Origin of the sequence: Streptomyces sulphureus DSM 40104 (genome assembly GCF_000381025.1) — a bacterium.
Classification (GTDB): Bacteria; Actinomycetota; Actinomycetes; order Streptomycetales; family Streptomycetaceae; genus Streptomyces; species Streptomyces sulphureus.
In genome coordinates this window covers 637,885-863,871 of record NZ_KB905813.1, presented here as the reverse complement: position 1 = coordinate 863,871, position 225,987 = coordinate 637,885, and the positions used below count along the sequence as shown (strand labels likewise).

204 protein-coding genes and 5 pseudogenes (2 of these 209 cut by a window edge) are annotated in these 225,987 nt (G+C 72.4%); 99 read left to right on the top strand and 110 right to left on the bottom strand.

Going from position 1 to position 225,987, the window contains the following annotated elements; genetic code table 11:
* Nucleotides 1-1,548 carry the 5' portion of a C69 family dipeptidase gene (locus F603_RS0103950; RefSeq protein ID WP_019544717.1) on the bottom strand. Its footprint begins 315 nt before the window's first position, so only the first 1,548 of its 1,863 coding nucleotides appear in the window; the start codon lies at nt 1,546-1,548; its stop codon lies beyond the left edge, outside the window.
* A gap of 545 nt (nt 1,549-2,093) precedes the next feature.
* Here F603_RS0103950 and F603_RS0103945 point away from each other — a divergent pair.
* The 5 genes from F603_RS0103945 to F603_RS0103925 all read left to right on the top strand — a co-directional run bounded on the left by F603_RS0103945 (nt 2,094) and on the right by F603_RS0103925 (nt 7,414).
* Nucleotides 2,094-2,813, top strand: coding sequence for a GntR family transcriptional regulator (locus tag F603_RS0103945; RefSeq protein ID WP_019544716.1), 720 nt, complete (start codon nt 2,094-2,096; stop codon nt 2,811-2,813).
* A gap of 62 nt (nt 2,814-2,875) precedes the next feature.
* Entirely contained in the window at nt 2,876-3,880 is a 1,005-nt protein-coding gene (locus F603_RS0103940) for an ADP-ribosylglycohydrolase family protein (RefSeq protein WP_019544715.1), read from the top strand.
* 67 nt (nt 3,881-3,947) lie between these two features.
* Nucleotides 3,948-5,450: a purine-cytosine permease family protein gene (locus F603_RS0103935; RefSeq protein WP_019544714.1), complete on the top strand. Its 1,503-nt coding sequence runs from the start codon at nt 3,948-3,950 to the stop codon at nt 5,448-5,450.
* On the top strand, nt 5,447-6,433 hold the full coding sequence (locus F603_RS0103930; RefSeq protein ID WP_019544713.1) for a PfkB family carbohydrate kinase: 987 nt from the start codon (nt 5,447-5,449) through the stop codon (nt 6,431-6,433). Before F603_RS0103935 ends, F603_RS0103930 begins: the two co-directional genes overlap by 4 nt.
* Before the next feature lie 108 nt (nt 6,434-6,541).
* The gene (locus F603_RS0103925) at nt 6,542-7,414 is read left to right on the top strand and encodes an SAM-dependent methyltransferase (protein ID WP_026328118.1); all 873 of its coding nucleotides are present in this window, start codon (nt 6,542-6,544) and stop codon (nt 7,412-7,414) included.
* 308 nt (nt 7,415-7,722) lie between these two features.
* Here F603_RS0103925 and F603_RS0103920 read toward each other — a convergent pair whose 3' ends face one another.
* Nucleotides 7,723-8,364, bottom strand: coding sequence for a class II aldolase/adducin family protein (locus tag F603_RS0103920; RefSeq protein WP_019544711.1), 642 nt, complete (start codon nt 8,362-8,364; stop codon nt 7,723-7,725).
* Nucleotides 8,361-9,662, bottom strand: coding sequence for a 3-oxo-tetronate kinase (gene otnK / locus F603_RS0103915; protein WP_019544710.1), 1,302 nt, complete (start codon nt 9,660-9,662; stop codon nt 8,361-8,363). Before otnK ends, F603_RS0103920 begins: the two co-directional genes overlap by 4 nt.
* A gap of 191 nt (nt 9,663-9,853) precedes the next feature.
* On the opposite strand from otnK, the gene F603_RS0103910 reads away from it, so the two are divergent.
* The 3 genes from F603_RS0103910 to F603_RS0103900 all read left to right on the top strand — a co-directional run bounded on the left by F603_RS0103910 (nt 9,854) and on the right by F603_RS0103900 (nt 13,478).
* The gene (locus F603_RS0103910; RefSeq protein ID WP_019544709.1) at nt 9,854-11,236 is read left to right on the top strand and encodes a hypothetical protein; all 1,383 of its coding nucleotides are present in this window, start codon (nt 9,854-9,856) and stop codon (nt 11,234-11,236) included.
* Entirely contained in the window at nt 11,233-12,588 is a 1,356-nt protein-coding gene (locus F603_RS0103905) for a GntT/GntP/DsdX family permease (protein ID WP_019544708.1), read from the top strand. Before F603_RS0103910 ends, F603_RS0103905 begins: the two co-directional genes overlap by 4 nt.
* 83 nt (nt 12,589-12,671) lie before the next feature.
* Entirely contained in the window at nt 12,672-13,478 is an 807-nt protein-coding gene (locus F603_RS0103900) for a DeoR/GlpR family DNA-binding transcription regulator (RefSeq protein WP_019544707.1), read from the top strand.
* A 61-nt stretch (nt 13,479-13,539) separates the two neighbouring features.
* Here F603_RS0103900 and F603_RS31530 read toward each other — a convergent pair.
* A pseudogene (locus tag F603_RS31530) lies at nt 13,540-14,936 on the bottom strand (glycoside hydrolase family 3 C-terminal domain-containing protein); the annotation flags it as partial.
* On the opposite strand from F603_RS31530, the pseudogene F603_RS33775 reads away from it, so the two are divergent.
* Nucleotides 14,936-15,115, top strand: a pseudogene (locus F603_RS33775) (substrate-binding domain-containing protein); the annotation flags it as partial. The pseudogenes F603_RS31530 and F603_RS33775 sit on opposite strands and share 1 nt — an antisense overlap.
* A gap of 99 nt (nt 15,116-15,214) precedes the next feature.
* On the opposite strand, the gene F603_RS0103885 reads toward F603_RS33775, so the two are convergent.
* From F603_RS0103885 to F603_RS0103865, 5 genes are read right to left on the bottom strand one after another with little or no spacing between them, the layout of a single operon-like run.
* A complete protein-coding gene (locus F603_RS0103885) occupies nt 15,215-16,333 on the bottom strand; it encodes an acyl-CoA dehydrogenase family protein (protein ID WP_019544704.1) in 1,119 nt (372 codons plus the stop codon).
* A 1-nt stretch (nt 16,334) separates the two neighbouring features.
* On the bottom strand, nt 16,335-17,150 hold the full coding sequence (locus F603_RS0103880; protein WP_019544703.1) for an enoyl-CoA hydratase/isomerase family protein: 816 nt from the start codon (nt 17,148-17,150) through the stop codon (nt 16,335-16,337).
* Nucleotides 17,131-18,093, bottom strand: coding sequence for an acyl-CoA dehydrogenase family protein (locus F603_RS0103875; protein ID WP_019544702.1), 963 nt, complete (start codon nt 18,091-18,093; stop codon nt 17,131-17,133). The genes F603_RS0103880 and F603_RS0103875 overlap by 20 nt, the downstream gene beginning before the upstream one ends.
* On the bottom strand, nt 18,090-19,016 hold the full coding sequence (locus tag F603_RS0103870; RefSeq protein WP_019544701.1) for an acyl-CoA dehydrogenase family protein: 927 nt from the start codon (nt 19,014-19,016) through the stop codon (nt 18,090-18,092). Before F603_RS0103870 ends, F603_RS0103875 begins: the two co-directional genes overlap by 4 nt.
* A gap of 2 nt (nt 19,017-19,018) precedes the next feature.
* Nucleotides 19,019-20,158 (bottom strand): acyl-CoA dehydrogenase family protein, encoded by a 1,140-nt coding sequence (locus F603_RS0103865; RefSeq protein WP_019544700.1) that lies wholly within the window; start codon nt 20,156-20,158, stop codon nt 19,019-19,021.
* A gap of 306 nt (nt 20,159-20,464) precedes the next feature.
* Here F603_RS0103865 and F603_RS0103860 point away from each other — a divergent pair, with 306 nt between their 5' ends.
* Both F603_RS0103860 and F603_RS0103855 read left to right on the top strand, forming a co-directional pair.
* Nucleotides 20,465-22,012 carry a class I adenylate-forming enzyme family protein gene (locus F603_RS0103860; protein ID WP_019544699.1) on the top strand — a complete coding sequence of 516 codons (1,548 nt, stop codon included), beginning with the start codon at nt 20,465-20,467 and terminating at the stop codon, nt 22,010-22,012.
* Nucleotides 22,013-22,014: 2 nt separating this feature from the next.
* Nucleotides 22,015-22,944 (top strand): cyclase family protein, encoded by a 930-nt coding sequence (locus F603_RS0103855; protein WP_019544698.1) that lies wholly within the window; start codon nt 22,015-22,017, stop codon nt 22,942-22,944.
* Nucleotides 22,945-23,017: 73 nt separating this feature from the next.
* On the opposite strand, the gene F603_RS0103850 is transcribed toward F603_RS0103855, so the two are convergent.
* The 6 genes from F603_RS0103850 to F603_RS0103825 all read right to left on the bottom strand — a co-directional run bounded on the left by F603_RS0103850 (nt 23,018) and on the right by F603_RS0103825 (nt 28,516).
* Nucleotides 23,018-24,634, bottom strand: a complete 1,617-nt coding sequence (locus tag F603_RS0103850; protein ID WP_245600668.1) for an AMP-binding protein — start codon at nt 24,632-24,634, stop codon at nt 23,018-23,020.
* Nucleotides 24,635-24,639: 5 nt separating this feature from the next.
* On the bottom strand, nt 24,640-25,518 hold the full coding sequence (locus tag F603_RS0103845; protein ID WP_019544696.1) for a cyclase family protein: 879 nt from the start codon (nt 25,516-25,518) through the stop codon (nt 24,640-24,642).
* A 270-nt stretch (nt 25,519-25,788) separates the two neighbouring features.
* Complete coding sequence (locus F603_RS0103840) at nt 25,789-26,529, bottom strand: FadR/GntR family transcriptional regulator (RefSeq protein WP_037955142.1); 741 nt, start codon at nt 26,527-26,529, stop codon at nt 25,789-25,791.
* A gap of 257 nt (nt 26,530-26,786) precedes the next feature.
* Nucleotides 26,787-27,128 (bottom strand): histone-like nucleoid-structuring protein Lsr2, encoded by a 342-nt coding sequence (locus tag F603_RS0103835; RefSeq protein ID WP_019544694.1) that lies wholly within the window; start codon nt 27,126-27,128, stop codon nt 26,787-26,789.
* A gap of 396 nt (nt 27,129-27,524) precedes the next feature.
* The gene (locus F603_RS0103830; RefSeq protein ID WP_019544693.1) at nt 27,525-27,959 is read right to left on the bottom strand and encodes a DUF2267 domain-containing protein; all 435 of its coding nucleotides are present in this window, start codon (nt 27,957-27,959) and stop codon (nt 27,525-27,527) included.
* Between the two features lie 122 nt (nt 27,960-28,081).
* Entirely contained in the window at nt 28,082-28,516 is a 435-nt protein-coding gene (locus F603_RS0103825) for an Hsp20/alpha crystallin family protein (RefSeq protein WP_019544692.1), read from the bottom strand.
* Nucleotides 28,517-28,683: 167 nt separating this feature from the next.
* On the opposite strand from F603_RS0103825, the gene F603_RS0103820 reads away from it, so the two are divergent.
* Entirely contained in the window at nt 28,684-29,343 is a 660-nt protein-coding gene (locus F603_RS0103820; protein ID WP_019544691.1) for a hypothetical protein, read from the top strand.
* A 260-nt stretch (nt 29,344-29,603) separates the two neighbouring features.
* Here the strand turns inward: F603_RS0103820 and F603_RS0103815 are convergent, their stop codons facing one another.
* From F603_RS0103815 to F603_RS0103805, 3 genes are all read right to left on the bottom strand, one after another.
* Nucleotides 29,604-30,344 carry an AroM family protein gene (locus F603_RS0103815; RefSeq protein WP_019544690.1) on the bottom strand — a complete coding sequence of 247 codons (741 nt, stop codon included), beginning with the start codon at nt 30,342-30,344 and terminating at the stop codon, nt 29,604-29,606.
* Nucleotides 30,341-32,002: an OPT/YSL family transporter gene (locus F603_RS0103810; protein ID WP_019544689.1), complete on the bottom strand. Its 1,662-nt coding sequence runs from the start codon at nt 32,000-32,002 to the stop codon at nt 30,341-30,343. Before F603_RS0103810 ends, F603_RS0103815 begins: the two co-directional genes overlap by 4 nt.
* 102 nt (nt 32,003-32,104) lie before the next feature.
* Nucleotides 32,105-33,088: a DUF1177 domain-containing protein gene (locus F603_RS0103805; protein WP_019544688.1), complete on the bottom strand. Its 984-nt coding sequence runs from the start codon at nt 33,086-33,088 to the stop codon at nt 32,105-32,107.
* A 296-nt stretch (nt 33,089-33,384) separates the two neighbouring features.
* On the opposite strand from F603_RS0103805, the gene F603_RS0103795 reads away from it, so the two are divergent.
* A complete protein-coding gene (locus F603_RS0103795; protein ID WP_026328115.1) occupies nt 33,385-34,188 on the top strand; it encodes an IclR family transcriptional regulator in 804 nt (267 codons plus the stop codon).
* 22 nt (nt 34,189-34,210) lie between these two features.
* The gene (pepE, locus tag F603_RS0103790; protein ID WP_019544685.1) at nt 34,211-34,945 is read left to right on the top strand and encodes a dipeptidase PepE; all 735 of its coding nucleotides are present in this window, start codon (nt 34,211-34,213) and stop codon (nt 34,943-34,945) included.
* 210 nt (nt 34,946-35,155) lie between these two features.
* Here the strand turns inward: pepE and F603_RS34965 are convergent, their stop codons facing one another.
* The 6 genes from F603_RS34965 to F603_RS0103760 form a co-directional block, all read right to left on the bottom strand.
* Nucleotides 35,156-35,317, bottom strand: coding sequence for a hypothetical protein (locus tag F603_RS34965; RefSeq protein WP_019544684.1), 162 nt, complete (start codon nt 35,315-35,317; stop codon nt 35,156-35,158).
* 266 nt (nt 35,318-35,583) lie between these two features.
* A complete protein-coding gene (locus tag F603_RS0103780; protein WP_019544683.1) occupies nt 35,584-36,951 on the bottom strand; it encodes an MFS transporter in 1,368 nt (455 codons plus the stop codon).
* A 97-nt stretch (nt 36,952-37,048) separates the two neighbouring features.
* Complete coding sequence (locus F603_RS0103775) at nt 37,049-37,969, bottom strand: amidohydrolase family protein (protein ID WP_019544682.1); 921 nt, start codon at nt 37,967-37,969, stop codon at nt 37,049-37,051.
* A 61-nt stretch (nt 37,970-38,030) separates the two neighbouring features.
* Nucleotides 38,031-38,714 (bottom strand): 4-carboxy-4-hydroxy-2-oxoadipate aldolase/oxaloacetate decarboxylase, encoded by a 684-nt coding sequence (gene ligK / locus F603_RS0103770; protein WP_019544681.1) that lies wholly within the window; start codon nt 38,712-38,714, stop codon nt 38,031-38,033.
* A 20-nt stretch (nt 38,715-38,734) separates the two neighbouring features.
* On the bottom strand, nt 38,735-39,760 hold the full coding sequence (locus F603_RS0103765; protein ID WP_019544680.1) for an amidohydrolase family protein: 1,026 nt from the start codon (nt 39,758-39,760) through the stop codon (nt 38,735-38,737).
* Entirely contained in the window at nt 39,757-40,974 is a 1,218-nt protein-coding gene (locus tag F603_RS0103760; protein ID WP_019544679.1) for a 4-oxalomesaconate tautomerase, read from the bottom strand. Before F603_RS0103760 ends, F603_RS0103765 begins: the two co-directional genes overlap by 4 nt.
* A 179-nt stretch (nt 40,975-41,153) precedes the next feature.
* Between F603_RS0103760 and F603_RS0103755 the strand changes: the two genes are divergently transcribed.
* Nucleotides 41,154-41,843: a GntR family transcriptional regulator gene (locus tag F603_RS0103755; protein ID WP_019544678.1), complete on the top strand. Its 690-nt coding sequence runs from the start codon at nt 41,154-41,156 to the stop codon at nt 41,841-41,843.
* Nucleotides 41,844-42,245: 402 nt separating this feature from the next.
* Here the strand turns inward: F603_RS0103755 and F603_RS34960 are convergent, their stop codons facing one another.
* A complete protein-coding gene (locus tag F603_RS34960; protein ID WP_158678598.1) occupies nt 42,246-42,710 on the bottom strand; it encodes a type II toxin-antitoxin system Phd/YefM family antitoxin in 465 nt (154 codons plus the stop codon).
* Nucleotides 42,711-43,025: 315 nt separating this feature from the next.
* On the opposite strand from F603_RS34960, the gene F603_RS0103745 reads away from it, so the two are divergent.
* Both F603_RS0103745 and F603_RS0103740 read left to right on the top strand, forming a co-directional pair.
* A complete protein-coding gene (locus tag F603_RS0103745; RefSeq protein WP_019544676.1) occupies nt 43,026-43,541 on the top strand; it encodes a M23 family metallopeptidase in 516 nt (171 codons plus the stop codon).
* Between the two features lie 113 nt (nt 43,542-43,654).
* A complete protein-coding gene (locus F603_RS0103740; RefSeq protein ID WP_019544675.1) occupies nt 43,655-44,737 on the top strand; it encodes a peptidoglycan recognition protein family protein in 1,083 nt (360 codons plus the stop codon).
* A gap of 33 nt (nt 44,738-44,770) precedes the next feature.
* Here the strand turns inward: F603_RS0103740 and F603_RS0103735 are convergent, their stop codons facing one another.
* Together F603_RS0103735 and F603_RS0103730 are read right to left on the bottom strand one after the other, a co-directional pair.
* On the bottom strand, nt 44,771-46,273 hold the full coding sequence (locus F603_RS0103735; RefSeq protein WP_019544674.1) for an MFS transporter: 1,503 nt from the start codon (nt 46,271-46,273) through the stop codon (nt 44,771-44,773).
* Nucleotides 46,274-46,317: 44 nt separating this feature from the next.
* Complete coding sequence (locus F603_RS0103730) at nt 46,318-47,088, bottom strand: GntR family transcriptional regulator (RefSeq protein ID WP_019544673.1); 771 nt, start codon at nt 47,086-47,088, stop codon at nt 46,318-46,320.
* 216 nt (nt 47,089-47,304) lie between these two features.
* Here F603_RS0103730 and F603_RS0103725 point away from each other — a divergent pair, with 216 nt between their 5' ends.
* Both F603_RS0103725 and F603_RS0103720 read left to right on the top strand, forming a co-directional pair.
* Nucleotides 47,305-47,691 (top strand): DUF6479 family protein, encoded by a 387-nt coding sequence (locus tag F603_RS0103725; protein WP_019544672.1) that lies wholly within the window; start codon nt 47,305-47,307, stop codon nt 47,689-47,691.
* Nucleotides 47,692-47,844: 153 nt separating this feature from the next.
* Nucleotides 47,845-48,990 (top strand): PP2C family protein-serine/threonine phosphatase, encoded by a 1,146-nt coding sequence (locus F603_RS0103720; RefSeq protein WP_106431218.1) that lies wholly within the window; start codon nt 47,845-47,847, stop codon nt 48,988-48,990.
* Between the two features lie 37 nt (nt 48,991-49,027).
* Here the strand turns inward: F603_RS0103720 and F603_RS0103715 are convergent, their stop codons facing one another.
* Entirely contained in the window at nt 49,028-49,270 is a 243-nt protein-coding gene (locus tag F603_RS0103715; protein WP_016905895.1) for a DUF397 domain-containing protein, read from the bottom strand.
* Nucleotides 49,271-49,640: 370 nt separating this feature from the next.
* Between F603_RS0103715 and F603_RS0103710 the strand changes: the two genes are divergently transcribed.
* From F603_RS0103710 to F603_RS0103695, 4 genes are all read left to right on the top strand, one after another.
* Nucleotides 49,641-50,123, top strand: a complete 483-nt coding sequence (locus F603_RS0103710; RefSeq protein ID WP_019544670.1) for a MarR family winged helix-turn-helix transcriptional regulator — start codon at nt 49,641-49,643, stop codon at nt 50,121-50,123.
* A complete protein-coding gene (locus F603_RS0103705) occupies nt 50,120-51,604 on the top strand; it encodes an MFS transporter (protein WP_019544669.1) in 1,485 nt (494 codons plus the stop codon). Before F603_RS0103710 ends, F603_RS0103705 begins: the two co-directional genes overlap by 4 nt.
* 148 nt (nt 51,605-51,752) lie before the next feature.
* Entirely contained in the window at nt 51,753-52,307 is a 555-nt protein-coding gene (locus F603_RS0103700) for an NUDIX hydrolase (RefSeq protein WP_019544668.1), read from the top strand.
* 99 nt (nt 52,308-52,406) lie between these two features.
* The gene (locus F603_RS0103695; protein ID WP_026328112.1) at nt 52,407-53,234 is read left to right on the top strand and encodes an MOSC domain-containing protein; all 828 of its coding nucleotides are present in this window, start codon (nt 52,407-52,409) and stop codon (nt 53,232-53,234) included.
* A gap of 6 nt (nt 53,235-53,240) precedes the next feature.
* Here F603_RS0103695 and F603_RS0103690 read toward each other — a convergent pair whose 3' ends face one another.
* Genes F603_RS0103690 through F603_RS0103680 form a run of 3 tightly spaced genes read right to left on the bottom strand, consistent with a single transcriptional unit; the run spans nt 53,241 to nt 56,520 of the window.
* On the bottom strand, nt 53,241-53,630 hold the full coding sequence (locus F603_RS0103690) for a DUF779 domain-containing protein (protein ID WP_019544666.1): 390 nt from the start codon (nt 53,628-53,630) through the stop codon (nt 53,241-53,243).
* A complete protein-coding gene (gene exaC, locus F603_RS0103685) occupies nt 53,630-55,153 on the bottom strand; it encodes an acetaldehyde dehydrogenase ExaC (protein ID WP_019544665.1) in 1,524 nt (507 codons plus the stop codon). The genes F603_RS0103690 and exaC overlap by 1 nt, the downstream gene beginning before the upstream one ends.
* A 53-nt stretch (nt 55,154-55,206) precedes the next feature.
* Nucleotides 55,207-56,520, bottom strand: coding sequence for a helix-turn-helix domain-containing protein (locus F603_RS0103680; protein WP_026328111.1), 1,314 nt, complete (start codon nt 56,518-56,520; stop codon nt 55,207-55,209).
* Between the two features lie 417 nt (nt 56,521-56,937).
* Here F603_RS0103680 and F603_RS0103675 point away from each other — a divergent pair, with 417 nt between their 5' ends.
* Nucleotides 56,938-57,543, top strand: coding sequence for an Rv1733c family protein (locus F603_RS0103675; protein ID WP_019544663.1), 606 nt, complete (start codon nt 56,938-56,940; stop codon nt 57,541-57,543).
* Between the two features lie 114 nt (nt 57,544-57,657).
* Nucleotides 57,658-60,174, top strand: a complete 2,517-nt coding sequence (locus F603_RS0103670) for a right-handed parallel beta-helix repeat-containing protein (protein WP_019544662.1) — start codon at nt 57,658-57,660, stop codon at nt 60,172-60,174.
* A gap of 354 nt (nt 60,175-60,528) precedes the next feature.
* Here the strand turns inward: F603_RS0103670 and F603_RS0103665 are convergent, their stop codons facing one another.
* Both F603_RS0103665 and F603_RS0103660 read right to left on the bottom strand, forming a co-directional pair.
* Nucleotides 60,529-60,837, bottom strand: a complete 309-nt coding sequence (locus tag F603_RS0103665; protein ID WP_019544661.1) for a hypothetical protein — start codon at nt 60,835-60,837, stop codon at nt 60,529-60,531.
* Between the two features lie 269 nt (nt 60,838-61,106).
* Nucleotides 61,107-63,584: a hypothetical protein gene (locus F603_RS0103660; protein ID WP_019544660.1), complete on the bottom strand. Its 2,478-nt coding sequence runs from the start codon at nt 63,582-63,584 to the stop codon at nt 61,107-61,109.
* Nucleotides 63,585-63,767: 183 nt separating this feature from the next.
* Here F603_RS0103660 and F603_RS0103655 point away from each other — a divergent pair, with 183 nt between their 5' ends.
* Complete coding sequence (locus F603_RS0103655) at nt 63,768-64,616, top strand: DeoR/GlpR family DNA-binding transcription regulator (protein WP_016905883.1); 849 nt, start codon at nt 63,768-63,770, stop codon at nt 64,614-64,616.
* A 54-nt stretch (nt 64,617-64,670) separates the two neighbouring features.
* On the opposite strand, the gene F603_RS0103650 is transcribed toward F603_RS0103655, so the two are convergent.
* The 3 genes from F603_RS0103650 to F603_RS0103640 form a co-directional block, all read right to left on the bottom strand.
* Complete coding sequence (locus F603_RS0103650; protein WP_019544659.1) at nt 64,671-65,288, bottom strand: class I SAM-dependent methyltransferase; 618 nt, start codon at nt 65,286-65,288, stop codon at nt 64,671-64,673.
* A gap of 20 nt (nt 65,289-65,308) precedes the next feature.
* Nucleotides 65,309-66,301, bottom strand: coding sequence for an NAD(P)/FAD-dependent oxidoreductase (locus F603_RS0103645; RefSeq protein WP_019544658.1), 993 nt, complete (start codon nt 66,299-66,301; stop codon nt 65,309-65,311).
* A gap of 132 nt (nt 66,302-66,433) precedes the next feature.
* A complete protein-coding gene (locus F603_RS0103640) occupies nt 66,434-67,606 on the bottom strand; it encodes a PLP-dependent cysteine synthase family protein (RefSeq protein WP_019544657.1) in 1,173 nt (390 codons plus the stop codon).
* Between the two features lie 100 nt (nt 67,607-67,706).
* Between F603_RS0103640 and F603_RS0103635 the strand changes: the two genes are divergently transcribed.
* Entirely contained in the window at nt 67,707-68,018 is a 312-nt protein-coding gene (locus F603_RS0103635; RefSeq protein ID WP_019544656.1) for a hypothetical protein, read from the top strand.
* Nucleotides 68,019-68,200: 182 nt separating this feature from the next.
* Nucleotides 68,201-68,578, top strand: coding sequence for a hypothetical protein (locus tag F603_RS0103630; RefSeq protein WP_245600666.1), 378 nt, complete (start codon nt 68,201-68,203; stop codon nt 68,576-68,578).
* 20 nt (nt 68,579-68,598) lie between these two features.
* Here F603_RS0103630 and F603_RS0103625 read toward each other — a convergent pair whose 3' ends face one another.
* The 4 genes from F603_RS0103625 to F603_RS0103610 form a co-directional block, all read right to left on the bottom strand.
* Nucleotides 68,599-68,940, bottom strand: a complete 342-nt coding sequence (locus F603_RS0103625) for an SHOCT domain-containing protein (RefSeq protein ID WP_019544654.1) — start codon at nt 68,938-68,940, stop codon at nt 68,599-68,601.
* Nucleotides 68,941-69,059: 119 nt separating this feature from the next.
* Nucleotides 69,060-69,437 (bottom strand): PPOX class F420-dependent oxidoreductase, encoded by a 378-nt coding sequence (locus F603_RS0103620; RefSeq protein WP_019544653.1) that lies wholly within the window; start codon nt 69,435-69,437, stop codon nt 69,060-69,062.
* Between the two features lie 31 nt (nt 69,438-69,468).
* Nucleotides 69,469-70,002 carry a GNAT family N-acetyltransferase gene (locus F603_RS0103615; protein WP_019544652.1) on the bottom strand — a complete coding sequence of 178 codons (534 nt, stop codon included), beginning with the start codon at nt 70,000-70,002 and terminating at the stop codon, nt 69,469-69,471.
* Nucleotides 70,002-71,216 (bottom strand): ROK family protein, encoded by a 1,215-nt coding sequence (locus F603_RS0103610; RefSeq protein WP_019544651.1) that lies wholly within the window; start codon nt 71,214-71,216, stop codon nt 70,002-70,004. The genes F603_RS0103615 and F603_RS0103610 overlap by 1 nt, the downstream gene beginning before the upstream one ends.
* Nucleotides 71,217-71,242: 26 nt before the next feature.
* On the opposite strand from F603_RS0103610, the gene F603_RS0103605 reads away from it, so the two are divergent.
* Nucleotides 71,243-72,484: an MFS transporter gene (locus tag F603_RS0103605; RefSeq protein ID WP_019544650.1), complete on the top strand. Its 1,242-nt coding sequence runs from the start codon at nt 71,243-71,245 to the stop codon at nt 72,482-72,484.
* 49 nt (nt 72,485-72,533) lie between these two features.
* Complete coding sequence (locus tag F603_RS0103600) at nt 72,534-73,382, top strand: alpha/beta fold hydrolase (protein ID WP_019544649.1); 849 nt, start codon at nt 72,534-72,536, stop codon at nt 73,380-73,382.
* Between the two features lie 9 nt (nt 73,383-73,391).
* On the opposite strand, the gene F603_RS0103595 is transcribed toward F603_RS0103600, so the two are convergent.
* The 3 genes from F603_RS0103595 to F603_RS0103585 all read right to left on the bottom strand — a co-directional run bounded on the left by F603_RS0103595 (nt 73,392) and on the right by F603_RS0103585 (nt 76,975).
* The gene (locus tag F603_RS0103595; RefSeq protein WP_019544648.1) at nt 73,392-74,057 is read right to left on the bottom strand and encodes a response regulator transcription factor; all 666 of its coding nucleotides are present in this window, start codon (nt 74,055-74,057) and stop codon (nt 73,392-73,394) included.
* A complete protein-coding gene (locus tag F603_RS0103590; RefSeq protein ID WP_019544647.1) occupies nt 74,054-75,310 on the bottom strand; it encodes a sensor histidine kinase in 1,257 nt (418 codons plus the stop codon). Before F603_RS0103590 ends, F603_RS0103595 begins: the two co-directional genes overlap by 4 nt.
* Before the next feature lie 444 nt (nt 75,311-75,754).
* Nucleotides 75,755-76,975 carry a geranylgeranyl reductase family protein gene (locus tag F603_RS0103585; RefSeq protein WP_019544646.1) on the bottom strand — a complete coding sequence of 407 codons (1,221 nt, stop codon included), beginning with the start codon at nt 76,973-76,975 and terminating at the stop codon, nt 75,755-75,757.
* A 268-nt stretch (nt 76,976-77,243) separates the two neighbouring features.
* Here F603_RS0103585 and F603_RS0103580 point away from each other — a divergent pair, with 268 nt between their 5' ends.
* Entirely contained in the window at nt 77,244-78,623 is a 1,380-nt protein-coding gene (locus tag F603_RS0103580; protein WP_019544645.1) for a dipeptidase, read from the top strand.
* Nucleotides 78,624-78,665: 42 nt separating this feature from the next.
* Here F603_RS0103580 and F603_RS0103575 read toward each other — a convergent pair whose 3' ends face one another.
* Complete coding sequence (locus F603_RS0103575; protein ID WP_019544644.1) at nt 78,666-79,721, bottom strand: NUDIX hydrolase; 1,056 nt, start codon at nt 79,719-79,721, stop codon at nt 78,666-78,668.
* Between the two features lie 122 nt (nt 79,722-79,843).
* A complete protein-coding gene (locus F603_RS0103570) occupies nt 79,844-80,410 on the bottom strand; it encodes a TIGR03086 family metal-binding protein (protein ID WP_019544643.1) in 567 nt (188 codons plus the stop codon).
* 67 nt (nt 80,411-80,477) lie between these two features.
* On the opposite strand from F603_RS0103570, the gene F603_RS0103565 reads away from it, so the two are divergent.
* Complete coding sequence (locus F603_RS0103565; protein ID WP_019544642.1) at nt 80,478-81,326, top strand: AraC family transcriptional regulator; 849 nt, start codon at nt 80,478-80,480, stop codon at nt 81,324-81,326.
* A gap of 516 nt (nt 81,327-81,842) precedes the next feature.
* Nucleotides 81,843-83,711 carry a protein kinase domain-containing protein gene (locus F603_RS0103560; RefSeq protein WP_158678597.1) on the top strand — a complete coding sequence of 623 codons (1,869 nt, stop codon included), beginning with the start codon at nt 81,843-81,845 and terminating at the stop codon, nt 83,709-83,711.
* A gap of 451 nt (nt 83,712-84,162) precedes the next feature.
* Here the strand turns inward: F603_RS0103560 and F603_RS0103550 are convergent, their stop codons facing one another.
* A complete protein-coding gene (locus tag F603_RS0103550) occupies nt 84,163-85,095 on the bottom strand; it encodes an ROK family protein (RefSeq protein ID WP_019544641.1) in 933 nt (310 codons plus the stop codon).
* Between the two features lie 142 nt (nt 85,096-85,237).
* Between F603_RS0103550 and F603_RS0103545 the strand changes: the two genes are divergently transcribed.
* On the top strand, nt 85,238-86,284 hold the full coding sequence (locus tag F603_RS0103545; protein ID WP_019544640.1) for a LacI family DNA-binding transcriptional regulator: 1,047 nt from the start codon (nt 85,238-85,240) through the stop codon (nt 86,282-86,284).
* Nucleotides 86,285-86,291: 7 nt separating this feature from the next.
* Here the strand turns inward: F603_RS0103545 and F603_RS0103540 are convergent, their stop codons facing one another.
* The 4 genes from F603_RS0103540 to F603_RS0103525 form a co-directional block, all read right to left on the bottom strand.
* Nucleotides 86,292-87,602 carry a DUF6986 family protein gene (locus F603_RS0103540; protein ID WP_019544639.1) on the bottom strand — a complete coding sequence of 437 codons (1,311 nt, stop codon included), beginning with the start codon at nt 87,600-87,602 and terminating at the stop codon, nt 86,292-86,294.
* Between the two features lie 183 nt (nt 87,603-87,785).
* On the bottom strand, nt 87,786-88,748 hold the full coding sequence (locus F603_RS0103535; RefSeq protein ID WP_019544638.1) for an electron transfer flavoprotein subunit alpha/FixB family protein: 963 nt from the start codon (nt 88,746-88,748) through the stop codon (nt 87,786-87,788).
* A gap of 51 nt (nt 88,749-88,799) precedes the next feature.
* On the bottom strand, nt 88,800-89,585 hold the full coding sequence (locus F603_RS0103530; RefSeq protein ID WP_026328106.1) for an electron transfer flavoprotein subunit beta/FixA family protein: 786 nt from the start codon (nt 89,583-89,585) through the stop codon (nt 88,800-88,802).
* Nucleotides 89,586-89,842: 257 nt separating this feature from the next.
* Nucleotides 89,843-90,169, bottom strand: a complete 327-nt coding sequence (locus tag F603_RS0103525) for a thioredoxin family protein (protein ID WP_019544636.1) — start codon at nt 90,167-90,169, stop codon at nt 89,843-89,845.
* Nucleotides 90,170-90,436: 267 nt separating this feature from the next.
* Between F603_RS0103525 and F603_RS0103520 the strand changes: the two genes are divergently transcribed.
* From F603_RS0103520 to F603_RS0103505, 4 genes are all read left to right on the top strand, one after another.
* Nucleotides 90,437-91,153, top strand: coding sequence for a lysophospholipid acyltransferase family protein (locus F603_RS0103520; RefSeq protein WP_019544635.1), 717 nt, complete (start codon nt 90,437-90,439; stop codon nt 91,151-91,153).
* Nucleotides 91,154-91,575: 422 nt separating this feature from the next.
* Entirely contained in the window at nt 91,576-92,175 is a 600-nt protein-coding gene (locus F603_RS0103515; RefSeq protein ID WP_019544634.1) for a TetR/AcrR family transcriptional regulator, read from the top strand.
* Entirely contained in the window at nt 92,172-92,858 is a 687-nt protein-coding gene (locus F603_RS0103510; RefSeq protein ID WP_019544633.1) for a type 1 glutamine amidotransferase domain-containing protein, read from the top strand. Before F603_RS0103515 ends, F603_RS0103510 begins: the two co-directional genes overlap by 4 nt.
* Nucleotides 92,859-92,904: 46 nt before the next feature.
* Complete coding sequence (locus tag F603_RS0103505; protein ID WP_019544632.1) at nt 92,905-93,828, top strand: NAD-dependent epimerase/dehydratase family protein; 924 nt, start codon at nt 92,905-92,907, stop codon at nt 93,826-93,828.
* 184 nt (nt 93,829-94,012) lie between these two features.
* On the opposite strand, the gene F603_RS0103500 is transcribed toward F603_RS0103505, so the two are convergent.
* The 3 genes from F603_RS0103500 to F603_RS0103490 all read right to left on the bottom strand — a co-directional run bounded on the left by F603_RS0103500 (nt 94,013) and on the right by F603_RS0103490 (nt 97,351).
* Nucleotides 94,013-95,116 carry a threonine aldolase family protein gene (locus F603_RS0103500; RefSeq protein WP_019544631.1) on the bottom strand — a complete coding sequence of 368 codons (1,104 nt, stop codon included), beginning with the start codon at nt 95,114-95,116 and terminating at the stop codon, nt 94,013-94,015.
* Complete coding sequence (locus tag F603_RS0103495) at nt 95,095-95,889, bottom strand: SDR family NAD(P)-dependent oxidoreductase (protein ID WP_019544630.1); 795 nt, start codon at nt 95,887-95,889, stop codon at nt 95,095-95,097. The genes F603_RS0103500 and F603_RS0103495 overlap by 22 nt, the downstream gene beginning before the upstream one ends.
* A gap of 64 nt (nt 95,890-95,953) precedes the next feature.
* Entirely contained in the window at nt 95,954-97,351 is a 1,398-nt protein-coding gene (locus F603_RS0103490; RefSeq protein ID WP_026328104.1) for a DUF6421 family protein, read from the bottom strand.
* A gap of 261 nt (nt 97,352-97,612) precedes the next feature.
* Here F603_RS0103490 and F603_RS0103485 point away from each other — a divergent pair, with 261 nt between their 5' ends.
* Nucleotides 97,613-98,293 (top strand): glycerophosphodiester phosphodiesterase, encoded by a 681-nt coding sequence (locus F603_RS0103485; protein WP_019544628.1) that lies wholly within the window; start codon nt 97,613-97,615, stop codon nt 98,291-98,293.
* Here F603_RS0103485 and F603_RS0103480 read toward each other — a convergent pair.
* Nucleotides 98,290-98,844: a GNAT family N-acetyltransferase gene (locus tag F603_RS0103480; protein WP_019544627.1), complete on the bottom strand. Its 555-nt coding sequence runs from the start codon at nt 98,842-98,844 to the stop codon at nt 98,290-98,292. The two genes, F603_RS0103485 and F603_RS0103480, sit on opposite strands and share 4 nt — an antisense overlap.
* Nucleotides 98,845-98,897: 53 nt before the next feature.
* Between F603_RS0103480 and F603_RS0103475 the strand changes: the two genes are divergently transcribed.
* The 5 genes from F603_RS0103475 to F603_RS0103455 all read left to right on the top strand — a co-directional run bounded on the left by F603_RS0103475 (nt 98,898) and on the right by F603_RS0103455 (nt 102,519).
* A complete protein-coding gene (locus F603_RS0103475; protein WP_026328103.1) occupies nt 98,898-99,290 on the top strand; it encodes a VOC family protein in 393 nt (130 codons plus the stop codon).
* A 96-nt stretch (nt 99,291-99,386) separates the two neighbouring features.
* Complete coding sequence (locus tag F603_RS0103470; RefSeq protein ID WP_019544625.1) at nt 99,387-99,920, top strand: DUF5134 domain-containing protein; 534 nt, start codon at nt 99,387-99,389, stop codon at nt 99,918-99,920.
* 84 nt (nt 99,921-100,004) lie between these two features.
* Nucleotides 100,005-100,943, top strand: a complete 939-nt coding sequence (locus F603_RS0103465) for a M56 family metallopeptidase (RefSeq protein ID WP_019544624.1) — start codon at nt 100,005-100,007, stop codon at nt 100,941-100,943.
* An 80-nt stretch (nt 100,944-101,023) separates the two neighbouring features.
* Nucleotides 101,024-101,698, top strand: a complete 675-nt coding sequence (locus F603_RS0103460; RefSeq protein WP_019544623.1) for a phosphatase PAP2 family protein — start codon at nt 101,024-101,026, stop codon at nt 101,696-101,698.
* A 143-nt stretch (nt 101,699-101,841) separates the two neighbouring features.
* On the top strand, nt 101,842-102,519 hold the full coding sequence (locus F603_RS0103455) for a TetR/AcrR family transcriptional regulator (RefSeq protein WP_019544622.1): 678 nt from the start codon (nt 101,842-101,844) through the stop codon (nt 102,517-102,519).
* Between the two features lie 3 nt (nt 102,520-102,522).
* Here the strand turns inward: F603_RS0103455 and F603_RS0103450 are convergent, their stop codons facing one another.
* Nucleotides 102,523-103,986 (bottom strand): hypothetical protein, encoded by a 1,464-nt coding sequence (locus F603_RS0103450; protein WP_019544621.1) that lies wholly within the window; start codon nt 103,984-103,986, stop codon nt 102,523-102,525.
* A 208-nt stretch (nt 103,987-104,194) separates the two neighbouring features.
* Between F603_RS0103450 and F603_RS0103445 the strand changes: the two genes are divergently transcribed.
* Complete coding sequence (locus F603_RS0103445) at nt 104,195-104,839, top strand: DUF305 domain-containing protein (RefSeq protein ID WP_019544620.1); 645 nt, start codon at nt 104,195-104,197, stop codon at nt 104,837-104,839.
* A 14-nt stretch (nt 104,840-104,853) separates the two neighbouring features.
* Here the strand turns inward: F603_RS0103445 and F603_RS0103440 are convergent, their stop codons facing one another.
* Complete coding sequence (locus F603_RS0103440; RefSeq protein ID WP_026328102.1) at nt 104,854-106,500, bottom strand: IclR family transcriptional regulator domain-containing protein; 1,647 nt, start codon at nt 106,498-106,500, stop codon at nt 104,854-104,856.
* A gap of 224 nt (nt 106,501-106,724) precedes the next feature.
* Between F603_RS0103440 and F603_RS0103435 the strand changes: the two genes are divergently transcribed.
* From F603_RS0103435 to pcaDC, 7 genes are read left to right on the top strand one after another with little or no spacing between them, the layout of a single operon-like run.
* Complete coding sequence (locus tag F603_RS0103435; protein ID WP_019544618.1) at nt 106,725-107,504, top strand: CoA transferase subunit A; 780 nt, start codon at nt 106,725-106,727, stop codon at nt 107,502-107,504.
* On the top strand, nt 107,504-108,163 hold the full coding sequence (locus F603_RS0103430) for a CoA transferase subunit B (RefSeq protein ID WP_019544617.1): 660 nt from the start codon (nt 107,504-107,506) through the stop codon (nt 108,161-108,163). Before F603_RS0103435 ends, F603_RS0103430 begins: the two co-directional genes overlap by 1 nt.
* Complete coding sequence (locus tag F603_RS0103425) at nt 108,160-109,350, top strand: thiolase family protein (protein ID WP_019544616.1); 1,191 nt, start codon at nt 108,160-108,162, stop codon at nt 109,348-109,350. Before F603_RS0103430 ends, F603_RS0103425 begins: the two co-directional genes overlap by 4 nt.
* 36 nt (nt 109,351-109,386) lie before the next feature.
* Nucleotides 109,387-110,175, top strand: a complete 789-nt coding sequence (gene pcaH / locus F603_RS0103420) for a protocatechuate 3,4-dioxygenase subunit beta (protein ID WP_019544615.1) — start codon at nt 109,387-109,389, stop codon at nt 110,173-110,175.
* A gap of 1 nt (nt 110,176) precedes the next feature.
* Complete coding sequence (gene pcaG / locus F603_RS0103415) at nt 110,177-110,752, top strand: protocatechuate 3,4-dioxygenase subunit alpha (protein ID WP_019544614.1); 576 nt, start codon at nt 110,177-110,179, stop codon at nt 110,750-110,752.
* Complete coding sequence (pcaB, locus tag F603_RS0103410; RefSeq protein ID WP_019544613.1) at nt 110,739-112,160, top strand: 3-carboxy-cis,cis-muconate cycloisomerase; 1,422 nt, start codon at nt 110,739-110,741, stop codon at nt 112,158-112,160. Before pcaG ends, pcaB begins: the two co-directional genes overlap by 14 nt.
* 19 nt (nt 112,161-112,179) lie before the next feature.
* Entirely contained in the window at nt 112,180-113,367 is a 1,188-nt protein-coding gene (gene pcaDC, locus F603_RS0103405; protein WP_019544612.1) for a bifunctional 3-oxoadipate enol-lactonase/4-carboxymuconolactone decarboxylase PcaDC, read from the top strand.
* A 32-nt stretch (nt 113,368-113,399) separates the two neighbouring features.
* Here the strand turns inward: pcaDC and F603_RS0103400 are convergent, their stop codons facing one another.
* Both F603_RS0103400 and F603_RS0103395 read right to left on the bottom strand, forming a co-directional pair.
* Entirely contained in the window at nt 113,400-113,900 is a 501-nt protein-coding gene (locus tag F603_RS0103400; RefSeq protein ID WP_019544611.1) for an FBP domain-containing protein, read from the bottom strand.
* 406 nt (nt 113,901-114,306) lie between these two features.
* On the bottom strand, nt 114,307-114,648 hold the full coding sequence (locus F603_RS0103395) for an ArsR/SmtB family transcription factor (RefSeq protein WP_019544610.1): 342 nt from the start codon (nt 114,646-114,648) through the stop codon (nt 114,307-114,309).
* 92 nt (nt 114,649-114,740) lie between these two features.
* Here F603_RS0103395 and F603_RS0103390 point away from each other — a divergent pair, with 92 nt between their 5' ends.
* From F603_RS0103390 to F603_RS0103365, 6 genes are all read left to right on the top strand, one after another.
* Nucleotides 114,741-115,841: an NADH:flavin oxidoreductase/NADH oxidase gene (locus tag F603_RS0103390; RefSeq protein ID WP_019544609.1), complete on the top strand. Its 1,101-nt coding sequence runs from the start codon at nt 114,741-114,743 to the stop codon at nt 115,839-115,841.
* A gap of 95 nt (nt 115,842-115,936) precedes the next feature.
* Complete coding sequence (locus F603_RS0103385) at nt 115,937-117,043, top strand: WD40/YVTN/BNR-like repeat-containing protein (RefSeq protein ID WP_019544608.1); 1,107 nt, start codon at nt 115,937-115,939, stop codon at nt 117,041-117,043.
* A gap of 139 nt (nt 117,044-117,182) precedes the next feature.
* The gene (locus tag F603_RS0103380) at nt 117,183-117,860 is read left to right on the top strand and encodes a uracil-DNA glycosylase (protein WP_026328100.1); all 678 of its coding nucleotides are present in this window, start codon (nt 117,183-117,185) and stop codon (nt 117,858-117,860) included.
* Nucleotides 117,857-118,843, top strand: a complete 987-nt coding sequence (locus F603_RS0103375; RefSeq protein ID WP_019544606.1) for an N-acetylglucosamine kinase — start codon at nt 117,857-117,859, stop codon at nt 118,841-118,843. The genes F603_RS0103380 and F603_RS0103375 overlap by 4 nt, the downstream gene beginning before the upstream one ends.
* 160 nt (nt 118,844-119,003) lie before the next feature.
* A complete protein-coding gene (locus tag F603_RS0103370) occupies nt 119,004-119,915 on the top strand; it encodes a sirohydrochlorin chelatase (RefSeq protein ID WP_211231002.1) in 912 nt (303 codons plus the stop codon).
* A 1,031-nt stretch (nt 119,916-120,946) separates the two neighbouring features.
* The gene (locus tag F603_RS0103365) at nt 120,947-121,612 is read left to right on the top strand and encodes an HAD family hydrolase (protein ID WP_019544604.1); all 666 of its coding nucleotides are present in this window, start codon (nt 120,947-120,949) and stop codon (nt 121,610-121,612) included.
* A 12-nt stretch (nt 121,613-121,624) separates the two neighbouring features.
* Here F603_RS0103365 and F603_RS0103360 read toward each other — a convergent pair whose 3' ends face one another.
* Nucleotides 121,625-122,077 carry a nitroreductase family deazaflavin-dependent oxidoreductase gene (locus tag F603_RS0103360; protein WP_019544603.1) on the bottom strand — a complete coding sequence of 151 codons (453 nt, stop codon included), beginning with the start codon at nt 122,075-122,077 and terminating at the stop codon, nt 121,625-121,627.
* A gap of 177 nt (nt 122,078-122,254) precedes the next feature.
* Between F603_RS0103360 and F603_RS0103350 the strand changes: the two genes are divergently transcribed.
* The gene (locus F603_RS0103350) at nt 122,255-124,777 is read left to right on the top strand and encodes a polysaccharide lyase family 8 super-sandwich domain-containing protein (protein ID WP_019544601.1); all 2,523 of its coding nucleotides are present in this window, start codon (nt 122,255-122,257) and stop codon (nt 124,775-124,777) included.
* A 3-nt stretch (nt 124,778-124,780) separates the two neighbouring features.
* Here F603_RS0103350 and F603_RS0103345 read toward each other — a convergent pair whose 3' ends face one another.
* Complete coding sequence (locus F603_RS0103345; RefSeq protein ID WP_026328099.1) at nt 124,781-125,545, bottom strand: LysR substrate-binding domain-containing protein; 765 nt, start codon at nt 125,543-125,545, stop codon at nt 124,781-124,783.
* A 59-nt stretch (nt 125,546-125,604) separates the two neighbouring features.
* Between F603_RS0103345 and F603_RS0103340 the strand changes: the two genes are divergently transcribed.
* On the top strand, nt 125,605-126,000 hold the full coding sequence (locus tag F603_RS0103340) for a DUF5997 family protein (protein WP_019544599.1): 396 nt from the start codon (nt 125,605-125,607) through the stop codon (nt 125,998-126,000).
* Between the two features lie 16 nt (nt 126,001-126,016).
* Here the strand turns inward: F603_RS0103340 and F603_RS0103335 are convergent, their stop codons facing one another.
* Entirely contained in the window at nt 126,017-127,765 is a 1,749-nt protein-coding gene (locus F603_RS0103335; protein WP_019544598.1) for a P-loop NTPase fold protein, read from the bottom strand.
* 103 nt (nt 127,766-127,868) lie between these two features.
* Nucleotides 127,869-128,147, bottom strand: coding sequence for a hypothetical protein (locus F603_RS0103330; protein ID WP_019544597.1), 279 nt, complete (start codon nt 128,145-128,147; stop codon nt 127,869-127,871).
* A gap of 939 nt (nt 128,148-129,086) precedes the next feature.
* Here F603_RS0103330 and F603_RS0103325 point away from each other — a divergent pair.
* Nucleotides 129,087-130,421 (top strand): family 43 glycosylhydrolase, encoded by a 1,335-nt coding sequence (locus F603_RS0103325; protein ID WP_019544596.1) that lies wholly within the window; start codon nt 129,087-129,089, stop codon nt 130,419-130,421.
* An 85-nt stretch (nt 130,422-130,506) separates the two neighbouring features.
* Here the strand turns inward: F603_RS0103325 and F603_RS0103320 are convergent, their stop codons facing one another.
* The gene (locus F603_RS0103320; RefSeq protein WP_019544595.1) at nt 130,507-131,436 is read right to left on the bottom strand and encodes a formylglycine-generating enzyme family protein; all 930 of its coding nucleotides are present in this window, start codon (nt 131,434-131,436) and stop codon (nt 130,507-130,509) included.
* Nucleotides 131,433-132,947 carry a sulfatase family protein gene (locus F603_RS0103315; RefSeq protein WP_019544594.1) on the bottom strand — a complete coding sequence of 505 codons (1,515 nt, stop codon included), beginning with the start codon at nt 132,945-132,947 and terminating at the stop codon, nt 131,433-131,435. Before F603_RS0103315 ends, F603_RS0103320 begins: the two co-directional genes overlap by 4 nt.
* A gap of 345 nt (nt 132,948-133,292) precedes the next feature.
* Between F603_RS0103315 and F603_RS0103310 the strand changes: the two genes are divergently transcribed.
* The 5 genes from F603_RS0103310 (at nt 133,293) to F603_RS36455 (ending at nt 137,704) form a co-directional block, all read left to right on the top strand.
* Nucleotides 133,293-134,507 (top strand): ROK family transcriptional regulator, encoded by a 1,215-nt coding sequence (locus F603_RS0103310; RefSeq protein WP_019544593.1) that lies wholly within the window; start codon nt 133,293-133,295, stop codon nt 134,505-134,507.
* Between the two features lie 16 nt (nt 134,508-134,523).
* The gene (locus F603_RS0103305) at nt 134,524-135,339 is read left to right on the top strand and encodes an ABC transporter permease (protein WP_019544592.1); all 816 of its coding nucleotides are present in this window, start codon (nt 134,524-134,526) and stop codon (nt 135,337-135,339) included.
* A complete protein-coding gene (locus F603_RS0103300; RefSeq protein ID WP_019544591.1) occupies nt 135,336-136,115 on the top strand; it encodes an ABC transporter ATP-binding protein in 780 nt (259 codons plus the stop codon). The genes F603_RS0103305 and F603_RS0103300 overlap by 4 nt, the downstream gene beginning before the upstream one ends.
* Nucleotides 136,116-136,176: 61 nt before the next feature.
* Nucleotides 136,177-137,160: an aliphatic sulfonate ABC transporter substrate-binding protein gene (locus F603_RS0103295; RefSeq protein ID WP_019544590.1), complete on the top strand. Its 984-nt coding sequence runs from the start codon at nt 136,177-136,179 to the stop codon at nt 137,158-137,160.
* Between the two features lie 34 nt (nt 137,161-137,194).
* Nucleotides 137,195-137,704 (top strand): transposase, encoded by a 510-nt coding sequence (locus F603_RS36455; RefSeq protein ID WP_106431216.1) that lies wholly within the window; start codon nt 137,195-137,197, stop codon nt 137,702-137,704.
* On the opposite strand, the gene F603_RS0103290 is transcribed toward F603_RS36455, so the two are convergent.
* The 3 genes from F603_RS0103290 to F603_RS0103280 all read right to left on the bottom strand — a co-directional run bounded on the left by F603_RS0103290 (nt 137,659) and on the right by F603_RS0103280 (nt 139,888).
* On the bottom strand, nt 137,659-137,997 hold the full coding sequence (locus F603_RS0103290) for a DUF3140 domain-containing protein (RefSeq protein ID WP_026328098.1): 339 nt from the start codon (nt 137,995-137,997) through the stop codon (nt 137,659-137,661). The genes F603_RS36455 and F603_RS0103290 overlap by 46 nt on opposite strands.
* A 2-nt stretch (nt 137,998-137,999) precedes the next feature.
* Nucleotides 138,000-138,221, bottom strand: coding sequence for a hypervirulence associated TUDOR domain-containing protein (locus F603_RS0103285; RefSeq protein WP_019544588.1), 222 nt, complete (start codon nt 138,219-138,221; stop codon nt 138,000-138,002).
* An 851-nt stretch (nt 138,222-139,072) separates the two neighbouring features.
* On the bottom strand, nt 139,073-139,888 hold the full coding sequence (locus F603_RS0103280) for an AraC family transcriptional regulator (protein WP_019544587.1): 816 nt from the start codon (nt 139,886-139,888) through the stop codon (nt 139,073-139,075).
* Between the two features lie 83 nt (nt 139,889-139,971).
* Between F603_RS0103280 and F603_RS0103275 the strand changes: the two genes are divergently transcribed.
* Nucleotides 139,972-140,781, top strand: coding sequence for a sulfite exporter TauE/SafE family protein (locus tag F603_RS0103275; protein ID WP_026328097.1), 810 nt, complete (start codon nt 139,972-139,974; stop codon nt 140,779-140,781).
* A 71-nt stretch (nt 140,782-140,852) separates the two neighbouring features.
* On the opposite strand, the gene F603_RS0103270 is transcribed toward F603_RS0103275, so the two are convergent.
* Nucleotides 140,853-141,317: an FAD dependent oxidoreductase family protein gene (locus F603_RS0103270; RefSeq protein ID WP_158678595.1), complete on the bottom strand. Its 465-nt coding sequence runs from the start codon at nt 141,315-141,317 to the stop codon at nt 140,853-140,855.
* Nucleotides 141,318-141,382: 65 nt separating this feature from the next.
* On the opposite strand from F603_RS0103270, the pseudogene F603_RS0103265 reads away from it, so the two are divergent.
* Nucleotides 141,383-141,631: pseudogene (locus F603_RS0103265) on the top strand (LLM class flavin-dependent oxidoreductase); the annotation flags it as partial.
* A 90-nt stretch (nt 141,632-141,721) separates the two neighbouring features.
* On the opposite strand, the gene F603_RS0103260 reads toward F603_RS0103265, so the two are convergent.
* Nucleotides 141,722-142,333 carry a nucleotidyltransferase domain-containing protein gene (locus F603_RS0103260; RefSeq protein WP_019544584.1) on the bottom strand — a complete coding sequence of 204 codons (612 nt, stop codon included), beginning with the start codon at nt 142,331-142,333 and terminating at the stop codon, nt 141,722-141,724.
* A 251-nt stretch (nt 142,334-142,584) separates the two neighbouring features.
* On the opposite strand from F603_RS0103260, the gene F603_RS31520 reads away from it, so the two are divergent.
* Complete coding sequence (locus tag F603_RS31520) at nt 142,585-142,839, top strand: PaaI family thioesterase (protein WP_019544582.1); 255 nt, start codon at nt 142,585-142,587, stop codon at nt 142,837-142,839.
* 55 nt (nt 142,840-142,894) lie between these two features.
* Here the strand turns inward: F603_RS31520 and F603_RS0103245 are convergent, their stop codons facing one another.
* Together F603_RS0103245 and F603_RS35305 are read right to left on the bottom strand one after the other, a co-directional pair.
* Complete coding sequence (locus F603_RS0103245) at nt 142,895-143,731, bottom strand: NmrA family NAD(P)-binding protein (protein ID WP_019544581.1); 837 nt, start codon at nt 143,729-143,731, stop codon at nt 142,895-142,897.
* On the bottom strand, nt 143,728-143,880 hold the full coding sequence (locus F603_RS35305; RefSeq protein WP_019544580.1) for a hypothetical protein: 153 nt from the start codon (nt 143,878-143,880) through the stop codon (nt 143,728-143,730). The genes F603_RS0103245 and F603_RS35305 overlap by 4 nt, the downstream gene beginning before the upstream one ends.
* 87 nt (nt 143,881-143,967) lie before the next feature.
* On the opposite strand from F603_RS35305, the gene F603_RS0103235 reads away from it, so the two are divergent.
* Nucleotides 143,968-144,573, top strand: coding sequence for a TetR/AcrR family transcriptional regulator (locus F603_RS0103235; protein WP_026328094.1), 606 nt, complete (start codon nt 143,968-143,970; stop codon nt 144,571-144,573).
* 131 nt (nt 144,574-144,704) lie between these two features.
* On the opposite strand, the gene F603_RS0103230 is transcribed toward F603_RS0103235, so the two are convergent.
* The 6 genes from F603_RS0103230 to F603_RS0103205 all read right to left on the bottom strand — a co-directional run bounded on the left by F603_RS0103230 (nt 144,705) and on the right by F603_RS0103205 (nt 151,217).
* The gene (locus F603_RS0103230; protein ID WP_019544578.1) at nt 144,705-145,283 is read right to left on the bottom strand and encodes a TetR/AcrR family transcriptional regulator; all 579 of its coding nucleotides are present in this window, start codon (nt 145,281-145,283) and stop codon (nt 144,705-144,707) included.
* A gap of 190 nt (nt 145,284-145,473) precedes the next feature.
* Nucleotides 145,474-146,763: an alpha/beta fold hydrolase gene (locus F603_RS0103225; protein WP_019544577.1), complete on the bottom strand. Its 1,290-nt coding sequence runs from the start codon at nt 146,761-146,763 to the stop codon at nt 145,474-145,476.
* A 102-nt stretch (nt 146,764-146,865) separates the two neighbouring features.
* A complete protein-coding gene (locus F603_RS0103220; protein ID WP_019544576.1) occupies nt 146,866-147,930 on the bottom strand; it encodes a 2,5-dihydroxypyridine 5,6-dioxygenase NicX family protein in 1,065 nt (354 codons plus the stop codon).
* Between the two features lie 83 nt (nt 147,931-148,013).
* On the bottom strand, nt 148,014-149,567 hold the full coding sequence (locus F603_RS0103215) for an OPT/YSL family transporter (RefSeq protein ID WP_019544575.1): 1,554 nt from the start codon (nt 149,565-149,567) through the stop codon (nt 148,014-148,016).
* Nucleotides 149,568-149,775: 208 nt separating this feature from the next.
* Nucleotides 149,776-150,543, bottom strand: a complete 768-nt coding sequence (locus F603_RS0103210) for an IclR family transcriptional regulator (protein ID WP_019544574.1) — start codon at nt 150,541-150,543, stop codon at nt 149,776-149,778.
* Between the two features lie 206 nt (nt 150,544-150,749).
* Nucleotides 150,750-151,217: an ATP-binding protein gene (locus F603_RS0103205; protein ID WP_342665897.1), complete on the bottom strand. Its 468-nt coding sequence runs from the start codon at nt 151,215-151,217 to the stop codon at nt 150,750-150,752.
* Between the two features lie 148 nt (nt 151,218-151,365).
* Between F603_RS0103205 and F603_RS0103200 the strand changes: the two genes are divergently transcribed.
* Nucleotides 151,366-152,220 (top strand): helix-turn-helix domain-containing protein, encoded by an 855-nt coding sequence (locus F603_RS0103200; RefSeq protein ID WP_019544572.1) that lies wholly within the window; start codon nt 151,366-151,368, stop codon nt 152,218-152,220.
* Complete coding sequence (locus F603_RS0103195; protein ID WP_019544571.1) at nt 152,217-152,423, top strand: DUF397 domain-containing protein; 207 nt, start codon at nt 152,217-152,219, stop codon at nt 152,421-152,423. Before F603_RS0103200 ends, F603_RS0103195 begins: the two co-directional genes overlap by 4 nt.
* 166 nt (nt 152,424-152,589) lie before the next feature.
* Here the strand turns inward: F603_RS0103195 and F603_RS0103190 are convergent, their stop codons facing one another.
* From F603_RS0103190 to aztB, 5 genes are all read right to left on the bottom strand, one after another.
* Nucleotides 152,590-153,420, bottom strand: coding sequence for a SigB/SigF/SigG family RNA polymerase sigma factor (locus F603_RS0103190; protein ID WP_019544570.1), 831 nt, complete (start codon nt 153,418-153,420; stop codon nt 152,590-152,592).
* A gap of 568 nt (nt 153,421-153,988) precedes the next feature.
* Nucleotides 153,989-155,173 carry a zinc metallochaperone AztD gene (gene aztD / locus F603_RS0103185; protein ID WP_026328092.1) on the bottom strand — a complete coding sequence of 395 codons (1,185 nt, stop codon included), beginning with the start codon at nt 155,171-155,173 and terminating at the stop codon, nt 153,989-153,991.
* A 62-nt stretch (nt 155,174-155,235) separates the two neighbouring features.
* Nucleotides 155,236-156,126 (bottom strand): zinc ABC transporter substrate-binding protein AztC, encoded by an 891-nt coding sequence (aztC, locus tag F603_RS0103180; protein ID WP_019544568.1) that lies wholly within the window; start codon nt 156,124-156,126, stop codon nt 155,236-155,238.
* 59 nt (nt 156,127-156,185) lie between these two features.
* Nucleotides 156,186-157,415, bottom strand: coding sequence for a hypothetical protein (locus F603_RS0103175; protein WP_026328090.1), 1,230 nt, complete (start codon nt 157,413-157,415; stop codon nt 156,186-156,188).
* Nucleotides 157,412-158,284 (bottom strand): zinc ABC transporter permease AztB, encoded by an 873-nt coding sequence (aztB, locus tag F603_RS31515; protein ID WP_037955134.1) that lies wholly within the window; start codon nt 158,282-158,284, stop codon nt 157,412-157,414. The genes F603_RS0103175 and aztB overlap by 4 nt, the downstream gene beginning before the upstream one ends.
* A 45-nt stretch (nt 158,285-158,329) precedes the next feature.
* Here aztB and aztA point away from each other — a divergent pair, with 45 nt between their 5' ends.
* The 4 genes and pseudogenes from aztA (at nt 158,330) to F603_RS31510 (ending at nt 160,785) form a co-directional block, all read left to right on the top strand.
* Nucleotides 158,330-159,052, top strand: a complete 723-nt coding sequence (gene aztA / locus F603_RS0103165) for a zinc ABC transporter ATP-binding protein AztA (protein WP_026328089.1) — start codon at nt 158,330-158,332, stop codon at nt 159,050-159,052.
* Between the two features lie 136 nt (nt 159,053-159,188).
* The gene (rpmG, locus tag F603_RS0103160) at nt 159,189-159,353 is read left to right on the top strand and encodes a 50S ribosomal protein L33 (protein WP_019544564.1); all 165 of its coding nucleotides are present in this window, start codon (nt 159,189-159,191) and stop codon (nt 159,351-159,353) included.
* 23 nt (nt 159,354-159,376) lie between these two features.
* Entirely contained in the window at nt 159,377-159,631 is a 255-nt protein-coding gene (locus tag F603_RS0103155) for a type B 50S ribosomal protein L31 (RefSeq protein WP_019544563.1), read from the top strand.
* Nucleotides 159,631-160,785 (top strand): annotated as a pseudogene (locus F603_RS31510) (CobW family GTP-binding protein). The gene F603_RS0103155 and the pseudogene F603_RS31510 overlap by 1 nt, the downstream one beginning before the upstream one ends.
* Before the next feature lie 95 nt (nt 160,786-160,880).
* Here F603_RS31510 and F603_RS0103145 read toward each other — a convergent pair.
* Nucleotides 160,881-161,549 (bottom strand): response regulator transcription factor, encoded by a 669-nt coding sequence (locus F603_RS0103145; RefSeq protein WP_037955235.1) that lies wholly within the window; start codon nt 161,547-161,549, stop codon nt 160,881-160,883.
* A complete protein-coding gene (locus tag F603_RS31505; protein ID WP_019544559.1) occupies nt 161,546-163,333 on the bottom strand; it encodes a sensor histidine kinase in 1,788 nt (595 codons plus the stop codon). The genes F603_RS0103145 and F603_RS31505 overlap by 4 nt, the downstream gene beginning before the upstream one ends.
* 365 nt (nt 163,334-163,698) lie before the next feature.
* Between F603_RS31505 and F603_RS0103135 the strand changes: the two genes are divergently transcribed.
* A complete protein-coding gene (locus tag F603_RS0103135; RefSeq protein WP_019544558.1) occupies nt 163,699-165,111 on the top strand; it encodes a GntP family permease in 1,413 nt (470 codons plus the stop codon).
* Between the two features lie 121 nt (nt 165,112-165,232).
* Here the strand turns inward: F603_RS0103135 and F603_RS31500 are convergent, their stop codons facing one another.
* Nucleotides 165,233-167,476, bottom strand: a complete 2,244-nt coding sequence (locus F603_RS31500) for a penicillin acylase family protein (protein ID WP_019544557.1) — start codon at nt 167,474-167,476, stop codon at nt 165,233-165,235.
* 590 nt (nt 167,477-168,066) lie between these two features.
* Nucleotides 168,067-169,263, bottom strand: a complete 1,197-nt coding sequence (locus F603_RS0103125; RefSeq protein ID WP_019544556.1) for an FAD-dependent monooxygenase — start codon at nt 169,261-169,263, stop codon at nt 168,067-168,069.
* Nucleotides 169,264-169,835: 572 nt separating this feature from the next.
* Between F603_RS0103125 and F603_RS31495 the strand changes: the two genes are divergently transcribed.
* The 8 genes from F603_RS31495 to F603_RS0103085 all read left to right on the top strand — a co-directional run bounded on the left by F603_RS31495 (nt 169,836) and on the right by F603_RS0103085 (nt 179,619).
* Nucleotides 169,836-170,972 carry a glycosyltransferase gene (locus tag F603_RS31495; RefSeq protein WP_019544555.1) on the top strand — a complete coding sequence of 379 codons (1,137 nt, stop codon included), beginning with the start codon at nt 169,836-169,838 and terminating at the stop codon, nt 170,970-170,972.
* Nucleotides 170,973-171,106: 134 nt separating this feature from the next.
* Complete coding sequence (locus tag F603_RS0103115; RefSeq protein ID WP_245600664.1) at nt 171,107-172,459, top strand: exopolysaccharide biosynthesis polyprenyl glycosylphosphotransferase; 1,353 nt, start codon at nt 171,107-171,109, stop codon at nt 172,457-172,459.
* Nucleotides 172,456-173,835 carry an O-antigen ligase family protein gene (locus F603_RS0103110; protein WP_019544553.1) on the top strand — a complete coding sequence of 460 codons (1,380 nt, stop codon included), beginning with the start codon at nt 172,456-172,458 and terminating at the stop codon, nt 173,833-173,835. Before F603_RS0103115 ends, F603_RS0103110 begins: the two co-directional genes overlap by 4 nt.
* On the top strand, nt 173,832-175,496 hold the full coding sequence (locus tag F603_RS0103105) for a lipid II flippase MurJ (protein ID WP_019544552.1): 1,665 nt from the start codon (nt 173,832-173,834) through the stop codon (nt 175,494-175,496). Before F603_RS0103110 ends, F603_RS0103105 begins: the two co-directional genes overlap by 4 nt.
* A gap of 97 nt (nt 175,497-175,593) precedes the next feature.
* The gene (locus F603_RS31490) at nt 175,594-176,328 is read left to right on the top strand and encodes a polysaccharide deacetylase family protein (RefSeq protein WP_019544551.1); all 735 of its coding nucleotides are present in this window, start codon (nt 175,594-175,596) and stop codon (nt 176,326-176,328) included.
* Complete coding sequence (locus F603_RS0103095; RefSeq protein ID WP_019544550.1) at nt 176,325-177,533, top strand: glycosyltransferase; 1,209 nt, start codon at nt 176,325-176,327, stop codon at nt 177,531-177,533. The genes F603_RS31490 and F603_RS0103095 overlap by 4 nt, the downstream gene beginning before the upstream one ends.
* A gap of 269 nt (nt 177,534-177,802) precedes the next feature.
* Nucleotides 177,803-178,444, top strand: a complete 642-nt coding sequence (locus F603_RS0103090) for a YveK family protein (RefSeq protein ID WP_245600663.1) — start codon at nt 177,803-177,805, stop codon at nt 178,442-178,444.
* Nucleotides 178,441-179,619, top strand: coding sequence for a GNAT family N-acetyltransferase (locus F603_RS0103085; protein ID WP_019544548.1), 1,179 nt, complete (start codon nt 178,441-178,443; stop codon nt 179,617-179,619). Before F603_RS0103090 ends, F603_RS0103085 begins: the two co-directional genes overlap by 4 nt.
* 10 nt (nt 179,620-179,629) lie before the next feature.
* Here the strand turns inward: F603_RS0103085 and F603_RS31485 are convergent, their stop codons facing one another.
* The 8 genes from F603_RS31485 to F603_RS0103045 form a co-directional block, all read right to left on the bottom strand.
* Entirely contained in the window at nt 179,630-180,769 is a 1,140-nt protein-coding gene (locus tag F603_RS31485; protein WP_158678594.1) for a glycoside hydrolase family 26 protein, read from the bottom strand.
* A 633-nt stretch (nt 180,770-181,402) separates the two neighbouring features.
* Nucleotides 181,403-182,476, bottom strand: coding sequence for a M48 family metalloprotease (locus F603_RS0103075; RefSeq protein ID WP_106431215.1), 1,074 nt, complete (start codon nt 182,474-182,476; stop codon nt 181,403-181,405).
* Between the two features lie 63 nt (nt 182,477-182,539).
* Nucleotides 182,540-183,016 (bottom strand): Pycsar system effector family protein, encoded by a 477-nt coding sequence (locus tag F603_RS0103070; RefSeq protein WP_019544546.1) that lies wholly within the window; start codon nt 183,014-183,016, stop codon nt 182,540-182,542.
* 26 nt (nt 183,017-183,042) lie between these two features.
* Nucleotides 183,043-184,164, bottom strand: a complete 1,122-nt coding sequence (locus tag F603_RS0103065; RefSeq protein ID WP_019544545.1) for a hypothetical protein — start codon at nt 184,162-184,164, stop codon at nt 183,043-183,045.
* A gap of 67 nt (nt 184,165-184,231) precedes the next feature.
* Nucleotides 184,232-186,334, bottom strand: a complete 2,103-nt coding sequence (locus F603_RS0103060) for a hypothetical protein (protein ID WP_019544544.1) — start codon at nt 186,332-186,334, stop codon at nt 184,232-184,234.
* Nucleotides 186,331-187,170 (bottom strand): hypothetical protein, encoded by an 840-nt coding sequence (locus F603_RS0103055; protein WP_019544543.1) that lies wholly within the window; start codon nt 187,168-187,170, stop codon nt 186,331-186,333. Before F603_RS0103055 ends, F603_RS0103060 begins: the two co-directional genes overlap by 4 nt.
* A 115-nt stretch (nt 187,171-187,285) precedes the next feature.
* Nucleotides 187,286-188,071: a Crp/Fnr family transcriptional regulator gene (locus tag F603_RS0103050; protein ID WP_019544542.1), complete on the bottom strand. Its 786-nt coding sequence runs from the start codon at nt 188,069-188,071 to the stop codon at nt 187,286-187,288.
* 467 nt (nt 188,072-188,538) lie between these two features.
* Nucleotides 188,539-188,961, bottom strand: a complete 423-nt coding sequence (locus F603_RS0103045; protein ID WP_019544541.1) for a secondary thiamine-phosphate synthase enzyme YjbQ — start codon at nt 188,959-188,961, stop codon at nt 188,539-188,541.
* A gap of 78 nt (nt 188,962-189,039) precedes the next feature.
* Here F603_RS0103045 and F603_RS0103040 point away from each other — a divergent pair, with 78 nt between their 5' ends.
* Nucleotides 189,040-190,149 carry an NAD(P)-binding domain-containing protein gene (locus tag F603_RS0103040; RefSeq protein WP_019544540.1) on the top strand — a complete coding sequence of 370 codons (1,110 nt, stop codon included), beginning with the start codon at nt 189,040-189,042 and terminating at the stop codon, nt 190,147-190,149.
* A gap of 470 nt (nt 190,150-190,619) precedes the next feature.
* On the opposite strand, the gene F603_RS0103035 is transcribed toward F603_RS0103040, so the two are convergent.
* Nucleotides 190,620-191,639 (bottom strand): LacI family DNA-binding transcriptional regulator, encoded by a 1,020-nt coding sequence (locus F603_RS0103035; protein ID WP_019544539.1) that lies wholly within the window; start codon nt 191,637-191,639, stop codon nt 190,620-190,622.
* Nucleotides 191,640-191,862: 223 nt separating this feature from the next.
* Between F603_RS0103035 and F603_RS0103030 the strand changes: the two genes are divergently transcribed.
* Together F603_RS0103030 and F603_RS0103025 are read left to right on the top strand one after the other, a co-directional pair.
* Nucleotides 191,863-192,507 (top strand): class I SAM-dependent methyltransferase, encoded by a 645-nt coding sequence (locus tag F603_RS0103030; protein ID WP_019544538.1) that lies wholly within the window; start codon nt 191,863-191,865, stop codon nt 192,505-192,507.
* A gap of 131 nt (nt 192,508-192,638) precedes the next feature.
* Entirely contained in the window at nt 192,639-193,445 is an 807-nt protein-coding gene (locus F603_RS0103025; RefSeq protein WP_019544537.1) for an ABC transporter ATP-binding protein, read from the top strand.
* 38 nt (nt 193,446-193,483) lie between these two features.
* Here the strand turns inward: F603_RS0103025 and F603_RS0103020 are convergent, their stop codons facing one another.
* The 3 genes from F603_RS0103020 to F603_RS0103010 form a co-directional block, all read right to left on the bottom strand.
* Entirely contained in the window at nt 193,484-194,461 is a 978-nt protein-coding gene (locus F603_RS0103020; protein WP_019544536.1) for an alpha/beta fold hydrolase, read from the bottom strand.
* 475 nt (nt 194,462-194,936) lie between these two features.
* The gene (locus F603_RS0103015) at nt 194,937-196,892 is read right to left on the bottom strand and encodes an OmpL47-type beta-barrel domain-containing protein (RefSeq protein WP_026328087.1); all 1,956 of its coding nucleotides are present in this window, start codon (nt 196,890-196,892) and stop codon (nt 194,937-194,939) included.
* Between the two features lie 14 nt (nt 196,893-196,906).
* Nucleotides 196,907-199,222, bottom strand: coding sequence for a ThuA domain-containing protein (locus F603_RS0103010; RefSeq protein WP_019544534.1), 2,316 nt, complete (start codon nt 199,220-199,222; stop codon nt 196,907-196,909).
* A 287-nt stretch (nt 199,223-199,509) separates the two neighbouring features.
* Between F603_RS0103010 and F603_RS0103005 the strand changes: the two genes are divergently transcribed.
* Both F603_RS0103005 and F603_RS0103000 read left to right on the top strand, forming a co-directional pair.
* Nucleotides 199,510-200,520, top strand: coding sequence for a multicopper oxidase domain-containing protein (locus F603_RS0103005; protein WP_019544533.1), 1,011 nt, complete (start codon nt 199,510-199,512; stop codon nt 200,518-200,520).
* A gap of 187 nt (nt 200,521-200,707) precedes the next feature.
* On the top strand, nt 200,708-201,460 hold the full coding sequence (locus F603_RS0103000) for a MerR family transcriptional regulator (protein ID WP_019544532.1): 753 nt from the start codon (nt 200,708-200,710) through the stop codon (nt 201,458-201,460).
* A 45-nt stretch (nt 201,461-201,505) separates the two neighbouring features.
* Here F603_RS0103000 and F603_RS0102995 read toward each other — a convergent pair whose 3' ends face one another.
* The gene (locus F603_RS0102995; protein WP_019544531.1) at nt 201,506-202,018 is read right to left on the bottom strand and encodes an O-acetyl-ADP-ribose deacetylase; all 513 of its coding nucleotides are present in this window, start codon (nt 202,016-202,018) and stop codon (nt 201,506-201,508) included.
* Between the two features lie 203 nt (nt 202,019-202,221).
* Here F603_RS0102995 and F603_RS0102990 point away from each other — a divergent pair, with 203 nt between their 5' ends.
* On the top strand, nt 202,222-203,511 hold the full coding sequence (locus F603_RS0102990) for an exo-beta-N-acetylmuramidase NamZ family protein (RefSeq protein ID WP_019544530.1): 1,290 nt from the start codon (nt 202,222-202,224) through the stop codon (nt 203,509-203,511).
* A gap of 195 nt (nt 203,512-203,706) precedes the next feature.
* Nucleotides 203,707-204,179, top strand: a pseudogene (locus tag F603_RS31480) (NUDIX hydrolase).
* A gap of 206 nt (nt 204,180-204,385) precedes the next feature.
* On the opposite strand, the gene F603_RS0102980 reads toward F603_RS31480, so the two are convergent.
* Genes F603_RS0102980 through F603_RS0102970 form a run of 3 tightly spaced genes read right to left on the bottom strand, consistent with a single transcriptional unit; the run spans nt 204,386 to nt 206,747 of the window.
* Nucleotides 204,386-204,814, bottom strand: coding sequence for a RidA family protein (locus F603_RS0102980; RefSeq protein WP_019544528.1), 429 nt, complete (start codon nt 204,812-204,814; stop codon nt 204,386-204,388).
* On the bottom strand, nt 204,811-205,938 hold the full coding sequence (locus tag F603_RS0102975; RefSeq protein ID WP_019544527.1) for a mandelate racemase/muconate lactonizing enzyme family protein: 1,128 nt from the start codon (nt 205,936-205,938) through the stop codon (nt 204,811-204,813). Before F603_RS0102975 ends, F603_RS0102980 begins: the two co-directional genes overlap by 4 nt.
* Nucleotides 205,935-206,747 (bottom strand): creatininase family protein, encoded by an 813-nt coding sequence (locus F603_RS0102970; RefSeq protein ID WP_019544526.1) that lies wholly within the window; start codon nt 206,745-206,747, stop codon nt 205,935-205,937. The genes F603_RS0102975 and F603_RS0102970 overlap by 4 nt, the downstream gene beginning before the upstream one ends.
* A gap of 41 nt (nt 206,748-206,788) precedes the next feature.
* On the opposite strand from F603_RS0102970, the gene F603_RS0102965 reads away from it, so the two are divergent.
* Complete coding sequence (locus F603_RS0102965) at nt 206,789-207,754, top strand: ROK family protein (RefSeq protein WP_245600662.1); 966 nt, start codon at nt 206,789-206,791, stop codon at nt 207,752-207,754.
* 65 nt (nt 207,755-207,819) lie between these two features.
* On the opposite strand, the gene F603_RS0102960 is transcribed toward F603_RS0102965, so the two are convergent.
* Genes F603_RS0102960 through F603_RS0102940 form a run of 5 tightly spaced genes read right to left on the bottom strand, consistent with a single transcriptional unit; the run spans nt 207,820 to nt 213,023 of the window.
* Nucleotides 207,820-208,656 carry an ATP-binding cassette domain-containing protein gene (locus tag F603_RS0102960; RefSeq protein ID WP_019544524.1) on the bottom strand — a complete coding sequence of 279 codons (837 nt, stop codon included), beginning with the start codon at nt 208,654-208,656 and terminating at the stop codon, nt 207,820-207,822.
* Nucleotides 208,653-209,510, bottom strand: coding sequence for an ATP-binding cassette domain-containing protein (locus F603_RS31475; protein WP_019544523.1), 858 nt, complete (start codon nt 209,508-209,510; stop codon nt 208,653-208,655). The genes F603_RS0102960 and F603_RS31475 overlap by 4 nt, the downstream gene beginning before the upstream one ends.
* Nucleotides 209,507-210,427, bottom strand: coding sequence for an ABC transporter permease (locus tag F603_RS0102950; protein WP_019544522.1), 921 nt, complete (start codon nt 210,425-210,427; stop codon nt 209,507-209,509). Before F603_RS0102950 ends, F603_RS31475 begins: the two co-directional genes overlap by 4 nt.
* The gene (locus F603_RS0102945; RefSeq protein WP_019544521.1) at nt 210,424-211,434 is read right to left on the bottom strand and encodes an ABC transporter permease; all 1,011 of its coding nucleotides are present in this window, start codon (nt 211,432-211,434) and stop codon (nt 210,424-210,426) included. Before F603_RS0102945 ends, F603_RS0102950 begins: the two co-directional genes overlap by 4 nt.
* Entirely contained in the window at nt 211,431-213,023 is a 1,593-nt protein-coding gene (locus F603_RS0102940; RefSeq protein WP_078503503.1) for an ABC transporter substrate-binding protein, read from the bottom strand. The genes F603_RS0102945 and F603_RS0102940 overlap by 4 nt, the downstream gene beginning before the upstream one ends.
* 54 nt (nt 213,024-213,077) lie before the next feature.
* On the opposite strand from F603_RS0102940, the gene F603_RS0102935 reads away from it, so the two are divergent.
* Nucleotides 213,078-213,902: an IclR family transcriptional regulator gene (locus F603_RS0102935; RefSeq protein WP_019544519.1), complete on the top strand. Its 825-nt coding sequence runs from the start codon at nt 213,078-213,080 to the stop codon at nt 213,900-213,902.
* A complete protein-coding gene (locus F603_RS0102930; protein ID WP_051096082.1) occupies nt 213,899-214,948 on the top strand; it encodes a serine hydrolase domain-containing protein in 1,050 nt (349 codons plus the stop codon). Before F603_RS0102935 ends, F603_RS0102930 begins: the two co-directional genes overlap by 4 nt.
* A 52-nt stretch (nt 214,949-215,000) precedes the next feature.
* Here F603_RS0102930 and F603_RS0102925 read toward each other — a convergent pair whose 3' ends face one another.
* Nucleotides 215,001-216,860, bottom strand: a complete 1,860-nt coding sequence (locus tag F603_RS0102925; RefSeq protein ID WP_019544517.1) for an ABC transporter ATP-binding protein — start codon at nt 216,858-216,860, stop codon at nt 215,001-215,003.
* A gap of 108 nt (nt 216,861-216,968) precedes the next feature.
* On the opposite strand from F603_RS0102925, the gene F603_RS0102920 reads away from it, so the two are divergent.
* Together F603_RS0102920 and F603_RS0102915 are read left to right on the top strand one after the other, a co-directional pair.
* The gene (locus tag F603_RS0102920; protein WP_019544516.1) at nt 216,969-217,415 is read left to right on the top strand and encodes a MarR family winged helix-turn-helix transcriptional regulator; all 447 of its coding nucleotides are present in this window, start codon (nt 216,969-216,971) and stop codon (nt 217,413-217,415) included.
* 87 nt (nt 217,416-217,502) lie between these two features.
* Nucleotides 217,503-220,457 carry an FAD-binding and (Fe-S)-binding domain-containing protein gene (locus F603_RS0102915; RefSeq protein WP_019544515.1) on the top strand — a complete coding sequence of 985 codons (2,955 nt, stop codon included), beginning with the start codon at nt 217,503-217,505 and terminating at the stop codon, nt 220,455-220,457.
* 232 nt (nt 220,458-220,689) lie between these two features.
* On the opposite strand, the gene F603_RS0102910 is transcribed toward F603_RS0102915, so the two are convergent.
* Complete coding sequence (locus F603_RS0102910; RefSeq protein WP_019544514.1) at nt 220,690-222,066, bottom strand: alpha-amylase; 1,377 nt, start codon at nt 222,064-222,066, stop codon at nt 220,690-220,692.
* A gap of 301 nt (nt 222,067-222,367) precedes the next feature.
* Here F603_RS0102910 and F603_RS0102905 point away from each other — a divergent pair, with 301 nt between their 5' ends.
* Nucleotides 222,368-223,780: a Gfo/Idh/MocA family protein gene (locus F603_RS0102905; RefSeq protein WP_037955227.1), complete on the top strand. Its 1,413-nt coding sequence runs from the start codon at nt 222,368-222,370 to the stop codon at nt 223,778-223,780.
* A 73-nt stretch (nt 223,781-223,853) separates the two neighbouring features.
* On the opposite strand, the gene F603_RS0102900 is transcribed toward F603_RS0102905, so the two are convergent.
* A complete protein-coding gene (locus F603_RS0102900; protein WP_026328081.1) occupies nt 223,854-224,555 on the bottom strand; it encodes a L,D-transpeptidase family protein in 702 nt (233 codons plus the stop codon).
* Between the two features lie 274 nt (nt 224,556-224,829).
* On the opposite strand from F603_RS0102900, the gene F603_RS0102895 reads away from it, so the two are divergent.
* On the top strand, nt 224,830-225,987 hold the 5' portion of the coding sequence (locus F603_RS0102895) for an ABC transporter transmembrane domain-containing protein (protein WP_019544511.1). The gene runs 663 nt beyond the window's last position; the window shows 1,158 of its 1,821 coding nt (coding positions 1-1,158); the start codon lies at nt 224,830-224,832; the stop codon falls past the right edge of the window.

The following is a 225,987-nucleotide window of genomic DNA, read 5'->3' as shown; positions in this document are numbered from 1 at the left end:
GTCTTCGGGTTCGTGGAGGCCGCCGTCGGCCCGGGACTCGGCGAGGACGTCGTCGAGCAGGTGGTTGCCCAGCCTGAGTCCGTCGAGCGCCTGGCGGTTCGTGTAGTCGGTGGCTTCTGCCGGGGTGGTGTCGGCGGTCTGCTGGAGCTTCCTCCACTCCTTGATCTGCTCGGCCTCGAACCCCTCGAACGCGTCAGTGACGTCGGCGAGGTACTTCTCCGGGCGGGCGCACGTGGCGTACATGAGGCGCTTGAACGTCTGGGTCGCCGACTCGGTCGCTTCCTGCTCGGCGTACTCGGGTTCGAGGTACTCGGCGGAGGCGCCGGCGGTCAGGTACCGGTGCTGGGTGTACTCGACGGGGAGGTCGCGGGTGCCGATCGACACCGGTATGTACGGGGCCGTCACGGCTGCCGTCGGGGCCATCCACAAGGTGGCGAGCCGCGGGTCGGGGAGGTCGGGGTCGATCTCGGCGACGTGCCCGTAGCCCGAGCGGTCGTCGGACCAGCGGGGGTCGCGGACGATCCGCATCATGTCCTCCAGCTTCACCCTGCCGAGTTCGGCGAACTCGGCCTCCAGCGAGACGGGGTTGCGGTACGGGGCCGCGTCCTTGGAGTCCGCCGTCTTCCCGACAGGAAAGGACTTGGTCGGGAACGGCTCCTGGTACACCTTTTGCAGGTCGAACTTCTCGTCCTTGTCCGGGTCGTACCAGCCCTGCTTCTCGGCGAAGGAGACGAGGTTCTTCGAGCCGACGAAATCGCGGTTCCCGCCGTCGACGGCGTCGGTGGGGAATTCCTTGATGTAGCCGGGGTAGGAGACGCGGATGTCGTCGGGGCCGAGTCGCTGGGCCGCCCAGAGCCCCTTGCCTCCTGCGAACTCCAGAAATACCCAGCCCTCGTTGCCGTCGGCGAAAAGGTGCGAGTTTCCGCCGTACGTCGTGTAGCCGTGGGTGTCGATGAGGTCGCCTAGGATCTGCACCGCCTGCCGCGCCGAGCCCGCACGTTCCATCGCGATCCTGGAAAGGTCGGAGTACTGCGGTCCCGTCTGGTCCTTCGGCGTCATGTCGACCAGTTCTTCGCGGGAGTTGGACCAGACGTCCCGCGCGGCCACCCCTTTCTCGTTGAGACCTCCGTTGGTGAGCGGGGCAGGCATGCCGGTGAATTCGGAGTAGTTGGAGGTGAGGTACCGGTAAGTGTGCCGCGCCTGCGGGATCTTGGTCAGCTTGCCGGGCATGTCGGCCTCTTCCGTGGCCCCCACGGTGATCTTGGAGCCCTTCGGGTGGTCCTGTGCCGGGACCACCTCCATCCAGTGGCTGGAAGGTTCGTGGCCGAAGCCGCCGAGCATGGTGTGACCGGTCGACGACCGGTTCTTGCCGACGTACACCGCGAACGACTTGTCCGGCTGCCGGAAGGTTTCCTGCTGTGCCCCTGTCGGCCGCTCGTGCTGCTCGTCGTCGGCGAAGGCGAGGGACGGCGCACCGAGCGCGGTGACCATCGTGAAGGAGGCGGCAAGGGCGGCAGAGGTGATCAGGCGGGCTTGGAGTCGGAGCATTTTCTTCCTGAGGTCGGGACTGAGCAAGGGTCGGTCGTGGTTCAGGCCCGACGGGGCTCCGCAGCACTGCATTTCGCGTGCGATCCGGGCGGCCGATTCCCAACGTTTGCGCAATCGGCGTCGGTCGTTTTCGGCATCGGGGGCGCTGCCCTGCCCGAGCCGACGATGCAGGCGGAGGTCTCATCCCGCGTCGCCCCTGCGAAGTCTCACTCATCGCCGATTTTCTCCTCTCCACGTATGCGGGAGAAGTGAGGCCGCCACCGGTGGGTGGCGAAGTCGGGTCGACGGAGCGGGCCGTCCCGGAACGCGAAAAAATGTGTCATGTTCCGGGAAACCAACGGGATTTGACTCTAGCAGGTGCCCGACCGGCGATCGAGGCAGGGACCAGCACTTTCACCGGCTTCGCCACCGAAAAGCCGCCCGATCTCCGCGAACTCCTCGCGGCGGAAAGGGAGTTGTTCGCCCATTCCCTACGCCCGCGAAAGCTGCGCAAGGTGTGACCCATACAACAGACAGGTCCGGACAGGTGCGTCTACCGTGCGGACATGTCCGAACAGGCACGCAAGCACCAGCGGGTGGCCCGCATCCTCGGCCGCGAGATCCGGGGCGGAGCCCTGCGCACCGGAAGCCGGCTCCCGGGAGAGCACGCGCTGACCCAGCGTTTCTCGGTGAGCCGGTCGACGGTCAGGGAAGCCCTTCGCTCCCTCGCCGACGAGGGGCTGGTGCGCACCCACCCGGGCATAGGCTCCTTCGTCAGCTTCGACGGAACACCGCTGGACAACCGGCACGGCTGGACGCAGGCCCTCACCGCACAGGGCGTGCCTCCCGAGACGACGGTGCTGCGTCTGGAGACCGTGGAGGAGCCCGCGCTCAGCACCCGACTCGGCCTGGAAAGCGCGCAGTTCCTGGCCGTCGACCGCATGCGCACCCTGCCGGACGGTGTACGGCTCTCCCTGGAGCGCAGCCGGGTGCCGCTCCACCCGGGCCTGGAGGAGGTGCCGGAGACCGGCCTCCTCGACGGCTCGCTCACCGCGACGCTCACGGCAGCCGGCCTCGTGGTGGCCTCCGGCGAACAGAGCGCCACCGCAGTGCCGTTGACGCCCGGGGACGCAGCCCAGTTGGAGCGTCCTGCCGGCACCACCTTCCTCCGCGTGACCCGTACCGGGCGCTCGCCCGTGGGAAGCGTCGTCGAGCACGTGGTGAGCCTCCTCGACCCCGAGCGGTTCGAGCTGCGCACCAGCTTCGGCGAGACCGAGCCCCCGTGACCGCGGCGACGACCGGACGCACCGACCATCCGACTCCCCAACGAACAGACGGAACACCGCACATGAACGACCCCCGCACCGACCGCGCTCTGGGCTCCCTCTACGGCCTCGCCCTGGGCGACGCGCTCGGCATGCCCACCCAGACCATGTCGCGCGCGGCCATCGCGGCCCGCTTCGGCACGGTCTCCGACTTCGAGGCGGGCCCGCCCGACAACCCTGTGGCCGCCGGGCTGCCGGCCGGCACCGTCACCGACGACACCGACCAGGCCCTGCTCGTCGGCCGCCTCCTCGCCGACGGTGGCGGCCACATCGACCCCGAGCGCTTCGCGCGGGCCCTGCTGGAGTGGGAGGCGGGGATGCGGGAGAAGGGCTCCCTCGACCTCCTCGGCCCCTCGACCAAAGCCGCGCTCGACGCGGTGGCACGCGGCGTGCCGGCCACCGAGACCGGCAGTACCGGCACGACCAACGGGGCCGCGATGCGCGTCACCCCCGTCGGAGTGGCGTTCCCCGTCCGCCCGTTGGAGGCGTTCCTCGACCGGGTCGTGGAGTCCTGCCAGGTCACCCACGACACCACGCTCGGCATCGCAGGCGCCGCCGCCGTCGCCGCCGCGGTGAGCAGCGCCGTCGACGGGGCGGACCTGGAGACGGCGATGGACACGGCCGAGGCGGCCGCCCGGGCCGGCGTCGCACGCGGGCACTGGGTGGCCGGCGCCGACATCGCGGCCCGCATCCGCTGGGCGCGGGACACCGTGGCGGGGCGGCCGGAGGCCGAAGCGCTCACCCTCGTCAGCGAGTTGATCGGCACCAGCGTCGCCAGCCAGGAGTCGGTGCCCGCCGCTTTCGCCGTGCTCGCCGTCACGGGCGGCGACCCGAAGCGCGCCTGCCTGCTCGCCGCCAACCTCGGCGGCGACTGCGACACGATCGGCGCCCTCGCCGGGGCGGTCGCCGGTGCCGTCACCGGCCTGAGCGGGCTGCCTGCGGACGCGGTGGCAATGCTGCGCTCCGTCAACGACCTCGACGTGGAGCCACTCGCCGCGCGCCTGCTCTCCCTCCGCTCGAACGGCTGAGCCGACGCCGGACCGCACATCCCGAGGAGCCCGCTCCTCGCTTCTTGCCTCGTAAGGAGGTTGGGCCATGGCTGACTCGAAGAGGAGTGAGCTCGCCGGCGCCGTGGAGACCCGCGGCATCGAGCCCGTCCCCGACAGTGAGCGCCGCGGTCACGCGAGCCAGATGTTCTGGACGTGGTTCGCCGCGAACATCTCGCTGTTGGGGCTGCCGCTGGGGGCCACTCTCGTGGCGTTCCGCGGCCTGAACATCTGGCAGGCCGTACTCGTCGCGTTCGTCGGGGCATTCGGGTCGTTCGCGCTCGTGGGTGCGTTGAGCATCGCGGGGAAGCGAGGTGGGGCGCCCGCGCTGACGCTCTCCCGCGCGGTGTTCGGCCGGCGCGGCAACACCGGGCCGACGCTGGTGACGTGGATCAGCCGGGTGGGCTGGGAGACGGTCAACACGACCACCGCGGCGTACGCGCTGCTCTCACTGCTCGCGATCGTCTTCGGCGTCGGCCAGAACACCGTTCTGACTCTGGTCTGCCTGCTGGTCTTCATCGCCTGCACGCTGCTGATCAGCGGGCTGGGACACGCCGTCATCATGTGGATCAACAGGTGGGCCACATACGTCTTCGGGCTGCTCAACCTGTTGGTGATGGCCTTCCTCGTGGCCACCGTCGACTGGGGCGAGGTGGTCGACGCTCCCGCCGCGCCGCTGAGCTCCGTCGTCGCGGGGGTCGGTGTGATCGCCGCGGGCACCGGTATCGGTTGGGCCAACGCGGGCGCCGACTACGCCCGTTACCTGCCGCACTCGGTGCCCGGCGGGCGGCTGGTGGTCGCCTCCGCCTGGGGCGCGGGCATTCCGCTGGTGCTGCTGATCTCGCTCGGCTCGCTGCTCTCGGCGGGCGACTCCTCGCTCGCCGCGGCGTCCGACCCGGTGGCCGCGATCGACGCGATGCTGCCCTCGTGGATGTCCGTCCCCTACCTGGTCGCCGCGTTCGGCGGACTGCTGCTCTCCAACCACCTCTCCGTCTACTCGGCAGGGCTGACGCTGGTCACGCTCGGCGTGCGGGCGAGGCGGACCGTCGCCGTCGGCATCGACATCGTCATCACGTTCGCCGGCGGCATCTACTTCATGCTCATCGCCGAGGACTTCTACGGTCCTTTCACGACGTTCCTCACCCTCCTCGCCGTGCCGATCACGGCCTGGGTCGGCGTCTTCGCCGTGGACATGCTGCGTCGGCGGGTGTACGACGCGGAAGCGCTGATGGAGCCGCGGCGCGCGGGCCGCTACTGGTACAACGGCGGCTTCGCCTGGTCGGCGTGCGTCTCGTGGGCGGCGGCGATCGTGGTGGGGCTGCTGCTGACCGAAGCGAAGACGAGCGACGCCGACGTGTGGTTCTCCGGACCCTTCGCGCACAGCTGGCTCGGTAGCAACGGGCTGGGCTGGGTCGTGACGTTCGTGGTCGCCGCCGTCGCCTACAGCCTGCTGCTGCCGCTCGACCGCGCCGTCCGCGCCGAGGCGCTGCGCCGCGACACGGAGACCGCGGACGCGGAGGGACCGGCCGCCGAGAAGGAGGTCTCCGCATGAGTGCACGACTCGTCCTCGCCGGCAGCGTCCTCGTGGACATGGTGCTGCGCGTGCCCCGACTGCCCGAGCGCGGCGGCGACATGCTCGCCTCGGACGCCGGCCACCGGGTCGGCGGCGGGTTCAACGTCCTCGCCGCCGCCCGCCGCCTGGGGCTGTCCGCCGTGTACGGGGGCGGCCACGGGAGCGGCCCCTTCGGGGACCTGGTCCGCGCTGCGCTCGACGCGGAGGGCATGCGTCCGCTCCTCCCGGCGCGCTCCGACCGGGACACGGGGTACTGCGTCGCCCTCGTCGACTCGGGAGGCGAGCGCACGTTCGTGACGGCCTCGGGCGCGGAGGCCGCGCTCACCTCCGAGGAGGCGGCGAGGTTGGCCGCCTGCGTACGCGCGGGCGACCTCGTGCAGCTCTCCGGCTACGGGCTCGCCTACCCCCAATCGGCGCCCGCCCTCACGGAGTTCGCCGCGGGTCTTCCCGAGGGTGTCGTGCTGTGCCTCGACCCGGGGCCGCTCGTCGCCGAGATCGATCCGGTGCGTCTGGAGCGGGTACTCGCCCGCGCGGACTGGCTGAGCTGCAACCGGCGGGAGGCCGGGCTGCTCTGCGGCGTCACCGAAGGGGGCCCGGCCGCCGAGGAACTGGCCCGCGGACTGCGGCCGGGCGCCGGTGCCCTCGTGCGCGGGGACGCCGACGGCTGCTGGCTCGCGGGCGGCAGCCGTCGCACGGGCGGGGGCGCCGTGGCGGTGCCGGGGCGTCCCGTCGAGCTGGTCGACAGCAACGGGGCGGGAGACGCCCACGTCGGCGCCTTTCTCGCCTTCCTCGGGCTGGGTGCCGCACCCCTCGACGCGGCACGCGGCGCCAACGTCGCCGCCTCGGTCGCCGTCACCCGCCGCGGCCCCGCCACCGGGCCGACGTCCGCCGAACTCGCCCCGCTTCTCGGCCCGGAGGACCCGCTCACGGCGCTGCTGGCGGACGCGGCGACGGAGGCGTGAGGCCGGACGGGTCCGGCGTTCCCACAACCCCCAACACCTGCAATTTCACAAGAACTTGATAGTGAGGGAAGGTGTCCCTCACTAGCACACGGTCGAGAGGAGCCGCAGATGGGAGACCCTTCCGGTTGGATGAGCACGAGCGGCCCGGGGCCGACTGCCGCGAACGACGTCGCGGACCGGGGCGAGCCGCAGGTGGCGCGGATGTACGACTACTACCTGGGCGGCAAGGACCATTTCGAGGCCGACCGGCTCGCGGCCGAGGAGGTGCTGCGCACCGCCCCGAACAGTGCCAAGTTCGCCCGGGCCAACCGGTACTTCCTCCAGATGGTCGTCGAGTACCTGGCGCGTGAACAGGGCGTCGACCAGTTCCTCGACATCGGGACGGGTATCCCGACGAAGCCCAACACGCACCAGGTCGCCCAGTACCACCGGCCGCACGCGCGGGTGCTCTACACCGACAACGACCCGATCGTGATGACGTACGCCGAAGCGCTGATGACGAGCACCCGCGAGGGACGCGTCGACTACATCGAGGCGGACCTCAGGCGACCGCAGGACATATTGGGCCACCCCTGCCTCGCCGGCCCCGAGCCGGTCTTCGACCTGGAGCGGCCGGTCGCGGTGTGCGCCGTGGCGATCTTCCACTTCGTCACCGACGAGCACCGGCCCGGCGAACTGCTCCGCACGATCATGGAACCGATGCCCTCGGGAAGCTTCCTCGTCCTCTCGCACACCACGGAGGACTTCGACGACGCCATGAAGGAGGCCGCCGAGGTCTACCGACGCCGCAAACTGCCGGTCCGGCTGCGGTCGGGCGCCGAGGTGGAGGAGATCGTCTCCGAGGCCGGTCTTGAGCTGCTGGAGCCCGGAGTGCGCCCGCTCAGCCGGTGGTGGCCCGGACGCCCTGCCCGACTGGCGCCGATACCGCTCTACTCCGATGCGGAGGCGTCCTGCTACGGACTGTTGGCACGGAAGCCGTAACGGGTCGAGCGGCGTTCGTCGGGCCGGTGCCGCGCCCGGCGGCGCCCGGGGCCGCGACGTCCGCGCTGCGGCAAGCAGGCGGTGTGCGGCCGGAGTTCGTTCCGTCTCCGCGGGCGCCGTCTGCGTGGCATGTCCGGGGTGCGCGAGAGACCGACGGCCGCCGAGCCGACCTCTGGGTCAACAGACCGGCGGAGAGAGGCGGCCACGGCGGAATGAGTGAGCCTCCCGCATCGGCAGCGCCCGCCGCAGGCGCAGTTGAGGCGCCCCCACCGCAGGGGGGCGGCCCCTGGGACCGCCCCCGCTCGGGTTCAGGCGGCGTCCCACTCGGTGCCGTACCGGGCGGCCAGCGCACCGGCCTCCTCGGGCTCCAGCAACCGCGGCGCTCGCGCGCCGAAGAGCAGCAGCAACCCTGCGACCTCCTCCAACTCCACGGCCGCATCCACCGCCTTCGCCAGCGAGACACCCGCGGTCACCGGACCGTGGTTCTGCAGGAGCGCGGCACGGAAGCCGAAGGCGAGGCGCTCCATCTGCTCGGCCTGCTCGGCGTCGCCGGGTTCCGCGTAGGGGATGAGCGGGGTCTGCCCGACGCGCATCACGAAGTACGGCGTGAGCGGCGGCACCGCGCTCCGCTCGCCCCAGGGAGGCAGGCAGCTCAGCGCGGTCGCCTGCCGCGAGTGGAGGTGGACGACGGCCCGGGTGCCGGCGTCGCGGCGGTAGAAGGCGCAGTGGAGGGGGTACTCCTTCGACGGCTTCGGGCCGTCCACGTGCCGCCCGTCCAGGTCGAGTCGGCTCAGCCGCTCCGGGTCGAGCGAGGCGAGGTCCGCGCCGGTGGGCGTGATGAGCATCCGGTCGCCTTCCCGTACGCTCAGGTTCCCCGACGAGCCGGGGCTGAGCCCGAGCGCCGCCAACCGGGCGCCCGCCGCGGCGAGTTCGTGGGCCTGTTCGCTCACGACAGCTCCTTCCAGGCGGCGGTGAACAGGTCGACGGCGCCGAAGTTCCCCGATTTCAGTGCGAGATCGACGAGCACGCCCGTCTCGGCGGCACCGTCCTCCTCGCCGTACGGGTAGGCCTCGGCCGTGGCCCAGGAGACACCCGGCCCGAGCGGCGCACCCATCCGCAGCGCGCGCACCCCGAGCGCGGTGACGACGGCGCCCGAGGTCTCCCCGCCCGCTACGAGGAGGCGGGTGGCGCCCCGGCGCACCAGCAGCCGTGCACACCGGGCGAGCGCGGACTCCACGAGTTCGGCGGCCGGAACGCCGGGCTCGGCGCCGGCGGGCTCGACGTCCCGCTCCTCGCCGACGGCGTAGAGCAGCGGGGGCTGCCCCGGACGTTCGGCCCAGCTCCGCTCGGCGAATTCGACGAGGGCTGCCACCTCAGCGTCGAAGTCCCGCCGCAGCGCGGCGAGGTCGAGCTTTCGGTGCGGCAACCGTGCGGCACCGTGCGCGACTTGGGCGCGCGTCGCGGCCGAGGCGCTCCCCGAGAGGACGACGCCCTTCGCGTCCGGCGCCGGGTCGGCGGCGGAGGCCCGCGCCTCGTCGGCGCCGGAGCGCGGGCCCGAGAAGCCGAGCGCGAGTCCGGCGCCGCCGGTGACGAGGGGGAACGACGCGGTGGCGGCCGCGAGCGTGCGCAGGTCGTCGTCGGTGGTGGCGTCGGCGACGAGCGCACCGTCCGCGAACTCGGGCTCCGCAAGCCGTGCTTGCACCGCCTCGGCGCCCGCGCGGACCGTCTCGTGCGGCAGTTGCCGCACCGTGCGTGCGGTCTGCGGGGCGAGCAGCCGCACCAGGTGGGAGTCGCGCATCGGCGTGAGGGGGTGGTTCCGCATGGGGCTCTCGTCGAGCAGCTCGTCGTGGACGAAGAGCCGTGACCGGTAGACGGTGCGGCCGGTGGCGGGGAAGGCCGGCACCACGACGGTGCGCGCGGCACCGAGCTCGTCGAGGAGCGCGTCCATGACGGGGCCGATGTTGCCCTGCGGCGTCGAGTCGAAAGTGGAGCAGTACTTGAAGTAGAAGCGCTCGCACCCGGCCTCGACCAGGGCCCGCAGCGCGGCGAGCGAGTCGGCGACCGCCTGTGCCGTGGGCGCGGTGCGGGACTTGAGCGCGACGACGAGCGCGTCCGGGTCCGCGTCCGCCGGCGGGGGCGGTTCGGGCACGCCGACGACGACCCTCGTCCGGAAGCCCCGGGCGACGAGCATCGTGGCGAGGTCGGTCGCGCCGGTGAAGTCATCGGCGATGGCACCGAGCGTCGGCATCGGCCCTCCCTTGAGTCGGCGCGGCTCCGGCCGCGGGGTGCCCCGCGGCCTGGTTCGTTCGCACCGTTGTGCTTCGTGGTTCTTCGTACGTGAAAAAATGTTACCAGGGTTGACGCTGTTGTTAATCGCTGCGTAGCTTTTGTTCATCGGGGATGAGGACCTGCTCTCCCCGATCACCGTCGAGGAGCCCCATGAACGTGCACCGTCTTTTCTCCGACGCGGGTGACCGTCCCGTCCGCTACGCCCTCTCCGGCGCAGGCGGCGGATTCGCCCGCACCCTGCTCGCGCAGACCCGCCTCATCCCCCGCCTCTCGCCCGCCGTCCTGTGCGACGTCGACCCGGCGCGGTTGCGTGCGCTCTGCCTCGAACTCGGCTACGCCGACGAGGAGTTGCAGTCGTGCGCGACCGCAGCCGAGGTCGCGGGGGCCAACGACGCCGGGCGCATCGCCCTCGTCGCCGACGGGACGTTGCTCGTCGCCGGCGAGTGGGACGTCCTCGTCGAGGCCACGGGCGACCCGGCCGGCGGCTGCTCCATGGCGCGGGACGCGCTCACGGCCGACCGCCATGTGGCGATGGTGAGCAAGGAGGTCGACTCCGTGGCCGGCCTGCACCTGGCGGAGCTGGCCCGCAGGCGGGGCGTCGTCTACACGCCCGCGGGCGGTGACCAGCCCGCCAACCTGATCGGCCTGGTCACCTGGGCCGAAGCCCTCGGCCTGGAGATCGTCGCCGTCGGCAAGTCCACCGAGTACGACCTGGTCCTCGACCCGGCCACGGAGACGGTGACCCAGCTCGACACCACGGTGCCCGCGCCGGGCCTCGCCGCGCTCCTCGACCTCGGCGACGACGTGCGCGCGACGCTCGAAGCCCGCGCCCGCACCGTCGCGGCGCTGCCCACGGGCGCGACGGCGGACTACTGCGAGATGGCCGTCGTCGCCGACAACACCGGCTTCGCGCCCGACACCGAGCGGTTGCACTACCCCGTCCTGCGCATCGCCGAACTCGCCGACGCCTACGCGCTCCGCGAGGACGGCGGCGTCCTCTCCGCGCCCGGCGCCGTCGACGTCTTCACCGCGCTGCGGCTGCCCGGCGAAGCCTCCTTCGCAGGCGGCGTCTTCGTCGTCGTGCGCACCGGCGACGCGGAGACCTGGCGGACGCTCGCGCAGAAGGGCCACGTCGTCAGCCGCGACGGCCGCTACGCGGCGATCTACCTGCCGTACCACCTGATGGGCGTGGAGACCCCGATGACCCTCTTCTCCGCCGTGCTGCACCACCGCACCTCCGGCGGCGCGACCCCGCGCAGCACCGCCGTCCTCGCCGGGCGGGCCTCCCGCGACCTGGCGGCGGGCGCCCCGCTGACGATGGGCGGCCACCACCACGACGTCGAAGGCGTGCGCGCGGTACTGCTGCGCGCCGAGGACGCCCCGGACCGCGTGGCTCCGCTCTACCTCGCCGCCGGCGCGACGGTGCGGCGCGACGTCCCCGCAGGTGAGCTCCTCACCCTCGACGACCTCGAAGGACCGGACGCCGGCCTGGTGTCCGCTTGGGAGGCACGCACCTCCGGAGAGCCCGCATGAGCGCCGACGTCCAGCACCTGCTCCTCGCCGCAGCGGCGATCGTCGTACTCGTCCTGCTGATCACCAAGGCGAAGCTCCACCCGTTCCTCGCGCTCGCCGTCAGTGCGCTGGCCCTCGGCTTCGCCAACGGCATCTCCCCCGCCAAGACGGTCGAGCACTTCGAGACCGGCTTCGGGGACGCGCTGAGCAGCACGGGACCCGTGATCGGACTCGGCACGCTGCTCGGCGGCATCCTGCTCGGGTCCGGCGGAGCCGACCGGATCGCGACCGCCTTCATCGGCGCCCGGCCGGTCAAGTGGGTGCCGACGGCGATCGCCGCCGCCGCGCTGCTGATCGGCATGCCGCACCTCTTCGACGTCAGCTTCGTGATGCTCGTCCCGCTGGTGTACGCCGTCGCCCAACGCACCGGCTCGCACCTGCTGTTCGTCGGGCTGCCGATGGCCGCGGGGCTGTACGTCTCGCACGGGCTGCTGCCGCCGCACCCCTCGCCGACCCTGGCCGTGGGCGCCTACCACGCCAGCACCGGGCTCACCCTGCTCTACGGCCTGATCATCGCGATCCCGCTGGCGGCGGTGAGCGGGCCGCTGCTGACCAAGGTGGCGAGCCGCTGGTTCGGTCCGGCGCCCGACCTGACGAAGGGCCCCGTGCCCGACCCCGGGCCCGCGCCGCGCGAGGGCAAGCGTCCGGTCTCCCTCACCATGGCGCTGATCACCGTGCTGCTGCCGGCCGCACTGATGCTCACCGGCACGCTGGGCACGGCCGTCACGTCGGAGGGGTCCTGGGCGTACACGCTCTTCGAGGCGTGCGACACCCCCGTCCTCTCCCTCATCGCCGCCGTCGTCTTCGCGTTCTTCGCGCTCGGCATCCGGTCCGGCTTCGGGCTCGACCAGTTGCAGAAGATGGCCGCGAAGGGTCTCGGCCCGGTCGGCACCATCGTCCTCATCCTCGGTGCGGGCGGTGCGCTCAAGGAGGTGCTCTCGGCGACCGGCGTCGACGACGTCATCGCGCACTACGCCGTCGACTGGTCGATACCGCCGCTCCTGCTCGCCTGGGGCGCGGCAGCACTGCTGCGGATCTGCCTCGGCTCGGCAACCGTGGCGACCGCCGCGGCGACCGGCATCGTCGCCCCGCTCGTCGGGACGTACCCCGGGCTCTCGCCCGAACTCCTCGTGCTCGCCACCGCGTCGGGTGCCGTGATGCTCTCGCACGTGAACGACTCCGGGTTCTGGCTCTTCAAGGAGTACTTCCAGCTGAGCATCGCCCAGACGTTCCGTACCTGGACGCTGATGCTGTCGCTCCAGTCGGTGCTGAGCCTCGGCGGCATCCTGTTGCTGAGCACGGTGGTCGGCTGACGGGCGGGAGCCGGCCTCCGGCACTATGAGAGCGCACACCCCCGGGCCACCGCCCACGACCACCAGGACGGAGACGACACGGCATGGGTTCCTCCGGAGAGCCGCCGCTGATCCCGGATCAGCGACGCGAACTCCTCTTGAAACACCTGCGCCGCGACGGCGTGCTGAGCGTCCAGCAGATCACCCAGATCTTCGGCGTCTCGCACATGACGGTCCGCCGCGACATCGCCGAACTGGAGAGCCGTGGACTCGTCTTCACGGTGCCCGGGGGCGTCCGGATCGCCAGTCGGCTCCACTCGGAGCCGAGCTTCCAGGACAAGTCCGTCGTCGAGCAGCCGCAGAAGCATGCGATGGCGCAGGCGGCCGCCGAGCTGGTGCACGACGGCATGACCGTCTACCTGGACGCCGGCACCACCCTGCTGGCGATGGTCCCGCGCCTCGCCGAGCACGCCGAACTCACCGTCGTCACCAATGACTTCGGCGCTGTCGAGCAGCTCTTCCCCGCGAGCCACCTGACGGTGATACACGTCGGCGGCCAGGTGGAGCCCGACAACCACTCCAGCGTGGGCCGCCTCGCCGCCGCGACCATCCGCCAACTCGCCTTCGACGTCGCCTTCGTCAGCACCAGTTCGTGGGACCTCGTCCGCGGGGTGACCACGCCCTCCGCGCCGAAGGTCGAGGTTAAGCAGGCCGCGATGGCGGCGGCCCAGCAGTCGGTGCTGGTTGCCGGGTCGTCGAAGTACGGCACCTTCGGCATGTACAAGGTGGCCGGGCTCGACGCCTTCGACACCGTGGTCACCGACGCCTCCCTCACCGAGGCGGCGGCCCACGGCATCCGGTCCGCCGGGACCGACCTGACGCTCGTGGGGGCCGGACAGGCAGAGGTGTGACGGGTCCGGCGCGGCGCTCCGCACAGGCGGCTTCGCGCACCGCCGCGCCGCGGCGTGACCGTCAACGGTCCGTGGCAGGTGGCGCGGACCCGAACTCGACGCGTATCCCGGGGTGCAGGCGGCGACGGTGGTCCACCTGCCGGACGGCTCCGGTGAGGCGCACGTGCGCCGTCAGGCGCGGGTCCGTGCTCGACGCGCCCAACCGCAGCTCCAACTCGCCGGGTTCGACGATCCGGTGCCCGTCCCGGCCCGTGAAGGAAGCGAGGTCGACAGGGACGGTCAGGTGGACGCGCGCCGACTCCGCCGGGGCGAGGTCGAGGCGGACGTAGCCGATCAGGCGCTGCACGGGCTGGACGACCGAGGCGACCGGGTCGTGGAGATAGAGCTGCACGACCTCGGTGCCGGCCCGGCCGCCGACGTTGCGGACGGTGCAGGCGAGCGTGAACTCACCGTCGGTCGCGGCTTCTTCCGTGCCCACGTCGAGGGCGGACCAGGCGAAGGTGGTGTAGGTCAGCCCGTGCCCGAAGCCGAACGCGGGGGTCGGATCGCTGCTGGAGACCTCGCTCGCGTGGCCGAGCCGGGGCTCCAGATAGGTCGACGGCTGCGCTCCCGGCAGCGTCGGCACGCAGACGGGCAGGCGCCCCGAGGGAGCGACGCGCCCGCTGAGGACGGCGGCGAGCGCGGGAGCGCCCTCCTCGCCGGGGAAGAAGGTTGGCACGAGCGCGGCAGCCCGCGTCGCCGCCCCGCCCAGTGCGTACGGGCGGCCGGCGAGGAGCGCGACGACGACCGGTGTCCCGACGCCCAGGAGAGCGTCGAGGAGCGGCTGTTGGGCGCCGGGCAAGGCGAGGTCCCCGGCGTCGCAGCCCTCGCCGCTCGTCCCCCTGCCGAAGAGGCCCGAGCGGTCACCGAGCGCCGCGATCACCAGGTCGGCGTCGCGGGCGACCGAGACGGCCTCGGCGAAGCCCGCGGTGTCCCCGCCGTCGCTACTGGTGCCCTGCACGGTGACGATGTCGCTCGCGGGGAACTCCGCCGCCAGCGCCTCCCGCAGCGTGGGCAAGGCGATGCCGGGCGGGGTGTGCGGGTGCCGCGCTCCGACGTGGACGGGGAAGGAGTAGCAGCCGAGTACCGCTGTCGGGCTGTCGGCCTGCGGCCCGATGAGCGCGATACGGCCGGGAACGGCGCCGTCGGCGAGCGGAAGGGTCCCGTCGTTGCGGAGGAGCACGACGGCCCGCTCGGCGACGCGACGGGCTTGGCGGGCGGATCGAGGTCCACGCTTCCGCGCGGGTCCTCGGCGCAGGGGTCCGTTCCGGCGAGTGCGGGCGGCAGCGGGTCCCAGTCGCGGTCGAGCAGCCCCAACCGGGCCCTCTGCGCCAGCACTCGGCGCACGGCGCGGTCCACCAGGGACTCGGGAACCAGGCCGTCGGCTACGGCGCGGCGCAGCGGCTCGCCGAAAGCACGTCAGCGTCGCCCGGTGGGCGAGTCCAGCGCTCACCACGGTGCACCAGCCGCTGCAGCGGATGGCGGAGGAGGCCGTCCAACTCCTGCTGCGCCTGCGGGTGGAGGAGCCGGTGACCACCAGGCTGGAGCTCGCCACCAGCCTCGTCGTGCGCAAGAGCACCGCGCCGCCGCGCCCGTGACGCGGGGACGGAGTCGGACACGCGCCGCCGGGCAGGAGGTGCCCGCCGGGCGGTGCGCACCCGGTTGCAGGCGCAACACGACAGGGCTGCCCCCGTTGCTCAGCCCGCCAGTCCGAACTCCTGCCGCGCAATCAGGCCGCGCATCACTTCGGAGGTGCCGCCGCCGATCGTCTCCAGGATCGCCTGGCGCCACATGAACTCGACGTCGGTCCCGCTCACCAGCGCCTCGGGCGAGTCGAACTCCGCGGCGGCGCGGGCGATGTCCTGCGCGAGGAGCGTGCCGGCCAGCTTGTGGTGCGCGGCGGGCACAGCCGAGGGCTGCCCGCTCGTCACCTCGCCGAGCAGCGCGAGCGCCAGTGCCTCGACCTCCGCGACACGCACGGCGAGCTCCGACAGCCGCCGCCTCACCAGCGGATCGTCGGCGAGCCCGGCCGACTCCGTCCAGTCGACGAGGTCTTGCAGGTCCCGCCGGAGCCGCTTCGGCGGGAACTGGACGTGCCGTTCCACCGCCAGCGCCGAACTGACCACCTGCCAGCCCTCGTTCTCCGCTCCCACGCGGTCGGCGGACGGAACCCGCACCCCGTCGAAGCGCACTTCGTTGAGGCGCCCGCCGTCGAGCGTCGGGATCGGCGAGACGTGCACGCCCGGGCTGTCCAGCGGGACGATCAGCACGCTGAGCCCGCGGGACCTGCTCTGCGGCGTGCCCGTACGACACAGCAGCCAGATGTAGTCGGACCAGTGCGCGTTCGACGTCCAGCACTTGGCCCCGTCGACCACGTACTCGGAGCCCTCGCGCCTGGCGCGGGTGCGTACCGCGGCCAGGTCGGAACCGGCGTCCGGCTCGGAGTAGCCGAGGCAGAAGGCGGTCCTCCCCCGGGCCAGGTTGTCGAGGAACCGGCCGCGCTGCTCGGCCGTGCCGTGCGTCATGAGCGCCTTGGCCACCAGCCCGGGGCCCATCGGCGGACGTGCGACCCTCGCGTACGCGAGCTCGTCCCAGAGGAGGAACTCGTAGGCGGGCGGGAGGCCGGCGCCCCCGAACTCGGACGGCCAGGAGAGCGAGAGCCAGCCACGCGCGCCGAGCGCCCTGTAGACCCGGCGGACACCGTCCGCGGTGTCCGTTCCGCGGTGGAAGTAGCCGTCGACGCCCCGGTGTTGGTCGAGGAAGCCGAGGATCTCGCCGCGGAACGCCTCCTCCTCGCGGGTGAAGCCGAACTCCATGTCACTCCCCCTCGGGCGTGGCCCAGCGCGGTTCGCGTCCCTCGCTGAACGCCTTGGGGCCCTCCCTGGCGTCGGGGTGCGCCCAGTGCATGCGGAGGAGCGCCCAGCCGTACTCGTTCGCCTGCGTGTACCCCATCTCCAGGGAGTTCCAGACGGCCTGCTGGGAGAGCGACACCGCGGCGGGTGAGTTGCGGACGATGGCGCGCGCCATCTCCTCCGCCGTGTCCAGCAGTGCGTCGGGCGTGGTGAGTTCGTCGACGAGGCCGAGCTGGTAGGCGCGTTCCGCCGGCATGCGGTAGCTGCGGCCCAGCAGCGTCATCCGCAGCGCCGAGCCGAGGGGCAGCCGCTTGGCGAGGCCGATGTTCTCCATGGCGCCGACGAGGCCGACGTTGACGTGCGTGTCCATGAAGGCCGCGTGGTCGGCGGCGACGACGATGTCGGCGTCGACGACGAAGTGCAGCCCGGCGCCGGCGACCAGGCCGTTGACGGCGCTGATCACCGGCTTCCACACCCGGTTCTGCCGCGGCGACCAGTACACCTCGTCGGTGAGCGGCCCCGTGCCCGTGCTCATCCCGCCCCGCTCCGCGACGACGTCCATGTCGGCGCCGGTGCTGAAGTGCCGCTCCCCCGCGCCGGTGACGACGGCCGCGCGTATCCAGGGATCGTCCCGCACCTCCCCCCAGACCTCCCGCATCCGCCGCATCATCGTGCCCGTGAGGGAGTTGCCCTTGTGGGGGCGGTTGAGGGTGAGGTACGCGACGTGGTCGCGCTTCTCGAAGAGCACCTCGTCCGCGGTCTCATCCGGTGTGTCCACCATTGCCGACCTTCCCGTAGTACCTCGCGAGTGCCTGCTCGCGCCACGTCTCCGCGTGGCCGGGCAGGGTGGCCAGCCGCCTGATCCGCTGTGCGACGTGGCCGACGGGGCCCTCGACGGTGTAGCCGAGCGCCCCGTGCACCTGGTGGGCGACGAACGCCGCTTCGACGGCGGCGCCGGACGCGGAGAGCCGTGCGGCGGCTGCCATGGCGCCGGCGTCGCGATGGGCGCCGTCGAGGGCGGCGGCCGACATCGCCAGCAGCTTCTCGGAAGCGCTCAGCGCCAGTCCCGCGTCGACGACGGGGTGCGCGACGGCCTGGAACGTGTCGAGCGTGCGACCGAACTGGACGCGGGTGCGGGCGTGTTCGGCCGCCGCGTCGAGCAGCCGCCGACCCGCCCCGCAGAGGTAGGCGGCGAGCGCGACATGCGTCAGCGCCGTTGCGCCCGCGGCGCGCTCGAGGGGCTCCCCGCGCCGTAGTTCCACCCGTCCCCACGGCTCCCCGCCGAGCGTCCGCACCGGCTCCACGGCGCCTGTGGGGTGCGCCGACCACGCCCGGGCGCCGTCGGTCTCGACGAACACCCCGGCGAGCGGTGCCCACGGCAGCAGCGGCGGGGCTCCGCAGGCGGCGAGGGTGCTGCCCTGCGCCACCGCTGCTGCGGAGTCCGCGGGGAGGGCATGCGTGGCGAACACCGTGCCGGCGAGCGGCCCCGGGGCGGCGGCCCTGCCGAGTTCGGTCGAGGCCGCCGCGATCTCGCCGGCCCCGCCGCCCTCGCCCGGTACGGCGAGCGACAGCACCCCCAACTCGGCGAGGCCGCGCCAGAATTCCCAGGGGAACGCGTCTCCCTCGCCGCGCTGCACCCCGTCGGTGCAGTGGGCCGTGCAGTACCGGCGGACCGAGTCGGCGAGGGCTGCCTGCTCGGGGGTGCGGGTCAGCGGGACGCTCATGCCGTCGCCGCCCAGCGGGACTCGGAGACGGCGCGGCGGTGCGCGCGCAGCCCGCCGAGCTCGGCGCGCAGGGTTTGCAGGCGCAGCGTCCACAGGTGCAGGTCGTCCTCGACGGTCAGCCCGACGGCGCCCTTCAGTTGGTGGGTCTCTCTGGTCAGCCGGTGGAGCGCCGCCGTGGTGTGGGCAGCGGCGACGGCGGCCGCCTCCGGGGGTGCGCCGAGGTGGGCCGCCTCGTAGACGAGCCAGCGTGCGCCCTCGACGCGTACGCTCAGCTCGGCGAGGCGGTGCTGCAACGCCTGGAGGGAACCGAGCGCGCGGCCGAACACCCGCCGGGTACGGGCGTGTTCGACGGTGGTGTCCAACGCTCTGCGCATCATGCCGACGGCTTCCGCCGAGAGTCCGACGCGCCACCAGGCGAGCATCGTCGCCGCTGTGCCGGGGCCCAGCTCGTGCCGGTCCGCCGCGGCGACGCGGGCGAGCGGGTAGCCGTACACGGTGGGCTCGGGTTGGGCGCGGGTCGGGTCGAGCCGGGCGACCTCGCACCGGTCGGCGCCGGCCACCAGCATCCGCGTCGCCGTTCCGCCGTACCGCACGGGGCCGGTGTCGCCGGCGACGGCGAGGACGGTGGGCCCCTCCCCCGGGCCGAGTCCGAGCGCGGGCGAGACCAGGAGGTGCGGTACGGCTGTGACGGCGCCGAGTTCCGCCGCTGTCCGCTCGACGGCGAGCGTGGCGCCCAGCGGCCCTGCCTCCTCGGTCGCGTACAGATCGAGGAACCCGCCCTCGCGCAGGGCGTCCTCCAACTCGTGGTCGTAAGCGGCACGTTGGGCGAGTTCCCGGCTGCGTCCGGTGCCGGCTCGCCGGCTCAGCAGTACGCCGAGCGCGTCCAGCAGAGCGCGCTGGGTCGGCGACGGCTCGAAGTCCATGGCTATTCCTTCGGCAGGTTCAGAATGAGTCGGCTGATCAGGTTGAGCTGCACCTCGTAGCTCCCGGCCGCGATGCCGGCACCGAGCGAGTTGCGGAACTGCGCGTCTCCGAGGGCGCCTTCGACGAGGGCCTCGCTCCCCATGACGTCGAGCGCCAGGTCCCCGACCGCACGCTCGGCCTGCACCATGGCCGCGCGGGCCTGGTAGGCGTACGCGGAGGGTTCCCGCTCCTTGGCGCGCTCGTCGATGACGCGGTAGACCAGCACTCTCGCCGCCTCGCAGAGCGTCCGCGCGTGCCCGAACTGCTCCTGGACGCCCGTGTCCCGGAGCCGGCCGTGCGCGCGGCTCCACTCCGCGAGCCGGTCGAGGACGAGGGCGGCACGGGCGTAACGCGGCGCTCCGACGCGTTCGTAGGCGAGGGTGCGCCGTACGATCCGCCAGCCCTTGTTCTCCTCGCCGAGCAGGCAGCCGGCGGGGACGCGGACGTCGGTGAGGAAGAGCTCGTTGAACGAGTGCTCCCCCACGAGTCCTTCGATGCGCCGCACTTCGACTCCGGGGGTTCTCAGCGGCAGCAGGAACACCGAGATGCCGTCGCGGCCGTCGGCGAGTGTTCCGGTGCGGGCGAGCAGGAAGCAGTGGTCGGCGGCGTTGGCGTAGGACGTCCAGATCTTCTGGCCGTTGAGGATGTAGTCGTCGCCGTCGCGCACCGCGCGGGTGCGGAGCGCGGCCAGGTCGGTGCCGGCCTCCGGCTCCGAGAAGCCCTGGCACCAGAAGACCTCGCCGCGCGCGATGGGGGGCAGCAGGGTGCGCTTCTGCTCCTGAGTGCCGTACTTGATGAGCGCAGGACCGACCCAGTTGACGTTCATGTACTGCGGCCCGCGCGGCTCCCCCCGCTTCCACATCTCCTCGCCGAGGACGAAGTGCTGCCAGGCTCCTTGGCCGCCGCCCCCGTACTCCTCGGGCCAGTGCGGGGTCAGCCAGCCGCGGTCGGCGAGGCGGCGCACGAACCGCCGGGAGAAGTCCGTGTAGACGGCGCTGCCGAGGCCGGTCTCGGAGCGCTCCCACCCGCCGAGCTCCTCATCGAGGTAGGCGGAGAGCTCCTCGCGGAAGGCCGCGTCCGCCGGTTCCCACGAGGACTCCATCGGTCCCTCCCTGGCGCACGATCTCGGTACGGCTGCCGTGGCGAGGCACCGACAGGCCGCTTTTCAGTGCACTCTATTGCGGCGACCCTCGCGAGTCCAGAGGCCACCCGTCGCCGATCGACGAGGAGGCGGCGCGCAACGCACTTACTCCACCAGTGAGTTCGCCGACTAAACGCCGCCAGGCGCACCCCACGCCTCCGCAGGGAGAGGTGACACAGCAACGGGCTGTACAGCCGGAGAAAAAACAGTACCCTCAATAAGGGGGTGCGGTAGCACCCGCCGCAGCTCGACACGAGGAGCGACGCAGTGGGCGAGGACGTCACACTTCCGCACTGGCTCCGCACGCTCGGCAGCCAGCGACACGGCGAGAGCCGGCGCGCGCTCGCCGACGAGTCCGGCGAGCTGACCTTCGCCCAACTCCTCGACGCGGCCGAGAGCGTGGCGGCGGGGCTGCTGGAGGCCGGCGCACGCCCCGGCGACCGGATCGTCACGGCGATGGAACCGTCGATCCCGCACACCGCGGCCGTCCTCGGCACGCTGGCGGGGTCGATGGTCGCCGCCCCGCTCAACACACGTCTGACCCCGCCCGAGGCGCGCTCCTACCTCGCGAGGCTCCGCCCGGCGCTCGTGCTCGCCGACGCGGCGCACGCGTCGCTCGCGCGTGCAACCGGGCACCGCGTGGTCGAACTGCCCGCAGCCAGCGAGCCGTTGCCCGTCGCCGCGCGCCTCGCCCCGCTGCACGCCCGCCGCCGGCGCCTCGCGGGGCCCGACGAACACGCGCCCGCCATCATCTTCGGGACGGGCGGCACCACCGGCACCCCGAAGGGCGCGGTGCACACCCACCGCACCCTGTGGCTGTGGCTCAACGCGTGCGCACACGGCAACCCCCGCACACCCGACGACGTCGAGCTGTTCTTCTCGCCTTTCTTCCACATCACCCTCGGCACCAATCTGCTGGCGCCGCTGCTCGCCGGCGGGGAGGTGTGGGTCCAACGCCGGTTCGACGCCGAGGAGGCGCTCGCCGCGATCGACCGGGGCGCGAGCCGCCTCATGGGGGCGCCGACGATGTTCGCCGCGCTCCGCGCGCGACCGGAGTTCGCCACGGCACGCCGTGAGAACGTCACCGCGATCCGCTTCGGCTCGGCGCCCTCGACCGGCGACTTCGTCCACGGTCTGCTGCGCGACTTCCCGAACGCCCGCGTCCGCGCCGGCTTCGGAGCGACCGAGTTCGGCTCGGTGATGGGCTTCGACCACGAGGACCTGCTCGCCGGCCGGACCAGCGGCGTGGGCCGGCCGCTGCCGGGCGTGACCGTGCACGTCCTCGGTGCGGACGGCGCAGAGGCGCCGCCCGACACGGTCGGCGACCTCGTCGTCGAGTGCCCCTGGCGCACCCGCGGTTACTTCGGCCTCCCCGAGGAGACGGCGGCGACCTTCCGTTCCGACGGCGTCCATATCGGCGATCTCGCCTCGCGGAGCGCGGACGGTTGGGTCCACATCGCCGGGCGCCGGAAGGAGACGATCGTGACCGGCGGCGAGAACGTCCATCCCCGGGAGGTGGAGGAGGTCGTCCTCGACCATCCCGCCGTGGCCGATGCGATCGTGTACGGCGTGCCGGACGAATACTGGGGCGAACGCGTGGAAGTCGGCGCCGTGTCGGCGCCCGGCGCCACGGTGGAGCTCTCCGACCTCCGCGCGTATTGCCGCAGCCGACTCGCCGGCTACAAGATCCCCAAGACTCTGCGCCTGCTCAACGCGATCCCACTGACCCCGAACAACAAGCCGGACCGCCGGCGGGTGCGCGCCGACGCACTGGCCGCGGCCCGGGCCCCTTCTTCCGCACCACGAACGAGGTAGTCATGACGAGCGAGACCCGCCCCGACGTACGCACACTCGGCAAGCAGCTCAGCAACTGGGGGCGTTGGGGCCCGGACGACGACCGGGGCACCACCAACCTGATCACCCCGGACCTGGTGGCGGCTGCCGCGGCCCTCGTGCGCACCGGCTCCGTCTTCGACCTCGGCATCCCCCTGGACAGCAGCGGTCCCCAGACGGGCAGTTTCCGTCCCAATCCGATCAGGCTGACCTCCCAGACCGGGCATGGACAGGACTACCCCGGCGGTTTCCGGTTCTCCGACGACTACGTCTTCATGCCCCTCCAAGCGGGCTCCCAGTACGACGCGCTCGCCCACGTCCACTACGACGGCAAGCTCTACAACGGCCACCCGGCCACCGACGTGACCGAGACGGGTGCACAGCACTGCGGCATCCACACGCAGGCGAAGGGCATCACGGGACGCGGCGTGCTGCTCGACGTCGCACGGCAGCGCGGCGTCGACTGGCTGCCGTCCGGCGAGGTCATAGGACCCGACGACCTGGAGGCGGCGGAGCGCGCCGCCGGGGTGCGCGTCGGGCGCGGCGACATCCTGCTGGTCCGCACCGGCTGGTGGCGCAAGTACCAACGGGACGGCGACCGCGCCGAGTTCCTCTCGGGCGAGCCGGGCCTCGGCCTCGACACGGCCGCGTGGCTTCGCGAACGCGACGTCGCGGTGGTCGGCTCGGACAACCAGGGGGTCGAGGTGATGCCGGGCGAGAACCCCGACGGCCTCTTCGAACTGCACATGGTGCTCCTCCGCGACATGGGGCTCACCCTCGCCGAAATGCTCGACCTCGAAGAGCTGGCGGCGGACTGCGCCGCTGACGGCCGCTACGCCTTCTTCTTCGCGGGCCCACCGTTGAAGTTCACCGGCGCCAGCGGGTCGCCGGTGAATCCTCTGGCGATCAAGTAGGGGGAAGCAGCCGAGGGCTCTCCGGCGACGCTGCATCGTGCCCGTGCGGGCCTCCCGGTAGGCGTCGGGCGGCTCACTGCAGCCGGTTGCGCAGCTCCGCCTTGCGGACCTTCCCCGTGGAGGTCTTGGGTAGGTCGGAGAAGTGGATCTGCCGGGGCACCTTGAAGTGCGCCATCCGCTCCCGCAGCCAGTCGGTGAGCTCCTCCCCCGTCGCCTCCCCGCCGTCCCGCAGCCGGACGAAGGCCACCGGCACCTCTCCCCACCTCGCGTGCGGCTGCGCCACCACCGCCGCTTCGGCGACGGCCGGGTGGCGGCGCAGCGCGTTCTCCACCTCGATGGAGGAGAGGTTCTCGCCACCGCTGATGATGACGTCCTTGAGCCGGTCGCGGATCTCCAGGTACCCGTCGGGATGGCGCACGGCGACGTCGCCGGTGTGCAGCCAACCGCCCCTCAGCGCTGCCCTCGTGGCCTCCTCGTCGTCGAGGTAGTGGGACATCACCGTGTTGGAGCGGATGATCAGCTCCCCCGTGGTCCTGCCGTCGGCGGGAACGTCCTCGAAGGACTCGGTGACCACGCGCGCCGACTCCACGTTGACGGTGCGCACGCCTTGGCGGGCGAGCACGCTCGCCCGCCGAGGCGCGTCGAACCCCCGCCACTCCGGGCGCGGTTCGCACACGAGGGAGGGCCCGTAGGTCTCCGTCATCCCGTAGAGGTGCATGATGTCGACGCCGAGCGCGGTCATCGCCTCGATCGCGGTCGGCGACGGAGCGGCACCGCCCACCGCGAAGAGCGCCCGCTGCGGGAAGCGGCCACGGCGCCTGCCGCCGTGCTCGACCAGCGAGTCGAGGACCGCGGGCGCGCCGCACAGGTGGGTGACCCGGTGATGCTCCATGAGGTCGAGCACCCGTTCCGGTTCGACCTTCGGCAGGACGAGGTGCTCGGCACCGGCCGCCGTCACCGCCCACGTGTGGCACCAGCCGTTGCAGTGGAACATCGGCAGCGTCCACAGGTAGCGCGAGTCGGAGCGCAGGCCGGTGGAGTGGACCTGGCCGAGAGCGTTGAGGTAGCTGCCCCGGTGCGTGTACACGACGCCCTTCGGTCCGCCGGTGGTGCCCGAGGTGAAGTTGACGGCGAGCGGCTGCCGTTCGTCCGCCGGGAGGCGCAGCGTCGCGGGATCGGCGGCGCGGAGGCAGTCCTCGTAGGCGCCGTCGCCCGGTCCGAGGGTGAGCACCGCGCGCAGCGCGGGGAGTCTCGGCGCGGCGTCGGCGACCTTGTCGGCGAGCGAGGGGTCGACGAGCAGCACCTTGGCTTCGGCGAGCCGCAGCAGCAGTTCGTACTCCTGCGGGGCGAGGCGAGTGTTGAGGGCCACCAGTGCGCATCCCGCGCCCGGGACGCCGTAGTGCGCCTCCAGCAGCGGCAGGCCGTTCGGTGCGAGCACCGCCACCCGGTCGCCTGCCTCCAGACCCAACCCTCGCAGGGCTCCGGAGAGTTGCTCGGCGCGTGTGCGCAGCCGGGCCCAGGAGACGGCCTCGCCGGTTTCCGTGCGCACGCCGATGTCGTCGCCGCTGACGTCGGCCGCGCGGTGCAGGAAGCTCACCGGGCTGAGGGCGACGTCGTTGGCCGCACCGGGAAGCCCCTCGTCGGGACGCGAACTCTCCATCGTGGCCTGCCCTTCGTAGCCGTCCGACACGGGGTTCACACCACCGCGACCGGGCGCAGCGGTGACCCCGTGCCTCCGCTGATGGTCAGCGGCAGGCCGACGAAGAGGAACGTGGCGACCGCGTCGGCGGCGAGCGCCTCGCAGTCGACCCATTCCATGATGTGCACGCCGTGCTGTTGGAGGAGGAGTACGTGCACGGGCAGCGGGTTCCCCGGTGTCGCCGAAGGGCGCACCTCGAACGACATGGTGTCGGCGCCGACGTAGCGGACGCCCTGGGCGACCAGCCACTCGGCGCCGTCGAGCGCGACGCCGCTGCCGCCGCAGAGTTCGGCGATGCGCTCCACGTCGGGCCAGTACCTCATCTGCCCGGTGCGGACCAGCACGATGTCGGAGGGCGTCAGCGTCACCCCTGCCGCCTCGGCCGCGCGGCTGAGGTGTTCCTCGCCGATGCCGAACTCGGGTGGCAGCGCGTCGAGTCCGAGGGTCCGGGGTATGTCGAGCAGCACGCCTCGGCCGATGATCGGTGCGAGTTCGGCGGCGTCGTCGCGCCGGGCTCCGTAGTCGCCCAGCGCTTCGCCGGCCGGGACGGCGCCGTGCCACTCATCGTCGGCGCCGCAGGTGACGTGGCAGAGCGCGTCGATGTGGGTGCCCGTATGGAGGCTTCCCGACACCAGCTCGGAGACATAGCCGAACTCCGCCTCGTTGGCGGCCGGTTCGGCGAAGGGGAAGCGTCGGTCGACGCGCTGGCCGTGCGGCGAGTTGTAGGTGACCACCTCGAACCGCGGGTAGCCGCCGAAGGTCGGCATGTGCCGCCACCAGCCGGTGGAGAGGTCGTAGACGGTGCCCGCCGTGGGCGCGCGGAGGCTGCACAGCACGGAGGCCGCATCGGCAGGTCGGGAGGTGACGGGAGGCATGGGCAGGTCCTTGTCCTGTCGGGGAACAAGCTCGCCTTGACGGCAGGCGCGGGAGCGTGCTTGCCGGTGCCCCTGGCCGCCGAGACATTCAGGGTACTGTTTTATGCACGTCCACTGTCAACCACACGACAACTCCCGGGTCAGCGAGGCGCTTTGGATTGCGCTCACTTCCGGATGAGTGCACTTTTCTGCGGGGCTGTTTCCATCGCGCGTCGACAGTGGGCACGGAGCAGGCTCCCGCGCACACGGCTGCCCGCGTGCGAGAACCCCTCAGGGTTCCGCTTCGAAGAGTTCGGTGATCGCCTGGAGGTGGCGCCGCATACGGTGCTGCGCCAGCGCCGCGTCGCCGGAGACGATCGCGGCGACGATGGCCCGGTGCGCTTCGTGGGAAGCCTGGGCGGCCTCGTCGGAAGCGTCGCCGCTCGGGCCCTTCTCGTCCCACTTCTGCTGCACCATGTCCTGGTCGAGCTGGGCGAGGACCTCCACGAACAGCGTGACAGCGGGGTTCCCTGCGACTTCGGCGATCACCCGGTGCAGGTTGCGTGCGTGCCCCCGCGTCACTCCGCGGTCGAGCAACTGCCGCTCCGCGTCGAGTGCTTCGTTGAGCCGCTCGATCCCCGGCTCCGTCACGTTGCTGCTGGCGCTCGTCATCATGGCGAGTTCCAACGCCATGCGGGCCTCGAAGAGTTGGCGCCGATCGACGCCCGCGTGCCGGAGGTAGACACGGGCCGCATTGCGCACGACGCCCGGCTCCGGTTCGGTGACGACGAGGCCGCCACCGGGCCCCCGGCGCATGGCGGCCATCCGCTGGTGTTCCACCAGCCGCGCGGCCTCCCGGAATACGGCCCTGCTCACCCCGTACCGCTCCATGAGCTCCGATTCGGAACCGACCACGGAACCCACGTTCCAGCCGCTCTCCCAGATGTCCTGTTCGATCAGCTCGGCCACCTTTTCGGCGAGCCGCTGATTCCCTTTCTCAGGACCCCGGGAACCGCTCAGCCGCTCACTCATCGCTCTGTGGCCCCGTCCATTCATCGACCCGCTGGAACACCCGTTGAAGCGGGTCCATGGTAGCCAACACGGGCCGGTGCGCCGGGAATAGGAGGGGAAACAGCGGCCGGGTGCAGCCTACACGGCGGGGTGCACTACGCTCACGGCAGCAGTGGCGCCTGCGTTGCACGCCGGCTCCCCGCCGCGCCGTGCGTTTCGGTGCGCGTGCGCCGAGAGGGCTGCGGCTCCGAGAGCCCTGCGCCGGCCCGCGTCGCCTTTCAGTTCTTCTTGGCGTGCGCCTTTTCGTAGGAGGCCCTGACATTGGCCGGTACGCGACCGCGCTCACTGACTTCGAACCCCTGCTGCTTGGCCCACTCCCGGACCGTCGCCGAGTCGGCGGATGTGCTCGCCGCGGCCTTTCGGGCCGTCGGGGCCGACCTGCCACGCCTGCGTGCGGCGAGAATGTAGGGGTTGAGGAGGTTGGTCAACTTGTCGTGGTTCTCGGCGTTCAAGTCGATTTCGTATTCGCGCCCGTCGACACCGAACCGTACCGTCTTGACGTCGTCGGACTGATCTCCGGTCAGATCGTCGATGTAGATGGTCCTGACCTGTTTTGCCACGGTGTTCTCCTCCGCTGATGGGCTGCCCCTTTATAGCACCCCGAAGCAGCACGACGAACCGCGGACGGAGCGCAGAGGCCGAAGCAGTTGCACGAGCCGGAAGTGATTGCCAATCACCTCGGCTCGTTGCCCGTCCGCTCCGGCACAACCCGTTCCGAAGGCGCAGCATGGATCTCACGGGGCGGGTTTCGCGAACCGAAATACGCCTGTGGAATAGCGGAACTGCGGGGCGGCGCCTCCGCTTGTCGTTCCCCGCTCGGACAGGGGCTTCCGACGCAATGGGATTCCCCCGGCCGAAGAGGCCGGGGGAATCGGGTCCGCACCGCACGGACCATGCGATACGGGGAGAAGGAAGCACAGCGGGGCCCGACATCGCCCCAGGGGCGCGCCGCAGCTTCACGCGGGCTGCACGAGCTCCGCGCGCCCGAACAACAGGGCGTATCCGGGGCGGAGTTGGGCGAGGATGCGGTCGAGGAGGTCGCGGTCGGCGAGATCGGCGACGACCCGCAGCACGGAACCGACGTCCCAGCGCGTCCTGGCCAGGGTTCCGCCGGTACGGGTGGCGAGGTCCTTCACGAAGCCCCACCCGGTGAGCGGACGGATGTCGGGGACCTCGGCGACCAGGAGCTGCGCGGCCTCGGCCGGAAGGAGAGCGGCGAGCTCCCCGCGCTCCTCCCCCGTCAACTGCCGCCCGAGGCCGGCGAGCACGTCGCCGACGACCTGCTCCGCGCGCTCCACGTCGGCGTAGGCGCCGGCGCGGCGGACACGTTCGAGCAGCTCCGGATAGGCGGTGCGCGGGGTCGTCGTGGCGGGCTCGACCTGCATGAGCATCTACAGGACACCTTTCTCGCTATGGGGTTGTGGACGGGGCGGGGCGCCGGTTCGGCGTCCGCCCCGTCATGCGCGCGGACGCGGCGATCGCCGCGTCCGCGCCGTGATGCGTGTGGGGCCGTTCAGCTCTCGATCTGCTTGTGCTTTCCGCCGCCGATGCTGATCTTGCGCGGCTTGGCGCGCTCGGCGATCGGGATGCGCAGGGTGAGCACCCCTGCGTCGTAGTCGGCGGCGATCTGCCGGGTGTCGAGGGTGTCGGCGAGCACGACCTGGCGGGAGAAGGCGCCGAGCGGGCGTTCGGCGAGCTCCATCTGGACGCCGTCCCGGTCGCCTGCGGGACGGCGTTCGGCCTTGACGGTGAGCATGTTCCGCTCGACGTCGATATCGATCGCGTCGGGGTCGACCCCGGGGAGGTCGAGGGCGATGACGTATTCGTCGCCCTCGCGGTACGCGTCCATCGGCATCGCCGTCGGACGGGTCCAGGTGCCGACCGGGTCGCCGAAGAACTGCCGGCTCAGGCGGTCGAACTCACGGAAGGGGTCGGTGCGCATCAGCATCTGTCAACACCTCCATCGGCTACGGCACTTGCTGCCGCGGTGGGCGGCAACCTGCTTCTCTTGTAGCATGTCGTCGGAACGATGACAAACTCTCTCGTCGCTGTCCCGATGACACGTCGGCCCGGAAGCGGCGAGGTGCACTTGGAGCAGGAAGCGGGAGCGAGTCGATGAGTTCACCCGAGCAGCAGCCGACGCCGCGTTCCTTCGTCGCCGCCTCGGTCGCGCTGGGAACGATGGACGAGGCCGTGCGCGCCGCCCGGACCCCGCCCGAGGAGCGGCCGGCCGAGACGGAAGCCGCGGGCACGGCCGATTCGGAGCAGGCCCTCGCCGCTCTTCTGCTGCTGCGCCGGCTCCGCGACGAACTCGCCGGGTGGGAGCCGACGTTGATCGAAGCGGCGCGCGCGGCGGGCGCAAGCTGGGCGGAGCTCGCGCACCCGCTCGGCGTCGCCAGCCGCCAGGCGGCGGAGCGCCGGTACCTTCGCGTACGCCCCGGCAGGCCGGGCGACACCGGAGAGCAGCGCGTCCAGGACACCCGCAAGCGCCGGGCCGGCGACCGCGCCGTCGCGGCCTGGGCCCGCGGCAACGCCGCCGACCTGCGGCAGCTCGCGGCGCAGATCGCCACCCTCACCGGCCTGCCGGACGAGGCGTCCAGCCCCCTCGTCCGCGCCCTCTCCGTCGACGACCCGACCCACCTCCTCGCCCCGCTCACCGAGGCACGCCCCTACGTCGCGCCGCGCGACAGTGCCCTCACCCACCGGCTCGACACCCTGACCCGTCAGGCCGGCGAGCTGCGCGGCGACACGGGGGAACGGGGCGGCACGGTCTGACGGGGTACGCCCAGGGCCGGACGGGAGCCGGTCGGCGCTCGTCCGCGCCGACTGCGACGTGTGCGGCCGGAGCGGTGAGGGCCGGCGTGTCCGCGCCGCGCGCTGCCCCGGCCGACGGTAGCCGCGTCGACAACGCACCGTCGCACCGGACCAATCACCCCCGAAACAGGGTCAGTTGCCCACCCGTCGTACGGCCGCGCGCCCCGTCGCGAGTGAAGGGAGAGGTGAGCACAGCCCGTTGGGGCGAGGCCGGAGGAGTGTCAGCCCCGGCCAGCCGGGCCCACCGCCGTGGCCGCCTCCGCTGCCAGGCGGACCGCGAGGGCCCGGGCCAGGAGCGCGGGGCGGCCGGCCGCACGGGCGGCCGTGCGGCGCATCGGCTCCGTGTAGCCGATGCAGTCCAGGACGAGCCAGCGTGCCCCGCGGGCGGCCAAGTGCGAGGCAGCACGGGCGAGTTGCTCACCGGCGTCGGGCGCGTAGGGGTCGGCGGCCTCCGCGAGCACCCGTCCAGGCAGGAGCGCGGCCCAGCGGCGCGTGACGTCGTCCGCCTGCTCGGGCAGCGGGCAGACGACGCCCACTTCGGCGTCCCCGACGACCGCGCGCACCCCGCGCTGCACGAGCGGCTCCGCGTAGAGCACCGGCCGAGTGGCCGGAATCGGGGGGAAGTTGCCCGTGCACAGCAGCAGTGTCGCGCCCGCCCCGTCCGCCTCGCAGCGGGCGACGGCGTTCCGCATCCGCGGCGCCAGCGCCTCGTGGCCGAGGACGACGGAACCGCCGTCACGGAGCCGGGAGACGAGGGGAGGCTCGTCCGGCGCGGGGGCGAGGCGCGCGCGAGTGCGGGCGCCTTCCTCGCCGTCGAGGACGTCCCCGTCGAGGGCGCCGTGCTCGCGCACGTGGACGCCGCCGAGCAGGGGCGCGATGTCGCCGGCGAGGTCGGTGCGGGGCGCCTGCCCGATCGTGACGAGCCCCAGCGCGGGGGAAGTGGTGCAGGGGTCCACGGTCACACCGCCTTGTAGATCTGGCTTACGTCGTTGAGCGAGCTGCCCGCGACGAGACCCGCGCCGACGAGCGCCAAGTCGTTGTCGGCGGCTGCCTGTTGCCCGTCTCCGGAGTCCGCCCGGCGCTTCGCCCTGCGGGCGTAGCCGAAGCGGACGGCGAGCGCGGCGAGGACGAGCCAGCCCGCTTGCGGCGTCGCGACGAGGAGGCCCGTCGCCAGCAGGACGCCCATCTGGCGGGAGGAGCCGCCGAGGAGCTGGACGAGCGCGCCCGGGATCGCCCAGAGCGCCATCATCGTCAGCGCATGCGTGTCCGAGAGGCCGGCCTTGAGAGTGTCGACGTAGACCTGCGCCACCGGCGGCACCCGGCCGTCCTCGAAGAACGGCTTCCACGCGACGACCACGACGAGGATCGCGACGGCGAAGCCGACGAGCTGCGCGACGTACTGCTGGCGCCGCCCCGCCATCTCGTAGGGGTGCCAGGGCACGGCGTCCTTGCGCAGCAGCCAGCCGGCCTTGAAGTCGAAGCCGACGTCGGCGAACGCGGGCCCCGTGGAGGCGGCGTAGCCGACGAGGAGGGCGAGCGGCACCATCGGGATGCCGAGGACGAGCCCGAGGATCAGGAAGATCAGGGTCACGGCGAAGGCGGGGAACCACCCCGAGTGCATCGCCGCGAGCCCGACGATGAGCTGGTGCACGAGCGCCGCGACACCGGCGAGGAGCACCCAGCCGACGAGCCCGAGCCCGCTCATGTCGGCGAGGATGCCGCCGGTCAGGGCGACGAAGAGGGCGCCGACGAGGAAGAGCGCGAGCCCCTCCAGGAGTCCGCGCCGCAGTCGGCGGGCGTCGACGGTGCGCGTCTGCGGGTCGAAGGCGTCCTCGGCCTCCCGAGCGGGCTGCTGGTCCTTGCTCCCGCCGTCGCGCTCCCGCATCAGCCGGACGGCCTGCACGAGGGCGACCAGTCCCGCGCCGATCATCACGCCGTGCGGCACGTGGTTCGCCGAGAGGTCGGTGTCGAGCAGCGTCGGCGCGTACTGCGCGACGAGCAGGCCGACGCCGAACATCAGCAGCGCCCAGATGTTGCCGAGGAAGGCGACGCCGGCCGCGCTCATCGGGAGCTTGAAGAGCGAGCCGAGGAAGCCGACGACCGCGCTGACGCCGAGCATCCCCGCCTTGCGGCCGCCCTCGTCCCCCGCCTTGATCGTCTCGGCTGCCGCGATTCCGGCGGGCCAGGCGGCGGTCGCGGGCAGCAGCCGCGAGTCGAAGACGCGGTAGAGCACCCAACTGTCGACGGCGAGGCCGATGACCGCGCCGCCGAGCATCGGCCAGACCAGGCCGGGCTCGCCGAGCAGGAACGGCACCGCGATCGGCGTGACGAGCGAGTTGGCCGCGGCGAACGTGGAGCCGGAGATCGCCGACTGGACGAGGTTCTGGCGGTGCGGGTCGCGCATCCGCGAGAGCGTCGCGAAGGAGAGGCGCCCGATGAGCATGGCGATGAGTGCCCCGATCACCGAGGTGTTGGGGGCGATGCCCAGGGTGGTGATCAGGACGAGGCCGATCACGGCTCCCAGCACGGACAGCAGGACCGTCACGACGAGGGTGACCGGTTCGAGGGCTCTGGGGTGGGCCCGCCTCGCTTCCGGGGCGGGAGCTGGAGAGGTGCTCATAGGGGTCGTCTTTCGGGTGCGGTGCGCGTGGGGCGTACGCGGGGTGGGGGGTGCGGAGGAGCTGTTCGACCGCTCCCCCGCAGCGGCCGGGTGGCCCGAGGGTCAGTCCTCGGTCGCACCTGCCGTCGACTGGAGCCGGGTCATCGGCCCGTAGAGGTCGACGAGTCGGGCGAACTCTTCCGCGTCGTGGAAGCGGGCAGCCCCTCGTCCGTACTCCTTCGCCGCTTCGACGGCGAAGCGGCCGGCGGCTGCGATGTCGGTCTCGTGGCTGGCGCCCGTCGCGCAGCCGGCGACGGCCGGCCCGGTGGTCAGCGCGAGGCCGACGACGGGCGCCGACGTGGCGACGCACGGCTGCATGATCGAGTTGATGTGGTGGACGCCGTTGCCGTACGGGGTGATGTCCTGGGTGGTGATCGGCAGCACGTGCGCGTCCTCGCCCGTGACGGTCTCCAGGATGCCGAGCAGGTCGTCGCTGACCCGCAGGATCCAGCCTTCCTTGGCCGTCGGGGAAAGGGCGAGCCCGCGGTGGTTGAGGAGGCGGTTGCCCTTCGTGGTGTCGATCGAGACGACGGCGTCCATCGCTCCGTCGATCTCCTGACGGTTGCAGTCGAGGATGGAGACCGGGGAGTCCATGAAGGGCACCGGGTCGTGGGGGCGGGTCGGTGCGTCGGGGCAGACGTGGGTGCTGAGGATGACATCGCCGTCGAGTACGTCGCCGCGCCCGTACATGTCGAGCAGCTTCGACGTTGCGGCGAGCGCGGCGACGGCGCCGTCCGCGTCGGAGACGAGGCCGGTCCGCTCCGGGCGGGCGCCCACGCCGCCGAGGCGGCCGAGTACGCCGAGGGTGGGTGCGCTGCCGCCCGCGCGAGCACCGTCGCGGCCGGGGACGACGGCCTTCACGAAGTCCGTGCCGCCCTGCGCCCCCTCGATGCGGGTGACGGAGATCTCGACGCGGTCGGCCTCGGCGGTGCGGCCCGCCTGCTGCGCCGCCCGGTGGAGGACGTCGCGGAGGTGCGCGTCGAGGCTGTGCCCGTCGGCCTGCGGGCGGTCGAGGAGTTCGAGGACGTCCAGTACGTGCTTGAGCACCGTGGGCTCCTTGGGGTGGTGCGGTCGGGACTCGGACGGCGACGCCTTGGGGGCGATGCCCGGGCCGCCGCGCTGGTGGGCGACGGGCGGGGGCCGTGCGAGGGGCAGCGTCGTTGCTGCCGGGGTGATGCGGCTCCGGGCCGCGGGAGCCGTTGCGCCCTTCGAGGTGGCGCCCGGCATCGGGTGAGCGGCGGTGGCCGTCGGCCGATGCCGCCAGGTTGCTCCTCCGCGCTCCGCGAGAGCAACCTTTTCCCTATATGTGAGAAGCAGAGGTGGATACCGATAGGGTACGCCGGGTGACTACCGATCGAGGGGCTCCGCTGAAGACCGCGGACCGTACGCTCCAGGTGCTGCTCGCCTTCACTCACGACCGCGACGAGTGGGGGGTGACCGACCTCGCAGCCGAGTTCGGCTGGGACAAGTCCGTCACCCAGCGGCTCCTCGCCGCGCTCGCGCACCGGGGGTTCCTCGTCTCCGACGCCGTCACCCGGCGCTACCGGCTGGGGCCCGCCGTGTGGCACATGGCCACCGCCTGGGAGCGGCACGGCGGGATGGCGGGGCTGGTGCGTCCGGCGCTGCGGGAGCTCGCCGCGGAGAGCGGGGTGACCGCGCTTTTCGCCGTGCCCGACGGCGCCCACCTCAGGTGCGTCGACTCGGCCGACGGGACGCTCGGACCGCTGCGGACCTACCGCCTCGCCGAGGAGCTCTACCCGGGGCACGCGGGCGCCACCTCGCGCGCGTACTTCGGGATGCTCGCGCCGGGGGCACGCGCCGCCGCCCTCTACGGTCGCCCGATGGCCCGTTTCAGCGAGCGGACCGTCACCGACCCTGCGCAGTTGGAGGAGCTGATGTGCCGGGTGCCGGCCGACGGCTACGCGTACTCCGAGGGCGAGTACGACCCCGCGACGGCGGGGCTCGCCGTGCCCGTCGTGGTGCGCTCGCAGCCGGTGGGCTCGCTGACCCTCGTCGGGCCGCACCGTCAACTCGCCGACGACCGCGAGGAGTTGCTCATACCGCTGCGCTCCGCCGCGGAGGGTCTCGGTGAACTGCTCACCCCTCGTCGGGTCCGGGGCCGAACCCCCCGGACGTCCCGCAACTGAAGAAGAGAAAGGCCGGAACACCGTGAAGCTGCTCTTGCTGTCGAACTCCTCGGCCCCCGGACGGGGTTACCTCGACCACGCGCGGGAGGTGGTCGCCGAGCACCTCGGCGGCGTGCGCGAACTGCTCTTCGTCCCGTACGCGCTCGCCGACCACGACGCCTACACCGCGAAGGTCGCGGCGTTCATGGGCGAGTTGGGCGTGCGGGTGCGCGGCCTGCACGGCTCGGGCGATCCCCGTGCCGAAGTGGCCGCGGCCGAGGCGGTGTTCGTCGGCGGGGGCAACAGCTTCCGGCTGCTGCGGGCGCTCCAGGGGCACGGCCTCGTCCCTGAACTCGCCCGGCGCGTACAGGAGGACGGAGTGCCGTACATGGGGTCGAGCGCCGGGACCAACATGGCCTGCCCGACGCTGCGGACCACCAACGACATGCCGATCGTCCAGCCGACGTCGTTCGGGACGCTGGGGCTCGTCCCGTTTCAGATCAACCCGCACTACCTCGACCCGCAGCCGGGGAGCGCGCACATGGGCGAGACCCGTGAGGAGCGGCTCACCCAGTTCCTCGAGGAGAACGACGTGCCCGTCCTCGGCCTGCGCGAGGGCACCTGGCTGCAACGTCGCGACGGCGTACTGGAGTTGGGCGGCACGTCGGCGGGTGCCCGGCTCTTCTCCGCGGGGGCCGAGCCGGTCGAGTACGCGCCGGGGGCCGACCTGAGCAGCCTGCTCGCGGTCGCACCGCGGTTCGACCACCGCCTGGGCTGAGGGCTCGCAGGGGCGCGTGGTCGTGCGGCGAAGGGCCGTCCACGGGACCGGAGTTCGCGCGCCGCCTCGTCCGAGCGCCTCCGGCACGCCACCGCGGGCAGCCAACTGCGTTCGGGCGAGCGGGGAGATACCCCCGGGGGCGGAACGACGCGTCGACCGCCGCGCGGGACATGGTCGCGTCGCACGCGGTCGGCTTCGCCTCCGGTGCCTTCACCGCCGCCCGCCGCCGACGGTGCCGTCACCCGCGAGCAGAACCAGCGCCTCATGCTGGCCCAACAAACGCTCGTCGAGCGGCTCCTCCCCCAGCTCGACGCGCCCGGGACGTTCGGCGTCCCGGACGAACTGCACCGCGCTGCCGGTGCTCTCCGCCACCGCGGGGACGAGGGCTGACGGCGCATCGTCCCCGCAGGGCGGATGTCCGGACGCGGCGCCCCGTGCGGAGGCCGCTGCCGGGCGGGGCGGGCGATCCCGCTCACCGTCTCACCCGGCAGACGGCCGTGGCAGCCCCTGCGCCCGACGTGCGTCGTTGGCCGGGAGCGGCAGCCGGGGCTCTCCGTCCACGGGGCGCCTGCCCAACGGGCCGTGCGAAGCCGCGCGTTGGCACGCCGTCCGGCAGCCGCCGCCGGACGATGTGCACGTCACACCGCCGAGGGCTCGGTCTCCTCGGCCGGTCCCCGTGCCGAGGCGAGGCGGGCGCGGCGGGTGCTGGCTCCGAAGAGGGCGAGCACGACGGCGCCGACGACCCAGGTGCCCGCGATGAAGAAGAAGACGCTCTGGTATCCCGTGCTGTTGTAGAGCGCCGCGATGACGAGCGGGCCCGCGGCGTTGGAGAGGCGGCCGAGGCCGTAGGAGATGCCGGTGCCGAGGGAGCGGCCCCTGGTGTCGAAGAGCTCGGGCGAGTACGCGTAGGCGAGGGCGGTGTAGCCGCGCTCCAGCATGTTGACGGCGAAGCCGAAGACGATGATGAAGACGGGGTTGAACGTCAGCCCGTACAGCAGCCCGCAGACGGCGATGGCGAGGCCGAAGACTACGAGGCACCACTTGCGCTCGAAGCGGTCGGTGACGAGCGACGCGACGTAGGAGCCGAGCGGTGCGCCGACCGTGGTGAGCGCGATGTAGAAGATCGACTTCTCGACGCTGAAGCCCTCCTTGGCGAGCAGCGTCGGCGCCCAGCTCGAGTACCCGAAGAAGCCGATCGTCTGGGTGACCCACAGGACGGTCAGCACCAGCGTGGGCACGAGGTACTTGCGCTGGAGGAGCAGCTTGAGCGGGGCCTTGGTCTGCGGGGCCTCGTCGACGGGCGGGAGCGGCTCGGGCAGCGGCCCCTTCTCCGCCTCGACCTGTGCCTCGATCTCGCGGAGGGTCGCCTCGGCCTTGTCGTACTCGCCCTTGCTCTCGTACCAACGCGGCGACTCCTTGAGGCGCCGGGTGAAGGCGAGGAAGAGGATGCCGAGGGCGCCCCAGAGGAAGACCAACCGCCAGGTCCAGTCGGCGAGCGGCACGACGAGACTGGCGATGAGGCTGGTGACAGGGGTCCCGCAGATGCCGATGACGATGGCGTACGCCTGGTACTTGCCGCGGACGGCGGAGGGGTAGAGCTCGCTCACGTAGACCACGGCGACGACGGTCATCGCGGAGAGCCCCGCCGAGGTGAGGACGCGGAGGACACCGAGCGACAGGATGTCCCAGGCGAAGGAGGAGAGGAGCGAGAAGGTGCCGAAGAAGACCGTCGTGAGGGTGAGTGCCTTCTTCCGCCCCAGCCGGTCGGCGATGCGGCTGGCGACGACCGAGCCGATGAACATGCCGACGAAGGAGAGCGAGGTGACGTAGGCGACCTGGTCGACCGTGACGTCCCAGAGGGTGATCAGGCGCGGGGCGGTGACGGCGAAGCTGTTGATGTCCGCGAACTCGAAGAAGTACGCGAAGGCGACGGCGACGAGCGTCACTTTGTGGAAGCGGGATATCGGCAACCGGTCGAGCCGGTGCGCCGCGTTCGGATGTGCCATGGCAACGCCTTCGGTGAGGGGAGGGCGGCGGTCTCGGCGCAGGCGCGGGCGACCGCCGTCGCGGCAGGTGGGACGGGCGGCGGCGGGACGGGGCCGGTCAGGCCGTCTCGTCCGGCCAGTAGAGCCGCACGGGGTTGTCGACGAGGAGCTTGTGGCGCTGCTGCTCGGTGGTGGCCACGTGAGGGATGTGGTCGACGAGCAGCCCGTCGTCGGGCATGTGGTCGGTGAGGTTGGGGTGGGGCCAGTCGGTGCCCCACAACACGCGGTCGGGGAACTCCTCGACGACCGTGCGCGCGAAGGGCACGACGTCGGCGTAGGCGCTGCGCTCGCCGTGGAGCGCGGCGGGCCCGGTGAGGCTGAGCCGCTCGGGGCAACTCACCTTCACCCACACGTCGTTGCGCTCGGCGAACCGCAGGAACCGCGTGAACTGCGGCCCCGCGGCGGGCTCCCGTACGTTGGGGCGGCCCATGTGGTCGATGACGAGCGGAGTGGGCAGGGCGGCGAAGAACCCTTCCAGTTCGGGGAGGTCGGCGGCCTCGAAGTAGAGCACCACGTGCCACCCGAGCGGTGCGATCCTCGCCGCGATACGGGCGAGGTCGTCCTGCGGCGCGGGACCGACGAGCCGCTTGAGGAAGTTGAAGCGGACGCCGCGCACCCCGGCCGCGTCGAGGCGGCACAGCTCGGCGTCGGTGACGTCGGGACGCACGGTGGCGACGCCGCGGGCGCGGCCGCCTGCCGAGCGGACGGCGTCGAGCATGGCGGTGTTGTCGGCGCCGTGGCAGGTGGCCTGGACGACGACGTTCCGCGCGACGCCCAAGTGGTCGCGGAGCGCGAAGAGTTGCTCCTTGCTCGCGTCGCAGGGCGTGTACTTGCGTGCGGCGGCGTAGGGGAACTCGTCGCCGGGGCCGAAGACGTGGCAGTGCGCGTCCACGGCTCCCGACGGCAGCCGGTACGTCGGCTTCGCCGGGTCCGGGTGCCAGTCGAGCCAGCCCGGGGTCTTGCGGAAGCGCGTACTCATCTCTCCTCCTCGGCCGGCACGCGGAGGGGCGGGCGACCGGCGGTACGTGGTGCGGACGGGGTCAGTCGAGGTAGCGGAGGCCGGCTTCGCGGAGCGGCTCGCGCATGGCGTACATGTCGAGGCCGAGCTCCCCGGCGGCGAAACGCTGTCGCTTCCCCTCCTCGTTGGCCTCGCGGCGCGCCGCCGCCTCGGCGACCTCGGCGGCACGCTCGGCGGGGACGACGACCACGCCGTCCGCGTCGGCGGCGACGACGTCGCCGGGGCGTACGGGCGCGTTGGCGCAGACCACGGGCACGTTGACGGAGCCGAGCGTGGCCTTGACCGTGCCCTTGGCGTTGACGGCCCGGGAGAAGACGGGGAAGTCCATCGCCTCCAGCTCGGCCACGTCGCGGCAGCCGCCGTCGATGACGAGGCCACGTGCGCCCTGGGCGCGCAGCGAGGTGGCGAGGAGTTCGCCGAAGAACCCGTCCTCGCTCTCGGTCGTGCAGGCGGCGACGACCACGTCCCCCGGCCGTACCTGCTCGGCCGCGACGTGCAGCATCCAGTTGTCGCCCGGTTGGAGAAGCACCGTGACGGCGGGACCGCAGAGTCGGGCCCCGCGGTAGACCGGGCGGAGGTAGGGGCGCATCAGTCCGACGCGGCCCATCGCCTCGTGGAGGGTGCTCACCCCGAACTCCGAGAGCGCTTCGACGTCGGCGGTCGGCGGGCGGTTGACGGTGCGGTGTACGACACCGAGTGCGAACACGACGGCTCCTTGTGCGTAGGTCAGCGGCCCTGACGCCGCAGCAGGGCGTCGAGGCGCGGGTAGACGGTGCGGGCGTTGCGCTCCTCGACGGCGGCGAGGTCCTCGGGGGAGAGCCCCGCCGACTCGACGTAGCGGCGGGTGTCGTCGAAGGCGAACCCGGTGCGGGGGTCGATGCCGCGGACGGCGCCGATCATCTCCGAGGCGAAGAGCACGTTCCGGGCCGGCACGACTCCGAGGAGCAGGTCGATGCCGGGCTGGTGGTAGACGCAGGTGTCGAAGAAGACGTTGCCGAGCAGGTGTTCCTCGAGCGTCGGGCGCCCGAGGGCCGCAGCGAGGCCGCGGAAGCGGCCCCAGTGGTAGGGGACGGCGCCGCCGCCGTGCGGGACGATCAGGCGCAGTGCGGGGAAGTCGGCGAACAGGTCGCCCTGGAGGAGCTGCATGAACGCCGTGGTGTCGGCGTTGAGGTAGTGGCCGCCCGTGGTGTGGAAGGCCGGGTTGACGCTGGTGCTCACGTGGACCATGGCCGGCACGTCGAGCTCGACGAGCTTCTCGTAGAGCGGGTACCAGGCACGGTCGGTGAGCGGGGGTGCGCTCCAGTGGCCGCCGGACGGGTCGGGGTTGAGGTTGACCGCGACGGCGCCCAACTCCTCGACGGCGCGGGTGAGTTCGGGGACGCAGGTGGCCGGGTCGACGCCGGGCGACTGCGGGAGCATGGCCGCGGGGGCGAACCGCTCGGGGTAGAGGGCGCTCACCCGGTGGCAGAGGTCGTTGCAGCGGGCGGCCCACTTCTGCGAGGTGGCGAAGTCGCCGACGTGGTGCGCCATGAAGGAGGCGCGCGGCGAGAAGACGGTGAGGTCGATGCCGCGCTCGTCCATGAGGCGGAGTTGGTTGCACTCGATGCTTTCGCGTATCTCGTCGTCACCGAGGTGCGGCCCCGCGGGGTCCGGCGCCGCGGCGGGTCCTCCGAGGGCGGCGATCTGCTGCTCCCGCCACTGCGCCAGCGCCGGCGGCGCCGTGGTGTAGTGGCCGTGGCAGTCGATGATCATCGCTGGTCCTCCTCGTGTTCGTGCGGGACGGGGTGCGCGGCCGCGGGAACCATGACCTCGCCGGCCATGATCAGCCGGGCGGTACGCAGCAGCGCGGAGCGCGTGACGGTGCGGAGATCCGCGTCGAGTCCGAGCGCGACGCTGAACTCCCCCGAGGGGTGCTCGACGGAGACGGTCGTGGCGAAGCCGCCTCCCTCCTGCGGCCCGACCGCGGGGAGCGTCGCCGCCTCGTGCGCGACGGTCCCGTCGAGGACACAGGCTGTGGCGACCGTGACGGCTGCGAGGACGCCGATGGAGGCGTGGCAGACGTGCGGGATGAAGCTCCGGGTGGCGACGGCTCCGCGCTCGGCGGGCGGCGCCGTCAGCGTCATCTTGGGGTAGTTGAGGCCGGCCACGTCGCCGAGGCCCATGCGCCGCCCGCACGCCAGCCGCAACCTCTCCAGGCGCGTGCGCAGTGCGACGTCCGCGGTGAGTTCCGCGGCCGGCTCGTACCCGGTGCGGCCGAGCGCCGCCGCGGGGACGAGGACGAGCGGCATCCCGTTGTCGATGCAGGTGACGTCGACGGGGCCGAGCCCCTCGACCTCGACGCGGTCCCGCACGCGCCCGGTGGGCAGCAGCGCGGAACAGACGGAGCCCTCCGTGTCGAGGAAGCCGACGCTCACGGGCGCCGCGGTCCCGGGGACGCCGTCGATGCGCGCCTCGCCGTCGTAGGCGACGTATCGGCCGTCGGGTCCGAGTGGGGTGCGCACCGTGATGTCTGCGGTGAGGCCGGTGTTGAGGGTGTGCACTCGCGCCGTGGTGGTCTCTCCGTGTGCCGCGAGGAGTCCCGCTTCGAGGGCGAAGGGGACGACGGCGGCGAGCATGTTGCCGCAGTTGGAGGTGGTGTCGACGACGTCGCTCTCGGGCTGGAGTTGGGCGAACCGGAACTCCAGGTCGACGTCGGGGAGTTGGCTCGGCCCGACGATGCCGGCCTTGCTGGTGAGCGGGTGGGCGCCGCCGAGGCCGTCCACCTGGCGGGGGTCGGGGGAGCCGAGCGCGGCGAGGAGGACGGCGTCCCTCGCGGCCGTCTCGGCGGGGAGGTCGCCGGCGCGGAAGAACGGGCCGCGCGAGGTGCCGCCGCGCATGAACCAGCAGGGCACCGCGGTCTGTTGACCGTGGCGGCGGGTGCCGTGCCGGAGTGCGGCGTCGGCGGGCCGAGGGGTGGGCGGCGTCATGGTGGTGCGTGGCTCCCTTCCGAGGAGGTGACGCAGGGAACGTAACCGTCGACGAGATTGTTGACAATATGGTTGATGAAAAACTTTCCATTGTCGTCAACAAGGTCGGGGCCGGTAGACTCCCCGGCCAGCCCCGTGCAGGGGGCGGCGAGTTGAGTGCGAGCAGAGGAGCGGTACGGGTGGCGGACGGCCAGGTCACCGGTCAGGAAGGGCGCCGCATCGTCGGGGCCGGCATCCGCGCGAGGCTCTCCGCCGGCGAGATGGCACCAGGCCAACGCCTCGTCGAGCAGGAGCTGTCGGAAACGTTCGGCACCACCCGCAGCGCGGTACGCGAAGCGCTCCAGGACCTCGCCGCCGAGGGCCTGGTGGAGCTGATACCCAGGCGCGGCGCGCGGGTCCGGGTGATCTCCGTCGAGGAGGCAGTGCAGATCACCGAGTGCCGGGCCGCCCTGGAGGGCCTGTGCGCCCGGCGGGCGGCAGCCTCGGCGGGCGATGCGGACCGCGCCGAACTCCGCGACATCGGCGAGCAGATGAGCCGCGCCGTCACCGAAGGCGACCTCGACGCCTACTCGGCGCTCAACCGGCGCCTCCACGACACCATTGCCCGCGCAAGCGGCCAGGAGGTGGCGGAAAACCTCCTAGACCGCCTCAACGGCCAGACCGTCCGCTTCCAGTTCCGCCTCGCCCTCCGTCCCGGGCGCCCCGCGCAGTCGCTCCCCCAGCACCTGGCGATCATCGAGGCGGTGGTCACGGGCGACGGCGCCGCCGCGGAGGCAGCGGCACGGGCCCACCTCGACAGCGTCATCGCCGAGCTCGCCGCAACTCCTGAGCGCCCGGAGCCTGTTGGCAGCGAGGTTGCGGTGCCCTAGGCCAGGAGGCGAGCACGACGAGCCGACGCTGGAGGCTCGTTCGGGGGGGCGGCTGCGCGCTGCGCTCGCATGAACGGAGCGCCGGTGGCGGATGGTTGCGAGTACGGCGTGCCGGCGCTGCTGGGCGACGCCGGTCGAAACGGCAGGGAGGTCGGAACTCGCCCAGCAGCGCGTGCCTTTGAGCGGCGGGTTCACTGCGCTTCGCCGGGGTTCGGGCTCGACTCGAACCGGGCGAGCAGGATGTAGGGACCCGCGCTCGTCGTGAAGTACGGCCAGGAGCCGGTCAGTTCGTTACCCGGATACCTGGCGTCGCAGCAGACCCTTACGCACGCGAACCGGGCGGCCCGCCCGGAGCGTCCGGTGTCGGGGGGCCGTGCGGTCAGGCCGAGAAGCCGACGGACGTCACGTACTCGTACCTCCCCCACTGCGAGCCCAGGTCGACGATCTGCTCGATCCGGGCGACGAGGCCGTACGGCTGGGTGGACGCCGTGACGTCACCGAGCGCGGCGGGCGCGGGGGCCGGCTCCGGTGCTGCGTCGGGTGCCGGGACTGGAGGCGGGCGACGTCGAGGAGCACAGCGACGGCGACACCGTGACGAGTGAGGCTGTGCGCCACCGGGTCGGAGAGTGCGGTGGCGCGGCGGACGAGGTCGCCGAGCTTGGCGCGGGCCGCGCTGAGGGGGACGCGTCCTGCGGTCCCGGGGAGCGGTGGCGGCGAGGCGCTCGCCCTCCCCAGGGTGACGCATTCCCGATGCTCGGCGTCGGCGACGAGGCGGCCCCAGTGCCTGGACCGCGCCTCCTCGACGCCCACGGGGTCGCCGTAACTCTCCCGGAGGAGACGCAGGCGAGGGGACGGGACTTCGGACACGTGCTACCAGCCCACTCGTGTGCACCGGCCTCCGGCTGACGTTGCCAAGTCCCCTTACGGTTGCGCGCCCTTCTTGTTCCGAGCCCGCGGTAAGCCGGCCTACGAAGGCGCACCGGGACGGCCCCCCGGGCGGTCGACGGCACCCCGCAGGTCGCGGCGGGTGGGGCGTCAACGGCCCGGCGAGCGGGCGGCGTTGGCCGAGTTCGGCGCCGTTCTCCGCGCGTAGCTAATCCCGCACAAGAGGGAGACATTGTCGCGTACATGAGCAAGACTGCTGGGTGGATGCCGGGGACCCGAACCGACGAAGGGAGAAGAATGTCCCGCAAGCGCAGAGGTGCCGTCGCCCTTGCGGCGAGTGGGGTACTGAGCGTCGCCGCTGCGGCGCCCGCCCTTGCCGCAAGCTCCGACTCCCCCCGGACGCAAGGGAGTTCGGCCTCCTACGCGGCGTCGTGCCCCGTAGCAGCCGAGATCAGCCAGGGTTACCACGAGGGGCACGACGGGGTCGACCTCGCCGCACCCCTCGGCACGCCCATCCACGCGGCAGGGCCGGGCGAGGTCACCGAGTCCGGCCCTGCCACCGGGTACGGGCAGTGGGTGCGCATCCGGCACGACGACGGCTCGGTCACCGAGTACGGACACATGTACGAGAGGTTCGTCGCCGTCGGCGACACCGTCGACGGCGGGCAGCGGATCGCCTCCGTCGGCAGCGAGGGCGAGTCGACTGGTCCGCACCTGCACTTCGAGGTACACCACGACGGTGGCTACGGCTTCGGCGACGACCCGGTGGCCTACCTGGCGGAGCGCGGAGTCCCGCTGCCCTGCACGCCGTAACCGCCGCCGCGCACCCGCACACGACGCTCCCTGCTCCCCGGCCGGCACCCCCACGGAGCCGACCGGAGGAGCCGCGCACTCTCCAACCCCCCACACCGCAAAAGGAGATCGTCATGGCAAGCCACTCCCCCCTAGGACGCCGCTCCCTGCTCGCGGGCGGCCTCACCGTGTCGGCCGTCGGAGCCCTCGGGCTCGGCGCCGCCTCCGCGGGCGCCGCGCCACAGAGATCGCAGCCGGGCCGCGTCGCCGCCGACTCGGAGGAGCCGAGAATCTACGACACCCAGGAGTGGGGAGCCCGGGAGCCGGACGGGCAGATCGTCGTCCTCGACCGGGTCCCCACCTACATCGTGGTGCACCACACGGCGGAGCCGGGCAACAGCGAGGACTACTCGCTCGAACACGCGATGCAGATCTGCCGCGACATCCAGGACTTCCACATGGACGGGCAGGGCTGGGGCGACACCGGGCAGCAGTTCACCAACAGCCGCGGCGGGTACGCGCTGGAAGGGCGCCACCGCAGCCTCGAGGTGGTACGCGGCGGGACGCAGCACGTGCAGGGCGCCAACGTCGCCGACCGCAACAGCGAGGTCATCGGCATCGAGAACGAGGGCCTCTACTCCGAGGTCGACGTCCCCGAAGCGCTGTGGGACTCGCTCGTCTCGCTGGTCGCCTGGATCGCCACCCAGTACGACCGCCCGGTCGAGAACATCATGGGCCACCGGGACTTCAACTCCACCGAGTGCCCGGGCGAGGTCCTCTACGGACGCCTCCAGGAGCTGCGCGAGGCGGTCGCCGGCGCGATGGGCACGCGGGCGCCGGCCGCACCGCTCGCCTGGCCGCTGCTGAAGCCGGGGAGCTCGGGGCCCCGGGTGCGCGCGGCGCAGCACCTGCTGCGCGCCGCCGGCTTCCCCTCGGTACGCGCCGACGGCGTCTTCGGCCCCGAAACGAAGCGCGCCGTGGCGAAGCTCGCCGACTCCGCGGGCGTGAAGCCGCACACCTGCTCGGCCCTGCACCACTCGAAGGTGGACGAGACCGGCTTCCTCGGCTCCGACATCTGGCCGCTGCTGACGCCGCGCGTGACGGCCGCCTCCGGCAGCGAGGTGTCCGACGCGGTGACGCAACTCCGCCGCGCCGGCGGTGAGTTGAGGACCAGCGGCGTGCTGGGCAAGGACGACTGGAAGCGCCTGCTCGCCTGACACCCACCGGGGGCCGGCCCCGCGCCGGCCCCCTCACCCCTCCCGGTGCCGCACCCCGCGCCCCACGGGCAGCGCGGCGAGCGCGATACCGGCGGCGAGGACGAGGGTCGCCGTGTGCACGGCACCGGTGAAGGCGGCGAGGATGCCGGGGTCCAGCGCCTCGCCCGCACCGGCCTCCGTCGCGCGGGCCCTGGCGGCGGGCACGGTGGTGGGGACCGGTTCACCGGTGAGCCGAGCCGGGAGCCGCGCGGTGAAGCCCGCCGTGACGAGGCTGCCGGTGACCGCGATGCCGAAGGCGCTCCCCAACTCCCGGGTGAGCGACTGGAGTCCGGACCCGGCCCCGGCGCGCTCGCCCGGCAGCGCGGAGACCATGGTTTCGGAGAAGACGGGCGTGGCGATGCCGCAGCCCAGCGCGGTGAGCACGGCACCGCAGGCGTAGAGGGCGTACGGCGTGTGCGGGTCGATCCGCGAGACGACGGCGAGCCCCGCGGCGAGCACGAGCATGCCGCCCGCGGCTGTCGCCCCGTCGCCGAGGACACGGCGCAGCAGCAGTCCGCAGCGCGGCCCCGCAAGGAGCGCAGCGGCCATCGGCAGCAGGCGGACCCCCGCGCCGAGCGGCCCCGTGCCCTGTACGTACTGGAGGTACTGCCCGTTGAGGAGGAACAGCCCGAACATCCCGGTGAAGAGGAGCGCCATCCCGGCGGCCGCGGCGAGGACGCGGGAGCTCGTCAGGAGGGCCGGGTCCAACAGCGGGTGCCGGGCGCGGAGTTCGCTGCCCGCCCACGCCGGCCCGAGGAACGCGGCAGCGGCGAAGGCGCAGAGGACGGGTGCGCTGCCCCACCCCTGCTGCGGTCCGGAGACGACGGCGTAGAGCAGCGCGGCGACGGCGCCGGTGAGCAGCACGGCTCCGGGCCAGGAGACGGGCCGCGGGGTGCGGGGCACGGCGGGCGCCAGCGCGGCGACGAGGAGCAGCGCGCCGCAGGCGAGCGGCGTGACGGCGAGGAACAGCGCCCGCCAGGAGCCGAGTTCCAGCGCGGCGCCGCCTCCCACGTTGCCGAGGACGGCGGCGAGCCCCGTCATCGACGCCCAGACGGCGACGGCGCGGGAGCGCTCGGCGCCCGTCCTCTCGTGGACGAGGAGCGCGAGCGTGGTCGGCAGCACGGCGGCCGCCCCCGCGCCGCTCAGGGCACGCCCGGCGATGAGCACACCGACGTGCGGCGCCGCCGCGCAGACGAGGTTCCCGAGCGTGAACAGACCGAGCCCCACGAGGAGTACGCCCTTGCGCCCGAGCCTGTCGGCGAGCGCCCCGGCGGGCAGCAGAAGGCAGGCGAAGGTGAGGAGGTATCCGTCGACGACCCACACCACGGCGGTGGCGGACGGCCGCACGGGGTCGGCGGAGATCTCGGGGATGGCGAGGTTGACGGCGGAGACCATGCCGACGACGAGGGTGACGCTGAGGCACATCGCGGCGGTGAGTCCGCGCCTGCCCGAGGAACGACGGCTCGGCTCGGCGGTTCCGTGCAGTGCGTGGCGCACCGCTTACCTCCTGGTGTGCGGCGGGTGTCGGGCGGGAGCGGCAGTCAGGCGCCGGCGGACGGGCGGTCGAGTTCGGCATGGAGGGTGAGGCGGTCGCCGCGCAGGTGGAGGAGCTCGACGTCGGCGGGCCGACCGTCGGCGAGGCGGGCGAGGCGCTCGACGGCGAGGACGGCGCCGCTCTCGGGCATGCCGAGGACCTCACGGGTGGCCGGGTCGGCGGCGACCGCCTGGACGGAGACCTCGGCGCGGCCGAGCGGCGCACCCGCCACGGTCTCGATGAGGTGGAAGACGTCGTGGTGTTCGAGCGCGGCGGGCTCCAGGGCGAGGAGCGGGTCACCGACCTCGGTGAGGAGGTAGGTCGAGTCGAGGGAGAGGGGCGAGCCGTCGAGGCGGCGGAGCCGCTCCAGGTAGACGGCTTCCTCCCCCGGCTCCAACCGCAGCTTCCGCGCGACGTCGGCGGGGGGCCGGACGCGTCGCGCCTCGCGGACGGTGTTGACGACGCCGCCGTGGTGGTGGAGCACCTCGGCGAGGCCGGCGAGCTGTGCGAGCGGATGCCGGTAGGGGCGGCTGCGCACGAGGGTGCCGATGCCGCGGCGGCGCTCCACGACGCCTTCCTGCGCGAGGAGGGCGAGCGCCTCGCGGACCGCGTTGCGGGAGACGCCGAATTCCGCTGCGAGGAGCCGCTCCTCCGGGAGGCGGTCCGCGGGGAATCCGTCGCCGGCGATCTGGCGGCGCAGTACGCCCGCGACCCTGCGCGCGTGGTCGGCCCGTCGCACGGCGCGGTGTACTGCGTCGGTTCGGCTCCCGTCCGCCATCGGCGCCCGCACCTCCCGCATGCTCGTGTGACCGGAGCCGCAGGGGCGGCGCCGTCTGGAACCGTAGGGCTCGGGTGTTTCCTGCACGTTACGCCACCCGTTTTGACCTGCGATGATGTAGTGACCTGCGGGAAGCAGAGCAGGAGTGGGTACTCCGCCACCGGATGGAGCTGCACCGCTCTGCGTAAGAAGCTCGACGTGTGGAACCCGCGGGACATGACTACCTACAGCGCACTCACCGCCGTCGCAGACGGACCCGTGGTGCTCGCCGCCACCCGCGACCTGCTCGTCGGGATCGTGCCGCTGGTGCTGGGTATCGGGGTCGTCTCGATGCTGATCCTCGCCGTCGTCTACGGCCAGCGGCTCCGCCGCAGGGGCGACATGCGCCAGTCGGGCTCGCCGCCTCCGCATCCGGGCCCCGAGACCACGGACGACCGGGAACAGATGGACTCGGCCGACGTACCGCACGACGGCCGCCGCCGGATGCCGTACGAGTTCAGTACGCAGAACACCACGGGCCGCAGGATCACGGGACGTCCGCCGCGTTGGCGCCCGGGAGGCAGCGGCGGGTTCGGCTCGGGCGGCCCCGGGCACACCTCGTGAACCCCGCGCCCGTCCCCTCTCCCTCGCGGGGAGGGGACGGGCGTCGTTTCTCGGTGGTACGGAGAGCGGGGGCCGTGGCGGGGACGTACGGTCGGCGCATGGGAGCGGCTGATCGGAGGCGCGATGGTCTGGGGCAGGAGAAGGTGGGAGGCGATGAGGCTGCCGCCCCGTCTCCGACCGGGTCGCGGCTCCGCTCTCTCATCCCGGCAGGACCCGGTGGAGACGTACGGCGGGCGGGTGTTGGGGACACCGGGCGCGATCGCGATCCTGCTGCTCATCGGCGGCGTCGTGATGGACCTCTACGGGCCGTACGCCTATCTGGGGCTGCCGCTGCTGGCCGCCGCGCCGCTCGCCGCGGGCGCGATGCTCTCGTTCGCGATGAGCGCGGCGTTCGGCGCCCTCGCCTGCACGACGTCGATCCTGGTCGACCTGCACCTCGGTCGCCCGGTCTCCGGGCTCCTCGTCGACCTCGCGGACGTGGCGATGACGAGCGCGCTGGCCATGGGGATCAACATCCTCATCGGCCGGCAGCAGTACCGGTTGGCGCAGGCGCGCGGCGTGGCGGAGGCGGCACAGCGCGCCGTGCTTCCCGATCCGCCGGCGCAGGTGGGTCCCGTGGCAGTGGCCGCGCGGTACGAGGCGGCGCAGAGCGAGGCGCGCATCGGCGGTGACCTCTTCGCGGTGCAGATGACGCCGTTCGGCGTGCGTGCGGTCATCGGGGACGTGCGGGGAAAGGGGCTGCAGGCGATCACGTCGGTCTCGGTGGCGATCGGCGCTTTCCGTCAGGAGGCGGAGCAGGCGCCGACGCTTCCGCTCCTCGCCAGGCAGCTCGATCTGGCCCTCTCCCGGGAGAGCGAACGCGTGGGAGACGCCGAGGAGTTCACGACGGCGATCCTCGTCGAGATCTCGCCGGACGGCGGCACCGCACGGCTCGTCAACCGCGGCCACCCGTCGCCGTACCTGGTCCGCATGAACGAGGCGGTGCTGTTGGAGCCGGCGGTCCCCGAACTGCCGCTGGGAATGGGACTGCCGGTGGTGGAGGGGGTGGAGCCGCCCCCCGCCGATGCCGTCGCGCTCCCGCCTGGCGCCTCGCTGCTGCTCTTCACCGACGGGGTGACGGAGGCCCGCGACGCGAGCGAGGTCTTCTTCGACCCCGCCCCCGGCCTGAGCAGGGGGCGGTGCAGCGATCCGGCGGCGCTCGTCGACGCGTTGGTCGCGGATGTGAAGGCGTGGACGGGGTACCAGCCGCAGGACGACATGGCGATCATGGCGCTCACCCGAGAGGTCGAAACGGCGTAAGGACGGCCGGCGCCCTTCGCAGGCGCCGGCTCGGGGCTCAGCAGCCGAGCAGGAAGTCCGCCTCCCCCGACTTGACGCCTTCGAGGAAAGCCGCGAACTCGTCGGAGCTCCAGACCAGTGCGGGCCCGTCCGGATCAGTGGACTGCCGTAGGGCGACGCGTTGCCCGCTGAGCTTCTTCGCTTCCAGGCAGGCACCCCCGTTCTGCCCGCTCCAGGGCTTGTGCCAGCCCTCGGTGCCGAGTTCGCGTGCGCTGGCGTGGCTCTGAGCCGATTCGTTCATCGCTCGTACTCTTTCCGCAGATGGTGCAGGCAGGTGCGGTCCGGGCGGCGTTCGGTCGCCCTCCGGAGACCCGCTGGGCTTCGGGGGCCCGAAGCGGCTCCAACACCGCCGTGGCGCCGGGGCGTTGGAGCCTTCCTTGCGCTCGCAGTAGAAGCGAGCAGGTTGAAATTATCAGATAGATACTTGCGGACGGAACCCTGCACTTTGCTTTTCAGGCCTTCCCGTTGAACCGTTGCAGCAGCCAACAACGCTGGATACACGGTTGGTTGACGCTCCGTCACTTAAGCGGCGTCGTTGCAACTGCGCATCCGCGAGCAACAAACGACAGGAAATCTTGCAAGTTCACCTGTCGAAAACTACTCTCCGCGCCATGTCCAGCCCCCGTTGCGGCCCGCCCGGCGTCCCCGCTCGACGCCCCGCCGCGGGCGATCCCCGAGAGGCCGCCGCCCTCGCGGCGAGCCTCGCCACCACGGCCGCGCTCCTCCAACGGCGCCTGCGCGCAGCCTCGTCGGGGAACGGGCTCACCGCGTCGCAGCGCTCGGCGCTCGCCCGGCTCGTCGAGTCGGGGCCGTCGACGATCGCCGGGCTCGCCCGCGCCGAGCTCGTCCGCCCCCAGTCGATGCGCGCGACCCTGGGCGCCCTCGAGGAACGCGGCCTGGTGGCACGGCAGGCGCACCCCACAGACGGCCGGCAGGTCCAGCTCGCGCCGACGCAGGCGGGACGCAAGGAACTCGCCGCACTCCGGCAGGCGAAGCACGGCTGGCTCGCCGCCCGCCTGTGCGCGCTCGGAGGCCCGGAGCTGCGCCAGGTCGCCGAAGCCGCGGAAGTGCTCCGCGAGTTGGTCGAGGAGTGAGCGCGGCGGCGGACGACGCGCGAGGCGCGGGCACGCCCTCCGCACACCGGCCCTCCCGCGCCGGGCGCCGCGCCGGGTCGCGCCCCCGCACCCACCGTGCACGGCGGAAGGAGAAGCCGCCGGACGCCGCTCCCCCGACCGGCGAACGCTCGCCGTACCGCGCGCGCCTGATGGCCCCGCTCCTGCTCGCCGCGGTGCTCAACCCACTCAACTCCACGATGATCGCGACGAGTCTCGTCTCCATCGGCGGCGACCTCGGGGTCGGCGCCGCCTCCACCGCGTGGCTCGTCTCGGTCCTCTACCTCACGAGCGCCGTGGCCCAACCCGTCCTCGGTGGGATCGCCGACCGCGTGGGCCCGCGGCGCGTCCTCGCGGGCGGCCTCGTCCTCGTCGCCGTCGCAGGGGGCGTGGGGCTCACGGCGGTGCGGCTGTGGCCGCTCGTCGTCTCGCGAGGACTGCTCGGCGTGGGGACGGCGGCCGCGTACCCCTCGGCGATGGCGCTGCTGCGCGCGAGGGCGCACACCACCGGAGTGCCGCTCCCCCGCCGCGTGTTGGGGCTGATGTCCATGGCCGCGCTCGGCAGCACCGCGCTCGGTCCCGTCCTCGGCGGACTGCTCTCCGCGACGGTCGGCTGGCGCGCGACCTTCGCGCTCAACGTGCCCCTCGCCCTGCTCGCGCTCGCCCTCGCGTACGCCTGGCTGCCGCGCGACCCACCGCGGACCGCGCACGCCGCGCGGACCGACTGGCCGGGCGTCGTGCTCTTCGCCGCCTCGCTCACCGCGGTGCTGCTCTTCGTCATGCGGCTCGACGCTCCCCCGTGGTGGCTGCTGCCCGTCGCGGGGGCGCTCTGCTGCGGGCTCGTCGCCGTCGAGCTGCGCCGGGCCGCGCCCTTCCTCGACCTGCGGCTGCTCCGTGCGCACCCGGCGCTCGTACGGACCTACCTGCGGCACGGCCTCGCCTACCTCGTCGTGTACTGCGTCATGTACGGCTGGGCGCAGTGGCTGGAGGAGGCGCACGGCGTCAGTCCGCTCCAGGCGGGCCTGGCCATGCTGCCGATGTCCCTTGCGGCGACGGCCTGTTCGCTGCCGGCCGCGCGGACGGGCACGCTCCGCGGGCCCCTCGTCCTCGCGTCGCTGCTCACCGGGGGCGGAGCGCTCGCGCTCGTCCTCGTCTCCGAGGGGACACCGCTGCTCGTCCTCGCCGGCGTCTCGGTCCTCTTCGGTGTCCCGCAGGGGCTCGTCGGGACCGGCAACCAGGCCGCCGTCTACGCGCAGGCGCCGCCCGGCGGCACGGGCGCGGCCGCCGGCTTCCAGCGCACCTCGCAGTACCTCGGCGCGATGACGGCTGCCGGCCTGATCGGGCTCTTCTACCAGAGCCGCGCCGACGACGCGGGCCTGCACCGCATAGGCGCCGCCTGCGGCGTCCTCGCGCTCGCACTCCTCGTCCTCACCTCGACCGACCGGGCGCTGGGACGCCGCTGACGCGGGAAGGCGCGGGCGTACACCGGCCGGGGGGAACCCGCTTGAGACGGCACGGGACGGCGGGCTACCGTCCACGACCGGTCGGGGCGCCGGCCGGCGCCCTCCAACACCCCGGCGGCACGGGCACGTTGCCGCGGAAGGAGCGGTCATGGCGACAGGCGCCCTGCTGGACGTGGTCCGCGGCCACCGCGCCGAGGACGCCGCGGAGGAGAAGGCGCTCGCCCGCGCCCGGGAACTGGCGGCGGAGGCCGCGCCGTGGAGCCGGGCGACCCCGCTGCACTTCACCGCCTCCGCGCTCGTCGTCGCGCCCCGCAGTGGACGGGTCCTCCTGCGCTGGCACCAGCGCCAGCAGCAGTGGTTGCAGGTCGGCGGGCACGCCGACCCCGGCGAGGAGCTGCCGCTCGACATCGCGCTGCGCGAAGCCGCCGAGGAGACGGGCCTGCCCGATCTCGCTCCCTGGCCCGACGCGGCCCTCCTCCACCTCGTCCGCGTGCCTGTCGCCCCCGGGCGCGACGAGCCGGCCCACGAGCACCTCGACCTCCGCTTCGTCCTCGCCACGCGCGTCCCCGAGCAGGTGCGCGCGGAGCACCCGGAAGCCCCGCTGCGGTGGCTGGAGTTCACCGAGGCGAGGCGGCTCACCGGGGCGGCGAACGTACGCGCCAGCCTCGACCGCGCCGAGCGCCTCCTCGGTGCCGGCGGCTGACCGACCATCGGCTGCGGCCGGCATCCGGTCCTGGCGTCGCGGGCGGCGCCGTGGCCGACCACGCCCCGAATACCCGTACGCAGTGGCAGAATCCGGGGCATGACGCCACCCACGCTACTGTCGCTCCACGTCCATCCCGTCAAAGCGCTGGGGGGCATCCCGTGTGCGGAGATGCTCGTCCAGCCGTGGGGGCCCGCGGGTGACCGCAGGTGGGTGGTGAGTTCGCCGGCCGGCGTCGCGCTCACGCAGCGCGAGCACCCGCGGCTCGCGCTCGCCACCGCGGAGCCGCGGCCGGGCGGCGCAGTACGGATCAGCGCGCCGGGGCGCGCCGCCCTCTCCCTCCCGGCGCCGCTCGGCGACGCCGAGGCGGCGGTCGTCACGGTCGCGGGCACCAAGGTCGAGGGGCTGCGCGGCCCCGCGGAGGCCGAGGCGTGGTTCGGCGAGTTCCTCGGCACGGAAGCGGAGCTCGTCCATCTCGACGCGCCCGCCGTACGCCGCCCGCTCGGCCCGGAGTTCGCCCGCCCGGACGGCACGGTCTCGTTCGCGGACGGCGCTCCGCTGCTGCTCACCTCCGTCTCGTCGCTCGACGCGCTCAACTCCCTCGTCGCGCAGGGCGACCACGCCGGGGAGGCCCCGCTCCCGATGGACCGGTTCCGCCCCAACGTCGTCGTCGAGGGCGCGGCGCCCTGGGCGGAGGACGGATGGCGCCGTCTGCGCATCGGCGAGGTCGTCTTCGACGTGGCCATGGCGTGCTCCCGCTGTGTGGTGACGACGACCGACCAGTCCACGGCGGTGCGGGGCAAGGAGCCGCTGCGCACCCTGGCCCGCCACCGTCGCCTCGGCGACCGACTGCCCTTCGGGCAGCTACTGGTGCCGGAGCGTCCGGGCAGGATGCGCAGCGGGGACTCGGTCGAGGTGCTGGAGTGACGGGGCTCAGCCGCCGGACTCCAGCAGCCTCGAGCGGATGAGGAAGCGGACGCCCTCGGGCGCCTCCAGCGAGAAACCGCTGCCGCGTCCCTGCACCACGTCCACGGTCAGGTGGGTGTGGCTCCAGTACTCGTACTGGCTCGCCGAGATCCAGAACGGCACGGGCTCGGGCACGCCGTCGACACGGAGTTCGCCGAGGAGGACGTCCCCCTCGCCCGTGCGGAACTCGCCGCGCTCGTAGCACATCGGGCTGCTGCCGTCGCAGCAACCGCCGGACTGGTGGAACATCAGCGGGCCGTGCGCCCTGGTGAGCGAGCGCAGCAGGTCGGCGGCGGTCTCGGTGAGCGCGACCCGCTCGACGTCCGGCGGTTTCGGCGCGGTCGTGTGCTCGGCCATCAGAAGAGGCCCATTTTGGCGTCGCCGTAGCTGACGAGGAGGTTCTTCGTCTGCTGGTAGTGGTCGAGCATCATCCGGTGGTTTTCGCGGCCGATCCCCGACTGCTTGTAGCCGCCGAAGGCGGCGTGCGCCGGGTACTGGTGGTAGCAGTTGGTCCACACGCGGCCGGCCTGGATGGCGCGGCCCGCACGGTAGGCGGTGTTGCCGTCGCGGCTCCAGACGCCCGCCCCCAGGCCGTACAGGGTGTCGTTGGCGAGGCTCATCGCCTCGTCGAAACCGTCGAATCCGGTGACGGAGACGACGGGACCGAAGATCTCCTCCTGGAAGACCCGCATCCGGTTGCCGCCCTCGAGGATCGTCGGCCTGACGTAGTAGCCGCCCGCCAACTCGCCGCCGAGCTCGGCGCGTTCGCCGCCGGTCAGGACGCGTGCACCTTCCTGGCGGCCGATGTCGAGGTAGGAGAGGATCTTCTCCAACTGGTCGTTCGACGCCTGCGCGCCGACCATCGTGTCGGTGTCGAGAGGGTGTCCCTGGACGATCCGCTCGGTCCTGGCGATGCCGGCGTCGAGGAAGTCCCGGTAGTGGCCGCGCTGGATGAGGGCGCGCGAGGGACAGGTGCACACCTCGCCCTGGTTGAGCGCGAAGAGGGTGAACCCCTCCAACGCCTTGTCGAGGAAGGCGTCTTCGGAGGCGGAGACGTCGTCGAAGAAGATGTTGGGGCTCTTGCCGCCGAGCTCCAGCGTGACCGGCTTGAGGCTCTCGGAGGCGTACTGCATGATCAGGCGCCCGGTGGTGGTCTCCCCCGTGAACGCGATCTTGGCGACCCGCGGGCTCGCGGCGAGCGGCTTGCCCGCCTCGGCGCCGAAGCCGTTGACGATGTTGACGACGCCGGGCGGCAGCAGGTCGGCGACGAGGCTCATCCAGTAGTGGATCGACGCCGGTGTCTGCTCGGCCGGCTTGAGGACCACCGCGTTCCCCGCGGCGAGTGCGGGGGCCAGCTTCCAAACGGCCATCAGCAGTGGGAAGTTCCACGGGATGATCTGCCCGACGACGCCGAGCGGCTCGTGGAAGTGGTAGGCGACCGTGTCCTCGTCGATCTGCGAGATACCACCCTCCTGCGCCCTGATCACACCGGCGAAGTACCGGAAGTGGTCGATGGCGAGGGGGATGTCGGCGGCGAGCGTCTCGCGCACCGGCTTGCCGTTCTCCCAGCTCTCGGCTACGGCGAGGGCCTCCAGGTGCTCCTCCATGCGGTCGGCGACGCGGTGGAGGACGAGGGCGCGGTCGGCGGGCGCCGTCCGTCCCCAGGGGCCGGCCGCCGCGTGCGCGGCGTCGATGGCGCTCTCGACGTCCTCCGCCGTGCCGCGGGCGATCTCGGTGAAGGGCTGTCCGTTGACGGGGGTGGGGTTCTCGAAGTAGCCGCCCTGCTTGGGGGCGACGTAGGCGCCGCCGATCCAGTGGTCGTAGCGCGGCTGGTAGGTGACGAGGGCGCCCTCGGTGCCAGGGGCGGCGTAGCGGCTCATACTCTGCCTCCCGTCCTCGGCCGGCGGGCGGTCCGCCGGCGTCTGACGGGACGCTAACTGCCCTGACGTTGCGCGAACGTTGGCGGCCCGGCGGGCCGATCGACCGGACCCGGCGCCTCGATTCCGTACGCCTCGCGGAGCTCCCGGACGCGGGCGGCGAGCGAGCCGTGGAGCGGGTCGGCGTCGGTGCGCGCGTCGGCGAGCGCCTCCCATGCCTGGAGGTCGTCCTCGCCCCAGGGAGTGCGCACCCACGCCTCCAGCAGTGACGGGTCGCGGCGGGCGAGGAGCCGGCGGCGGAGGCGGTCCTCCAGCAGGCGGCGCAGGCGGACGATGCCCGGTGCCTCGGAGAGCGGCAGCAGCGGCCCGTGGTACGCGGCGAGCGCGGTGCCGACGTCTCCGGCGCCGAGCGCCTCCGTCACCGTGTCGTAGTCGGTGGCGAGACGTTGACGCAGGCGGTACGGGCGGGAGGCGAGGCGGGAGCCCAACAGTTGCCGCAGGCGGGAGAGTTCGGCGCGCAGGGTGACGGGGTTGACGTCGCGGTCGCCGTAGAGCTCGGCCGCGAGGCGCTCGCCCGTGAGGCCGTCGGGGTGCGCGGTGAGCAGGAGGAGGATCTCGCTGTGCCGGCGGCCGAGTCGGTGCGGCTCGCCCGCCCCGGTACGCAGCAGGGCCTCGTCCCTGCCGAGGACGTGCAGCGCGGTGCCGGCCCCGCCGGACGCCGAGGCGAGGTGTGCCTCGGCCGCGCGTGCGGTGGCCCGGACGAGGGCGAGGCTCTGCGGCGAGGCGACGTGGTCGCCGCCCGTGATGTCGACGGCGCCGATGATGCGGTGGGTGACGGGGTCGTGGATGGGGGCCGCGGCGCAGGTCCACGCCTGCACGGGGCGGCAGTAGTGCTCGGCGGCGAAGATCTGCACCGGGTGGTCGACGGCGAGGGCGGTACCCGGCGCGTTGGTGCCGATGGCGCCCTCCGCCCAGCGGGCTCCGGGCACGAAGTTCATCTGCTCGGCGTGCCTGCGGACTTGGGGATGGCCCTCGACCCACAGCATGCGGCCGTGCTCGTCGCAGACGGAGAGGAGGTGGGCGCCGTCCTCGGCGACGGTGCCGAGGAGCTCGCGGAAGAGGGGCATGACGCGCGCCAGCCGGTGCTCGCTGCGGAAGGAGTCGAGGTCGGCCCCGTCGAGGTCGACGCGGGCCGTGCTCTCGGGGGCGAGGGCCGCGCCCGCGCAGCGTCTCCAGGAGTCGGCGACGACGGTGCGCACACGGTGGCCGATGACCCCGGCCGAGACGAACTCCTCGTGTGCGCGGCGCACTTCTCCGGCGCGGGACCGCGGGTCCGCGCCTGTCTCCAGTGCCAGCCAGGAATTGTGCACACCGCCATCGTGGCCCCGGGGCTGCGGTTCGGCAACGCTCGGTGCACGTACCCGGAACGCCGTGGGCGCTCCGTCCGTCGCGCGCGCCCGCCGGCGGCGCGGCGCACGGCGTGCGGGCGAAGTGCCGAGCAGCGCGCGGGAGTTGGCGCCGGCGCGGTGGCCGCACGGCGAAGGGCGTGCGGTGCGCGGCTTCTGGGGGCGGTGCGCACCGGCAGGCCCCCGGCGGATGCCGCCGTTTCGGAACCCTGCCTCCATACCGGGCCCCGGGTCAGTAGAATCCCCTGAACGGGAGGCTCTTCGGCACGTGGCGAGCGTCTCCGCGCAGGCGTCTTCCGCTGCCGCGCATGCACGGCGCCGCCGCGCGCTCCCGTGGTGTACCACCCTCCGCAAGCACGGACGGGCAAGAGGGGGTGAGCGGTGGTGCGAACGATCGTCGGGCTGTGGCGGTGGCGCGGGAACCCGCTGTGCCGCCCCACCGACCTGCGGGAGGCGTGGCTGGGCGTCTGCGCGGTGCTGCTGATCGTGCTCGGGGCGCCCGCAGCGGGGTTCGCCGGTGCCGGGGCCGTCGAGTCGGCTCTCGTGGAGAGCGCGCAGCAGCAGCACGCCGAGCGGCAGCGCACCTGGGCCACTGCCGAGCAGGTCTCGCTGGAGCGGAGCGTCGTCACCGACGCCGAGGCGGTCACGCCCCGCAAGGACCGCTACCGCGTCCGGGCACACTGGTACGCGCCCGACGGAAACGTACGGCAGGGCTCCATGGTCACCCAGCGCGCCGTGGACGCGGGCGACCGCTTCCCCATCTGGACCGATCAGCGCGGCCGGCACGCGGGGCGCCCGATGACGACGCACACCGCCTCCTCGCACTCGGCGCTCGCCGGCCTCGGCGTCGGCGCGGCGGCCGTCGTGGCGGTGGAGTGCGGACGCCGCTGCGGCGTACGGCTCCTGATGCGCCGTCGGTACGCGGCGTGGGCGCAGGAGTGGCAGCGCATCGGCCCCGACTGGGGGCGGGCCGGGGCCGGCAACTGAGCGGCGCCGCCCGTCCGTCGGTGCCACGGTGTGTCAACGGCCCTCCCTGCACACGCTACGGTGGTCACCTGTTCAACAGATCTTGGTTCGCACGAGGTTGGGGCACGGCACTCGATGGCACAGGGCACGGTCCAGGTGACGCACACCGGCACGTCGCGGTGGCGGCGCCGTACGGGAGAGTACGCCTCCCTCGCCGCCGCCCTCCAGGCCGCCGCCGACGGGGACGTGCTGACCGTCGCCCCGGGGACGTACCGAGAGAACCTCGTCATCGAGCGGGCCGTGACGCTGCGGGGACCCGAGCGGGGAGGTCCCGGTTCGGTCCGAATAGCCCCGGCCGAGGGCGTGGCGATCGCGGTGCGGTCCTCGGCGACGGTGCAGGACATCCAGGTCGAGGGGCAGGACCCCACGGCCGCCGCGCTGCTCGTCGAGGAGGGCACCCCGGTGCTCAACGGGGTGCGGGTGACGGCCCGTTCGGCCGCGGGGATCGAGGTCCGCGGCGGCGCCAGGCCGACGGTGCGGCAGTGCACGATCGACAACCCCGCGGGCGTCGGGGTCAGCGTCTCGGGAGAGGCCGGCGGCGTCTACGAGGAGTGCGAGGTCGTCGCGGCCGGACAGGCGGGCGTCTCGGTACGGGACGGCGCGCACCCGCGGCTGGAGCAGTGCCGTGTCCACCACGCGTCGGGCGCCGGGATCGCGCTCCACGGCGAGGGCAGCGCGGCGGAGGCCGTCGGCTGCGAGGTCTACGAGATCAAGGGGAGCGGCCTGCGCATCGCGGGCCGCGCCAGCGGGCACTTCACCGACTGCCGCGTGCACCGTACGACGGCCGACGGTGTGACGCTGGAGTCGGACGCCGTACTCACCCTCGCCGATTGCGAGATCCACGACATCCCGGAGAACGCCGTCGACCTGCGCTCGCGCTCGGTCCTGACGCTGACGAGGTCGGCGGTGCGCCGCTTCGGGCGCAACGGCCTCTCCGTGTGGGACGCGGGCACCCGCGTCGACGCCAACGGCTGCGAGGTCCACGAGGCCACGGGCGACTATCCGGCGGTGTGGGTGAGCGACGGCGCGACGGCGATCCTCGACACCTGCCGAGTGCACTCCGTCCCCGACGCCGTCTTCGTCCTCGACCGCGGCTCCCGGGCCGACGTCACGGACAGCGACCTCTCACGGATCGGGGGCACGGCGGTCTCGGTGAGCGACGGCGGCGCCGTGGAGCTCCACGACTGCCGCATCTCGCAGACGACGACCGGCGCCTGGTTCCGCGACCACGGCAGCGGCGGCGTCCTCTCCGGCTGCACCATCGACTCGGCGGCGACGGGCATCATCGTCACCAGGGGCGCCGACCCGACGGTCGAGCGGTGCACCATCAGCTCGGTGACGGAAGCGGGCTGCTACGTCTCGGCCGACGGGCGGGGCACCTTCGAGGGCTCCAGGGTCACCGGGTCCGAGGGGTTCGGCTTCCACGTCATCGACGGCTGCCGGACGACGCTCCGCCGGTGCCGCACCGAGCGATGCGCGCGCGGCGGCTACGAGTTCGGCGCCGACGGACCGACCGTCGAGGAGTGCACGGGCGACGAGAGCGCGACGGTCGGGGCCGCGGCGGAGCCGTCGGGCGCACCGCATCCTTTCCGGACACCGGTGCCGGCGGGAGGCGGCGCGGAGATACCTGCCGACGCCGAGGCGGCGGCGAGCGTGCCCCGGCAGGGCGCGCTGCCCACCGGACCGCGGGCGCGGGCACCGCAGTTGGAGCCCGCCTCGGGCGGCTCCCGGAAGCCGGGGCAGCAGGCGAAGAACCAGGCACCCGTCGAGCAGCCGCCGGCGCGTCCCGCGGGCGAGGTGCTCGGTGAACTCGACGCGCTCGTCGGGTTGGAGAGCGTCAAGCGCGAGGTGCGCGCGCTGATCGACATGATCGAGGTCGGCCGGCGTCGGGAGCGCGCGGGACTGAAGGCCGCCTCCGTCCACCGGCACCTCGTCTTCACCGGCTCGCCCGGCACGGGAAAGACCACCGTCGCGCGGCTCTACGGCGAGATCCTCCGGTCGCTCCAGGTGCTGGAGCACGGGCATCTCGTCGAGGTCTCGCGGGTCGACCTCGTCGGGGAGCACATAGGTTCCACCGCGCTGCGTACCCAGGAAGCGTTCGAGCGGGCGCAGGGCGGCGTGCTCTTCATCGACGAGGCGTACGCCCTCTCGCCCGAGGACTCGGGGCGGGACTTCGGCAAGGAGGCGGTGGACACGCTGGTGAAGCTGATGGAGGACCACAGGGACGGCACGGTCGTCATCGTCGCCGGGTACACGGCGGAGATGGACCGGTTCCTCGCCGTCAACCCCGGGGTGGCGTCCCGGTTCTCCCGCACGATCACCTTCGGTGACTACGGTCCTGCCGAGCTTCTCAGCATCGTCGAGCAGCAGGCCGTGGAGCAGGAGTACCGCCTCGGGGAGGGCACCCGGGAGGCTCTCTCGGCCTATTTCGAGGCGCTTCCGAAGGGTTCGTCGTTCGGCAACGGGCGTACCGCCCGGCAGACCTTCGAGGCGATGGTCGAGCGCCACGCGGGGCGCGTGGCCCAGTTCACCGAGCCCGACACCGACGACCTCACTCTCCTCTTTCCCGGGGACCTACCCGAGCTTCCCTGACGGGCGGAGGGGCGGGCTCGTACGGTCCCGACCCGCCGGCGCGGCGGGAGCGTCGAGGCGCCGGGCTGGGCCGCGGCCCGGCATCTCCTGCCACGGAGCACAACCGGGAACGCCCCGACCGGGCCGACCCGCCGACAGTTCGCCAACCCGCCACGGGCGGCGGGGCGTTGCGGGCGCACGCAAGCCCGCCGACGCCCCGCCGCCGCCTCCGCACCGGGCCCGGGGACGCGGGAGCCGGTCCGACCCCGGTGCGGGACGCCTCCCCGCGCGGCGGGGAGGGGGCGGTGCGGGCCCCGACACGCAAGGACCGGCACCGCCTGTCTCGATCCGGGGCACCATGGGCCCCGGCGTGGATCAGCCGGAGATGGTGGCGGCGGGCTTGCCCTGGGGCTTGGCGACCTTCTTGGTACTGGCCGGCTTCTTGCCCTCCTGCTTCGCGGCGAGCGTCGGATAGCAGTCGCAGTAGCACCAGTTGGGGTCGCAGTGGTTGAGGTAGCAGACCAGCCCCTTGGCCGCCGCCTTGCCCTGGGCGCAGGCCGCCGCCGACGTGCCGGCCTGCTGGGGCGCCGCCTGTGCGCTGCTCATCGGGATCGGCGCGAACGCCGCGGCGCCCGCGAGGGCGAGCAGCGCCGTGGTGGAGCGACGGACGATGGTGGCGAGCACGGAACCTCCTCCTGTTCGGGACGAGGGCGACATTAGGCACGTCGGCGGGTGCGCTTTGAGCGGTTGCGAGTGGGTTCACCCTGTTGTGCGGCGCTCGGTGGCGCAACGGCAGCCGGACGCTCTCCAACCGGCCTGAGTGCGCTCCCTCAAGCCCTTGCACGGCGAGGCACGGCGTGACGAGAAAGCGACAACTTGGTTAAAAACACGCACACTTGAGCCTTGAACCGACACCTCGCCGGGGCTCTCGCGGTCCCGACGGCTTGCGCCCGCTATCCCTGGCGCGGCACGCCGGCTCCCTCCCCGACATCCCCCTCACCCGCCGCCGGCGGCCGGAGCCGGGCGAGGAGCAGATCGCGCTGCTCGGCGAAGACGGGGTCGGCCTGGTAGTCGCTGTGCCCCAGGATGGGTGCGGGGAGGGGCTGTTGGACGGTGCGACCATAGGCCAGCGGGTCGCGGAGCGGGCCGCAGTCGACGTCGCCCTGGAGGGGGCCGCCGGGTGAGGCTCCCAGCCGCACGGGGCCCCCGATGGGGTCGGTGCGGCGCCACAGGTTGCGCCAGCAGTCGAGTTGGGAGTGGAGGACGCCGAGCGGTCCTGCACCGAAGTACGCGGGGAACCAGCGGCCGTAGAGCCGCTCAAGCGGCGATCCGTAGGTGAGCAGGGCGACTTGGCGGCGGGTCACCTCGTCGAGCTGCCACACGGCGGCGGCCGCGAGGACACTGCCCTGCGAGTGCCCGGAGATCACGAGCCGCCCGCCGGGGTGCTGCTCGGTCCAGGTCGCCATCCGCCAGGCGAGGTCGGGCACGGCGCGCTCGGCGTAGCACGGCGGGGCGAAGGGGTGCGCGGAGCGCGGCCAGAAGGTGCCGACGTCCCAGAGGATGCCGACGGTACGGCGCGCCGAGGGGTCGAAGTACGCACGCCTGCCCCAGAAGAGCAGAGCGAGGACGCCGAGGCCGATCAGCCACGAGCCGAGCGTCTGCACCGTGTCGGCGAACCCCTCGACGGCGGCGGGCGCCCCGCGCGCCGCCTTGCCCGGCACCTCGCCCGTGAAGACGGTCCCCCCGACCGCGAGGGCGCCGAGGGTGAGGGTGGCGGCGGCGAAGATCCCGACGAACCGCGGTGCCGCGTCGGTGAGTTCGGCGCCCGCGATCGTCCGTGCGATCCGGCGGGAGCGGGAGCGGTCGGGCACGGGCGGAGGCGAGTACGCCTCCGTGACGGTGCCCTCCAGTCCCACGGTGCGCCGTCGCAGCCGCAGCGCGCACCAGCAGACCATGGCGAGGGCGGCGGCGAGGAGAACGGGGATGATCGACGCCTGCCAGGTGAGGACGGTCGGCGGCCCGAAGATGAGCCCGTCCTCGGCCCCCGGGGTGCCGGGTCCGTCGAGCCAGTCGGCGACGCGCTGGGCGACGCCGCCCGTCATCAGCCCGCCGACGGCGCAGGCGAGCATCGCGACGGAGGCCGGCGCGAGGCCGCGCAGGGCGGTGCGGCGCTCGGCCCTGCGGCGGTAGAGCGCGTGGCCGCAGGCGCCGAGGGCGATCACCAACATCCCCTGCACGACGGCGAGTACGCCGAAGGTCTCGTCACCCGGCAGCCCGTCCACGGAGACCCAGTCGGGCCGCGACCAGGCTGCGTGCACGACGGCGAGCACGGCGACCGCGACGGTCGCGCCTGGCAGCACGTCGACGGTGAGCCGGTCGACGAGTTCCTCGCGGTCGTCGGCGTAGCGCTCCTTGCGTCCGCGCCAGCACACGACGAAGACCACGCAGCAGGCGCCCGCCACGACGAGCACCAGCAGCGCCCAGCCGACCACGTCGAGCAGGGCGCTCCCGCCCGGCCTGCGGTCGAACCGCGTGGTGGCCGCGGTGACGGCCGCCGCGATGGTGAGGAACCCGGCGGCGGTGTGCGCGGCACGCAGCCGCGCCACGTGCCGCCTGCCGTACCAGAAGCCGGGGAGCCGCAGCGCCGGACGGTCGCCCGGTTCGCCCTCGCCGAACTCGCCCGTGACCAGCGGCGGTTGGGACTCGTATGCGCTCCACGTACGGTGCGAGAGCCACCACAGCAGGACGGTGACGGCCGCGGGCACCAGCGCGGCGAGCGCGAGCCGCCGCCCCGGCTGGCTCCACCAACCCCCGGAACCGCCCCCGGTGAAGCCGAGCCAGGAGCGCTCCGCGACACACTCGGCCGATCCCGCGCACTGCCAGGCGACGAGGTCGAGCGCAACCTCGCAGGCACCGGCGACGAGGAGGACGGTGAGCGTGAGCGCGAGCAGCCGCACCAGCGCCCCGTGGAGACGGACGACGGTCCCGCCGCGCGGCGACGCGGCCGAGCCGGGCGCCGAGTCGGGCGGTACCCCCGGACGCATCCAGTGCGCGAGGTTGACGACCATGAAGGGCAGCAGGATCAGCCACAGGGCGCGGGCGCCGTTCCCCGAGGTGAGGTTCGACCAGCAGTACGCCTCGGGCACGGGCTTGTCCCGGTACTCCTCGGGGCGCGCCTCGGCGTCCGCGTCGGCCGTGCGCCGGTAGACGGCGGCCGTGTGGTCGCCCGTGATGCGGGTGGTGCGCGGGTCGCCGAGCATCTCCTGCGGCGTGGTGCCGCCCACGCCGTGCACGAGGAGTTCGAGGGAGAGCCCGCTGCCGTCCCCCTCCTCCGGTGCGCTTCCCGCTTCGCCGGGTTCCGGTTCCCCCTGCCGCGGCGCCGGGGCGCTGGCTGTGGTTCCCTTGGCTTTCTCGTTCTGCTCAGGCCGCATCGCAACGCCCCCCGGTCGGTCTCCTGGTAGATCGCACCCAGCATCCCGGGACGGCAGGTGCCTGCGCATCCCCGCGGGGCGGTGATGGATCGGCGGAAGCGCAATCGTGACCTGCGTACACGAGTCCTGCGCATGGCAGGATGTGTCGATCTGCGGCCAGGCGGCGAAGGGAGACGAACTCCGGTGGGCGACAACCAGAACCTCCTTGCGGAGCAGCGGCGCGCGCTCATCCTCGATGAGGTGCGCCGCCGCGGAGGCGCCCGGGTCAACGAACTGACGCGCCGTCTGGGCGTCTCGGACATGACGGTGCGCCGTGACCTCGACGCGCTCGCCAGGCAGGGCGCGTTGGAGAAGGTGCACGGCGGCGCGGTGCCCGTTGCCGAAGCCTCCACGCACGAGCCGGGGTTCGAGGCGAAGTCGTCGCTGGAGCTGTCGGCGAAGGAGGACATCGCGCGGGCCGCCGCGCGGCTCGCGAAGCCGGGCAGCGCCATCGCGCTCTCCGCCGGTACGACGACGCACGCGCTGGCGCAGCACCTCGTCGACGTCGAACGGCTGACGGTGGTCACCAACTCGGCCCGCGTCGCCGACGTCTTCCACGCCGCCGAGTACCCGCCCGGCAGCCCGCAGGCGCCGCGTCCGGGCGCCGCGACGGTCGTGCTCACGGGCGGCGTGCGCACCCCCTCCGACGCGCTGGTCGGGTCCGTGGCGGACGCGGCGATCCGCTCGCTCCACTTCGACGTGCTCTTCATCGGGGTGCACGGCATATCCGTCGAGGCGGGCCTCTCCTCGCCGAACCTGGCGGAGGCGGAGACCAACCGGCGGCTCGTCGGCTCGGCGCGGCGGGTGGTGGTCGTCGCCGACCACACCAAGTGGGGCACGGTGGGCCTCAGTTCGTTCGCCTCGCTGGAGCAGGTCGACACGCTCGTCACCGACGCCGGCCTGCCGGGCGAGGTGCGTGCGGAGATCGAGGAGCAGTTCCTCGAACTCGTCGTCGCGGGCGAGGAGGACGAGTCGGAGGAGAGCGCGGGCTGAACCCCCGGCGCCCCGACTCCGCTACCGCGCGACGGCGTTCGCCGCGCGGCGGCCTCAGGGGAGCCGGCGTGCCCGGAGGACCGCGTCGTGCAGGGTGGCGCCCCCGTGGCCCTCGGACCGGCGCGTCCGGTTCTCGGCGGTGAGCACCTCCCAGGCGGCGTCGAGTCCGGCCGCGACCTCGTCGGCCGTGAAGTGGACGTGTTCCGAGAGGCGAGCCGCGGTGTGCTCGTCCGCGGGGTGGTGGCCGACGACGAGGAGGGTGCCGCCGGGCGCGACCGCGGCCGCCAGTCGGGCGTAGAGCTCGGCGGGGGCGGAGCCGGCGTGCACGTACTCGGTGGTGACGAGGTCGTAGCGGCGCTCGGGCGGCGTCCAGGACGTGAGGTCGGCCTCGACCCAGTCGATGCGGTGCGCCCGGTCCTCGCCGAGCGCCGACGCGGCGTGCTCGCGGGCGCGTTCCAGCGCCGTCGGCGAGACGTCGACCGCCGTCACGTGCCAGCCGCGGGAGGCGAGCCACACCGCGTCGGCGCCCTCGCCGCACCCCGCGTCGAGGGCGAGCCCGGGGGCGAGGCCGTCCGTCTCCGCGGTCAACTGCGGTCCTGGCACGGGCCGTCGGAGCGCGGGGTGGGTGCGGTAGCGGTGCTCCCAGTACGCCGCGTCGAACTCCTCGGGCATGGTGGGGCTCCTCTCGTCGTTCATCGGTCGTCGGAGGCGGCGTCCCGACTCGCCTCCACCGCCCGGCGGGTGTCCTCTTCGACGAGGTCGGCGTTGAGCGAAGCCGCCGCGGTGGCGGCTGCCGCCGCGGAGGCGCCGACCTGCGCAGCGAGGTCGGTCACGTTGCCCGCGACCCACACGCCGGGGACCGCGGAACGGCCCGCTGCGTCGGACGGGACGTACTCGCCCGCCCCGCCCGGGTGTTCGGCGGGGCGCAGGCCGAGCCCGTCGAGGAAGCCGGCGCGTGCGACCATGCGCGGCGCGACGGCGAGCGCCTCGCGGGCGACGAAGCCGCCGTCGGCGAGGCGTACCCCGGCGAGCCGGTCCTCCGCCGTCTCCACCGCGGTGACCTCGCCCGGCACCACGGCGACGCCGCGCGCGGCGAGTTGCTCGGCCTCCTCCGCGCTCGGCTGCGGCCCGGTGTGCGTGAAGAACACGACGTCGGCGCTCCACTGGCGGAAGAGGAACGCCTGGTGCAGCGAGAGCGGCCCGGACGCGAGGACGCCGATGGCCCGGTCGCGGACCTCCCAGCCGTGGCAGTACGGGCAGTGCACCACGTCCCTGCCCCAGCGGGCGCGGAGCCCGTCCACCTCGGGCAGCTCGTCGACGAGCCCGGTCGTCACCAGCAGCCGCCGGGCGCCGACGCTCCGTCCGTCGCGCGTGCCGACGACGAACCCGTCCTTCGCCGGTGCCGCGGAGACGACCTCGCCCGTGGCTGGGACCGTGTCGCCCGCGGCCACCGACCCCCCGTACCGGCGCACCTCGCTGCGGCCGCGCTCCAGCAGTTCGGCCGGCGGGATGCCGTCGAGGCCGAGCAGCCCGTGCACGCCGTCGGCCGGCGCGTTGCGGGGCGCGCCCGCGTCGAGGACCAGCACCGACCTGCGGGCGCGCGCCAGCATCAGGGCGCCGCTCAGCCCCGCGGCCCCGCCGCCGACGACCACGACGTCGTAGGTGTTCTTCCACTCTTCGGTCACTTCGACCACCTCCGCACCCGAGCGTGCGGGAGGCCGAAACAGGAGGCAAAGATTCTTGCCGGTACAGCAAACCGAGCCTTCGGGCTCCGCCAGCGGGAGCTGCGGAGCGGTTCCGCTCGCCGGCGTGCGCCGTCAGGGAGTGGTTGCCTCGGTCCACTCCCCCGTGTCGAGGAAGTGCCTCAACAACTCGCGGTAGGGGGCGATCTCCAACCCCTCGGCGGCGAGCCAGGCGTCCGAGTAGTACTTGTCGAGGTACCGCTCCCCTGGATCGCAGATCAGCGTGACGACGCTGCCCCTGCGGCCCTCGGCGCGCATCTCTCCGACGATCCGCAGCGCACTCCACAGCCCCGTCCCCGTCGAGCCTCCCGCGCGGCGGCCCATCACCCGCTCCAACTCCCGTACGGCGGCGACCGACGCCGCGTCCGGCACCTTCATCATCCGGTCGACGGCACTGGTCACGAAGCTGGGCTCCATGCGGGGCCGTCCGATGCCCTCGATCCGGGAGGCGGAGCGGCTCACCACCTCGGGGTCGCCCTCGACCCACCCCTCGAAGAAGCAGGAGTTCTCCGGGTCGGGCACACAGACGCCGGTCTCGTAGGAGAGGTAGCGGATGTACCGCGCGAAGGTCGCGGAGGTACCGCCGGTGCCGGCCGTCGCGACGATCCAGGCAGGCACCGGGTGGCGCTCGCGCTCGAGTTGGCGGAAGACCGACTCGGCGATGTTGTTGTTCCCTCGCCAGTCGGTGGCGCGCTCGGCGTAGGTGAACTGGTCGAGGAAGTGCCCGCCCGTCTCCTCCGCGAGGGCGGCGGACACGGCGTAGACGGAGGCCGCGTCGTCGACGAAGTGGCAGGTGCCGCCGTGGAACTCGATGAGCCGCGTCTTCTCGCTGCTGGTGGTGCGCGGTACGACGGCGACGAAGGGCACCCCGATGAGCTTCGCGAAGTACGCCTCGCTGACGGCGGTGGAACCGCTCGACGCCTCGATGACGGGGCGCGCAGGGCGAATCCACCCGTTGCACAGCCCGTAGAGGAAGAGCGAGCGCGCGAGGCGGTGCTTGAGGCTGCCGGTCGGATGGGTCGACTCGTCCTTCAGGTACAGGTCGACGCCCCACGACTCGGGGAGCGGGAAGGAGAGCAGGTGGGTGTCGGCGCTCCGGTTGCCCTCTGCCCGGACCTTCCGGACGGCCTCGGCGAGCCAGGCCCGGTACTCGGGGTCGCTGCGGTCGACGTCGGCGGTGGGCTCCGCCTGCTCGCCTCGGATGGGGCCGGGGTGCGGCCGGGGGGTGTTGCTCACGCGGACGATCATAGGGGCGCCCTGGTGGAGCGGCGCGGCGCGGGGCAGACTGCCGTGAGGGGTAAGGGGCGGCCGGGCGGGGCTCGGGCCGCGAAAGGCCAGGGAGGCGGAGATGACGGACTCGGAGTTCGAAGTCGCAGGGGTGGGGATTCGGCGGATGCTGCGCTCGCTCACCCGTGCAGGCAGGGTGCTGGTGCGCGACGGGCGCCTGGTCCTCGCGACGAGCTACGGCAGCGAGATCGACAGCGCCCCGCTGGGCAGCGCGCACATCGCCGCCTACGGCTTCCCGAAGGCGGCGCTGGCGTCGCTCGGCGGCAAGCGGTACGTGCTGCACCTCGGGCTCTCGGAGCGCGCCGGGCTGTTGCACGCGGTGCGCACGGCCCGGGCCAAGGCCGCTGCGGAGCAGGGCGTGTTGGGCGCCTGACCGCAGGGGTCGGCCGGTCGGGCTCCGCCCGATTGCGGCCCGCAGGGGGCGGGCGGATGCTGGCCCTGCGGCGCGCCCCGCCGTGCTCGCCTCCCGTACTCCGCGCTGTCGGTGCGTCACCCCGCGAGCACGCGGGCGGGGGCTCCGCACGCCGACAGTCGAGTCGTCCCCAGGGAGTCACAGTGACCAGTGGTTCGGGCAGTCCGGGTGTGCAGCGCTCCGTCGAGTTCCGCGCGGCGCCCTCCCGTGGCGGCCAGGCACGCCGGATCGTCGCCGCGTACGTGAGGTACTGGGGCCTCGGCCAACTCGCCGGGCCCGCAGGGCGGGGCGCGACGGAGCTGCTCTCGGCGCTCCCGCGCGGAGCCGCCGACGACGAGCCCTGTGCGGTGGAACTCTCGTGCCGCCCGGGCGAGTTGACGGTCTCGGTGCGCGAGGGCGACCCGCGCAGCGCGACAGCCCCGCGCGAGGCGGTGCGGACGCTCGGGTTCGCCGTACCCACTGCCGTGCCGGCGCCCGCCGAGGACGTGTCGGCCGCGGTGCCGCAGCCCACCGCGGTGTGAGGACTGCGGCACCCGCGCGTTCACCGCTCGCCGCCGGGCGGGCCCTTCTTCAGTTCCGGCCCGCCGGGCTCGCCCGGGCGGGGCTCCACGGGCCCGAACTCGTCGAGCACCGAGCGGCGGCTGCGGTACTCCTGCTCGTCGATCTCGCCCCTGGCGAAGCGGCGGCCGAGGAGCGTGCGGGGGTCCTCGCCCGCCGCATGCGGTCCCCAGCCTCCGCCGTACGGTCCCCATCCGCCGCGCCTGCGCCAGACGGTGCGCCGCAGCGTCAGGATGACGCCGACCACCACGAGCGCCCACACCAGCGGGAAGAACAGGACCCAGGGCCCCGGTCCCCCGTGATGCCAGTACGCCAGGATCTCCATGGCCCTCAGCTCCTCGGACTCGTCGGTTGTGCTTGCACCGTCGAGCCTCGCGCGGTGCGGGGGCCGCGTCGTCGTACGGCAGGCGGCAGCTCGGCTACACCGGCGGGAGCAGGGGCGGATCAGAACGTCACGGCGATGCCCGTGTGCACCTGACGGCCACGGCGCAGCAGCGCCTGGCCTGCGTCGAGGAGGCGGAACTGCCAGCCGTACTTGCGGCGCAGGGCGTCCCGTACGCGGGAGAGCTGCTCCGGCTCCAGGAGGCGGGCCTCGCCCTGGGCCGGTTCGGCGTCGCCCGTCCGGCCTCGGACGTCGCACGGCGCCACCGCCACCTGCGTGTCCCTGCGCAGGCGGCGCACCTTGCCCGAGTCCGTCCGCGTCCAGACGAGGAGTTCGGGCCCGTCGGCTGCGGCCCAGACGGGGGTGGGCACGGCCGTGCCGTCGCGGCGGTGCGTCACGAGGCTGACGTAGCGGCTTGCGGCGAGCTCTTGAGGCACCATGGCGCCACCCTCACCGACGGTCGGGCGCGCGTCAACGTGCCCCGTGTTGCGGCCTGTCGGGCAGATCGCGGCGCATGCACACCCGCGGCCAGCGGTCGAGGCCCGCCTCGCGCTCGCGGCGGCGGGCCTCCCGCAGCCCCGGCGTGAGCGCCGTCTCGGGGAGGGTGCGGAAACCGAGCCGCGCGTAGTAGGGCGCGTTCCAGGGGACGTCGGCGAAGGAGGTCAGGGTGAGCGCGGCGAGGCCGGTTCCGGCGGCGCGGTGTGCGGCGTCGTCGAGGAGGGCGCGTCCGAGGCCGCGGCGGGCGAACCGCGGGTCGACGGAGAGCTGTTCGACGTGGGCGCAGCCGTCCACGTGCTCGGTGAGGACGTACCCGGCGAGCTCCCCGCCCGGCTCCGCGACCACCCGGAGCCCGTCCGCCGCAAGGTGGCGGCGGAGCTCGGCGAGGGGCGGCGGCGGGTCGTCGGCGACGGCGTCCATGCCGAGGGCGCGGAACGGGGCGCCCGCGGCGCGCTCGATCCGCTGGAGCACGGGGAGTTCGTTCTCGTGGGGCGTGCGGATCTCCATCAGTTCCCCAACACCGTGAGCGGGTCCTCCAGGACGGGCTGCCAGGCGAGTTCGGCCGCGCCGACGAGCGCGCCGTGGTCGAGCGAGGCGGCGCGGATCGGCACGCCGCCGCTCCCCCAGAGGCTGCGGTCGGCGACGACGGCGCGGAGCCGCTCCCCCTCCACCTCGACGAGCCTGCGGTGGAGGCCGCCGAGGACGATGCGGTCGGGGTTGAGGATGTTGACGAGCGAGGCGAGCCCCAGCCCGAGCCTGTCGACGAGGAGCCGTACGGCACTGCGTACCGCGGCGTCCGTCTCGTACTCGGAGCGGATCAGCTCGGCGGCCTGGTCGAGGAGCGAGGTCTCGGGGCCGGGGTCGCGGCCGGCGGCCGTGAGGAGCGCGAGCGGGTCGGCCTCGACGTCGAGGCAGCCGCGGCTGCCGCAGTGGCAGCGGCGGCCGTTCGGGTCGACGGTGAGGTGCCCGACCTCCATCGCAAGGCCCGAACTCCCGGTGTGCAGCCGCCCGTCGAGCACGAGGGCGCCGCCGACCCCGCGGTGCCCCGTGCCGACGGCGAGCAGGTGCCGGGCGCCGCTGCCGGCGCCGTGCCGGTGCTCGGCGAGGGCGGTGAGATTGAGGTCGTTGGCGGTGTGGCCGGGCGGCGGGTGCGGCCCCGGCAGCTCTATGCCTGCCTCGTCGAGGCAGCGCGCGAAGATGTCGCGGACGGCCACTCCCGGCTCCCAGGCGAGGTGGAGCGGGTTGAGCGCGGTGCCCGCCGGCTCGGCGACCGCGGAGGGCACGGCGAGCCCGGCACCGGCGCAGCGCCGCCCGCTGCCCTCCAGCAACTCCCGCCCCGCGCCGACCGCTTCGCCGAGCACCTGCGCGGGGTCGGCGTCGACGGTCCCGCAGCCCGCGCTCGTCCCGACTAGGGTGCCGCCGAGCCCGACGAGCGCGGCGCGGTAGCCGTCCGCGTGGACCTGGACGGCGAGCGCGACGGGCCCGCGGGGGGCGACGGAGAGGCCGTGCGAGGGCCGCCCCTGGGTGCCGACAGCGGTGGGGTGGGGGTCGACGGCAATGAGGCCGAGCGCCTCCAACTCGGCGGCGACCGCGCCCGCCGTGGCACGGGTGACGCCGAGTTCGGCGGTGAGCACCGCGCGGGTCGGTGCCCTTCCGGTGTGCACGAGTTGGAGAGCGGGGCCGAGATGGGAGCGTCCGCGCTCCACCTTTGCTGTACGCATCTGGGTCACACCCTTATTCTGGCTTTGTGCCGTCACTAAACAAAATACGGTCGGCGCTCGCCGTCGGCCGGGGGCCCGGCGTTCGCGCCCCCGCCCCCGCCGCCCTCGGCCTGCGCCGCATCCGCACCGCGCTCACCGTCTTCTTCGCACTCGACGGGTTCCTCTTCGCCGGCTGGGTGGTCCGCATCCCCGCCGTCAAGGAGCAGACCGGCGCCTCGGCGAGCGCCCTCGGGCTCGCGCTCCTCGGCGTCTCGGCAGGTGCCGTGGCGACGATGCTGCTCATCGGGCAGCTCTGCCGCCGCATCGGAAGCCGTCGCGTCACCGTCCTCGCCGGGCTCCTGCTGCCGCTCGGCGTCGCGCTGCCCCCGCTCACGCACTCGGCGCTCGCGCTCGGTCTCGTCCTGCTCGTCTTCGGCGCCGCCTACGGCGGACTCAACGTCGCGATGAACGCCGTCGCCGTCGACCTCGTCGCCGCGCTCCGACGCCCCGTCATGCCGTCCTTCCACGCGGCGTTCAGCCTCGGCGGGATGCTCGGCGCCGGGCTCGGCGGACTCGTCGCCGGGTCGCTCAGCCCGACGCGGCATCTGCTGCTGCTCACCGCCGTCGGGCTCGTCGTCGCGGCCGCGGCTGCGCGGCCGTTGCTCCGCGGCGCGATCCCGTCGCCCGAGTCCGAAGCCGGGACGGAGGTGTCGCCGAGCGCTCCCGTGGACGGCAGGCCGTACGCGCTCGTCGCCGTCCTGGGGCTGATCGCGCTCTGCACGGCGTACGGGGAGGGCGCGCTCGCCGACTGGAGCGCCCTGCACCTCACCGACGACCTCGGTGCGAGCGCCGGGATCGCCGCAGCCGGCTACTCGGTCTTCGCGCTCGCGATGACGGCGGGCCGCCTGGCGGGGACGACGCTGCTCGAGCGGCTCGGTCCCGCGCGTACCCTCGTCGGGGGCGGAGCCGCGGCGGCGGTCGGCATGGTCGCGGGAGCCCTCGCGCCCAGCGTGCCGCTGGTCCTCGCCGGGTTCGTGCTGACGGGCTTCGGGCTCGCCAACGTCTTCCCCGTCGCCATCGCCAGGGCGGGCGCACTCGCCGGGCCCTCCGGTGTCGCGGGAGCCTCCACGCTCGGGTACGGCGGGATGCTGCTCGGGCCCGTCGCGATCGGCTTCCTCGCCGACTGGTTCTCGCTCACCGCCGCACTCACCTCGGTTGCGCTGCTCGCCGCGGTCGCCGCCCTCGTCGCCGCGGCGGTGCGCCGCTCGGCGCTCGGCGAGACGCGCTGAGCCCCGACCGGAGTGGCGAACCCGCCCCGGGTACTACAGAGTTGAGGCCATGAGCGAAGACTGGTACCTCGACCACGCCTACGAGAGCGCCTCGGGAACGGTCCGTTGGACGGCCCTCGGCGACCCCGGGCAGCCGCCCGTCGTGCTCCTCCACGGGACGCCGTGGTCGTCGTACACCTGGCGGGCGGTCGCCAGGGCGCTCGCGGTGAGGCGCCGGGTGTACGTCTGGGACATGCCCGGGTACGGCAGCTCCGCCAAGTACGAGGGGCAGGACGTCTCGCTCGGCGCACAGGGGCGGCTCTTCGCCGAACTCCTCGGCCACTGGGGGCTGGTGCGCCCCGACGTCGTCGCGCACGACTTCGGCGGCGCGGTGGCGCTGCGGGCGGCACTGCTGCACGGGGCCGCCTACCGCACGCTGACGCTCGTCGACGTGGTGGCCCTGGCGCCGTGGGGCTCGGACGCGTACCGCCTCCTCGGCCGCAACGCGTCCGTCTTCGGTGCGCTTCCGCCCGCGCTCCACGGGGCCATGGTGCGGGAGTACATCCGCTCGGCGAGCAGCGCCGGCCTCCGCGAGGACGTGCTGGAGCGGCTCGCGGCGCCGTGGCTCGGGGAGATCGGACAGCCGGCGTTCTACCGTCAGATCGAGCAGAACGACCAGCGGTACACCGACGAAGTCGAGGGCCGCTACGGCGAGTTGGACCTGCCGGTGCTCGTCTGCTGGGGCGCGGACGACAGTTGGGTGCCGGCCGACCGCGCCGACCGCCTCGCCGCCGTCGTCCCGGGCGCCCGCAAGCACCTCCTCGCCGGTGCCGGCCATCTCGTCCAGGAGGACACTCCCGCCCAACTCACCGCGCTGCTCGTCGACTTCCTCCGCGAGGCGGACGCCGCCGGGGACTGAGCGACGCCCTCACCCGAGCCAGCCGGGCCGCACGAGGCCCGACTCGTAGGCGAGGACGACGAGTTGGGCGCGGTCGCGCGCGCCGAGCTTCACCATGGCCCGGCTGACGTGCGTCTTGGCGGTGAGCGGGGAGAGGAAGAGGCGTCCGGCGATCTCCTCGTTGGTCAGGCCCAGCCCGACCAGGGCCATCACCTCCCGCTCCCGCTCGGTGAGGTCGGCAAGGCTCGTGGGCGGCGTCGGCTCCTTCGACCGCGCGGCGAACTCGGCGATGAGCCTGCGGGTGACGCCGGGCGAGAGCAGCGCGTTGCCCTCGACGGCGGTGCGTACCGCCCGCAGCAGCTCGTCCGGCTCGGTGTCCTTGACGAGGAAGCCGGAGGCGCCGTAGCGCAGCGCCTCGAAGACGTACTCGTCGAGTTCGAAGGTCGTGAGCATCACGACGCGCACGCTCTCCAGCCTCGCGTCCTCGGTGATGCGGCGGGTGGCCTCCAGGCCGTCGATACCGGGCATCCGGATGTCCATCAGGACGACGTCGGGGACGAGCCGCCGCACCTCGGCGAGCGTCTCGTCGCCGTCGGCCGCCTCGCCGGCCACCTCGATGTCCGACTGCGCGTCGAGGAGGGCGCGGAAGCCGGCGCGCACGAGCGCCTGGTCGTCTGCGAGCAGGACACGGATCACGGCTTCTCCTCCCGCGGACGCCGCTCGCCCGCTGCCCCGTCGACGCTACCCGCAGCGAGCGGCAATCGGGCGCGTACCCGGAACCCGCCATCGGCGCGCGGGCCTGCCTCCAGTGCGCCGCCGAGGGCGGTGGCGCGCTCGCGCATGCCGACGAGGCCGTTGCCTCCCGAGCCGCGCGGTCCCCGCTCGGCGGCCGGGCCTGGATCGTCGACGGTGACCTCGAACTCTTCCTCGCGATAGGCGAGTCGGAGGGTCGCGGTGCGCGCTGCGGAGTGGCGGACGGTGTTGGTGAGCGCCTCTTGCACGATGCGGAAGGCGGCGAGGTCCGTCTGCGAGGGCAGGTCGCGCCGGCGGCCCTCGGTCTCCGTCGCGACGGAGAGCCCGGCGCTGCGGGCCTGCTCGACGAGGTCGGCGAGGCGGGCGAGTCCCGGTGCCGGGGTGCGCGGCGCCTCGCCCGGAGCGCGGAGCGTCTCCAGCACCTGGCGCACCTCGCCGAGCGCCTCCTTGCTCGCCGTCCTGATGGTGGTGAGCGCGGTGCGTGCCTGCTGCGGGTCGGAGTCAAGGAGGGCGAGGCCCATGCCAGCCTGGACGTTGATGACCGAGATGCTGTGCGCCAGCACGTCGTGCAACTCCCGCGCGATGCGCAAGCGTTCCTCGTCGGCACGGTGGCGTTCGGCCTCCGCCGCCTCGTCCCGTCTGCGCTCCAGCTCCGTACGGCGGACGCGGAGCAGCTCGCCGAGCGCGCCGAGCGCCAGCACCCAGGCGGCGAAGAAGAGGTCGGTCGTCCAGGTGGCGTGCGCGCCGCCGGGTTCGGGCAGCCACGCCCGCAGCCAGTGCGCCGCGACGAGGTGGGAGAGCCAGAAGGCCCCCATGGCGCCCCACGCGGAGTACCGCTCCCCCGCTGCCGCCGCGGCGACGCAGGCGACGGCGAGGCTGAGGAAGACGGGGCCGTACGGATAGCCGGCGGCGAGGTACACCGTCGTGACGAGGGCACTGCCCCACGCGACGGCACGCGGACAGCGATGGCGCACGAGGAGGAGCAGCGGGCCGGCGGCGAGGAGCAGCCGCGCCCACAGGTCGACGGCGCCCGCCTCCCCCGGCCGTTGCCCCGCGGCGAAGGTCGAGCCGATCTGCTGGAGAAGGAGCACCACGAGCGACGAGGGCCACGGCAGGCCGCGGTACTCCGGCTCGCTCCGCCCGGCCCGCGGAGGCTCCGCCTGCGGCAGCCTCAGCAGCGCGGCGCGCGCCGCCAACGAGCGGCGCAGCAGCGGGGATCGGCCCCCTCGCCGCCCGCCGCGCCGGTCGGGGCGGGCTGGCGGGTCGGGGTCTGCGGTGGCGGCCATGGCTGCAACCGTAGGCCGCCGGCCGCCGCGGGGGCGTCAGCCTTCGGCAGACGGCGCGGATACTCCCGGCGGAGTAGCGGCGGTGGTGGCCGTGCCGCGCGATGACGAGACCGGGGAGCCGCCGAGGTCCTCAGCCCGACGCGCCCAGCCCGGGAAGCGGCGGGGCGGCGGCAGCCGGTGCGGGGCGCTCACGGCGCCGGACGGCCCGCTGCCGTACGCCCCGTACGACAGCGGGAGGCGACGCCTCAGCACGTCGGAAGGCGGCTCCTTCGGCGCCGGCGAGGGATGCTCACCGGGCATGCCGGGTCTCCACCGGTCGCCGTGCGCATCTCCTTGCGTGCGGCGGCCGTTGTCTCAGCCCCGGTCGAGGCGGTCGAGCACCCGACGGGCCACCGGGTGGGTGCGGACGACCTCGCCGAGCGTCGTCGTGCCGCGGGTGATCCGGGCGAAGACCGACCAGGCCGGGCGGAAGCCGGTGAGCGCCGCGTGTATCAGTCCGGGGCGTCTGGAGAAGACCCGGAGGAGCCGGCTGCCGACGCCCATCTCCACGCCGAGGCCCGCCTTGATCGCGAACGCGTAGTTGAGGGCCTGCCGGCGCGCGTCCACCGCGTCGTGGGACTCCGCGATCCGCACCGCCCACTCCCCTGCGAGCCGTCCCGAACGCAGCGCGAAGGAGATGCCCTCGCGCGTCCACGGCTCCAACAGGCCGGCCGCGTCGCCGCAGACGAGGACGCGTCCGCGGGAGAGCGGAGAGTCCTCGGCCCGGCACCGCGTCAGGTGGCCGGAGGAGATCCGCGGCTCGAAGCCGGCGAGGCCGAGGCGTCCGACGAAGTCGTCGAGGTAGCGCTTGGTCGCAGCGCCCTCGCCGCGCGCCGAGATGACGCCGACGGTGAGGGTGTCGTCCTTGGGGAAGACCCAGCCGTAACTCCCGGGCAGCGGGCCCCAGTCGATGAGGACCCGCCCGCGCCAGTCGTCGGCGACGCTCCGGGGAACGGGGATCTCCGCCTCCAGGCCGAGGTCGACCTGGTCGAGCTTGACGCCGACGTGCGCGCCTATGCGACTGGCGCTGCCGTCCGCACCGACCACCGCACGCGCGAGCACCGGCTCCTCCTCGCCCGAGAGGACGACGGCGACGGAGCGGCGGTCCGGCACCGCGGGGCCGTGCTGCTCGACGCGCGAGACGGTGGCGCCCGTGCGCACCTCGGCGCCGGCCTTCTGCGCCAGCTCCACGAGTTGGCGGTCGAACTCGGGCCGGTTGACGAGGCCGAAGAGCGTGTTCCGGGAGCGCCGCGTACGCGCGAGACGGCCGTTGTGCGAGAAGGTCACCGCGTCGACGCGGTCCTTGAGCGGCAGTTCGAACCCGGGAGGCAACGAGTCGCGGGTCGGGCCGATGATGCCGCCGCCGCAGGTCTTGTAGCGGGGCAACTCGGCCTTCTCCACCAACAACACCCGCCGGCCTGCCACGGCAGCCGCGTACGCGGCCGACGCACCTGCTGGACCGCCGCCGACCACGACGACGTCCCAGACCGCGCGCTCCTCACCCTCGGTTGCGCTCTCGGCGTTCTCGCTGCTCACGATGTGTTTTGCTCTCCCGCCCGACCTCGGCTGCGCTTGGACCCCCGCATCCTACGGCGCTGCCTCGGGAGCACCGGCTGTGGGAGGATCTGCGTCGGCCCGCCCTGCCCGGAGCGTCCGCTCCGCGGCTCGCGGCCCCGCCTGTGTGCCCAACGGCGCGCCCCCGCCGAGCGTTCCCGCAGCCGGCGAGGAGAGCCGCACCCCGCGGCGGCGCCCCCCGCCTTCGGCAGCACGGCGTGACGACGAGGGACGAGAAGAAGGAGCGCAGATGAACCAGAGCCGTACCGACGCAGGGCCCGGGATAGCGGCGGCGGTCTCCGCCATGATGCCCGAGGCGCGGAGCGAGCTCGCCGAACTCGTCGCGTTCCGCTCGGTCGCCGACCCCGCGCAGTTCCCGAAGAGCGAGTGCGACGCCGCCGCCGAGTGGGTCGCGGACGCGCTGCGCGCCGAGGACTTCGAGGACGTCGCGCTGCTCGCCACCCCCGACGGCACCACCTCCGTCTACGGCCACCTCCCGGGCCCCGAGGGCGCCCCGACCGTCCTCCTCTACGCCCACTACGACGTGCAGCCCCCGCTCGCCGAAGACGAGTGGCACACCCCGCCGTTCGAGCTCACCGAGCGCGCCGACGGGCGCTGGTACGGGCGGGGCGCGGCCGACTGCAAGGGCGGCGTGCTGATGCACCTGCTCGCACTCCGCGCGCTGAAGGCGAACGGCGGCGTCCCCGTCGGCGTGAAGGTGATCGCCGAGGGTTCCGAGGAGCAGGGCACGGGCGGACTCGAGCGGTACGCGGAGGCGCACCCCGAACTCCTCACCGCGGACACGATCGTGATCGGCGACGCGGGCAACTTCCGCGTCGGCCTGCCGACGGTCACGGCGACGCTGCGCGGGATGGTACTGGTGCGGGTCGGCGTGGAGACGCTCCGAGGCAATCTGCACTCGGGGCAGTTCGGCGGTGCGGCGCCCGACGCGCTCGCCGCGCTCGTCCGGCTCCTCGACTCGCTCCGCGACGAGCACGGCGACGTCGCCGTCGAGGGGCTCCGTTCGGAGGCGACCGCCGAGGGACTCCGGTACGACGAGGAGCAGTTCCGCTCGGACGCCGGCGTCCTCGAGGGTGTCGAACTCACCGGCACGGGCGGTGTCGCGGACCGGCTGTGGGCCCGCAACTCGGTGACGGTACTGGGCGTCGACTGCCCGCCGGTCGTCGGCGCCACCGCGTCGGTGCAGGCGTCGGCGCGTGCGCTGGTCTCGCTGCGGATCGCCCCCGGGCTCGACGTGGACACGGCGCTCGGCCACCTCCTGCGCCACCTGGAGACGCACGTGCCGTGGAAGGCCCGACTGACGACCGAAGTCGTCGGCCGTGGCGAGCCGTTCAGCGCCGACACCGCGAGCCCCGCCTACCGAGCGATGGCCGAGGCGATGCGCGAGGCGTACGACGGCACCGAGATGCAGGTCGCCGGGCAGGGCGGGTCGATCCCGCTCTGCAACACCCTCGCCTCGCTCTACCCGCGGGCCGAGATTCTGCTGATCGGCCTCTCGGAGCCGGAGGCGCACATCCACGCCGTCAACGAGAGCGTCGACCCTGGCGAGTTGGAACGCCTCTCGGTCGCCGAGGCCCGGTTCCTCCAGCGGTACGCCGAGCGTTCCTGAGCCGACGGGGCGCGCGGCGGGGCGGGTTGGCCGGCTCGGGTCTCAACGCCCCTCGTATGCACGCCCGTCGCGCACCGTTGCGTCCTCCGGCTCTCCGCCCTCCAGGTACAGCGGGCTCCCCGCGCGGCGGGCCTGGAGGGCGCGGCGAAGGCGCCTGAACCGGTGTGCGGGGAGGAGGGTCCGCGCCTCCTGCTCGGTGGCGAACCGCCAGCCGCGCAGCTCGGCGCGGGGCAGCAGCACCCTGCTCGCCTGCCGGGGTCCGAGGCGGCCGCCGTCGAAGAGGAAACGGAGCCCTCCGAGCGACGGGGGCCGGGGCCGCTCCCAGTCGACGACGAGCAGCCGCAGCGGCCCCGCGAGGTGCAGGCCGAGCTCCTCCTCCACCTCCCGCCGGCCGGCGGAGGCGGGCGGCTCACCGTGTTCGACGACGCCGCCGGGGAACTCCCAGCCCGGCTTGTACGTGGGGTCGACGAGGAGGACGCGGTCGAGTTCGTCGAAGAGCAGGACGCCGGAGGCGACCGTCTCGGCGGTCGGCTCCGGCGTCTGGACGATCTCGACGCGGCCCGCGCCGGTGCCGACGGCGCAGGCGAGCGACTCGGCGGTCTGCCGGGGAGTGAGCGTCGTGGTGTCCACCGTGTGCGCGTCGGCCGAGAGCCAGCGCAACGCGGCGCGGTAGCGCGGGAGTTGGCGCAGACACCGCAGACGGGACGCCTCACCCTCGACTGCTGCACGCTCGTCTATCCGGGCGCGAAGGATCGGGTCCTCTGCTCTGAGCAGGAAGTGCGAGACCGGTATCCGCCGCGCGGCGAGCGAGCCGAAGATCTCGTCCCGGTACTCGCGGCGGAAGAGCGGCATCGGCGTGATCAGCGGTCCCTGCACCTCGGTGAGGAGCGCGGCGGCGGTGTCGGCGACCAACCGCCGCCAGGCGGCCAGCTCTTGGACGTCGGCGACCTCGCCCAGCCGCTCCTTGGGCAGCATCGCGCGCAGCCCCGGACCGAGGAGCTCCGGATCGAAGAGCACGCTGCCGGGCAGCAGCTCCTGGAGTGCGTACGCGGCGGTGGTCTTGCCTGCACCGCATGCACCGTTCAGCCAGACGAGCACGTCGGTCCCCCTCTACGTCCACCCCAAAGGGCTGCCCGCTACCCCCAGAGGTGGAAACGCGCCGGGGCGCGGGCGCCCCCGCTCGGCGGCAGAGGGCGACCACGCCCCGGCGCGCGAACCCGCTACGGGCGCCAGTCGGGGTCCCGCCCCGAGACACCGAGCAGCCGAGCGAACTCCGGCGCGTCCGGGGCCGTCGTCACTTCGGGCGCGAAGACGCCCGCCTGCCGGGCCATGGGTGCCATCTCCCGTAGAGCGGGCAGGAGTTCACGGACGGCACCCGGCGGCGGCGTGTACGGTCGGCCGGTGGCGCGCGCCAAGTCCCATGCGTGCACGGTGAGGTCGGCAAGGGCCTGCGTGGCGACGAACCGCTGCGGCATCCGCATCACAGGGGACTCGCCCCGGAGCGCCGAGTCGCTCGACCACGCCCGCACGAGCGCGTCGCTCTCGACGGCGAACCTGTCGCGCCACTCCGGCCCGAGGCGGTCGGGGGTCGAGGAGAAGTCGGCCTGTCCCTTCACCGCAAGCGCCTGGAAGGAGACGACGACGTGGAAGAGATGGTTGAGCAGCGCCCGCACGTCGTACTCGGCGCACGGCGTGGGGGCGCCCAACTGCCCGTCGTGCACGCCCTGGACGACGGGGAGGGCCGAGCGGGCGGCGTCCCGGAGGTTCGTGAGTGTCTCATCGGTCATGCGGGCAGCCAACCGCCCGGCCGCCGCACCGTCTTGAAGAAACACGCCTGCGCCGTAGCATGCCGGTGTGGAAGCGTTACGCCAGGACACGCGCGGCATCGTCGCCGCGCCCCATCTCCTCTCCCGGGTCCGCTTCCGCCGCCGCGCTCCGGCGCCCGCGCTCCGTCGCCACGTCGAGCACTACTGGCTGATCGACTGGGATCTCCCCGCCCCTTACACCTCGCGCGTCCTCACCCACCCTTGCGTCAACCTCGCCCTTCAACTCTCCGACGGGGCAGCCGATGCGGAGGCCGTGGGCCCGCTCCACCGGCTTTTCGAAACCCGACTAGCCGGGCACGGGCGGGTGTCGGGCGTGCAGTTCCGGCCGGGCGCCTTCCGCGCCTTCGCCGGCCCCGGCTGCTCCCCTGCCGCGCTCGCCGACCGCAGGCTTCCCCTCGACGAAGCGCTGCCCGGTTCGCGCGACGCCGCCGCCGCGGTTTTCGCGGCCGGCGGGGACGACGCCCGCGTCGACGCGCTCGACGCCCTCCTCACCTCGTACGGCCCCGTCCCCGACACCGCGACCGCACGAGCAATGGCGCTCGCCCACCGGGCGCGCACCGACCGCACGCTCCGCCGCGTCGACCAACTCGCCCACGCAGCAGGGCTGTCGGTGCGCGCCCTGCAACGCCTCTTCGCCGCCGTGCACGGCATCGGCCCCAAGCAGCTCGTCTGCAGGTACCGCCTCCTGGACGCCTTGGAGCACGCCACCACGGAACCGGGCCCCGACTGGGGCCGTCTCGCCGCCGATCTCGGCTACAGCGACCAGTCCCACCTGGTACGGGAGTTCACCGCCGCCGTGGGCGTCCCGCCCGCCGGCTACGTGCGCGCGCTGATGACGCCGCTCGTACCCAAGTCCTCGGCGTACTCGACGGGTTGACGCGCGTGGCTCGGAACCCCGACCGCCCGGACCGCGGTTGGCCGGGGTTCCGCGCTGCCGTCGGTCGGGGACGGACGCCGGAGCCTGCTGCGGTGGACGCGGGGATACCTCAGGCGGCTCCCGCTGTGCTCCTCGGACTCTCGACACGACGCCGGGAACCTACCGGCGCACTCACGCCGGCGAGCACACGGGACATTGACCGGAAGGCCGGTGCGGGCCAACTGGCCAGCCAAGCAAGGGTTGTCCACGGCCCGGCGATGCTTGGCTGGCGTACGGTTACGGACAGCTTTGCTCTGATTCCAGGCAAACTCGTGGCAGAACACACGTAGGTGAGCTTTCATGGAGCGTGTCCCCGCCACCGGCAACAGCGACTGCCGTGCGGGGTACAGGCCGTTTGGGTAGGCACGCCAAACGGCCTGTGCGGGAGCGAACTGGCGCAGGTTTGGAGCCGAGTGAACCGGATGGTGTCAAGCCCGTCTGAGGCCCACACCTCAGCCCTGCGGGTGCGTGGGCCCGGTGGGCGTCCTACTCGAATCAGTGCCGTTGCAGAGGGAAGGGGAGGGAGCGTTGCAGGCACTGAGGCCGGACGATCCGCATCAGGTAGGCAAGTACCGGCTGCTGCACCGGCTGGGTGCGGGCGGGATGGGCCAGGTGTATCTGGGGATTTCCCCGGGGCGGCGGCTCGTCGCGGTGAAGGTCATCCACGGCGAGTTCGAGAGGCACCCGGAGTACCTCGCCCGGTTCCGCCGGGAGGTCCTGGCCAACCGGCTGGTCACCGGTGCCTTCACTGCCCCGGTTTTCGACCACGACTCCTACGCGAGCCCGCCGTGGCTGGTGACCTCCTATGTGCCGGGGCCGTCGCTGAAGGGAGCAGTGCGGGATGCGGGGCCCCTGCCGGAGGGCACCGTGGTGCTGCTCGCAGGGGCGCTGGCCGAGGCGCTGGCCAGCATTCATGAGGCGGGGCTGGTCCACCGGGACCTCAAGCCGTCGAATGTGCTGCTGGCCGAGGACGGCCCGCGGGTCATCGACTTCGGCATCGCCCGCGTCGAGGACATCACCGGCATCACCCGGACCAAGCAGCCACTGGGCACCTACGGTTACATCGCTCCCGAGTTCCTCAGCCGCGGCGAGAGCACCACGGCGTCCGACATGTTCGCGCTCGGCGGGGTCCTGGTGTACGCGGCGACCGGTTCAAGCCCCTTCGGCAGCGGGTCCGACCACGTGCTCGCCTACCGGACGGTGCACGAGCAGCCGCGCCTCGAGGGCATCACCAACCCCGAGCTGCTCAGTCTGATCACGGACTGCACGGACCGGGACCCGGCAGCGCGGCCCACCCCGCAGCAGGTGCTGGAGCGCACCGGCTTCAACGAGCACCGCAGCACGCTCCTGGACGCCTCCGCCTGGGCCCCGGCAGCCGAACGCACCGTGGCACTGCGCGAAGAGGCGCTGGACCTCGCCGAGATCTCGACCCTCCCCGAACCCGATCGCGACCGGGAGGTGACGTCCGGACCCGGCCGGGGCGGCCGCCTCACCCGGCGGTCCGCGTTGTTCGCAGGCGGAGCCGCCCTGGTCGCGGGCGCCGGGGGGCTGGCGCTGTGGCGGTCCGCGGACGGCCACAACGGCACCGCGTCGGCGGACCAGCCCGCGCCGAAGTCCTCCGCATCCGCGACCCCCCGCTGGATCGGGCCGAAGCCGGTGGCTTGCTGGCCGATGAACGACGGCAGCGGGAGGAAGGTGAAGGACACGGCGGGGCACCACGATGCGAAGGCCAGCGGGATCAAATGGGCCAGCGGCCGCGCGACCTTCGACGGCCTCCATGGGTATGCCGAAACCACGAATCCGGTGGTCGCGGCGGGGCCGGACAAGGCGTTCACGGTCGTCGCCCGGGTCCGTGTCCTGCGGGTTCCGGAGGGCCCGAAGCTAAATCAGCGCAGGAGCATGAATCCGGGCACGGAATCCGTCTATACGGCAGTGGCTCAGCAGGTGCCGGCTTGGGAGGAGGCGGGCGGGTGCAGCTTCTACCTGCAGTACTTGGGTGGCGGCACCGAGAGGTGGGCTTTCTCTCTGAGCGGCGCCGTCGATGGCACTCCCGGCCGGGCCCACTCCAATTTCACGGTTGCGGACCCCAGCGGCTGGACCCACCTTACCGGCGTCCAAGACAAGGATGGGACCCTCCAGTTGTACGTCGACGGGAAGCCGCAGGAACGGGTGAAGCCCGAGGTTCCGCCCATCCCACGGAACGGTCCGCTGCTGATCGGCCGCGCCGTCTACGATGACAAGCCGTCCGACTGGTTCTCCGGAGACATCAGCGAAGTCCGCCTCTACGACCGCGCCCTGACCGGCGATCAGGTCTACGACCTCGTCGCCGGGGCGCAGCGGGGATGACTCCCCCCGGAAAGGCGCCCGACCAGGCGGGATGCCGTCCGGCCCGTGAGACCTTGCAGGTACCGGCCAGCCCGTCCGCACAGCAAGGTGAGAGCTGAGCCGTAAAGGGCGATCGCACGGTCGTCGGCAGCCGCCCAGGCACGTGACCTCGGTGCCACCGACTTCCTTGGAGGTTCGCCCGGATGGAGAGCCGGAAGGTCCTGTGTGACTGCCGCCTGAAGAGCGACGGTGCACACCACGCGCTGCCCGGCGCCGCACGCCGGCACAACCTCGCCCTGACAGGCTGAGCCGACGGCCCACCCCGACGGGATGCACACCTCCGACGCAGCGAGGATCAGTTACGGGACAGCCCTGGCGCCGCGGCGGACGGGCCCGCCGCCGCCCGGCCAACTGCGCACGGACGGCGGCGAGTCGAGCGCCCCAGCCGGGCGCCGTGGAGCCGACGTGCGGGTCACCACCCCACGAGCTCGCGACACGCGGCAGCCGCGCCGATGAGCCCGCCGTCGGTGCCGGTGCGGGCCTTCACGAGTTCGATGTCCTGGACGAAGGAGAGCGTCGCGAACTCGTCCAGTGCGGTGCGCAACGGCGCGAAGAGCACCTCGCCCGCGGCCGCGACCCCGCCGCCGATGACGACTATCTCGATCTCCACCAGCGCGGCCGTCGCTGCGATCCCCGCACCGAGAGCCCTCGCCGCCCGCCGGTAAGCGGCGAGCGCGGCGGCGTCCCCCGCGCGGGCGGCCTCGGCGACGGCGCCCGCGTCCGCGGGGCGGTCCTGCGGTGGGCGCCAGCCCCGATCGAGCGCCGTACGGGCGATGTTGGGGCCGCTCGCGAGGCGCTCGACGCAGCCGCGCGAGCCGCAGGGGCACGGATCGCCGTCGAGGTCGACGCTGATGTGCCCGATGTGCCCCGCGTTCCCCGTCGGCCCCGAGTGGACCCTGCCGTCGAGGACGAGGCCGCCGCCGACGCCCGTCGAGACGACCATGCACAGCGCGGCCCTCCTCCCCCGCGCGGCTCCCTGCCAGTGCTCGGCGGCGGCGATCGCCGGGCCGTCGCCGACGAGCGCGACGGGCAGCCGCGTGGAGCGGCGGACGCGTTCGACGAGCGGATAGCCGCGCCACGCCGGTATGTTGACCGGACTCACCGTCCCGGCGGCCGCGTCGACGGGACCCGCGCTGCCGATGCCGACCGCGGCGACGCGCGCCCACTCCCCTGCGGCGGCCAGCTCCGCGAGCACCTCGTCGACGGCGGCGGCGACGTCCTCCGCGCCCGCTTCCGCGGGGGTGGGGCGTCGTGCGCGGGCGAGGAGGCAGCCGTCGCCGTCGACGAGAGCTCCGGCGATCTTGGTGCCCCCGATGTCGAGGGCGGCGACGAGCTCGGTGTGCATCTTCGGCGGCTCCTAGCGGCTGGAACGGTGGGTCGTCTGTGTGACCGGGTAAGTCTCCCCAGAGTTGACAACGTTGTCTAGTCCACGATCTCGCCGACTATGCTGCGGAGTCGAGGAAGCGCCCAGCCGAGGAAGGAACTCCGTGGTCGACACCGCACCGCCGGCCGACGCCGTAGGGACCCGTTACGGCGCCCGCCCCACCATGAAGGACGTGGCCGCACACGCCGGCGTCGGCCTGAAGACCGTCTCCCGCGTCGTCAACGGCGAGGCAGGGGTGGCCCAGGACACCGAGCGTCGGGTACGCGAGGCGATAGCCGCACTCGGCTTCCGCCGCAACGACAGCGCCCGGGTGCTCCGCAAGGGGCGCACCTCCAGCGTCGGACTGATACTCGAGGACCTCGCCGACCCGTTCTACGCCCCGCTGAGCCGCGCCGTCGAAGAGGTCGCGCGGGCGCACGGCGCCCTGCTCATCAACGGCTCCAGCACCGAGGACCCGGAGCGCGAGCGGGAGTTGGCGCTGGCGCTGTGCGCGCGCCGGGTGGACGGACTCGTGATCGTGCCGGCCAGCCGCGACCACCGCTACCTGGAGCCGGAGATCTCGGCAGGCGTCGCGACCGTCTTCGTCGACCGGCCGCCCGGGCGCATCGCGGCCGACCTCGTCCTCTCGGAGAACCGGGAGGGCGCACGCGCGGGAGTCGCACACCTCGTGGCGCACGGCCACCGCCGCATCGGCTTCGTCGGGGACCGTCCGCACATCCACACCGCGGAGGAACGGCTCGCCGGCTACCGTGCCGCCATGAGCGACGCCGGCCTCCCCGTCGACGAGGCGTGGGTCGCACCGGGCGCCACCGACCCCGAGCGCGTGCGGCGCGACGCCGGCCGGATGCTCGGCGGCGCGGAGCCGGTGACGGCGATCTTCGCAGGCAACAACCGGGTGACGGTCACCCTCGTCCGGCTCCTCGCGGCGGCCGAACACCGCACGGCGCTCGTCGGCTTCGACGACTTCGAGCTCGCCGACCTCCTGTCACCACCCGTCACCGTCGTGGCGCAGGACCCGGCCGCGATGGGACGCCGCGCCGCTGAACTGCTCTTCGCGCGGCTCGCGGGCGCCGGCGGGCCGCCGCGCCGCCTCTCCCAGCCGACGCGGCTCGTCCCGCGCGGCTCCGGTGAACTGCCGCCCGGCGGTTGACAGTTGTTCACCGTCCCGCGAGCTGCTCCAAGCCACGACGGTCGGTACCGGCGCCCTCGGCCACCTCGTGCTCGGCGAGGGCGCCGCAGTCGAGGCCGCGGAGCAGGTACCCGGCGAGGGCGCGCACCGTGGCCGGCTCGTCGAGAACGGCGCCTTGCGAGCCGGAGCGGTAGCGCGCTATCCGTGCGCACGACTCGGCGGCGCCGCGGCGGAAGAAGCCGAAGACGGCGGCGTAACGGCTGGGCAGGTGGCCCGGATGCATGTCCCAGCCCTGGTAGTAGCCGCGTGCAGCAGCGCGCCGCACGAGCCGGTGGTGGAGCCGCCAGGCTCGGTGGACCTGCCCGGTACCGCCGACGGGCAGGACGTTGGTCGAGCCGTCAGAGAGACGCACGCCCGTACCGGCAGCCGCCGCCTGCATCACCGCCTTGGCGTGGTCGGCGGCCGGGTGGTCGGGCGCCTGGTGGGCCGCGCTGATTCCGCAGTCGGCGCTGTAGTCGAAGGTGCCGTAGTGGAGGGCGGTGGCACGGCCCTCGGCGGCGCCGATCAGCTCGGCGACGGTGGCGCGGCCGTCCGCGCCGAGGATCGCGGCGGTCGTCTCGATCTGGATCTCGAAGCCCAGACGCCCGGCCGGCAGCCCTGCCGCCTCCTCGAACCCCCGGCAGACGGCGGCGAATTGGGCCACCTGCTCGGGCCTGCTCACCTTCGGAAGTGTCAGCAGTAGCCCGTCCGGCAGATCACCGGCGTCGAGCAGCCCCGTGAGGAAGAGGTCCAGGGTGCGCAGGCCGCGTCGACGGACCGGCGCCTCCATGCACTTGAGCCTGATACCGACGTACGGCGGGACGCAGGAGCCCGGACCGGCCCCCGCCCATCCGGCGACGATGGCGGCGGCCCGGACCGCGGCCTCGTCCTCCTCGGCGTCGGGCCTGCTCCCGTAGCCGTCCTCGAAGTCGATGCGCAGGTCCTCGACGGGTTCGGCTGCGAGCTTCGCCCTGACGCGCGCGTGCACCTGCGCGAACTCGGCCTCGCTGTACGCGTCCTGGGCTGCTCCGCCGAGCCCGAGGGCGGAAGCGAGGGTCTCCGGGTTGTGCGCGTGCCGGTCGAGGAGGTCCAGCGCGGCGCGGCCCCACTCGGCAGGGGTTCCGGCGGTGAGCGTGTCGGCGGGGACGTAGACGGTGTGGACGGGTTGGCGGGTGCCGGGGTCGCCCGGGTACCGGGCGGCGAGCTCTGCGTCGACCGGGGCGAGCGCCGCGTCCACGGAAGCGGCGACGGCCTCGGGGAGGCAGGTGCGGGGGCTGGGCTGCGGCGTCTCGTCGGGCATCGCGCGCCTCCTGTGGGCTCCGGCGCGCGGGCGCCGGCTGCGGAGCAGGCGGTTCAACAGGATGTTGAACCCGTGGGCCCTGGACGCTAGTTGGCGCCCGAAGCGCAGGTCAAGAGCGACCGGACGGCGGCGGCCCCGGTACCGATGCGGTACCGGGGCCGAGGTCGCGCTGCTGCGTCGTGGTCAGCCCTTGCGGGTCTTGACCTCTTCGGTGAGTTGGGGGAGGACGTTGAAGAGGTCGCCGACGACGCCGTAGTCCACCAAGTCGAAGATGGGGGCTTCGGAGTCCTTGTTGACCGCGACGATCGTCTTCGACGTCTGCATACCCGCGCGGTGCTGGATCGCGCCGGAGATACCCGCCGCGATGTAGAGCTGCGGAGAGACCGACTTGCCGGTCTGGCCGACCTGGTTGGAGTGCGGGTACCAGCCGGCGTCCACGGCGGCACGGGAGGCGCCGACCGCGGCGCCGAGGGAGTCGGCGAGGGCTTCGATGACGGGGAAGTTCTCCGCACCGTTGACCCCGCGGCCGCCCGAGACGACGATCGCGGCCTCGGTGAGCTCCGGACGCCCGGTCGACTCCCGCTCGGTCCGCGACGTCACCTTCGTACCGCGGGCCGCATCGTCGAAGGAGACCTCGAGCTCCTCGACGGTGCCGGCGGCCGAAGCCGCCTCGGGCGCCGCGGAGTTGGGCTTGACGGTGATGACCGGGGTACCCCGGGTGATCCGGGAGCGCGTGGTGTAGGCGGCCGCGAAGACCGACTGCGTGGCCACCGGGCCGTCCTCGCCCGGCTCGACGTCCACCGCATCGGTGATCAGGCCGGACTCCAGGCGCACGGCGAGACGAGCGGCGATCTCCTTGCCCTCACCGCTGGAGGGCACGAGGACCGCGGCCGGGGAGACGGCGTCGTAGGCAGCCTTGAGCGCGGCGACCTTCGGCACGACGAGGTAGTCGGCGAACTCCGGTGCGTCCGCCGCCAGCACGCGGGTGGCGCCGTACTCGCCCAGGACCTTCGCGGCCTCCTGCGCACCCGGGCCGAGGTGGACCGCGACCGGCTCACCCAACCGCCGGGCCAGAGTGAGGAGTTCGAGGGTGGGCTTGCGGACGGCACCGTCCACGTGGTCGACATAGATGAGAACTTCAGCCATGGTGGGAATCTCCTGCCGGAAGAAGAGGGGAAAGCGAACGGAGGGCGGGCTTCAGAGGAGCTTTTGGCCGGCGAGGAATTCCGCGAGCTGCTTGCCGCCCTCGCCCTCGTCCTTGACCACCGTGCCTGCGGTGCGGGCCGGGCGCTCGTTGGCCTCGACGACCGCGGTGGAGGCGCCTTCCAGGCCGACCTGCTCGGCCTCCAGATCCAGGTCGTCCAACTCCAGCTCCTCGACCGGCTTCTTCTTCGCCGCCATGATCCCCTTGAACGACGGGTAACGGGCCTCGCCGGACTGGTCGGTGACGGAGACCAGGGCGGGCAGCGCCGCCTCCAGGTGCTCGGTCGCAGCCTCACCGTCGCGGCGTCCTGTCACCTTGCCGTCGGCCACCGACACCTCGGACAGCAGCGTCGCCTGCGGGACGCCGAGGCGCTCGGCGAGCATCGCGGGCAGCACGCCCATCGTGCCGTCGGTCGAGGCCATGCCGCAGACCACCAGGTCGAAGCCGGTCTTCTCGATCGCCTTGGCGAGCACCAGCGAAGTGCCCGCGACATCGCTGCCGTGGATGTCCTCGTCCTCGACGTGCACGGCCTTGTCCGCCCCCATCGAGAGCGCCTTGCGCACCGCGTCGCGGGCGTCCTCGGGGCCGACGGTCACCACGGTGACCTCCGCGTCGTCGGACTCCTCGGAGATCTGCAACGCCTGCTCCACCGCGTACTCGTCCAACTCGGAGAGCAGACCGTCCGCCGCCTCACGATCCACCGTCAGGTCTTCGGCGAACTCCCGGTCACCCGCGGCGTCCGGCACGTACTTCACACAGACAACGATCCTCAAGCTCACGCCGGCTCTCCTCGTGCGTCGACTCACGGTTCCGGTCCGGCAGGACCGGCTCTCCGTCCTCAATATTACTCGCCAGTACACCTAGCTGCTTCCCGCGTGGCAAGCCGGGTGAACTGTGACCTTTCCTACGCGCGCCACGCACGCGCAACCCAACCATTCCCCACCCCGCCGCATGCGGCACCGGAGCGCCGCAGGCCGCTCCCGCCGTTCCGACGATACGCGGCCCGAAACCCCCTGCGAGCAGCGGGACTTGCCGCTCAGGCGACCGCCTCGCCGAGCGCCGCGATCACGTCCGCCTTGCGTGGCACACCTTGTGCCCTGCGCACCGTCCGCCCGCGGGAGTCCAGAACGAAGACGGTCGGGGTCCCCTCGATGCCGAGCTGTGCCGCGAGCGCGGGACGCGACTCCGCGTCGACCTCCAACTGCGCGACGCCCGGCACCATGTCGGCGACCTGCGCGAGGACGCGGCGGGCAGCACGGCACGGCTGGCAGAACGCGCTGGAGAACTGGAGCAGGGTCGCCCGCTCCCCCAACCGTCCCGCCGCGCGCGCAGCTTCGAGCACCGTGCGGTCGTCCTGCGCCATCAGCCACCTCCGCGCCCCGTCGGAACCGGCCGGCGCCCCGCCGGCCGCGTCTCCGCACCTTACCGAGACCGCTGCGACCCGCACCCGCCTCGCGCACGTGACGAGGATCTCGCGTCTTGCCCGTCCATGGGCTAGCCATGACCTGCCGTTTGGGGAACCATCACAGGCAGCCGGAAGTTACGCCCCCGTAAGTTCTCACTCCGGCGAGACGACCGGACCGGAGCGGCGAGCCCCGCTCCGCCCAGCGATCGAGACGAAGGGCCCCACGTGGCAGACCTCCTCTACCCCCCGGTGATCGGCGCGGCCCGCGTCTGGTTCAAGGCCCTGGACCTGCGGATCGACCTGCGCGGCACCGAGCACCTGCCGAGAAGGGGAGGTGCCGTCCTGGCGAGCAACCACATCAGCTACCTCGACTTCGTCTTCAACGGCCTCGCCGCCAGGCCCGCCAAGCGCCTGGTCCGCTTCATGGCGAAGGAGGCCGTCTTCCGGCACAAGGTGTCGGGACCGCTGATGCGCGCGATGAAGCACATCCCCGTCGACCGCTCCCGTGGTGAACAGGCGTACGCCGACGCCGTGCAGGCCCTCCGCGACGGCGAGGTGGTCGGCGTCTTCCCCGAGGCGACGATCTCGCGGTCGTTCACGCTCAAGGACTTCAAGACGGGCGCGGCACGCATGGCACAGGAGGCCAGAGTGCCGCTCGTGCCGATGGCGGTCTGGGGCACCCAACGGCTGTGGACCAAAGGCCACAAGCGGGACTTCGGCCGCAACCACCTCCCGCTCACCCTGCGCGTGGGCGCCCCGATCGAAGCCCCCGGCGACGAGTCGCCCACGGGCATAACCGAGCGCCTCAAGGAGCGGATGCAGGACCTCCTCGAGGCGGCCCAGCGCGCCTACCCCTCGCACGCGGACGCGCCCGGCTCCTGGTGGCTCCCCGCCCACCTCGGCGGCACAGCCCCGACACCCGCCGAGGCGCGAGCCCTGTAAGAGGCCCTGACAGGAAGTGTTATCCGGTGCGACTGCCGGGTTGCGTGCCCGCCGGTCGGCAGCGGGAAAGCGGGATGCTCGGCCGTTGATCGTCTCGGCCGAACTGTGGTCATCGATCGGACCGTTGCTGCCGGCACCCGGGCCGACCACACCACCCAACTGCTGCCGCTGCCGGCCTAGGGGCGGCCGACCCGCACCAGCCCCCGATCTCCTGCTGGCCGTTCGCGGCCACGACGAGCACCGGCGCCTTTCCGGCCCCCAGGCACCGAACCGCTGGTAGCGCGACGAGACGCGGGCCTTCCTCGGCCTGGCCGCCTGCTTGATCACCCATCGCCACGTCCGGCGCCGCGGTTGGGCTCTCGTGAGCGACTTCCGCGTGCACTACCCTCATAATGTAAGCAGTGCTTACATTATGAGGTGCGATGGACTCGAACCCGACCAGGCCCGGCTACCACCACGGCGATCTACGGGCGACGCTGGTTCTCGCCGCCCTGGAGCTGCTTGAGGCCGGCGAGCCGTTCTCGTTGCGTGGGCTTGCCCGCCGAGCGGGTGTGTCCACCGCCGCTCCGTACCGGCACTTCGCCGATCGCGAGGAGCTGGAATCGGCGCTGGCCGTCCACGGGTTGCGCGAACTGAGGAGCGAACTGACCGCAGGCAGACCAACCCCGACATCTGCCGCCGAGGTCGGCGAGCTCGCCGTCGGGTATGTGCGCTTCGCCCTGCGCAGGCCGGCGCTGTTCCGTCTCATGTTCGGGCAGGCATGCGATGACCAGGACGACGAAAGGGTGCGCGCGTCCCGTGCGCTGCACGACCACCTCGAAGCCGTCATGGCCGAGGTCTACCCCGCATCCGACCCAGCCGTCCTGGCCACCGCCGGATGGTCGCTCGCCCACGGGCTGGCCTTCCTCCACCTCGACGGCAAGCTTTCCCACGCCGACCCCGCCGCCAGCGACGAGCGCGTGCGTTCGACGTTCGCCGCCGTCTTCCCACCCGTCGTCCAGCCCGCAATCGAGGATTCATGAGCGCGCGCATCCTGATCGTCGTCACCAACGTCGACCGCTACGAGGCCGACCCGTCGCACTCGACCGGGCTCTGGCTGTCAGAGCTGACCCACGCCTACGACGTCTTCGAGAAGCACGGCTCGGAGCAGACGATCGTGAGCCCCGCGGGCGGGAAGTCACCGACGGAGCCACGGTCGTTGAAGTTCCCCCACTACGACAAGTCCGCCAAGTCCTGGCATGACGACCCGACCCGGATGGCGCTGCTCGACGACACGGCCGCCCCGGAACAGATCGACTCGGCCGACTACGACGCCGTCTACTTCACCGGCGGCCACGCAACGATGTTCGACTTCCCCGGCAGCCAGGGCCTGCAACGGATCACCCGTGAGATCTTCGAGCGCGGCGGTGTCGTCGGCGCGGTCTGCCACGGCTACTGCGGTCTGCTCGACACCACTCTCTCCGACGGAAGCCACCTCGTCGCCGGCCGCAACCTCACCGGGTACTCCTGGCGCGAGGAAGTCCTCGCACGCGTCGACAAGCTCGTGCCCTACAACGTCGAAGAGCGGATGAAGGAGCGTGGCGCGCACTACGCGAAGGCGCTACTGCCGTTCGTCTCCCACACCGTCGTCGACGGCAGGCTCGTCACCGGCCAGAACCCCGGGTCGGCCAAGGAGACCGCAACCAAGGTCGCCGCGCTGCTCTGACAGCCGAGACCGCCGCACCGAATCCCGACCCGAAGGGCAGCACCCCATGCAGACCGTGCTCGGATCAGGCGGCCAGATCGCCGAAGAGCTCACTCGCGAACTGCACCGGAACTTCACCCGCGACGTCCGCCTGGTGAGCAGGAACCCCGGAAAGGTGCAGGAGACCGACCAGCTCGTACCCGCTGACCTCATGGATGCCGAGGCCACCGATGCGGCGGTGGCGGGAAGCGACATCGTCTACCTCACCGTCGGGCTGCCGATGGACTCCGCACTGTGGGAGCAGCGGTTCCCGACCATGATGGCGAACACGATCGCCGCCTGCCGGAAGCACGGCAGCAAGCTCGTCTTCTTCGACAACACCTACATGTACCCGCAGACCTCGACGCCCCAGACCGAGGACACCGCGTTCGAGCCGGTCGGGCGGAAGGCAACCGTGCGCGCACGAATCGCGTCGGCGCTGCTGGCCGAGCGGGACGCGGGCACGATCGACGCCGTGATCTGCCGAGCCCCCGAGTTCTACGGCCCCGGCAAGACCCAGAGCCTGACCAACTCGGCCGTCTTCCACCGCATCGAACATGGCAAGCGGCCGATGGTGCCGCTGAACGCCCACACCAGGCGCAGCCTGATCTGGACCCCGGACGCCAGCCGGGCCATGGCCCGCATCGGGAACACACCCGACGCCTACGGGCAGACCTGGCATCTGCCGATCGCGCCGGACCGCCTGACCTACCAAGACATGATCGACATCGCCTCCCGGATCACCGGGAAGAAGATCCGCTACTCCACGGTCCCCGGCTGGGCGTTCAGGATCGGCGGGCTCGTCAACCCGGCGGTGAAGGAGGTAGAGGAACTGCTGCCGCGCTACCGGCAGGACAACGTCTTCGACTCGTCGAAGTTCACGAGACGGTTCCCAGACTTCCAGCCCACGAGCTACCGGGACGGCATCGCCCGGCTCCTCGAAGGCGAGTGACGGCGCGCCGCCACAGCACCCGGCGCTGCGGCCTCGCGGCCTGACGGACCGCTCGCCGCCACGTCCAACCTCCCGGTCGGGACGTCCGAGTGCGGCGGCCGACACCCGCGCCGCAGTGCGGCCGTCGGGCGGACGGGGCACGGCGGAAGCACCGGCCGTCCGCCTGTCCCGTGCCGCCCGTCGCTCAGGGGCGCATCTCCTCGCGGAGGGCGGCGAGGAAGGCGTCGACGTCCTCCTCCGTGGTGTCGAAGGAGCACATCCAGCGCACCTCGCCCGCCGGTTCGTCCCAGAAGTAGAAGCGGAAGCGCTTCTGGAGCCGCTCGCTCACGTCGTGCGGCAGCCGCGCGAAGACGGCGTTCTGCTGTACCGGATAGCACAGCTCGACGCCCTCGACCGCGCGCGCTCCGTCGGCGAGCCGGCGGGCCATCGTGTTGGCATGGCGCGCGCTGCGCAGCCAGAGGTCCCCTGCGAGCAACGCCTCGAACTGCACGGAGACGAACCGCATCTTCGAGGCGAGCTGCAGCGAAAGCTTCCGCAGGTGCTTCATCGGCCCGACCGCGTCCGGGCTGAGCACGACCACCAACTCGCCGTAGAGCAGCCCGTTCTTGGTGCCGCCGAGGGAGACGACGTCGACGCCTGCCGCGTTGGTGAACGCCCGCATCGGGACGTCGAGTGAGGCGGCGGCGTTGGCGAGGCGGGAGCCGTCGAGGTGGACCCGCATGCCGAGCGCGTGCGCGTGCTCGCTGATCTCCCGGAGCTCCTGGGGCGTGTAGACGGTGCCCAGTTCGGTGCCCTGAGTGAGCGACACCACCTGCGGCATCGCCCGGTGTTCGTCGTCCCAGCCGTGCGCCTCCCGGTCGATCAGCTCGGGGGTGAGCTTGCCGTCGGGCGTCGGCACCGTGAGCAGTTTCAGGCCGGCGACCCGCTCGGGCGCCCCGCCCTCGTCGACGTTGATGTGCGCGCTCCCGGCGCAGATCACGGCGCCCCACCTGTCGGTGAGCGCCTGGAGGGCGAGGACGTTGGCGCCTGTGCCGTTGAAGACGGGGAACGCCTGCGCGCTGGGCCCGAAGTGGCCGCGCACGACCTCCTGGAGGTGCGCGGTGTAGTCGTCGGCGCCGTAGGCGACCTGGTGGCCGCCGTTGGCGAGCGCCAGCGCCGCCAGCACCTCCGGGTGGACGCCCGCGTAGTTGTCGCTGGCGAAGCCCCGCAGGGCCGGATCGTGGCGCCGCCGTGCGTCGGTGCCGGATATCGCTTCTGCCTGGTGCTTCAGGGCTTGGGGGTCAGCCACTGGCGGGTTCCGTTCACTTCCTCGAGGGGCTTGGTCCAGGTCGCGGCGATGGCGTCGGCCAGGTCGGAGACGTCGGTGAACCCGGAGAACTTGGCGTTCGGGCGCTCGGCCCGCATCCGATCGTTCACGAGTGCCTTGACCACGAGAATCGTAGCCGCGGCTGCGGGGCCGTCCTCTCCCCCGGCCTTGCGGAAGGCGTCGGCGAGCGCGAGCGTCCAGGCTTCCGCGGCCGCCTTCGCGGCGCCGTACGCGGCGTTGCCGGCCGTCGGCTTCGTCGCGCCCGCGGCGCTCACGAGCACGAAGCGCCCGTTGCTGGAGCGCTCCAGCGCGCTCTCGAAGGCGAGGGAGGTGTGCTGGAGGGTGCGGACGAGCAGGCCGTTGAGCGCGTCCCAGTCGGCGAGGTCGGTGGCCGCGAAGGACGAGGAGCCGCGCCAGCCGCCGACGAGGTGGACGAGTCCGTCGATGCGGCCGAACTCCTTCTCGGTGCGGTCGGCCCAGGCGCGCGTCGCGTCGAGGTCGAGGAGGTCGACGGTGTCGCCCGTGACGGTGGCACCGCCGTGTGCGAAGCGCGCCGCGTCGACGGCCTCCGCGAGCCGGGCGGCGTCCGCGTCGGCCGCGACGACGGTCGCTCCCTCGTCGGCGAGGCGCAGCAGCGCGGCGGCGCCCGCGGGACCAGCGGCCCCGGCGACGGCGACGACGCGGCCCTCCAGGCGCCCCTCCCCGTCGCCCTCGTATCCCTTGCTTGCGGTGCCCTGTCCGCCCGTCCCGCTCATCGCCGCCTCCTCGATCCGGTGCCGTCGCCGGGTGTACCGGCCTTCGCCTCTGCTCGCATCCCGGTCAGGCCGCCGCCCGAGCCGGCGTGCGGGCCGTGATGCCCTCGGTCGATGCGATCACGGACTTGAGCTTCTTGGCGAGCGCCTCGTAGAACATGCTCAGCGGAAACTCGTCGGGGAGCACCTCGTCGACGAGCTTGCGCGGGGGAAGCGTGAGGTCGAGGGCCTCGGGGCCCTTCGCCCAGGTCGAGCCGGGGTGCGGGGCGAGGTGGCGGGAGACGAGTTCGTACCCCTTGAACCAGTGGACCACCTTGGGGCGGTCGATGCCGGCGCGGTAGAGGTGCTCGATCTCCTCGCGGAGGCGGACGGTGGTCCGGCGGGCGAGGTCCCAGTCGATGGCGAGGCGGTTGTCCGTCCAGCGGAGCGCGTCGTGCTGGTGGAGGTAGGCGAAGAGGAGCTGGCCGCCGAGGCCGTCGTAGTTGCGACGGCGCTCGCCTGTCACGGGGAAGCGGAAGAGGCGCTCCAGCAGCATCGCGTACTGCACGTCCCGGCCCTGCGGGTAGCCGTCGGCTTCCAGCTTGACGCCCTCGTGGAAGGCGGTGAGGTCGCAGCGGAGCTCCTCCAGCCCGTACATCCAGAACGGCTGCCGCTGCTTGATCATGAACGGGTCGAAGGGGAGGTCACCGTGGCTGTGGGTGCGGTCGTGGACCATGTCCCAGAGCACGAAGGTCTGCTGGCAGCGGTCCTGGTCTGCGAGGAGTTCCCGGGCGTCCTCGGGGAGTTCGAGGCTCGTCACCTCACACGCCGCAGCGACGACGCGGCGGAACCGCGCCGCCTCCCGGTCGCAGAAGATGCCGCCCCAGCCGAACCGTTCGGGCGCTTCGCGGACGGCGATCGTCTCGGGGAAGAGGACGGCGGAGTGGGTGTCGTAGCCCGAGGTGAAGTCCTCGAAGGTGATGCCGCAGAAAAGGGGATTGTCGTAGCGGGTGCGCTCCAGTTCGGCGAGCCACTCCGGCCAGACCATCCGCAGGACGACGGCCTCCAGGTTCCGGTCGGGGTTGCCGTTCTGGGTGTACATCGGGAAGACGACGAGGTGTTGGAGGCCGTCTGCGCGCTGCTGTGCCGGCTGGAAGGCGAGGAGGGAGTCGAGGAAGTCGGGGACGCCGAAGCCGTCCTCGGCCCAGCGGTCGAGGTCGGCGACGAGGGCCGCGTGGTAGGCGGCGTCGTGCGGCAGCAGCGGGGACAGCTCCTCGACGGCGGCGACGACGCGACGGAGCGCGGCGTGCAGCGCCTCGGGGGCGGGTGCGCCCTCGGCCTCGAAGTCGACCGAGCCGTCCTTGGATTGGGCCGGCCTGATCTCTTCGACCGCCGCCTTCAGACGCCCCCAAGCAGGGTGTGCGACGACCGGCTCCTCCGAGAGAACATCGGTACCCACCGACACCGACGAGACATTTTCCGTCATGGCGACCCCTCCACCGGATAAATTCACGTTCGGGCACAGTATCCGCCGATGCTTGCGCACTCAACCGTGCCTGCCGGATATCTTGCGCCCACATCCTGGTTCCCCGCTCATCCTTCCTGTAACCCCGAGCGCACGCGGAACGAAATCCGTCGGCGCCCCGCCACACGACGGAGCCTTCGCCGTGCGCCCTCCGGACGCCCCCGCCAGGGAAGCTGTCCTAGGCTTGCCGTGCCACCGACACCGCCAGGAAGCGAGAGCCCCGTGCCGCTGCTCACCGTCGGACACCGCGGAGTGATGGGCGTCGAGCCCGAGAACACGCTGCGTTCGTTCGTCCGCGCCGACCGGGAGAAGCTCGACTACATCGAGCTGGACCTGCACCTCAGCAAGGACGGCGAGCTCGTGGTGATGCACGACCCCGCGGTCGACCGCACCACAGACGGCAGCGGCGCGATCGGCGAGCTCACCCTGGAGGAGCTGCGGACGCTCGACGCCGGGCAGGGCGAGCGGGTACCCGTCTTCGACGAGGTCGTCGACGCGGTGCAGGCGCCGATCCAGGCAGAGATCAAGGACCGTGCGGCGGCCCGGGTGCTCTGCGCGACGATCGAGGCGCGCAAGCTGCACGACCGCATCACCGTCATCTCCTTCCACGACGACGCGCTCGCCGAGACGGCTCAACTCCTTCCCGAGCAGCCGCTCGTCGTCGTCGCCGGGAAGTCGTCACCGCGTGCGCCGGAGCGCGCGGCCGCGCTCGGCGCCGGGATGGTCTCGCTGGAGCTCGGCAGGTTCGACAGCGAGACGGTGAGGCGCTGCCAGGAGGCAGGGGTGCGCGTCATCTCCTGGACGGTGAACACCCCGGAGGAGCTGGAGCAGGCCGTCGCACTCGGCCTCGACGGCATCGTCACCGACCGGCCCGACACGGCACGCGCCGCCTCGGCCAGCTAGAGGGGCCGGCCGAGCGGCTTGGCGAGGTGGACGAAGGCCAGGTCGTCGCGGCGCGGGAGGCCGAACCGCTCGTCGCCGTAGGGGAAGGGACTGCGGGCGCCTGTGCGGCGGTACCCGCGCCGCTCGTACCACGCGAGCAGGTCGGCGCGCTGCTCGATGACGGTCATCAGCATCTCCTCCGCACCCCACTCGGCCCGCGCCCGGCGCTCCGCCTCGGCGAGCACCGCGCGCCCGACGCCCTCCGCCTGGCGCTCGGGGGAGACGGCGAACATCCCGAAGTAGCTCTGCGCGCCGCGGTGTTCGAGCTGGCAGCAGCCGACGAGCTCCCCGTCCGCCTCGACGGCGACGAGGCGGCTCCGCTCGTCCTCGACCACGGCGAGGACGCCCTCCCGGTCGGTGCGCTGCCCGTCGAGCAGCCCCGCCTCGGTCGTCCATCCCCGGCGGCTCGACTCCCCGCGGTACGCCGACTCGACGAGCGCGACGAGCGCGTCGACGTCGGCGGCTTCCGCGTCGCGGAAGGTGAGCCGTGCGGTGCGGGCGCATGTGTCCATGGGGAGCGAGCCTACCTCCGGCCGCGAGCCTCCCGGCGACTATGGTCTGCCGCATGGTGCATGTGCTGAGCAGCCGCGTTCTGCTGCGTCCCGTCGACCCCGACCGCTCCCGCGCGTTCTACGGCGAGCGACTGGGCCTCGACGTCTACCGCGAGTTCGGCACCGGGCCCGAGCGGGGCACGGTCTACTTCCTCGGCGGCGGGTTCCTCGAGCTCTCGGGGCGGGCCGAGCAGGCGAGCAAGCCGCCGGTACGACTGTGGATGCAGGTCGCCGACGCCGCCGCCGCGCGGGACGAACTCGCCGCAGTCGGCGTGGAGATCACCCGTGAGCCGGTGCAGGAGCCGTGGGGCCTGATCGAGATGTGGCTCCGCGACCCCGACGGGAACGAGATCGTCCTCGTCCAGGTGCCGGCGGAGCATCCGCTGCGGTACCGGCCGGGGATCTGACGCGGCAGCCCCTGTGCGCTCCCCGGCTGCGCCCGTGCGCTCCCGTGGCGGCGCGGGCGCCGGGGCAGCCTCTCCGCGAGCGGTGGGAGGTGGACGATGCACGGGTCCGCGTCGGTCGGTTGGTTGCTCACGGCCGTCTGCCTGCTCACCGCCTCCGCCTGCCTGCTGCGTGCCGGCTCGCTCGGCGGGCCCGCGCGCACCGCGGCGGCGCTGGAGGCGGCGATGGGCGTGGCCATGGCGGGGATGGCGCTGCCGGGCGCCGTGCAGCTCCCGCCGACGGGGTATGTCCTCGTGTTCGGCCTCCTCGCCGGCGCCGGTGTCGCGCTCGCCGCTGCGCACGGCGGCGCGCACCATCTGCACCACGCCTTCGGCGCGTTGGCGATGGTCTACATGGCGCTCGCCGCACCGGCGCACGCCGGTGCGCACACGGGGGCCGGCGTCCCGGTCGTCACGGCGGGCCTGCTGGCGTACTTCGCCTGGTACGTGCTGCGGTGCGGTGCGGCCCTGCTCCCCGCAGGGGCGCAGACGGCTGCCGCGGGCGCCGTCCGCCTGCGCAACACCCCGGACTTCGCGGTGAGTTGCCGGCTCGCGATGGGAGCGGGGATGCTCGCCATGCTCGTCGGGATGTGAGTGCGGGCGGGCGCGGTGAGGTCTGCGTCACTATGGGGGCGGCCGCGTACCGCGCGAGGGTGCGCGCCCCATAGTCTGCGTTCCATGATGGTCCCGCTCGCCCTGCTGCTGCTTGCGCTCCCGGCCGCGGCCCTCGCTCCCAGATGGATCGGCCGCTCGACGTGGCCCGACCGCGAGCCGGTACTGGCGCTCTGGGTGTGGCAGTGCGTCGTCGCCGGTGTCCTGATGTGCTGCGGTCTGGCGATGGCGCTCTCCGGGGCCGCGGCGTTCCAGGTGGTGCGCAGCCACGTCTTCGCGCCTGCGCCGCACGGCGTGGTCGAGGCGTACGGGCTGGGCGCGTACGGGCCGTGGGCCGGCGCCGTCGCGGTGCTCCTCGCGTGCGGCGGCGCCTGGACGGGCGCGATGCTGCTCCGCGAGGTCCACGAGGCGCGGTGGCGGCGCAAGCGCAACCGCGCCGAACTCCGCGCCCGCGCCCCGCAGTTGCCCGGCGAGGAGGCGGAGGCGGGCGAGCGTCTGGTGGTGCTGGAGGGCGCGCGCCCAGACGCCTGGTGGCTGCCGGGCAACGCGCCGCAACTGGTGATCACCACGGCGGCGCTCCAGCGCCTCAAGGGCCGCCAGCTCGACGCCGTCCTCGCACACGAACAGGGTCACGCGCGGGCGCGCCACGACTGGCTGCTGCACTCCTCGGCCGCGCTCGCCTCCGGCTTCCCCCGCGTCCCGGTCTTCGCCGCCTTCCGCGACCAGGTGCATCGGCTCGTCGAGCTCGCCGCCGACGACACCGCGTCGCGCCGGTACGGACGGCTCACGATCGCCCTCGCGCTCGTCGAACTCAACCAGGAGCGCGGGGTGTTCGGCCCGTGCCCCTCGGGGCTCGGCCTCGTCGCACAGCGCGTGCAGCGGCTCCTGTCGCCGGGGCCGCGCCTGACGCGGGGGCGGCGGCTCCGGGTGACGGCCGCGGCGGCCCTCGTCCCGGTCGTGCCTGTGCTCATCGCCTTCGCTCCGGGGCTCTCGGCGCTGCGCTGAGCGCCCCTCGCCGCCTTCGTGCGCGGGCACGCCGCATCCGGCGCTGCCCCAATCCTCTTGTGAGCAGCGAGGATCGTCCCATGCACACCTCGCACCTCTCGGGCGCCGCGGCGGCCCGTACGGCAGCACTCCTCGCCCTGCTCGCCGCCGTGCCGCTCGTCGGCGCGGCGCTCGACTGGCGGCCGCTGCTGGATCTCGACGGCAACGTCGCCGTGCGGCTCCACGGCCTCGCGCTGGAGCATCCCTCGTTCACGCAGTCGCAGCGCATCCTCTCCGACTGGATCTGGGACCCGTGGACGATGCGCCTGCTGCTCGCCGGCGGAGTCGTACTGCTGCTGCGTCGCGGGGAGTTGGCGAGGGCGGCGTGGGTGGCGGCCGCGGCCGTGCTCGGCGCGGTGGTGCAGCAGGCGCTCAAAACGGTCGTCGGACGGCCACGGCCGCGGTGGCTCGTGCCCGTCGACTCCGCCGAGTACGCCGCGATGCCCTCGGGGCACGCGATGACGGCGGCGCTCACCTTTGTGCTGTTGATCTGGGTGGTCCGGGGCGCGGCGGTGCGGAACGCAGCGGTCGTGGTCGCTGCCGTCTCCGTCGTCGGCGTCTGCTTCACCCGGCTCGTGCTGGGCGTGCACTGGCTCTCGGACACGGTGGCCGGTGCGCTGCTGGGCGGCGCCCTCGGGTTCGCCGCGGTGGCCGCCTGGGCAGCCGCGCGCCGGGCGGCCCGGGAGGTGAACTCCGCTGCGGGCGGCCGTGGTTGAGCGGCGGTATCGGGGCGATCCCCCGCGTCGCCCCGATACCGCGCTGGACCGGGCGCTCGGCAACACAAAATGGGCGCCGAGCAGTAGCGCCGAATCCGCCACGAGTATACTGGCTACGGGCCAGTCAACATAGGAGTGCACGCATGTCTCCTCGGAGCGCGTCGACCAACAAGGCGCTGCGCCGGCGTTCGCGACAGCGGCTGCTCCAGGCGACCGTCGACGTCGTCGCAGAACAGGGCTACGAAGCGACCACCCTCGGCGACATCGCCGACCGGGCGGGCGCGGCCCGCGGGTTGATCTCGTACTACTTCCCCGGCAAGCGCCAGCTCTTCCAGTCCGCCGTGCACCGACTCATGCACCTGACGCTGGAGGCCGCGCTGGAGCGGGACCCGGTTCCCCAAGGGCCCGACGCGGGTGAGGAGTTGCTCGCCCGCGCGATCGACGCGATCCTCGGCCTCGCGCGCGACCACACCGTGCTGATGCGTTCCCACATGGCCGGACTCCTCCAGCAGGAGGGGTTCGTCGAGTGCCAGGAGCAGCAACGCCTCGCCGAGCTGCTCCGCGAGACGGTCGTGCGGTTCGGCTCGTACGACCCGGAGCCGGACTACCGGATGCTGCGCGCGCTGCTGATGGGCTCCGTCGTCGCGGCGCTGCTGCCCGGCGCCCCGATGCCGCACGAGCGGCTGCGGGCCGACCTCTTCGGGCGCTTCGGGCTCGACTGGGAGCGCGGCGCCCCGCCGGGCGGCGCTGCGCCCGGCGGGACACCGACCCCCTTCCGGCTGCCGGGTCCGGCCAACGGGCCGGCGGGCGCGGAGGGTTGAGCGTCAGCCGAAGTACTCCGGCTGGGTCTGCACGTTCAGCTCGCCGAGCCTGACGCGCTTGGCGGGATCGGTGCGCGGGTCGTCGATCCGGAGCACGTCGAAGCCCTTGGCCATGTCGTTCGAGTAGATGTGGCCGTTGTAGTAGTACGCGGACCAGGAGCCGCCGCCGACGAGCGAGGTCTCGGAGAGCGGGCCGCGTTCGAAGTAGGCAATCTCCTTCGGGGACGAGGAGTCGGTGAAGTCCCAGACGGAGACGCCGCCCTGGTACCACGCCTGGACCATGATGTCCCGTCCCTCGACCGGGATCAGCGAGCCGTTGTGGGCGACGCAGTTCTCGGTCTCCGCCTGGTGGCGGGGGATCTTGTAGTAGCTCTTGAAGACCAGCTTGCGGTCGGAGCCCTTCCCCTTCAGCTCGTAGATGCCGTCGGCGCCCTTCTCGTCGCCGACCTCCTCGTTGCAGGTGGGGGCACCGCCGCCGCCGAGCTCGTCGGTGAAGACGACCTTGTCGCCGCGCTGGTTGAAGGTGGCCGAGTGCCAGAAGGCGAAGTTCTCCGTGTCCCGGGTGCGGTCGAGGACCTTCGGCTTGTCGGGGTGCGAGGCGTCGAGCAGGATGCCGTCGCCCATGCACGCGCCCGCGACGAGCTTCAGCTTCGGGTAGGCGGTGAGGTCGTGGCAGCCGGTCGTCTCGATCTTCTCCGGCCGGGCGGGGTCGCCGGGGAAGCCGCCGTCGGGGAAGAGGCCGCGGAACGAGTCGAGGTGCGCCTTGTGCGGGGCCTTGCGCGGCACCTTGACGATCGAGATGCCGTCGTGCGGCGGCTGGCAGTCGGGGAAGGACGCGTCCGGCGCGTACGAGGAGACGTAGATGTAGACGTTCTTGCCGTCCGGGACGAGCGTGTGGGTGTGCGAGCCGCAGGCGGTCTCGACGGCGGCGACGTACTCGGGGTGCCGCTTGTCCGTGATGTCGAAGACCTTCATGCCCTCCCAGGAGTCCTTCTCCGTCGCGGGCTGCGTGGTGCTGTTGCAGGAGTCGTCGCTGCGGGAGGAGTCGGTGGAGAGGAAGAGCAGGTTCCCCGAGACGGAGATGTCGTTCTGCGAGCCCGGGCAGAGGACCTGGCTGACGACCTTCGGCTTCGCCGGCTTGCTGACGTCGTAGACGGTGAAGCCGTCATAGTTGCCGGCGAAGGCGTACTTGCCCTGGAACGCGAGGTCGGAGTTGGTGCCTTGGAGGGCGCCCTTGGGCACGTTGGCGAGATGGGTGATGTTGTCGCTGTGGACGATCTCGTCCTGGCCGGGTATCTCGCCCTTCTCGATCGCCTTCTTCGTCTGCTCCTGGTCGCGCTGGGTCACCTTCTGCGGCGCCGTGGGGCTGTCGCCCGGGTCGGGCACGGCCGTTGCGGGCCCGGCCGCGAAGACCGCTGCGACCAGGCCGAGCACCGCCGCTCCGACGCCGAGACGCCCGGGCCGCACGCGGGATCTGTGCGTGGACACCACTGCTACCTCCCTTGTCTCCGCCGCTTCTCCGTCCGGTAGGTGGCGGTCGGCGGATGCCGGAAGTATGCCGGGTTGCATGTACATCTCAATAGAGGGAAACGAAGCTGTCATCGACCGTTCTCGCCACCGCAGTACTCGGCAGCGAAGATCATCGCGACCGGGCCGTCAGCCCCAGGAGGACCGCGTGACCCCACGTACATCCGTCCGTCTCACCGCAGTTGGCGCCGCGCTCCTCCTCGCCCTGCCGGCCCTCGCCGGCTGCGAGAGCGGCTCGGACGAGCCGCAGGCAGGCCCTTCGGTCCTCGCACCGGGGAAGCCGGGCGAGTCGGCGGAGACGCTCTCCGCCGACGAGGCGCGACGCAAGTCGGGGGAGCAGACGCGCCCCAACGCGGCCGACCACGCGTACGTGCAGCACATGATCGTCCACCATCGGCAGGCGCTCACCATGGCGAAGTTGGCCGAAAAGCACGCAGGGAAGACGAAGGTGCGCAAGGTCGCCGACCGCATCCGCGCCGCGCAGGGCCCGGAGGTGAAGGCGATGCAAGGCTGGCAGCGCACCAACGCCCGTAAAGCCGGGGGCGGTTCGGACCACGACCACGCGGCGATGCCGGGGATGGCGACCGGCGCACAGCTCGACCGGCTGCGCGCGGCGCGCGGCGCCGAGTTCGACGCGCTCTTCCTCGACCTGATGATCGCGCACCATCGGGGCGCGCTCACCATGGCCCGCGAACTGCTCGCCGAGGGGAACGACGTACGCGTCGAGGAGATGGCGACGGACGTGCTCGCGCAGCAGCGCGCCGAGATCGGGCGGATGAAGAAGCTCGGCTGACCCGCCCGCCGCCGTCAGCCCGCCGGGATGCGCACGTACCTGCCGAGGACGCCCAGGTCGGCCTCGATCGCCGCGGCGGCCTCACGGAGCGCGGGAAGCAGGGCGCTCCGGGACTCCTGCGGCGTGGAGCGCCCCGAGTGTGTCGAGACGTTCGCCGCGGCGACGACGCGCCCCGAGCCGTCACGGACCGGCACGGCGAGGGAGCGCAGGCCCTCCTCCAACTCGTCGTCGACGAGCGCGTATCCGGCGCGGTCGGCCTCGCGGACGAGCTCGTCGAGCCGACGCGCCGAGGTCACCGTCCGCTCGGTGAGCGGCGCCGGCTCGGCGGCGCGGAGCACTGCGCGGCGCTCGGCGGACGGCAGGCCGGCGAGCAACACCCGGCCCATGGACGTCGCGTAGGCGGGGAAGCGCGTACCGACGGTGATGTTGACGCTCATGATGCGCACGGTCGGCACCCGCGCGATGTACTGGATCTCGCCGCCACGCAGCACGCTCAGCGACGCCGACTCGCGTACCCGCGCTACGAGACGGGCGAGGTGCGGCTCTGCGAGCTGGGCCAGGGTGTGCCCGGAGAGCTGCGCGAACCCGAGCTCCAACACCCGCGGCGTGAGCCGGAATCCGCCGTCGCCCACGACGACGTAGCCGAGGTGCTCGAGGGTCAGGAGGGAGCGGCGCGCGGTGGCGCGTGCGAGCCCGGCCGCTTCGGCGACCCGCGTCAGGGGGGCGCTGCCGTCCGCCAAAGCGGTGAGCACCGCGAGTCCGCGGGCGAGCGACTCGACGTATTCCGGGCCGAGTTCGCGCTTCGGCTCGCGGCTGCGCGCCGCGGCGGCCCCCGACTCCTCGCGTGGGCTCGGAGGCACGCCCAGCACCTCCGACATCTCCGCCACGGCACCGGTGAGCCGGCCGAGGACGGCCTGCTCCAGCGACTCGGCGCTGTGCCTGCTGGTGTGGCTGACCACGCTGACGGCGCAGATCTGCTCGCCCCCGGCGGCGCGGACCGGCATCGCGAGGGCGAGCAGGCCGGGTTCGATCAGCTCGTCGTCGAGCGACCAGCCGCGCTCCCCCGCCGTCTCGATGCGCCGCGCGAAGCGGGAGGCCGCGTCGACGTGGGGCGGGGGAAGGGCGCTGAAGGTCTCGTCGTCCGGGTCGGCCTCGCGGCGGGCGCGCCAGGCGGCCCACTGCTCCTCGTCCCACTCCGCCGCGAACAGAGCGCCGGGGGCACCGCGTTCGGCCGGGAGGAGGGCGCCGGTGCGGAAGGTGAGGGACATGGCGCGGCGGCGGGTCGCCTGGTGGACGAAGCGGACGCCGTCCCGGTCGGGGACGGCGAGCGAGACGGACTCGTCGAGCTCGTCGGCGAGGCGGTCGGCGAGGCCGCCGAGCCGGTCGGCGAGGCCCGTCGAGGCGATGTAGGCGTTGCCGAGTTCGGCGAGCCGGGGGGTGAGTGCCACCTCGCGGCCGTCGAGGCGTACGTAGCCGAGCCGCGCGAGGGTGCTGACGAGGCGGTCGACGGAGGAGCGGGCGACACCGAGCGCCTTGGCGAGCTCGCTCGCCTGCCGCGCACCGCCGCCCGAGGCGAGTGCGCGCAGCAGCGCGAGGCCGCGGACGAGGGGGCCGACGACCTCCCGCGGCGTCCCCGGGGGACGGCTGGAGGGCGGGGGCATCGACTGCTCCGATCTGCTCTGCGCCGGCGCGCCGGCAACGGTGCGGTGGACGGCTCCGCCGAGAACCGTACCGACGGGGGCCATTGACAGTGCCGTTGCCCCGGGATGAGACTTCGAGGCATCAGTGAACATTAGTTCACCAGGCGAACACGCGCGAGCGCGGCGCCTCGCCGGCACCGAGCAGCGGTGGCCTGAGCCGCGCCGAGCGAGGAAGCAGCCACCACATGGACAAAACGGCCTCTTCGGCGGCCGAAGCCGTGCGGGACGTGCCCGGCGGGGCGTCGCTCGCGGTCGGCGGATTCGGCCTCAGCGGCGTGCCCAACGTGCTGATCGACGCACTCCAGGAGCGCGGCGTCGACGGACTGCACGTGGTCTCCAACAACTGCGGCGCCCTGGGCACCGGTCTCGCCGTGCTCCTCGCCGCCGGGCGCATCGCCCGTGTCACCGGCTCGTACATCGGCGCCAACGAGGAGTTCGCGCGCCAATACCTCGCCGGCGAGCTGGAGTTGGAGCTCATCCCGCAGGGGACGCTCGCCGAGCGCCTGCGGGCGGGCGGCGCCGGCATCCCGGCCTTCTTCACGCCCGCCGGCGTCGGCACCACCCTCGCGGACGGCGGCATGCCGTGGCGGTACGACGGTGAGGGCGGGGTGGCGGTCGCCTCGCCGGCCAAGGAGGTCCGCGAGTTCGACGGGCGGGAGTACGTACTGGAGCGCGGTATCCGTACCGACTTCGCGCTCGTGCGGGCCGCCAAGGGCGACCGGCACGGCAACCTCGTCTTCAGCAAGTCGGCGCGCAACTTCAATCCGCTCGCGGCGACGGCGGGGCGCACCACGGTCGCCGAGGTCGAAGAGCTCGTCGAGCCGGGCGAGTTGGACCCCGACGCCGTCCACCTCCCCGGCATCTTCGTGCAGCGCGTCGTCGCGCTCTCGCCCGAGCAGGCGCGGGAGAAGCCCATCGAGCAGCGCACGGTCTCCGCGCGCACGGGCGAGGCGGTGCCGGCCTGATGGCCTGGGGCAAGGACGGGATGGCCGCGCGCGCCGCGGCCGAGCTCCCGCACGGCAGCTACGTCAACCTCGGCATCGGGCTGCCGACGCGGATACCGAACCACCTGCCCGAAGGCGTCGATGTCGTGCTGGAGTCGGAGAACGGGCTCCTCGGCGTCGGCCCCTATCCCGAGGAGTCCGAGGTCGACCCGGACCTGATCAACGCGGGCAAGGAGACCGTCACCGTGCTGCCGGGCTCCTCCTTCTTCGACTCCGCGCTCTCCTTCGGGATGATCCGCGGCGGCCACATCGACGTCGCCGTCCTCGGCGCAATGCAGGTCTCCGCCGCAGGGGACCTCGCCAACTGGGCCGTTCCCGGGAAGATGATCAAGGGGGTCGGCGGTGCCATGGACCTGGTGCACGGCGCGCGCAGGGTGATCGTGCTGATGCAGCACACCTCGAAGGACGGTTCGCCGAAGCTGCTCCGCGAGTGCAACCTGCCGCTGACCGGGCGCGGCTGCGTCGATCGCGTCATCACCGACCTCGGCGTCCTCGACGTCACGGCCGACGGGCTCGCACTCGTCGAGACGGCGCCGGGTGCGACCGTCGCCGACGTGTGCGAGCGGACAGGGGCGCCGGTGCGGGTGCAACTCGGCGCGGAGAGCGGGGAATCGGCATGAAGGGCCTGCGCGAGGTCTACCTCGTCGACGCCGTGCGCACCCCGGTCGGCAAGTACGGCGGCGCGCTGAGCGGTGTGCGCCCCGACGACCTGGCGGCGCACGCGCTCGGCTCCCTCGTCGAGCGCTCGCCCTCGCTCGACGCCGGCCGGATCGACGACGTCGTACTCGGCAACGCCAACGGCGCGGGCGAGGAGAACCGCAACGTGGCCCGGATGGCCGTGCTGCTCGCCGGGCTGCCCACCTCAGTGCCGGGCAGCACCGTCAACCGGCTGTGCGCCTCCGGGCTCGAAGCGGTGATACAGGCGGCGCGCGCCATCGCCGTCGGGGACGCCTCGGTCACCGTGGCGGGAGGTGTCGAGTCGATGAGCCGTGCGCCGTGGGTCGTCCCCAAGCCCGAGCGGGCCTTCCCCGCCGGCCACCAGGAGATGTACTCCACGACGATCGGGTGGCGGATGGTCAACCGTCGTATGGAGCCCGGCTGGACGGTGCCGCTCGGCGAGGGCGCCGAACTCGTCGCCGACCGGCACCTGGTGACGCGCGAGCAGCAGGACGCCTTCGCGCTGGCGAGTCACGAGAAGGCGGCGCGCGCCTGGCGGGACGGCCTCTTCGACGCGGAGGTCGTGCCGTATCCGGGCGTCGGGCCGGAGCGGGACGAGTGCGTCAGGCCCGACACCTCGGCCGAGGCGCTCGCCGAGCTGAAGCCGGTCTTCCGCAAGGACGGGGGCACCGTGACGGCGGGCAACTCCTCGCCGCTCAACGACGGTGCGAGCGCGCTCCTCCTCGCCGACGAGGACGGCCTGCGCGCCACCGGGCGCGAGCCGCTCGCACGCATCGGCGCGAGTGCCGTCACCGCACTGGAGCCGCAGTACTTCGGACTCGGTCCCGTCGAGGCGGTGAACAGGGCGCTGGCCAAGGCCGGTCGGAGCTTCGACGACCTGGTCGCCGTCGAGCTCAACGAGGCGTTCGCCGCGCAGTCCCTCGGCTGCCTCGCCGAGTGGCCCGCCCTCGACCCGGCGCGCGTCAACCCGCGGGGCGGCGCCCTGGCCATCGGGCACCCGCTCGGCGCCTCCGGCGCACGGCTCGTCACCTCCGCCGCGCACCAACTCGCGGCGGCGGGCTCGGGGACCGCGCTCGCGAGCCTGTGCATCGGAGTCGGACAGGGGCTGGCGCTCGTCCTGGAACGGTGAGAACCGCGCCCCCGCACGCGCCAGGAAGGAGCCGCCGTGCCAACGAAACCGCAGGACCCTCCCGTCCTCACGCAGAGTGCGATCGACGCCGAGATCGCGGCCGAACGCGAGGCGTACGCCAAGCGCCTCGCCGACGGTCTGCCGCCCGTCCACCATCCCGACCGCGGATACCGCCCTTACCGCTCCAGCGTGCTCCGCCATCCCGAGCAGCCTCCGGTGGCGGTGGACGACCCGGAGGCGGTCGAGCTGAGCGGGCCGGTCTTCGGCGTCACCGACGTCACCGCGCTCGACAGCGACCTCACGAGACAGCACCTCCACGAGCCGCTCGGCGAGCGGATAACCGTCACCGGGCGCGTCCTCGACCGCGAGGGACGCCCGGTGCGCGGCCAGCTCGTCGAGGTGTGGCAGGCCAACGCGTCCGGCCGCTACGCGCACCAGCTCGACGACCACCCGGCGCCGCTCGACCCGAACTTCACCGGAGTCGGCCGCTGCCTCACGGGCGAGGACGGCGCGTACGCCTTCACCACGATCAAGCCGGGCGCCTACCCGTGGCGCAACCACGACAACGCCTGGCGCCCCGCGCACATCCACTTCTCGCTCTTCGGCACGGCGTTCACGCAACGCCTCGTCACGCAGATGTACTTCCCGGGGGACCCGCTCTTCCCCCACGACCCCATTCTGCAGTCGGTCACCGACGAGTCGGCCAGGCAGCGACTCGTCGCGGCGTACGACCACTCCCTCTCTTCTCCCGAGTGGTCGCTCGGCTACCGCTGGGACATCGTCCTCGACGGACCCTCCGCCACCTGGGTCGAGGAGGGACGCTGAGATGACGGTCCACCGGCCGACCCCCTCCCAGACCGTGGGCCCCTTCTACGGCTACGCGCTTCCCTTCCCCGAGGGTGAGGCGCCCGCCGCAGCCCACCGAGCGGACGCCGTCACCGTCCACGGCCACGTCTACGACGGCGCCGGCGCGCCCGTGCCCGACGCGCTGCTGGAGTTCTGGCAGCCGGGGCCCGACGGCTCACGGACGGGGGCGCCGGGTTCGATGCGCCGCTCCCCCACCGACGCCGGGTTCCTCGGACGCAACGGCACCGACTTCACCGGCTTCGCCCGCGTCGCCACCGACGCCGACGGGCACTTCGCGGTGCGCACCCTCCCGCCGGGCGGCGTCCCATACCTCTCCGTCGTCGTCTTCGCCCGGGGTCTCCTGCACCACCTGCACACCCGCGTCTACCTCCCGCGGGAGGGCGCAACGCCGCGGGACGTGCTGCTCGACTCGCTGGCGGAGGAGCGCAGGCGGACCCTCCTCGCCGACGAGGAGAGCGAGCGGCGTTACCGTTTCGACGTCCGGCTCCAGTCCGACGGAACGCACGAGGAGACCGTCTTCCTTGCCTTCGAGTGAACTGCCCCCCACCGGCGCCGACCTGGGACTGCTCTCCCCCGTCCGCGCCGGCTCGGCGGCCGAGGCGGCGACGGGCGACGCCGCGTACCTGCGGGCGATGCTCGACGCCGAGGTCGCCCTGGTACGCGCACAGGCGGCACTCGGCCTCGCACCGCAGAGCGCGGCGGAGGCCGTCGCCGCGGTCGCGGCGCGCCAGAACGCCTTCGACACACGCGCGTTGGCGCTCGCCGCTCCCGCGGGCGGCAACCCCGTGATCCCGCTCGTCGGCGCGCTGCGGCGGGCGGTCGGCGAGGTCGACGGGGACGAAAACGCCGCCTGGTACGTCCACCGCGGCGCGACCAGCCAGGACATCCTCGACACCGCCGCCATGCTCGTCGCCTCACGCACCCTGGGCCCCGCGCTCGACGACCTGGCGGGCGCCGCGGCACACCTCGCCACGCTCGCCCGCGAGCACCGCGGCACGCCGCTGCCCGCGCGGACGCTCAGCCAGCAGGCTGTCCCCACCACCTTCGGGCTCAAGGCGGCCGGCTGGCGCAGCCTGCTCCTCGACGCGCACACCCGCCTCTCCGCGGTCCGCGACGGGCTCCCCGCCCAACTCGGCGGCGCAGCGGGCACACTCGCCGCCCTCCACACCGCAGCCGAGCGGGCCGGTGTCCACACCGGGGACCTCGCGCCGCAGCTCCTCTCCGCCTACGCCGAGGAAACAGGGCTAGCCGAGCCGCTCCTGCCCTGGCACACGCTGCGCACGCCCGTCGCGGACCTCGCGGGTGCCCTCGCCTTCGCGGCGGGTGCGCTGGGGAAGCCCGCGCAGGACGTACTGGTCCTCTCACGCACCGAGATCGGCGAGGTCACGGAGGAGGCGGGCGGCGGCTCCTCCGCGATGCCGCACAAGGCGAACCCCGTGCAGGCCGCGCTCGTCGCCTCCTGTGCGCGGCAACTCCCCGGTCTTGCGGCGGCGTTGTACGGGTCGATCGCCGCGGAGGACGAGCGGCCCGCGGGCGCCTGGCACGCCGAGTGGCAGCCGCTGCGCGAGGCGCTGCGGATCGTGGGCGGGGCGGCGCGGGCCACGGTCGGACTGGTGCAGGGGCTGAAGGTGCATCCGGAGCGGATGGCGGAGAACCTCGCGCGTACGGGCGGGCTCGTCGTGAGCGAGCGGATCACGGCCGAACTCGCCGCCGTGCTCGGTGCGTCGGACGCGGGCGAGGTGCTCGACCGCGCGGTGGCACGCGCCTCCCAGGAGGGCTCCGCACTCGCCGACGTACTCGCCGAGGAGCCCCGGGTGGCCGCCGCGCTCCCCGTCGAGCGGCTGCGGGAACTCCTCGACCCGGCCGGCTACCTCGGCGCTGCGCCCGCCCTCGTCGACCGCGGCCTCGCCCGCCGCTCCCCCGCGCCGGCGACGCACCCGTAGACGGAAGAAGAGGCACGCCTTGTCCTCCAGCATCCCCCGCCTCCACCACCGCGCGGACGGCCCCACCGGAGCACCGCCGCTGCTCCTCGGCCCGTCGCTCGGCACCTCCCTGGCGCTGTGGGACCCGCAGGTGCCGGCGCTCGCCCGGCACCACCGCGTGGTCCGCTACGACCTGCCGGGCCACGGCGGTTCGCCGGCCGAGCTCCTCGACGCGGGAGCGAGTGTCGCCGATCTCGCGGCGCTCGTCCTCGAACTCGCGGACGGGCTGGGGATCGACCGGTTCGCCTACGCCGGGGTGTCGCTCGGCGGTGCCGTCGGGACGTGGCTGGCGGTCCACCGCCCCGAGCGGGTCGCCTCGCTCGCCCTCGTCTGCTCCTCGGCGCGGTTCGGGGAGCCGGATGGGTGGCGCGAACGAGCCGCGCTGGTGCGGTCGGAGGGCGTCGGGGCCGTCGTCAGCTCCTCGCTCGAGCGGTGGTTCACGCCGGGGTTTCGGGAGAGCGCCACCGCGCGTGCGCTCGTCGCGGACCTGCGCGCGACGGCCGCCGAGGGGTACGCCGCCTGCTGCGATGCGCTCGCCGGTTTCGACGTGCGCGGGGCGCTGCCGCGGATCGCCGTACCGACACTGGCCGTTGCCGGCCGCGACGACCCGGCGACGCCGCCCTCGCACGCAAGGCTCCTCGCCGACGCCGTCCCCTCCGCCTCGCTCACCGAGCTCGCCGGCGCCGCCCACCTCGCGGGCGCGGAACGCCCGGGCCCCGTCCTCTCCGCGCTCCTCACGCACCTCGCCGAGGCAGCGCCCGGCACGGAGGACGAGCCGCCCACCGACGACGACGGCCGCCGCGCCGCCGGCTCCGCCGTCCGCAGATCCGTGCTCGGGGACGCGCACGTCGACCGGGCGCAGGAGCGCACCAGCGCCTTCACCGAGGTCTTCCAGGACTTCATCACCCGCTACGCCTGGGGCGAGGTCTGGACGAGGCCGGGGCTGCCGCGCGCGACGCGGAGCTGCATCACGCTCACCGCCCTCACCGCGCGCGGCCACCACGACGAACTCGCCATGCACGTACGCGCCGCGCTGCGCAACGGGCTCACCCGCGAGGAGATCGGCGAGGTGCTGCTGCAGACGGCGGTCTACTGCGGGGTGCCGGCGGCCAACTCGGCTTTCGCCGTCGCCGACCGGGTGCTCCGGGAGGAGGAAACCGACGACTGACGGGGCTCAACAGCCTTGCGCGGCCGGCCTCTTCAGCCGACGCCGACCTTGGCGAGGAACCCCCGCAGGTTGCCGCGGAGTCGCTCGATCCGCTCCTCGACGCCGATGGTCTCCCGGTAGCTCACGCCGACGCCGGTCTCCTTCTTTCCCCTCACGTAGAGCGAGCAGTCGAGGTCGGCGCAGAGGTACACGCCGACGGTGTTGCCCTGCCGCCCTGCGGCGCCCGTCCGCGGCGCCGCGAGCAGCGCGACGCCCGTGCCCGTGTGCGAGGTGAGGCAGAGGGAGCAGACAGTCGCCTTGGCCCCGGCGCGGTGGACACCCTGCGAAGCCCGCAGCACCACGCCGACGGGCCCGCCCGCCGACTCCGCGACGAGGTACCGGCGGTCGGGCGCACCCGGATCGCGCCAGCCGAGGAAGTCCAGCTCTTCCCAGGGGCGTTCGGCCAGGTCCCGCGGGACGTTGATTCTCTTCGCCTCCCCCTTCGAGCAGTTGACGAAGGAGGCGCGTACGGCGGGCTCGGCGAGACGGTCCATGACCGGCGACCCTAGGGAGCGGCCGGGCGGCGTGTCACACGGTTTTCCCCGGCCGGGTGCACCAACAACTGTGCCGGGCCCCGTGTTGCCGTCGCTGGCCGGCGTCGGTGGATGCGGATCGGTCCTGCGTTCCGCCGGCGGGTGGAAGCCGCCGACGGCAGCCGGACACCGGTGGTGGCGGCGGCCCGGCAACGGACGGGCACGACTGTGCTGTCCCCGCCGCGCCCGGTCCCGGTCGCGGTGGCAACGGGACGGCGACAGCGGGCGGGTACGCCCGGTGGAGCAGCGTGCGCCGGCCGGAAGTCTTCGCCCGGGGCGGCGGGCGTCAACGGTCGCCGCTGCCGAGCCGCCGACCGCCCTTCACAGGCGGGGACTGGCAGGGGGCGTACGAGCGGCGGCGCGAGGACTACGACCGTCGGGACTGCCGGTCGGCAGCGGTGAGCAGGGCCTCGAGGAGCCCGGGGAAGAGCTCCTCCAACTCGGCCTTGCGGAGCGAGTTGACCTTCGAGGTGCCGCGGTAGACCTGGGCCACGACGCCGGCCTCACGGAGCACGCGGTAGTGGTGCGTCAGCGTCGACTTGGACACGGGGACCTCGACCGCCGAGCACGTCAGACCGGACTCGGCCGCGGCGAGAGCGCACACGATCTGCACGCGCGCCGGGTCGGAGAGCGCGTGGAGCACGCCCTCCAGGCGGATCTGATCGGGCGCGGGGTGCGGCAGTCGGCGGGGGGCCGTCGTCGGGGTCACACCGGGGATTGTATGAAGCCTTCCGTAGTTTGACACCTCACGTACTAAGAGGGTTACGGTGCCGAGCGAGCCGAGAAGAGGAGAAAGCCGCCGTGAGCGCACTGTTCGAGCCCTACACCCTGCGATCGCTGACGATCCCCAACCGCGCCTGGATGGCACCGATGTGCCAGTACTCGGCGGCACCCGAGGGCGAACTCGTGGGCGCACCGACCGACTGGCATCTCCAGCACCTCGGCGCCCGCGCCGCGGGCGGGACCGGTCTCATCCTCACCGAGGCCACCGCCGTCACGCCCGAAGGCCGGATCAGCCCGTACGACCTCGGCATTTGGAACGACGCGCAGGTCTCGGCGTTCCGCCGGATCACCGGGTTCCTCAGCGCCCAAGGCAGCGTCCCCGGCATCCAGTTGGCGCACGCGGGGCGCAAGGCGTCGACCGAGCGCCCGTGGGTCGAGCGGGGAGCGCCGATCGCGCCGGGCGAGGGCTACGGCTGGCAGCCCGTCGGCCCGAGCCGCCTCGCCTTCGACGAGCACCACCACGAGCCCGCCGAGCTGTCGACGGACGAGATCGCGGACGTCGTCGAGGCGTTCGCGCAGGCCGCGCGCCGCTCCCTGGACGCGGGTTTCCGCGTCGCCGAGATCCACGGCGCACACGGATACCTGATCGGCGAATTCCTCTCGCCGCACAGCAACCACCGCACCGACGGCTACGGCGGCACCTTCGAGGGGCGCACCCGCCTCGCGCTGGAGGTCGTCGACGCGGTGCGCGCGGTGTGGCCCGAGGAACTGCCGCTGTTCTTCCGCATCTCGGCGACCGACTGGCTGAGCGAGAACCCGGAGGACGGCCGCGAGGGCTGGACCGGTGACGACACCGTCCGCCTCGCGAAGGAGCTCCACCGCCGCGGCGTCGACCTGCTCGACGTCTCGAGCGGCGGCAACGCGCCCCGGGCGAGCATCCCCCTGGGCCCCAACTACCAGGTGCCGTTCGCCGATCGGGTACGGAACGAGGCCGGCATGCCGGTCGCCGCCGTCGGGCTGATCACCGAGCCCGCACAGGCCGAGGAGCTGCTCACCTCCGGACGCGCGGACGCCGTGCTCCTCGGGCGCGAGCTGCTCCGCGACCCCTCCTGGGCGCGCCGTGCCGCGCGGGCGCTCGGCGGAGAGGTACGAGTGCCGGAGCAGTACGCGCGCTCCTGAGCGCGGGCGGTGTCTTTGCAGGTCGGACGGATTGTCAGTGGGCGCGTGCAGACTGTTGCGCGTTCGGACGAAGACGTCCCCTCGTGGAGGCAGCAATGACCGAAGTACTCCTCGCCGTCGGCACCCGCAAGGGGCTGTTCCTCGCGCGGCGGCCCCTGGGCCAACGGTCCTCCGCCGGCTGGCGGTTCACGGGTCCCCACCTCCACGCGCAGGCCGTCTCGGCCGTTGCCGTCGACACCCGCGGCCGTGCGCCGCGGGTGCTCGTCGGCGGGGACAGCTCGCACTGGGGCCCCTCGGTACTCAGCTCGGACGACCTCGGCGCCACCTGGCACGAGCCTGCCGCGCCACCAGTGAAGTACCCGTCGGACACCGGTACTTCACTGGAGCGCGTCTGGCAGCTCGAGCCCGGCGGCCCGGACGAGCCCGGCACCGTCTGGGCCGGCACCGAGCCGGGCGGCCTCTTCCGCTCGGAGGACGCGGGAGAGTCCTTCGCCCTGGTGCGCGGGTTGTGGGAGCACCCGACGAGACAGGAGTGGATGCCGGGCGGAGGCGGCCTCGGGCTCCACACCGTCCTCGTCGACCCGCGCGACTCCTCCTCGGTGACCGTCGCCGTCTCCACCGGCGGCGTCTACCGCACCTCCGACGCCGGAGGGACCTGGTCCCCGTCGAACAAGGGCGTACAGGTGCCCTTCCTCCCGGAGAGCATGCGGTTCCCCGAGTTCGGCCAGTGCGTCCACAAGGTCGCAAGGGACGCGGCGGACCCGGACCGCCTCTACCTGCAGAATCACTGGGGCGTCTACCGCAGTGACGACGCCGGCGGCACGTGGCAGGACATCGGCTCCGGCCTCCCGTCCGACTTCGGCTTCCCCCTCGCCGCGCACCCGCACCGCGGAGGCACTGCCTACCTCTTCCCGCTCAACGCCGACTCCGACCGCGTCCCGGCCGGCCGCCGCTGCCGGATCTACCGCACCGAGGACGCCGGCGAAAGCTGGCAGCCGCTCACCGCAGGGCTGCCCACCGGCCCGCACTACGGCACGGTCCTGCGCGACGCGCTCTGCACGGACGCCGCCGAGCCCGCCGGCGTCTATTTCGGCAACCGCAACGGTGAGCTCTTCGCCAGCGCCGACGAGGGCGAGACCTGGCAGGAACTCGCCGCCCACCTCCCGGACGTGCTGTGCCTCCGTGCCGCGGTGCTGGAGTGAAGGAGAGGGGCACGCGCGTCGGAAGTGGTCCCGCACTCCGTGCACGGCGGGGGGGCGCGCGGCGGGAGGTGTGCAACAGCCCGTCGGGAGAAGGGGGATGGGGCTCGCGGTCACCGCGGAGACAGTAGAGTGACCCGCCGTGGCTGCACGACCGTTGAACGAAATCGTCGAACCTGGCTGGGCGAAGGCACTGGAGCCGGTCGCCGAACGCATCGCCGACATGGGCGACTTCCTCCGCGCGGAGGTCGCCGCCGGCAGGACCTACCTGCCGTCGGGACAGAACGTCCTGCGCTCCTTCCAACAACCCTTCGACGAGGTGCGCGTGCTCCTCGTCGGCCAGGACCCCTATCCCACCCCCGGGCACGCCGTCGGCCTCTCCTTCTCGGTGGCCCCCGACGTCCGCCCCCTGCCGGGAAGTCTGGAGAACATCTTCCGCGAGCTCCACGACGACCTGGGTGTCCCCCGCCCGTCCAACGGCGACCTCACCCCGTGGACGAGACAGGGCGTGCTCCTTCTCAACAGGGCGCTCACCACGGCCCCGCGCAAGCCGGCCGCGCACCGCGGCAAGGGATGGGAGGAGGTGACGGAGCAGGCGATCAAGGCGCTCGTCGCGCGCGACCGGCCCCTCGTCGCCATCCTGTGGGGGCGGGACGCGCGGAACCTGCGGCCGATGCTCGGGCGGGTCCCGGCCGTCGAGTCCTCGCATCCCTCGCCGATGTCGGCGGACCGCGGGTTCTTCGGCTCCCGTCCGTTCAGCCGCACCAACGCGCTCCTCGCGGAGCAGGGCGCCGAACCGGTGGACTGGCGGCTGCCGTGAGTTGGGTGCTCGGCGTCGACTCGGGCGGCTCCGGCCTGCGGGTGGCGCTCGCGCGCTCCACGGGGACGGGCCCGGGAACGGTCGCGACCGCCGAGCGGGGCCCCGTGCGCACCGGCACCGAGGGCATCGACGCGCTCCACATGGCCGAGCAACTCCTCGCCGTCGTCGGCCCGTTGCGTGCCGGCGCGGGGGCGGAGGGCGCCCCGCTCGACGCCGTCTGCGTCGGCGCAGCGGGCATGGCGACGCTCGGCGCCGACCTGCGTGCCGAGCTCCCCGCCTTCCTGCGCCGGGAGTTCGGCACCGAGCGCCTGCTCCTCGCGGCCGACGCCGTCACCGCGTACGCGGGGGCGGTCGGGGAGCGCCCCGGTGCCGTCGTCGCAGCGGGGACGGGCCTGATCGCGCTCGGCACCGACCTGCGGACATGGCGCCGTGCCGACGGCTGGGGGCATCTCCTCGGGGACTGCGGAAGCGGCGCATGGATCGGCCGCGCCGGGCTCGACGCCGCACTCCGCAACCACGACGGCCGCGAAGGCGGCTCGCACGCGCTCAGGGCCCGCGCCGAGGCCGTGTTCGGCCCGCTCCCCGAACTGCCCTCGCAGCTCTACCCGCGCGAGGACCGTGCCGCGGTCCTCGCCTCCTTCGCGCCCGAGGTGGCCGCCTGCGCCGACACGGACCCCGTCGCCGAGCGCATCCTGGAAGAGGCCGCGCGAGAGGTCTCGCGCGCCGCGGCAGCCGCCTGCCCGCCCGGAGGGGCGGGCGCCGCACCCGCCGTCGCCCTCACCGGCGGCCTGCCGCGGATGGGTGAGCCGCTACTCGGTCCCGTACGGCGGGAGTTGGGCCGGCGGCTGCCGGCGGCCCGACTCGTCGAGCCCGCGGGCGATCCGCTCGACGGGGCCGTGCTCCTCGCCACCCGCCACGCCGCGGCATCCCTCGCGCTGCCCGCTGACGCTGCGCTCCTCCAGCCGTTCCCCGCTTCCCGCTAGCCGCTGCCGACTCTGCGCGCGGTGCAGCTCACGCCGCTTTCTCGTGTGAGTGGCGGAGACACGGCAGGGTGACACGACGCGCGGGTCGAAACGGGACATTCCCGTCCGCAACTCCCCCGGCCAAACAGCTAAGCCCACCAAGGCATTAACATGCGGGCGCATGAGCTCCCCCACAGGACCGGACAATGGCCTGCCCGTACGAATGCCGCGTCCGCGCCAGCCCGGACGGCACCGCAAGCCCGAGCCCGTCGTCGCGCCGGAGAACGCGCCGGCCCTCGTGCTGGCCGTCCCCGGGACGCCCAGCGGCCCGGCGCGGAGCGTCGCCGAGGAGTCGCTGAGCATAGCGCGGTCCGAACTCCCCGGCCTGGACGCCCGACTCGGCTTCGTCGACGGCGGCGACGAGGAGTTCCCCGCCCTGGACGCCGTGCTGCGCCAGGCCGCCGCCGAGCGCGGCGAACCGCAGCCCTCCGGCGCCGAGCCGCAGCCCGACGCGGGGCCGACGGCCGTCGTCGTGCCCCTGCTCGCCGGGCCCGACGCCGCACAGATCCGGCTCATCCGGCAGGCCGTCCTCAACTCCGGTGGCAGCGCGGAGTTGACCGACGTCCTCGGCCCGCACCCGCTCCTCGCCGAGGGCGTCCACGTGAAGCTCTCGGAGGCCGGCCTGGCGCGTGCCGACAGGGCCCGGCTCTTCACCGTCGCAACCGCAGCCGACGGCATCATCCTCGCCACCATGGGCGGCGAGGAGGCGGTGCAGGCCGCGGGCATCACCGGCATGCTCCTCGCCGCCCGGCTCGCGGTGCCGGTGCTCGCGGCCGGGCTCGACGAGGAGGGCGCCGTCGGGCGCACCGCAGAGCAGCTCCGCAGCTCCGGCTCGCAGCAACTCGCCCTCGCGCCCTGCCTGATCGGCCCCGAGGTCCCCGGCGGGCTGCTGGAGGCGGCGGCGCAGGAAGCGGGCTCGACGAGCGCCGAACCGCTCGGCTCCTACCCGGCGATCGGCAAGCTCATCGCCTCGACGTACGCGGCGAAGCTCGGCATCGCACAGCAGCAGCCGCAGGGCATGTCGGTCCGCTGACACCCGCCGCACGGAACCAGCCCCGGGGCCGTCGGAGCGCGCACGGGCAGCGCCTCCGGCGGCCCCGCGGATTCCGCCCCGAACGTGGCGGCGGGGTCCCCTCCTGACGGCCAACCACCGACGGGGCAGGGCGGGTTCGCACGTGATGCTCGGGGGCGGGGTGCAACGCTGCGGTGAGCACTGGTGACGCTCGTGTGCCCGCGCCGGACGGGGGCACACGTAGGCCGTGGTCACCGTCAGCGGCTGGGCATGCTGTTCCTCTCACCGTCGATCCGGCACTAGGTCAGCCGCCGGCGCCAATCCTGCCTTTTCGCCCTCCGTGTTGTGTCACCCCCGCGGCCACACGGCTCCCGGTCGCACGGAGCCCCACGCGGCGGACACCGGCAACGCTCGCGTATCCGGGCCGGACGAGCCGGCGACTCGGTTCCTCGCTACGGCAGCAGCTCCACACCCGTACGGATCGCCTTTCCCCGTCGCCGAAAAGCCGTGCCTCCGCAGCAACGGAACGTCGCACCGTTCCCCCGAGCAACTTCCGCCTCCGCTAGCTGCTTTGCACCATATGCACACGGCTGCACACCCACGGAGACGTCAGGACGACCACAGCAACGCTCACCTGCCCGGACGCGGGAGCGCATCAACCCCAGCCACCGACAGCAGCTCCACGCCATGCGGACCGCACCCTCCCCACGGCGCAAATACGTACCTGCCGCAGCGACGGAACATCGCACCATCCGGGCCCTCTCTTCCGCGTCACCTCCGTGCGTTGTCCCAGCACGACCGCAGCGGGCCGTACGGAGCAAGCCCGCGGTGAACACACGCCCGCGCCGGACGGAGAGACGAATGACCCCTGCCCCGTCAACCTCCGCGCCCAGGCGGACCGCGCCTCCCCGTCACCGAAAAGCCGTACCCGCAGCCACGGGAGGCGGCACCGCTCCCCCGGGCCAACAGCCCGCGTCACCTCCGTGCGTTGCACCCCCGAAGAGCGGCCCCCTCCGCAGCCTCCGTCCGCCGGTGGTCGGCATGCTGGAGCCATGCGCACACCCGTACCGGTCGTCTTCGACCTCGACGGCACCCTCGTCGACACTGAACCCCTCTACTACGCGGCCGGACGTGATCTCCTCGCCGCACACGGCGTCCCCGGATTCACCTGGCAGCAGCACACCCGCTTCCTCGGTGTCGGCATCCGCGACACGTTGGAGACGCTGCGGGAGGAACACGGCCTCGAAGCTCCCGTCGAGGAGCTCGTCGCGGAGAAGAACCGGCGCTATCTGGAACTGGCCGCGCACGCCGAGGCGTTCGCCGGCATGCGGCGGCTCGTCGAGCGGTTGTACGCCGCCGGGTCGCCGCTAGCCGTCGCGTCCGGGTCCTCGCCCTCCGCGATCGAAGCGGTGCTGGAGTCCTCGGGGCTGGCCAGGCACTTCCCCGTACGGGTGTCGGCGGAGGAGGTGGCCCGCGGCAAGCCGGCGCCCGACGTCCTCCTGGAGTCGGCACGGCGGCTGGGCGTCGCGCCGGGCTCCTGCGTCGTCGTGGAGGACGCCGAGGCCGGGGTCGCGGCGGCGGAGGCCGCCGGGATGCGGTGCGTGGCCGTGCCTTCGGTGGCGGGCGGCGGGTTCGCCTCGGCGGGGCTCGTCTTCCCCGGCGGGCAGCGGGAGTTCGAGCCGGAGCGCGCCTACGCCTGGATCACCGGAGGCGGGTGAGCACCGCGCGCCTCACCCGTCGACCGGCTCCAGCACGACGACGGGAATGACCCGGTCGGTCTTCTCCTGGTACTCGGCGTACGGCGGGAAGGCGTCGACGGCCCGCTGCCACCATTCGGACCGCTCCGCGCCCTCGGCGACCCGCGCCGTGTACTCGCGCACCGTGGGCCCGTCCTGGAGCCGCACGCGGGGGTGGGCGCGCAGGTTGCCGTACCACGAAGGGTTGACGGGCGCCCCGCCCAACGAGGCGACGACGGCGTACCGTTCGCCGTCGGAGACCCGCATCACCGGCGACTTGCGCACCACGCCCGACTTCGCGCCGAGCGTCGTCAGCACGACCGTCGGGTAGCCGCGCATCTGCGTGCCCTCGGTGCCCCCGCTCCTCTCGTACTCCTCGACCTGGTCTGCCACCCACTGCGTGGCGCTCGGCACGTACTCGCCGTCGAACGGGCTGTCAGCGGACATCGTCACTCCTCTCCCCGAGCCGGCGGTCCGGCCCGAACACGGTTGCCTCAACGAGCAACTGCCGCTCCCCGCCCGACATTCCCCGCTGCGCGAGCTCGGCGCGTCGGGAGCCTTGTCGGCCGGCGCGGGCTTTGCTTGACTCCGGGCCGCCAGCAGCCACCACCGCCCGGAGGACGCATGGATATCACCCGCAGACGCCTGCTGCTCTCCGCCTCGGCGGCGAGTCTGCTGGCGGCGCTGCCGGTCCGCTCCGCGAGCGCAGCGGAAGCGGACGGAGAGCGCCTGCTCACCAACGCCACCACGCTCCTCACCGGCACGGCCGAGAGCAACGCGCGTCCGGAGACGGCGGACAAGCGCGCAGCCGTCGAGAAGGACGCACGCGACCACCTGGCGGCGATGGACGCGGCAGGGCCCGACGAACTCTTCGCCGGCCTCGAACTCGGCTCAGACGAGGCCGCGTTGGAGACCGCCCACCGGCGGCTCCAGGAGATCGCCCTCGCGACCCGCACCCCGGGCCTCCCCGGGGACCTGCACGGCGACCGCGGCGTGCAGCACCGTGTGCTCGACGGCCTCGCCTGGCTCCACGAGCACCACTACGGCGACCAGTCCCGCGGCTACTACGGCAACTGGTTCGTCTGGGAGATCGGCATCTCGCAGCAGGCCACCCGCACGCTCGTGCTGCTCAGGGAGGAGGCGGCCGCGCACCGACCCGAGCTGACCGGCGCCTACGTCGACTCGATGGACGCGTACCTGCGCAACGGCGTCGACGGCGACGTCGACCTGGACTCGCGCTTCCACACCGGCGCCAACCTCGCCGACATCACCACCAACCGCCTCCTCCAAGGCGCCCTCACCGGCGACGCGCCACGCATCCGCAAGGCCGTCGCCGACCAGTTGACGGTCTTCGCCACCATCGACCCGTACCACCTCGTCCACGGCGTCACCGACGGCTACTACGCGGACGGCTCCTTCCTCCAGCACGCCTCCGTCGCCTACACCGGCTCCTACGGCAAGGGGCTCCTCACCCGCGTCGTGCAGACGCTCCAGTTCCTCGACGGCACCGGATACGCACGGCACGAGGAGCTCGTCCCCGTGGTGCACGGCTGGCTGCGCGACGGGTTCGCGCCCCTGATCTTCGAGGGCTGGCTGATGGAGATCGTCAAGGGTAGGGCCGTCTCGCGCGCCGACGGCGGGTACGCAGACGTCCTCCCGGTCGCCGAGGCCGCCGTCGACCTCGCCACGCTCTCGGCGGACGAGGACGCCGCCGCGCTGAGGAGCTACGTGAAGCACCTGCACTCGACGGCGCAGGCCGAGCTCGACCCCTCCGGGTTCGTCTCGCCGCTCAGCATCGTGCGGTACGCCGACACCGTCTCCGACGAGGGCGTCACCGCGGCCGACCTCAACCCCGCGGCCCGCAGCACCGCCTTCAACGCGATGGACCGCACCGTCCACCGCAGGCCCGGCTACGCCTTCGCGCTCGCGCGCAGCTCCGAGCGGATCAGCAAGTACGAGTACATGAGCGGCGAGAACCTCATGCCCTGGTTCCAGGGGGACGGGGCGCACTACCTCTACCTCTCGGGCGAGGATCAGGAGGCGTCGTACGGAGTCGACCACTTCACGACGGTCTCCCCCTACCGCCTCGCGGGCACCACCGTCCCCGCCGAAGAGCGCCGGACCGTGCCCGAGCTCTACGGGAAGCCGTACTACGACAACCCCGAGCACCCGCTGCACTTCACAGCCTCCTCCGAGTCGCAGAACACCTACGTCTACTTCCCGCGCGGCACCGCACGGCACTCGGGCGGCGCCGTCCTCGGCGCCTACGGAGCCGCCTCCCTCGTCCTCTCCGACGACGTGGCATTCCGCGACCGCGCGAAGCTGCCCGACGACTTCACCGTCTACCGGAACGCGCGGGCGACGAAGTCCTGGTTCCTCCTCGACGACGAGATCGTGGTGCTCGCCGCGGACGTCGGCGACCCGGCGGGCCGCACCGTGACCACGACGCTCGACGCGCGCACCGCACACCCCGACGACCGGATCACCGTCACCGGCACCCTCCGCGACGGCCGGCGCTGGACCGGCCCCGGCTCCGGCGACCTGCGTCTGCTCAGGTACGCCAACGCCACCCGGCGTACCGCCGTCGGCTACGTTCTCCTCGACACACCCCCTGTGCGGGTCGGCCTCGACGTGGTGACGCGCAGCCGCCGGGTCGTCCGGACCGCCAACCCGGACACCTCGGCCGTCCGCTCCGTCTTCGGCGTCACGGCGGAGCAGCCGCCCGGAGCGCCCACCGCGCACGCGTACGCGCTCGTACCCCACGCGGACGAGCGCGCCCTCCGCTCCTACCTGCGGGGCCCGCTGCGGATTCTCGCCAACACCCCGCGGCTCCAGGCGCTCACCCACCGCGGGCTCCGCCTCACCGCGGCCAACACGTTCACGCGCGGGCCGCACGAGGCGGCAGGCGTGCGCATCGACGGCCCTGCCTCCGTCCTCCTCCGGCACCGTCGGGGCGGACGGCTCGAGGTCGCCGTCTCCGACCCGACGATGGGCCGGGACACCGTCGAACTCGTCGTCCGCGGACGGTCCTTGCGCCTCGAGAAGGGCGACGAGGCCGTGACGGTGCGGAGAGGGCGCGGCGGGACGCGCGTGCTCGTCGACACCCACCACGCCTACGGCCGCAGCTTCACTGCCACTCTGCGCTGAGGTTCACGAGCGGCCCCGGGGCCTGCCCCTGCCGGGGCGCCCGCGGCCGGACGGGCCGCGCCGCCGCCCCTTGGCGTGGCCGGGGGCCTGCCGCCGGGCGCCGCCCTGTTCGCCGCGGGTCCCGGGCTTCGCCTTCGGCTTCGGCTGGGCCGCGGGCGGGTTGCGGCCGCGGGTGCTGTTGGGTGTGCGGCCGCGCACGATCCCGATGAAGTCCTCGACGAGGTCCGTCGTCGCCTCCTGCGGCCAGGCGAGCGCCACCTGGGACTGCGGCGCGTCCGAGACGGGTCGGTAGGTGAGGTCCCGCCGGTGGTGGAGGCGGGCGAGCGACTTCGGCACGACGAGAACGCCGATCCCGGCCGCCACCAACTCCACCGCGTCGCCCGTGGTCGCGGGGCGCTCCCTCGCGGGCCGCCCGGCGGGCGTCCAGCCGAGTACGTCGTCGAGCGGGTGGAGGATCACCTCGTCGGCCAGTTCCTCGGCACCGACCTCCTCCGCGGCCGTCACGACGTGGTCCTTCGGGACGACGACCACGGTCGTCTCGGTGTAGAGCGGGATCGCGCTGAAGACGTCGCGGTCGACCGGCAGCCGCAGGAAGCCGGCGTCGGCGGCGCGCTCCCGCAGCAGCGCCTCCGCGTCGGCGGCCGGGGTCGGCACGAGGGAGAGCGGGACGTCGGGCAGCCGCTCGTGCCAGATCCGCACCCACTTCGTGGGCGTGACGCCGGGGACGTAGGCGAGCCGGAAAGAGGGGGACGCGTCCGAGCCAGTCACACCGCACAGGTTACCGGCCGTGGTGAGGAGCACCGCACGCGATCGATACCCTGGGGACCATGACGTCGCAGAAGAACACCCAGACCATGAAGCCCGCGACCGCGGCGAAGAAGCTGGGTGTGTACCTTGAGGCCACCCCCGCCGAGTTCCGCGAGGGTCCCGTCTCGCGCGGCGAGCTCAACGCGCTGCAGGCCGACCCCCCGGAGTGGCTGCGGGAGCTGCGCGCCAAGGGCCCGCACCCGCGCCCCGTCGTCGCCGCGAAACTCGGCGTCTCGATCTCGGGGCTCGCCAGGGGCGGCGTCACCGAGGCGCTCACCACGGAGCAGATCGACGCGCTCAGGGCTGAGAATCCCGAGTGGCTCCAGACTGAGCGGGCGACGCAGGCCGAGGTGCGCAAGGAGAACACGCGCCTGAAGGAGAAGCGCCGCGCGGAGGCCCGCGGGGACGCCGCCTGACGCGCGCCGGATCGGCTCAGGTGCGGGCGTCGCGGCCCGCCGACCACAGGACGGCGCTGCTGAGCCGGGAAGGGTCGGCGGTGACCTGTGCCCCGAGCTCCCTCGCCCGGCTCTCCCGCTCGGGTGTGACACGGCCCGTGTAGAAGAGCACGGGGCCTCTGTAGCCCTCGGCCTTGAGGCGGCGGACCGTATCGAACCCTGCCGCCCTGTCGTCCCCGCGGGTGATGTCGGAGAGGAGCAGGTCCGGGTGGCCGCGCCGCAGGTACGCCCTGGCCGCCTCCTCGTCGGGGACCACGTCGACGTCGGCGCCGAACGCCTCCAGGTGCCGGCGCTCGTGGGCGACGCTCACCGGATTGTCGTCGATCCACAGGAGCCGCCGCCCCAGCAGCGGCTCCTCGGCCGTCACGGCGGGGCGTTCTGCTTCCGGGAGCGCGGGCTCGTCCTGCCGCCCGTCGTTCCACTCCAGGCGCTCCAGGAGCTTCTCCCAGTGGGGCGAGGCGTTGAGGTCCTCGACGAGCGTGACGAAGGGGCGGTCCTCGACGAGGGAGGGGAACTCCGTCGGCAGCCGCTCCTCCAACTCGCCGAGCACCGCGGCGGGTTCGCCCTCCGGCTCGGGCAGCCCGTGGTCCGCGAAGAAGCCGTTCACCTGCGCCGGGTCGGCGGCGTCGCCCCGCAGGAGGGCGTTCCGGACGGCCCGGTACCCGGTGAACTCCGTGAAGGGGCCCGGGTATGCGGCGTCGCGCCGGGCGAACAGGCGGTAGAACTCCGGGTAGAGGTGCTGGACGAGCAGGAGGCGCAGCAGGGTGCCCACCGCGTCGGGGCCGAAGTCGCGCCACAGCGGGTTGAGTCGGACTTCCAGGACGAGCCCGTTCACCAGGCGTTTGATGCGCCGCGGGTTGCGTCCGGAGCGGTTGGCGATGAGCGAGACGTGCTCGTCGTCGAGCAGCCGCTCGATGCCGGCCCTCCGCAGGCAGCGGCGGACGAACTCCTCCACCTGTTCCTTCTCGGGGACGGACATGCGGTAGCTCGTCTGGAAGACCTTTTCCAGGAACGCCGCGCCGGCGGGGGAGAGTTCGCGGAGCAGCCCCTTGGCGTCGAGCGCCGAGCGGTCGCATCCGACGACGAAGGCGATACGGGGGACGTCGAGGTAGACCTTGACGGCCTCGCACACGGCGAGGACCGTCTCCTCCGAGCAGCGGTCCAGGTCATCGACGAAGACCACCAGCAGCCGCTCGCCGTGCTCCCCGCCCGCTGCCCACTCGCGGGTCAGGTCCCTGATGCGCTCCTGCATACGGTTGCGGGTCTCGGGGTTGGCGGAGAGGAGCCGCCAGGTCTCCTCGACCGCCGCCGTTGCGCCGAGCGGTACGGCCGCGAGGAGGGAGAGCAGCCGCAACACGTGCCGTATGCCGCGGTGTTCGGAGAGGTTCCGCAGGTTGCGCCGGAGGGTGCGGCGGTCGAAGCCGGCGAGGACCGTGCGGATGAGCCCCTCCAGCGCGTCCGGTCCGGGCGAGCTCCACGCGTTGAACCAGACCGTGCGGACGTCCTCTTCCTTCTCCAACTCGTCCCGCAGCAGCAGCATCAGGCTGCTCTTACCGGTGCCCCAGCCGGATTCGACGGCGAGCGTGAACGGCGTCGAGGAGCGCGAGGAGAGCACCAGTTCGGCGAGGAGCCGGGCGGTGCGCCCGGTCCCGAGCGCGTCGTCGTCCTGCCGCGCGACGGGCTCGTCGTCGAGCAGCGAGAACCCCTGCGAGACCGGCACGTCCATGCCGCTGCTCCTCCCCTGCGCGTGCGAGCGCTCAGGATGCCACAGCGGGGAAGGCGGCGTGCGCACGGACGTTGGCCGGGAAGGCCCCGTACGGCACTGCGGCTCAGGAGGTCTGCTCGCCCTCGTCCTCCTCCTCGCGATCGCAGCGGGAGCCGCGGCGACGGGGCAGCAGGGCGCCGCCGACGACGACACAGCCGACAGCGACGATCTTGCTCGCACCGTAGGCGCTCATGAAGCTGCCCGGGCCGGAGAGCAGCACCCACGCCGCCCAGCCGAGGCCGACGACTATCAGCAGGACGCCGCCGAGCGGCTTGAACCCTGCCCACCAGGGCGAGTCCACGACGGGTTCGCCCTCGGCCCTGGCGGGTTCCTTCTCGGCCACTGTGCACTCCCTGCTCTGCGCGCTCCTCGATGCCCACGGGCAACCTCACCGAACAGAGGGGGCCTTGGGGGTCTAATCACACAGAGTAACGCACACCGAGGACGTCTGCCCGCCGGTCCGCAAGGCGGCTCCGGGGGGGGGGCAGTATTCGCCTGACGACCCCGCCACGGCGCCCGACACCTGCCGGATGTCCCGGACGCGAGAAGCCTCCCGCTCCTGCCCTGCCGGTCCGCGGACGAGGCCGCTCTGTCAGAGCCGTCCGCATCCCTTCGCCGCCGTGGTGCGCGGCGACATCGAGTGGCACTTCTTCGGGTTGCCGGAGATCGACCCGACGGAGTCCTACGGCTCCTGCATCCTTCCGGTGCCGCGACCGGGATGCGCGCCGTGCACGGCAAGTTGCTGCTCTCCGGCATCCCTCGCTGACGCGACCGCGGCGTCGGAGCACGGGGCACAGGGCGGGCTTCACCGTGGTCGATCCGGGCGGGAACTGGCTCCGGGCCTGGCCCATGGCGGATTCCGAAGGCTCGGCGGCCGAAGAGCCGGACACACCGCCGCCGCGGTGACCGGGAAGAGGCAAGCCCTCGCCCACCGCGCCGAGTTGGCGATCCGTCTCAAGGCCGTCCGGATTATTTTTCCGTAGTCTTGACGAAAATCGACGCGTCTTCGCATGCTGTGCCTCGTGCCCTCCCGGACGGCCGCAGAGGGACGGCACGCCCATGGCTCCTGCCCCGACTCCCCCGCCCGTACGGCCCGTTCGTTCGGGCCGCCGATCGCGAAGAGCCGACCCTGCCACGGCCTCGTCCCTCCCGACTCCCCGCACCACCCGCAACCGGACCCGCATGCCGCACGCCCGACTCCGCTGCCCTGCACCTGTGCCGCCCGCCGGGCGCAGCGACGACCGGTCGGCGTGGTGGCGCACGACGAAGAAGGAAGTGACCGATGACCAACTCCGAGGACCGACCCACCCTCGCCAGACGTGCCCTGCTCGCCGGCTCCGTCGGCGCGGTGGCGGCGTTCCCGGCGACCACCGCGCACGCCGCACCCCTGACGCCCCCGCGCGGCCGCCACCCGTCCAACTGGCCCGAGCCCGCTTCCTACGGCCTCGCCGACACCCGCCGGGACCTGTGGCCGCGCAGGGACAACTCCTTCGTCCTGCCCCTCGAGCTGCGTCCCCGCGACAGGGAGCTGGGGCGGGTGTGGATGCGTGACACCTACGTCAACTGCTTCGTCGTGGACGGCCGTCCGCTCTACGTCGCCACGGGGACGACGCGGGTTCCGGGGCTGGATGCGGCCGCGCCCTGGAACGACGGCATCTTCCTGTGGGTCTCCCGCTCGCTGCGCGGCCCGTGGAAGCTCGCCGACACCGGAGGCATCCGGCCGGACGCCGAGCGGGGCAAGGTGTGGTCGCCCGAGTTCGTCGACGAGAACCGGCCCGGGCGCACCGTCGTCGCCGAGTGGCAGAAGTACTGGTACGACGAGGAGTTCGGCAAGCGCGGGCAGGCGTGGGCCCCCGAGGTGCACTACGTCCGCGGCAGGTGGTACATCGTGGCGTGCACCGGCGACCACTCCCGGAAGGTCGGCTCGTTCCTGCTGGTGAGCGAGGGCGGCGTCGAGGGGCCCTACCGCCTCGCCGAGGGCAACCTCTCCGAGCCCTTCGGCGAACCCGTCGACGGCGGGCCCGACTTCATCGAGCCCGGCGCCTACTACCACATCGACGGCAGCATCTACAGCGAGGGCGACGACGCATGGCTCGTCCTCCACAACGACCTCTACGCGAAGTTCCGCGACGACATGGAGGACATCGTCACCACGACCGACCTCCCCGCGTTCCAGCAGAGGCCCTACTCCCCCGAGCCGTACCTGGAGGGCGCCTACGTCTTCAAGCACGGCGGCAAGTACTACCTGCTGCACGCCGCTTGGAACCGTGCGTCGATCGGCCCCGACGGCAGCACGCGGTACGCGTACGACCCGCCGGGTGACGGCCGCGTGCAGTACCAGTACGACGCGGTCGTCGCCGTCTCCGACAGGTTCGAGGGCCCGTACTCGCACCGCTGGACCGCGGGCGTCGGCGCCGGGCACAACAACTTCTTCGCCGACCACAAGGGCCGCCTGTGGGCGACGTTCTTCCGCAACCCCGCCTTCGGCTACTGGGCCGACCCCGCACGCTCCGCCGACGCGGCCGTCCCCGGCGTCGTACGCGTCGAGTGGACGGGGCCGCGCGGCAACCGCCTGTACGTCCAGCGACGCGACAGGGGGCACGCGCGGGAGGAGTGACCGCGGACGCCCCGCGCGGCCGGTCGGCCGCGCGGGGCCTGCCGTCCGCGTCAACCGCGTGGCACGGGCGCCCGGTGCGGCGGGCTCAACTCCCGTTCGCCGGCGTGCGGACGACGCGGAAGCCGAGGTTCCCCGCGGTGCTGTCCGGGGTGTTGGCGGTGCGCGCGGCGACGCGGTAGCGGTTGCAGTACGACGCGTGGCACAGGTACGAGCCGCCGCGCGTCGCCCGCAGGCTCGGCTCGCCCGGGCGCCAGGTGTCGGCCGTCCACTCCCAGACGTTCCCCGAGACGTTGTACAGCCCGAAGCCGTTGGGCTCGAAGGCGTCCACGGGCGCGGTGCCTGTGTACCCGTCCTCCGCGGTGTTCTTGGAGGGGAAGGTGCCCTGCCAGATGTTGCACCGGTGCTCGCCGCCGGGGAGGAGTTCGTCGCCCCACGCGTAGCGGGCCTGGTCGAGCCCGCCGCGCGCCGCGTACTCCCACTCCTCCTCGGACGGCAGGCGCCCGCCGTCCCACGCGCTGAAGGCGCACGCGTCCCTCCAGCCGACGTGGGCGACCGGGTGGTGCCAGCGCCCTTCCAGTCCACTTCCTGGCCCCTCGGGCGCGTCCCACCGCGCACCCTCCACGCCGCACCACCACGGGGTGGCGTCCGGCCGCGGCGACACCTTGCGCAGCCGCGCGGGGAGGAACTTCGCGAAGACGTAGCTCCAGCCGAAGAGTTCGGCCTCCGTGCGGTGGCCCGTCGCCTCGACGAAAGCGGCGAACCGCGCGTTGGTCACCGCGTACGCGTCGACGGCGAAGGGTGCCACCTCGACTTCGCGCACCGGCCCTTCGCCGTCGCCGGGGTTCGCGTCGCGGTCCTCGCTCCCCATCCGGAAGACGCCGCCGGGCAGTTCGACCCGGGTCCGGTACGCCTCGTCAGCGCCCTCCGGCGGGACGGAAGGCGACGACGCGGGAGCGGCGGCCTTCGCCTCGGCCGCCGTCCGGGAGGGGGAGCAGCAGGAGCCGGACGCACTCACGGCCGCCCCTCCCCCGCGTGCGGTGACGCCGCGTCCACGGTCTCGGTCTCGAAGGCCGAGAGCGTGGTGTCGTAGTCGGTCTCCACGTCGTACATGGGCGTCATCCAGTGGTAGAAGTTGTCGCCGCGTTCGCGCAGCAGGTCGTAGAGGGTACGCGTCAACTCGGTGCGGACGTCGCGCAGTTCCGGGTGCTCGTAGCGGTTGTGCAGTTCGTCGGGGTCGGTGTGCAGGTCGTACAGCTCGTTGCGCGACTCGGGGTTGACGACGAGCTTGTAGCGACTGGTGCGGAGCATCCGCTGGGGGTACGGGAAGTGGTGGCCGTGGAACTCGGCGACGTGGTACGGGGCCCACTCGGGGTGCTCGCCCGCGGCGAGCGGCAGCAGGCTGCGGCTGTCGACCGCCGGCGCGGTGTCGCTCCCGGCGAGGTCGAGGATGGTCGCGGTGCAGTCGGTGAGCGAGACGAACTCGTCGCGGACCTGGCCGCGCGGGGCGCCCGGCACCTTGAGCAGTCCCGGTATCCGGTAGATGTCCTCGTACATCGCCGGGCCCTTGTCGTGCAGGCGGTGTGCGCCGGTGAACTCGCCGTGGTCGGCGGTGAAGAAGACGGCGGTGCGCTCCTCGAGGCCGAGCGCGCGGACGGCGTCGAGGATGCGTCCGATCTGCTCGTCGATGAGGGTGACGTAGCCCCAGTAGACCGCGATCAGCTTGCGGCTCTCCTCCAGCGGCATCGTGTCGAACGCCCAGAGCTTGCTGTAGTTGCTCTGCACGGGCGGCTTCGCCGCGAAGGTCTCGCTCACCGACGCCGGCAGCTCGACCAGTTCGGGGTCGTACATGTCGTAGTACGCGTCCGGCAGGATGTAGGGAAGGTGCGGGCCGAAGAAGTGTGTGGCCAGGAAGAACGGGTGCTCCTCGGTGCCGCTCTCCGCGTCCTGGTCCGCCCAGCGGTGGAGCATCTCGATGGTGCGGGTGGCGAGGTAGTACTCGAAGGTGGCCTCGACGGGCTGGTCCAGCCGGGCGGCGAGGAGGTTCCCCGGGCTGCCGTTGGGTGTGGTGCCGCGTACCGGCTCGGTGATCCGGTACGGCGGGAGGCCGGCCTCCCGCAGGTACGCAAGGTAGTCGGGGTGGTCGACGGGGTTGTGCCAGCCCGCCAGGTCGGGGCCCTCGAAGCCGTAGTCGGCCGCGGTGCGCCGCACTCCGCCGTGCCACTTGCCCAGCAGCCCCAACCGGTAGCCCTCGGCGCCCAGTTGCTCGGCGAAGGTGAACTGGTCGTCGGCGAGGTCCTCCAGATAGCCCACGTTGCGCTCGTAGTTGGCGAGCAGCTTGTGGCGGAAGGGTGCGGAGCCGGTGAGGAGGCTGGCGCGGGCCGGGGTGCAGATGGCGGTGGGCGTGTAGCAGTTGTCGAACCGGGTCCCCTCGGCCGCGAGGCGGTCGAGGTGGGGGGTGCTCACGTGAGGGTTGCCGTAGGCACCGAGGGTGTCGATCCGGTGCTGGTCGGTCATGAGGAAGAGCATGTTGGGGCGCACGATGACCCTTTCGGTTCGGTCGGCCTGGGGTCAGCGGGGGGCGACCGGGGCAGGCGGCGTCGCGGGAGTCGGCGCTCCGCGCGGCGCACCCGCCGGAGCGTCCGTCGGCACCGCCGCAAGGTGGGTGATCTTGTCCGGTGCCTGCGAGGAATGCTCTGACCCGCGGAAGATTTATGTCAATAGTGCGAACATAAATCGAAGGCTCCGGGAGCCCCTCGCCCCGCGAGGAGGGCCGGCAGGCGGCGCAACTCCCGCCCGGAGCGGAGTCCTTCACGTCACCTGGCGTCGGAAATCTTTGTTCCGACTCATTGACGAAAAAAGCCGGCGCTCTCCATGCTGTGCGGCATGCAGGCACACGACGGTCCGCTGACGCGGCTGCGCAAGAGCCACGAGCAGTCGGTCCTCGACCTCCTCCGCAAGCACGGCCCGCTCAGCCGGGCCGAGTTGGGCGCGCACAGCGGCCTGTCCCGCACGACCCTCTACGACATCGTCGCCGGCCTCGTGGAGGGCGGCGCCGTGGTCGCCTCCACCCCACCGGCCGAAGTCCGCAGGCGCGGGAGGCCGGTGGAGAAGCTCAGCCTCAACCCGCGTGCGGGAGAGGCGATCGGGATCGACTTCGCCCGGCGCGCCGTGCACGTCTCGGCCGTCAACGTCGCCCATGAGATGCTCGGTTCGGCGAGCGAGGCGCACCCGCCCGACCTCACCTGGACCCAGCGCACCGACATCGCGCAACGGCTCCTCGGCTCCCTCGGCGGCCCCGCACAGGGAAGCCAGGGCGGTCCGCTCCGGCTGGGCTCGCTCAGTGCGATCGGGGTCGGCATCGTCGGACCGATCGCCGAGGGCGCCGGCGCCCGCGCTCCGGGTCCGGAGTCGCTGGCCGCCCTGCTGCGCGAGCGCTTCGGGGTCCCGGTGCTGGTCGACAACAACACCAGGCTCGCCGCCCTCGCCGAGGCCGTGTGGGGTGCGGCCTGCGACGGAGGTGACGTCGTCTACCTCCGGCTCTCGCACGGCGTGGGCGGCGGCCTGGTCGTCGGCGGTTCGCTGCACAGGGGAACCGACGGCATGTCGGGGGAGTTCGGGCACATCACCGTCGACGCCCGGGGTGCGCCCTGCGAGTGCGGCGGCACCGGCTGCCTGGAGACCGTCGCCTCGCTCGACGCCGTCCTCGCCCTGTACCGCTCCGCCGGAGGCAGCGCGCCCGACGTCCCCGCCTTCCTCGACGCGGCCGCAGCGGGCGACCGCACCGCCCGCTCGGTGCTGGAGCGGGTCGGCGAGGACGTCGGGCAGGTGCTCGCCGCCGTCTGCAACGCGATCGGGCCGAGCGTCCTCGTCGTCGGCGGCGAACTCGCCCAAGCCGGGCCCGCGTTGGTCGAACCCGTCGAACGCGCCCTGCACGCCCACGTGATGCCGAGGGTCAGGGACCGCGTGCACGTGCGGCTCGCCACCCTCGGCGAGGCCGGGAGCGCACTCGGCGGTATCGCCCTCGTCCTCCACGAATCCCCCCTTCTCTCCAGCTATCCGCCGCCCGTCGCCCAGGAGCACGCGTGAAACCAGTGAGGCACCCATGGCCGTGACCGTCCCTCCCGAGAAGACCGCGGTGGACCGTCCTCCGCGGCGCACCGCCCGCCGCTCGCGGCGACGGCCGCTTCTCCTCAACGTCCTCGCGCTCGTCGCCGGCGTCCTGGTCTGGGCACTCGTGGCCGCCCTCGGCCTCATCGAGAACCTGCCGACGCCGCTCGCCGTGGCGCGCAAGGCAGGCGAGATGGTCGCCGACGGCACCCTGGCGGCGGACACGCTCGCCAGCCTGCGCAGGGTCTTCCTCGGCTACGCGCTCGGGGTCGTCGTCGCCGTGCCCGTGGGGTTCCTCATGGGCTGGTACCCGTCGGTGCGCGCCGTCGTCGAGCCGTACATCCAGTTCTTCCGCACCATCCCGCCGCTCGCGCTCATCCCGCTGACGGTGGTGCTGCTGGGGATCGGCGAGGTACCGAAGATCGCGGTGATCTACCTCGCCTCGTTCATGGCCTGTGTCGTGTCCTCGTTCCAGGGCGTCGTCGACGTGGACCGCACGCTCATCAACGCGGCGCGGGTCCTCGGCGCCTCGGACCGGGTCATCTTCACCAAGGTGGTCATACCGGCCTCGACGCCGTTCATCCTCGTCGGCATGCGGATCGGGCTCGGAGCCTCCTGGGCGACCGTGGTCGCGGCCGAACTCATCGGCGCGCAGGAAGGGTTGGGCTACCAGATGCAGAAGGCGTCCACCTGGTTCGAGATGGACACCATCTTCGTTTCCCTGATCACCATCGGCGTGCTCGGCCTCCTCATGGACCGGCTGCTGCTGCTCGCCGAACGACGACTCACCGGCTGGCAGGAGCGGCGATGAACAGCAAGATCAGCTTCCGGGACGTGGTGAAGACCTTCCCGCTCAAGGGGACCGAGTTCACCGCCCTGGACGGGGTGTCCCTGGACATCGCGGACCAGGAGTTCGTCACCGTCGTCGGGCCGTCGGGGTGCGGGAAGAGCACCCTGATGAGCATGGCCGCCGGTCTCCAGGAACCCACAGGCGGGCGGGTGTTGGTCGACGGTGCCGAGGTGGCGGGGCCGGGTCCCGACCGCGGGGTGATCTTCCAGCAGTACGCGCTCTTCCCCTGGCTCACCGTGCGCCAGAACGTCGAGTTCGGCCTCAAGCTCGCCTCCGTCCCGGCCGAGGAACGCCGCCGCCGGGCCGACCTGGCGATCGGCCTCGTCGGCCTGGAAGAGTTCGCGGACGCGCTGCCGAAGACGCTCTCCGGCGGCATGAAGCAGCGGTGCGCGATCGCCCGCGCCTATGCGGTCGACCCCCAAGTCCTGCTCATGGACGAGCCGTTCGGTGCGCTCGACGCGCTCACCCGCGTCCAGTTGCAGGATCAGCTACTGGCGACGTGGAGCCGCGAGAAGCGCACCGTCCTCTTCATCACGCACGATGTCGACGAGGCGGTCTACCTGGCGAGCCGCGTGGTGGTGATGGCCGCGCGGCCGGGGCGCATCCACCGCATCGTCGACGTCGACCTCCCTTACCCCCGCACCGAGGAGATCCGCCTCTCCGCCGAGTTCCGGCAGATCCGCAACACCGTGTGGACCTCCGTCTACCACCAGGAGCAGGCCGCTCCCGCCGTATAGCGCCGCATGGCCAACCGGCAGCCCGTATCCACGACTTACTCTCCCCGATAGGACCACCGCCATGCCCGGAAGCAGGACACGCCGCACCCTGACGGCACTCTTCTCCGTCACCGTCTTCAGCCTCGCCCTCAACGCCTGCTCGGGGAGCGCCGGTCAGGACGACGACACGGTCAACTTCGGCTATATAGGCGACTACAACGGCGCCAGCCTGCTCGCCATCGCACAGGAGCAGGGGCTGTGGAAGAAGCAGGGCCTCACCGCGAAGGCGAAGGTGTTCAACAACGGCCCCGTGCAGGTCCAGGCGCTCGGCTCGGGCGACCTCGACTACGGCTACATAGGCCCGGGCGCCATGTGGCTCCCGGCGTCGGGGAAGGCGAAGGTCGTCTCGGTGAACACCTTCACCTTCGCGGACCGCGTCATCGGACAGCCCGGCATCGAGACGATGAAGGACCTCAAGGGCAAGCGGGTCGGCGTGCCCGAGGGCACCTCGGGCGACATGATCCTCAACATGGCGCTGGAGAAGGCGGGGATGACGACGAAGGACATCAACAAGGTCGCCATGGACCCGTCCACCGTCGTCTCCTCCTTCACCTCGGGGAAGATCGACGGCGCCGGCATCTTCTACCCCTCCATCGACACCATCAAGAAGAAGGTCCCGGGGATGGAGGAGGTGGCCAGCACCAAGGACACCGGCGACCGCTTCCCCACGGCGTTCGTCGCAGGGACCAAGGTGCCGGAGGAGAAGAACCGCAAGGTGGTCAAGGTACTCCAGCAGGCCAACGACTGGCGCAAGAAGCACCCCGAGGAGTCCATCGCCCTCAGCGCGAAGATGCTGAACGTCAGCAAGGCGCAGGCGAAAGCGGACGCCTCGCACGTGGAGACGCTCTCCACCGACGACCTCGCCGCGAAGACGAAGAGCGGCGAGATGGACCGCTGGCTGAAGAAGCTCGGCGACTTCTTCGTCCGCAACCAGCAGCTCGACGAGAACCCCGATCCGTCGGACTACTACACGGGCGACCTCTACCGGGAGGTGCACTCGGGCTAGCCGGTGTTCCGGATGTGCCGTTGACTGATGCGCAGTGGGCGCGGATCGAACCCTTGCCCCCGGACCGCGCGCCGAAACGGGTGGCCGCTGGCGAGACCATCGTGTGCTGATCGACGCGATCGCCTTCAAGTTCCAGACCGGAACCCAGCGGGTCCACCTGTCGGGCAAGTGCGGCAACTGGCGAGGTGTCCACAACCGGCTGCGGACGTGGGCTGTCGACGGCACCCGGGAGCGAGTGTTCACCGCCCTGGTGGCCCGGACCGGCACGGACGAGGACCTCAACTGGACCGTCTCGGTGGGCTCCACGATCGTGCGGGCTCATCAGCACGCGGCCGGCCCCGCAAAAAGGGGCCCCGACAAGGGCTACCGAGGCGCCGGCAACACGCACTCCGCATCCGTGCTGGGGACGACAGGAGCCCCTCTCCGCGAGCCGGCAGGCAGTGCACCGATCCCACGCGAGGATCCGACTCCTCGTCGAGCAGGCCGTGTCTTCACCGCTCAGTCGTCGGCCTCAGGGTCGTGGCCCCAGTTCATGAGGGAGTAGCGCCATGCGGAGTCGTGCACGTCGCCGCGTGGCCGCTGGGCAAGGTGCCGGTGTATGTAGCCGACGACCTTGCGCATGTGTGCGAGGTCGTCCGGCGTCAGCTCTTTCTTCTTTTTGCGCTGCAGTGCGACGATGCGGCGGCCCGAGGCGTGCCCGGTGCTTTCTTCGTCTCCGTGTTTCTGACCGACTTGCTGGGACTCCTTTGAGCGCAGCCAGTGCTCGAGCTGCCCGGGTGTCATATTGACCGCCTGCTGGAAATCGGCGATCATCTGGTCTCGCTGTTGGGGTGCCATGCCTACTCATTCCTTTTTCGCAGGGCTTCGGGCTTGTGTACCGCCCGGCCACCGGACTTCTCGCTCTCCACTTCGTACTGGGGAGAATCCGGCGACGCGTCGACCGTGCGGCCCGCCGCCTTCGTCCGCTTCGTGATCTTCCTCTTCACTCTGCCCACGGCCTCGCCGCCGTGGCTGGACCAGGAGACCTTCTCGCCCCTGGCCAATTCCTGCCGTTTCGCCATTGCACGCCTCCGTGGAAGACAGCGGCTCCTCCTCGGGTCGCCAAAAACCCCTCAGCAAAACGGCGGAACCGCTCACTCGGGCGCACTTCGGGAGCGCTCATGTGCGCAGCCCTGGTGGACTGGGTACGGGCGGGCTGTGGCACTAGCCCCGCCCCGGCGTTCCCCGTGAACGACCCGCGTGCCCGGAGTCGCAGAGCACGCCACGGAGAAGCCTCACCGTCGAAGCCGCTGGTTATGGGCCGGACCGACACCACACCACGTAGTGGAGACGCACGATGCCCTGCCCTCTGCTCGCGAATGCGGACGTAATCAGCGTGACGCGCGTGGACCGCTGCGAAAGGCCGAAGTGCGGCGACGACAACGGGACCTTCGCGTTGAGGCGTCCCCCGGAATGTGGGCACACAGGTCCATGCTGCGATTGCGCGATGTATCTGCTCGTAGGTGCTGTTGTGCGAACTCCGCAGACGAGAGGTAGTTGAGGGCGCTGTGGCGCCGGCGAGCGTCGTAGTAGGCGAGCCGCTGGAAAATCTCCAGTGGCTCGCCTGCCGCGCCGTCGAGAACACCCTCTGGTGCTTCGTCTCGGCGAGAGCATTGTCATAGCTTGAGCCGACCCGGCCCATGCTCCTGCGGATTTTGAAGCCGTCGCAGACCTGCACGAACGCAGCCGACGTGTACTGAGTGCCCCTGTCCGCGTGGAAGATCACCCCGTCGACGCCAGGACACCTTCCCTTGGATCTGCAAGGTCCGTTGTCAGAGGGTCCACACCGCCGGGGGCGCCTCAGACCAACGACCGGCTGAACCGCACGAAACCGCCTAGCCGCCCGGCGCGTCGAACCGGGGCTCCGCACACGTCACTTGGGTGCCGTCCTCCCCTCCGGAGGGCGGCTCCCGCGTGCGTACGGGCTGTGGCGGCCGGCGAAGCGGGAGGGCGGGGTGCCGAAGGCGCGGGTGAAGGCCGCGGTGAAGGCGGCGGGCGAGGCGTACCCGAGTCGGACCGCGACCTCGGTCACGGTGGCGGTGCGCAGAAGTGGGACGGCCGCGAGGAGGCGGGCTCGGGCACGCCAGGCTGCGGGGCTGTGTCCGGTCTCGGCCCGGAAGCGCCGGGTGAAGGCGCGCTCGCTCATCGCCGTCGCGGCCGCCCAAGTGGCGTTGCTCGTACAGGTGTCAGGACCGGCGAGGTAGCTGCGGCAGAGAGCGGCGAGCTCCTCGGAGGGCGGCATGTGCAGGTGGTACGGGAGCGGGGTGCGGGCGGCGATCTCGTGCAGCAGGAGTGCGGCGATGTGGCCCTCGCGTCCGGTGAGCCCGTAGTCGGGGGCGAAGTCGACCGCGGCGAGGAGGAGTTCGCGCAGCAGCGGCGGGACGTCGACGACAGTGCAGGTGGCCGGCCACCAGGGGACGGCGTCGGGTTCGACGTAGAGGCTGCGGGTGCTCACCTCCAGCATGTGGACGCGGTGCCGGGTGCCGGCCGGGATGAGGACGGCGCGCTCGGGCGGGACCGTCCAGGTGCCGTCCGCGGTGTCGACGACCATGACGCCGGTGGCTCCGTGGAGGAACTGCGCACGGCGGTGGTGGTGCCAGTCGAGCAGGTGGCCGGGCGGGTAGTCGGTGCCGATCGGGAGGACGGCCCGGTCCAGGTGGTCGACTTCGGCGAGGGGGACGTTCTTCACGCAACCACGGTAGCGGCCGGAACGCGAAGGAAACGTGCCGACCTTCGCATGCGCGCCGCCCGCGGGCCTGGTGGGGTGGGCTGGTGGACGTTGTGGCGTTGGTCGGAATCGGGCTCCTCACAGGGGCGACGACGGTGTTGTTCGGGTTCGGTGGCGGGTTCGTCGCCGTGCCCGTCGTGGTGTGGGCGGACGCCGCCCTCGGCGACGACGCGATGCGGGTGGCGACGGCGACCTCGGCCGTGGTGATGGTCGTCAACGCGGGGTTCGCGACGGCCGTCACGCCGCGGCGGATACTCGTGGCGCTCCGGGGCAGCGGCCCGCTGTTGGCGCTGCTGGTGCTGGGGGCGTCCGTGGGCGCGTGCGCGGCGCGTGTGGCGCCGCCGGACCTCGCCCGGTGGGCGTTCGTCGGATACGTCGGCCTGACGGTCGTGGACCTGCTGATGCGGCCCGGCTTCCTCCGTCCGCGGCCGGAAGCCGCGGCCGAGCAGGGGGCGCGGCCGCTGCCCGCGGCGCTCGGTGCTCCGGTCGGTGCGGTCGCGTCGTTCCTCGGAGTGGGCGGGAGCGTCCTGACGGTGCCCACGATGCGGCGGGCCGGGCATCCGATGGGGGTGGCGACCGCGTTGGCCAACCCGCTGACGGTGGCGATCGCCCTGCCCGCCGCGGCGGTCTTCCTCGCGGCCGAGGCCGCCGTCCCGCTCAGCGGGAATACCGCGGGCGGGACAACCCTGGTGGGGCTGGTGGACCCGGTCGCGGCGGGGGCGCTGCTGCTCGGGGCGTTGCCGGTGATCGCGGTGGTGCGGCGCCGCCCGCCGCGCATACCGGACCGCGTCCATGCCTGGACCTACATCGGGCTGCTGGTGGTCGTAGGCTTGGCGATGGTGCCGCTCGGCTAGGCGAGCCCGATAGCCTCGACCGCGCACCGTCGCCGAACCACCCTGTGACGGGGCGGAGTTCGGCCTCGCGGTCAGTCGCTGTCGCTCCGGCTATTCCCGTTGGAGGACGGCGGGGAGCTGTCGGAGTCGGACGCCGGCTGCTTTGCGAGCGGAGCCTCCGCGACGTCGAGGAGCTTCGCCAAGGCTTCGGAGCGCGAGGAGACAAGCTCCTGGAAGATTCCCACCAGGTCCGACGCCGGGTAGTAGCGCACCGCCGCCTTCATGTACGCCCTGACCGAGAGGAACCCGCGCATCTCGGTGATCCCGTTCGCCGGTGCTGCCTCGCCAGGTGCCCGGGAAGCGGGCGACCCGCCGCAGCCCGCGGGGGTCGATGTCGAAGAGCCGGTAGCCCTCGGCGAAAAGGCGAGGACGGCGCTGGGGCCGCCCTCCACCGTGCCGTCGACGCGGCGTGTGAAGCGCACGCCGAGGAGGGGGTACCGGGGGGTGCGCTCAGGGTAGGCGAGGCCGCGCACCATGTGCGTCTTGGCTGCGCTCACCGTCACGGTCCGCGGTGCTCTCGCCCTCCGCGGAATGAACCGGGACGAGAAGCGTTGCACCCGGTATGAAGAACATCGGGTTTCTGTCCTTCGGGCACTGGACGCCCTCCCCCCACTCGCGGACCCGCTCGGCTGCCGACTCCCTGCTCCAGGCGATCGACCTCGCGGTCGCCGCCGAGGAGCTCGGAGCCGACGGCGCCTACTTCCGCGTCCACCACTTCGCCCGGCAGCACTCGTCACCGTTCCCGCTGCTCGCGGCGATCGGTGCCCGCACCGATCGGATCGAGATCGGCACCGGCGTCATCGACATGCGCTAGCGCATATCGTGGTTATAACTCTGGTGGGTCAGGCTGCTGCGGGCGTATACGTCCTTGCCCTCCGCCCGTTGTCCACACTTTCCGGAGCTAGAGCGTTTTCAACCATGGATGAAGAGGGTTCTGGCCGCGGAGCGTCTGGGCGAGCCAATCGAGGCTCGGCGAGTCCAGATGGTCCAGGCACCGTTCGAAGTCTTCGGTGTCCTTCTGCCGCGCATGTTTCGCCTTGAGAAGCAGTTGCACTTCGGGCCGCAGGTAGGCGATACCGTCCTCCGTCCAGAGGCAGTCCGCAAGGGGGCGGGTAATTTGGGGATCGCGCTTGTAGACCCAAGACAGATCCTTCACGCTCTCCAGCATGACGTCGTATTCCCAGGGGTCCGCACCGCTGGCACGCAGCCAGAGGTTGCCGCAGTCGGCCGGGATCGAAGTGCCTTGGCTCGGGACCATCGGAGTGAGACTGCCTGCTGCGGCCCACGCGTCCAGGTGCGGTGATACGAAGTCCACGAAGTCATTGAGGTCGTCCTTCGGGATGCCGATGTCGAGATCGCCGTGCTCGCGCGTAGTCTTCGTGAACGCGTCGATCGCCCAGCCTCCAGCCACCCACCAGCAGCCCGAGTAGTTGCGGAGCAGCGCCGCAGCGTCGACGGGAGTACGCAGTCTCCATGGGCCGTACAGGCGGACGATCTCCTCATGGCTAAGCACGATCTAATCGTACTTTGGTGCGTAGGCCGACCTTCCGTCTACTTCCGCCAGTTGGGCCACGTCGGCATCCCGCGGCCCCTCCAGGTCTCCACCAGGCCAGCGACCCAGCGGGCGGACGCGAAGAGTCCATAACCGGACCCCGCGAAGCCCACGGCGACCACGAGCCAGCGCCCGATGCCGAGCCACACGTTCCCGTCCACGTCGGATGCCCACTGAGCGCCCGTAATGAGCCCAGCGACGGCGGCGCGCTGATGTCGCTGGGGGACGCGGCCGGCGCCGTCTGCGCCTTCCTCAACCTGCCGCCGGGCGCCGGGACTTCGACGGTCGAGTCGAAGACGAACTTCCTCCGCGCCGTGCGCGCCGGCTCCGTACGGGCGGTGTCACGACCGCTGCACACGGGGTCGACGCTGGTCGTCATCGAGACCGGGCTCTCCGACGACGAGGGCCGCCTCGTAGGACGGATGACGCAGAGCCAGTTGGTGCTGTCCGCCCGCCCACGCGAGTGAACGAGCCGGCAGGAACGGAGTGTCGGCCCCGGCGGGCGCCAACGACCGGAGGTTGTCAGGCAGTTCGCACCGCATCCCCCAGGTGGGCCCGGAAGGTACGCGGCGGCCGCCCGGTGACGCGCTGCACGGTGTCGCTGACGCGGTCCTCGGCGCCCTCGGCGATGGCACGGTCCAAACCGGCCAGCAGCGCGGCGAACTCGGACGGCACCTGCTCGGTGAGCCGCGCGGACAGCTCCTCGTACGAGACCCGGCGGTGGACGACGCTCCGTCCGGCGACCTCTGCGAAGAGCGCGGCGACGTCGTCGTAACTCAGCGTCTCCGGTCCCGTGAGGACGAGATCGGTGCCGGGCGCCTCCCTGTCGGTCAGGGCGCGGACGGCGACGGCCGCAATGTCCTCGGCGTCGACGAAGCCCACCCGACCGTCCGCGGTAGCGCTCAAAACGACGCCCTCCTCGCGGATGCTCCGCGCATGCACATGGTCGCCCGTGAAGTTCTGCATGAACCAGCAGGGCCGCAACACCGCCCATTCCGGGAAGAGTTCGGGAAGAGCGCGGTGGACGGCACCCACCGCCGGTCCGCCCGCGGGGATCGCCGACGAGCTGAGCAGCACCGCCCTGCGCACCCCCGCGTCCCGCGCCCGGTCGAGAAAGGGAAGCATGACCGACGCCGGGTCGCTCTCGCCCGGGGGCGGCAGAAGGTAGACGCGGTCGACTCCTTCGAGGGCCGCGGCATGAGTGGCCGGCTCGTACCAGTCGAAGGCCACCGACTCCGCGCCCAGAACCGCGGCGCCCCGGCGACTGGCGGCCTTCACACGGTGTCCGGCAGCCGTCAACTGCGCGGCGGTACGGCCGCCTGTCGTGCCCGTGGCACCGACGACGAGGACGGCGTTCACCGGCCGGCCGCGGGGAGGTCGGCGCCGGGGAGCGGGGTCCCGTGGTCGCGGTACGAGGACCCCTTCTCCGTGTGGCCGGAAATGCTCCCGTCGAGCAGAAGTCGCGGGCCGCGGCGGTGGATGCCAGCCGCGGAGGCGGGTGCGGACATGGGTGGCCTCCGTCTCGTAGAATTCGGACCCTGAGTCCGCTTCAACAATACGGACCCGGGGTCCGTTTCGCAATGGAGGCCCGCACCGTGCCCGAGCGCAAGCCACGCAAGGACGCCGCCCGCAACCGGGAGGCCGTCCTCGCAGCCGCGGACACCCTCTTCGCGCACTGCGAGAGCCCCGAGGAGGTGACGATGGCCGACGTCGCCGCGGCGGCCGGAGTGGGCAAGGGCACGCTCTTCCGCGCCTTCGGCGATCGGACCGGACTGCTCAGGGCCTTGTACGCGCAGCGCCTCGAACCGACGCGGGCGGCCGTCGAGTCGGGGCCGCCGCCCCTGGGGCCCGACACCCCGCCGCTTCAGCGGGTGCCCGCGCTCCTCGACGCCGCGCTGTGCTTCAAGTTCGAGAACCGGCACCTGGCACTGGCCTTGGAGGAGACCGGAAGCACCAGCCCCTACCAGGCAGGGCATTACGCGCGCTGGCACGCTCTGCTCAGGGACGCGTTGGCGCAGATCCCCGACGTACCCGACGCCGACTTCGCCGCCCACGCGCTGCTCGCCGCCGTCCGGGCCGACCTCGTCGAGCACCTGGCCGCACAGGGGATGCGGCGCGAGGTGTTGCGGGCCCGGCTGGCCGACTTCGCTGCGAGAGTGGTGGGTTCGGCTCCCGAGCAGGACGCCTCCGGCAGCGGGTGAACGACTCGGGCAGCCGTCGACCCGTCCCCTGGCGAGCTGCCGCCGGTCCGCCAACTCCCGGCGGGTGGTGCGGCGTTCAGACGACCCGCATCACCGCAGCAGTGCGACGCCCGCGGCAACACCGCTCGCCCTCAACGCGGTTGGCGCAGCCCCTCGACGAGGATTCCGACCACGCGGCGCGCGTCGTACCGGGAGTCGTCCTCCACGCCGACGCACAGGTTCCCGATACCGCGCAGGAGTTCGTAGGCTTCCAGGTCGGCTCGAACCTCGCCGGCGGCGGTCGCGGCGTCGAGGAGTTGGGCGCACACGGGGACGAGACGGTCGAGGAAGTACGCGTGCAGCGCCTCGAAGCCGGGGTTGCCCGAGTGGAGGACGGCGGCGAGGCCGTGCTTGGTGACGAGGAAGTCGACGAAGAGGCCGGTCCACTCGCCGAGCGCCGCGTACGGGGTGGGGCTCTTCGCCAGCAGCGCGGGTCCCGCCTCCGCGCACGCCTCGACCTGGTGTCGGTAGACGGCGATGATGAGGTCCGCGCGCGTCGGGAAGTGGCGGTAGATCGTGCCCACTCCGACGCCCGCCTCGGTGGCGATGTCGCGTACGGGCGCCTCCACCCCCGAGGCGACGAAGACCGCGGCAGCCGCGTCGAGGAGAGCCTCCTCGTTGCGCAGGGCGTCCACACGCCGGCGACGCGCACCCGTACCGCTGCCGTTCACCGCGACGCTCCTCCCTGCCGCTCCGCCGACGGAACGAAGTTCCGATTGCGCATGATGCCAGAGCCGGAAACCGCCGAGGCAGGCCGCACCCCTCCCCGACGGCGGGGCCTACGGCCAACCCTCTTGTGACGTCCTGCCGTTGGGAAACGCGCAGGATGCCCAACGACAACTGCCGGCGGACAACCGCGTCTTACACCTCCCCGCGTGCCATGGCAAGCAACCGGTCGAGGACGGCCGAATCCGCCCGCACCCCGTCGTGTGCGTAGGAGTTGGTGATCCACGGGCGCAGGCCGCGGACCCGCTCCGCGGTTTCCAGGGCCTGCTCGCGGTCGACGAACATGTCGTCGTGGTAGACGGCGGCGACGGCGGGGACCTCGTTGGCCGCGAGCCGGTCCAGGTCGTAGAGGGCCGGCCAGTCGGTGCGGTGCGCAAGCTGCTCGGCGGCGTCACGCAGGGGCACGAGGGCCGGGTCCTCCTCGAACTGCCAGGGGTAGATCATCTCGCCGGTGAAGCGGAGCGGGCCCCCGCGCCCGGCGTCGAACTCGGGGAACTCCTCGCGGACCCGGTGCGCCGCCCAGGCCGTGGCGCGGCCGCCCTGAGCGTAGATCGGCTCGTGGAGCACGGCGTAGAGCGGGCGCGGGGCGAAGGAGAGGGTGGCGTCGAGGCCGCGGAGAAACGGGTCGGAGAGGCAGGGGCCGTTCGGGCCGTCGACGAAGGCCGTCTCCAGCAGGTAGTGGAGACTGTCGAAATTGGAGGCGGTGCCGAAGGTGAGGCCGAGCGTCTGGAAGCGGCGCACGGAGAGCCGCTCGCCCGACGGCATGGCAACCTCGTGCTCGGCGAGGTGGGCGGCGACCGCGTCGGCGAGCTTCTGGTCGTCCGGGTAGCGGGCGAAGTAGCGCTCGTTGTGGGCGAGGGTTCGCCGGTAGGCGGCGCGGTAGACGTCGTCGGCGTGACCGGTGAGCGTGGGCAACCCGCCTGTTATGAGGGCCAGTTCGAGTCCCTCGGGGGCGTGGCTTAGGTAGGTGAGGGTGCAGAAGCCGCCGAAGCTCTGACCGAGGACGGTCCAGGGCCGGTCGCCCTGGAGCGCGCGCCGCAGGAGTTCGGCGTCGCGCACGACGGCGTCGGCGCGGAAGTGGGCGAGGTAGTCGGCCGCGTCGTCGCGGCCGGCGAGGGTGGTGCGGTCGGCGGGCGTGGAGCGGCCGGTGCCGCGCTGGTCGAGGAGGACGACGCGGTACTCCTCCAGCGCCCGGCGCAGCCAGGCGCCGGACGCGTTGGGGCGCTCCGCGCGTCCGCCCGGCCCGCCCTGGAGCCACAACAGGCGGGGCAGGTCGCGGTGTTCGTTCCCGGCCGCGACGACCTCGCGCGCGAAGAGGGTGATCCGCGGCCCGTCGGCGCGGTCGTGGTCGAGGGGGACGGCGAGCGTGTGGTCGGTGCAGACGAGTCCGCTGTGGCGGTACGTGCGCTCGACGGTCGTGGTCATGCGGTGCTCCGTGGCGATGTGCGGGTGTGCGCCGGGGCGCGCACCCCGGCGCCGGGCGGGGCGCCCCTCCCCGACCGGGAAGGGGCGCCCTGACGGGCGGACTCAGTAGCCCTCGACGCCCAGTTCGGCGCAGATCTCGACGAGTTCGGGGTGGACGTAGACGCCGTCCCGCTCGATGCACTCGCCGTCGAGGTAGATCGAGGGGCCGACGAGGGAGCCGTCGGTGTGGGCCGCCGCCACCCACGGTTCGCCGCCGATCCAGGCGCCCTTGGTGCCGATGCCGAGTTCGACGCACCCGAAGACCCGCTCGTCCTCGACGATCCGCCCGGTCGGCGCCGGCACCCCGGGGTTGAACCCGAGCGACCAGTGGGCGACGCGGTACATGTTCGGGTCGTCCCAGGACGCCATCCAGTTGCGGAAGACGTCCGCGTCCTGGCCGCCCTCGATGTTCGTGACGACGCCCTTCTCGACGGTGAGGCGGACCGGCGAGCGCAGCAGGCCGAGCTGGTCGGGCGGCCACAGGGCGCCGTCGAAGACGAGCACGCCGTCCTGGGTCTCCTCCAACGGGTTCCAGGAGATCTGTCCGGAGAGCATCACGGTCTCGCCCGGCTTCTCGGCGGGCTTGCCGCGGAGGTTGATCGGCCGGTCACCGTTGCGGCCGACGATGTCGGTGCCGTTCGGGGAGGTGATGCGCACCTCGTCGGCCTGCTCCAGGAGCCGCACCAGGGCCTTGCCGAGCTTCATCACGCCCTGGAAGTCGGGGCGTCCGACAGTGGCGACCAGCATGTGGACGTCCATGGCGGTGAGGTTGGTGTAGCGGCAGCCGTTGGCCATGGCGGCGCGGAAGGCGTCGGAGTGCATCAGGTACGAGACGGCGAACTCGATCCACACGTCCGCGTCGGCGATGGCACCGGCGACCGGTCGGGGCGGCTCCATGGAGGAGCTGGGGAGGGTCTCGGACCAGACGACCACCGGGTGCGCGCCGGCAGCCGCGACGGCCTGCGCCGTGGCGTCGACGACGCGTCGGTCGCTGCTCGTGTCGCCGGTGAGCACGACGTGCTCACCGGGCTTGACGAGCATGACCTCCTCGACGAGTTTCCGTGCGGCCAGCGCGAGTTCGAACCCCAGGTACTCGGGGCGCGGTTCGAGGCGGCTGAACATCTCCATGGGGCGTTCTCTCCTTGTGCGGGTGGTGCTGCGATCAGCGGGGCGGCAGCGGTGGCGGTGGAGGGCGGGCGCGAGGCACGGGCTCACCCGGCCTTGACGATCTGTGCCGAGTCGCCGAGCGAGCTGCCGGCGATGAGCCCGGCACCGACGAGGTTGAGCTCCTCGTCGGCCCGCGCACCGCGCCACCTGCGGTACACGACGCGGACGGCGAGCGCGGCGATGACGAGCCAGCAGGCGTGCGGGGTGGCGACGAGCAGGCCGGTGGCGAGCATGACGCCCATCTGCCGCTTGGTCCCGCCCAGCAGTTGGATCAGCGCTCCGGGGATCGCCCAGAGCAGCAGGTTGGTGAGGACGCCGGGCGAGTCGAGCCCGTGCTTGACGGTGTCGGCGTAGATCGTGGCGACCGGCGGGAGCATGTCCTGCTCGAAGTACGCCTGCCACACCAGCGCGACGACCGCGAGCGCGACGGCGAATCCGACGAGCGAAGCCTTGAGCTGCTCCCGCCGCCCGGCGCGCTCGTACGCGTCCCACGGGCGGTGGTCCTTCCGCAGCAGCCAGCCGGCCTTGAGGTCGTACCCCATGTCGGCGAAGGCGGGCCCGGTGGCGGAGACGTATCCCACGAGGAGGGCCAGCGGCACCGAGGGGATGCCCATGAGCAGGCCCGCGATCAGGAAGATCAGGGTGACCGCGAAGGCGGGGAACCAGCCGGACTGCATGGCGGCGAGGCCCACGATCAACTCGTGGACGATCGCTGCGAACGCGGCGAAGAGCGCCCAGCCGACGAGGGCGGGCAGGCTCATCTCGCCCAGCAGCCCGCCGAGCACCGCCATGACGACCGCGCCGGCCGTGAAGAGGCCGTAGCCGCGCATCAGCGTCCGGCGCAGAGTGGCCTCGTCGACGGTGGGCACGGCGGTGGGGTCGGCCGGCGCCGACGGGGCCGGCGTGCTGGTCCGCCGCCGTGCCAGGAGGCGGACGGCCTGCCCCAGAGCGACGATGCCCGCGCCGACCATGACGCCGTGCGGTATGAACTCGCCCGTCAGGTCGACGTCGAGCAGACCGGGCACGTACTCGGCGACGCCCAGGCCGAAGCCGAACATCAGCAGCGCCCACACGTTGCCGAGGAAGGCGACGCCCGCCGCGGAGAGCGGAAGGCTGAACAGGGCGCCGCCCATCCCCACGAGGGTGCCGGCGCCGAGGACGAGGGCGCGTTTGCCGCCCTTGTCGCCGGCTCTGATCGTCTCGGCCGCCGCGACGCCCGAGGGCCAGGCCGCGTCGGCGGGCAGCAGGCGGGAGCCGAACGACCGGTAGAGCACCCAGACGTCGATGAGCAGCCCGACGGTCGCGCCGGCCAGCATCGGCCAGACCAGGTCGCTGCGGCCGAAGGCGTACGGAATGGCGATGGAGGTCAACAGCACGTTCGCGGCGGCGAACGTGGCGGCGGAGATGGCGCTCTGGGCGAGGTTCTGCCGGTGGACCGAGCGCATCCGCCGCAGCCCCGCGAGCGGGATGCGCCCGATGAGCATGGCGACGAGCGCACCGACGACGGAGGTGTTCGCCGAGATGCCGAGCTTGGTGACGAGGTCGACGCCGATCACCGCACCCACCACCGAGAGGACGGCGAGCAGGACGAACAGCATCGGCTCGCGCACCTTCGGGTGCGCGGTGCCCTCCGCCCCTGACTCCGGCGGGGTCTCCTGGGGAGCGGCGGGGTCGGGGCCGGCGGCGGACGGGGAGTGAGGTGACACGGGGCACCCCTTTCGGCAAGGACGGGCCGGAGTACGGCGGTTCGGCCGACGCGTCGCTCGTCGCGCGGCTGTGCTGTGCGGTGTGGAAGGGCGGTCCGGGTCAGTCTCCGAAAGCGGCGGTGGCCTCGGCTGCCGCGTCCCTGACCAGGTCTCCGAGGTTCCCGGCGGCGCGCGAGACGCGGTGGGCCGGGCCGATGACGGTCAACGAGGCGGCGACGGCCCCCGCCTGGAAGACCGGGGAGGCAACGGCGGTCACCGCCTCGTCGTACTCCCCGTGGCTGAGGCTGACGCCGTCCTCGCGGACTTGCGCGTAACGGTCCATGAGGGCGTCGAAATCAGTGATCGTCTGCTCGTTGAAGCGCTGGAGCGGGCTGGCGCCGAAGAGCTGCCTGAGTTCGGCCTCGGGATAGTGCGCGAAGATCGCGTGTCCTGAGGCCCCTGCGTGCCCCGGCATCAGGGCGCCGACGATCGCGGTGTAGCGCACGGGCCCCGCGCCGTCGACGGCGGCGGCGCAGCGGTAGCCGCTGCCGTTGGGGACGTTGAGCACGACGCTTTCGCCGGTCTCCCGCAGCAGCCGCGCGAGGACGGGGCGGACGAGCGAGGGCAGGACGCCGCTGTGCTCGCCGACGCGTGCCAGCCGGGAGACCGAGGGGCCGAGCCGGTAGCGGCGCGTGGTCTCGTCGCACAGCAGGAAGCCGCGTGCGGCGAGTGTCGTGAGCAGGCGCTGGGCGACGGCCTTGTCCCAGCCGTGCTCCCTCGCCAGCTCGCTCACACCCCACTCGGGCCGTACCTCGGTGAAGGAGAGGAGGACGCTCAGCGCTCGATCGGCGCTCTGCAGCACGCCTTTCGGCGCTTCGGTCTCGGCCATGTCCCTGCTCCTTGCTGTGCCCGGCACGCGCCCACCGGATGGTGCGCTCAACGCAACGCCGTTGCGCTGAGGGGCGAGAACTATTTGACACGTTGACCCAGGTGTCAATACCTCCGGGCGAAAGAGCTCGGTGCGGCGGCCGCTTCTCTTCGGCCTGGCGGGTCGAGGCGCCGCACGTGAGCGTGACGCTGCGTCTCGATGCGGTATCAGTGCGTGCGCACGCCGGCGCTCACTTCGGCCCAGACCGTCTTGCCCGATCCGGCGGGGAGGGCGACCGTCCCCCAGTCGCGGGCGAGAGCGGCGACGAGGAGCAGGCCGCGGCCGTGTTCGCCGTCCGGCGCGGAAACCGGCCGCGGCAGTGCCTCGCAACGGGTGTCGGTGACCTCGACGCGGAGGACACGCTCGGGGGCGGCCGCCTCGGTGAGGCGGAGGTGGAAGCAGCGACCCGGCACGTGGCCGTGGCGGACGGCGTTCGCGGTCAGCTCGGCGGCGATTGCGGTGAGCGTCTCGTTGACGCGCGAGGTATAGGAATGGCCCCAGGCGTCGAGCCGGTGGGAGACGAGGCGCCGGGCGAGCCGTGCGCCGCGCGGGGAGGAGGTGAAGCACATGACGAACTCCCCCACGTGGGCGGGGCGTTGCGCGGCGGATTCGGGAGGGCGGTTTGTTCCGTTCACGGGGAGATGGTGGCCGTGCACGGGTAGCGTCGACCAGGAGCGACGGGCGGACCGGCAGCGGTTGTACGTGCGGTGGTCATGGCTGTATGCGGGGCGGCCGTAACCGGGCGGTGGCGTGCGCGAGTTGGACAGGGGCGGAGGTGACCGGATGGACGAACCGGAACAGTACGGAGACGGGGAACCGCGGCACGGCCCGGAGCCGGAGGTCGGCGGCGGCTTCCTCGTCGTCTTCGGACGGCAGCTCAAGGCGCTGCGCGAGAGGGCCGGGATGGAACGGCCGGACTTCGGCGCACGGGTGGGCTACTCGCCGTCGAGCATCGCCGCCTTCGAACAGGGCAAACGGATCCCGCCACCTCGATTCATCGACCTGGCGGACGAACTGCTCGATGCGGGCGGGGCGTTGAGGGCAGGGAAGGAGGAGGTGGCGAGGGCTCAGTATCCGGCGTTCTTCAGGGACGCGGCAAAGCTGGAGGCCAAGGCCGTCGAACTGCACGTGTACGACACGCTGTTGATCAACGGGCTGCTGCAAACTCCCGAGCACGCAGAGGCTGTCTTCCAGGTCCGACGTCCGCTACTGGATGCCGATACCGTCGCCCAACGCGTAGCGGCTCGCCTGGAGCGTCAAGCGATCTTCGATCGGGTACCCATGCCGACGATCAGCTTCGTGATCGAAGAGGCGGTCCTGCGACGACCGACGGGCGGCTGGGACGTGTGGCGCGGTCAGCTTGAACACATCCTTCTGTTCGGCCAGCGCCGCAACGTGGAGATCCAGGTCATGCCCAACGAACGTACCGAACATCCAAGCCTGGCCGGCCCCTTCACCTTGATCGAGACGGACGAAGGGCGCAGGATCGCCTACGTAGAGGTGCAGCGACACAGTCGTCTCTACACGGAGCGGAAGTCGGTACGAGAGCTTGAGGAGCAGTACGGCATCCTGCGGGCGCAAGCGCTGACCCCAACCGAATCGCTGGACTTCACGGAAAAGCTGCTGGGAGAAAGATGAACGCAGTAGGCAACGCACACGCGCACAGCTTGGAATGGTGCAAGAGCAGCCACAGCAGCGGGGAAGGCGGTCAGTGCGTCGAGATCGCAGCCTGCCGTGAGGCGATCCATGTGCGTGACTCGAAGTCCGCAACGGAGCCTGTACTGCACCACTCCCCCGACGTCTGGGCGGCGTTCGTCGCCTTCGTCGCACGGCAAGGGTGACGGTCGGAGGCGTACCGCCCGAGGGACGGGCTGCTGTCGCAGCCGCGCGATACCGGCCCGGTCCCTGTCTCCCGCTCCGGGAGATCGTCGGGGAACTCAGACGAACGGGACGGGTTCCCGAAGCGCGGTAGCCGGCTCGTGCTGCCTGCCCCGCAGCGCCGAGCGCTCACGCCGCCTGACTCGCCGCCGCGCACGGCTCGCCGTCGACCTCCCGGCGCACCCGGTCGCAGCTACGGGAGAGCAGCCGGGAGACGTGCATCTGCGAGACCCCCAGGTCCTCGGCTATGCGGGACTGGGACATGTCGTGGAAGTACCGCAAGTACAGGGCGCGCCGCTCCCGTTCGGGCAGTGCCCCGATGCTCGACCTGACGGCCTCCTTCGCCACGACCGTCTCGTAGGCCGGCTCCCGCTCGCCGAGGGTGTCGGCGAGCACGAAGCCGTCGCCCTCGTCGCTCTCGAGCGGCACGTCCAAGGAGAGTGCGCGGTAGCCTTCCATCGCCTTCATGCCTGCGACGACGTCCTCGACGTCCAGCCGGGTACGTTCGGCGATCTCCTGGACCGAGGGGGATTCCCCGCTTCCGGTGTCCATGCTCAGCAACGCGTCGCGCACCGTGTTGCGCAGCTCCTGGACCCGGCGCGGCACGTGGAGTTGCCAACTGTAGTCGCGGAAGTGCCGGCGGATCTCCCCCACGATGGTGGGCACCGCGAATGTGGCGAACGCGGTGCCGCGTTCGGGGTCGTACCGCTCGACGGCCTTGACGAGGCCCAGGGCGGCCGCCTGGCGAAGGTCGTCCAGGTTCTCGCCCCTGCCGCGGTACTTGGCGGCGAGTCGGTGGGCCATGGGGAGCCACTCTTCGACGATGCTGCCGGCCAGCTCCGTGTGCTCGGGACCTTCGGGGATGCTCGGCAGGCGGGCCAGGTCCTCGGCCGTGTCGGGGGCGTCGGCGTGGTCGTGACGGTAGCGCTGGGCACGTTGGGGAAAGGTCGTCTTGGTCACGGGCTCTTCTCCTTCCGCCGCGGTGACAGGACGCGGAGAGATCCGGTCAGGACACGCCAGGGCGCCACGCGGGCTCCCGCGACGTGCCTGACCTTCTAAGCACGTGCCCGTCCGCCTGACCGTGCCGCCCGGTACGCAAACGTCGGTGCGGCCGGTTTCTCGGTTCGCGGACGTCGTGCCGCAGCACCGTGCACGAACAACGTCCGCGGGACACTCGCTGGGTCCCGTCCCGAACTGCGGGACGCCTTTCGTCCGTTCACCCCGCGTTCGAAAAGCGCCGGGCAGCGCACCGACGACCGTTCGTGAACGAGCGGCGTGGGCCAGGGAAATGAGCAGCAACCGGCGAGGCCCCGCAGAGCCCGGCCACGGCACGATGCGCCGGGCCGGGCTCGCCGCGGCCTGACGTCGTGTCACCGGGCGACACAGCCCGTAGCTCTGCGGCTCGGTCGCCTCCATGACGAACTCGGGTCCTACTACCCGTAGTTGGCTGGACCTGTCGTTCCGAAGCGGAACCACCGCGTGTCGGCCCGGCGGCCATGCGCCGCCGGGCCGACACGTACGGCACTGCTCAGCTCGCGGTCACGCCGCTGACCTCGTTGGGCTTCTTGTCGAAGGTGCCGGTCGCCTTCTTCTTCCCCGTCTCGAGGTCGATCGCGTGGATCTTCTTCTTCTCGGGGTCCGTCACGTAGGCCGTGTCCTCGCGGACCCACAGTTCGGGGCGCGACTGCTGCCAGTCGATCGGCTCGCGCCAGTCCCCGACGGCCGGAATGGTGTCGGTCTCCTTGCCGCTCTCAGGGTCGAGGACGTGGATGTCGCCGTCGGTCCCCAACACCAGGGCCTCGCCCTGCGGTCCGCGCGCGAGCGACTGGAAGCTGTAGCTGGTGCCGAGATCGACGAGCTTTATCTTGCCCTTCTCGGTGTCCACCAGCGAGACCTGCTCCGGGCGCTCCAGTTCGGCCTCCGGGTCCGTCTTGTAGTCGCCCAGGACGATGGAGGACTTCTCCGAGCCCGCCTGGTTGCCGATCCGCCCGTAGTCGTCCGGGCTGTCCGCCTTGCGGATCTTCCCGTCCTTGTAGATCAATACGCCGTCCTCGCACCCGACGACGACCGCCTCCCCCTTCGCGGCAGCCTCTCCGTGCACCTCGGGGCATTCCTCGTTGCGCGTGACCTCCTTACGATCCTTGTCGAGGACGACCACCCCCTTGCGCTTCTTCGCCGTTCCGAGCGTGGTGACGAGTTCTCCGTTCTCCAACTCGATCGAGACGCCGTGATGCGGAGAGGGGGCCTTGTACGTCTCCACATCCGGCTCCCCGTCGGAGAAGGCGTCGGAGTCGAGAATGCGGGTCTCCCCCGTGCCGTCGGTGAAGAGGACCGTCTTCCCACCGTGCAGCACGACGTGTCCGGGCTCCGCACCCTCGAACTTCATGTCCGTCATCTTCTGCTGTGCCGCGTCCAGCACGCGGAATCCCTCGGACGTGGACACCATGATGTGCTTGTCGTCGCCGGCCGGGCTGACCCTGTTGTACCCCTCCAACGGGACGTCCCCCACGACGTCGAGTGACTCGCCGTCGAGCACGTATACGCCGCCGTCGTAGGTGATGGCGAGCGGGTCGCTGACGTTCGCCGAAGCCTTCTTACCCTCCTTCTTGCCGGACTCCTCTTCACTTTCTCCCCCGCAGGCGGAGAGGGCGAGGGAAGAGAGGAGAACCGCGGACACAACGACGCTGCTTCTCCTGCGAGTTCGGTGGCTCATGGAAATTTTCCTTTCTTCTGCCGTGACCGAGGGCACGGCGTTTCGACGGCACGACGGCCGGTTCACGAGGGAGCCAACCCTCCGGCTATGGCCTTGGTGTTGGAGCGCATCATCTGCAAGTAGGTGGCGGCTCCCTTTCCCTCTTCGGTGAGGGACTCGGAGAAGAGCGGGACGACGTCGACGTCCACGCTGCTCTCCCGTTTCAGCGCCCGGGCAAGCCGATCCGGTTGCGAGGAGTCGACGAATATCGCCGGGACCTCCGCGTCCTCGATCGCACCGGTCAGCGACTCCAGATCGGCCGCGCTCGGCGAGGCGAGCGTCGTACCGCTCGGAATGACGGCCCCCACGATCCGGAAGTCGAAGCGCTCCGCCATGTAACCGAACACGTGATGGTTGGTCACGAGGTTGCGGCGGTCCTGCGGAATGGCGTCGAAACTCTTCCGCATCCAGGCATCGAGTTCGTCCACCTCGGCCCCGTACGCCTTCTCCCGGCGGTCGATCGCGCGCGGATCTGCGCCGTCCACCTCTTCCTTCACCTTTTCGGCGATGAGGTCCACCGCTTTCCGCACGCGGTGCGGGTCGGTCCAGAAATGAGGATCGGCCTGCCCGGTGCTCTCACCCTTCTTGTAACGGAGCGGCTCGACTGCCGCGCCCACGCCGAGCGTCGGCACACCGGCCTCCTTCGCGGCCGTCACGTGGCGGAGCACGTTCTCCTCCAGCCCGAGACCGTTGTAGACGACCAGGTCCGCGCCCTCCATCTCGGCGGCCTCGGCTGCCGAGACCCCGAAGGAGTGCGGGTCGGCGTTCGGCTTCATCAGCACCTTCACGTCCGCCTGCCCGCCCACCACACTGCGGGTGACGTCACCGAGGATGTTCGTCGTGACGACGACCGTCGGCCGCGTGTCCTCGGCCTCCGCACACCCCGAGAGCGCGCCCAACACGGCGATGCACAACGCGGCACAGGAAGCCCTGACGCGTACCGGCCGGTTCGCTCTGCTCCTCTTCACGGCACTCACCTGCCCGTCTCGACCATGTCGGTCGGCGCGAAGTCGAGCGGGAAAGTGCGGGCCTTGCGGAGATCGTCGGCGTAGTCGATCTCGTATATCTTCTTGGCGTCCACGTCGTTGACGTAGGCGCGGTTCGCATCGATCTCGATGACCGGCTCGGAGCCCTTGCGCACCGGCTTGCGCAGTACCTTTCTGCTCGCCGACTCCTTGCCGGATTCCGCGTCGTAGGACGTGAGCGTCCCCGACCTGTCGAGGGCCAGCAGCGGGGTGCCTTCGCCTGCCGTGTTCACGGCGACAACCGGGCCCGAGTCCACCCGCTTCCAGCGGCGCTCGGTCACATCCAGCAGCCAGGCGCCCTTGTCACCGGCCTTCGCGGCCAACGTGGTCCCGAGTGAGCGGTGGCTGAAGCTGTCGGGACGCTCTTCCTTCTTCACATCGTCGGGGAAGGGGATCTTCTCGGCCTTCAGCTTTCCCTCGGTTTTCCCGCTGACAAAGAGCGCGCCGTCGGCGCATCCGAAGACGACGCCCCTGCGGGTCTCGGCAGCTCCCTGCAAGTCCGCGCATTCTTCGTCCAGTTGCTCCTTCTTCTGGCCCTTGGTGTCGCGGACCTCGACGACCGTGCGGCCACCGGAGCCGGAGACCGGCACCAGCGCAACGTCCTCGTACGGGACCACGGGTCCCTTTCGAGCGTCCTTCAGCACAGCCGTCGTCTTGAACTTCCCCTTCTCCATCCGGGCCCGGTCGAGCAACCGCGCCGTTCCGTCGGCGAAAGTCAGCGCGGTGAGCGACGGGCTGCTGAAAGCGTGCTCCGCCTCCTTCTTCTCGACCCGGCCCAGGTCCTTCGCCTTCGCCCGGTAGTAGTGGACGTGGTCGCCGTGGTCGACCATCCACGAGCCACCGTCGAAGACCCCGGTACCGTTCGGCGAAACGACGTAGGCGAAGCGGCCGTCGGTGCTCATTCCCGAGGCGTCCTTCGCACGGCCGAGCTTGCGAGTGTCCTCCTCCACGAGGTCCAGCAGGCTCACCGCTCCCGTTCCGTCGTCGCGCAGCACGAGCCGCGACTGCTGCTCCGCTGCCTCTTCCGCCCCCTCGACATATCCGTGCGGCTTCGCCGAGGACGAGGAATTGGAACCGCCCTCCTCCTGGCCGCCGCCCTCCGCGCACGAGGCGAGAAGCGAACCGACCACGAGAACGGCTGCCAGTGCGGGGACGGTTTTCTGCTGTTTTCGCGTCATGCTGCGGGCTCGCATTCACTACGGAGTTCTGAGGCAAAGGGTCTCCGCACACCGATCCGATCCCGGATTCCGGCGGCGGACACGGAGAGGAAAAAGAGGAGGACCGCGCTCGCAGCGATCGTCGCGCCGGCCGCGGTACCGAGGTGCCAGGAGAGCAGCAGCCCCAGGAACGTCGCGCTCACACCGCACACCGCCGCCCCCGCCATGACGGCAGGGACCCGCGAGGCCCACGGCAGCGCCGCGGCGGGCGGCGCGATGAGCAGCCCGAAGACCAGCAGCGTGCCCACCACGTGGAACGAGGTGACGATCGCGAGCGTGACCAGCCCGAGCAGGGCCGCGTGCGCCAGCCGCGGACGCAGCCCGAGGGTGTGGGCCTTGCGCTCGTCGAAGACGAGCGCAAGGAACGCCCGGTGCCCCACGGCGGCGACCACCGCCGTGACCACGAGCGCCACCGCGAGGTTGGTCAACTCGCCCTCCCGCACGGCGAGTACGTCGCCGAAGAGGAACCCCGTCAGGTCGACGGCGAAGGACTGCGAGCGCGAGACGACGATCACGCCGAGCGACAGCATGCCGACGAAGAGCAGGCCGATCCCGGTGTCCTGGGAGAGCCGGCGAGTGCGACCGAGGACCGTCACCCCGCAGGCCATGACCCCGGCGCTCACCGCGGCACCGATCAGCAGGTTCCCACCGAGGAGGGAGGCGGCGGCGACCCCCGGGAGCATGCCGTGCGACATCGCATCCCCGAGGAAGGTCATGCCGCGCAGCACCACCCATGTCCCGGTGAGGGCGCAGATCAGGGAGACGAGGACGCCGCTCCACAAGGCCCGTTGGACGAAGGCCACTTCGAAAGGGCCGGTCAACCACTCCATGGGCCGGAACAGTACAATGAAAATGATTGTCATGACAACTTGGAGGTGTTCGTGCCACCGCTCATCGAGGAAGCCGGAGTCCGTCTGCGGAACGTGGAGGCCGGCTATCCGCGCCACCCCGTTTTGCGCCAACTCACCGCCCGGCTACCGGAGTCCGCGGTCACCGCGGTCGTCGGGCCGAACGGCTCGGGCAAGTCGACGCTGCTGAGCGTGGTCGCGGGTGTGCTGCCGCACAGCTCGGGCGTCGTGGCCCGCGGCGCTCTCGTACGCCCCGGCCTCGTCGTCCAGCGCAGCGCCGTACCGGACTCACTGCCGCTCACCGTCCGTGGCGCCGTCACCATGGGCCGCTGGGCCCATCGGGGCCCGTGGCGGCGGCTCACCCGGCACGACCGCTCGGTGGTGGAGCACTCGATGGAACGGCTCGGCATCCGCGACCTGGCCCACAGGCAGCTCGGGGAGCTTTCCGGCGGGCAGCGCCAACGTGCCTTTGTGGCCCAGGGGTTGGCCCAGGAGCCCGACCTCTTCCTGCTGGACGAGCCGACGACCGGCCTCGACGCACGGGCGAAGAACGCCATCCTCGCGGTCCTCGCGGAGGCCGCAGCCGACGGCGCCGCCGTGGTGCAGGCGACGCACGACATGGCAGCGGCCCGCAGCGCGGACCACTGCCTCGTGCTTCAGGAGGGGCGGCTCGTCGCCGAGGGGACTCCGCGCGACGTGCTCACCGACGACAGGCTGCGCCAGGTATGGGGACTGCCCGAGGCTGCCTGACCGGGAACGAGGCGACCACCGTCAAGTGACGGGCCGCAGGCCCGCGTTGAGCGGGCGACGTCTTCGATTCGCACCGTCGCACCGCGCACCGACCACCGGCATTGTAGATGAAAACCATTTCCATTAGGGTGTGCGCATGGCACGCAACGAGAGCCGCCCGCTCATCAAGCTCCGCTCGACGGCGGGCACCGGCTACACCTACGTCACGCGCAAGAACCGGCGGAACAACCCCGACCGGCTGACCCTGCGCAAGTTCGACCCCGTGGCCCGGCGGCACGTCGACTTCCGCGAAGAACGCTGATCCAACAACCCGAAGGAGCCCCCGTGAAGCCCGGAATCCACCCCCCGTACCGCCCGGTCGTCTTCCGCGACAAGGCCGCAGGCCATGCCTTCCTCACACGCTCGACGCGCACCAGTGACACGACCATCACCTGGGAGGACGGCAACACCTACCCGGTCATCGACGTGGAGATCTCCGCGGCGAGCCACCCCTTCTACACCGGTGCGGCCCGCGTCGTGGACACCGCAGGACGCGTCGAGCGGTTCGAGCGGCGCTACGGTCGGCGCGGAGGCCGGTGATGCCGAGTTCCTCCGCCCTCCCCGTGGTCCTCGTCGCGGGGATGCACGCTGAAGCGCGCCGGGCGACCGTGGAGCGGCTCCTGCTCTCGGTGCCGGGCAGCATCGCCCTCCACCACGACCTCTCCCCGACCGACGACGGCAAGGTCCACCGCTCGCTGCGCGACGCCGTGGGCCCCGTGTCGCACGACGACATCGCCCGCGTCAACGGCTGCGCCTGCTGCGCCGTTCGCGAGGATCTCGTCCCCGCGCTCGGGCTGCTCGCCGATGCGCGGGCGCACACCCTCGCCGTCGTCGAGCTGTGGGACGCGGTCGAGCCACAGGCGATGGCCGAGACGATCGCCGCGCATGCCGGGGACACACTGCGGCTCGCCAACGTCATCACGGCGGTGGACCCGGCGCTCGTCCTGCCCTGCCTCGCCAACGGCGACGACCTGCTGGACGTCGGGCTCGGGCTCACCGCGGCCGATCAGCGCACCGTCGCCGACACCTGGGCACGCCAGGTCGAGTACCCGCAGGTCCTCGCGCTGGCGCCGGGCGGCGAGGCCGACGCCGAGGACCGGGCTCTCCTGCGTCAACTGCACCCGCTCGCGGTGCAGTTGCCCAACGACTCGGCCGAACTCGCCCGTGCCGCCTTCGCCGACTTCGACGTCGAAGCGGCCGCCGACGCGTAGCATCCGTCGTGCGCACGGCTTCCCCAGCACTCCGACGAAGCCGGGGTGGCCACCCGCGTATGGCGTCGTCGGCGTCCCTTCCACCCCGAGCGGCTCTACACGGCGCTGGAGGACCTGACCTGCGCGGCGACCCGCAGCAGAGGACGCTTCTGGCTCGCCGACCGGCCCGACACCCTGCTCTCGTGGGAAGCGGCCGGCGGCGCCCTGTGCGTGAGCCGGGTCGGCTCCTGGCTCGCCTCGCTGCCGAACGCGGCCTGGGAGACCGCCTCTCCCGCGCGCCGTGCCGCGGCGTCCCTCGACTGGCACCCCGAACACGGCGACCGCTGCCAGCACCTCGTCTTCACCTCACCCGGGCTCGACGGCGAAAGCCTCGAAGAGCTGCTCGACTCCTGCCTGTTGACCGACGCCGAGTACGCAGCCGGACGTGACGCGTGGCACCGGCTGCGGGATCCGTTCGACGGCCTGCTCGATCCGGTCGGTTGAACACCCGGCAGAGGGACGGGTGTTCCAACGGCAGTCGGCCGAAAGGTGCGCGCACCACGGCCGGCTGCCCGGCCCCGGGGGCCGGTCGATCCCGGTCACACGGGCCTGTACTCCTGCTCGGGCCGCCCGGCTGCGTCGTACCGCAGGCGCATGCGCAGCACCCCGCGGCCGACCATTTCGGCGAGGTACCGCTGAGCGGTCGCACGGGAGACGCCGACGTGTGCCGCTACCTCGCCCGCGGAGAGCGCCCCCGCCGCCTCCTCCACGGCGGAGAGGACGAGTTGCCTCGTGACCTTCTGCGCCGTAGCGGGTTGGGCGCCGACGCGCCCCGACCCCCGCAGGGCGTCGAGGGCCTGGTCGACCGCGCTCTGGTCGAGGCCGTCCGACTCGGTCAGCTCCCTGAACCGCGCGTAGGCGCGCAGCCGTCCGGTCAACGCGGCGGGCGGGAACGGCTTGACGAGGTAGGCGAGGGCGCCTGCCGACAGCGCCGCACGCACCGCCCGACCCTCGGCCGCCGCGCTGAGGACCATGGTGTCGCAGCACAGCTCGTGCAGCAGCGCGAGCCCTGAACGGTCCGGGAGATAGAGGTCGACGAGGGCGAGGTCGACGGAACCCTCGGCGACCGCACGTAGAGCTGCCTCCGCCGAGTGCGCGGTGCCGGCCGAGGCGAAGCCGGGCGTCTCGTCCACGAGCGAGGCGTGCAGGTCGGCCACGCGGAAGTCGTCGTCGACGGAGAGCACCCGCAGCGGTGTCCGGCTGTTCATCCGGCACCGCCTCCGGGTTCTGCGGCCCGGCCCGTACCGCGGCCGGACGGCGGGCGGCGAGGCGCGACGCATGCGGTGCCTGGCACGGCGTCCTCCTCCGGAGTGTGGTCCAGCACGTCGGGGAGCCGCGCGACGAAGACCGCGCCGCCCGTGACGCGGTCCGCCTCGACCGGCTCGGCGGGCGGCCGCGGTCCGTCCGCTGGCGGGGAGCCGCGCTCGGTGAGCCGGACGTCGCCGCCCCTCGCCCTCGCGATCTGGCGAATGAGCGGCAGGCCGACGCCGCGCCCGCCGAGCACCTGTGCCTGGTCCTTGGTCGAGACGCCCTCGGCGAAGAGGTCGTCCGCGACCTCGGCGCGAACCCCGTCTCCGCTGTCGGCGACCGTAACGAGCAACTCCGCTTCCTGCGCGATGAGTTCCACCTCCACGCGGGGCGGGCGGCGAGTGCCGTCGTGCGCGGCGTCGATGGCGTTGTCGAGGAGGTTGCCCACCACGGTGGTCACGTCGACGGGTGCGGAGACCCGGTCCTCCACCCAGGTCACGCCGCCGAGGACCAGCGTCACCCCGCGCTCGCGCGCAGAGGCCGCCTTGGCGAAGAGGAAGGCGCGCAGGGAGGAGTCCTGGATCGAGTCGAGTGCCGGGAGGGACTCGCCGAACGCTCCGGAACCGATCAGCGCGTCGAGGTACTCCGACGCCTCGCGCGTACTGCCCGCGTGCACCAGCCCGGAGAGTACGTGCAGCCGGTTGGCGAACTCGTGGCGCTGAGCGCGCAGCGCGGAACTCATCGTCTGCACGGCGTCCAACTGCCGTGTCAACGACTCGACATCGGTCCGGTCGGCGACCGTCAGCAGCGCGCCGAGGTGCCTGCCGTCCTTCTCGACAGGGCGTGCGGAGAGCACCAGCACCCGCTCCCCCACGACGGCCATCACCGGCCGCCCGTCGGCCTTCTCGATCGTCTCCCGTACCCTCGCCGTGAGGCCAAGGGCATCGACTCGCCTGCCGGGTACGGCGGCGGAGCTCAGCAGCGCGCGCACCTCGTCGTTGGCGACGGTGACGACGCCGCGTGCGTCCAGCGCGAGGACCCCCTCGCCGATACCGTGCAGCACCGCTTCCTGTTCTTGGACGAGCGCGGCGAGTTGGTCGGGTTCGAGACCGAGGGTGAGCCTCTTCCAGCGGCGGGCGAGCAGTGCGGAGGCGGCGAAGCCGACGACGAGCGCGGCGACGAGCCAGCCCAGCCCGCCGAGCAGCACCCGGACAAGCTGCCCGCGCACGGCCGACGCGGAGACGCCGACGTTGGCCTCCCCCACCACCTGCCGCGACCCCGGTGCCCTGACCGGCACCTTCGCGACGACCTCCTCCCCCAAGTGGGCCCGGTGCCTGGCGAGTTCCTCCCGCCCGGAGAGCGCGGCCGAGGGGCTGGTGCTCACCCGCCTCCCCAACTCGGCGGTGTCCGGATGCGCGAGCCGGATGCCTTCGTCGTCGGTGACGACGACGAAAAGCGACCCGGTGGACCTGCGCACCGCTTCGGCCCTGTTGCGCACCTCTGTGCCTGCGAGAGTGGCGCCGCTTCCGCGGGCACCGCCTCCCGGCCGCTTGTTCGCCGCCGACCAGTGCGCCGCGGCCTCGCGTACGGCCGGCTCGCCCGCGACGGTACGGGCGACGACGAGCGCGCGCTGCTGGTGCTCCCGCACGAGTCGCCGGTCGCTGTCGTAGGCGAAGGCGCCGAAGGCCGTGCAGACGACGAGGGCGACAACCGCCCACTGGAGGAACAGAGTCTGCGTCCGCAACCGGAGTCGACGGGGCCTCGCCCCGAGCCCGTCCGGAGGCGTCGTCCGCCGGCGGCGGAGAGGTGCGCAGAGTTTCACCCGGCCCACCGTAGACCGCAGGCGAAGCGGTGCTCGCACCAGGCGGCCGGCTGAGCACAACGCACAGAACCCGCAGAACAGGGCTTTCGCGGGTTGCGCACGAATGCTGTCGCGCCGCAGCACGCGGCGGATAGCTTCCCCAGCCGGAACAGACGACGAGCCGTTACAGCAGGAGAGAGCCCCATGGCACCACCCCGCGCAGCGTGGCGCGAAGGCAGACATCGCACGGGCGCGGGGGCCGACACCCCGCGCGGCACGGGCGGAGCGGCCGAAGAGCGAGGTCGGCGATGACGGGGCACACCTGGACGCTGCTGCTCATACTCGCCGCCGCCATCGCAGCGCTGATCACGCTCATCAACTCGCGGCTGCGGTTCCATCCTTTCGTCGCCCTGATGCTCGTCTCGATCGGCGTCGCGCTCGCCGCGGGAGAGTCGACCGGCGAGATCGCCGAATCCGTCGAGGAAGGGGCCGGCGGCATACTCGGCGATGTCGGGGTGACGCTCGCCTTCGGGGCGATGTTGGGGCGGCTGCTCGCCAACTCCGGCGCCACCGACCGCATCGCGAGGACGATCGTCGATCGTGCCGGCGAGCGCTCGCTGCCCTGGTACATGGCGGCGGCCTCGTTCGTCATCGGCATCCCGATGTTCTTCGAGATCGGGCTCATCGTGCTGCTGCCGCTGATCTTCAGCGTCGCCCAGCGGCTGCGCCACAGCCCCAAGATCAAGGGCTCGCCGTACGTGTACCTCGCCACCCCCGCGATCGCCGCGCTGTGCACCCTGCACGGCATGGTGCCGCCGCATCCGGGACCGCTGATCGGCGTGGAGGGACTCGGCGCCGATCTGGGGACCACCATCCTCGTCGGCCTGGTGTGCGCCGTGCCGACCGTCGTCATCTCCGGCCCGCTCTACGGGCGTTGGATCGCGCCGCGGCTCGCCGTCTACCCGGACGACGAGCTGGTGGGCCAGTTCACGCAGGGTGATGCCGCACCGTCCGGCTCGTCGGCCGGAGCGGACGCGTCGGAGGCGGCGCCGAAGGGCGTCCCCGTCGGCTGGGCTCTCACCGCCCTGATGGTCCCGGTGGTGCTGATGCTGCTGCGCACCATCGGGGAGCTGTCGCTCGGCGAGTCCAGCCCCACCCGCCATGTCCTCGACTTCCTCGGCGAACCGGTGATCGCGATGTTCGCCGGCTTCCTCTTCGCGCTCTTCGTCCTCGGCTACCGCAGCGGCATGTCCTCGGACCGCGTGCGGGAGTCGCTCACCGACAGCATCAAGTCCATCGCCAGCATCATCCTGATCATCGCCGGCGGCGGCGCCTTCAAGCAGGTGCTGGAGGACTCCGGGATCGGCGAGGCGATCGAGACCGCAGCTTCCGGCGCGCACCTCAACCTCCTGGTGCTGGGGTGGCTGCTGGCGCTGGTCCTCTCGTTCTCCACCGGCTCGGCGACCGTCGGCATCGTCGCGGCGACGGGCATCCTCGCGCCCATGACGGGAGGCGGTGGAGGCGTCGAGAGTTCCCTGCTCGTCGTCGCGATCGGCGCCGGCTCGATCGGGCTCAACTATGTGAACCACGCCGGGTTCTGGCTGGTGAAGGAGTCCTTCGGGATGACTCTCGGCCAGGCCACCAAGTCCCACACGATGATCCAGACCCTCGTCAGCGTCTGCGGCCTGCTCATGACCCTGCTCATCTCGCTCTTCGTCTGAGGCAGGAGGAACAAAGCGGGACCCGGGAACGGACCGCCTGCCGCGGCCTTCGGCCGGTCTCCGTGCGCCCCGACTCGGGCACGGGACCGGTCGAAGGCCGCGGCGACGGGCGGCGCCCGGGTCAGTCCCGGGCAGGCAGCAGCAGCATGCGGCGCTCGGCGATGCGCTCCACCGCGGCCCGGCTGTAGGCGAGGGGGAAGTACTCGCCGGTGCGCCACTGTTCGGCGAGGTCGCGGTAGTGCGGGTCGTTCGGGTTGCCGGACTGTCCCGGTGTGTTCACCGCCACCGAGGAGTCCCAGTCGCCCACGTCCAAAACCATCCGGAACGACGGCCCGTTGGTCTGCCGGAAGTCGCTGGTCCGGTACGACGACTGGCTGACGGTGTCCGGGGAGCCGCCGCGCGGCAGCGGGCCGACGTCGAAGCGGGACCGCTGGTCCTCGCTGAACGCCGCCGACGCCGGGTGTCCGAAGAAGGTGTGGTGGAGCTTGCCCCACTCCCAGGACGCCTCTCCGCGGCCCAGCCGGTCGCGCAGCTCGGCCTGGGCCGCATCGAGGGTGTCCAGCAGCAGGCGGTCGCGCGCCGCTTCGTCCGGCAGCCACCGGCCGGGCTTCTCCAACTCGCCGAGCAGCACGAGGGTGTCGGCGTCCTCGATGACCTCGGCGGCCTGCGGCACCGCTGCCCGTACGAACCCCGGGCCGAGGTGCTTGCTGAGCCACACCTCGAAGAGCGCCGCCGCGCCCGAGTCGGCCGCTTCGACGGCGTCCCACTCGCGCAACAGGCGCAGGGCGCGGCGCAGGTCCGGGTCTTTGCTCTGCAGGCCGGCGAGCAGGGCAGTCAACCGGCGTGCCGGTATGGACAGTTGGTCGTTCTGCAACGTCTGCGAGTCGGCGAGGGTGTGCCTGCGCTGCTTGGAGAGGACCTCCACGATCCGCTGATGGCGGAACGGGTTGGTCCACTCGTAGCCCAACCCCATGTCCCGGTACTCGGGCGGGAGGTTGAACTGGTTGGCGGTGGCGAAGAACCCCGCGTCCGGGTTGAGCTTGCGCGGCAGGTCGTCGCCCGAGTAGAAGCCGTCCCACTCGTAGCGGCCGTCGCCCGGCACCGGGAGCAGGCCGTCGTAGCCGACGCGCTTGGGTGCCAGGCCGCCGGGGACCCAGCCGATGTTGCCGTCCGTGTCGGCGTAGACCTGGTTCTCCGTGGGAGCGCCCCAGTTGCGCATCGACTCGGTGAACTCGTCGAAGTTGCGTGCCCGCATGTAGGCGACGCTGCCGAAGTACGGGGACATGCCCGGCTCCAGCCACGCGGTGCGCACCGCGTACGCCAGGTTCCGCTCCTCGTCGACGTGGATGACCGGGCCGTGCCGGGTGAAGGCGAGCTCGACCGCGCGCGCGTCCTCGCCCTTTACGGCGACCTGCTCGCGGAGGACCTTCATCGACTCCCAGTCGTCCCCGTACCGGTAGCGGCGGTGGTCGTCCGGGGCCAACTCGTAGACGTAGAGGTCCTCCTGGTCGATCGGGAAGATCGTGAGACCGAAGGCGACGGTGCCGTTGTGGCCGATGGATATCCCCGGGAGTGCCGGCTCCCCCGCGCCGATGACGTCGAGCCCCGGCGCGCTCAGGTGCGCCAGGTAGCGCAGCGAGGGCGCGGAGTAGGCGCGGTGCGGGTCGTTGGCGAGGATCGGTCGCCCGGTGTCGGTGCGGTCTCCGCTGATCACCCAGTTGTTGCTGCCCTCGGTGGTTCGGTCGCGGGCGGTGGTGCGGACCTGCCCCTGTGCGAACTCCACGTTCCGGGTGGCCAGTTCGAAGACCTTGAGTACGTCCTCGGGCAGCGCGCAGGGGTCGAAGCCGTCCGGCACGGTCACCTCGTGGTCCGGTTGCAGCCCCTGACGGACGAGGTCGGCCTCCACCCCGGCGGCGCAGGCGACTCGGGCACGCTCGACCTCGCCCGTGAGGTTGCGGGTCAGGCCGTGGCTGCGGATACGGACCACGTCCTCCGCCTCCCAGCGGGCCGGACGGTAGCCGAGGAGCCCGAACTCGTCGGGGAGTCGGTCCGGATGGGCGTCGAGCCAGTCGAGGTATGCGTTGATACCGGCGACGAACCGGGCCGCGATCTTCTTCGCGTCCGACGAGTAGCGGGCCCACTCGGTGTCCATGTCCCCGCGGTACAGGAACAACCGGGTGGCCCGGTCCTGCTGTACATGGTCGGGGCCGAGCACTTCGGCAAGCTTTCCCAGGCCGCGGCGGCGCCAGAGGTCGATCTGGAAGAGCCGCTCGCGGGCCGCGTTGAAGCCCTGCGCGAGGAAGACGTCGTCCTCGTTGCGTGCGTAGAGGTGCGGCACGCCGTACCGGTCCTCGATCAACTCCACCGGCTCGCGCAACCCCTTGACGCGGAACGGCTGTTGGCGTGGCTGCGACTTCGCGCTCGCCGGCGCCTGCCCCAGCGCCTGCGCCCCGGCGACCCCGCCGCCGTGGCCACGAGCGCGTGTCTGCGGGAGAACCGTATCCGGCTGACGTCCACTGGAACCTCCACGTTGATCGACAGCACGAGTTGTAACGCGGGAACAGGTGATCCACAAGGTCGCGGAGGGTGCCGGCTTGCCCGGCATGTGCGAAGCCCGGCTGCGGCGTCGACGCCCCAGCAGTCCTTCGGCACCCGAACCGTCAGGCCACCGGCGGCAGTAGGCGGGGCCGGTACCGGGGTCCGTCTCGGTCGGGTCGCGGGACGGGAGGTGAACTGCTCAAGTCTGCGCAGCCGGTTGCAGACCGTGCAGCGGAGGCACAGAGCAGCCGCCCGTCCCGCCGAGGACGACACCGACGCCAAAGCCGGTCGCGTCAAGGCGCGGCTCCCCGGTCGCCCTGCGAAAAGCCGGTCGCCGCAGGCTTGTTGGGGAGTTCCGGCCCAACGTCCCGCACCGGCCTCGTGGCTCTCGTGGACGGATACCCGGCCGGCCGTTGGTCAGGCGCGGGAGTGCAGGGTCCGTGCGAGTCTCGGGCCGAGCCAGCGCTTGAGCCGGCGAAAAGCCTCCAGCCGCTCGGCCGCCTGGTTGATGCGGTAGTAGAGCTGGGGCGGCACATAGGGAAGCAGCGGCGAGTGCCGTTGGCCGAGGAGCGCGAACATGCGGTCCGGCGCGAGGTCGACGTAGCGCGGGAGGTTCTCGTACCACTGGGCGCTGTAGCGGGCCGCGCTCTGGACGGAGAGCAGGGCGAACGTTCTTTCCTGCTGATAGCGGGCGAGCGCGGTCTCCGGATCGAAGTTCCCACGCAGGGCGCCTGCCAGCGCGATGGCGTCCTCGAGTGCGAGTGTCGTTCCCGCGCCGATGGAATAGTGCGTGGTGTGCGCCGCGTCGCCCATCAGTACCAGGTTGTCCCGGTACCAGTTCCGGTTGGTCAGCGTGCGGAACCTCAGCCACTGCGCGCCCCCGTCGGCCTCCGCCCGGCCGATCAGGCGGTGGCCGTCCAACAGTTCGGCGAAGAGCCGCTCCAGCAGGGCCAGCCCTTCCGCCTGGCTCGCCTCGTGGAGCCCCAACCCTGCCCAGGTCTCCGGTGAACACTCGACGATCAGCGTGCTGTGCTGCGCACTGAATCCGTACGCATAGCACCACACCCAGCCGTGTGCGGTCTCGACGAAGGCGAAGGTGAAGGAGTCGAAGACCTTCGTGGTGCCGAGCCAGGCATAGGTGTTGTTCCCGACGGTGACCTCCGTACCGAAGTGGCCGGAGTGGCGTGCGCGCAGTCTGCTGTTGATGCCGTCGCAGGCGACGACGAGGTCGGCGCCGGGGAAGTCCGCCTCGGTGATTTCGCACCCGAACTCCAGGCGTACACCGAGGGATCGGGCCCGCACCGCGAGTACGTCCAGCAGGCGCCGGCGGCTGATGGCGAAGCCCTCGTCCCCACGGTGCACCGTTCTGCGGTCACGCACGTACGCGACCCCGTCGCGCCAGCGGACCGAGTCCTGACGGACGGCGAGCGCGGACGCCGGATCATTGCCGTGGAGGCTGTCGAACAGGTCGCCCCAGTAGGTGACTCCCCAGCCGTAGGTCGAACCGGCCGCATTCCGCTCGTAGACCGTGATGTCGTGCTCGGGGTTCTGCAGCTTCATCAGGATCGAGAAATACAGGCCGGCGGGACCGCCACCGACGCAGACGAGTTTCACGACACTCCCTGTGGCCGCTGAGGGCGTTTTCCGATCGGTCAAAGTAGCAGCGGATCACGCGACATGCGTGTGACAGCGGCAGCGGCATGCTTTCTGACCTCGTGTCGGACGAATCGGCGCATCAGCATACGAGCTGCCGACAAGTGCGGCGCTCTTCTCACTCGCTCTTCGCTGAGCACCGGGCACACGAATGGATGCCCGACTACTCAGTGAATCGGAAGAACCATTGAGAGTGGCGCACGGGCCTCGGCGCCGTGCTTGTCACAGTTATCCGCTGAGGAGCAGAAGCGGAATCCTCAGCGGCTTCGGAGAACCCATCGCTACCGCAACTCCTGGGCCGCGCCGCTCGGTCGGAATGGGAATCCGCTTCCGGAAGCAGAACCGTGCGACGCCCCTCCCCCGGTGAAGACGGCGCCTCGGCCGGTACGGCTTCCGGGCCGACGAGTGACGCTGAATTTTCAACGGGGCCTGAACCGGCCGGGGCATGGAGGAGGCGTTCGGTGGTGTCACAGCGCAGGGGTCCCGTAGGTCGGCTCACCGTCCTTCACCTGTCACAGCCCGTCGAGGGAGGCGTGGCGAGGGTCGTCACCGATCTGGCCCGGGCACAGATGCGGCAGGGGCTGCGGGTGGTCGTCGCGTGCCCGCGAGAAGGCAGCCTGCCCCGGTCGATCGCGGCGCTGGGCGCGGAGGTGCGGCACTGGGCCGCGGAGAGAGGCCCCGGCCGCTCCGTGCCGGCCGAGACGTGGACTGCGCACCGGCTGATCGGACGGGTCGGCCCCGATGTGGTGCACGCGCACAGTGCCAAGGCCGGACTGGCCGGCCGACTCGCGCTGCGCGGACGGCTGCCCACCGTTTATCAGCCGCACGCCTGGTCGTTCGCGGCCGTAGAGGGGCCGACCGCCCGACTCGTCCTCGCCTGGGAACGGTACGCCGCGCGCTGGGCAGACCGGGTGCTGTGCGTGAGCGACGAGGAGCGGCGTACCGGCGAGCGTTGTGGCATCCGGGCGGCGTGGACCGTCGTCCCCAACGGCGTCGATCTGGACGCCTTCCCCACCTTCCCGATCGCCTCCCCTGCCGAGGAGAGCAGCGCCCGGCAGCGCGCGGCGTGCCGGAAGAGTCTGCCGGCGCTGTCCGGGGTGCCAGCGGAGGCGCCGCTCGTGGTGTGCGTCGGGCGGCTCTGCCGGCAGAAGGGACAGCGCGACCTGCTGAGGGCGTGGCGGCGGATCGCGGAGCAAGTGCCCGACGCCTGGCTGGTGTTCGTCGGCGACGGGCCCGACAGGCCGGCGCTCACCCGGCAACCGCACAGCCGGGTGCGGTTCGCCGGCGGCGTCGCGGACCCCAGCCGCTGGTACGCGGCGGCGGATCTGGTGGTGCAGCCCTCGCTCTGGGAGGGCATGGCGCTCACTCCGCTGGAGGCGATGGCCTGCGGCCGGCCCGTGGTCCTCACCGACGTCGGCGGTGGACGGGAGTGCCTACCACCGGGCCAGGAGCTGGAGTGCCTCGTGCCACCGGGAGACCCGGACGCCCTCGCGACCGCGGTCGCGGGGCTCCTCCGGGCCCCGCGCCTGCGTGCGTACCTCGGGGAGGCGGCGCAGAAGCACGTGCGAGCGGAATTCGACGTACAGCGGACGACATCGGCGGTGCGGCGGCTGTACGGCGAGTTGCTCGACGCCGGTGCGCACACGACAGAGAAGTGGACGGCGCGGTGACGACGAAGAGCGCAGAGGACAGACCGAGCGACGCACCCGTGGTCCCCCCGCCGGGCGCGGCAGAAGCGGCGCCCGCCTCGGCGTCCTCCGGCCCGCGAGCGGCCGTGGAGGCGCCAGGGACACGCTTGACCCTCATGGCGCGTCACCGGCGCAGAATTCGTGGGGCGGCGCTGCTGGGCGGCGCGGACGTGGGTACCTGCGTCGTCGTCGTACTGGTCTTCGCCGGGCTCGAAACGGCTCCCCTGCTGCTCGGCCCCGTGGTGTGCGGCACTCTGGCGCTCAACGCCCGGGCCGGCTTGTACCGGCCCGGTCTGGAGGCGTACGCGCTGGAGGAACTGCCCACGCTGCTCTTGCGGGCAGCCGTGGTCTGGTGCGCGGCGACCGGTCTCCTCGCGTCCTTTTTCCCCGTCGGGCTCAGCCTGCCGACCCTCGCCGGGGCCGTCGTCTCGACCGGCGTGCTCGCCGGCACGGCGCGGGCCGTGGTCCACGGGAGCCACAGGCGGCGGGCCCGGAAACGGCCACGTCCCACTCTCGTCGTCGGTCACGGCGACGCGGCAGGTGCGGTCGCCGCCGTCCTCGCAGAGCAGCCCCGCTACGGGCTGCGGCCGATCGGCTTCGTCGACCCGTACGCCGGGGATGGTGCCGTCGTCGCTCCGCTGCCGGTCATCACCGCCCCGGAGGACGTCGTCCGGGCGGTCATCCAGAACGAGGTCCAGGACGTGGTCTTCCTCCGTCCCCCCTGGGAGAAGGCGGAAGAAGCCGTACTGGCCCGGCTGTTGGGCGAGCGGGGACTGACCGGTTGGCTCATCGGAGCCGGCACCGCGCAGGGTGGCCGCCCGGGGGCGGCCGGGTCGGCCCACATGTGGGGCTTCTCGTGCCGACGCCTCGACCTGGAGCCCGCACGCCTGGTCTCCCGGCGGCGGAAGCGGCTGCTCGACCTCCTTCTCGTGGTGCCGGCTCTCGTCGTGGCGGCGCCGCTGCTGATCGCCTGCGCGCTGGCGGTGCGGCTCTCCGACGGGCCGGGGGTCCTCTTCCGTCAGGAGCGCATCGGCCTGGGGTCGCGCCCGTTCGTGCTGTTGAAGTTCCGTTCGCTGCGTCCCAGCGACGAGTGGGAGTCGGCGACGCGCTGGAGCGTCGCGGGTGACGAGCGGATGAGCAGGGTCGGCAAAGTGCTGCGGCGTACTTCACTGGACGAGTTGCCGCAGCTCTGGAACGTACTGCGCGGCGACATGAGCCTCGTCGGTCCCCGACCCGAACGACTGCACTTCGTGGAGCAGTTCAGCCGGCGGCTGCCCGGCTACGCCGACCGGCACCGCGCTCCGGCGGGGATCACCGGCCTGGCCCAGGTACACGGCCTTCGGGGCGACACCTCGATCGAGGACCGGGCGCGGTTGGACAACCACTACATCGACACCTGGTCGCTCCGACAGGACCTGCAGATCCTGTGCCGGACCGCCGCGTCCGCCTTCCGCCAGGAGGGGGCATGAGCGCGGAGTCCGCGACCCCGCGGGTCCTGTCCCGTCCGGCAGTCCGCGGGCGGCTGTCGCCCGCGCACCTGCGACGTCTGCGCTGGACGCCGGTCGCCCCCGTGCTCGCCACGGTGCTGGTGCTGTGCGCGCCGGTCCCCACCGGCGACGCGGCCGCCCCGGGCGGTGTCACCTTCGCCGACGGGGCCTCCGTTCTGCTGGTCACATGGTGCGGAGTGAGGCTGCTGCGCGGCAGAGGCGGTCCGCTGACACCACTGGGTGCGCTCGTGTTCGGCGCGCCCACCGTGGCGTTCGCGGTGGCGACCGCAGCGTCGGCCGATCCGTCGGCCAGTCTTCCGGGCTTTCTGCGGAGTCTGCAGATCTTCGTGCTCGTCCCCCTTGCCGTCCTGCTCGTCCTCCGCGACGCCCGCGACTTCAGGCTGCTCTGCGGCGCCCTCGTGGTGCTGGCCCTGGTGCAGGGCGGCGTCGGTGTCGTGCAGAACGTCACCGGGACGGGAGCCTCCTTCGGGGGTCGGACCATCCGCGCGGTGGGCACGTTCGGGCCTCTGGACGTGATGGGGATGGCGACCGTGGTGGCTTACGGGTTGGTGGCAGCGGTCGCGCTGGGGCTCGGGGCCCGTGATCGGACACCGCGGGGGCTGCGGCCGGCCGCGCTCTGCGCCGCGGCAGCGCTCGTGGTGCCGCTGATCCTCTCTTACAGCCGGGGGGCGTGGATCGCGTCGGCTGCGGCGTGCACGGTCGTGCTCTTCCTGTCGGGCGCCCGTAGAGCCGTGGTCGTCCTTGCCGCACTCACCGCGGGTGCCGTGGTGGTGATCGGTGGCTTCGGGGTGGGCTCGGCGCAGGTGGGCGAGCGTTTCGCCAGCATCACCGACGTCTCGTCGGCGCCCGACCGGTCGGTGGACGACCGCTACAGCCTCTGGTCGGCCGCAGCCGCGATGTGGAGGGACGAGCCCGCGACGGGCGTCGGTCCGAAGAACTTCGCGTCCCATCGCGACAGCCACGCCCCCTTGGGCCTCTCCTCCGGAAGCGACACCGAGGGGGCGGGACAGGACTTCCGGCGGGAGCCCCTGCTCTCCCCCCACAACATGTACCTGCTCCTCCTCAGCGAGCAGGGCCTCGTCGGCACGACGGCGGTAGCGGGTGGCTGGGTGGCACTGCTGGTCGTGGGCGTGCGCCGGCACCGGGAGGCACGGTCGGCGGGAGCTCGCGACTGCGGCCTCGCCGCCGTCGGCCTACTGGTGTGGCAGACGGTCGACTTCCTGTACGCCGACATCGGGGGACCCTCGACCGTACTGACCGCCGTGGCCCTCGGCATGGCCGCCTGGTGGGCCCTGCATCCCTCGCCGGCCGCCGGTGACGAGGCGGCAGCACGATGACGGACATGCACGCCGCGCCCGCCGAACCGGGCCCGAAGCCGACGGGAGGCGCAGGAGCCGGTGCGGACGGCCCCCGGGGGACCGGCCGGTTCCTCGCGAGGGCGGCGGCCGTCACCGCCGCGCTCACAGCGGCCGGTTCGCTCTGCGGCCTGCTGCGCGACCAGGTCATCGCCCAGCTCTTCGGCGCGGACGCGGACACCGACGCCTTCCTCGTCGCCTGGACGGTCCCCGAGCTGGCGTCGACGCTGCTCATCGAGGACGCGATGGCCCTCGTCCTGGTCCCCGCCTTCAGCGTCGCCCTGTCCCTGCGGGAAACCGGCCACCGCGGAGGCACCGTTCACACGCCCGGGCCAGATCCCGTGCGGGAGCTGGTGCGGACGACGTTGCCACGGCTGTCGCTGTGGCTCGCGGGCGCCGGCGTCGCGCTGGCACTGGCCGCACCCTTCCTCGTGCGCGCCATGGCGCCGGGCCTGACCGACCCGGGCACGGCCGTCGACTGCATGCGCCTCGTCTCGTTGAACGTGGTGACGTTCGGTGCTGCCGGATACTGCAGCGCCCTGCTGCGCGCCCACCGCAGCTTCGTCGCTCCGGCGGCGATCTACGTCACCTACAACGCAGCCATCATCGCCTCCATGCTCGCCGGTCACTCGGCCTGGGGGGTGCGGTCCGCCGCCGTCGGCGTTGCAGTGGGAGGGGCGCTGATGGTGGCGGTGCAACTGCCCGCCTTCTTCCGGCGGTTGCCCGCGGTGCGTCGGGACTGTGCCGCGGGCAACCGCCGCCGGCGCGGGGCGGCGAACCTCACGCTGCTCACCTTCGGGATGCTCGCACCGGTGACGATCTTCGCACTCAGCCGCCAGGCGCAGGTCTTCTACGAGCGCTTCCTCGCCTCCTCGCTGCCGGCAGGCGCCATCTCGCACCTCAACTACGCGCAGAAGGTCGCGCAGATGCCGATGGTGCTCTCCCTCATGGTGTGCACGGTCACCTTTCCGGTCGTGGCACGTGCCATGGCCGACGGGGAACCGGAACGTGCACGCCGCCGTGTGGAGCGCGACCTGGGGCTCGTCGGCGTCGTGGTGCTGCTGGGCACGGCGTACGTCGTGGCGTGCGCGCCGCAGATCGTGCAACTCCTCTTCGAGAGGGGGGAGTTCGGACCCCGGGACACGGCCGACACGGCTTCGGTGATGCGTGTCTACAGTTGCGGACTGCTGGGGCACAGCCTGGTCGGTGCGCTCGCCAGGCCGTTCTTCTCCGGGATCCGGCCCGGCTGGTATCCGGCCGTGGCGATGGGCGCGGGCCTGGCCGTCACCGGTGCCGTCGGGGCGGCCACGGTGGGCCCGTGGGGCGTCCACGGCATCGCCGCCGCCAACGCGGCAGGGATCACCACCACCGCACTGCTGCTGATGCGCGGCCTGGGCGCACACGTGATCGCCATCGACGTCCGCGCGGTGACGAAGGGGCTCCTACGGCTGTTGCTGGCCGCCGCCGCGGCCGCGGCGGCGGGCTGGGCGGCGGCTCGCGTCCCCGACGCGCCCCTGCCGGCCACCGTGGTCGGCGGCGTGACCGTGCTGCTGGTCTTCGCCTCGGTGGCCCTCCTCGTACGGGCGTCCGAGGTCGCACAGTTGCTGACCGCTCTGGGAAGAAGGCTCGTCCATGTCCGGTGAATCCCGCACGCTGGCCCGTCAACCACCTCCCCCGCCCGCCGACGCACCGGCCGGCGGGCCGACGCGCGCGGCGGGCCGCAGACCTCCCTGGGTTCTGATGTACCACTCCGTGTCCAGCGGCACGGAGGACCCCTACCGGATCACGGTGCCGCGCGAGCGCCTGGAGGAACAGCTCCGCTGGTTGCTCGGCCGGGGCCTCTCGTGCGTGGGCGTCGGCGAGTTGATGGCCGCCCGTGCGGCCGGCCGGGACCGCGGACTCGTGGGACTGACCTTCGACGACGGCTACGCGGACTTCGTGGACGAGGCGTTGCCGGTGCTGCTCCGGCACGGCTGCACTGCCACCGTCTTCGTCCTCCCCGGCAGGCTCGGCGGTGTCAACTCGTGGGACCCGCTGGGCCCCCGCAGACCGCTGCTGAGCGCGGACGGCATCCGCGCGGCGGCCTCGGCCGGAATGGAGATCGGCTCCCACGGGCTGCTGCACACCGACCTGACCACCGCGCCCGATACGAGGCTGAAGCAGGAGACGGCACACAGCCGCGCGCTGCTCACCGAGCTCGCGGGCACCGCGCCACGGTGCTTCTGCTATCCCTACGGAGCGGTGGACGCCCGCGCGATCAACGCCGTCCGCGACGCCGGCTACCGCTACGCCTGCGCCATCTCACCGGGCCCCCTCACCGGGCCGTTCGCATTGCCACGAGTGCACATCGACGCATCGGACACCCCCTTCCGGATGCGCCTCAAGCAACTCCTGCACCCCCTGCGCCGCAGGCCCCTGCCCGAGAGCCAATCGCCCGACGCGACGGGGCGCCCACGGATCGGAGACCGCCAGTGAAGGCGTTGCACATCATCACCGGCCTGGGCGTGGGCGGCGCGGAGCAGCAACTGCGGCTGCTGCTCCGGCACCTCCCGATGCCCTGCGACGTCGTCACGCTCACCGATGCGGGAACCGTCGCGGAGGAGATCCGTGCGGACGGCACCCGCGTCGTGGAGCTCGGCATGCGGGGCAACCGCGACCTGCCGGCTCTCCCCCGACTGGTCGGACTGGTCCGCGCGGGCGGCTACGACCTCGTCCACACCCACCTCTACCGTGCATGCCTCTACGGCAGGGTCGCCGCGCGACTGGCGGGCGTGCGTGCCGTGGTCGCCACCGAGCACTCCCTGGGCGAGCACTCGATCGAGGGGCGGCGGCTCTCGCCCGGCATCCGGTCCCTGTACCTGGCCGCCGAGCGGTTGGGCTCCGCCACGGTCGCCGTCTCCGGCACCGTCGCACAACGGCTGCAACGCTGGGGCGTGGCTCCGGACCGTGTGCACACCGTGCCCAACGGCATCGACGCCGGGCGCTTCCGCTTCGACCCCCGCGCTCGCGCCCGGGTTCGTGCCCAACTGGGCATCCCGACCGGGGCGTTCGTGGTGGGCGCCGTGGGCCGGCTGGTGCCGGGCAAGCGGTTCGACACGCTCGTCGGGGCCGTGGCGGAACTGCCGGACGCGCGGCTGCTGCTGGCCGGCGACGGCCCCGAACGGGCCGCGCTGGAGAAGCGCGTCGCACAGTGCGACGCGTTCGACCGCATCCGCCTGCTGGGCGAGTGCGGCGGCGCTGTCGCACCGGATGCCGCCGTCGCGCCCGCAGACGGGGGTGTCCCGGGCATCCCGGAGCTGCTCTCCGCAGTCGACGTCTTCGTCTCCACGTCCGACGACGAGTCGTTCGGGCTCTCGGTGCTGGAAGCACTCGCCTCGGGGCTGCCCGTACTGCACGTCACCTGCCCCGCGATCGACGAGCTGCCGCCCGGGGAAGCGCCGGGTGCGCGCCGCATCGGCGCCGGCGGGACCGCGCTCGCCGCCGCGCTGCGGGAGTGCCGGGAGGCCGGCAACCGGCGGTTGCCCGTACCGCCCGTGGTGGCGCGGTACGACATCGCCACGAGCGTCGAACGTCTCCTCGACGTCTACGAGTCGGTCGCCGGGCAGCCGCTCCGGCGGAGGCCGCCTGCCCTTTCCCCGCCCGAACTTGCCGATCACGACCGTTCCCTGACAGCGAGATAGGTTCCGTTATGCCCAGCGCCGCAAAGAGAACCAAGTACAGCGCGTCGGAAGCCCCGGCATCCCGCACGGCACGCTTCCGCAGGCAGCCGTCCGCGAGTACGGCGGGCACCGCGCGCACAGCGCTCGCCGGCGCACCGGACCGGTCGTCCGGGAGCACGGACGCTGCCGCCCGGACCGCCGACGCCTTCCACGGCTCTTCCGGAGAGAAGCCACCCACCGACCTCGGGCTCCCTGCGGCCCTGGCATCCCGGAAGAGTCTGCGTGCGCGTGTGCCGATCTGGTGGCCGATCCCGCTGTGCCTCGCCGTGGGCGCCGCCGGCGGTGCCGTCTACGCCTCGGTTGCGCAGCCCCAGTTCGCCGCCAGCACGTACGTGATGGTCTCGACGGGGCAGCAGGCCGACCCCGCCTCCGCGCTCGGTTACGCCCAGGCGTACGGGAAGATCGCAACCGATCCCGTGATCCTCGCCGCGGCGGAGCGCAGGGCCCGGGTCGCACCCGGCACCCTCACCACCGGCGCGAAGGCCAGCACCTCACCCGACGCACCGATGGTGGAGATCACCTACACCGCGGGCGACTCGGCCAAAGCGGCGGAGTACGCCAACGCCGTCGCTCAGGCGCTGGTGCACACGGCCGCACAGCCGGCGAAGCGGACGGGCACCTCTCTGACCGTCTTCTCCAGCGCCGAGACGCCGGACTCCTCCGTCTCCCCCTCCGCGCCCGCGGCCCTCTCCGTGGGAGCCTGCGCCGGCGGACTGCTCGGCGGGCTGGTGCTGCTGGCCCGCCCGCAACGGCACCGCCGCTCGGCCACCGACGCCGCCCCGCCGGCGCCCGTACACGAGGGCGACGCCGCCGACGCGCTGCCGCACCCGACCCGCGAGGAGTCCACCGCGCACAGGGAGCCGCGGCCGTGACGGCCGTCGTCGGCTCCCGGACGTTGAGCGGCACCGTCTGCCGCGACGCCGACGGGTTCGCTCTCCTCGCCGAGGAGTGGGAGTCCCTGCGTGGCCGCAGCCGCTCCGCGACGGCCTTCCAGAGCCACGCCTGGCTTTACTCCTGGTGGTTGTCGTACGGCAGCCCCGGGAGGCTGCGCGTCGTCCTCGTCCGCCAGGGTGGCCGGCTGGTCGCCGCAGCACCGATGATGCTCACCCACCGGCCGCTTCCCGCACTCGTCGCGCTCGGCGGTGGCATCACCGACTTCTGCGACGTTCTGCTGGACGACGACTGCCCGCAGGCACCGGCCGCCCTGGCGAGGGGCGTTCGCCGGGCCGCCCGGGGCGCGGTCGTGGACCTGCGCGAGGTACGCCCCGGCGCCGCCGTCGAGCGGCTCTACGAGTCCTGGCAGGGCCCACGCCGGAGACGTACGGACTCAAGCTGTCTGGAGTTGCCGGGCGTTCCCATCGAAGCTCTGCTCGACCGACTGGCGACGGCCAGCGCCAGACGCACCCGGCAGAAGCTGCGGAAGATCGACAAGCTGGGCGTCGAGGAACGGACCGTCACCGCAGGGGACAGCGCCGCGGCCGTACGTACGATGCTGCGCCTCCACAGGCTGCAGTGGCAGGACCGCGCGGTCACACCCGAACACCTGACCTCCCGGTTCCACGCCCACCTGGAGCGGGCGCTGCCGACCATGGTGCGGAACGGGGACGCGGTCGTGACCGAGTACCGCGTCGGCGAAGACGTCGTGGCCACGGACGTCTCCTTCGCCCAGTCCGATCTCGTCTGCGGCTACCTCTACGGAGCCGACCCGCGGCTGCGCGAGCAGCGGATCGACATCGCCGTCATGCTCCTCAGGCACGACCTCGACTTCACGGCCCGCACCGGGCGCCGGGCCATGAGTCTGCTGCGCGGCACCGAGCCGTACAAGCTGCGCTGGAAGCCCTACCCCGTGGTGAACCAGCGGTTCCTGCTCGCTTCTCGGGGGATGACACCCGCCCTGAAGCTGTACGCCGGGCAGATCGCGGCTCGCCAGCACGCTGCCGAGGCCGTCCGCTCACGGGCGTCCCTCGCCCGGATGTGGGCTCTGCACCCGAAGGCCGCCCCGGTGCCGGCTCCGCGTCCCGACACCCGCCGGAGGACGATGACGTGAAGGTGCCGGGTCACCGTTCGACGGCACGGAAGGCAGGGCGGAGGTGCGTCGAGCGTGAGGCGGCGGTGTACCAGTGTGCGCCGGAGGGCCGCTCGCGATCGGACGGTTCTGATCCGTCCGCCGCGTTCCGGTACGCGGACACCGCGGCGCGGTAGACCGCTGAGGACTCCGGGTTCTCGCGGCAGAGCCACACTCCGTGCGGACAGTAGTCGGTGACCGTCTGGTAGACCGGCTCGTGCTCCGCGAACCACGCGAGCATCCGGCGCACGTATGCCGGGTTGTCCCCGTTGCGGAAGAGACCCCATTCCGGGTAGGAGACGGGCTTTCCGTGTGCGGCGGCGAAATCCACCTGCTTCTGCAGGCCGAAATCCTCTTCCACTTGTGCGTCGACGGAGTGGCCGGCCGGTTGGTCGTACGAGTCCATTCCGACGATGTCCACGAAGTCGTCACCGGGATAGCACCGTGTCCAGCCGACGGCGTCCCGGCCCCGGCTCGGGGCGAAGTCGAAGCGGAAACCCTGCCCCGAAACGGAGCGCATGGCCGTGACGATGCGTCGCCAGTACGCCTTCCACGCCTGGGGATCGGGGCCGCACCGGTGGGTGTACGTGGTGCCGTTCATCTCCCAGCCGAGCACGATCACCGTGTCCGGTGCACCCAGCCGTACCAGGCGCTCGGCCAGGGCACGGTAGTGCGCGTCGAAGCGGCCGTCCGCCCCGGCGCGCAGCAGTCCGCGCACTTCGGCGTCGGACAGGTGCTCCTCGTTGCGCTCCTGCATCGGCACGTTGAGGACGAACATGCGGTCCGGGTCGGCGCGTTTCCACTCCACCCACGGCTTCAGAAAGTCCTCTCTCCCCTCGATGTTGGACCACAGATCCCCGGGGAGATACGTGTGCCCGACCCGGACCTCGACCCCGCCGAGCCAGTCCTCGAGGTCCGCGATGCGCCGCACGCCCTCGGCGTCCGGCTCGAGGAACGCGCCCAGCGCGGGGACGGAATCACCGGTCGGGCCGGAGTCCGGTGACGCCTGCTCCGTGCGCGGCTCGCCAGGGCCCGGCTGGTCGGAAGGAGGCAGGCAACAGAACGCGAGAAGAGCCCCGGCCGCAGCGACTCCGCACCACACCCGCCCGGCTCCCGCGCGTCGTCGAGCCATGTGTCCTCCTGTGAGCCGGCAGGTCGGTTGCTCACCGTAGCGAGACCGGTGCACGGTGACGACGCGTCACGCCGGACCGCCGGACCTGGACCGCGCCGAGCACTCCGAGCGAGCCGTTCGGGTCGGCGGGTGGGAGAGCGCTCCGGGGGGAGCAGGCGGGACCTGCCCGGGTGACGTACGGGGGCTCAGCGGCCACAGTCGCCAGGGGCGAGGCGGTCCCTGGCACGACCCTTTGTTCGTCCTCCGGTACAGCGCGCCAGCTTCGTTGTCCGTCCCTCCCTGGACATCCGCCGACCCGCAGGCTCCTGCCGACAGCCGGCCGGTACCGGCGCCCGTCGAGAGGATGGATGGCGAAATCCGCGTCATTACCATTGCCGAACAGCATGACCTCGGCCAATGGCGCCTCTCCGAACGGGACATCCGTCCAAGTTGCATCCGGCGGAAGCCCGAACCGTTGAACACGCTCGCGATATTCCACGCGAGGTCGAGCGTAGGGGGACTCACGACCGGCTTTCTGGTTGCCCCGCTGTGGTGTCCGCGCTCAGCCCCGCACTCACGGGTGAGCTTGCAATCGAGGAAGCTCACCTGCGCCTGCCGGTTGGGGAGTGCCGACCTCTCCCGGAGCAACATCACTCAGGCTCCTCGCCCCCGGAGATACGGCGCCAAGTGGTGCAGGCGGGTGTAGTAGTCGGGATGTGAGGACAGAAGCGCCCCGGAGAGGCTTCGCCCCCGGCCGCGCGCTCTCGCACCTGTGATCGTCGACGCGGTAGCACCGCACCCGGACAGAGCGGAAGCCGTCACACGTCCGCTGTCCCTTTCCGCGGCTTGCATCATGTGCAGCACCTCGGCAAGCATCGGCCCGAAACCGGACGCAGCCGCATGCTGATCCGCCCGCAGTTCGGCCCGGCGGGCCACAGCGGCGAGCAGGTACGGGAGCACCACCAGCGCCAGGGCGACGAACCAGTACGACACCGCGATCACCACCACGATGCTGCCGACCACCAGAAGCAGCGCCGGCACCCAACAGCCCATGCTCCTACGACTGCTGGCGGCGAGGAGTTGAACCAGCCTTTTCACGGCGGACCACGCAAGCCGTCCCGGAACCGCGTACCACTGCGCCAGGAGCGAGGACCATGCGTGACCTCGGACATGGTGCCCCAGCTCGTGAGCGAGGACCGCAGCGAGCTGCCCACCGGACAGGTTCTCCAGCGAAAATCGAGTGACTCCCACAATATGACCTGCCGCGGCCAAGGCGTTGAGATGTTCGCTGTCCTCGATCCACAACTCGTAGGCGCGACCCTCGACTCCCGTCCGTGCCGTCACCTCCCTCCACAGCGGTTCGAGCTGAATCCGTTCCATTGGTGTCGGGTGCCGGAGAGCCAACAAGTGGCGGGCTAGGGCCCTTTCGGTAGGGCGATGAAAAGCCAAGGCCCCAGAGGCGAGCCAGAGCAGGACGCCCAGCCAAGCCATGGCGGGAAGAAGAGCGTGGAAGAGCAACGCCATGATTGCGAGGCTTGCGAGGAACGAGGGCAAATGCAGCAGCAGATGGACCACAGCCGTGGCATCGATGCCCCGCTGCCGCTTGGCGAGGTGAACGCGGCCACTGCGACGGAAGTCCTCGTGCCCGTCACACGGATCGGACCGGTGGTACGGACGGTCGTGCCGGAAACTACAGTCTGGGCGTGCGGACTTGGGAGGTTCAGTCATGAGAACTTCCTGTGTGTACGGCAATCGGATCGTGACGACACGGTGGGGCTCGCTGACATGCGTTCAGCCGACGAGCCACGCCAGGGGCATGAGCAGCGCTCCTGTGCTGTAGACGGCCAGGCCGGCTCGTATCCACCGGTGTTTGGCGCCGACGATGCGGCTGTTCTGGGCCAGCGCCTCGAGGACCCCGTCAGACTGACGTGCCTCGGTTACGGCAAGCGCCTCAGCGAGGCGGCCACCCTCCGTGGCCCGATGGATGTCTCCGAAGTAGGTCAAAGGCCGTCCCGGAGTCCACCGGGCGGTGCCGTACCGGGGCATGACGGCGAGGAGCAGACACACCAGTGCCCCGGCCAGAGCGGCCGTTGCCGCCCACAACAGCACGTTCCCCGCAGCGGAGAGCCGCAACGCGGACCCTTCTCGGACCGCGAGCAGGCCGACGAGCAGGCTGACGGTCATGCTCATAGCCCCCAGGAGCAGCGACGCCTTGCTGTCCGCGCGGGCCGTCTCGGAGCGCAGCTCCGTGAGCAGACGGGTCCCCACCGGTGGAGCTTCTGTCCCGCCGTTGTTCACCGCTCGTCCTCGGCATTCTCGGCACGTGCCCTGTCCATCTGCTCGTGGAGACGCACCCGGGTGTCGTCGAATTCGGCCCAGGGCAGAGCGTCCGCTGCGGAAGGCGTAGGAGTGGCAACCGGAAGGTTGTGGGCGAGCATCGCTTCCACGATCTCCACCGCCTGTGCGTTGAGGCCCGCCCGCTGATAATCCTCCAGGTTCCCTTCCTTCAACACCTGCACGGCCAGCTCGGACTGGCTTCTGATTAGGTCCATCTGGTCCTTGCGCAGGTTCTCCATCACCAGTCGCGAATCCTCTGGGTTCTGCGCCAGGTGCAAAGCCCACATCGCCACGCCGCCCTGCCGGAGGTACCGCTCGTAGTGGCGGATCTTCTCCGCCTCCAGCTCCCGCACCTCCTCCTGCTGGCGGTTCCGCAGCATGACCAGCTCGTGATCGTGCCGCGCCTGCTTCGCGTTCCGCTCCGCTGTGGCCCGGTCCTCCTGCATCGCCAAGTCGTGCGACAGGCCGAGCTGTTGGTCCGCGTGCCGAATCCGCCGGATCTCCTGCTGGTGGGCGATCGCGGCATCGTCCAGCCTCAACCGCACGGCGCACGACGTGAGCAACCCGGCCGCGTCTCCCAGCGCGCCTGCATCGGCGATCGCCCGGCACACGGCGCGTTCGGCATCCGCGCTCCGCTCGACCGGGAAACCACGGCTGACCGGACGCATCAGTCCTTCCAGACGGCGCGTCAGCAGAGCGGGTACGCTCCGAACTCCGCTGGTCACGAAGAGGTGCGGCCTGGATACCTGCCAGGTCATCTCCACCTCTGCGGTGAAGTCGAAGGCGTCGTTGTCGCTGGGCAGCGGCAGTGAAGCGGTGCAAACATGCACCCCGACGTCGACTTCGTAGACCGCGGTGTACCGCCTGCCGGCCAACAGGGAGCGCGTCGGCCGCTGTGGTGGCAGGTAGACCTCAAACTTTCCCTTGTCCGTGGTGAAGACCAGTGCGTTGTCGATCCGGCTGTAACCCCTGCGGTGGTCGAAACGGGACAGCTGACGCACGGTGAGCACCGGATCGATCAGATCGCTGTGCCGGTTCGCGCCCTGGTCCCAGTCGGGCTCGCGGCGGAGGTCCACCATGGTTCATCTCCTCGCTGAAGGTAATGCGGAATTTCGCGGTCCGTGGCCGCGAACGGGAGGCGGCGTCTTACAACACGGCCGCCAGACGGTCTGCCACCGCGGGCGGGTCACCTCTGTGTCGGCCGCGGAGCGTTCGAAGCATGTGGTCGAGGCGCTTTCGGTCAGCGTCGGAGCTGACGAGCGTCGGAAGCAGCATCGTCAGTTCCCGCTCGGCCCGCGGATCGCCGTCAGCCTCTAGGATCCAGCCGGCCAGGGCCTTCAACGCATCGTTGGTGTAGCTCAGATCAGCAAGGGCGGTCCGCCACAGCGAGGCCAGCCGGTTTGCGTCCTCCGTGCCCGATGCGGCGGCCTCCGCATACCACCGCAGCAGCAGTCGGCTGTCGGCGCGCGTGCAGGCCAGAACGAACGCATGCAGCGCCAGCCGGCGGCCGGACGCCCCGACCTGGAGGAAGTCGAGCAATCCCTGTAGTACGTGGCTGCGCACCGGTGCCGACTCGTCGCTCAGCAGCAGCGCGACAGACTCGGCGATGTGTTGGGCCTCCTCCTCGTCGTCCCCGGTATGGATGGCTTCCGCCAACGCCTCCAACGCCTCGTCGGGCATCCGCGGGCCCACGAGGGCGTAGGCACGGATAGCGGTCCAGCGAAGCCGCGGCCCGGCCTCCTCGTCGCACCAGGAACGCAGGATCTGCGGGATGTTGGGGGCATCGACGGCGTGCGCCATCGCGAGGGCATTGGCGGCGACGAGGCGGTCACGGTAGAGCTTCGACTTCGCCCAGCCCTCAATGAGCAGGGCCATCGCCGACGGCAGGTCCGTGCGCGCAAGCACAGCGGCGGTCACTGCCGCGCGGGTTCGCACGAGTGGCCGGCCGTCCTGCGCGAGCTGCCGGAGCCATGCGAGCAGAGCCGGCCGCGCGGAGGGGTGGCTCGTCCATACCTCGCGCAGTACCTCACCGGCGGCTGCGGGCTCCTGAAAGCGGGCCATGCGCTGACGCACGGGCCCCCACTCGGTGTGTTCCTCCTTCCAGTACTCGACAGCTCGAGCAAGGTTCAGGCGCGCGGTGATGGACGTCCCGAAGATGCCTACCCGGGGCTCTCGCCCGCCGTCTTCCGTTCGTTGGAACTGCGCGTAGAGCGCGTCGCTGAGTTCTGCGGTCAAGGCGTAGGCAGCCTCGTCGAACGCCGCCAGGGAGATGAGGAACGCCTTGTCCCGGAGACGGGTTTCGTTCTCCCCGAACCATTCCTCGACCTGGCCCCGGACCAACGTCGGGCCGACATTCGCCAACTCCTGGTAGGTCATCGTGCCGTCCCCGTGCGCGGCCAGGTTCTCCGCGAACACCGCCGCCTCCCGTAGCTGATGGTCGTCCCGAGCAAGGAATCGTCGGGAAACGTCCAGGGCCAGCAGCTCGTTCTCCCGCCGCGGATTCTGCACCGAGGCATGCAGGTGCGACCGGAGCACGGCTTGGGGCGACGGCGGCCGCCATGCGACGACCGGCACGCCATGCAGGGTCGCGAACAGATCGACGGTGACGACCAGGTAGGCGCCCTTCTCCCTGAGGACGTCTCCCGCGGCCCACAGATCGATGTCGCGCAGCGGGTTCTCCCTGCACGTCACCAGGTCGCTGATGAGGTAGCCGGGCGCATCGCCGTTCAACTCGTCCCTCAGCGCGGTCGGTCGGGTGTTGGGGTCGACGGCGCGGATGTGCTCGGCGCCGAGGGCGCGCAGCAGCATCAGGGCACCGCTGCGACGACCGGTGAAAGGCGCACCGGACAGCACGAGGACCCGTTCGTCGTGCAAGCGGTCACGTAGGGGGTGCACTCGTTCCTCGTAACCGGCGAACACCATGGCGAGTTGGTCGAGTTCGGCGGACGGGATGTTGCCGGAGGTGCGGGTGGAGACACCGAAGCGGTAATGGTGCTCCACCTTCGTCCCGAGGATGACGTCGCCTGCGACGCTGCCTCCGCTGACTCCCGTCTGATCGCCACCGACCAGACTGCCGCTGACGGCAGCCGGTACGTGCTCGTACAGTTCACGCCGAGCTGCCCAGGGGTCCTGCGGGCGATCGTCTGCCGCGCCGGGCTGCTCGTCGCCCGCCTGCTCCTGGTTGTCGGCCGACGGAGCGGAGTCGTCCTGGAACTGGTCCGCCTGCTTGTCACCGGGCTGCTCGCTCATGTGCGCTCACCCCCGCCTTCACGGCGGACACTGCCCATCACCACGTCGCCGGCGACGTGGCCGCCGCTGACTCCCGTCTGGTCGCCGAGGACCTGGCTACCGCCGAAAGACGCAGTGCCGCCGTTCATCGTGATGCCCGCGGCAGGCGCCGACACGGGGGACTGCACGGCGGCACCGCCGTGCGTGCTCGCGCTTTCACTTCCGGCGGATGCGGGCTCCGGGGCGGAGACGGTGTTGCCGTGCGGCTGCGGACCGTGCAGCCACAGGTCGAGCCGGTCTTTCTTCACGGCAACGGGCACGTGATGGAACTCTTCCGGCCGCATACCGCGGTGCCCATGGCGGACCACGCCCTGGTAGACGGGGGGCGACACTCCCAGCACGCAGTCCGCTTTCCGCTGTGCGAGGGCCTTACGCAGGACGTCGCAATCGAGCAGCCGACAGGACTGGTTGAGATCGTGTCCGACGAGCCCGCCGACCGTCCCCTTCTTCGAGTCGAAGGCGACCTCTCCTGCGGCCAGCACCATCCGCAGCCGCATCTGTGCACTACTCGACGCCAGCCGGTTGTACTGCCGCAGCCCGTCCGGGGCAGTCGTCAGAAGGGCTCGAAGCAGCGCGGTCTTCGGGATCTCGGCGCTGACCAGAACGATCAGGCCGTCCCCCCGGTCTTCGCGGTACTGCATGTTCCGCTCGACGCCCGCGTCGGCCAGGGTGTCCTCCACCACGTTGTGCAGTTCCCGGCGCAGGCAAGCCTGCGCCACGTCGTCCCGCCGACTGAAGTCCTCAATGTCCAGCAGCAGAATGGTGCGGTTGACGGGTTCCGTCAGGGCCAGGCTCATGGGTACCTCTCGGACAATCGGGCTCGGTCCGGAGCACTATCCCGCGAGGGTCTGACAGCGGAGAAGGAACGCCTGCACACAGCGTCTGTAACCGATGACACACAACTCGGCCCGGTTACCCGGTCGTTGACTGTCCGCCGCCCCCTATCCGGCGCAACTGGTCCGGGCGGACGATGACCAGCCCCCTGCGGCTGGTCCGGACGATGTCGCGTTCCCGTAGCTCCTTCAGGAGTCTGGCCACCGCCTCACGCGAGGACCCGACCGCGCCTGCCAGCTCATGTTGGCTGAGGCCGGCTGTCAGGCGCACTCCCTCCGCATCCTCGGCCCCGTGGGTGCGCGACAGTTCCAGGAGCAGGAGCGACAACCGCTCACGAACGCCAAGTGCTCCCTGCTCCACGCGCCGCCGGTCACTGGCGCGTGTCCGGTCCCCGATGAGACTGAGCAGTTGGAGAGCAGTGGCGGGAAACCTTGCGAGGTGGTCCAGGAATTCGCCGCGCTCGATCGCCACGGCCTCGACCGCCCCGAGTGCTGCCACTGTCGCCGAACGCGGGCGGCCACTCACCGCGGAGGCCTCCCCGACGACGTCCCCGGGGCCACGCAGGGCCAGCAAAGCTTCGTAGCCATTGGCCGCGGAGTGGGTGACCTTGGTCCAGCCGGCAAGGATGATCACGACGTGGGTGGACGGTTCGTCCTGACGAACCAACACGGACTGCGGTCCGTACTCCATGGGTCGGCTCAGCTCCAGCAGGGCGACACGTTCCTGGTGCTCCAGTCGTGCCAGAAACGGCACTTGGTCGTCGAGCCTGCCGACTCGTGACTGAGTCGTGGACCTGGACCTCGCGGAACCGGCTGCCGACCTCGACCACCCCGGCACGGGGCTGTCCATGCCGTCGGTTTCCACCTGTACTCCCCAAGCCCAGGTCGCTCCGCTCCAGCGAAGCCGTCTCCTCACTCAGTGAATCCAACCTCTGGCACACGAGCAAGAGTGCCCGGCGGCGTGCTTCGCATCGCCCTGAGCGCATCGGCACGGCGAACAACCGGTCCCGCAGTTGTGTGCCAGGTGTGCGCACAGGTCCGAACTGCCGCGCTCACAACCACTGCTCGCTGTCAGCCCGCACGCAATGGCCCGAGGCCTGCGGGGGCTTTTCTCCGACCTGCATGCCCTCCTTGCTGCCAAGGTCTCGTCGTTGCCGTCCGCACCCCGATGCCGTGCCGGGCGATCCGCGAGGGTTCGAGCACGGCCTCAGCCAAGAAGGCCCTGCCTTACAAGCCAGGGACGTCCGCCGACGGCCGGGTCCGGCGCGCGGAGCACCCGGCCGCGTTTGAGCCCAGCCGGCTCCACTCGCCCGCTTTCGCCCTTACCCGAGCTCACCCCAGGAAACTCGCCCGCACCTGCCGATTGGGATTGTCCCGGTTGGTGTCGACGAGGCAGACCGACTGCCAGGTGCCGAGTTCGAGGGTGCCGCCGATGACGGGCAGGGTGGCGTGCGGGGGGACGAGGGCGGGGAGGACGTGGTCGCGGCCGTGGCCGGGGGTGCCGTGGCGGTGGCGCCAGCGGTCGTCGGCGGGGAGGAGGTCGTGGAGGGCGGCCAGGAGGTCCTCGTCGCTGCCGGCGCCGGTCTCCAGGATGGCGATGCCGGCCGTGGCGTGGGGGACGAAAACGTTCAGGAGGCCGTCGCGGTCGTCGGCTGCGCTCGCGAGGAAGGTCTCCAGGTCCCGGGTGAGGTCGACGACCGTCTCGTGGGAGCCGGTGTGGATGTCGAGCAGTCGGCTGTAGAGCGCTTGGGTCATGGCCACATCCTGCACGGGGGACGGCGAGTCGTCACACGGGGAGGGAAGCTCGGCGGGTGAGATCTGGTTGAAGTGTCTATGGACGACGTCACAGCGGTGGTGATCGGTGCCGGGCAGGCGGGGCTGTCCGCCGCATACCACCTGCGCAGGGCGGGCATCGTGCCCGGTCAGGACGCGGTGGTCCTCGACCACTCGCCGGAGCCCGGGGGTGCCTGGCAGTTCCGGTGGCCGACGCTGACGTACGGCAGGGTGCACGGGATGCACGCGCTGCCGGGAAGGGAGCTGCGCGGGGCCGACCCGCTCCGGCCGTCCTCCGAGGTGATCGGCGAGTACTTCGCCGCATACGAGCGCGCCTTCGACCTGCGGGTGCGTCGGCCGGTGGACGTACGGGCCGTGCGGGAGGCCGGCGACGGGAGGCTGCTGGTGGAGACGTCGGCCGGGGTGTGGCGTACGCGGGTCGTCCTCAACGCGACAGGGACCTGGGACCACCCGTTCTGGCCACGCTTCCGAGGGCAGGAGGTCTTCCGCGGACGGCAGTTGCACACCGCCGGCTATCCAGGGCCCGCCGGGTTCGCCGGTGAGCGGGTGCTCGTCGTCGGTGGGGGCACGTCGGCCGTGCAGCACCTCATGGAGATCGCCGAGGTGGCGGCGGAGACGTACTGGGTGACGCGGCGGCCGCCGGTCTTCAGGGAGGGCCCGTTCGGCGCGGAGGAGGGGCGCGCTGCGGTGGCGCTCGTCGACGAGAGGGTGCGCGAGGGGCTGCCGCCGCGCAGCGTCGTCTCGGTGACGGGGCTGCCGATGACGGAGGAGATGCGCCGTGCCCGGGAGGCCGGGGTGCTGGAGCGGCTGCCGCTCTTCGAGCGCCTCACCGAGGACGGTGCGGTGTGGGCCGACGGCTCCTTCGCACGGGTCGACACCGTTCTCTACGCCACCGGCTTCCGGCCGGTCCTCGGGCACCTCGCACCGCTGCGGCTCCGCGAGCCCGGCGGCGGTGTCCGTACGGAGGGGACGCGAGTGGTGCGCGATCCGCGAGTGCACCTCGTGGGGTACGGGCCGTCGGCGAGCACCATCGGTGCGAACCGGGCGGGGCGTGCTGCGGTACGCGACGTGCAGGCGCTGCTCGCCGCCGGGACTGCGAACGGGGGGCGTCCCGCTGGCGCGTCGGGGCGGGAGTTGGCGGGTGTGTGAGGAGTCGGTGCGGACGGTGCTGCCCGGGTGACCGGGTATGAGGGGTGGGGTACGACGAGTGGTCTTCCGCATCCGGTCGGAGGCGCGTCCGGGTTGGGGCTTCAAGCCGCAGCACCGTCACGTCGAGTTGGCCGAGCTGACGCGCCTTCCGGCTTGCCCAAGCGTCCGGAAGCGGCCTTCCGTAGCGAGTCGAAGAAACAAGGTCGGGACTCCGGGAGCACAACCCGCTCCCGAGTGCGCCCGGTTGAGAGGGCCACCGGGTCCCCCGCCTTGCCCAAGGTTCCGAGGGTGCAACTGGCTGGGCGTCGAGTCGAGTTCGCAGGACCCGCCGGGTTCCTGGGCGCGGTGAAGTCCTCCTGGCAAGCGCCAACTCCACGGTGTTCAGCGGGGTTGCGCTGCCGCGGCACAGTGGCCCCGCAGCGCTGAAGGGGCAAGCAGCGCCCGTGCCGCCGTCCAGCCTGCTCGGTCGTTCAGGCCGGGCGCGTCCGCAACGAGGAGTCGCGGACGACGAGTTCGGGCTGGAGGACGATGCGCTGGTGGCGGTGGGGGGTGTCGCCCTCCGCGGTCTCCTCGATGAGGAGCTCGGCCGCGGTGCGGCCCATGCGGTAGGCGGGGCGGCGGACGGAGGTGAGGGGGACGGCTGCCGCTGCGGCGAACTCGATGTCGTCGTAGCCGACGAGGGCGACCTCCTCGGGGACGGGGACGCTCGCGGCGTAGAGGGCCTGGAGCACGCCGAGTGCCAGCAGATCGTTGGCGCAGAAGACGGCGGTGGGGCGCGGGGACATGCCGAGGAGACGGGCACCTGCGTCACGGCCGGCCGGGACGTCGAGGCGGGCGCACTCGATGCGGCGGAGGGTGCTCTCCGGGTCGAGGCCGGCGCCGCGGATCTCGTCGCGGAGCCCGACGTAGCGGTCCTGGCACTGGGGCAGGTGCATCGGGCCGCTGACGTAGACGAGATGCCGGCTTCCCTGTTCGAGGAGGTGGCGGGCGGCGAGGGCACCGCCGGCGACGTCGTCGACCGAGACGGAGCAGGACTGCTCGGCCGGCACCGGATGGTCGACGAGGGCGTACGGGATGCGGTGGCGCGCGAAGGCGGCGAGGTTGCCGCCCGTGGGGTCGGCGGGGGTGAGCAGGGCGCCGCGGACGCGCTGTTCGGCGAAGAGGGAGAGGTAGGCGGCCTCTTCCTCGGGGGACTGTGCGCTGTTGCAGAACATCACCCCGAGCCCGGCGCTGCGCGCCGCGCCCTCGGCGCCCGAGGCGACCTGGACGAAGAACGGGTTGACCATGTCGAGGACGAGGAGCGCGAGGATGCGGCTGCGGCCGGCGCGGAGCTGGCGCGCGGACTCGCTGCGTACGTAACCGAGTTGGTCGATGGCGGCGCGCACTCTCCTGCGCGTGGCCTCCGCGACGACTTCGGGGCGGTTGATGACGTTGGAGACCGTGCCGACCGAGACCCCAGCCCATCGGGCGACGTCCTTGATGCCGACCATGTCCGAGTGCCCCCGCGTCGACGGCTGCCTCTTCACCTGCGAAGTAGTCTGTTTTCGCGGTAAGTTGGGGGCCCCGTGGCCATCGCTCCCGGATGCTTCCCCGCCCTGCGTCGCGTCGACGCCGCCGCTCTCCCGCACGCCGCCATGCTACGCACCGTCCGCACGGGCCGCGCGGCGAGGCCGAACTGGCCGGGCCCGACGGCAGCGGATAGGTTCCTCGCTCGTGACCGAGACCTCCCCGCACCTTCGGGCGACGGCGGCCGCGTACGACGCCGTCGCCGAGCAGTACGCCGAGTTGGCCCGCAACGCCCTCGACGCCTTTCCGCTCGACCGCGCCGTGCTCGCTGCGTTCGCCGAGCTGGCGCGGGCCGCCGGCACCGGGCCTGTCGCCGAAGTGGGGTGCGGGCCCGGGCAGTTGACCGCGCACCTGCACGGCCTGGGGCTCGACACCTTCGGTGTCGACGTGTCGCCCGTGATGATCGGTCTCGCCCGCGAGGCGTACCCGGAGCTGCGGTTCGAGGTCGGGTCCATGGCGGCGCTCGAGGTGTCCGACGGTGCGCTGGGCGGCATCGTCTCGTGGTACTCGGTGATCCACGCGCTGCCCTCCGACCTTCCCGCGTACTTCGCCGAGTTCCGGCGGACGCTCGCACCCGGCGGCCCGCTGCTGCTCGCCTTCTTCGAGTCGCGGGGCGGCCCCGTCGCCCCGTTCGACCACCGGGCGAGGACGGCATACCAGTGGCCGATCGACACCCTTGCGGGGCTGGCCGCCGAGTACGGGTTCGTCGAGGTGGGGCGGATGCTGCGGGAGCCCCACGACGACGAGCGGTCGCTTCGGCGCGGGCATCTCGTGCTGCACAGAGGCGGGTGAGCCCGTCCGCGTCCGCATCCCGAGACCGGCCGCCGACGTGTGCGCGACGCAACTAACCTGGGCGGGCGCGGACCGCACGGGCCCGCGCACACGCGGGTGGCAGCGCCCGCACCACGCACAGGGAGGCGGAGTTGAGCGCACCGGCGGAGTCCACGGGACCGGTGATCGCCCTGCGCGGCGCGAGCGTGCGCCGCTTCACGACCGACCAGGTGATCCTCGACTCGGTCGACTGGCAGGTGCGGCACGGCGAGCACTGGGCGCTGCTCGGCGCCAACGGAGCCGGTAAGACGAGCCTCCTGCGGCTCGCCGGCGCACTCGCGCACCCCACGACGGGCACGGTCGAGGTGCTCGGGAAGCGCCTCGGCAGCTTCGACGTGCGGGAGCTCCGCGCACACCTCGGGCACGTCTCGGGCGGCCAGCAGGTACCGCTCGACGCGACGGGCCACACCGTCGTCCTCACCGGCGCGAGCGGCACCGTGCAACCGCTGTGGCGCACGTACGACGACGCGACGCGGGAGCTGGCACACGCGCTCCTCGCCGAGCTCGACTGCAAGGAGCTCGCGGACCGCCCGTTCCGCGTCTGCTCCGGTGGCCAGCGGGCGAGGCTGCTGATCGCCCGCGCGCTGATGCCGTCGCCCTCGCTGCTCCTGCTCGACGAACCGTTCAACGCGCTCGACCTTCCCTCGCGCGAGGACCTCATCGACACCATGTACCAACTGGCGCAGAACCGCCCCGAGTTGGCGACGGTGACGGTCACGCACCACCTGGAGGAACTGTCGGAGGCGACGAGCCACGCGCTGCTCCTGCGCGAGGGCCGGGTGCAGGCGGCCGGCGACGCCGGGGAGGTGCTGACGGACGCGGAGCTCACCCGCTGCTTCGGCCGCCCGATCCTCGTCTCCCGCACGCACGGCCGCTGGCAGGCGCGCTCGGGACGCTGAGGCGGGAACCCGCTTGAGCAGCAGGGAAGTTGGACCGATCAAGCAGGCAGCCCGCCGAGCCACTCGACGAGGAGGCGGTTGACCTCGTCCGGCTGCTCCTGCTGAATCCAGTGGCCGCACCCGTCGAGCGTGTGCGCTGAGGTCAGGCCCGGGAGGGTGGTGGGGAACGCCTCGATGGCCGGGGCGAGCCAACCGGTGGTGGCGTCGTGGGCGCCTCCCAGGTAGCACGAGGGCTGGGTGAGCGGCGCGCCCGCGACGTCGGCGAGGTCCTCCCAGTCGCGATCCATGTTGCGGTAGCGGTTGAGGCCGCCCGTGAGGCCGGTGCGCTCGAACTCCGCTGCGTAGAAGTCCAGTTGCTGCTCGCCGAGCCAGAAAGGGCGGGCCGCGGGGAAGCGGTCGCGCAGGGTGCCGCCCCGGCTGACGAAGTGGGGCGCGGGGTCGTCGGGCCCCGGCATCGTGTCCGCCGACATGGCGGCGTAGATCCCCGAGAGCCAGCCGCGCACGTCGGGCTCGATCTCGGCCTCGGCACGCCCGGGCTCCTGGAAGTAGGAGACGTAGAACTCTTCCTCCCCGCCCATCGCCGCGAAGATCTCACTCGGTCGCTGCCCGCCGCCCGGCGGGGTGTAGGGCACGCTCATCATCGCGACGGCGCGGAAGACGTCGGGATGCAGCAGCGCGGAGGTCGAGGCGATCGACGAGCCCCAGTCGTGCCCGACGACGACGGCGGTCCGCTCCCCCAGCGTGCGCACCAACGCGGCGCAGTCGGCGGCGAGTTCGCGCATCCGGTAGGCCCGGATCTCCTGCGGCCTGGAAGAGCGGCCGTATCCGCGGACGTCGAAGGCGACGGCCCGGTACCCCGCGTCGGCGAGCGCAGGGAGCTGGAACCGCCACGAGTACCAGGACTCGGGGAACCCGTGGACGAGGAGCACCAGCGGGCCCGTACCGGCCTCGACGAGGTGGGTGCGGCCCGCGGGGGTGGGGACGAGGCGATGGGTGAGGCCGGTGTCTTGCGGCATGTCTCCTCCGGAGGTCGGCGGGACGCCGAGGTGCGCCCGGGCGCGGCGACATCCTCGACGTGCGACGAGCATGCAGCACCCCGGAAGCGGGCGGCCAGCAGCGTTGCCGGTTCGGCAAGTCGTGGGGGAACGGCGCCCGTTGCGGGTGCCGGAGCACGCGCCGGCGGCGCGAGGACAAGACGCGGGCCGTGACGGCACTTCGAGTGCGTACGGCCGCGCGGAACCACGCCGGCACCCTGAGCTCGCACGCCCGAGGGAAACCGCGCCGGCGCTCCAGGGACGCACAATCGAGCGAAACCACGCCGGCACCCCGCACGTGCACGGCGGGGAGGAGCCGCACCCCGGACGCGCACACCCGAGCAGCGCCGCATCGGCACCCCGAGCACGGGCACCCGACGCCGAGCGCGGCCCACCGCGAAACGTACCCGGCCGCCCGCGGAGACCCGCGGGCGGCCGGATTCGCGTGCCCCCTGTCTCAGGAGAGTGGCTTGATCCTCACGTCGCGGAACGAGGTGACGTCGGAGGTGCTGTGCGTCTGGAGTCCGACGTAGCCGGTGTCGTTCTGCCGGCCGTCGGTCCCCGGGTCGTCGTCGCGCGGTGGCGAGAAGTGCTGGCCCGGGGAGTTGCGGAACTCGTTGATCAGCGTGCCGTTGCGATAGACGGCGTAGGTCTGGCCGACGACGCGGATCTCGTAGTCGTTCCACTCCCCCTTCGGCGTGGGCAGCCCGCCGGCGTGGTCGACGAGGTCGAACCCGTAGACGGAGCCGGTCTTGTACTGGTCGCCGCCGGGCGCGTCGTTGATCTGGATCTCGTGCCCGTACTTGACCGCCACCCACTCGGGGCGTGACTCCTCCGGGTGGTCGTGGACGTTGGGGAAGCGGGTGAAGACGCCGCTGTTCGCCCGCCCGTCGCCCGGTGCGTCGTCGCGGAACTGGAGTTTGAGCGAGTAGTCGCCGAACTCCTCGTCCGGGTACCAGAGCATGCCCATGCCGTCGGTCTCCGAGCTGCTCGTCATGGTGCCGTCCTCGTTGAGGTCGAAGCCGCCGCCTCCGACGTGCTCCCACTTCTCGAAGGACGCCTCGGTGCCGTCGAAGAGCTTCTCGTACCCCTCGTCGTCACCCTCACCGATGCCCGAGGAGTCGGCAGCGTCGAGGATCTGCCGTCGCTCGTCGGCGTCGATGACGCCCTCGGCGGCGAGCGTGCGCGTCACGCCGCGCACGTGGCCGCGGAAGGCGTTGGGCGTGGTCCAGGCGCGCTCGTCCTGGATCACCTCGTTGACGGTGCAGCCGTCGGCGTTCTCCCGGTTGGGGACGTCGGTCTGCTGCTCGCCGACGAAGACGACCGGGCGGTCGTCCGTCTCGGGGCACTCCGGGTCGGGGTCGCCTCCGCCGTCCTCGACGACCGTGAACGTGATCTCGTGCGTCTCGGAAGAGTTGCCCGCGTTGTCGACGGCCCGGTAGGCGACGGTGTGCTCGCCGGCCGCGTGGACCATGAAGGGGCCTTCGTACTCGGTGAACTCCTCCCCGCCGAGGGCGTACTCGGTGGTGGCGACGCCCGACTCGGCGTCGGACGCCTCGATCGCGACCGTCGCCATGCCCACGTAGGCGCCGTCGGCGTCCTGTTCGCCCTCGATGCTCGCCGAGACCTCGGGCGGGGTGGTGTCGTCGCCCGGCGGTGCGACGACGGTGAAGTCCACGGAGTCCTCCTCCGAGACGTTCCCCGCGACGTCGGTGGCGCGGAAGGCGAGCGTGTGGTCTCCCGGTTCCGTCACCGCTACGGGCTCCTCGTACGGTGTGAACTCGGCGTCGTCCAGGGCGAATTCGACGCTGTCGACGCCGGAGGAGTCGTCGGTCGCCGTGAGCGTCGTCGTGGCGCTGCCGAGGTAGGCGCCGTCGGCGTCCTGCTCGCCCTCGACGCTCGCGGAGACCTCGGGCGGCGTGGTGTCCTCGCCGCCGCCCCCGTCGTCCTCGGTGACGACGAGTTCGCCCTCCATACCGAAGTGTCCCGGGATGGTGCAGTGGTAGTGGTAGACGCCGGGGGTCAGCTCCACCTCGACCTCGTGGCGGCCGCCGTCGGCGTCGTTGGGTCCGGCGAGGATGTTGACGCTGACGTCCTGGTTGTAGTCCGGGTCCGAGGTCGTGAACGTCAACGTGTGCTGCATGCCTGTGGTGTTGCCGGTCTCCGCGCTGTTCTCGAAGACGAGCGTGGCGGGTCCTGCGACGGCCGTCTCGGGCGCCGAGGTGTACTCGTCGAGGGCGTCCCCCGCGGTCCAGGTGAGCACCTGGTCGGCGGCCTTCCGGGCGTCCTCGCCGTTCGGCTGGGCCTGCGCCGTCGGCAGGACGGCGAGGCCGGCCAGCGTCAGGCAGATCGCTGCCAGCACCGCCATGAGGCGGCGTGGGGCACGGGGTCGTGCTCTGGTGTTCCGGGCCATTTCCTCTCCTCTCGTCAGGAACCCTTCGGCCCGATGTGGTCGTCAGGCAGCGGAGTCGGTGGGCCGCCCTGGTACGTCACGCGCCAGAGCGCCGACTTGGAGTCCGCGGTGAAGAACCCGCGGCCGTAGTCGAGGACGTAGAGCGAGCCGTCGGGGGCGAACCGCCAGTCCATGAGGTTGCCGACGCCGTCGTTGCCGATCGGGACGATGTCCTGGAGGCTCTCGGAGTGGACGGGGAGGCCGCCGCTCGTCGCGTTGGACGGGTCGAGGAGCACGGCGTTCCGCGGGTCGGAGTCGCTGTAGTCGCCGACGAACCACTTGCCGTCCCAGTACTCGGGCCACTTGACGTCCGAGTCGCTCTCGGCGTCGTAGCGGTAGACCGGGCCGTTCATCGCCGCCTGGCCGCCGCCGGAGAGCCAGGGCAACTTCAGCTCCTGCTCGTCCAGTTCGTAGCTGGGCACGCCGTTCTCGTCGCGCGGGAAGTCGGGACCGCCGCCCTGCGGCGAGTACCAGATGTTGTTGTCGCGGGCCGGTGGGAGGTCGACGAGGCCGTCGTTGTTGGGGGACTCGTTCTTGAGGTTGTCGCAGTCGTACCAGTCGAGCGGCGTCTCCGGGTCCGGCAGGTTGCGGTCCCTGTAGGGCTGCTTGTTGCCCATGCAGTACGGCCAGCCCTGGTTGCCCGCCTCACTCATCACGGCGAACGTGTCGTACTTCGCCGGGCCCCAGGTGGTCGACGGCTCGCTGGCGTCGGGCCCCACCCAGCCCGCGTAGAGCCAGTCGGTCTCCTTGTCGACGAAGATCCGCGACGGGTTGCGCACGCCCATGATGTAGATCTCTTCGCGCGTCTTGCCGCCGCCCTCCTCGTCTCCGGTGAAGAGGTTCCCCGCGGGGACGGTGTAGCTGCCGTCGTCCTCGGGGTGGATGCGGAGGATCTTGCCGTTGAGGTTGTTGGTGTTGCCGGCGGTCCTGCGCGCGTCGGAGAACGAGGTTCCCTCGAAGGAGGGTTCGGGGTTGTTGCCCGAGTAACCGTCGCTGAACTGGGAGGAGTTGTTGTCTCCCGTGGCGATGTAGAGGTTGCCCTCGGAGTCCCAGTCCATGCCTCCGCCCGCGTGGCAGCAACTGTGCACCTGGACGGGCCAGGAGAGGATCTCCTGCTCGGACGCGGTGTCGAGGGTGTTGGTCTCCAGGTCGAAGGTGAAGCGGGAGAGGCGGCGCTCGGCGAGGTGCTTCTCGCGGTCGATCCCCTCGTGCGGCGTCCACTGGAGGTAGAGCCAGCCGTTCTCGGCGAAGTCCGGGTCGAGGGTGATGCCGAGCAAACCCTCCTCGTTCTTGACGAGTTCCTCGCCGCCGCCCTTGTTGCCGAAGACGTCGAGCGAGCCGGCCTTGGTGACCTCACCGCTCTCCGGGTCCCAGACGTGGAGCGTGCCCTCGCCGAGGCCGACCTGCGGGTCGTCCCAGTCGGTGACGACGGGGCTGCTGGGCATCCCGCCGCCGCGGCCGATGTAGAGCACCCGGCCGTCGTCGGCGACGGCGAGGCCGTGCGGCTCTCCGATCTGGTCGAGCTGGTCCTCCTGGTTGGGCTCGGTGACGCGCTCCGCCTGGTAGTTGGCGGAGATCGCGGCCTGGCAGTCGGCGCGTGCGAGCCGCGTCGTCCACAGCAGAGCCCCGCGCAGGTGGGTGCGGAGGTTCTCGGAGCCGAAGCTCTCGGCCGTGCCGCCCATGCCGGTGTAGAAGGAGCGTCCGCCCTCGTAGTCGCGGCACCACGAGACGGGATGGTCCCAGCCGAGCGCGCCTTCACCCGGGTCGTAGGACTGTTCCCGGACACGGGCGACGGTGTGGACCGAACCGCTCGGGTTCTCCTCCCAGTTGGCCCACACGTCGGTGTGGTTCCACTCCAGGGGGAGGCTCTCCGTCGCCGGGTGGGTGCGGTCGCCCACCTCGACGACGGCCTTCTGCGCCCCGTCGGGGCCGCCGTCGGCCGCACGGGCGCCGAGGAGCCCGGTGAACCACTCGGAGTCGGGCTGCGCCGCCGAGGCGTCGTGGACGCCGAGGAACCCGCCGCCGTCCTCGATGTATCCCTGGAACGCGGCCTCCTGGTCGGCACTGAGGACCGCGCCCTCGGCCGAGAGGAAGACGACGGCGTTGTACTGCTGGAGGTTGTCGGCGGTGAACGCGCCCGGGTCGTCGGTGGCTTCGGTTTCGAAGGTCTCGCCGTCCGGTGCCGCGTCGCCGATCTCGGTGATCGCCTCGATCCCCGCGCGGGTCAACCCGTCCGGGGCCTCGGCCCCGTGGAAGACGAGCACCTGGGGTTCGTCGGCGCTGCCGGGCATCGCGTCGGCTCTCGCCACGGACGTCCCGGTCGTCGCGGTGGCGCCCGCTAACAACGAGAGAATCACTGTGGCGGTGAGCGCCAGACCGCCTTGTCTGCGTCGCATGGCTTCGTCCACCTCTCATAGGTGACAGCAACGCCCAAGGAAGCTAGACCCCTTTCGCCGCTACGCCAATGGCTATGACCAGAGTTGGACGGACTTTGTCTTTAGGGTGGGCAAACTCGGCCGGGTTTCCTAACATGATGCGCCGTCAACGTCGATTGCACGGCGACCGAGGAAGGTTGCGCATGACGCGATCACGCTTCTCCCGGAGATCCTTCGCCACCGGCGCCGCCCTCGCCGCCCTCGCCCCGGCCGGCCTCTCCTCCGCCGCCCCGCGGAAGGACGCCGCGCCGGGCGAGGTCCGCGACATCACGCTCTACGCCGAGCCGGTCGGCGAAGACCTGATGGGCTACGGACTCGAACCCGGCAAACCGACCATCCCTGGGCCCCTGTTGGAGATGAACGAGGGCGACACCCTCAACATCGAACTGGTCAACAACCTCGACGTCGCCGCCAGCCTCCACGTCCACGGCGTCGACTACACCATCGAGAACGACGGCACGGCGATGACCGACAGTGTGGTGCAGCCGGGCGAGAGCCGCGTCTACACCTGGGAGTCGCACGCCCCGGGCGAGCGTGAGGACGGCACCCTCATCCCGGGCAGCGCCGGCTACTGGCACTACCACGACCACGCCGTCGGCACCGACCACGGCACCCAGGGGCTGCAGAAGGGGCTCTACGGTGCGCTCGTCGTACGGCGCCAGGGGGACCCGATCCCCGACAAGCAGTTCGTCGTCGTCTTCAACGACATGACGATCAACAACAAGACCGGCGCCGAGGGCGACGAAGTCCCCGATTTCACCGCGCAGTCGGGCGAGCGTGTGGAGTTCATCCAGATCACGCACGGCGAGTTCTACCACACCTTCCACGTCCACGGGCACCGCTGGGCCGACAACCGCACGGGCCTGCTCGCCTCCGCCGACGATCCGAGCCGCATCATCGACGACAAGCTCACAGGCCCTGGCGACTCCTTCGGCTTCCAGGTGATCGCGGGCGAGCACGTCGGCCCCGGCGAGTGGATGTACCACTGCCATGTGCAGAGCCACTCGGACATGGGCATGGCCGGTCTCTTCATCGTCACCGACGAGAACGGGGAGGTCCCCGGCGGCGGAGGCGGACACGAGGGACACGGCGGCGGCACGGCCGACTCCCCGCGTCCGAAGGGGGGTTCGGGCCCGGACCACTCCGGCCACTGACCAACCGCCCCGGGGACGCCGCGCACCTCCCCCGCCGCGGCCACCCGACCCGCGCCGCCTCCTGCCCTTGCCACCTGGGACAGGAGGCGGCGCGTGCTCGGGTGGCCGGCTTGCGCTTGCCGCTGCGTCAACTTCTACGGTCCTTCGTGCGGCCGGAGATACCGGCCCGGCGAGGGAAGGCGGGGCGATGGCCTGGTCGATCGCGGAGGTTGCCCGGATGTCCGGGGTGACGTCCCGGACACTGCGCCACTACGACGAGACCGGACTGCTGCCGCCCGCCGGCATCGGCGGCAACGGGCACCGCTACTACGGTCAGCCCGAGCTGCTGCGGCTCCAACAGATCCTGCTGATGCGGGAGTTGGGAGTGGGGCTGCGGGAGATAGGTGCGGTCCTGGAACGCCGGCGCGACCAGGTGAGCGTCCTCCGCGAGCACCGCCGGAGGCTGCTGGCGGAGCGGCAGCGCCTGGAGACGCTCACCCGCACCGTCGAGCGGACCCTCGCCTCCCTCGAGGAAAGCAGGGAGACAATGCAGATCAACAGGCCGGAGAACCTCTTCGAAGGGTTCCAGCCCGCACGCGTCGAAGAGGAGGCGCGCGAGCGGTGGCCGGAGCAGTGGGAGCAGTCGCGGCAGGTCGTCGAGACGATGACCGCGGAGGAGACGGAGCGGTGGCAGCGCGAGGTGACAGCGCAGCTCATCCGCGTGGCCGAGCTCATGAGCGCGGGAGCACCCGTCGACGACCCGGCGGTGCAGGCCGAGGTGGACGCCCACTACCGGGGCGTGTGCCGGTTCTGGACGCCGAACGCCGCGGCGTACAGGGGACTTGGGCAGCACTACGTGGAGGACCCGGACCTGCGCGCCAACCACGACAGGGTCGCCGACGGCCTCGCCGTCTACCTGCGCGACGCGATGGTCGCCTACGCGCGCTCCGAGCTGGACTGAGCGGCTCCGGGGGTTCCGCTGCCGGGTCCCGCCCCGGCAGCGGGGCTACAGCTCGGCCTCGTAGGCCCGGTAGGCGTCGTCCCCGAAGAGTACGAACCTGATCTCCTCGAACCCCTCGCCCTCCGCCCGCACCGTGCCGAGCGCGATCCGCGCCGCGTCCGCGAGGGGCCAGCGGTAGACGCCCGTCGAGATCGCCGGGAAGGCCACCGTGCGGGCGCCCAATTCCCGGGCCACACGCAGGGATTCACGGTGCGCGGAGGCGAGCAGCCCGGAGCGGTCCTCGGACTTCGCGTGGACGGGGCCCACCGTGTGCACCACCCACCGGGCCGGCAGCCGGCCGGCGGTGGTGGCGACGGCTTGTCCGGTGGGCAGCCCGTCGACGTGGCTGGTGGCGCGGAGGTCCCGGCAGGCGGCGACGATCTCCGGTCCGCCCCTGCGGTGGATCGCGCCGTCGACCCCGCCGCCGCCGAGCAGCGAGGAGTTGGCGGCGTTCACCACCACGTCGACGTCCTGTTCGGTGAGGTCCCCGCGGACGAGGGTGAGCTTCGGCTTCGGCATACGGGCCATCCTCGCACCGCGCGCCGTGTCCCCAACGGGCGCCGCACAGCGCGGCGTGCACCCTGGACGGCGCGCGGGGGCTGTCGTCGCCCGCGGCGCGCAGATACCTTGTGCGACCGCGCCGCCGCACATCTTGGACGGGCGTGCACGTACCCGAACTCCCCGTGCCGGCAACGGCGCACCTCCCGGAAGGACGGTTCGCGATGTCCCCGAGACCCTCCCGCCGCACCCTGCTCGCCGGCGGTGCCGGCACCGCGCTCGCCGGACAGCTCCTCGCACCCGGCGCCGCGGCAGCCACGCCCGGCGCGGCCCGGCACGTCGTGCCGGGCGCCGACGCCGCCGCCCGCGAGGGCTGGCGGACGCTGCGCGGCCGGCGGCTCGGCGTCGTCAGCAACCCGACGGGGGTGCTGCGGGACGCGCGCCACATCGTCGACTCGATGGCGGAGCAGTCGGGCGCAGGCGCGCTCGACGTGGTCGGCGTCTTCGGCCCCGAGCACGGGTTCCGCGGCAGCGCCCAAGCCGGCGAGTCCGAGCCCGAGTTCGAGGACCCGCGCACCGGGCTCACCGTCTACGACGCCTACGGGGCCGACGCGGCGAAGCTCGCCGGGCTCTTCGAGGACGCCGGCGTGGAGACCGTCGTCTTCGACATCCAGGACGTCGGCGTCCGCTTCTACACGTACATCTGGACGATGTACCACGCGATGGTCGCGGCGCGCTCGGTGGGCGCGCGCTTCGTCGTCCTCGACCGGCCCAACCCGCTGGGGCGCCGCGTCGACGGGCCGCTGCTCACCGAGGAGTTCGCGTCGGGCGTCGGGCTGAAGCCGATCGTGCAGCAGCACGGCATGACCGTCGGCGAACTCGCGCGCTACTTCGACGGGGAGCTCCTGCCCCACGAGGGCGAGGGCGGCTCGGTCGAGCCCGAGGTCGTCCGCGTACGGGGGCTCGACCCGCGGGCCACCGCGCAGCAGCACGGGCTCCCCTGGGTGCCGCCGTCCCCCAACATGCCGACCCCCGACACCGCGACCGCCTACGCGGGGACGGGGTACTTCGAGGGCACCAACCTCTCCGAGGGACGGGGCACCACGCAGCCCTTCCAGTTCATCGGCGCCCCGTACCTCGACCACCGGTACAGCGACCGGCTCAACGCCCTCGGCCTGCCCGGCGTCCGGTTCCGCGAGGGTTACTTCGTGCCGACGTTCGGCGACCACGAGGGCGAGACCTGCGCGGGCGTCCAACTCCTCGTCACCGACCCGGCGCGGTACCGGGCGATCCCGACGGCGGTGGCGATGCTCGCGGCGGCCCGGGCCTACGACGGGTTCGCCTGGCGCAAGGACGCCGACGAGAAGCGCCCGTACTGGATCGACAAGCTCTCCGGCTCCCCCAGGCTGCGCACCATGCTCGACGACGGCGCCGGCTGGGAGCGGGCCACCGCCGCCTGGCGGGACGAGGTGCGCCGGTTCGAGCAGCGGCGGCGGCCCTACCTCCTCTACTGATCGGCCGCCCGGCCCGGCGAGGCTCGCACCGGACCGCTCACCGGGAGAACGTCATCTTCCCGGCCTCCGGCACGAGTTGGAGCAGGACGCAGGCGACCACGGCAGCGATGGCGAAGCCTTCACGACGTCAGGCCGGGCCGGTTGCCGTCCAGCTCGTCGGACGCAGGGGCACACGCGCTGGGGGAAGGCTGAGCGGTGGCACGCACCGAGTACTACGACGATCCCGACGCACCCGAACCCAACAGCCTGGTGGTCGCCGCCTCGGCCGCCGTCACCGATGGGGAAGGGCGCATCCTGCTCCAGCGGCGCGCCGACAACGGCCTGTGGGCGCTTTGCCCGGCGGGGGCATGGAGCCGACCGAGTCGCTCCCGGAAGCGGCCGTGCGCGAGGTCAAGGAGGAGACGGGGCTCGACGTCGAGCTCACCGGCCTCGTCGGCACGTACACGGACCCGCGGCACATCGTCGCCTACACCGACGGCGAGGTGCGGCGGCAGTTCAACGTGTGCTTCGCAGCCCGCATCACCGGAGGCGAGCCGGTGCTCTCGGAGGAGTCCACGGAGCTGCGGTTCGTGCCGCCCGACGAGTTGGACGAGCTGCCCCTGCACCACACGCAGCGGATGCGCGTCCGGCATTTCCTCCGGCACCGCTCGGCGCCGTACTTGGGATAGCCGCGAAGCCGACAGCACGCGCGGCGAGGCGCCGTCGCAAGCGGCGTCGAGGCAGGCCCCGGGCACGTCGGCGCACCGAAGCCTGCCCCGGGCCTCCGGCGCCAACTGCCGCAGTACCGCGACGGGCGGGCGACGCCGGCACCCGGCCCGGTCGCGGCTGCGCCGGGGTGCGCCCTGCGGCGGCGGGGCGCACCCCGGCGCAGTCCTCATTCGGGGACGGCGGCCACGACGTCGATCTCCACCAGGATGTCCATCAGTTCGGAGCCCACCGTGGTGCGCACCGGGTACGGCGGCGTGACGAACTCGCGGTAGGCGGCGTCGAACTCGCCGAAGTCCCGGTGGAGTTCGGCGAGATGGACGGTGACCTTCACCACGTGTGCGAAGGAGAGACCCCGCGCTGCGAGCACCGCGCCGACGTTCCGCAGCACCTGCCGCGTCTGCTCGCCGATGCCCTCTGGCACGCGTCCTGTCGCCGGGTCCTGGGGGCCGAACCCCGCGGTGTGGAGCAAGCCGCCGGCGACGAGCCCCTGGCTGTAGGCGCCGGCGGGCTGCGGCGCCCCCGCGGTGACGACCGGTTCGCGCCCTACCGCGTCCGCGGCCGGACGGGAGGCGGGGTTGAGAGGTTCGTCGGTCATCGGGTCAGGTCTCCTTCCCGCTCGTTGACGGCCGCGTAGTGGCGCAGCTTCTCCTCGTCGACGCGGACGCCGAGTCCGGGGCCCGAGGGAGCGCGCAGGCAGCCGTCGTTCAACGGAAGCGGCTCGATGATGTCGTCCGCATGCAGGTAGTACATGCTGTCGATGGCGCGGGAGAGCACCGGGGTACTGGTGACGACGGCGAGGTGGGCGGCGGTGGCGATGCCGAGTTCGCCGCCGCTGTGCAGGTTCATGCCGAGCCCGAAGGTCTCGCAGTGCGCGGCGAGCGCCTTGGTGGGGCCGATGCCGCCCCACTTGTAGACGTCGCCGTGGATGACGTCGACGGCTCCCAGGCGAACCGCGGGCGCGAAGTCCTCGAACCGCACGACGCACATGTTGGTGCAGAGCGGGATGCGGACCTTGGCGCGGACCTGGCTCATCCCCTCGATTCCCGTGCAAGGGTCTTCGAGGTACTCCAGGTCGAGCTCCTCGAGGGCGATACCGGCGCGGACCGAATCCGGCACCGACCAGGCGGCGTTGGGGTCGACCCGCAGATGGACGCCGGGCAGCGCCTCGCGCAGCGCCCGCAGGATCGCCACGTCGCCCGCGACGTCGGTGGTGCCCTTGAGCTTCACCGCGCGGAACCCGCCCTCGGCCACGACGGCGGCCGCGTGCTCGGCGAGGGCCGCGGGCAGGTCGGCCGAGCGTGACGCGGGGGCATCGGACCGGGTGATCAGTGCGGTGATCGGTACCTCTGCGCGGATCGGGCCGCCGAGCAGGTCGGTGAGGGACTGGCCGCTCGCCTTGCCGATCGCGTCCCAGCAGGCGACGTCGAGCGCGGCGAGGGCGGCGTAGCCGAGGTAGCCGTGGAAGAACGGCACCATGTGGTGCCTGCGGTGGAACGCCTCCAGCGCGAACGGGCTGGTGCCGACGAGCTCTTCGCCGAGCTGCTCGACGAGCGCAGCGACGGGGCGTCCCCACATCGTCTCGCCCCACCCCTCGATCCCGTCGTCGGTACGGATGCGCACCACGGTGCGGGTCTCGCCCGTCTTCGTCTCGAAGGAGCTGGTGAACGGGTTGATCAGCGGCAGGTTGACGACCTGCACGTCGACATCGGTGATCTTCATGCTGCTCCTCGGGACGGGGCGGTGGCGGTGGCGAAGGCACGGACGGCGGCGGCGAGTCCGCGGGCACGCGCCTCCAGGAGCCGTTCTCCGGTGGCGGTTTCGGCGGTGGAGGCGTCGTCGGTGGCACCACCGACACGCGCCCACTCCCCGTACCGCTCGACGGTGAGGCCCGGATACGGCGGAGCGTCGAAGAGCGGCGGCGGGTCGACGGGCGGACGGGGCACGACCGGCGTGCGCACCAGGTCGGGGTGGGCGGCGAGCATCAGGGAGGTCTCGAACCAACCGGCGTGCCCCGGTGTCGCCTCGGGGCGTTCGGCGTCCGAGAACTCCGTGCCCTCGGCGAGCGTCCAGTAGGAGCAGGCGGCAAGGGTGACGTCGGCGCGCAGCGCGTAGCGCTTCACGGCGAGTCGCATGATCTCGTCGTTGCCGCCGTGCCCGTTGACGAGCAGGACGCGGCGGTAGCCGGTGACGGCGAGGGAGTCGAGTACGTCGTGGAGGACCGCGGAGAGGGTCTGCGCGGAGAGGGAGACGGCGGCGGCGAAAAGGTGGTGCGGACTGTGGCCGAACGGCAGCGTCGGCAGCCGGACCAGCTCGGGGACGTCGGCGTCCGTGGCGAGGAGCGCCTCGGCCCGGTCCACGGCCGCCTCGACGAGGAGCGCGTCCGTGCCCATCGGCAGGTGCCCGGCATGCTGCTCCTGGGAGCCGAGCGGCAGCACCGCGATGCCTTCTTCCGCCGCGGCGCGGACCTCGTCGCTGGTGAGATGTGCCAGCCGGCGGGGTCCGCGGCGGTCGGTGTTCGTGCCGCTCATTGCGCTACCCCCGCGGTGGAGGGACGTGGCAGAGTCGCCCCATGGCTCATGAACGTGCTCCTTTGCGGTTGGTTCCGGATACGGCGGCGGAGCCCGTGCCGAGCGCCGCTGTGCCGCTGTTGGGGGCCGTCGAGCTGGTGCCAGGGCGGATAGGCGCCGCCGTGCTGAGCAGGTCGGGCGAGATCCTGGCGCGCGCGGAGGCGACGTTCGATGCGGCGGCGGGGACCCGCGACGAGATCGACGCGGCTCTCGCCCGGGCCGCCGGCGTCTTCGCCGGCGCCAGACCGCTCGGCGTCGGAGTGGCCGCGCCGGGGCTCGTCGACCCCGAGGCGGGCCTGGTCGTGGAGGTCAACGACGCGCCTGCGCTGAGCGGTTACCCGGTCGCGCGGCGTCTCGGGGAGCTCGTCGACGCACCGGCCCGGGTGGAGCACCGGGCGCGGCTTCAGGTGCTCGGCGACCGCTGGTTCGGTCCGGGGCGCGGGCGGCGGACCTTCGCTTCGGTCTCCACCGGCGAAGTGCTCGGCGTCGGGCTGCTGTTCGACGGCGAGGTGGTGGCGCCGCCCGGCGGGCGGAGCGGTGCGCACATGACCGTCTCGGCCCACGGCGAGCGGTGCGGTTGCGGGGCACGCGGCTGCTGGAAGACCGTCGCGACGACCCGTTGGCTGCGCGGCGCAGCCGAGCAGGCGGGCCTGGGCACCGGTGCCACGCTCGCCGCGCTGGTGGCGGCGGCGCCTGCGAGGGAGGCGGCGCGGCGGGTCGTCGAGGAGTACGCCGGCAACCTTGCGCTCGGCCTCGTCAACGTCCAGCATCTCTTCGCTCCCGGCCTGTTCGTCCTGCACGGCGAGGCGCGCGAGGGCGGCGAGACGTTCCGCGAGCTGGTGGAGCAGGGGCTGCGTGCGGGTCTCGCCGCGCCGCAGGCGGAGCAGCCGCGGGTCTCCGTCGGCAGCGGCGCCGTCGACGACGTCGCGCTGCTCGGTGGGGCGGGGCTGGTGCTCTCCGCGCAGTAGGCGAGCGGCCGTCCGCGGTGCGGGGCTCTTCCGGGGTCGGGGAAGCGGCCTCCTCGGTGCGGTACTCATCCGGCAGCCTCCGTCGTGGTCCTTCCGCGCCGTGCGGCGCGCGGGTCGGGGACGGGAACGGCGTCGAGGAGCTGCCGCGTGTACGGGTGCGCCGGCTCGGTGAAGAGCTGCGCGGCCTCGCCGAGTTCGACGAGTCGGCCTCGCCGCATCACCGCGACGCGGTCGGCGACCTGCTGCACCACGGCGAGGTTGTGCGAGACGAAGACGTAGGTGAGACCGAGACGCTGCTGGAGCTCGGCGAGCAGGTCGAGGACGCGCGCCTGCACCGAGACGTCGAGGGCGCTGGTGGGCTCGTCGAGCACCACGAGGCGCGGGTGCAGCGCGATCGCGCGGGCGATGGAGATGCGCTGCCGCTGGCCGCCGGAGAACTCGTGCGGGTAGCGGTCGCGCATCGCCGCGTCGAGCCCGACGGACTCCAGCAGCTCCCCGACCCGCTCGGCGGTGCGCGCACGGTTGCGGCGGCCGCGGGCCTGCGGGTCGTGTGTGACGAGCGGTTCGCCGACGATGTCCACGACGCGCATCCGCGGGTTCATGCTGGAGTACGGGTCCTGGAGGACCACCTGCATCCGCGCGCGGACGTCGCGGAGTCGGGCCGGTGCGAGGGCCGTCAGGTCGCGCCCCTCGAACCGGACGGTGCCCGAGGTCGGTTCGAGGAGGCGGAGCAGCAGCCTGGTGAGCGTCGTCTTGCCGCAGCCCGACTCCCCGACGACGGCGAGCGTTTCACCCTCGCCGACCGTGAGCGAGACGTCGTCGACGGCTACGGCGCCGCCGCGGAAGACCTTGCGGAGCCCGTCGAGGGCGAGCAGTGGTGCGGGGGCCGGGGAGGGAGTCACACCGTCTCCAATCGGGGCGTGGCGGCGAGGAGTCGGCGGGTGTAGTCGTCGGCGGGCCGATCGAAGACGTCGAAGACGGGACCGGTCTCGACGACTTCGCCGCGGTGCATCACCGCGACGCGGTCGGCGGTCTCGGCGACCACGCCGAGGTCGTGGGTGATCAGCACCACGGCCATGCCGTGCCGGCGTTGCAGGTCGACCAGGAGGTCGAGGATCTGCCGTTGGACGGTGACGTCGAGCGCGGTGGTCGGTTCGTCGGCGATGAGCACCCGCGGCCGGACGACGAGCGCCGCGGCGATCATCACCCGCTGCCGCAGGCCGCCGGAGAGCTCGTGCGGGAACTGCCGGTAGCGGCGCTCCGGTTCGGGGATTCCGACCTCTTCGAGCGCGGCGAGCGCGGCGTGGCGGGCCTGGCCGCGGGAGGTGCCGCGGTGGTGCCGGAGTGCCTCCGCTACCTGCGGCCCGACGCGTTGCAGTGGGTCGAGACTCGTCATGGGGTCCTGGAAGACCATCGCGACTCCGGCTCCCCGTACCCGGCCGAGCTCGCGTTCTCCCGCGCGCAGCAGGTCCTGCCCGTCGAACCGGATCTCCCCTGCGGCGTAGACGCACGGGGGCTGCGGGTTGAGTCGCAGCACCGAGAGCGCGGTGGCGGACTTGCCGCTGCCCGACTCCCCCACGACGGCGAGCGTCTCGCCCTCGCCGACGCGGAGGTCGACGCCACGCACCGCGTGCACGACGGACGACTCCAGTACGAAGTCGACGCTGAGGCCGCGTATGTCGAGGAGCGGGTCGGGCTGCTCGGGCGGCGCCGAAGCGGCCGGGGAGCGCGGGGTGTTCGGCCTTGGCTGTGTCATCTGCGGTACGCCTTCGGGTCCGCGACGTCGCGCAGGGCGTCGCCTGTGATGTTGATCGCGAGCGAGGTGAGCATCAGGGCGACGCCGGGAAAGACGGCCACCCACCAGGCGGTGCCCAGGTAGAGCTGCCCGTCGGAGAGCATGCCGCCCCAGGTGACGGTCTCCTTCGGCACGCCCAGGCCCAGGTAGCTGAGCGAGGCCTCGGCGACGATCGCCGTGGCGACGTGCAGCGTGCCGATGGTGGCGAGCGGTGCGAGGACGTTGGGGAGCAGGTGGCGGCGCATGATGGTGGCGTCTGTGACGCCGATGGCCCTGGCTTCGGTGACGAAGTCCCTGGTACGCAGCGACAGCACCTCGGACCGGACGACGCGTGCGTAGGCGACCCACCCGGTGAAGCCGAGTACGAGGATGACGTACCACAGCCCGGAGCCGAGGAACCCGACGATGGCAAGGGCCAGCAGGATGGCGGGGAAGGCGAGTTGCACGTCGGCGAGGCGCATCAGCACCCGGTCGAGCCAGCCGCCGAGGTAGCCGGAGGAGAGGCCCACGACGGTGCCGACGAGACCGGCCAGCAGCGCGGCACCGGCACCGACGAGGAGCGAGACGCGGGTGCCGTAGAGCACCCGGGCGAGCAGGTCGCGGCCCAACTGGTCGGTCCCGAGGAGGTGTTCGGCGCTGCCGCCGGACTGCCAAGCGGGCGGACGGAGACGGACCAGCAGGTCCTGGTGGGCCGGGTCGTGTGGCGCGATCAGCGGTGCGAGGACGGCCGCCGCGGCGGCGAGGACCAGGAACCCCAGTGCGCAGACGGCGAGTCTGTTGCGCAGGAGGGAGCGCAGCACTCCCGTGCGGGAAGCCCCGGCCGCGCCCGTGCCCCGGGCGCTGGTGGGCGTCGCTTCGTTGGTGGTCGAGTCGGTCAACGGGAGCTCCTCACTCTCGGGTCGAGGAGGCTGTAGGAGAGGTCAACCAGCAGGTTGACCACGACGAAGGTCGCGGCGAAGAGCAGCACGGTCGCCTGGACGAGCGGGAAGTCCCGGTTGGCGATCGCCTCGACGGTCAACTGCCCGACACCCGGCCAGGAGAAGACGCGCTCGGTGAGGATCGCCCCGCCCAGGAGGCTGCCGACCTCCAGGCCGACGACGGTGACGACGGGCAGCGAGGCGTTGCGCAGCCCGTGCCTGAGGACGGTCTTGACGGGGCCGAGGCCCCGTGCACGCGCGGAGCGGATGTGGTCGGAGCTGAGCACGTCGATGAGCGAGGAGCGCAGCAGCCTGGCGACGACGGCGACCGAGTACACGGCGAGCGTCACCGCCGGCAGTACGAGGTGGGCGAGGGTGCCGTAGCCGGAGGCCGGGAGCACCTGGAAGGTGACGGCGAAGAGCAGGATGAGCAGGATGCCGACCCAGAACGGCGGTGTGGACTGCCCGAGGAGCACCGTGGCCATGACACCGCGGTCGGTGGGCCGGCCGCGGCGCATCGCCGCGACGATGCCCGCAGGCACGGCGATCAGCAGCGTCAGCACGAGGGCGCCCGCGGCGAGTTCGAGGGTGGCGGGGAGCCGGTCGGCGAGCACGGTGCGGACGGGCTGGTTGTAGAAGAGGGAGTCGCCGAAGTCGAACCGGGGCAGCCCGCCGAGGTAGTGCAGGTACTGGCTGAGGAGCGAGCGGTCGAGACCGAGGCCGGCTCGCAGCGATTCCTCCTGCTGGGCGGTGGCGTCCGGCGGCAGGAGCGTCTTGACCGGGTCGCCGGAGAGCCGTACCAGGAAGAAGGCGACGGTGGCGGTGCAGAAGAGCACCAGCAGGGCCGTGCCGAGGCGGAGCGCGACCTGGCGCAGCACACGTGCGACACGTCCTGCGTCCTTCGCGTCGCCGGCTGCCGGCGGTTCGGTGGCCGCAGGAGACGGTGGGCTCACGGTCGTACCGGTCATGACGCCACCTCCGCGTCGCCCATCGCCAGGATTCCTGCGGCGCCGGGGTGCCACCTCGGGCGCTGGTTGCGGGCGTAGACGTTGTCGTACTGGAAGAGCGGGACGAACGGCGCCTCGGTGCGCACGAGTCGCTGGAGGTCGGAGAAGGCGGCCCGGCGCCGCTCCGGGTCGACGGACTGCTCCTCGACGTCGATCAGCCGGTCGGCCTCGTCGGAGTGCCAGCGGCTCTGCCGGCGGTCGCTGCGCACGTTGGACTGGAGCATCGAGGAGCCGTCCATCGTCCACACGGTGCTCGCCGCGAGGTACATCGGGCCGAGGGCACCGTGGTTGTCCGAGGTGAGCCGCTGCGAATAGGTGCCGGGGTCGAGCAGGGAGACCTTGGCGTGCACGCCGGCCCTGGCGAGGAGCCCGGAGAGCGCCTCTGCGACGTTGGCGTCGACGTTGGAGGCGGTGAGGGTGGTGGTGAAGCCCTGCGGGTAGCCGGCGTCGGCGAGGAGCTTGCGGGCGGTGGTCACGGAGCGCTCGAACGGCTTGACGGACCCGTCGAAGCCGAAGGCGCCGCGCGGGATCATCGCGGGGACCTCGGCGGCGCGCCCGCCGAGCACCGCCTTGATCAGCAGCGGGACGTCTACCGCGTGGTTGAGGGCCTGCCGGACGCGGCGGTCGCGGAGGGGGCCGCGTTCGAGGGTGTTGAGGGAGAGGTAGGCGGTGCGGATGCCGGTGTCGTTGTCGACCTTCACACCGGTGTACCCCTCCAACTGCTCGGCAGCGTCCGGGGTGAGGCCGGTGACGAGGTCCACGCCACCGCTCTGCAACGCGGCGAGGGAGGACGAGGCATCGGGCGCCGGCGTGAAGACGAGTTCGGAGACACCCGGCCGGCCGCGCCAGTGCTTCCCGAACGCCCGCATCCGCATCTCGTGATCGCGCCGCCATTCGACGTACCGGAACGGGCCCGTGCCGACGGGGTGTTGGGCGAAGCCGCGCTCACCGACCTCCGCCAGATAACGAGGGGGGACGACGGCGCCGCCGAAGAGGGAGAGCTTCTCCGGAAGGATCGGATCGTGGATCTCGGTGTGCACTTCGACGGTGTACCGGTCGACGACGGTGACCTCTCGGACGTAACGCAGCTCCACGATGGGCGACTTGGTGGCCGGGTCGAGGACCCGCTCGATGCTGGACTTCACCGCGCGGGCGTCGCAGACCTCGCCGTTGTGGAAGGTCACGCCGCGACGGAGACGGAAGCGCCAGGTGGTCGGCGACGTCGCCTTCCAGTCGGTGGCGAGGCCGGGACGTAGGCGGTCGTCCGCGCCGCGGGCGGTGAGCGTGTCGAAGATGTTGATCAGCACATTCATCGAGACCATGTCGCCCTGTTTGTGCGGGTCCATGGTCTTCGCGTCGCCGGGTTGCGAGACGCGGAGGACGTCCCCGACATCGCCGCCGCCCGTGCCGGCCGCGCTTCCGCACCCGGTGAGCAGGGGCGGGGCGGCGAGCGCCGGAACCGCCAGGGCGCCGAGCCTCAGCAACTGGCGGCGGCTGGGCGGTTCCTGGCTGCCGGCCGGACAACGCCCCGCTCTCCCTATCCGTTCCATCGAACAACACATCCGTTCCGAAAGATGGAATGCGATTGCGTTAAGCTAAGCGCCATGGGGAAACCGGTCAACACCCGTCCGAGTCCGCAACTCGCAGCAGGCGGCGGTCCCGTCGAGAAGGCGATGGAGCTCCTGGAGGTCCTGGCGGAACCCGGCGGGCCGCACCGCCTGGCGGCCATCGCCCGGCGCACCGGCCTCGCCAAGCCAACGGTCCACCGGCACCTGCGCACACTCGCGGAGTTCGGTTTCGCCGAGCCGACCGAGGACGGCGCATACCGCGCGGGCCCACGCCTGTTGGGGCTCGCCGCCACCACGCTGCACACCACCGACGCGGTGCGCCGCGTCCAGCCGTACCTCGCCGACCTGCGCACCCGCACCGGCCAACTCGCCTACTACGCCGTGCGCGACGGCCGCGAAACGGTGTGCATAGCCCTCTCCGAGGCACCCCGGGGCCACCGCACCACCCTGTACCCCGGCGCCCGCGCCCCCTTGCACGCCGCCGCCCCCGGGCTGGCACTGCTCGCGGTGCTGCCGCACGCCGAGTTGGACGCCTTCCTGGATTCCGGACCCCACGCAGCACTCACCCCGCACACCCGCGTGGAGCGCGCCGCGCTCGCCGAGACGGTGGGCGAGGCGACCGAGTCGGGGTACGCGGTGGACGAGGAGTTCGAGGAGCAGGACACGGTGGGCGTAGCCGCGGCCGTCCACGACGCGGACGGACAGCCGCGCGGTGCGCTCGCGCTGCGCGGCCTCGCCTTCACCCTCGATCCGACGAGCGTCAGCCTCTACGGGCCGATGGTTCGCGCCGCCGCCCGCGCCCTGTCCGCCGAACTCGGCGCCCGACCGGGCGCGTTGGACCTCGTGCGGGGGCAGCGATGACCGGCCCGGCAGACGCCGGCGACCGGCTCCGGCGCGTGGTGCAGCGGGGGCACGAGGAACGCGTCTACTCGGCCGCCGCATGGTCGACGGGTGCCGCCAACGGACGTCATGACGCGCGGGGTTGGCTCGGTACGCGTCGATGGGGCGGAAGGCCGGTGGACGGCTCCGAGCTGTGGGACCTCGCCTCGGTGACCAAACCGATCGTCGGCCTGGCGGCGCTCGCTCTCGTGGAACGCGGCGTCCTCGGCCTCGACGACACCGTCCGCGGTCGCCTCACCGATTTCCGGGAGGCCCCGTGCGCCGGGGCTACCGTGCGGCACCTGCTGACGCACACCTCCGGCCTGCCGGGACAGGTCCGGCTGCACCGCCGACACCCCACGCGTACCGGCCTGTTGGACGCGGTCCGGGTGACGCCGCTCCGCTCGGCACCGGGGACGCGGGTGGAGTACTCCTCGCTGGGGTTCATCGTGCTGGGCCTGCTGCTGGAGGCCGTCACGGGGCGCGGACTCGACGCGTTGGTGGACGAACTCGTCTGCGCACCGCTGGAGATGACGCGCACCTCCTTCAACCCCTCGGCTGCGCCCGGCCGTTCGTTCGTCGCCACCGAGGAGTGCCCGTGGCGCGGCCGCGTGGTGCACGGCGAGGTCCACGACGAGAACGCGGTGGTGCTCGGCGGCGTCTGCGGGCACGCGGGACTCTTCGCGCCGTTGCCCGACGTCGAACGCCTCGCCGCCGCGATGGCCGGCGACGGCGGCGGCGTTCTCACCCCCGCCACGTTGCGCCTCATGACGTCGCCCCACACCGACGACCTGAACCTCCGGCGCGGGCTCGCGTGGCAAGGGCTGGACGCGCAGGACTCCCCCGTCGGCCCGGCGTTCGGCCCGCGTTCCTTCGGGCACACCGGGTTCACCGGCACCAGCGTGTGGATCGACCCGCTGCGCGGCCGTTACGCGGTACTGCTCACCAACCGGGTGCATCCGACCAGGGACGGGGACGGCATCCGACGGGTGCGGCACGCGTTCCACGAAGCCGCGGCACTGCCCTGAGCCGGAACCCGTCGCAGCGCGAGCCCCGTTCCGCAACGCCGACGCGCGCCGCTCACCCCACCGCCGGGTCCGCGGCCCGTGCGTCCCTGCGCACCAGCGCCGCGTATCGACCGTCGGCGGCGAGGAGTTGGTCGTGCGTGCCGCGCTCCGCGATGCGGCCCTCGTCGAGGACCACGATCTGGTCGGCGTCGGCGATCGTGGAGAGGCGGTGGGCGATGGTGACGGTGGTGCGGCCGGCGGAGAGTCCGTCGACGGCCTGTTGGACGGCGCGCTCGGTACGGGTGTCGAGGGCGCTCGTCGCCTCGTCGAGGATGAGCACCGGCGGGTCCCGAAGGATGGTGCGGGCGAGCGCGAGGCGCTGCTTCTCGCCGCCGGAGAAGCGGTAGCCCCGTTCGCCGACGACGGTGTCGTACCCGTCGGGCAGCGCGGCGATGTGCTCGTGGATCTGCGCCGCCCGGGTGGCCGCCCGGAGCTCGGCGTCGGTGGCGTCCGGCTTGGCGAAGCGGAGGTTCTCGGCGACGCTCGCGTGGAAGAGATAGGTCTCCTGCGAGACGACGCCGACCGCCCGGGAGAGCGTCTCGAAGTCGAGGTCCCGCACGTCGACTCCGTCGAGGGTGACGCGTCCGCCCGTGACGTCGTAGAGGCGGGGCACGAGGTAGCTCAGCGTGCTCTTGCCCGAACCGGTCGCGCCGACGACGGCGAGGCTGCCGCCGGCGGGGACGGTCAGGTCGATGCCGGTGAGGGTGTTGCCCCGCGCGGGCTCCGGCTCCGTCCCGGCGCCCGGTTGGACGGGGAGCGTGCCGGCCGCGTAGGAGAAGTCGACGCTTTCGAAGCGGACTTCGCCGCGCACCTTCGGCAGCCGCCTGGGCCGCTCGGGCTCGGTGATGTCGACGGTCAGGTCCAGGTACTCGAAGATCCGCTGGAAGAGAGCGAGCGACGTCTGCATCTCGACACCGGTGTTGAGCAGCGAGACGGTGGGCCGCAGCAGCCCCTGCTGAAGGCTGACGAAGGCGACGAGGGTGCCGAGCGAGAAGCCGGGCCCGCCGAAGTGCACAAGCATCCCCGCCGCCCAGTACAGCAGCGCGGGAATGGCGCCCATGACGATACTGATCACCGACATCCGCCACCGTCCCGCCATGTGCGAGCGGACCTCCAGGTCGAGGAGGCGCTCGGACTCCCCCGCGAAGTCCTGGGTGAGCGAGTCGGCCCGGCCCATGGTGCGCCCGAGGAGGATGCCGCTCACAGAGAGCGACTCGGTGACGGTCGCGGACATCGAGGCCATCTGCTTCTGCCGCTGGGTAGTGATCGTCTTCCGCTCGCGCCCGACGCGTCGGCTTATCCAGACGAAGAGCGGGAGCAGCAGCAGCGAGACGACGGTGAGCCGCCAGTCGAGCGCGAGCATCGCGACGACGGTGGCGACGACACCGGTGAGGTTGGAGACGAGCGAGGTGGCCGTGGAGGTGACGGTCGCCTGCATGCCCCCGATGTCGTTGGCGATGCGCGACTGCACCTCGCCCGTGCGGGTCCGCGTGAAGAAGGCGAGCGGCATTCGCTGGAGCTTGGCGTAGACACCGGTGCGCAGGTCGTGCATGACGCGCTGGCCGACCGTGGTGCTCAGCAGCGTCTGGAGGACGCCGAAGATGCTGGTGGTGACCGCCGTCAGGATCATCCCCAGCGCCAGCAGGCTGAGCAGTCCGGTGCGCTGCTGGGGGATGGCGACGTCGAGCACCTCGCGGAGCAGGAAGGGCGAGGCGACGGAGACGAGGGAGGAGGCGCCGACCAGCAGCCCGACGAGGGCGAGCCGGCCGCGGTAGGGGCGGAAGAGGCGGACGATGCGGCGCACCTGTGCAGGTTTGCGTGCGGTGTCGGGGCCCTTGGTGGGCGTGGTCGAGTCGACGGTGAGGCTGCTCAACGGGCTCCTCGGGATCGGGGCGGATGGGTGCGTAAGGGACGCGTCCCGGAAGGGTAGTGCATTGTTACCTGTGTTCACAATGAACTATCCCCTGTTATGCTACGGCGCATGGCAGCCCACCCCGACCGCGACTCGGCCGACGACCTCGCGGACCAGCTCCTCCTCCTCACCCGCCGGCTGCACCACGCGCACCGGCACAACTTCGCCCCCCTCGGCCTCACCCCCGCGCAGGGGCGCCTGCTCGGCACCGTCGCGCGGTGCCCCGAACCGCCCCGCATGGCCGACCTCGCAGAGCGCCTCGGCGTCGTCCCGCGCCAGGTGACGAGCCTCGTCGACGCGTTGGAGGAGCGCGGGCTGGTGCGGCGGGTCCCGGACCCGGCCAACCGCAGGGCGACGCGGATCGAGCTCACGGACGAGGGCGCGCGTGCCCTCAAGACGCTGCGACGGGTGCGCCGTTCGGCCGCCGAGGAGCTCCTCGAACCGCTCACGGCCGCGCAGCGCGAGGAGTTGAGCCGGCTGCTCGGCCTGCTGGACACCGGACGCCGGCCGCGCTGACCTCTGGCAGACAGGGGGACGCCGCCCGTGGTAGGGCCGCAACTATCCTGTGTGGGCGTACCACCCTGCGAGAACCGGAGGCCAACGGTGCCCTTCCTCGAACCCGAACCAGGCGCCCTGCGTCCCACAGGGAAGCCCGACCGCACACCGTCCGCCGACCGGGTGGCCGACGACCGCGCCGGCGGCGCCCCCGAGCGGCTCCGCCGCGACCTGGAGCGCCTGCTCGGCACGGAGAAGGTGCTCTGGAAGGTCTCCGACCTCGTCAAGTACGCCTCGGACGCGAGCCCTTACCGCTTCGTGCCGCTCGTCGTGGTCCTCGCCGAGGACGCAGAGGACGTCGCGGCCGTGCTCGCCTACGCACGCGGCAACGGGCGCAACGTCGTCTTCCGCGCCGCGGGCACCTCGCTCAACGGGCAGGCGCAGGGCGAGGACATCCTCGTCGACGTCCGGCGGCACTGGGCGGGCGTCGAGGTGCTCGACGCGGACGGGCACCGGGCCCGCATCGGCCCGGGAACGACCGTGGTGCGCACCAACGCGGCGCTGGCGCGGTACGGGCGGCTCATCGGGCCCGACCCGGCGAGCGCGATCGCCTGCACCGTCGGCGGCGTCGTCGCCAACAACGCGTCCGGCATGACGGCGGGCACCACCCGCAACTCCTACCGGACCGTCGCCTCGCTCACCGCCGTCCTCCCGAGCGGGACCGTCGTCGACACCGGGGCCCCCGACGCCGAGGAGCGGCTCGCCGCAGCCGAACCCGAGTTGTGCAAGCGCCTGCTGGAGCTGAAGGCCGAGATCGAGGCGGACGAGGAGCTGGTCTCCCGCATCCGCGCCAAGTACACGCTGAAGAACACCAACGGCTACCGGCTCGACGCCTTCCTCGACGCGGACACCCCCGCGCAGATCCTCCGCGGACTCATGGTCGGCTCCCAAGGCACCCTCGGCTTCCTCTCCGACCTCGTCTTCGACACCCTCCCGCTGCACCGCCGAACCACTGCCGGGCTGCTCTTCTTCCCCTCCCTCCAGGCCGCCGCCTCCGCCGTGCCGCACTTCAACGAGGCGGGGGCGCTCGCCGTCGAGGTGATGGACGGCAACACGCTGCGCGCCTCGGTGAGCGTCGCGGGCGTGCCGCAGGACTGGGCCGAACTGCCGCACGGGACCGCGGCGTTGCTCGTCGAGTTCCGGGCACCCGACGAGGCGGAGCAGGAACGGCAGGAGCAGGCGGCACGGCGGGTGGCGGAGGGGCTGGACCTCGTCGCGCCTGTACCGTCCGTCACCAACGAGTTCACCAGGGACGGCGCGACGATCTCCGGGTACTGGAAGGCGCGCAAGGCGTTCGTCACCGCCGTGGGCGGCTCGCGGCCCTCCGGTACGACACTGATCACCGAGGACTTCGCCGTGCCGCCGGCCCGGCTCGCCGAGGCGTGCGAGGCGCTCCTCGAACTTCAGGAGGAGCACGGTTTCGACGCCGCCGTCGCGGGCCACGCCGCCCACGGCAACCTCCACTTCCTCCTCGCCTTCGACGCGGCAGCGCCGGCGGACGTCGCGCGGTACGCGGCGTTCATGGACGACTTCTGCCGGCTGACCGTCGAGCGCTTCGACGGCTCCCTCAAGGCCGAGCACGCCACCGGACGCAACATCGCGCCCTTCCTCGAAATGGAGTGGGGCCCGAAGGCGACGGGTCTGATGTGGCGGGTCAAGGAGGCGTTCGACCCGGACGGCGTGCTCGCGCCGAGGGTCCTCCTCGACCGCGATCCCCGGGCGCACCTGCGGGGACTGAAGAGCATCCCGCAGGTCGAAGCCGTCGCGGACCCGTGCATCGAGTGCGGGTTCTGCGAACCGACCTGCCCCAGCGGGGACCTGACCACCACGCCCCGCCAACGCATCGTCCTGCGCCGCGAGATGATGCGCCAGGCGTCGCACTCCCCCGTCGGCGACGAGCTCCTCGACTCCTACGGCTACGACGCCGTCGACACCTGCGCGGGCGACTCCACCTGCAAGCTCGCCTGCCCGGTGGGGATCGACACGGGCGCCATGATGAAGGAGTTCCGGCACGCCAGGCACTCACCTCGCGAGGAGCGCACCGCCGCGCGCACCGCCAAGAGCTTCGGCGCCGTCGAGCGCTCGGCGCGGCTCGCCGTCGCAGCGGCCGACCGGGTGCGCGACCGGCTCGGCGACCGGCTCCTCACCTCGGTGACCGGCGCCGCCCGCAAGGCGGTGCGCCCCGACCTGATGCCGGAGTGGCTCACCGAACTCCCCGGCGCCGCCGCGAAGCGGCTCCCGGCGACGGACCGTTCACAGGCGAGCGCCGTCTACTACCCGGCGTGTGTCAACCGCATCTTCGCCGACCCGCCTTCGGAGGGCCGCGAGCCCACGCTCCCCGAGGCGATGGTGCTCGTCTCGGCGAGAGCGGGGCGGCCGGTGTGGATTCCGGAGGACGTCGGCGGAACTTGCTGCGCCACCATCTGGCACTCGAAGGGGTACCGCGAGGGCAACGAGGTGATGGCCAACCGCATCGTGGAGTCGGCCTGGCAGTGGACGGACGGCGGTGAACTGCCGCTCGTCGTCGACGCCTCCTCGTGCACCCTGGGCATCGCCGAGGAGGTCGTCCCCTACCTCACGCCCGCCAACCGCAAGCTCCACGAACGACTCACCATCGTCGACTCACTGGTCTGGGCGGCCGAGGAGCTGCTGCCCCGACTGGAGGTGGTGCGCCGCTCGGGCTCCGCCGTCGTCCACCCGACGTGCTCGATGGAACACCTCGGCGACGCGGACCAGTTGACCCGGCTCGCCGAATCCGTGGCCGAGGAGGTCGTGGTTCCGCTCGACGCGGGCTGCTGCGGCTTCGCCGGCGACCGCGGCATGCTCCACTGGGAGCTGACCGCCTCAGCGACCGCGAAGGAGGCCGCCGAGGTCCGCTCGCGCGACTTCGACGCGCACCTCTCCGCGAACCGCATGTGCGAGATCGGCATGTCCCAGGCGACCGGCGGGCGCGGCTACCGCTCGGTGGTACTGGAGCTGGAGCGCGCGACGCGTCCGGAGTAGGACCTGCCCGGCACCGTGCGGCCGCCGTCCGGAGGTAGCGGTGCGCGGTCTCGCCGAAGGCGGCCCGGAAGGTGCGCGAGAAGTGGGCCGGTGACGTGAGCGACACGGGCCAGGCGAGCGGGCACGCATGGTCCGCCACGGTCCGCGAGCCCTCGCCACGGGCGCGTCGGACCCGGCGCGGCGCACGAGGCGCTGCCCCCGCCGCTCGGCAGGGGCAGCGCGGGAAGCGTCGTCAGGCGGTGGCCCCCGTGTGCAGGGCTACCGCGCCGTGGGCAGGCACCGTTGTCTGGACGGTGCCGTCTTCGGACACGTCGACGGTGTCGGAGCAACCGCCCTCCGTCGAGGCGACGTTGCAGTAGGTGCCGGCCGGGAGGGAGCTGGAGAAGGACCGGTCGAGGGTGCCGTCGCCGTTGTTGAGGGCGACGAAGCCGGCGTCGCCGCGGCTGAAGGCGAGCGCGCTGCCCTCGGACCACCAGTCGCCCAACTCCGCGTCACCGACGGCGTTGCGGAAGCCGACCATGCCCGTGACGTCGGACCGCGCGTGCATGTCGGTCCAGCCCTCGCCGCCGCTGGGCGGGCCGGCGTCCTCGTCGTCGAACTCGTAGCCGGAGTAGACGTTCGGCGAGCCGTAGGGGTGGGCGAGCATGAAGACGTTCGCGAGGGCGTAGGTGTCGCCGTCCTTGTAGCTGAGCGTCGAACCGTTCCGCTCGGTGTCCCAGTTGTCGACGAAGGTGCGTGCGTCGCCGCCGTCCAGCTTCCCCTCGGCGATGTCCTGGAGCGAGCCGAGGTCGCCGCCCTCGAAGGCGCTCCTCACGTGGGTGCCGAACCGGAACTCGTCGACGTCGCCGACGCCCGTGTACTCGTCGGGGCCGACGGCCTCGCCTTCGCCGTGGATGACCTCGCTGACCCAGAACCCCGGGTCCTCGCTCATCGCCGCCTTGATCCCCTCGACGTCGTCGGCCGCCATGTGCTTGGCCGCGTCGATGCGGAAGCCGGCGACGCCCATCGAGCGGAGGTCGTCGAGGTAGCCGGCGATCGCGCCGCGCACCTTCTCGCTGCCGGTGTCGAGGTCGGCGAGGCCGACGAGTTCGCAGTTCTGGACGTCGTCCCTGTCGGTGTAGTCGGAGATGTCGTTGCGGCAGGTGTGGAAGTCGCCGTCCTCGTAGAGGTCGGGGTACTCGTACTTCTGGTACGCGGTGCCTCCGGTGCCGGTACCGGAGCCCGAGGTCATGTGGTTGATCACCGCGTCCGCGATCACCTCGACGCCGGCCTGGTTGCAGGCGGCGACCATCGCCTCGAACTCCCCGCGGTCGCCGAGCCGTCCGGCGATCTCGTAGCTCACCGGCTGGTACGAGGTCCACCACTGGTCGCCCTCGATGTGCTCCATCGCCGGCGAGACCTCGACGTAGCCGTACCCGGCCGGGCCGAGGTCCTCCTCGCACGCCTGCGCGACGGAAGTGAAGGGGCGCTCGAAGAGGGTCGCGGTGACCGCCTTCTCGCCGGGCGGGGTGGCCTGGGACTGCCAGGGCGCGAGGACGACGAGGCCGCCGGCGGCGAGCACCCCTGCGGTGCCCGCGCTGATCCAGCGCCGTTTCTCGGGGGTCTTCATGGTGTGCGGCTCCTTCGTGGTACGGGTGCGCTCCGTCTTCCGAAAGGGCAGCCGCGCCCGGGCCGCCGTGAGGGTAACGGTGAGACTGCCGCCGGCTATGTGAGCACGTCAAGACTTCCGCAAGTGTTTCCACGAACTTTCTGAAAACCCGCCATCACCTTGCGGATCTTGCCGCGCTCTTGCGCCAACACCCCTCCAACGTGCAGTGTCCTGCGCGGAGTTGAGGATTCCGACGTACGCAGAGCTGCCGACCGAGCGCGCCGGACCCGCTCCGCCGGCCCGGGGGTGGCTCTCCAACCCGCTGGAGGTCTCCGTGAACATCCCCGATTTCAGTCGCCGTTCCCTACTGCGCGGCGCCGGCGCAGCAGGCGCGGGCCTGAGCGTCGGCGCGCTCGGAGCGGGAGAGGCGGCAGCCGCCTCCCCCGCGGCGGCCACGTCCGCCGAAGCGCCGCCGCGCAAGGGCCGGACGATGGTGGACACCCCCTTCGAACGCCACAGAACCGTCCGCGTCGGGCTCGTAGGGCTCGGGCAGCGGGGCGGCAGCATGATCGACCTCTACCTCGCGCTGGAGGGCGTGCGCGTGGTGGCGCTCTGCGACCCGGTCCGCGAGAAGGCCGAGCGCGCCGCGAAGAAGGTCACAGACGCGGGCCAACCGGCACCCGCGCTCTACACCTCGGGGGAGGAGGACTACGCCGCACTCTGCGCGCGCGGCGACGTCGACTTCGTCTACGTCGCGACCCCGTGGGACTTCCACTTCGAGATGGCGAGGACGGCGCTGCGCGAGGGCAAGCACGTCGGGGTGGAGTGTCCGCTGGCGCTCCGGGTCGACGAGCTGTGGGAGCTCGTCGACCTCTCCGAGCGCCAGCGCCGCCACTGCATGCAGTTGGAGAACTGCGCGTACGGGCGCAACGAGATGCGCGTGCTCCGCATGGCGCACGAGGGCCTCTTCGGCGACCTGCTCCACGGCGCCGGCGCCTACCTCCACGACCTCCGTGAGCTGATGTTCGACCCCGACTACTACGAGGGCCCGTGGCGCCGCCGCTGGCACACGAAGCTGCGGGGCGACCTCTACCCGAACCACGGCTTCGGCCCCATCGCCGGCTACTTCGACGTCAACCGCGGCGACCGCGCCGTCCGCATCTCCACCTTCGGCTCCCCCGCGCTCGGGCTCGCCGCATACCGGGAGGAGAACATGCCGCCCGGGCACGAGAGCTGGAAGGAGAGCTACATCGAGAGCGACATGTCGATATCGCTGGTGCAGACGGCGCAGGGCCGGCTGATCCGGCTGGAGCACGACGTCTCCAACCCGCACCCCTACGACCGCCTCAACGTCCTCGCCGGCACCAAGGGCGTCTTCGAGGACTACCCGCCGCGCATCTACCTGGAGCCCGAGATGTCCGGCGACGAGTGGGGCGACTTCGACAAGTACGCCGACCGGGACCACTGGCTCTGGAAGGAGCACGCCGATCCGCCCGGCGGCCACGGCGGCATGGACTACGTGATGCTCTTCCGGCTGATGCAGTGCATGCGCCTCGGCCTCGTCCCCGACTTCGACGTCTACGACGCGGCGACCTGGTCCTCCCCCGTACCGCTGAGCCACGCCTCCATCAAGGCGCACGGAGCGCCGCAGGAGATCCCCGACTTCACCCGCGGCGAGTGGCGAAAGAAGCGCGACGGGCTCGACTCCGAACAGCCCGACGACCCGCAGGGGTGAGTCCCCGCCCCCGTGCCGGCGGCCCGTCGGCACGGGGGCGCGTGTCGCCGACTCGCCCCCGTGCGTGCGGAGTTCACCCCGCGAGGGTCGCGCGGTCGCCCATCACCACCACGGGCTTGCGGTCCGGGTCGAGGGTGCGCAGCAGGTGGCGCATGGCCGCCGACGAGAGGGTGACGCAGCCAGAGGTGCCGTCGCCGTGGTCGCGGTGGAGCCAGATACTGCCGCCCTTCGTCTCGCCCTCCGGGCGGGTCGGGTCGAGAGGTGAGGTGCCCTCGACGCGGTTGTAGTCGATTGCGATGACGTAGTCGAAGTCGTGCCGGGTCTTCTTCGGCCAGTACGCGGGAGGGGTGAAGGCGGTGCTGCTGGTGTAGGGCAGCGCCGCGCCGGGATCGCTCCTGACGCCGCCGGCGTCGGAGAGCGTGAAGACGCCGACGGGGCTGCGCTTGTCGCCCTCGCGGTGGTCCTTCGCCCAGCCCTTGCGTCCGTTGTGCGCCGGCCAACTCTCCTGCTGCGTCCAGCGTTCGCCCTTGCGGGTGAGGAGGCGGACGGTCGACTCCGCGGAGTCCTTGCCCTTTCCGTAGACGGCGACCACCTGGCTGCTCCCGCGAGGGATCTTCGCGCGGTACCGCTCGCCCACGCCCGGGACGTGCCTCGGGTCACCGTGCCTGGCATCGGCCGACGCCGTCGAGGGACCGCCGCTCGGCTTCCGCTCAGCCGCCTCCTCGGGCGCTCCCCCGCACCCGGCGAGCGTCCCGACCAGCGCTGCGGCACACACCACCGCGGCGCACGCCCGCGCCGGGCTGCGCCCCGCGCGCCGCCGCCGACCGTGCACAGTCGGTGAGTTCGCCCTGCCGTCCGCGTCCCTCGCCCTTGCCGACACCCGACCTCCCGTGCTCGTCCCCGCGGCGTCGCTCGCCCCGGTCTCCTCTCGCATCCATCGTCGCACCCGGCACGGACACGGATCGGCGGCACGGAAAAACCCGTTGATTTCCGTCATCATTCCACCCAGCCTGTGACGGTCGCAGAACCCGCCAGCAGAACCGGACGCCATGCAGCTCAAGGATCTCCCCTACGACGACCCCGGCCGACCCGACGCACGTTCGGGGGCGCGGCTGCTGCTGTGGCTCGGCCGCGGTCAACTCGGCGGCCAGCTACGGGCGCTCGGCTGGGGGATGCTGCACCGCGGCGGCGTGGCGTTGCTGCCGGTCGTCGTGGGGTCCGCCGTGCAGGCCGTCACCGACGGCTCGAGCGGCCGACTCGCCGGCGCCGGCGCGGTGTTGGCGGTGCTCGCGCTCGCCGTCACCCTCGGCGACACCATGCTCCACCGCCAGTCCGTGAGCAACTGGATCACCGCGGCCGCCCGCATCCAGCAGGTCCTCGCCCGCCGTGCCGCGAGGCTCGGGGCCGGCCTCACCCGGAAGGTGGCTGCGGGCGAGGTCGTCGCCGTCTCCACGGGGGACGTGGAGAAGATCGGCTGGTGCGTCGAGTCGACTTCCCGGTTCACCTCCTCCGTGCTCGCCGCCTTCGGGGTCTGTGCCGCGCTCCTCGTCTACGAACCGCAACTCGGCCTCCTCGCCACCGGTGGCCTCTGCTGCCTCGCGCTCGCCGTGCTCCCGCTCCTGCCCCTGGCCACCCGGAGAGCCGACCGCCAGCGCGAACTGGCAGGTCACGCCACCGAGTTGGCAGCCGACACCGTCGCAGGACTCCGGGTGCTCCGCGGGATCGGCGGCGAAGAACTCTTCCTCGGCAGGTACCGCGACGCGTCCCAGCGCGTCCGCGCGGCCGCGGTGCGCACCGCGCGGATGTGGGCGCTGATCGAGACGGTCCAGGTCGCGCTGCCGGGGCTGCTCCTCGTCGGCGTCGTCTGGTACGGCACGCACGCCGTCCTCGCCGGAACACTCTCCGTGGGCCGCCTCGTCACCGTCTACGGACTCGTGACGTACCTGCTGATGCCGCTCCGCGACTTCCAGGAGTTCGCCATGGCGTACTCCTTCTCGCGCCCCTCCGCCGCCCGTGCCGCCAGGGTGCTGGCGCTGGAACGCGCGGCAGAGGACGCCGGCGAAGGGGACGTACGGCAGCCGCCCGTAGGCGAGTTGTACGACCCGGCGAGCGGACTGCGCGCCCCCGAGGGCACGTTCACCGCCGTCGTCTGCGACGACCCCGACGCCGCCGGGCGCCTCGCCGAGCGGCTCGGCGGCCACCCGCCC

Excerpts from the sequence above, each read along its gene's own strand:
- F603_RS0103945 (WP_019544716.1), top strand. The coding sequence starts at position 2,094 with ATGTCCGAACAGGCACGCAAGCACCAGCGGGTGGCCCGCATCCTCGGC.
- F603_RS0103940 (WP_019544715.1), top strand. The coding sequence starts at position 2,876 with ATGAACGACCCCCGCACCGACCGCGCTCTGGGCTCCCTCTACGGCCTC.
- F603_RS0103935 (WP_019544714.1), top strand. The coding sequence starts at position 3,948 with ATGGCTGACTCGAAGAGGAGTGAGCTCGCCGGCGCCGTGGAGACCCGC.
- F603_RS0103930 (WP_019544713.1), top strand. The coding sequence starts at position 5,447 with ATGAGTGCACGACTCGTCCTCGCCGGCAGCGTCCTCGTGGACATGGTG.
- F603_RS0103925 (WP_026328118.1), top strand. The coding sequence starts at position 6,542 with ATGGGAGACCCTTCCGGTTGGATGAGCACGAGCGGCCCGGGGCCGACT.
- otnK (WP_019544710.1), bottom strand. The coding sequence starts at position 9,662 with ATGCCGACGCTCGGTGCCATCGCCGATGACTTCACCGGCGCGACCGAC.
- F603_RS0103910 (WP_019544709.1), top strand. The coding sequence starts at position 9,854 with ATGAACGTGCACCGTCTTTTCTCCGACGCGGGTGACCGTCCCGTCCGC.
- F603_RS0103905 (WP_019544708.1), top strand. The coding sequence starts at position 11,233 with ATGAGCGCCGACGTCCAGCACCTGCTCCTCGCCGCAGCGGCGATCGTC.
- F603_RS0103900 (WP_019544707.1), top strand. The coding sequence starts at position 12,672 with ATGGGTTCCTCCGGAGAGCCGCCGCTGATCCCGGATCAGCGACGCGAA.
- F603_RS0103885 (WP_019544704.1), bottom strand. The coding sequence starts at position 16,333 with ATGGAGTTCGGCTTCACCCGCGAGGAGGAGGCGTTCCGCGGCGAGATC.
- F603_RS0103880 (WP_019544703.1), bottom strand. The coding sequence starts at position 17,150 with ATGGTGGACACACCGGATGAGACCGCGGACGAGGTGCTCTTCGAGAAG.
- F603_RS0103875 (WP_019544702.1), bottom strand. The coding sequence starts at position 18,093 with ATGAGCGTCCCGCTGACCCGCACCCCCGAGCAGGCAGCCCTCGCCGAC.
- F603_RS0103870 (WP_019544701.1), bottom strand. The coding sequence starts at position 19,016 with ATGGACTTCGAGCCGTCGCCGACCCAGCGCGCTCTGCTGGACGCGCTC.
- F603_RS0103865 (WP_019544700.1), bottom strand. The coding sequence starts at position 20,158 with ATGGAGTCCTCGTGGGAACCGGCGGACGCGGCCTTCCGCGAGGAGCTC.
- F603_RS0103855 (WP_019544698.1), top strand. The coding sequence starts at position 22,015 with ATGACGAGCGAGACCCGCCCCGACGTACGCACACTCGGCAAGCAGCTC.
- F603_RS0103845 (WP_019544696.1), bottom strand. The coding sequence starts at position 25,518 with ATGCCTCCCGTCACCTCCCGACCTGCCGATGCGGCCTCCGTGCTGTGC.
- F603_RS0103840 (WP_037955142.1), bottom strand. The coding sequence starts at position 26,529 with ATGAGTGAGCGGCTGAGCGGTTCCCGGGGTCCTGAGAAAGGGAATCAG.
- F603_RS0103830 (WP_019544693.1), bottom strand. The coding sequence starts at position 27,959 with ATGCTCATGCAGGTCGAGCCCGCCACGACGACCCCGCGCACCGCCTAT.
- F603_RS0103825 (WP_019544692.1), bottom strand. The coding sequence starts at position 28,516 with ATGCTGATGCGCACCGACCCCTTCCGTGAGTTCGACCGCCTGAGCCGG.
- F603_RS0103820 (WP_019544691.1), top strand. The coding sequence starts at position 28,684 with ATGAGTTCACCCGAGCAGCAGCCGACGCCGCGTTCCTTCGTCGCCGCC.
- F603_RS0103810 (WP_019544689.1), bottom strand. The coding sequence starts at position 32,002 with ATGAGCACCTCTCCAGCTCCCGCCCCGGAAGCGAGGCGGGCCCACCCC.
- F603_RS0103780 (WP_019544683.1), bottom strand. The coding sequence starts at position 36,951 with ATGGCACATCCGAACGCGGCGCACCGGCTCGACCGGTTGCCGATATCC.
- F603_RS0103775 (WP_019544682.1), bottom strand. The coding sequence starts at position 37,969 with ATGAGTACGCGCTTCCGCAAGACCCCGGGCTGGCTCGACTGGCACCCG.
- F603_RS0103765 (WP_019544680.1), bottom strand. The coding sequence starts at position 39,760 with ATGATCATCGACTGCCACGGCCACTACACCACGGCGCCGCCGGCGCTG.
- F603_RS0103760 (WP_019544679.1), bottom strand. The coding sequence starts at position 40,974 with ATGACGCCGCCCACCCCTCGGCCCGCCGACGCCGCACTCCGGCACGGC.
- F603_RS0103745 (WP_019544676.1), top strand. The coding sequence starts at position 43,026 with ATGTCCCGCAAGCGCAGAGGTGCCGTCGCCCTTGCGGCGAGTGGGGTA.
- F603_RS0103740 (WP_019544675.1), top strand. The coding sequence starts at position 43,655 with ATGGCAAGCCACTCCCCCCTAGGACGCCGCTCCCTGCTCGCGGGCGGC.
- F603_RS0103730 (WP_019544673.1), bottom strand. The coding sequence starts at position 47,088 with ATGGCGGACGGGAGCCGAACCGACGCAGTACACCGCGCCGTGCGACGG.
- F603_RS0103725 (WP_019544672.1), top strand. The coding sequence starts at position 47,305 with ATGACTACCTACAGCGCACTCACCGCCGTCGCAGACGGACCCGTGGTG.
- F603_RS0103720 (WP_106431218.1), top strand. The coding sequence starts at position 47,845 with ATGAGGCTGCCGCCCCGTCTCCGACCGGGTCGCGGCTCCGCTCTCTCA.
- F603_RS0103715 (WP_016905895.1), bottom strand. The coding sequence starts at position 49,270 with ATGAACGAATCGGCTCAGAGCCACGCCAGCGCACGCGAACTCGGCACC.
- F603_RS0103710 (WP_019544670.1), top strand. The coding sequence starts at position 49,641 with ATGTCCAGCCCCCGTTGCGGCCCGCCCGGCGTCCCCGCTCGACGCCCC.
- F603_RS0103700 (WP_019544668.1), top strand. The coding sequence starts at position 51,753 with ATGGCGACAGGCGCCCTGCTGGACGTGGTCCGCGGCCACCGCGCCGAG.
- F603_RS0103695 (WP_026328112.1), top strand. The coding sequence starts at position 52,407 with ATGACGCCACCCACGCTACTGTCGCTCCACGTCCATCCCGTCAAAGCG.
- F603_RS0103690 (WP_019544666.1), bottom strand. The coding sequence starts at position 53,630 with ATGGCCGAGCACACGACCGCGCCGAAACCGCCGGACGTCGAGCGGGTC.
- exaC (WP_019544665.1), bottom strand. The coding sequence starts at position 55,153 with ATGAGCCGCTACGCCGCCCCTGGCACCGAGGGCGCCCTCGTCACCTAC.
- F603_RS0103670 (WP_019544662.1), top strand. The coding sequence starts at position 57,658 with ATGGCACAGGGCACGGTCCAGGTGACGCACACCGGCACGTCGCGGTGG.
- F603_RS0103660 (WP_019544660.1), bottom strand. The coding sequence starts at position 63,584 with ATGCGGCCTGAGCAGAACGAGAAAGCCAAGGGAACCACAGCCAGCGCC.
- F603_RS0103650 (WP_019544659.1), bottom strand. The coding sequence starts at position 65,288 with ATGCCCGAGGAGTTCGACGCGGCGTACTGGGAGCACCGCTACCGCACC.
- F603_RS0103640 (WP_019544657.1), bottom strand. The coding sequence starts at position 67,606 with ATGATCGTCCGCGTGAGCAACACCCCCCGGCCGCACCCCGGCCCCATC.
- F603_RS0103635 (WP_019544656.1), top strand. The coding sequence starts at position 67,707 with ATGACGGACTCGGAGTTCGAAGTCGCAGGGGTGGGGATTCGGCGGATG.
- F603_RS0103625 (WP_019544654.1), bottom strand. The coding sequence starts at position 68,940 with ATGGAGATCCTGGCGTACTGGCATCACGGGGGACCGGGGCCCTGGGTC.
- F603_RS0103620 (WP_019544653.1), bottom strand. The coding sequence starts at position 69,437 with ATGGTGCCTCAAGAGCTCGCCGCAAGCCGCTACGTCAGCCTCGTGACG.
- F603_RS0103615 (WP_019544652.1), bottom strand. The coding sequence starts at position 70,002 with ATGGAGATCCGCACGCCCCACGAGAACGAACTCCCCGTGCTCCAGCGG.
- F603_RS0103610 (WP_019544651.1), bottom strand. The coding sequence starts at position 71,216 with ATGCGTACAGCAAAGGTGGAGCGCGGACGCTCCCATCTCGGCCCCGCT.
- F603_RS0103600 (WP_019544649.1), top strand. The coding sequence starts at position 72,534 with ATGAGCGAAGACTGGTACCTCGACCACGCCTACGAGAGCGCCTCGGGA.
- F603_RS0103580 (WP_019544645.1), top strand. The coding sequence starts at position 77,244 with ATGAACCAGAGCCGTACCGACGCAGGGCCCGGGATAGCGGCGGCGGTC.
- F603_RS0103570 (WP_019544643.1), bottom strand. The coding sequence starts at position 80,410 with ATGACCGATGAGACACTCACGAACCTCCGGGACGCCGCCCGCTCGGCC.
- F603_RS0103550 (WP_019544641.1), bottom strand. The coding sequence starts at position 85,095 with ATGCACACCGAGCTCGTCGCCGCCCTCGACATCGGGGGCACCAAGATC.
- F603_RS0103540 (WP_019544639.1), bottom strand. The coding sequence starts at position 87,602 with ATGCCCGACGAGACGCCGCAGCCCAGCCCCCGCACCTGCCTCCCCGAG.
- F603_RS0103535 (WP_019544638.1), bottom strand. The coding sequence starts at position 88,748 with ATGGCTGAAGTTCTCATCTATGTCGACCACGTGGACGGTGCCGTCCGC.
- F603_RS0103525 (WP_019544636.1), bottom strand. The coding sequence starts at position 90,169 with ATGGCGCAGGACGACCGCACGGTGCTCGAAGCTGCGCGCGCGGCGGGA.
- F603_RS0103515 (WP_019544634.1), top strand. The coding sequence starts at position 91,576 with ATGGACTCGAACCCGACCAGGCCCGGCTACCACCACGGCGATCTACGG.
- F603_RS0103510 (WP_019544633.1), top strand. The coding sequence starts at position 92,172 with ATGAGCGCGCGCATCCTGATCGTCGTCACCAACGTCGACCGCTACGAG.
- F603_RS0103505 (WP_019544632.1), top strand. The coding sequence starts at position 92,905 with ATGCAGACCGTGCTCGGATCAGGCGGCCAGATCGCCGAAGAGCTCACT.
- F603_RS0103495 (WP_019544630.1), bottom strand. The coding sequence starts at position 95,889 with ATGAGCGGGACGGGCGGACAGGGCACCGCAAGCAAGGGATACGAGGGC.
- F603_RS0103490 (WP_026328104.1), bottom strand. The coding sequence starts at position 97,351 with ATGACGGAAAATGTCTCGTCGGTGTCGGTGGGTACCGATGTTCTCTCG.
- F603_RS0103480 (WP_019544627.1), bottom strand. The coding sequence starts at position 98,844 with ATGGACACATGCGCCCGCACCGCACGGCTCACCTTCCGCGACGCGGAA.
- F603_RS0103475 (WP_026328103.1), top strand. The coding sequence starts at position 98,898 with ATGGTGCATGTGCTGAGCAGCCGCGTTCTGCTGCGTCCCGTCGACCCC.
- F603_RS0103470 (WP_019544625.1), top strand. The coding sequence starts at position 99,387 with ATGCACGGGTCCGCGTCGGTCGGTTGGTTGCTCACGGCCGTCTGCCTG.
- F603_RS0103465 (WP_019544624.1), top strand. The coding sequence starts at position 100,005 with ATGATGGTCCCGCTCGCCCTGCTGCTGCTTGCGCTCCCGGCCGCGGCC.
- F603_RS0103460 (WP_019544623.1), top strand. The coding sequence starts at position 101,024 with ATGCACACCTCGCACCTCTCGGGCGCCGCGGCGGCCCGTACGGCAGCA.
- F603_RS0103455 (WP_019544622.1), top strand. The coding sequence starts at position 101,842 with ATGTCTCCTCGGAGCGCGTCGACCAACAAGGCGCTGCGCCGGCGTTCG.
- F603_RS0103440 (WP_026328102.1), bottom strand. The coding sequence starts at position 106,500 with ATGCCCCCGCCCTCCAGCCGTCCCCCGGGGACGCCGCGGGAGGTCGTC.
- F603_RS0103435 (WP_019544618.1), top strand. The coding sequence starts at position 106,725 with ATGGACAAAACGGCCTCTTCGGCGGCCGAAGCCGTGCGGGACGTGCCC.
- F603_RS0103430 (WP_019544617.1), top strand. The coding sequence starts at position 107,504 with ATGGCCTGGGGCAAGGACGGGATGGCCGCGCGCGCCGCGGCCGAGCTC.
- F603_RS0103425 (WP_019544616.1), top strand. The coding sequence starts at position 108,160 with ATGAAGGGCCTGCGCGAGGTCTACCTCGTCGACGCCGTGCGCACCCCG.
- pcaG (WP_019544614.1), top strand. The coding sequence starts at position 110,177 with ATGACGGTCCACCGGCCGACCCCCTCCCAGACCGTGGGCCCCTTCTAC.
- F603_RS0103400 (WP_019544611.1), bottom strand. The coding sequence starts at position 113,900 with ATGGACCGTCTCGCCGAGCCCGCCGTACGCGCCTCCTTCGTCAACTGC.
- F603_RS0103385 (WP_019544608.1), top strand. The coding sequence starts at position 115,937 with ATGACCGAAGTACTCCTCGCCGTCGGCACCCGCAAGGGGCTGTTCCTC.
- F603_RS0103370 (WP_211231002.1), top strand. The coding sequence starts at position 119,004 with ATGAGCTCCCCCACAGGACCGGACAATGGCCTGCCCGTACGAATGCCG.
- F603_RS0103365 (WP_019544604.1), top strand. The coding sequence starts at position 120,947 with ATGCGCACACCCGTACCGGTCGTCTTCGACCTCGACGGCACCCTCGTC.
- F603_RS0103360 (WP_019544603.1), bottom strand. The coding sequence starts at position 122,077 with ATGTCCGCTGACAGCCCGTTCGACGGCGAGTACGTGCCGAGCGCCACG.
- F603_RS0103350 (WP_019544601.1), top strand. The coding sequence starts at position 122,255 with ATGGATATCACCCGCAGACGCCTGCTGCTCTCCGCCTCGGCGGCGAGT.
- F603_RS0103340 (WP_019544599.1), top strand. The coding sequence starts at position 125,605 with ATGACGTCGCAGAAGAACACCCAGACCATGAAGCCCGCGACCGCGGCG.
- F603_RS0103335 (WP_019544598.1), bottom strand. The coding sequence starts at position 127,765 with ATGGACGTGCCGGTCTCGCAGGGGTTCTCGCTGCTCGACGACGAGCCC.
- F603_RS0103325 (WP_019544596.1), top strand. The coding sequence starts at position 129,087 with ATGACCAACTCCGAGGACCGACCCACCCTCGCCAGACGTGCCCTGCTC.
- F603_RS0103315 (WP_019544594.1), bottom strand. The coding sequence starts at position 132,947 with ATGCTCTTCCTCATGACCGACCAGCACCGGATCGACACCCTCGGTGCC.
- F603_RS0103310 (WP_019544593.1), top strand. The coding sequence starts at position 133,293 with ATGCTGTGCGGCATGCAGGCACACGACGGTCCGCTGACGCGGCTGCGC.
- F603_RS0103305 (WP_019544592.1), top strand. The coding sequence starts at position 134,524 with ATGGCCGTGACCGTCCCTCCCGAGAAGACCGCGGTGGACCGTCCTCCG.
- F603_RS0103300 (WP_019544591.1), top strand. The coding sequence starts at position 135,336 with ATGAACAGCAAGATCAGCTTCCGGGACGTGGTGAAGACCTTCCCGCTC.
- F603_RS0103295 (WP_019544590.1), top strand. The coding sequence starts at position 136,177 with ATGCCCGGAAGCAGGACACGCCGCACCCTGACGGCACTCTTCTCCGTC.
- F603_RS0103290 (WP_026328098.1), bottom strand. The coding sequence starts at position 137,997 with ATGGCACCCCAACAGCGAGACCAGATGATCGCCGATTTCCAGCAGGCG.
- F603_RS0103285 (WP_019544588.1), bottom strand. The coding sequence starts at position 138,221 with ATGGCGAAACGGCAGGAATTGGCCAGGGGCGAGAAGGTCTCCTGGTCC.
- F603_RS31520 (WP_019544582.1), top strand. The coding sequence starts at position 142,585 with ATGTCGCTGGGGGACGCGGCCGGCGCCGTCTGCGCCTTCCTCAACCTG.
- F603_RS35305 (WP_019544580.1), bottom strand. The coding sequence starts at position 143,880 with ATGTCCGCACCCGCCTCCGCGGCTGGCATCCACCGCCGCGGCCCGCGA.
- F603_RS0103225 (WP_019544577.1), bottom strand. The coding sequence starts at position 146,763 with ATGACCACGACCGTCGAGCGCACGTACCGCCACAGCGGACTCGTCTGC.
- F603_RS0103220 (WP_019544576.1), bottom strand. The coding sequence starts at position 147,930 with ATGGAGATGTTCAGCCGCCTCGAACCGCGCCCCGAGTACCTGGGGTTC.
- F603_RS0103215 (WP_019544575.1), bottom strand. The coding sequence starts at position 149,567 with ATGCTGTTCGTCCTGCTCGCCGTCCTCTCGGTGGTGGGTGCGGTGATC.
- F603_RS0103210 (WP_019544574.1), bottom strand. The coding sequence starts at position 150,543 with ATGGCCGAGACCGAAGCGCCGAAAGGCGTGCTGCAGAGCGCCGATCGA.
- F603_RS0103200 (WP_019544572.1), top strand. The coding sequence starts at position 151,366 with ATGGACGAACCGGAACAGTACGGAGACGGGGAACCGCGGCACGGCCCG.
- F603_RS0103195 (WP_019544571.1), top strand. The coding sequence starts at position 152,217 with ATGAACGCAGTAGGCAACGCACACGCGCACAGCTTGGAATGGTGCAAG.
- aztD (WP_026328092.1), bottom strand. The coding sequence starts at position 155,173 with ATGAGCCACCGAACTCGCAGGAGAAGCAGCGTCGTTGTGTCCGCGGTT.
- F603_RS0103175 (WP_026328090.1), bottom strand. The coding sequence starts at position 157,415 with ATGACGCGAAAACAGCAGAAAACCGTCCCCGCACTGGCAGCCGTTCTC.
- aztB (WP_037955134.1), bottom strand. The coding sequence starts at position 158,284 with ATGGAGTGGTTGACCGGCCCTTTCGAAGTGGCCTTCGTCCAACGGGCC.
- rpmG (WP_019544564.1), top strand. The coding sequence starts at position 159,189 with ATGGCACGCAACGAGAGCCGCCCGCTCATCAAGCTCCGCTCGACGGCG.
- F603_RS0103145 (WP_037955235.1), bottom strand. The coding sequence starts at position 161,549 with ATGAACAGCCGGACACCGCTGCGGGTGCTCTCCGTCGACGACGACTTC.
- F603_RS0103135 (WP_019544558.1), top strand. The coding sequence starts at position 163,699 with ATGACGGGGCACACCTGGACGCTGCTGCTCATACTCGCCGCCGCCATC.
- F603_RS0103115 (WP_245600664.1), top strand. The coding sequence starts at position 171,107 with ATGGCGCGTCACCGGCGCAGAATTCGTGGGGCGGCGCTGCTGGGCGGC.
- F603_RS0103110 (WP_019544553.1), top strand. The coding sequence starts at position 172,456 with ATGAGCGCGGAGTCCGCGACCCCGCGGGTCCTGTCCCGTCCGGCAGTC.
- F603_RS0103105 (WP_019544552.1), top strand. The coding sequence starts at position 173,832 with ATGACGGACATGCACGCCGCGCCCGCCGAACCGGGCCCGAAGCCGACG.
- F603_RS31490 (WP_019544551.1), top strand. The coding sequence starts at position 175,594 with ATGTACCACTCCGTGTCCAGCGGCACGGAGGACCCCTACCGGATCACG.
- F603_RS31485 (WP_158678594.1), bottom strand. The coding sequence starts at position 180,769 with ATGGCTCGACGACGCGCGGGAGCCGGGCGGGTGTGGTGCGGAGTCGCT.
- F603_RS0103075 (WP_106431215.1), bottom strand. The coding sequence starts at position 182,476 with ATGACTGAACCTCCCAAGTCCGCACGCCCAGACTGTAGTTTCCGGCAC.
- F603_RS0103065 (WP_019544545.1), bottom strand. The coding sequence starts at position 184,164 with ATGGTGGACCTCCGCCGCGAGCCCGACTGGGACCAGGGCGCGAACCGG.
- F603_RS0103060 (WP_019544544.1), bottom strand. The coding sequence starts at position 186,334 with ATGAGCGAGCAGCCCGGTGACAAGCAGGCGGACCAGTTCCAGGACGAC.
- F603_RS0103055 (WP_019544543.1), bottom strand. The coding sequence starts at position 187,170 with ATGAGCCTGGCCCTGACGGAACCCGTCAACCGCACCATTCTGCTGCTG.
- F603_RS0103045 (WP_019544541.1), bottom strand. The coding sequence starts at position 188,961 with ATGACCCAAGCGCTCTACAGCCGACTGCTCGACATCCACACCGGCTCC.
- F603_RS0103040 (WP_019544540.1), top strand. The coding sequence starts at position 189,040 with ATGGACGACGTCACAGCGGTGGTGATCGGTGCCGGGCAGGCGGGGCTG.
- F603_RS0103035 (WP_019544539.1), bottom strand. The coding sequence starts at position 191,639 with ATGGTCGGCATCAAGGACGTCGCCCGATGGGCTGGGGTCTCGGTCGGC.
- F603_RS0103020 (WP_019544536.1), bottom strand. The coding sequence starts at position 194,461 with ATGCCGCAAGACACCGGCCTCACCCATCGCCTCGTCCCCACCCCCGCG.
- F603_RS0103015 (WP_026328087.1), bottom strand. The coding sequence starts at position 196,892 with ATGGCCCGGAACACCAGAGCACGACCCCGTGCCCCACGCCGCCTCATG.
- F603_RS0103010 (WP_019544534.1), bottom strand. The coding sequence starts at position 199,222 with ATGCCCGGCAGCGCCGACGAACCCCAGGTGCTCGTCTTCCACGGGGCC.
- F603_RS0103005 (WP_019544533.1), top strand. The coding sequence starts at position 199,510 with ATGACGCGATCACGCTTCTCCCGGAGATCCTTCGCCACCGGCGCCGCC.
- F603_RS0103000 (WP_019544532.1), top strand. The coding sequence starts at position 200,708 with ATGGCCTGGTCGATCGCGGAGGTTGCCCGGATGTCCGGGGTGACGTCC.
- F603_RS0102995 (WP_019544531.1), bottom strand. The coding sequence starts at position 202,018 with ATGCCGAAGCCGAAGCTCACCCTCGTCCGCGGGGACCTCACCGAACAG.
- F603_RS0102990 (WP_019544530.1), top strand. The coding sequence starts at position 202,222 with ATGTCCCCGAGACCCTCCCGCCGCACCCTGCTCGCCGGCGGTGCCGGC.
- F603_RS0102980 (WP_019544528.1), bottom strand. The coding sequence starts at position 204,814 with ATGACCGACGAACCTCTCAACCCCGCCTCCCGTCCGGCCGCGGACGCG.
- F603_RS0102975 (WP_019544527.1), bottom strand. The coding sequence starts at position 205,938 with ATGAAGATCACCGATGTCGACGTGCAGGTCGTCAACCTGCCGCTGATC.
- F603_RS0102970 (WP_019544526.1), bottom strand. The coding sequence starts at position 206,747 with ATGAGCGGCACGAACACCGACCGCCGCGGACCCCGCCGGCTGGCACAT.
- F603_RS0102965 (WP_245600662.1), top strand. The coding sequence starts at position 206,789 with ATGGCTCATGAACGTGCTCCTTTGCGGTTGGTTCCGGATACGGCGGCG.
- F603_RS31475 (WP_019544523.1), bottom strand. The coding sequence starts at position 209,510 with ATGACACAGCCAAGGCCGAACACCCCGCGCTCCCCGGCCGCTTCGGCG.
- F603_RS0102945 (WP_019544521.1), bottom strand. The coding sequence starts at position 211,434 with ATGACCGGTACGACCGTGAGCCCACCGTCTCCTGCGGCCACCGAACCG.
- F603_RS0102940 (WP_078503503.1), bottom strand. The coding sequence starts at position 213,023 with ATGGAACGGATAGGGAGAGCGGGGCGTTGTCCGGCCGGCAGCCAGGAA.
- F603_RS0102935 (WP_019544519.1), top strand. The coding sequence starts at position 213,078 with ATGGGGAAACCGGTCAACACCCGTCCGAGTCCGCAACTCGCAGCAGGC.
- F603_RS0102930 (WP_051096082.1), top strand. The coding sequence starts at position 213,899 with ATGACCGGCCCGGCAGACGCCGGCGACCGGCTCCGGCGCGTGGTGCAG.
- F603_RS0102920 (WP_019544516.1), top strand. The coding sequence starts at position 216,969 with ATGGCAGCCCACCCCGACCGCGACTCGGCCGACGACCTCGCGGACCAG.
- F603_RS0102910 (WP_019544514.1), bottom strand. The coding sequence starts at position 222,066 with ATGAAGACCCCCGAGAAACGGCGCTGGATCAGCGCGGGCACCGCAGGG.